Source organism: Klebsiella sp. RHBSTW-00215 (assembly GCF_014103785.1).
In the GTDB taxonomy this organism is placed as follows: domain Bacteria; phylum Pseudomonadota; class Gammaproteobacteria; order Enterobacterales; family Enterobacteriaceae; genus Klebsiella.
Map to the genome: position 1 here is coordinate 5,851,489 of NZ_JABXQS010000001.1, position 230,686 is coordinate 6,082,174.

General features: G+C 52.5%; 216 protein-coding genes, 7 tRNA genes and 8 pseudogenes (2 of these 231 running past the window's edge). 83 read left to right on the plus strand and 148 right to left on the minus strand.

Translation table 11 applies throughout. The features are described 5' to 3' along the window. The 4 genes from HV127_RS27810 to ypdK form a co-directional block, all read left to right on the plus strand. On the plus strand, positions 1-179 hold the 3' portion of the coding sequence (locus tag HV127_RS27810) for a formate/nitrite transporter family protein (RefSeq protein WP_182240185.1). It extends 715 nt beyond the left edge of the window; only the last 179 of its 894 coding nucleotides appear in the window; its start codon lies beyond the left edge, outside the window; its stop codon occupies positions 177-179. A 74-nt stretch (positions 180-253) separates the two neighbouring features. Next, positions 254-325, plus strand: a tRNA-Arg gene (locus tag HV127_RS27815). Positions 326-786: 461 nt separating this feature from the next. Continuing rightward, positions 787-1,650 (plus strand): hypothetical protein, encoded by an 864-nt coding sequence (locus HV127_RS27820; protein ID WP_182240187.1) that lies wholly within the window; start codon positions 787-789, stop codon positions 1,648-1,650. 802 nt (positions 1,651-2,452) lie between these two features. Beyond that, positions 2,453-2,524: a membrane protein YpdK gene (gene ypdK / locus HV127_RS27825; protein WP_077777854.1), complete on the plus strand. Its 72-nt coding sequence runs from the start codon at positions 2,453-2,455 to the stop codon at positions 2,522-2,524. Between the two features lie 45 nt (positions 2,525-2,569). Here the strand turns inward: ypdK and alaC are convergent, their stop codons facing one another. Then, a complete protein-coding gene (gene alaC / locus HV127_RS27830; RefSeq protein ID WP_182240189.1) occupies positions 2,570-3,808 on the minus strand; it encodes an alanine transaminase in 1,239 nt (412 codons plus the stop codon). 380 nt (positions 3,809-4,188) lie between these two features. Here alaC and HV127_RS27835 point away from each other — a divergent pair, with 380 nt between their 5' ends. Continuing rightward, positions 4,189-5,886, plus strand: coding sequence for a sensor histidine kinase (locus tag HV127_RS27835; RefSeq protein WP_182240191.1), 1,698 nt, complete (start codon positions 4,189-4,191; stop codon positions 5,884-5,886). A gap of 11 nt (positions 5,887-5,897) precedes the next feature. Next, positions 5,898-6,638, plus strand: coding sequence for a LytTR family DNA-binding domain-containing protein (locus HV127_RS27840; RefSeq protein ID WP_182240875.1), 741 nt, complete (start codon positions 5,898-5,900; stop codon positions 6,636-6,638). Between the two features lie 41 nt (positions 6,639-6,679). On the opposite strand, the gene glk is transcribed toward HV127_RS27840, so the two are convergent. Next, positions 6,680-7,645: a glucokinase gene (glk, locus tag HV127_RS27845; RefSeq protein ID WP_182240193.1), complete on the minus strand. Its 966-nt coding sequence runs from the start codon at positions 7,643-7,645 to the stop codon at positions 6,680-6,682. A 263-nt stretch (positions 7,646-7,908) separates the two neighbouring features. Between glk and HV127_RS27850 the strand changes: the two genes are divergently transcribed. Next, positions 7,909-9,138, plus strand: coding sequence for an ion channel protein (locus tag HV127_RS27850; RefSeq protein WP_182240195.1), 1,230 nt, complete (start codon positions 7,909-7,911; stop codon positions 9,136-9,138). On the opposite strand, the gene HV127_RS27855 is transcribed toward HV127_RS27850, so the two are convergent. After that, positions 9,135-10,796, minus strand: a complete 1,662-nt coding sequence (locus tag HV127_RS27855) for a thiamine pyrophosphate-binding protein (RefSeq protein ID WP_182240197.1) — start codon at positions 10,794-10,796, stop codon at positions 9,135-9,137. The genes HV127_RS27850 and HV127_RS27855 overlap by 4 nt on opposite strands. Positions 10,797-10,971: 175 nt before the next feature. On the opposite strand from HV127_RS27855, the gene mgrA reads away from it, so the two are divergent. Beyond that, positions 10,972-11,964, plus strand: coding sequence for an L-glyceraldehyde 3-phosphate reductase (gene mgrA, locus HV127_RS27860; RefSeq protein WP_182240199.1), 993 nt, complete (start codon positions 10,972-10,974; stop codon positions 11,962-11,964). A gap of 130 nt (positions 11,965-12,094) precedes the next feature. Continuing rightward, entirely contained in the window at positions 12,095-12,445 is a 351-nt protein-coding gene (locus HV127_RS27865; protein ID WP_181485411.1) for a DUF2502 domain-containing protein, read from the plus strand. Positions 12,446-12,485: 40 nt separating this feature from the next. Here the strand turns inward: HV127_RS27865 and HV127_RS27870 are convergent, their stop codons facing one another. Continuing rightward, the gene (locus tag HV127_RS27870; protein WP_182240201.1) at positions 12,486-13,721 is read right to left on the minus strand and encodes an Nramp family divalent metal transporter; all 1,236 of its coding nucleotides are present in this window, start codon (positions 13,719-13,721) and stop codon (positions 12,486-12,488) included. Between the two features lie 345 nt (positions 13,722-14,066). Between HV127_RS27870 and HV127_RS27875 the strand changes: the two genes are divergently transcribed. Continuing rightward, entirely contained in the window at positions 14,067-15,269 is a 1,203-nt protein-coding gene (locus HV127_RS27875) for a NupC/NupG family nucleoside CNT transporter (RefSeq protein ID WP_110272215.1), read from the plus strand. Between the two features lie 257 nt (positions 15,270-15,526). Here the strand turns inward: HV127_RS27875 and HV127_RS27880 are convergent, their stop codons facing one another. From HV127_RS27880 to HV127_RS27895, 4 genes are all read right to left on the minus strand, one after another. Continuing rightward, a complete protein-coding gene (locus HV127_RS27880) occupies positions 15,527-16,507 on the minus strand; it encodes an IS5-like element IS5 family transposase (RefSeq protein ID WP_042934497.1) in 981 nt (326 codons plus the stop codon). 45 nt (positions 16,508-16,552) lie between these two features. Beyond that, positions 16,553-18,691, minus strand: coding sequence for an EAL domain-containing protein (locus HV127_RS27885; protein ID WP_182240203.1), 2,139 nt, complete (start codon positions 18,689-18,691; stop codon positions 16,553-16,555). Between the two features lie 208 nt (positions 18,692-18,899). Then, positions 18,900-18,975, minus strand: a tRNA-Ala gene (locus HV127_RS27890). 39 nt (positions 18,976-19,014) lie between these two features. Beyond that, positions 19,015-19,090: transfer RNA gene (locus tag HV127_RS27895), tRNA-Ala, on the minus strand. A gap of 216 nt (positions 19,091-19,306) precedes the next feature. Between HV127_RS27895 and HV127_RS27900 the strand changes: the two genes are divergently transcribed. Further along, positions 19,307-19,660, plus strand: a complete 354-nt coding sequence (locus HV127_RS27900; RefSeq protein ID WP_110272213.1) for a YfeC-like transcriptional regulator — start codon at positions 19,307-19,309, stop codon at positions 19,658-19,660. Between the two features lie 4 nt (positions 19,661-19,664). After that, positions 19,665-20,060 carry a YfeC-like transcriptional regulator gene (locus HV127_RS27905; RefSeq protein ID WP_182240205.1) on the plus strand — a complete coding sequence of 132 codons (396 nt, stop codon included), beginning with the start codon at positions 19,665-19,667 and terminating at the stop codon, positions 20,058-20,060. Between the two features lie 55 nt (positions 20,061-20,115). On the opposite strand, the gene gltX is transcribed toward HV127_RS27905, so the two are convergent. Further along, positions 20,116-21,534, minus strand: coding sequence for a glutamate--tRNA ligase (gene gltX / locus HV127_RS27910; RefSeq protein ID WP_182240207.1), 1,419 nt, complete (start codon positions 21,532-21,534; stop codon positions 20,116-20,118). Between the two features lie 259 nt (positions 21,535-21,793). Here gltX and HV127_RS27915 point away from each other — a divergent pair. The 4 genes from HV127_RS27915 (at position 21,794) to HV127_RS27930 (ending at position 22,190) form a co-directional block, all read left to right on the plus strand. Beyond that, a tRNA-Val gene (locus tag HV127_RS27915) sits at positions 21,794-21,869 on the plus strand. A gap of 43 nt (positions 21,870-21,912) precedes the next feature. Next, a tRNA-Val gene (locus HV127_RS27920) sits at positions 21,913-21,988 on the plus strand. Positions 21,989-22,034: 46 nt separating this feature from the next. Beyond that, positions 22,035-22,110, plus strand: a tRNA-Val gene (locus HV127_RS27925). Between the two features lie 4 nt (positions 22,111-22,114). After that, a tRNA-Lys gene (locus tag HV127_RS27930) sits at positions 22,115-22,190 on the plus strand. A 139-nt stretch (positions 22,191-22,329) separates the two neighbouring features. Here the strand turns inward: HV127_RS27930 and HV127_RS27935 are convergent. From HV127_RS27935 to xapA, 3 genes are all read right to left on the minus strand, one after another. Beyond that, entirely contained in the window at positions 22,330-23,214 is an 885-nt protein-coding gene (locus HV127_RS27935) for a LysR family transcriptional regulator (RefSeq protein WP_182240209.1), read from the minus strand. 99 nt (positions 23,215-23,313) lie between these two features. Further along, positions 23,314-24,570 (minus strand): nucleoside permease, encoded by a 1,257-nt coding sequence (locus tag HV127_RS27940; protein WP_182240211.1) that lies wholly within the window; start codon positions 24,568-24,570, stop codon positions 23,314-23,316. A 70-nt stretch (positions 24,571-24,640) separates the two neighbouring features. Then, a complete protein-coding gene (xapA, locus tag HV127_RS27945; RefSeq protein WP_182240213.1) occupies positions 24,641-25,474 on the minus strand; it encodes a xanthosine phosphorylase in 834 nt (277 codons plus the stop codon). A 274-nt stretch (positions 25,475-25,748) separates the two neighbouring features. Here xapA and HV127_RS27950 point away from each other — a divergent pair, with 274 nt between their 5' ends. Then, positions 25,749-26,513 (plus strand): outer membrane protein OmpK, encoded by a 765-nt coding sequence (locus HV127_RS27950; RefSeq protein WP_182240215.1) that lies wholly within the window; start codon positions 25,749-25,751, stop codon positions 26,511-26,513. Positions 26,514-26,544: 31 nt separating this feature from the next. On the opposite strand, the gene HV127_RS27955 is transcribed toward HV127_RS27950, so the two are convergent. Further along, positions 26,545-27,471 carry a LysR family transcriptional regulator gene (locus HV127_RS27955; RefSeq protein ID WP_182240217.1) on the minus strand — a complete coding sequence of 309 codons (927 nt, stop codon included), beginning with the start codon at positions 27,469-27,471 and terminating at the stop codon, positions 26,545-26,547. An 89-nt stretch (positions 27,472-27,560) separates the two neighbouring features. Between HV127_RS27955 and HV127_RS27960 the strand changes: the two genes are divergently transcribed. Continuing rightward, positions 27,561-28,559, plus strand: a complete 999-nt coding sequence (locus HV127_RS27960) for a bile acid:sodium symporter family protein (RefSeq protein ID WP_182240219.1) — start codon at positions 27,561-27,563, stop codon at positions 28,557-28,559. On the opposite strand, the gene HV127_RS27965 is transcribed toward HV127_RS27960, so the two are convergent. The 3 genes from HV127_RS27965 to zipA all read right to left on the minus strand — a co-directional run bounded on the left by HV127_RS27965 (position 28,556) and on the right by zipA (position 31,882). After that, a complete protein-coding gene (locus tag HV127_RS27965; protein ID WP_110272204.1) occupies positions 28,556-28,774 on the minus strand; it encodes a DUF3820 family protein in 219 nt (72 codons plus the stop codon). The two genes, HV127_RS27960 and HV127_RS27965, sit on opposite strands and share 4 nt — an antisense overlap. Then, positions 28,767-30,791 (minus strand): NAD-dependent DNA ligase LigA, encoded by a 2,025-nt coding sequence (ligA, locus tag HV127_RS27970; protein WP_182240221.1) that lies wholly within the window; start codon positions 30,789-30,791, stop codon positions 28,767-28,769. The genes HV127_RS27965 and ligA overlap by 8 nt, the downstream gene beginning before the upstream one ends. Before the next feature lie 74 nt (positions 30,792-30,865). Beyond that, positions 30,866-31,882: a cell division protein ZipA gene (zipA, locus tag HV127_RS27975; RefSeq protein WP_182240223.1), complete on the minus strand. Its 1,017-nt coding sequence runs from the start codon at positions 31,880-31,882 to the stop codon at positions 30,866-30,868. Positions 31,883-32,112: 230 nt separating this feature from the next. Here zipA and cysZ point away from each other — a divergent pair, with 230 nt between their 5' ends. The 5 genes from cysZ to crr all read left to right on the plus strand — a co-directional run bounded on the left by cysZ (position 32,113) and on the right by crr (position 36,974). Then, positions 32,113-32,874, plus strand: coding sequence for a sulfate transporter CysZ (gene cysZ, locus HV127_RS27980; protein WP_112212915.1), 762 nt, complete (start codon positions 32,113-32,115; stop codon positions 32,872-32,874). A gap of 165 nt (positions 32,875-33,039) precedes the next feature. Further along, the gene (cysK, locus tag HV127_RS27985) at positions 33,040-34,011 is read left to right on the plus strand and encodes a cysteine synthase A (RefSeq protein WP_181485398.1); all 972 of its coding nucleotides are present in this window, start codon (positions 33,040-33,042) and stop codon (positions 34,009-34,011) included. A 381-nt stretch (positions 34,012-34,392) separates the two neighbouring features. Beyond that, positions 34,393-34,650: a phosphocarrier protein Hpr gene (gene ptsH / locus HV127_RS27990; RefSeq protein ID WP_002913505.1), complete on the plus strand. Its 258-nt coding sequence runs from the start codon at positions 34,393-34,395 to the stop codon at positions 34,648-34,650. A 44-nt stretch (positions 34,651-34,694) separates the two neighbouring features. Then, positions 34,695-36,422 carry a phosphoenolpyruvate-protein phosphotransferase PtsI gene (ptsI, locus tag HV127_RS27995; RefSeq protein ID WP_182240225.1) on the plus strand — a complete coding sequence of 576 codons (1,728 nt, stop codon included), beginning with the start codon at positions 34,695-34,697 and terminating at the stop codon, positions 36,420-36,422. A 42-nt stretch (positions 36,423-36,464) separates the two neighbouring features. Further along, the gene (gene crr, locus HV127_RS28000; protein WP_000522253.1) at positions 36,465-36,974 is read left to right on the plus strand and encodes a PTS glucose transporter subunit IIA; all 510 of its coding nucleotides are present in this window, start codon (positions 36,465-36,467) and stop codon (positions 36,972-36,974) included. A 42-nt stretch (positions 36,975-37,016) separates the two neighbouring features. Here crr and HV127_RS28005 read toward each other — a convergent pair whose 3' ends face one another. Beyond that, on the minus strand, positions 37,017-37,256 hold the full coding sequence (locus tag HV127_RS28005; RefSeq protein ID WP_182207497.1) for a cytoplasmic protein: 240 nt from the start codon (positions 37,254-37,256) through the stop codon (positions 37,017-37,019). Next, positions 37,253-38,119: a pyridoxine/pyridoxal/pyridoxamine kinase gene (gene pdxK / locus HV127_RS28010; protein WP_182240227.1), complete on the minus strand. Its 867-nt coding sequence runs from the start codon at positions 38,117-38,119 to the stop codon at positions 37,253-37,255. Before pdxK ends, HV127_RS28005 begins: the two co-directional genes overlap by 4 nt. 82 nt (positions 38,120-38,201) lie before the next feature. Between pdxK and ptsJ the strand changes: the two genes are divergently transcribed. The 4 genes from ptsJ (at position 38,202) to HV127_RS28030 (ending at position 41,118) form a co-directional block, all read left to right on the plus strand. Next, positions 38,202-39,500, plus strand: a complete 1,299-nt coding sequence (ptsJ, locus tag HV127_RS28015) for a transcriptional regulator PtsJ (protein WP_182240229.1) — start codon at positions 38,202-38,204, stop codon at positions 39,498-39,500. Positions 39,501-39,514: 14 nt separating this feature from the next. Further along, the gene (locus HV127_RS28020) at positions 39,515-40,222 is read left to right on the plus strand and encodes a type 1 glutamine amidotransferase (RefSeq protein ID WP_182240231.1); all 708 of its coding nucleotides are present in this window, start codon (positions 39,515-39,517) and stop codon (positions 40,220-40,222) included. A 91-nt stretch (positions 40,223-40,313) separates the two neighbouring features. Next, on the plus strand, positions 40,314-40,688 hold the full coding sequence (locus tag HV127_RS28025; protein ID WP_182240233.1) for a YfeK family protein: 375 nt from the start codon (positions 40,314-40,316) through the stop codon (positions 40,686-40,688). Between the two features lie 22 nt (positions 40,689-40,710). Continuing rightward, on the plus strand, positions 40,711-41,118 hold the full coding sequence (locus tag HV127_RS28030) for a nuclear transport factor 2 family protein (RefSeq protein ID WP_182240235.1): 408 nt from the start codon (positions 40,711-40,713) through the stop codon (positions 41,116-41,118). On the opposite strand, the gene cysM is transcribed toward HV127_RS28030, so the two are convergent. From cysM to cysP, 5 genes are all read right to left on the minus strand, one after another. Further along, the gene (gene cysM, locus HV127_RS28035; protein WP_110272192.1) at positions 41,115-42,026 is read right to left on the minus strand and encodes a cysteine synthase CysM; all 912 of its coding nucleotides are present in this window, start codon (positions 42,024-42,026) and stop codon (positions 41,115-41,117) included. The two genes, HV127_RS28030 and cysM, sit on opposite strands and share 4 nt — an antisense overlap. A gap of 136 nt (positions 42,027-42,162) precedes the next feature. Beyond that, positions 42,163-43,257, minus strand: a complete 1,095-nt coding sequence (cysA, locus tag HV127_RS28040; protein WP_181485391.1) for a sulfate/thiosulfate ABC transporter ATP-binding protein CysA — start codon at positions 43,255-43,257, stop codon at positions 42,163-42,165. Next, positions 43,247-44,122, minus strand: coding sequence for a sulfate/thiosulfate ABC transporter permease CysW (gene cysW / locus HV127_RS28045; protein ID WP_110272190.1), 876 nt, complete (start codon positions 44,120-44,122; stop codon positions 43,247-43,249). The genes cysA and cysW overlap by 11 nt, the downstream gene beginning before the upstream one ends. Next, positions 44,122-44,955: a sulfate/thiosulfate ABC transporter permease CysT gene (cysT, locus tag HV127_RS28050; protein ID WP_182240237.1), complete on the minus strand. Its 834-nt coding sequence runs from the start codon at positions 44,953-44,955 to the stop codon at positions 44,122-44,124. The genes cysW and cysT overlap by 1 nt, the downstream gene beginning before the upstream one ends. Beyond that, the gene (gene cysP / locus HV127_RS28055; protein ID WP_181485390.1) at positions 44,955-45,971 is read right to left on the minus strand and encodes a thiosulfate/sulfate ABC transporter substrate-binding protein CysP; all 1,017 of its coding nucleotides are present in this window, start codon (positions 45,969-45,971) and stop codon (positions 44,955-44,957) included. The genes cysT and cysP overlap by 1 nt, the downstream gene beginning before the upstream one ends. A gap of 199 nt (positions 45,972-46,170) precedes the next feature. Between cysP and HV127_RS28060 the strand changes: the two genes are divergently transcribed. Next, on the plus strand, positions 46,171-46,533 hold the full coding sequence (locus HV127_RS28060) for an endonuclease domain-containing protein (RefSeq protein ID WP_182240239.1): 363 nt from the start codon (positions 46,171-46,173) through the stop codon (positions 46,531-46,533). Positions 46,534-46,679: 146 nt separating this feature from the next. On the opposite strand, the gene HV127_RS28065 is transcribed toward HV127_RS28060, so the two are convergent. The 4 genes from HV127_RS28065 to HV127_RS28080 all read right to left on the minus strand — a co-directional run bounded on the left by HV127_RS28065 (position 46,680) and on the right by HV127_RS28080 (position 49,172). After that, complete coding sequence (locus tag HV127_RS28065) at positions 46,680-47,579, minus strand: Dyp-type peroxidase (protein ID WP_182240241.1); 900 nt, start codon at positions 47,577-47,579, stop codon at positions 46,680-46,682. 94 nt (positions 47,580-47,673) lie between these two features. Next, positions 47,674-48,249, minus strand: coding sequence for an RpoE-regulated lipoprotein (locus HV127_RS28070; protein ID WP_182240243.1), 576 nt, complete (start codon positions 48,247-48,249; stop codon positions 47,674-47,676). Between the two features lie 61 nt (positions 48,250-48,310). After that, on the minus strand, positions 48,311-48,760 hold the full coding sequence (locus HV127_RS28075; RefSeq protein ID WP_182240245.1) for a DUF2919 domain-containing protein: 450 nt from the start codon (positions 48,758-48,760) through the stop codon (positions 48,311-48,313). Next, positions 48,747-49,172, minus strand: coding sequence for a GNAT family acetyltransferase (locus HV127_RS28080; protein ID WP_004104360.1), 426 nt, complete (start codon positions 49,170-49,172; stop codon positions 48,747-48,749). The genes HV127_RS28075 and HV127_RS28080 overlap by 14 nt, the downstream gene beginning before the upstream one ends. 211 nt (positions 49,173-49,383) lie before the next feature. On the opposite strand from HV127_RS28080, the gene amiA reads away from it, so the two are divergent. From amiA to HV127_RS28095, 3 genes are all read left to right on the plus strand, one after another. Then, complete coding sequence (amiA, locus tag HV127_RS28085) at positions 49,384-50,256, plus strand: N-acetylmuramoyl-L-alanine amidase AmiA (RefSeq protein ID WP_182240247.1); 873 nt, start codon at positions 49,384-49,386, stop codon at positions 50,254-50,256. Next, positions 50,256-51,155, plus strand: a complete 900-nt coding sequence (gene hemF, locus HV127_RS28090) for an oxygen-dependent coproporphyrinogen oxidase (protein ID WP_182240249.1) — start codon at positions 50,256-50,258, stop codon at positions 51,153-51,155. Before amiA ends, hemF begins: the two co-directional genes overlap by 1 nt. 175 nt (positions 51,156-51,330) lie before the next feature. Next, on the plus strand, positions 51,331-52,602 hold the full coding sequence (locus tag HV127_RS28095; protein ID WP_182240251.1) for a DUF1963 domain-containing protein: 1,272 nt from the start codon (positions 51,331-51,333) through the stop codon (positions 52,600-52,602). Between the two features lie 290 nt (positions 52,603-52,892). On the opposite strand, the gene eutR is transcribed toward HV127_RS28095, so the two are convergent. The 21 genes and pseudogenes from eutR to HV127_RS28200 form a co-directional block, all read right to left on the minus strand. Continuing rightward, positions 52,893-53,945, minus strand: coding sequence for an HTH-type transcriptional regulator EutR (eutR, locus tag HV127_RS28100; protein ID WP_181485382.1), 1,053 nt, complete (start codon positions 53,943-53,945; stop codon positions 52,893-52,895). A 48-nt stretch (positions 53,946-53,993) separates the two neighbouring features. After that, positions 53,994-54,476, minus strand: a complete 483-nt coding sequence (eutK, locus tag HV127_RS28105) for an ethanolamine utilization microcompartment protein EutK (protein WP_110272181.1) — start codon at positions 54,474-54,476, stop codon at positions 53,994-53,996. Positions 54,477-54,486: 10 nt separating this feature from the next. Then, positions 54,487-55,146, minus strand: a complete 660-nt coding sequence (eutL, locus tag HV127_RS28110) for an ethanolamine utilization microcompartment protein EutL (RefSeq protein ID WP_110272180.1) — start codon at positions 55,144-55,146, stop codon at positions 54,487-54,489. A gap of 9 nt (positions 55,147-55,155) precedes the next feature. Continuing rightward, positions 55,156-56,049: an ethanolamine ammonia-lyase subunit EutC gene (gene eutC, locus HV127_RS28115; protein ID WP_182240877.1), complete on the minus strand. Its 894-nt coding sequence runs from the start codon at positions 56,047-56,049 to the stop codon at positions 55,156-55,158. A gap of 20 nt (positions 56,050-56,069) precedes the next feature. Continuing rightward, entirely contained in the window at positions 56,070-57,431 is a 1,362-nt protein-coding gene (gene eutB, locus HV127_RS28120) for an ethanolamine ammonia-lyase subunit alpha (protein WP_112212898.1), read from the minus strand. An 11-nt stretch (positions 57,432-57,442) separates the two neighbouring features. Beyond that, positions 57,443-58,859, minus strand: a pseudogene (eutA, locus tag HV127_RS28125) (ethanolamine ammonia-lyase reactivating factor EutA). Beyond that, on the minus strand, positions 58,856-60,088 hold the full coding sequence (gene eutH, locus HV127_RS28130; RefSeq protein ID WP_182240253.1) for an ethanolamine utilization protein EutH: 1,233 nt from the start codon (positions 60,086-60,088) through the stop codon (positions 58,856-58,858). The pseudogene eutA and the gene eutH overlap by 4 nt, the downstream one beginning before the upstream one ends. Positions 60,089-60,282: 194 nt before the next feature. Beyond that, positions 60,283-61,470, minus strand: coding sequence for an ethanolamine utilization ethanol dehydrogenase EutG (eutG, locus tag HV127_RS28135; RefSeq protein ID WP_182240255.1), 1,188 nt, complete (start codon positions 61,468-61,470; stop codon positions 60,283-60,285). After that, positions 61,460-62,299 carry an ethanolamine utilization protein EutJ gene (gene eutJ, locus HV127_RS28140; RefSeq protein ID WP_182240257.1) on the minus strand — a complete coding sequence of 280 codons (840 nt, stop codon included), beginning with the start codon at positions 62,297-62,299 and terminating at the stop codon, positions 61,460-61,462. The genes eutG and eutJ overlap by 11 nt, the downstream gene beginning before the upstream one ends. Before the next feature lie 12 nt (positions 62,300-62,311). Beyond that, entirely contained in the window at positions 62,312-63,715 is a 1,404-nt protein-coding gene (locus HV127_RS28145) for an aldehyde dehydrogenase family protein (protein ID WP_182240259.1), read from the minus strand. A gap of 11 nt (positions 63,716-63,726) precedes the next feature. Next, complete coding sequence (gene eutN, locus HV127_RS28150; protein ID WP_110272173.1) at positions 63,727-64,014, minus strand: ethanolamine utilization microcompartment protein EutN; 288 nt, start codon at positions 64,012-64,014, stop codon at positions 63,727-63,729. Between the two features lie 106 nt (positions 64,015-64,120). Continuing rightward, entirely contained in the window at positions 64,121-64,414 is a 294-nt protein-coding gene (eutM, locus tag HV127_RS28155) for an ethanolamine utilization microcompartment protein EutM (RefSeq protein ID WP_110272172.1), read from the minus strand. A 39-nt stretch (positions 64,415-64,453) separates the two neighbouring features. After that, a complete protein-coding gene (pta, locus tag HV127_RS28160; RefSeq protein WP_181485373.1) occupies positions 64,454-65,470 on the minus strand; it encodes a phosphate acetyltransferase in 1,017 nt (338 codons plus the stop codon). Continuing rightward, positions 65,467-66,270, minus strand: coding sequence for an ethanolamine utilization cob(I)yrinic acid a,c-diamide adenosyltransferase EutT (gene eutT, locus HV127_RS28165; RefSeq protein ID WP_182207516.1), 804 nt, complete (start codon positions 66,268-66,270; stop codon positions 65,467-65,469). Before eutT ends, pta begins: the two co-directional genes overlap by 4 nt. Continuing rightward, a complete protein-coding gene (gene eutQ, locus HV127_RS28170) occupies positions 66,267-66,959 on the minus strand; it encodes an ethanolamine utilization acetate kinase EutQ (RefSeq protein ID WP_182240261.1) in 693 nt (230 codons plus the stop codon). Before eutQ ends, eutT begins: the two co-directional genes overlap by 4 nt. Further along, positions 66,937-67,416 carry an ethanolamine utilization acetate kinase EutP gene (gene eutP / locus HV127_RS28175; protein WP_110272168.1) on the minus strand — a complete coding sequence of 160 codons (480 nt, stop codon included), beginning with the start codon at positions 67,414-67,416 and terminating at the stop codon, positions 66,937-66,939. Before eutP ends, eutQ begins: the two co-directional genes overlap by 23 nt. Positions 67,417-67,428: 12 nt before the next feature. After that, positions 67,429-67,764 carry an ethanolamine utilization microcompartment protein EutS gene (eutS, locus tag HV127_RS28180; protein ID WP_110272167.1) on the minus strand — a complete coding sequence of 112 codons (336 nt, stop codon included), beginning with the start codon at positions 67,762-67,764 and terminating at the stop codon, positions 67,429-67,431. A 223-nt stretch (positions 67,765-67,987) separates the two neighbouring features. Continuing rightward, a complete protein-coding gene (locus tag HV127_RS28185) occupies positions 67,988-69,448 on the minus strand; it encodes an MdtP family multidrug efflux transporter outer membrane subunit (RefSeq protein WP_182240263.1) in 1,461 nt (486 codons plus the stop codon). Beyond that, on the minus strand, positions 69,445-71,493 hold the full coding sequence (gene mdtO, locus HV127_RS28190) for a multidrug efflux transporter permease subunit MdtO (protein WP_182240265.1): 2,049 nt from the start codon (positions 71,491-71,493) through the stop codon (positions 69,445-69,447). Before mdtO ends, HV127_RS28185 begins: the two co-directional genes overlap by 4 nt. Next, entirely contained in the window at positions 71,493-72,524 is a 1,032-nt protein-coding gene (mdtN, locus tag HV127_RS28195; RefSeq protein ID WP_182240267.1) for a multidrug transporter subunit MdtN, read from the minus strand. The genes mdtO and mdtN overlap by 1 nt, the downstream gene beginning before the upstream one ends. 19 nt (positions 72,525-72,543) lie before the next feature. After that, entirely contained in the window at positions 72,544-72,819 is a 276-nt protein-coding gene (locus tag HV127_RS28200; protein ID WP_182240269.1) for a YtcA family lipoprotein, read from the minus strand. 404 nt (positions 72,820-73,223) lie between these two features. Between HV127_RS28200 and HV127_RS28205 the strand changes: the two genes are divergently transcribed. Beyond that, positions 73,224-74,465 (plus strand): anaerobic sulfatase maturase, encoded by a 1,242-nt coding sequence (locus HV127_RS28205; RefSeq protein ID WP_182240271.1) that lies wholly within the window; start codon positions 73,224-73,226, stop codon positions 74,463-74,465. Positions 74,466-74,508: 43 nt separating this feature from the next. Here the strand turns inward: HV127_RS28205 and HV127_RS28210 are convergent, their stop codons facing one another. Both HV127_RS28210 and maeB read right to left on the minus strand, forming a co-directional pair. Next, positions 74,509-76,161, minus strand: coding sequence for a sulfatase-like hydrolase/transferase (locus HV127_RS28210; protein ID WP_182240273.1), 1,653 nt, complete (start codon positions 76,159-76,161; stop codon positions 74,509-74,511). Between the two features lie 621 nt (positions 76,162-76,782). Beyond that, complete coding sequence (gene maeB, locus HV127_RS28215; protein WP_182240275.1) at positions 76,783-79,062, minus strand: NADP-dependent oxaloacetate-decarboxylating malate dehydrogenase; 2,280 nt, start codon at positions 79,060-79,062, stop codon at positions 76,783-76,785. Positions 79,063-79,350: 288 nt separating this feature from the next. On the opposite strand from maeB, the gene tkt reads away from it, so the two are divergent. After that, positions 79,351-81,354 (plus strand): transketolase, encoded by a 2,004-nt coding sequence (gene tkt / locus HV127_RS28220; protein WP_182240277.1) that lies wholly within the window; start codon positions 79,351-79,353, stop codon positions 81,352-81,354. 8 nt (positions 81,355-81,362) lie between these two features. On the opposite strand, the gene HV127_RS28225 is transcribed toward tkt, so the two are convergent. The 3 genes and pseudogenes from HV127_RS28225 to aegA all read right to left on the minus strand — a co-directional run bounded on the left by HV127_RS28225 (position 81,363) and on the right by aegA (position 85,134). Further along, complete coding sequence (locus HV127_RS28225) at positions 81,363-82,430, minus strand: DUF1176 domain-containing protein (protein WP_182240279.1); 1,068 nt, start codon at positions 82,428-82,430, stop codon at positions 81,363-81,365. Between the two features lie 65 nt (positions 82,431-82,495). Next, positions 82,496-83,093 (minus strand): annotated as a pseudogene (gene nudK, locus HV127_RS28230) (GDP-mannose pyrophosphatase NudK). Positions 83,094-83,151: 58 nt separating this feature from the next. Then, positions 83,152-85,134: a formate-dependent uric acid utilization protein AegA gene (gene aegA, locus HV127_RS28235; protein ID WP_182240283.1), complete on the minus strand. Its 1,983-nt coding sequence runs from the start codon at positions 85,132-85,134 to the stop codon at positions 83,152-83,154. A 382-nt stretch (positions 85,135-85,516) separates the two neighbouring features. Between aegA and acrD the strand changes: the two genes are divergently transcribed. Continuing rightward, positions 85,517-88,630 (plus strand): multidrug efflux RND transporter permease AcrD, encoded by a 3,114-nt coding sequence (gene acrD / locus HV127_RS28240; protein WP_182240285.1) that lies wholly within the window; start codon positions 85,517-85,519, stop codon positions 88,628-88,630. A gap of 139 nt (positions 88,631-88,769) precedes the next feature. On the opposite strand, the gene ypfM is transcribed toward acrD, so the two are convergent. After that, a complete protein-coding gene (ypfM, locus tag HV127_RS28245) occupies positions 88,770-88,829 on the minus strand; it encodes a protein YpfM (protein WP_100181659.1) in 60 nt (19 codons plus the stop codon). Between the two features lie 384 nt (positions 88,830-89,213). Between ypfM and HV127_RS28250 the strand changes: the two genes are divergently transcribed. Genes HV127_RS28250 through HV127_RS28260 form a run of 3 tightly spaced genes read left to right on the plus strand, consistent with a single transcriptional unit; the run spans position 89,214 to position 90,929 of the window. Further along, the gene (locus HV127_RS28250; protein WP_110272155.1) at positions 89,214-89,567 is read left to right on the plus strand and encodes an ArsC family reductase; all 354 of its coding nucleotides are present in this window, start codon (positions 89,214-89,216) and stop codon (positions 89,565-89,567) included. Between the two features lie 3 nt (positions 89,568-89,570). Beyond that, positions 89,571-90,698 (plus strand): succinyl-diaminopimelate desuccinylase, encoded by a 1,128-nt coding sequence (gene dapE, locus HV127_RS28255; protein ID WP_112215498.1) that lies wholly within the window; start codon positions 89,571-89,573, stop codon positions 90,696-90,698. Between the two features lie 27 nt (positions 90,699-90,725). Continuing rightward, positions 90,726-90,929, plus strand: a complete 204-nt coding sequence (locus HV127_RS28260; protein ID WP_110272153.1) for a YpfN family protein — start codon at positions 90,726-90,728, stop codon at positions 90,927-90,929. A gap of 326 nt (positions 90,930-91,255) precedes the next feature. On the opposite strand, the gene ypfH is transcribed toward HV127_RS28260, so the two are convergent. The 6 genes from ypfH to dapA all read right to left on the minus strand — a co-directional run bounded on the left by ypfH (position 91,256) and on the right by dapA (position 97,788). Then, complete coding sequence (gene ypfH / locus HV127_RS28265) at positions 91,256-91,954, minus strand: esterase (protein ID WP_182240287.1); 699 nt, start codon at positions 91,952-91,954, stop codon at positions 91,256-91,258. A gap of 77 nt (positions 91,955-92,031) precedes the next feature. After that, complete coding sequence (locus HV127_RS28270) at positions 92,032-94,035, minus strand: GNAT family N-acetyltransferase (RefSeq protein ID WP_182240289.1); 2,004 nt, start codon at positions 94,033-94,035, stop codon at positions 92,032-92,034. Between the two features lie 12 nt (positions 94,036-94,047). Continuing rightward, the gene (locus HV127_RS28275) at positions 94,048-94,917 is read right to left on the minus strand and encodes a neutral zinc metallopeptidase (protein ID WP_182240291.1); all 870 of its coding nucleotides are present in this window, start codon (positions 94,915-94,917) and stop codon (positions 94,048-94,050) included. A gap of 119 nt (positions 94,918-95,036) precedes the next feature. Further along, positions 95,037-95,750, minus strand: coding sequence for a phosphoribosylaminoimidazolesuccinocarboxamide synthase (purC, locus tag HV127_RS28280; RefSeq protein ID WP_110272150.1), 714 nt, complete (start codon positions 95,748-95,750; stop codon positions 95,037-95,039). 108 nt (positions 95,751-95,858) lie between these two features. After that, complete coding sequence (gene bamC, locus HV127_RS28285; protein WP_182240294.1) at positions 95,859-96,893, minus strand: outer membrane protein assembly factor BamC; 1,035 nt, start codon at positions 96,891-96,893, stop codon at positions 95,859-95,861. A gap of 16 nt (positions 96,894-96,909) precedes the next feature. Next, positions 96,910-97,788, minus strand: a complete 879-nt coding sequence (gene dapA / locus HV127_RS28290; protein WP_112215492.1) for a 4-hydroxy-tetrahydrodipicolinate synthase — start codon at positions 97,786-97,788, stop codon at positions 96,910-96,912. Between the two features lie 153 nt (positions 97,789-97,941). On the opposite strand from dapA, the gene HV127_RS28295 reads away from it, so the two are divergent. Continuing rightward, positions 97,942-98,511 (plus strand): glycine cleavage system transcriptional repressor, encoded by a 570-nt coding sequence (locus tag HV127_RS28295; RefSeq protein ID WP_167492732.1) that lies wholly within the window; start codon positions 97,942-97,944, stop codon positions 98,509-98,511. Between the two features lie 3 nt (positions 98,512-98,514). Then, on the plus strand, positions 98,515-98,985 hold the full coding sequence (gene bcp, locus HV127_RS28300) for a thioredoxin-dependent thiol peroxidase (protein ID WP_112215491.1): 471 nt from the start codon (positions 98,515-98,517) through the stop codon (positions 98,983-98,985). 79 nt (positions 98,986-99,064) lie between these two features. Here bcp and HV127_RS28305 read toward each other — a convergent pair whose 3' ends face one another. After that, positions 99,065-100,141 carry an AI-2E family transporter gene (locus HV127_RS28305; RefSeq protein ID WP_182240296.1) on the minus strand — a complete coding sequence of 359 codons (1,077 nt, stop codon included), beginning with the start codon at positions 100,139-100,141 and terminating at the stop codon, positions 99,065-99,067. Between the two features lie 229 nt (positions 100,142-100,370). On the opposite strand from HV127_RS28305, the gene bepA reads away from it, so the two are divergent. Together bepA and arsC are read left to right on the plus strand one after the other, a co-directional pair. Then, entirely contained in the window at positions 100,371-101,834 is a 1,464-nt protein-coding gene (gene bepA, locus HV127_RS28310) for a beta-barrel assembly-enhancing protease (protein WP_182240298.1), read from the plus strand. A gap of 9 nt (positions 101,835-101,843) precedes the next feature. Next, complete coding sequence (arsC, locus tag HV127_RS28315; protein ID WP_110272144.1) at positions 101,844-102,203, plus strand: arsenate reductase (glutaredoxin); 360 nt, start codon at positions 101,844-101,846, stop codon at positions 102,201-102,203. Between the two features lie 38 nt (positions 102,204-102,241). On the opposite strand, the gene HV127_RS28320 is transcribed toward arsC, so the two are convergent. From HV127_RS28320 to bglK, 5 genes are all read right to left on the minus strand, one after another. Beyond that, positions 102,242-102,943 carry a DnaA inactivator Hda gene (locus HV127_RS28320; RefSeq protein ID WP_220022280.1) on the minus strand — a complete coding sequence of 234 codons (702 nt, stop codon included), beginning with the start codon at positions 102,941-102,943 and terminating at the stop codon, positions 102,242-102,244. A gap of 95 nt (positions 102,944-103,038) precedes the next feature. After that, on the minus strand, positions 103,039-104,328 hold the full coding sequence (gene uraA / locus HV127_RS28325; protein ID WP_110272142.1) for a uracil permease: 1,290 nt from the start codon (positions 104,326-104,328) through the stop codon (positions 103,039-103,041). A 95-nt stretch (positions 104,329-104,423) separates the two neighbouring features. After that, complete coding sequence (upp, locus tag HV127_RS28330) at positions 104,424-105,050, minus strand: uracil phosphoribosyltransferase (RefSeq protein WP_110272141.1); 627 nt, start codon at positions 105,048-105,050, stop codon at positions 104,424-104,426. 182 nt (positions 105,051-105,232) lie between these two features. After that, the gene (locus tag HV127_RS28335; RefSeq protein ID WP_182240300.1) at positions 105,233-106,663 is read right to left on the minus strand and encodes a 6-phospho-beta-glucosidase; all 1,431 of its coding nucleotides are present in this window, start codon (positions 106,661-106,663) and stop codon (positions 105,233-105,235) included. Between the two features lie 13 nt (positions 106,664-106,676). Then, positions 106,677-107,570, minus strand: a complete 894-nt coding sequence (bglK, locus tag HV127_RS28340; protein ID WP_182240302.1) for a beta-glucoside kinase BglK — start codon at positions 107,568-107,570, stop codon at positions 106,677-106,679. A gap of 264 nt (positions 107,571-107,834) precedes the next feature. On the opposite strand from bglK, the gene purM reads away from it, so the two are divergent. From purM to ppx, 4 genes are all read left to right on the plus strand, one after another. Further along, entirely contained in the window at positions 107,835-108,872 is a 1,038-nt protein-coding gene (purM, locus tag HV127_RS28345) for a phosphoribosylformylglycinamidine cyclo-ligase (RefSeq protein WP_182240304.1), read from the plus strand. Next, complete coding sequence (gene purN, locus HV127_RS28350) at positions 108,869-109,510, plus strand: phosphoribosylglycinamide formyltransferase (RefSeq protein WP_182240306.1); 642 nt, start codon at positions 108,869-108,871, stop codon at positions 109,508-109,510. Before purM ends, purN begins: the two co-directional genes overlap by 4 nt. Positions 109,511-109,689: 179 nt before the next feature. Next, on the plus strand, positions 109,690-111,750 hold the full coding sequence (gene ppk1 / locus HV127_RS28355) for a polyphosphate kinase 1 (RefSeq protein ID WP_110272135.1): 2,061 nt from the start codon (positions 109,690-109,692) through the stop codon (positions 111,748-111,750). Positions 111,751-111,753: 3 nt separating this feature from the next. Continuing rightward, entirely contained in the window at positions 111,754-113,295 is a 1,542-nt protein-coding gene (ppx, locus tag HV127_RS28360) for an exopolyphosphatase (RefSeq protein ID WP_182240308.1), read from the plus strand. Positions 113,296-113,338: 43 nt separating this feature from the next. On the opposite strand, the pseudogene HV127_RS28365 reads toward ppx, so the two are convergent. Further along, positions 113,339-114,229 (minus strand): annotated as a pseudogene (locus HV127_RS28365) (EAL domain-containing protein); the annotation flags it as partial. Positions 114,230-114,299: 70 nt separating this feature from the next. Here HV127_RS28365 and HV127_RS28370 point away from each other — a divergent pair. After that, on the plus strand, positions 114,300-115,280 hold the full coding sequence (locus tag HV127_RS28370; RefSeq protein ID WP_042934497.1) for an IS5-like element IS5 family transposase: 981 nt from the start codon (positions 114,300-114,302) through the stop codon (positions 115,278-115,280). Positions 115,281-115,690: 410 nt separating this feature from the next. Next, the gene (locus tag HV127_RS28375) at positions 115,691-115,882 is read left to right on the plus strand and encodes a YfgG family protein (RefSeq protein ID WP_182207662.1); all 192 of its coding nucleotides are present in this window, start codon (positions 115,691-115,693) and stop codon (positions 115,880-115,882) included. A gap of 13 nt (positions 115,883-115,895) precedes the next feature. On the opposite strand, the gene HV127_RS28380 is transcribed toward HV127_RS28375, so the two are convergent. Both HV127_RS28380 and HV127_RS28385 read right to left on the minus strand, forming a co-directional pair. Beyond that, on the minus strand, positions 115,896-116,792 hold the full coding sequence (locus tag HV127_RS28380; RefSeq protein WP_182240310.1) for a DMT family transporter: 897 nt from the start codon (positions 116,790-116,792) through the stop codon (positions 115,896-115,898). Continuing rightward, positions 116,785-117,657 carry an alpha/beta hydrolase gene (locus tag HV127_RS28385; protein ID WP_228725754.1) on the minus strand — a complete coding sequence of 291 codons (873 nt, stop codon included), beginning with the start codon at positions 117,655-117,657 and terminating at the stop codon, positions 116,785-116,787. Before HV127_RS28385 ends, HV127_RS28380 begins: the two co-directional genes overlap by 8 nt. Before the next feature lie 63 nt (positions 117,658-117,720). On the opposite strand from HV127_RS28385, the gene HV127_RS28390 reads away from it, so the two are divergent. Beyond that, positions 117,721-118,623, plus strand: a complete 903-nt coding sequence (locus tag HV127_RS28390) for a LysR substrate-binding domain-containing protein (protein ID WP_182207534.1) — start codon at positions 117,721-117,723, stop codon at positions 118,621-118,623. Here the strand turns inward: HV127_RS28390 and HV127_RS28395 are convergent. After that, positions 118,620-119,510: a LysR family transcriptional regulator gene (locus HV127_RS28395; RefSeq protein WP_182240312.1), complete on the minus strand. Its 891-nt coding sequence runs from the start codon at positions 119,508-119,510 to the stop codon at positions 118,620-118,622. The two genes, HV127_RS28390 and HV127_RS28395, sit on opposite strands and share 4 nt — an antisense overlap. 98 nt (positions 119,511-119,608) lie before the next feature. Between HV127_RS28395 and HV127_RS28400 the strand changes: the two genes are divergently transcribed. From HV127_RS28400 to HV127_RS28410, 3 genes are all read left to right on the plus strand, one after another. Then, positions 119,609-120,787: an MFS transporter gene (locus tag HV127_RS28400; RefSeq protein WP_182240879.1), complete on the plus strand. Its 1,179-nt coding sequence runs from the start codon at positions 119,609-119,611 to the stop codon at positions 120,785-120,787. Positions 120,788-121,264: 477 nt separating this feature from the next. Further along, positions 121,265-121,642, plus strand: a complete 378-nt coding sequence (locus tag HV127_RS28405) for a hypothetical protein (protein WP_182240314.1) — start codon at positions 121,265-121,267, stop codon at positions 121,640-121,642. Positions 121,643-121,662: 20 nt separating this feature from the next. Next, positions 121,663-123,231: a hypothetical protein gene (locus HV127_RS28410; protein ID WP_182240316.1), complete on the plus strand. Its 1,569-nt coding sequence runs from the start codon at positions 121,663-121,665 to the stop codon at positions 123,229-123,231. Between the two features lie 256 nt (positions 123,232-123,487). On the opposite strand, the gene HV127_RS28415 is transcribed toward HV127_RS28410, so the two are convergent. Beyond that, on the minus strand, positions 123,488-123,961 hold the full coding sequence (locus HV127_RS28415) for a hypothetical protein (protein WP_182240317.1): 474 nt from the start codon (positions 123,959-123,961) through the stop codon (positions 123,488-123,490). Continuing rightward, on the minus strand, positions 123,945-124,736 hold the full coding sequence (locus tag HV127_RS28420; RefSeq protein WP_182240319.1) for a winged helix-turn-helix domain-containing protein: 792 nt from the start codon (positions 124,734-124,736) through the stop codon (positions 123,945-123,947). Before HV127_RS28420 ends, HV127_RS28415 begins: the two co-directional genes overlap by 17 nt. A gap of 517 nt (positions 124,737-125,253) precedes the next feature. On the opposite strand from HV127_RS28420, the gene HV127_RS28425 reads away from it, so the two are divergent. From HV127_RS28425 to HV127_RS28455, 7 genes are all read left to right on the plus strand, one after another. After that, positions 125,254-125,691, plus strand: coding sequence for a hypothetical protein (locus tag HV127_RS28425; protein WP_182240321.1), 438 nt, complete (start codon positions 125,254-125,256; stop codon positions 125,689-125,691). Positions 125,692-125,863: 172 nt separating this feature from the next. Beyond that, the gene (locus HV127_RS28430; RefSeq protein WP_182240323.1) at positions 125,864-126,424 is read left to right on the plus strand and encodes a fimbrial protein; all 561 of its coding nucleotides are present in this window, start codon (positions 125,864-125,866) and stop codon (positions 126,422-126,424) included. 49 nt (positions 126,425-126,473) lie between these two features. Further along, complete coding sequence (locus tag HV127_RS28435) at positions 126,474-127,205, plus strand: fimbria/pilus periplasmic chaperone (RefSeq protein WP_182240325.1); 732 nt, start codon at positions 126,474-126,476, stop codon at positions 127,203-127,205. 46 nt (positions 127,206-127,251) lie between these two features. After that, on the plus strand, positions 127,252-129,786 hold the full coding sequence (locus HV127_RS28440; protein ID WP_182240327.1) for a fimbria/pilus outer membrane usher protein: 2,535 nt from the start codon (positions 127,252-127,254) through the stop codon (positions 129,784-129,786). Positions 129,787-129,893: 107 nt separating this feature from the next. After that, positions 129,894-130,595: a hypothetical protein gene (locus HV127_RS28445; protein ID WP_182240329.1), complete on the plus strand. Its 702-nt coding sequence runs from the start codon at positions 129,894-129,896 to the stop codon at positions 130,593-130,595. 18 nt (positions 130,596-130,613) lie between these two features. Then, a complete protein-coding gene (locus HV127_RS28450; RefSeq protein WP_182240331.1) occupies positions 130,614-131,786 on the plus strand; it encodes a fimbrial protein in 1,173 nt (390 codons plus the stop codon). Between the two features lie 41 nt (positions 131,787-131,827). After that, positions 131,828-132,598 (plus strand): fimbria/pilus periplasmic chaperone, encoded by a 771-nt coding sequence (locus HV127_RS28455; RefSeq protein ID WP_228727513.1) that lies wholly within the window; start codon positions 131,828-131,830, stop codon positions 132,596-132,598. 269 nt (positions 132,599-132,867) lie between these two features. Here HV127_RS28455 and HV127_RS28460 read toward each other — a convergent pair whose 3' ends face one another. The 8 genes from HV127_RS28460 to HV127_RS28490 all read right to left on the minus strand — a co-directional run bounded on the left by HV127_RS28460 (position 132,868) and on the right by HV127_RS28490 (position 138,122). Beyond that, entirely contained in the window at positions 132,868-133,566 is a 699-nt protein-coding gene (locus HV127_RS28460) for a competence protein CoiA family protein (protein ID WP_122350183.1), read from the minus strand. Beyond that, entirely contained in the window at positions 133,563-133,751 is a 189-nt protein-coding gene (locus HV127_RS31865) for a hypothetical protein (protein ID WP_113771100.1), read from the minus strand. The genes HV127_RS28460 and HV127_RS31865 overlap by 4 nt, the downstream gene beginning before the upstream one ends. A 118-nt stretch (positions 133,752-133,869) precedes the next feature. Next, positions 133,870-134,907: a PIN domain-containing protein gene (locus HV127_RS28465; RefSeq protein WP_122350181.1), complete on the minus strand. Its 1,038-nt coding sequence runs from the start codon at positions 134,905-134,907 to the stop codon at positions 133,870-133,872. Next, the gene (locus HV127_RS28470; protein WP_122350180.1) at positions 134,904-135,098 is read right to left on the minus strand and encodes a transcriptional regulator; all 195 of its coding nucleotides are present in this window, start codon (positions 135,096-135,098) and stop codon (positions 134,904-134,906) included. The genes HV127_RS28465 and HV127_RS28470 overlap by 4 nt, the downstream gene beginning before the upstream one ends. A 79-nt stretch (positions 135,099-135,177) precedes the next feature. Further along, on the minus strand, positions 135,178-136,017 hold the full coding sequence (locus HV127_RS28475) for a hypothetical protein (RefSeq protein WP_182240333.1): 840 nt from the start codon (positions 136,015-136,017) through the stop codon (positions 135,178-135,180). Positions 136,018-136,052: 35 nt separating this feature from the next. Beyond that, entirely contained in the window at positions 136,053-136,916 is an 864-nt protein-coding gene (locus HV127_RS28480; RefSeq protein WP_122349717.1) for a DUF4231 domain-containing protein, read from the minus strand. A gap of 11 nt (positions 136,917-136,927) precedes the next feature. Continuing rightward, entirely contained in the window at positions 136,928-137,401 is a 474-nt protein-coding gene (locus HV127_RS28485; protein ID WP_182240335.1) for a TIR domain-containing protein, read from the minus strand. Positions 137,402-137,756: 355 nt separating this feature from the next. Then, positions 137,757-138,122: a CopG family transcriptional regulator gene (locus HV127_RS28490; protein ID WP_122349715.1), complete on the minus strand. Its 366-nt coding sequence runs from the start codon at positions 138,120-138,122 to the stop codon at positions 137,757-137,759. 488 nt (positions 138,123-138,610) lie between these two features. Between HV127_RS28490 and HV127_RS28495 the strand changes: the two genes are divergently transcribed. From HV127_RS28495 to HV127_RS28520, 6 genes are all read left to right on the plus strand, one after another. Beyond that, a complete protein-coding gene (locus HV127_RS28495; protein WP_045338571.1) occupies positions 138,611-138,820 on the plus strand; it encodes a TraC family protein in 210 nt (69 codons plus the stop codon). 2 nt (positions 138,821-138,822) lie between these two features. Then, a complete protein-coding gene (locus HV127_RS31870) occupies positions 138,823-139,047 on the plus strand; it encodes a hypothetical protein (RefSeq protein ID WP_045338569.1) in 225 nt (74 codons plus the stop codon). Positions 139,048-139,316: 269 nt separating this feature from the next. Continuing rightward, positions 139,317-140,111 (plus strand): P-type conjugative transfer protein TrbJ, encoded by a 795-nt coding sequence (gene trbJ, locus HV127_RS28505; RefSeq protein ID WP_182240337.1) that lies wholly within the window; start codon positions 139,317-139,319, stop codon positions 140,109-140,111. 2 nt (positions 140,112-140,113) lie between these two features. Then, entirely contained in the window at positions 140,114-140,302 is a 189-nt protein-coding gene (locus HV127_RS28510; RefSeq protein ID WP_182240339.1) for a hypothetical protein, read from the plus strand. A gap of 2 nt (positions 140,303-140,304) precedes the next feature. After that, entirely contained in the window at positions 140,305-141,924 is a 1,620-nt protein-coding gene (gene trbL / locus HV127_RS28515; protein ID WP_182240341.1) for a P-type conjugative transfer protein TrbL, read from the plus strand. 2 nt (positions 141,925-141,926) lie between these two features. Continuing rightward, a complete protein-coding gene (locus HV127_RS28520; protein WP_182240343.1) occupies positions 141,927-142,247 on the plus strand; it encodes a hypothetical protein in 321 nt (106 codons plus the stop codon). Positions 142,248-142,934: 687 nt separating this feature from the next. Here the strand turns inward: HV127_RS28520 and repC are convergent. The 6 genes from repC to guaB all read right to left on the minus strand — a co-directional run bounded on the left by repC (position 142,935) and on the right by guaB (position 149,863). Next, a complete protein-coding gene (repC, locus tag HV127_RS28525) occupies positions 142,935-143,834 on the minus strand; it encodes a replication protein C, IncQ-type (protein WP_182240345.1) in 900 nt (299 codons plus the stop codon). Then, positions 143,821-144,705 (minus strand): helicase RepA family protein, encoded by an 885-nt coding sequence (locus HV127_RS28530; protein WP_182240347.1) that lies wholly within the window; start codon positions 144,703-144,705, stop codon positions 143,821-143,823. The genes repC and HV127_RS28530 overlap by 14 nt, the downstream gene beginning before the upstream one ends. Positions 144,706-144,708: 3 nt before the next feature. Further along, complete coding sequence (locus tag HV127_RS28535; RefSeq protein WP_182240349.1) at positions 144,709-144,930, minus strand: AlpA family phage regulatory protein; 222 nt, start codon at positions 144,928-144,930, stop codon at positions 144,709-144,711. Positions 144,931-145,233: 303 nt separating this feature from the next. Further along, the gene (locus HV127_RS28540) at positions 145,234-146,442 is read right to left on the minus strand and encodes a site-specific integrase (RefSeq protein WP_103714983.1); all 1,209 of its coding nucleotides are present in this window, start codon (positions 146,440-146,442) and stop codon (positions 145,234-145,236) included. Between the two features lie 308 nt (positions 146,443-146,750). After that, entirely contained in the window at positions 146,751-148,328 is a 1,578-nt protein-coding gene (gene guaA, locus HV127_RS28545; protein WP_110272118.1) for a glutamine-hydrolyzing GMP synthase, read from the minus strand. Positions 148,329-148,396: 68 nt separating this feature from the next. Beyond that, positions 148,397-149,863: an IMP dehydrogenase gene (guaB, locus tag HV127_RS28550; protein ID WP_110272117.1), complete on the minus strand. Its 1,467-nt coding sequence runs from the start codon at positions 149,861-149,863 to the stop codon at positions 148,397-148,399. Positions 149,864-150,021: 158 nt separating this feature from the next. Between guaB and xseA the strand changes: the two genes are divergently transcribed. Continuing rightward, on the plus strand, positions 150,022-151,392 hold the full coding sequence (xseA, locus tag HV127_RS28555; protein WP_182240351.1) for an exodeoxyribonuclease VII large subunit: 1,371 nt from the start codon (positions 150,022-150,024) through the stop codon (positions 151,390-151,392). A 6-nt stretch (positions 151,393-151,398) separates the two neighbouring features. Here the strand turns inward: xseA and HV127_RS28560 are convergent, their stop codons facing one another. The 4 genes from HV127_RS28560 to HV127_RS28575 all read right to left on the minus strand — a co-directional run bounded on the left by HV127_RS28560 (position 151,399) and on the right by HV127_RS28575 (position 153,342). Continuing rightward, positions 151,399-151,617, minus strand: a complete 219-nt coding sequence (locus HV127_RS28560; RefSeq protein WP_181485343.1) for a zinc ribbon domain-containing protein — start codon at positions 151,615-151,617, stop codon at positions 151,399-151,401. A gap of 138 nt (positions 151,618-151,755) precedes the next feature. Then, positions 151,756-152,145 carry a cell envelope integrity TolA C-terminal domain-containing protein gene (locus tag HV127_RS28565; RefSeq protein WP_182207539.1) on the minus strand — a complete coding sequence of 130 codons (390 nt, stop codon included), beginning with the start codon at positions 152,143-152,145 and terminating at the stop codon, positions 151,756-151,758. A 48-nt stretch (positions 152,146-152,193) separates the two neighbouring features. Next, a complete protein-coding gene (locus HV127_RS28570; RefSeq protein WP_182207540.1) occupies positions 152,194-152,571 on the minus strand; it encodes a TonB family protein in 378 nt (125 codons plus the stop codon). A 342-nt stretch (positions 152,572-152,913) separates the two neighbouring features. Then, on the minus strand, positions 152,914-153,342 hold the full coding sequence (locus HV127_RS28575) for a hypothetical protein (RefSeq protein WP_182240353.1): 429 nt from the start codon (positions 153,340-153,342) through the stop codon (positions 152,914-152,916). Positions 153,343-153,611: 269 nt separating this feature from the next. Here HV127_RS28575 and HV127_RS31875 point away from each other — a divergent pair, with 269 nt between their 5' ends. Then, positions 153,612-153,986 carry a hypothetical protein gene (locus HV127_RS31875; protein WP_228727539.1) on the plus strand — a complete coding sequence of 125 codons (375 nt, stop codon included), beginning with the start codon at positions 153,612-153,614 and terminating at the stop codon, positions 153,984-153,986. Between the two features lie 18 nt (positions 153,987-154,004). On the opposite strand, the pseudogene HV127_RS28580 reads toward HV127_RS31875, so the two are convergent. Continuing rightward, a pseudogene (locus tag HV127_RS28580) lies at positions 154,005-154,340 on the minus strand (hypothetical protein); the annotation flags it as partial. A 63-nt stretch (positions 154,341-154,403) separates the two neighbouring features. Here HV127_RS28580 and HV127_RS28585 point away from each other — a divergent pair. After that, a complete protein-coding gene (locus HV127_RS28585; RefSeq protein ID WP_182240357.1) occupies positions 154,404-154,652 on the plus strand; it encodes a hypothetical protein in 249 nt (82 codons plus the stop codon). Positions 154,653-155,162: 510 nt separating this feature from the next. Here HV127_RS28585 and HV127_RS32060 read toward each other — a convergent pair. From HV127_RS32060 to HV127_RS31880, 3 genes and pseudogenes are all read right to left on the minus strand, one after another. Further along, positions 155,163-155,471, minus strand: coding sequence for a phage antirepressor KilAC domain-containing protein (locus HV127_RS32060; RefSeq protein ID WP_275944529.1), 309 nt, complete (start codon positions 155,469-155,471; stop codon positions 155,163-155,165). Between the two features lie 42 nt (positions 155,472-155,513). Beyond that, a pseudogene (locus HV127_RS32065) lies at positions 155,514-155,759 on the minus strand (KilA-N domain-containing protein); the annotation flags it as partial. A gap of 20 nt (positions 155,760-155,779) precedes the next feature. After that, positions 155,780-155,950, minus strand: a pseudogene (locus tag HV127_RS31880) (DNA-binding protein); the annotation flags it as partial. A 128-nt stretch (positions 155,951-156,078) separates the two neighbouring features. Between HV127_RS31880 and HV127_RS28595 the strand changes: the two are divergent. After that, entirely contained in the window at positions 156,079-156,996 is a 918-nt protein-coding gene (locus HV127_RS28595; RefSeq protein ID WP_182240359.1) for a hypothetical protein, read from the plus strand. Here HV127_RS28595 and HV127_RS28600 read toward each other — a convergent pair. Next, positions 156,971-157,438 (minus strand): annotated as a pseudogene (locus tag HV127_RS28600) (terminase); the annotation flags it as partial. The gene HV127_RS28595 and the pseudogene HV127_RS28600 overlap by 26 nt on opposite strands. Positions 157,439-157,582: 144 nt before the next feature. On the opposite strand from HV127_RS28600, the gene HV127_RS28605 reads away from it, so the two are divergent. Continuing rightward, positions 157,583-157,831: an AlpA family phage regulatory protein gene (locus HV127_RS28605; protein ID WP_182240361.1), complete on the plus strand. Its 249-nt coding sequence runs from the start codon at positions 157,583-157,585 to the stop codon at positions 157,829-157,831. Positions 157,832-157,898: 67 nt separating this feature from the next. Here the strand turns inward: HV127_RS28605 and HV127_RS28610 are convergent, their stop codons facing one another. The 10 genes from HV127_RS28610 to HV127_RS28650 form a co-directional block, all read right to left on the minus strand. Then, a complete protein-coding gene (locus HV127_RS28610; protein ID WP_182240363.1) occupies positions 157,899-158,324 on the minus strand; it encodes a DUF2971 domain-containing protein in 426 nt (141 codons plus the stop codon). 4 nt (positions 158,325-158,328) lie between these two features. Continuing rightward, positions 158,329-158,751, minus strand: a complete 423-nt coding sequence (locus HV127_RS28615; protein ID WP_182240365.1) for a hypothetical protein — start codon at positions 158,749-158,751, stop codon at positions 158,329-158,331. A gap of 78 nt (positions 158,752-158,829) precedes the next feature. Continuing rightward, positions 158,830-159,141 carry a hypothetical protein gene (locus tag HV127_RS28620; protein ID WP_101976188.1) on the minus strand — a complete coding sequence of 104 codons (312 nt, stop codon included), beginning with the start codon at positions 159,139-159,141 and terminating at the stop codon, positions 158,830-158,832. A 24-nt stretch (positions 159,142-159,165) separates the two neighbouring features. Then, positions 159,166-159,549, minus strand: coding sequence for a Rap1a/Tai family immunity protein (locus HV127_RS28625; protein ID WP_182240367.1), 384 nt, complete (start codon positions 159,547-159,549; stop codon positions 159,166-159,168). A gap of 2 nt (positions 159,550-159,551) precedes the next feature. Beyond that, positions 159,552-162,119, minus strand: a complete 2,568-nt coding sequence (locus HV127_RS28630) for a hypothetical protein (RefSeq protein ID WP_182240369.1) — start codon at positions 162,117-162,119, stop codon at positions 159,552-159,554. Then, entirely contained in the window at positions 162,112-163,839 is a 1,728-nt protein-coding gene (locus HV127_RS28635) for a hypothetical protein (protein ID WP_182240372.1), read from the minus strand. The genes HV127_RS28630 and HV127_RS28635 overlap by 8 nt, the downstream gene beginning before the upstream one ends. Beyond that, positions 163,839-165,932, minus strand: a complete 2,094-nt coding sequence (locus tag HV127_RS28640; protein ID WP_228727514.1) for a transglycosylase SLT domain-containing protein — start codon at positions 165,930-165,932, stop codon at positions 163,839-163,841. Before HV127_RS28640 ends, HV127_RS28635 begins: the two co-directional genes overlap by 1 nt. A gap of 45 nt (positions 165,933-165,977) precedes the next feature. Further along, on the minus strand, positions 165,978-166,571 hold the full coding sequence (locus HV127_RS31885; RefSeq protein WP_228727515.1) for a hypothetical protein: 594 nt from the start codon (positions 166,569-166,571) through the stop codon (positions 165,978-165,980). Positions 166,572-166,583: 12 nt separating this feature from the next. Beyond that, positions 166,584-166,784, minus strand: a complete 201-nt coding sequence (locus HV127_RS28645) for a hypothetical protein (protein WP_142515474.1) — start codon at positions 166,782-166,784, stop codon at positions 166,584-166,586. A 90-nt stretch (positions 166,785-166,874) separates the two neighbouring features. Then, positions 166,875-167,039, minus strand: coding sequence for a hypothetical protein (locus HV127_RS28650; protein WP_182240374.1), 165 nt, complete (start codon positions 167,037-167,039; stop codon positions 166,875-166,877). Between the two features lie 198 nt (positions 167,040-167,237). On the opposite strand from HV127_RS28650, the gene HV127_RS28655 reads away from it, so the two are divergent. After that, entirely contained in the window at positions 167,238-167,783 is a 546-nt protein-coding gene (locus HV127_RS28655) for a hypothetical protein (RefSeq protein WP_182240376.1), read from the plus strand. 156 nt (positions 167,784-167,939) lie between these two features. Here the strand turns inward: HV127_RS28655 and HV127_RS28660 are convergent, their stop codons facing one another. After that, positions 167,940-168,125: a hypothetical protein gene (locus HV127_RS28660; RefSeq protein WP_182240378.1), complete on the minus strand. Its 186-nt coding sequence runs from the start codon at positions 168,123-168,125 to the stop codon at positions 167,940-167,942. A 410-nt stretch (positions 168,126-168,535) separates the two neighbouring features. On the opposite strand from HV127_RS28660, the gene HV127_RS28665 reads away from it, so the two are divergent. Then, positions 168,536-169,516: an IS5-like element IS5 family transposase gene (locus tag HV127_RS28665; RefSeq protein WP_042934497.1), complete on the plus strand. Its 981-nt coding sequence runs from the start codon at positions 168,536-168,538 to the stop codon at positions 169,514-169,516. Positions 169,517-169,667: 151 nt separating this feature from the next. On the opposite strand, the pseudogene HV127_RS31890 reads toward HV127_RS28665, so the two are convergent. The 20 genes and pseudogenes from HV127_RS31890 to HV127_RS28760 all read right to left on the minus strand — a co-directional run. After that, positions 169,668-169,867 (minus strand): annotated as a pseudogene (locus tag HV127_RS31890) (hypothetical protein); the annotation flags it as partial. 36 nt (positions 169,868-169,903) lie between these two features. After that, positions 169,904-170,347 (minus strand): single-stranded DNA-binding protein, encoded by a 444-nt coding sequence (locus HV127_RS28670; RefSeq protein WP_182240380.1) that lies wholly within the window; start codon positions 170,345-170,347, stop codon positions 169,904-169,906. A 181-nt stretch (positions 170,348-170,528) separates the two neighbouring features. Then, entirely contained in the window at positions 170,529-173,285 is a 2,757-nt protein-coding gene (locus HV127_RS28675; protein WP_182240382.1) for a TOPRIM and DUF927 domain-containing protein, read from the minus strand. Continuing rightward, entirely contained in the window at positions 173,285-173,503 is a 219-nt protein-coding gene (locus HV127_RS28680; protein WP_047724288.1) for a hypothetical protein, read from the minus strand. The genes HV127_RS28675 and HV127_RS28680 overlap by 1 nt, the downstream gene beginning before the upstream one ends. Further along, on the minus strand, positions 173,496-174,233 hold the full coding sequence (locus tag HV127_RS28685; protein ID WP_182240385.1) for a host cell division inhibitor Icd-like protein: 738 nt from the start codon (positions 174,231-174,233) through the stop codon (positions 173,496-173,498). Before HV127_RS28685 ends, HV127_RS28680 begins: the two co-directional genes overlap by 8 nt. After that, positions 174,230-174,409 carry a DUF4222 domain-containing protein gene (locus HV127_RS28690; RefSeq protein ID WP_047724290.1) on the minus strand — a complete coding sequence of 60 codons (180 nt, stop codon included), beginning with the start codon at positions 174,407-174,409 and terminating at the stop codon, positions 174,230-174,232. Before HV127_RS28690 ends, HV127_RS28685 begins: the two co-directional genes overlap by 4 nt. After that, a complete protein-coding gene (locus HV127_RS28695; protein WP_182240387.1) occupies positions 174,409-175,011 on the minus strand; it encodes a BRO family protein in 603 nt (200 codons plus the stop codon). The genes HV127_RS28690 and HV127_RS28695 overlap by 1 nt, the downstream gene beginning before the upstream one ends. Before the next feature lie 161 nt (positions 175,012-175,172). Continuing rightward, positions 175,173-175,391, minus strand: coding sequence for an AlpA family phage regulatory protein (locus HV127_RS28700; protein ID WP_057072140.1), 219 nt, complete (start codon positions 175,389-175,391; stop codon positions 175,173-175,175). A gap of 86 nt (positions 175,392-175,477) precedes the next feature. Next, complete coding sequence (locus tag HV127_RS28705) at positions 175,478-176,284, minus strand: hypothetical protein (RefSeq protein ID WP_182240389.1); 807 nt, start codon at positions 176,282-176,284, stop codon at positions 175,478-175,480. 103 nt (positions 176,285-176,387) lie between these two features. Further along, complete coding sequence (locus HV127_RS28710; protein WP_182240391.1) at positions 176,388-177,641, minus strand: site-specific integrase; 1,254 nt, start codon at positions 177,639-177,641, stop codon at positions 176,388-176,390. Between the two features lie 228 nt (positions 177,642-177,869). Then, positions 177,870-179,348 carry a ribosome biogenesis GTPase Der gene (gene der, locus HV127_RS28715; RefSeq protein ID WP_182207541.1) on the minus strand — a complete coding sequence of 493 codons (1,479 nt, stop codon included), beginning with the start codon at positions 179,346-179,348 and terminating at the stop codon, positions 177,870-177,872. Positions 179,349-179,463: 115 nt separating this feature from the next. Further along, a complete protein-coding gene (bamB, locus tag HV127_RS28720; protein WP_110272112.1) occupies positions 179,464-180,642 on the minus strand; it encodes an outer membrane protein assembly factor BamB in 1,179 nt (392 codons plus the stop codon). A gap of 10 nt (positions 180,643-180,652) precedes the next feature. Next, positions 180,653-181,273, minus strand: a complete 621-nt coding sequence (locus HV127_RS28725) for a YfgM family protein (RefSeq protein ID WP_112215472.1) — start codon at positions 181,271-181,273, stop codon at positions 180,653-180,655. A gap of 34 nt (positions 181,274-181,307) precedes the next feature. Next, positions 181,308-182,582, minus strand: a complete 1,275-nt coding sequence (gene hisS, locus HV127_RS28730) for a histidine--tRNA ligase (RefSeq protein WP_182207542.1) — start codon at positions 182,580-182,582, stop codon at positions 181,308-181,310. Positions 182,583-182,673: 91 nt separating this feature from the next. Then, positions 182,674-183,795, minus strand: coding sequence for a flavodoxin-dependent (E)-4-hydroxy-3-methylbut-2-enyl-diphosphate synthase (gene ispG, locus HV127_RS28735; protein ID WP_182240393.1), 1,122 nt, complete (start codon positions 183,793-183,795; stop codon positions 182,674-182,676). Between the two features lie 26 nt (positions 183,796-183,821). After that, the gene (rodZ, locus tag HV127_RS28740) at positions 183,822-184,811 is read right to left on the minus strand and encodes a cytoskeleton protein RodZ (protein ID WP_182240395.1); all 990 of its coding nucleotides are present in this window, start codon (positions 184,809-184,811) and stop codon (positions 183,822-183,824) included. 274 nt (positions 184,812-185,085) lie between these two features. Continuing rightward, a complete protein-coding gene (locus HV127_RS28745) occupies positions 185,086-186,252 on the minus strand; it encodes a bifunctional tRNA (adenosine(37)-C2)-methyltransferase TrmG/ribosomal RNA large subunit methyltransferase RlmN (RefSeq protein WP_112215468.1) in 1,167 nt (388 codons plus the stop codon). Positions 186,253-186,540: 288 nt separating this feature from the next. Then, entirely contained in the window at positions 186,541-186,972 is a 432-nt protein-coding gene (gene ndk / locus HV127_RS28750) for a nucleoside-diphosphate kinase (RefSeq protein WP_004114414.1), read from the minus strand. A gap of 160 nt (positions 186,973-187,132) precedes the next feature. After that, positions 187,133-189,457, minus strand: coding sequence for a peptidoglycan glycosyltransferase PbpC (gene pbpC, locus HV127_RS28755; RefSeq protein WP_182240397.1), 2,325 nt, complete (start codon positions 189,455-189,457; stop codon positions 187,133-187,135). Beyond that, on the minus strand, positions 189,458-194,404 hold the full coding sequence (locus tag HV127_RS28760) for an alpha-2-macroglobulin (RefSeq protein WP_182240399.1): 4,947 nt from the start codon (positions 194,402-194,404) through the stop codon (positions 189,458-189,460). It lies immediately after the preceding gene. Positions 194,405-194,807: 403 nt separating this feature from the next. Between HV127_RS28760 and HV127_RS28765 the strand changes: the two genes are divergently transcribed. The 3 genes from HV127_RS28765 (at position 194,808) to sseA (ending at position 198,209) form a co-directional block, all read left to right on the plus strand. Further along, positions 194,808-196,019: a hypothetical protein gene (locus tag HV127_RS28765; protein ID WP_182207545.1), complete on the plus strand. Its 1,212-nt coding sequence runs from the start codon at positions 194,808-194,810 to the stop codon at positions 196,017-196,019. Between the two features lie 35 nt (positions 196,020-196,054). Then, positions 196,055-197,239 carry an amidohydrolase gene (locus tag HV127_RS28770; RefSeq protein WP_182240402.1) on the plus strand — a complete coding sequence of 395 codons (1,185 nt, stop codon included), beginning with the start codon at positions 196,055-196,057 and terminating at the stop codon, positions 197,237-197,239. Positions 197,240-197,363: 124 nt separating this feature from the next. Continuing rightward, positions 197,364-198,209, plus strand: coding sequence for a 3-mercaptopyruvate sulfurtransferase (sseA, locus tag HV127_RS28775; protein ID WP_182240404.1), 846 nt, complete (start codon positions 197,364-197,366; stop codon positions 198,207-198,209). A gap of 40 nt (positions 198,210-198,249) precedes the next feature. On the opposite strand, the gene sseB is transcribed toward sseA, so the two are convergent. From sseB to trmJ, 11 genes are all read right to left on the minus strand, one after another. Then, positions 198,250-199,026 (minus strand): enhanced serine sensitivity protein SseB, encoded by a 777-nt coding sequence (gene sseB / locus HV127_RS28780; RefSeq protein WP_182240407.1) that lies wholly within the window; start codon positions 199,024-199,026, stop codon positions 198,250-198,252. Between the two features lie 108 nt (positions 199,027-199,134). After that, a complete protein-coding gene (pepB, locus tag HV127_RS28785; protein WP_182207551.1) occupies positions 199,135-200,421 on the minus strand; it encodes an aminopeptidase PepB in 1,287 nt (428 codons plus the stop codon). Between the two features lie 104 nt (positions 200,422-200,525). Next, a complete protein-coding gene (gene iscX, locus HV127_RS28790; protein WP_110272097.1) occupies positions 200,526-200,726 on the minus strand; it encodes a Fe-S cluster assembly protein IscX in 201 nt (66 codons plus the stop codon). Between the two features lies 1 nt (position 200,727). Next, positions 200,728-201,063 carry an ISC system 2Fe-2S type ferredoxin gene (gene fdx / locus HV127_RS28795; RefSeq protein ID WP_110272096.1) on the minus strand — a complete coding sequence of 112 codons (336 nt, stop codon included), beginning with the start codon at positions 201,061-201,063 and terminating at the stop codon, positions 200,728-200,730. A 1-nt stretch (position 201,064) separates the two neighbouring features. Beyond that, the gene (gene hscA / locus HV127_RS28800) at positions 201,065-202,915 is read right to left on the minus strand and encodes a Fe-S protein assembly chaperone HscA (RefSeq protein WP_182240409.1); all 1,851 of its coding nucleotides are present in this window, start codon (positions 202,913-202,915) and stop codon (positions 201,065-201,067) included. Positions 202,916-202,930: 15 nt separating this feature from the next. Next, positions 202,931-203,446, minus strand: a complete 516-nt coding sequence (hscB, locus tag HV127_RS28805; protein ID WP_181485330.1) for a co-chaperone HscB — start codon at positions 203,444-203,446, stop codon at positions 202,931-202,933. 73 nt (positions 203,447-203,519) lie between these two features. Further along, positions 203,520-203,843: an iron-sulfur cluster assembly protein IscA gene (iscA, locus tag HV127_RS28810; protein ID WP_110272092.1), complete on the minus strand. Its 324-nt coding sequence runs from the start codon at positions 203,841-203,843 to the stop codon at positions 203,520-203,522. A gap of 15 nt (positions 203,844-203,858) precedes the next feature. Next, entirely contained in the window at positions 203,859-204,245 is a 387-nt protein-coding gene (iscU, locus tag HV127_RS28815) for a Fe-S cluster assembly scaffold IscU (protein WP_005120408.1), read from the minus strand. 26 nt (positions 204,246-204,271) lie between these two features. Continuing rightward, positions 204,272-205,486: a cysteine desulfurase gene (gene iscS / locus HV127_RS28820; RefSeq protein ID WP_142513083.1), complete on the minus strand. Its 1,215-nt coding sequence runs from the start codon at positions 205,484-205,486 to the stop codon at positions 204,272-204,274. A 178-nt stretch (positions 205,487-205,664) separates the two neighbouring features. Further along, a complete protein-coding gene (iscR, locus tag HV127_RS28825) occupies positions 205,665-206,156 on the minus strand; it encodes a Fe-S cluster assembly transcriptional regulator IscR (protein ID WP_112215455.1) in 492 nt (163 codons plus the stop codon). A 206-nt stretch (positions 206,157-206,362) separates the two neighbouring features. Further along, on the minus strand, positions 206,363-207,100 hold the full coding sequence (trmJ, locus tag HV127_RS28830) for a tRNA (cytosine(32)/uridine(32)-2'-O)-methyltransferase TrmJ (protein ID WP_182240411.1): 738 nt from the start codon (positions 207,098-207,100) through the stop codon (positions 206,363-206,365). A gap of 120 nt (positions 207,101-207,220) precedes the next feature. Here trmJ and suhB point away from each other — a divergent pair, with 120 nt between their 5' ends. After that, the gene (suhB, locus tag HV127_RS28835) at positions 207,221-208,024 is read left to right on the plus strand and encodes an inositol-1-monophosphatase (RefSeq protein WP_182207554.1); all 804 of its coding nucleotides are present in this window, start codon (positions 207,221-207,223) and stop codon (positions 208,022-208,024) included. Between the two features lie 175 nt (positions 208,025-208,199). After that, on the plus strand, positions 208,200-209,084 hold the full coding sequence (locus HV127_RS28840; RefSeq protein WP_182240413.1) for an alpha/beta hydrolase: 885 nt from the start codon (positions 208,200-208,202) through the stop codon (positions 209,082-209,084). A gap of 56 nt (positions 209,085-209,140) precedes the next feature. Here the strand turns inward: HV127_RS28840 and HV127_RS28845 are convergent, their stop codons facing one another. After that, positions 209,141-210,121 (minus strand): nickel/cobalt transporter, encoded by a 981-nt coding sequence (locus HV127_RS28845; protein WP_182240415.1) that lies wholly within the window; start codon positions 210,119-210,121, stop codon positions 209,141-209,143. Continuing rightward, a complete protein-coding gene (locus HV127_RS28850; RefSeq protein ID WP_182240417.1) occupies positions 210,112-210,750 on the minus strand; it encodes a DUF1007 family protein in 639 nt (212 codons plus the stop codon). Before HV127_RS28850 ends, HV127_RS28845 begins: the two co-directional genes overlap by 10 nt. A gap of 124 nt (positions 210,751-210,874) precedes the next feature. On the opposite strand from HV127_RS28850, the gene csiE reads away from it, so the two are divergent. After that, on the plus strand, positions 210,875-212,152 hold the full coding sequence (csiE, locus tag HV127_RS28855; protein WP_182240419.1) for a stationary phase inducible protein CsiE: 1,278 nt from the start codon (positions 210,875-210,877) through the stop codon (positions 212,150-212,152). Here the strand turns inward: csiE and HV127_RS28860 are convergent. From HV127_RS28860 to HV127_RS28890, 7 genes are all read right to left on the minus strand, one after another. Next, entirely contained in the window at positions 212,149-213,282 is a 1,134-nt protein-coding gene (locus HV127_RS28860; RefSeq protein ID WP_182240421.1) for a 3-phenylpropionate MFS transporter, read from the minus strand. The genes csiE and HV127_RS28860 overlap by 4 nt on opposite strands. 91 nt (positions 213,283-213,373) lie before the next feature. Continuing rightward, positions 213,374-214,255 carry an aldose 1-epimerase gene (locus tag HV127_RS28865; RefSeq protein WP_182240423.1) on the minus strand — a complete coding sequence of 294 codons (882 nt, stop codon included), beginning with the start codon at positions 214,253-214,255 and terminating at the stop codon, positions 213,374-213,376. A gap of 9 nt (positions 214,256-214,264) precedes the next feature. Beyond that, positions 214,265-215,326 (minus strand): zinc-binding dehydrogenase, encoded by a 1,062-nt coding sequence (locus HV127_RS28870; RefSeq protein ID WP_181485319.1) that lies wholly within the window; start codon positions 215,324-215,326, stop codon positions 214,265-214,267. A gap of 17 nt (positions 215,327-215,343) precedes the next feature. Next, positions 215,344-216,342, minus strand: coding sequence for an ABC transporter permease (locus HV127_RS28875; RefSeq protein ID WP_181485318.1), 999 nt, complete (start codon positions 216,340-216,342; stop codon positions 215,344-215,346). Between the two features lie 27 nt (positions 216,343-216,369). Further along, on the minus strand, positions 216,370-217,884 hold the full coding sequence (locus HV127_RS28880; protein ID WP_182240425.1) for a sugar ABC transporter ATP-binding protein: 1,515 nt from the start codon (positions 217,882-217,884) through the stop codon (positions 216,370-216,372). 33 nt (positions 217,885-217,917) lie between these two features. Further along, positions 217,918-218,901, minus strand: a complete 984-nt coding sequence (locus tag HV127_RS28885; RefSeq protein ID WP_182240427.1) for a substrate-binding domain-containing protein — start codon at positions 218,899-218,901, stop codon at positions 217,918-217,920. A gap of 140 nt (positions 218,902-219,041) precedes the next feature. After that, positions 219,042-222,323: a DUF5107 domain-containing protein gene (locus HV127_RS28890; protein WP_182240429.1), complete on the minus strand. Its 3,282-nt coding sequence runs from the start codon at positions 222,321-222,323 to the stop codon at positions 219,042-219,044. Positions 222,324-222,438: 115 nt separating this feature from the next. Between HV127_RS28890 and HV127_RS28895 the strand changes: the two genes are divergently transcribed. Both HV127_RS28895 and HV127_RS28900 read left to right on the plus strand, forming a co-directional pair. Further along, positions 222,439-223,632 (plus strand): ROK family transcriptional regulator, encoded by a 1,194-nt coding sequence (locus HV127_RS28895; RefSeq protein ID WP_181485314.1) that lies wholly within the window; start codon positions 222,439-222,441, stop codon positions 223,630-223,632. Positions 223,633-223,706: 74 nt separating this feature from the next. Beyond that, positions 223,707-224,129, plus strand: a complete 423-nt coding sequence (locus HV127_RS28900; protein WP_112215502.1) for a DoxX family protein — start codon at positions 223,707-223,709, stop codon at positions 224,127-224,129. Positions 224,130-224,188: 59 nt separating this feature from the next. Here HV127_RS28900 and glyA read toward each other — a convergent pair whose 3' ends face one another. Further along, entirely contained in the window at positions 224,189-225,442 is a 1,254-nt protein-coding gene (gene glyA / locus HV127_RS28905) for a serine hydroxymethyltransferase (RefSeq protein ID WP_112215441.1), read from the minus strand. Between the two features lie 325 nt (positions 225,443-225,767). Here glyA and hmpA point away from each other — a divergent pair, with 325 nt between their 5' ends. After that, on the plus strand, positions 225,768-226,958 hold the full coding sequence (gene hmpA / locus HV127_RS28910) for an NO-inducible flavohemoprotein (protein WP_182240431.1): 1,191 nt from the start codon (positions 225,768-225,770) through the stop codon (positions 226,956-226,958). A gap of 43 nt (positions 226,959-227,001) precedes the next feature. Here the strand turns inward: hmpA and HV127_RS28915 are convergent, their stop codons facing one another. Further along, positions 227,002-228,006, minus strand: a complete 1,005-nt coding sequence (locus tag HV127_RS28915; protein WP_181485312.1) for a LacI family DNA-binding transcriptional regulator — start codon at positions 228,004-228,006, stop codon at positions 227,002-227,004. 393 nt (positions 228,007-228,399) lie between these two features. Between HV127_RS28915 and HV127_RS28920 the strand changes: the two genes are divergently transcribed. The 3 genes in view from HV127_RS28920 to HV127_RS28930 are tightly spaced (each overlapping or abutting the next) and all read left to right on the plus strand, a layout consistent with a single transcriptional unit that may run on beyond the window. After that, complete coding sequence (locus tag HV127_RS28920) at positions 228,400-228,906, plus strand: ureidoglycolate lyase (RefSeq protein WP_182240433.1); 507 nt, start codon at positions 228,400-228,402, stop codon at positions 228,904-228,906. After that, entirely contained in the window at positions 228,893-229,804 is a 912-nt protein-coding gene (locus HV127_RS28925) for a PfkB family carbohydrate kinase (protein ID WP_182240435.1), read from the plus strand. Before HV127_RS28920 ends, HV127_RS28925 begins: the two co-directional genes overlap by 14 nt. Further along, positions 229,804-230,686, plus strand: the 5' portion of a protein-coding gene (locus HV127_RS28930; RefSeq protein ID WP_182240885.1) for an MFS transporter. Its footprint extends 434 nt past the window's final position; the window shows 883 of its 1,317 coding nt (coding positions 1-883); the start codon lies at positions 229,804-229,806; the stop codon falls past the right edge of the window. The genes HV127_RS28925 and HV127_RS28930 overlap by 1 nt, the downstream gene beginning before the upstream one ends.

The following is a 230,686-nucleotide window of genomic DNA, read 5'->3' on the forward strand; positions in this document are numbered from 1 at the left end:
ATCTGGTGTTCAACGGGACGCTACCGTGGCAAGAATTCATCTGGCCCTTTGCTTTACCGACTCTTGCCGGCAACATTTGCGGCGGGACCTTTATTTTTGCCTTACTTAGCCATGCGCAGATCCGTAACGACATGGCCCACGAGAAAAAAGCCCGAGCTAAAGCAAAAAAAGGGCATTAAGTGGCGACAGTTTGAGCAGTCAGACCATACCTGCTTAACCTGCAAGGAAAAAAACGCTATAATCCACGCGCTTCGTCCCCTTAGTTAAATGGATATAACGAGCCCCTCCTAAGGGCTAGTTGCAGGTTCGATTCCTGCAGGGGACACTTTCCAGCACCTCCCCCTTTCGTTTCAATATATTCACTCGTATCGCCCGATTTACCATTGAACGGTCGCTCGTGCTTATCAAGCAAAGTTAGCATTTTACCCGCCCCTATTACTCCATCTTCACGCCTGACAATGCACCATACTGAAATCCTTGCTGCCTATGACGACTGGATTAAATACACGGAGCAGATAATTAAAACCAAATAAATTCACATAACAAATAATAATTTAAACTTATCATATCAGCGAAGTTTTTTATCATAGACATATTTAACCGCTATAAAATAGCTGGTAGAATGCGCGTCTTAAATAACATTCATGTCAGACTCAATGGGAAACAAGATTAACGTTAGCATTTAATGAATTCGTTAATATGAAGTTAACATCACAAAAGATGAGAAAGGTTCATCAAAACATATTTTAAGTTAATTTAAAATTATTCTCACAGAACAATACCATCATGAATAAAATAGAACGAAACATATGGAAGTTAAACAACCTTCCGCCGCTGGAATACTGTTCAATTTCGCGTGCACAAAAATTATTAAACTGTGAACTAGAAGATTTGCTTCACTGGCATGATATTGGAGCCATCAATCTTTGTCTTAAGTTAGGTAAAACACATGGGACATTAAAAAGTGCAATTAGACATGACATGGGCGGTAATAAGCCCTATTTTTATAATTCCTCAAATATTGATGAAGTCAGCAGAAGCGAGAGATCCTGGTCGCAGCATTCAAAAATAAATACTATCCTGACGCTTAATGAAAGTGAGCCCAATCTGGAGACCCAATACGGCTCTCCTGTAACACAGTTCAAACTCAAAGTTTCTGTTTCAGGCCTGTGGTACAGCCATTCCAGAAATTTAATGGAAATACTGGAGAATCCAGAAAACACTCTTTTAGAACAAAGAATAAGCATTATCTCTCCAGCAAGGAATGTCGTCTTTTGCCACTTTACTCCTGATGAGGATGAGAAGCCGACAATCTCGTTGAATAAGCTGTACATCACCAATCAGGCCATTGAAAAAATTTACGAGCATACAATCAGCAGCCGCCCCCTGGAATTCTCAGAAAAACCATTAAATATTTTTGAGGATAAGATAATTCACGATAATTCATTTATCCCACAGAACAAGCTTTTACTTGAATTCATCAATTACATCATTCGTTCCAACCCAGCATTCAGTACTAACATTCTGAATGCCACGGAGAACGTCAAAAGTAAAACATTCAGTATGGTAATGGAGAAACTCAGTGCCGAGGGGATGATCTCAAACTACATAGATACTGACAGCCCAACTTCAGGTACTCTTTTTAAATGATAACAAAATCATTTTGTCTGTATATTAAAATAAAAACCAGCATCGCAAAATTTTCTCGATGGAGCGATGCTTAAGATAAGCATAAAATAAATCATGTACTCAAACTTCACTTCATAACTGAACCCTAAAAATATTATTAAAATCAGTTATAACTGATTTTACATCAACCTGAGCGACACTCATCAGTGTGATTATGAAATCATCTTTTAATAAACATTAGCATTCGATAATTTGAGTTTTTCTTTATCAAACCTGGCTGCTGTATGAAGCACTGTCGTCACCATGTTGCAGACATCCAACATGGTGACGAGCACACGCCTTCTTATGAGCTTTGCAACATTCAACATGACTACTCAAGCAGGTCACCATAAGTTTCACCAGCTCACCGTTCTTTCACTTTTTGCCATAGGGCAGCAGGTACTTTAACGCCTTAAGCAATCCTTTAAAAAAACACCGTTTATCTAAAACGGGGGGCGAGTCTCCAAAGTTACCTGGAACTGAAAGAATCTCAAAATCAAGCAGCTACGCTGGTACGGAATTGGTCATTAGCAGCCGTCGCCAGAATAGAATTTAATACCAAGTGAAATTAATGTGTCGCCGAATCACGACAGTCGTAAGTAACTAAAAATTAATAAAAAAATGACTCTTGTCTCTCTCTTTTTTTAGGCGTACATTAGCGCCATCTGGAGCAGTTAGAGCACAGAATTGACAACTAACGCCAGCATCTGTTGGCGATAGTTAAAGCAGGCCATGAAAATTAAATTCATTTAGGCGTCTCGCAGAGCGCACGGAGTGATGAGTCGTGAAATACTTTTTGATGGGCATTTCTTTTATGGTCATCGTTTGGGCCGGTACTTTCGCCCTGATGATCTAGCCATAACGGTGTTAAAAAAGCGGGAGCCAACTGGCTCCCGCTTTTTTACTCATGGTTTTCGCTCGTTAGCTTCGTCGAGGCAGGGAGTAAGCCGTCTGCACGGAACATCGATTTGATGCCGCGTATGGCCTGGCGAATGCGATCGCGGTTTTCAATTAAAGCAAACCGTACATGCGTATCACCATAATCACCAAAGCCAATACCCGGCGAAACGCAGACTTTGGCATCCTGTAGCATTTTTTTGGCGAACTCCAGCGAGCCCATCGCCGCGTACTGCTCTGGGATTTTAGCCCACACATACATCGACGCCTTCGGACACTCCACCATCCAACCCGCCTCATGCAACCCTTTCACCAGCACATCGCGACGGCGCTTATACTGCTCGGCAATATCACGTACACATTGCTGATCGCCCTCCAGCGAAGCAATAGCCGCCACCTGCAGAGGGGTGAACGTCCCGTAATCGTGATAGCTTTTAATACGCGCCAACGCATTGACCAGCGTTTTATTACCTACCATAAAACCAATGCGCCAGCCTGCCATATTGTAGCTCTTGGACAGCGTAAAGAATTCAACGGCAACATCGCGCGCACCGGGAACCTGCATGATAGATGGCGCTTTCCAGCCATCGTAAACAATGTCGGCGTAGGCCAAATCGTGCACGACCAAAACATCATAGCGCTTCGCCAGCGCGACCACTTTCTCAAAAAACTCCAACTCGACGCACTGCGCAGTCGGATTAGACGGAAAGCCAAGGACCATCATTTTCGGCTTCGGATAGCTTTCCCGAATGGCACGCTCAAGCTCGTTGAAGAAATCCACACCTTCCACTAGCGGCACTGAACGTACCTGGGCTCCGGCAATCACCGCGCCATAAATATGAATTGGGTAGCTGGGGTTCGGTACCAGTACGGTATCGCCATGATCAAGTGTCGCCAGCATCAAATGTGCCAGCCCCTCTTTCGATCCAATAGTGACAATCGCTTCCGATTCAGGATCGATATCAACGTTATAACGCTCCTGATACCAACGTGAAATAGCGCGGCGAAGACGAGGAATCCCACGAGAAGTGGAATAACCATGCGTATCAGGGCGCTGGGCAACGGTGCATAATTTCTCAACGATATGCGGTGGGGTCGCACCATCGGGGTTACCCATGCTGAAATCAATAATGTCTTCACCACGGCGGCGCGCAGCCATCTTCAGTTCAGCAGTAATATTAAAAACATACGGGGGGAGACGATCGATACGCGTGAAACGGCGTTCAGGACTGAATTCAGCCATAGATTCCTCAGATTAACGTTAGCGCCCGGACCGTCCGAGCGACGCTGCCGCAGTTGCGACACGCTTAGAAAATAACCCGAAAAAATTCATGTTGTCGAGAGGGAAGATAAAAAATAATTGCTGGTGAATAAAACGGGCATCAGCGCCACTAAATACGGCACAAATCATGTCTGACTGAGTGAGTTCACCAATAAAAATTAACAGACTGATATCTTTTAATTTACTTCATTTATCTATAATAAGTGGAGATGATTGAATCCCCAGGATTCGCCATCAATCCCCTTTTATTTGTGGGACTTTTCCCTATTCTTGCCTTTGGCTAGCCTTCTGCTGCAAGGTTTTCTATCATATTCCTTTCTCGCGATTAACACGGCGTACACATGCACGAAATATTCACGATGCTGCTGGCAGTTTTTGACCGCGCGGCATTAATGTTGATTTGCCTTTTTTTCCTTATCCGTCTGCGCCTGTTTCGCGAACTTCTGCATAAATCCGCGCATACACCAAAAGAACTGCTGGCCGTTACCGCGATTTTTTCCCTGTTTGCCTTGTTCAGTACCTGGTCCGGCGTGCCGGTAGAGGGATCGCTGGTCAACGTGCGTATCATCGCAGTCATGTCCGGCGGTATCTTGTTTGGCCCCTGGGTCGGAGCGATCGTGGGCGTGATTGCCGGCGTGCATCGCTATCTCATCGATATCGATGGCGTCACCGCCATCCCCTGTTTCATCACCAGCATTGTCGCCGGCCTGCTCTCCGGTTTTATCAGTCGAAAAATCCCTAAAACGCAACGCTGGAAAGCCGGAATTCTTGCCGGGATGCTGTGCGAAACGCTGACCATGATCCTCGTCGTAGTGTGGGCCCCTTCTCTCTCGCTAGGAATGGACATTGTCTCCAAAATTGGAATCCCGATGATCCTCGGCAGCGTCTGTATCGGTTTTATCGTCCTGTTGGTGCAAAGCGTTGAGGGTGAGAAAGAAGCCAGCGCCGCTCGTCAGGCAAAACTAGCGCTCGATATCGCCAACAAAACGCTACCGCTGTTTCGCCATGTAAACAGTGAATCTCTGCGCCAGGTATGCGATATCATCCGCCGCGATATCAATGCCGATGCCGTCGCGATTACCAATACCCAGCACGTGATGGCTTATGTCGGCGTGGGAGAAATCAACTACCGTGATAACGACGACTTTATTAGCCCAACGACGCAACAGGCGATCCGCTATGGAAAAATCATCATTAAAAATAATGATGAAGCTCATCGAACGCCGGAAATTCACTCCATGCTGGTGATCCCACTATGGGAGAAAGGTGTGGTTACCGGCACGCTAAAAATCTATTACTGCCACGCGCACCGAATCACCTCTTCGCTGCAGGAAATGGCAATTGGCTTGTCGCAGATTATCTCCACCCAGTTGGAGGTTTCCCGCGCCGAACAGCTTCGCGAGATGGCAAATAAAGCCGAGCTTCGTGCACTACAAAGCAAAATCAATCCTCACTTTCTCTTTAACGCCCTGAACGCCATTTCATCATCCATTCGCATGAATCCGGACACCGCACGGCAACTGATTTTTAATTTGTCGCGCTATTTACGCTATAACATTGAATTAAAAGATGACGAGCAGATTGATATCAAAAAAGAGCTCTACCAAATCAAGGATTACATCGCCATTGAACAGGCGCGCTTCGGCGATAAGCTAACGGTGATTTATGATATTGATGATGAAGTGAGCTTCATGATCCCCAGCCTGTTGATCCAACCGCTGGTAGAGAATGCCATCGTCCATGGGATCCAACCGTGCAAAGGAAAAGGCGTGGTCACCATCGGTATTAATGAGTGCGGAAATCGGGTACGAATTAGCGTTCGGGATACAGGTAATGGCATCGACCCTGCGGTAGTCGCCAGAGTGGAAGCTGATGAAATGCCTGGAAATAAAATCGGTTTACTGAATGTTCATCATCGGGTGAAGCTACTGTATGGCGAAGGCCTGCACATTAGACGCCTGACGCCGGGCACCGAAATTGCCTTCTACATACCGACCCAGCATACGCCCCAGGCGGCGACGGAGTCGCTGTTATCATGAGTGGAAATAAGATGAAAGTCATCATTGTTGAAGATGAATTCCTGGCGCAACAAGAGCTCACCTGGCTGATTAACACCCACAGTCAGATGGAGATTGTCGGTACCTTTGATGATGGGCTGGACGTGCTGAAGTTTTTACAACACAACAAAGTTGACGCCATTTTTCTTGATATCAACATCCCCTCTCTGGATGGCGTTCTGCTGGCGCAAAATATCAGCCAGTTTGCGCACAAACCCTTTATTGTCTTTATCACTGCGTGGAAAGAACATGCAGTAGAAGCTTTTGAGCTAGAGGCATTTGATTACATCCTGAAACCGTACCAGGAATCGCGCATTATTAACATGCTGCAAAAGCTGACCAGCGCCTGGCAACAGCAGCAAGTCAGCACCGGTACGGGGGCGGTATCCAACCCAACGCGGGAAAACGACACGATCAATTTAATCAAAGATGAACGCATCATCGTGACCAGCATCCATGATATCTACTACGCCGAAGCGCATGAAAAGATGACGTTCGTTTATACCCGTCGGGAGTCGTTCGTGATGCCGATGAATATCACGGAGTTCTGTAACAAGCTGCCGCCAGCACACTTCTTCCGCTGCCATCGTTCATATTGCGTGAATCTGAATAAAATTCGCGAAATTGAACCCTGGTTCAACAATACCTATATTCTGCGGCTTCGCGACCTGGAGTTTCAGGTCCCGGTGAGCCGCAGCAAGGTAAAAGAGTTTCGCCAGCTAATGCATCTGTAGAGATGACCCGGATAAACGATTTATCCGGGTAAAAGGCGGGTTTAGAGAACCTGACCGAGAGTCTGACGCAGATGCGCACCGGAACCCAGCAGCCCAGGGTTGTCATGGACAATCAGATATACCGGGATATCCTGCACAAAGGCTTTAAAACGGCCTTTGTCTTCAAATCCACCGCGAAAACCGGAGGATTTAAAGAAGTCGAGGAAGCGCGGAACAATGCCACCGGCGATATATACGCCGCCAAAAGTCCCCAAAGTTAGCGCCAGGTTACCGCCAAAGCGGCCCATGATGACGCAAAATAGCGACAGCGCGCGGCGACAATCAATGCAAGTATCAGCCAACGCACGTTCAGTTACGTCTTTAGGCTGTAGGTTTTCCGGCAGACGCCCATCGGACTTCACAATCGCCCGGTAAAGATTCACCAGCCCCGGCCCTGACAGCACACGCTCGGCGGAGACATGCCCCAGCTCGGTACGCAGTTCTTCCAGAATAATGCCCTCTTCTTCGCTGTTCGGTGCGAAGTCAACATGGCCGCCCTCACCCGGCAGGCTCACCCAACGCTTATCAACATGCACCAGGTGAGCAACGCCCAGACCGGTACCTGCGCCATAGACGGCAATAGGTTTGCCTTCCACCGGTTGCGCACCGCCGAACTGAATCAGATGCTCAGCTTTCAGCATCGGAATCGCCATCGATACGGCTGTGAAATCATTAATGATTTCCAGATGAGAGAAGCCCAGATTCTTTTTCATCTCGGCAATAGAAAACGCCCAGGTATGGTTAGTCATCGCCACCCAGTCGCCGGTAATTGGGCAAGCAATGGCAATACAGCCGTCTTCCACCTTGACGTCGTGCTCTTCAAGATAGACCTGAACAACGGCCTCAAGACTTGGATAATCGAGCCCGGAATAGGTCTTGGCACGGGAGATTTCCCCGCTTGCAATATCACACAACGCCAGACGAGCATTCGTTCCGCCAACGTCCCCTACTAAAGCAAATTTTGTCATTCCGTTACGGCTCCGCTAAAGTCAAAATGATTCTTTTGGCACACTGTAAATTCATGACGCCTTAACAACAACGACCAACGCATAAGCACCCCTGGTTTAGCGATCTCCGTCACAGTTGCACTGTAATTCATGAAAAATTGTGAATCGAATATCTTACAATTGTCAGGCTGCATCTTTACTTTATCGTTTCAGCATCATTTGCATCGACGCCCATAAAACGCCAAGGCAATGAGAGCTCCAGGATACTTAAAAGGATACTATTCATGCTGCACCCACGCGCCAGAACGATGCTGTTATTATCGATACCCGCGATCATCATTGGTATCGCATCCAGCCTCGTATTGATTGTGGCGATGAAAGTTGCAGCTATTTTGCAAAATATCCTTTGGACTCGCCTGCCAGCGAGTTTTGGCATTAATGCCAGCGGCCCGCTCTGGACTATCGCTCTTCTTACCTGCACCGGTATCGCCGTCGGACTGGTGGTACGCTTTAGCCCGGGTCACGCCGGGCCAGATCCTGCGACAGAGTCATTAATTGGCGCACCTGTCAGCATCAGCGCGCTGCCGGGCCTGCTCACCGCACTGATCTTAGGTTTGGCTGGTGGCGTTAGTCTTGGGCCTGAGTATCCCATTATGGTAATGAATATTGCCCTGGCAGCCGCGCTTGGTACCCGATTATTCCCGCGAGTCAGCGCCCTGGACTGGACGATTCTTGCCGCCTCAGGCACCATTGGCGCGCTATTCGGTACTCCGGTTGCGGCTGCGCTCATCTTTTCGCAAACGCTCAATAGCAGCAACGATGTCCCATTGTGGGATCGGCTATTCGCACCGCTGCTTGCGGCGGCTGCAGGTTCACTGACCACCAGCCTGTTTTTTCATCCCCAATTTTCGCTTCCGTATCTTCCTGAATTGCGCTTTGTGGATATTATTAGCGGTGCCATCGTGTCACTTATCGCGATTGCCGTCGGTATGGTTGCCGTTTGGTGCCTGCCGCGCCTGCATACGCTGATGCAAAGCCTGAAAAACCCGGTATTAACCCTGGGGATTGGCGGCTTTTTATTAGGGGTGCTGGGTATCATCGGCGGGCATGTTACGCTGTTTAAAGGTCTGGATGAGATGCAGCAACTGGCGCTTAGCCTCACCCTGACCGCTAATGATTACATGCTTATTGCACTGGTGAAGCTGGCGGCGCTGGTGCTGGCCGCCGCCAGCGGCTTTCGCGGCGGGAGAATTTTCCCGGCAGTATTCGTCGGCGTAGCGCTTGGGCTGATGCTGCATGCACACGTTCCCGCCGTCCCGGCAGCCATAACCATCTCCTGCGCCATTCTCGGGCTAACGCTGGTCGTAACACGGGATGGCTGGCTTAGCCTGTTTATGGCCGCGGTTGTGGTCCCGGACTCTACCTTGTTGCCGCTGCTGTGTATCGTTATGCTACCGGCCTGGCTAATGTTAGCCGGAAAACCGCTAATGATCGCCAGGAAGCGCGGCGATTAAACGCGGCTGTTTCGCTCCTCCAGAGCTTGAGTAACCGCACGCAGAAAATCAGGGATATCCATTTTTGGCAGCATCACCTCCACCAGCGTCAGCCGGTCTGAGGTAACGCTGCTGGCCATCGCCTCCTCCAGTTCCTGCATACGCGCGACTCGCCAACAGCGGGAAGGAACATCAGGGGCGAAGGCTTCTGGCAGGCGATTCCAGTCCCAAAGCGCAATATCGTTATACCGTTGCTCGGGGCCGTGAATCGCACGCTCAACCGTATATCCCTCATTATTAAGCAGTAAAATCAGTGGACGTTGCTTATCACGCAGCATCGATCCCATCTCCTGAATAGTAAGCTGCGCGGCGCCATCGCCAATAATCAGCACCACTCTTCTGTCCGCCGCCGCTATTTGCGCCCCGTAGGCCGCCGGAAGGGTGAAGCCAATCGATCCCCATAGCGGCTGGACAATCAGCGTTGTGTTGGCAGGAAGCTTGAGTGCGGCGGCACCAAAAGCTGCGGTCCCCTGATCGGCAAGAATAATATCTCCAGTACGTAGTTGTTTCTGTACCGCGCTCCAGAAGTTTTTTTGCGTCAGACTGTCACCCGCTGCATTATCCACACCGAAGGCCGAAACCTGTGGGGGCAGCCACTCAGCCGCCAGGCTTGTGGCAAGATTAATAAGGATATCAAGCGCCTTATCCATCGGAACCCGGCTAAACCAATGGTCGCCGACTCGGACGGCAAACGGCTGGATTTCAATTGTTTTTTCCTGAGGAAGATGTTGAGTGAAACCAGCGGTGATGGTATCGGTAAATCGCGTCCCCACGCAGATTATCGTATCGGCATTTTCAATCGCTTCACGGGTTTTATCAGCGCTGGCGATCCCGCTGTAGGTTCCGACAAAACCCGGCTGCTGCTCATCAAAAAGCCCTTTCCCCATCAGCATCGTGGCATAAGAAATCGGCGTTTTCGCCACCCACTCTCTGAGCGTGTTTTGCAACCCATAACGCTGGGCGAGGAAATCAGCCAGCAGAGATACGCGACGGCTGCTTCTTAGCATCAACTCCGCATGCTCACGAAAGCCGATCAGTTGGTTCTCATCAGCGGGCAAGCTTTCTATAAGCAAACGACTGGCTGGCGGCGTAGCCTTTGCTTTTGCAACATCGGCGGGTAGCATCAGATAGCCAGGACGATAGTGAGTTAGCATCTCGCTCAATACGCGATCGATCTCATGGCAGGCATTTCCCGTCACCAGCACAGCTTGAGAGCAGGTAATGTGCTCACTCATACGCGAGAAATGGCTAAAGTCACCATCACCGAGCGTATGGTGCAGCAATTCACCACGCTGCTGCGCGCCGGTACAGGGGGCTCCCACGATATGCAGAACTGGAATATGCTCTGCATAGCTCCCGGCAATACCGTTAAGTGCGCTCAGTTCACCGACGCCAAAAGTAGTCAGTAGCGCGCCGGCGCCTTTGATACGCGCATAGCCATCGGCGGCATAGGCCGCGTTTAACTCATTAGCACAACCGACCCACCCTAAGTCCTGATGCGCAATCACGCTGTCGAGGAACTGTAAATTGTAATCTCCAGGGACGCCAAACAAGCGGTCAATGCCGCAATCTACGAGACGATCCAGTAGGTAATCGCCAATAGTGTAAGTCGGTTGCATATCCATACTCTCCTCTCGTGCAGGTAAGTTGAGTATTGAATACGCTGATGCGCTGTCCAGATTCCGCACCACAAATGTGGTGGAAAGCAAAATTTACGTGTTTGGGGAGTGTACTCAGCGGCAAACATTCTTTAGTGTAAACGTATACACACCCTGTTTTATCTGCGGAGGAAGTATGGTTTACCAGGCAAATGCGACGCGATATCAGACGATGGAATACCGCCGTTGCGGCCATAGCGGATTGAAGCTACCGGCTATATCTCTTGGACTTTGGCACAATTTTGGCGATGAAACTTTGGTGGAAAACAGCCGTCAGCTTCTGCGCCATGCATTCGATCTCGGCATTACTCATTTCGATTTAGCGAACAACTACGGGCCGCCTCCGGGTTCGGCGGAGAGCAATTTCGGTCGGATCCTGAGGGAAGATTTCTTGCCTTATCGTGATGAACTGATCATCTCCAGTAAAGCCGGCTACACCATGTGGGACGGGCCTTATGGCGATTGGGGCTCACGCAAGTATCTGGTTGCCAGCCTCGATCAAAGCCTGAAGCGAATGGGGCTGGAATATGTCGATATTTTCTACCATCATCGCCCGGATCCCGAGACACCACTTCAGGAAACGATGCGCGCGCTGGATCATATCGTTCGCCAGGGTAAAGCCCTGTACATCGGGTTATCTAACTACCCGCTCGAACAAGCCCGGGAAGCCGTCAGCATCCTCAACGATCTCGGCACGCCGTGTCTGATTCATCAACCCAAATATTCGATGTTTGAACGCTGGGTTGAAGATGGGCTTCTGGATTTCCTTCAAACCTCGGGGGTGGGAAGCATAGCGTTTTCACCGCTGGCGGGCGGTCAGTTGACCAACCGTTATCTACATGGGATCCCAGCGGACTCGCGCGCCGCCAGCGGCAGCCGTTTTCTACAACCGGATCAGCTCACTGATGACAAACTGGAGAAAGTTCGTCAACTGAATGCGCTGGCCGAATCTCGTGGGCAGAAGCTCTCGCAGATGGCGCTGGCTTGGGTACTGCGTGAGGAGAAAGTGACCTCAGTGCTGATTGGCGCAAGCAAAACCTCCCAATTGGATGACGCGGTTGGCATGCTGGGAAATCGCCATTTCAGCACCGAAGAAAATGCAGCCATTGACGCGATCCTTGCGGTGTAAACTCATTTTTACTTTAGCAAAAAGTGCTCTCCCTTGCGATTTAGGAGTTCAGCCGATGCGATGGGGCTTTACCGCCCCGTAATATCAGGTTAACAGGCCGACAACGGCCCCGATCGTGAAGGAGAAGAGTATGTTCAGGTCACTGATTCTGGCTGCAGTACTACTGGCTACAGCGCCATTGGTCGCTAATGCTGGTGAAATCACCCTGTTGCCATCAATAAAATTACAAATTGGCGATCGCGACAATTACGGTAACTACTGGGACGGTGGCGGCTGGCGCAACCGTGACTACTGGCGCAAAAACTATGAATGGCGTGATAACCGCTGGCATCGTCACGATAACGGCTGGCATCGCGGCTGGGATAAACGTAAGGCTTACGAGCGCGGCTATCGCGAAGGCTGGAACGATCGCGATGACCGACACGGCGGCCGGGGACGTGGGCCAGGCGGTGGCCGCGGGCATGGCCACGGGCATCACTAACAGCATGGGGAGCCAGATGGCTCCCCATTTTATTTAAGGATTAGCCAAATATCGTCCCGACGATCAGCCAACCGTTCAGAACTACCACAATCGCGACTATCGCCCATCCCAGCAATTTCACCCATCGGGCATTAACTAAATCACCCATCAGCTGCGGATTACTGGTGAAGATAAGCAGCGGCACCAGCGCCAGTGCAATACCAAAGCTCAGCAAGACCTGGCTCATGACCAAAATGCGAGTGGGATCCAGCCCCATCAAAATAACAATGAATGACGGCAACATGGTAATCGTCCGGCGAACCCAAAGTGGAATATGAAAGCGGATAAAACCCTGCATTACCACCTGCCCCGCCAGCGTACCCACTACCGTAGATGACAATCCCGCAGCCACCAGACTAAGGCCAAAAATAGTCGCCGCCGCGTGGCTCAACAACGGTTCCAACGTCAGGTAAGCCTGATCCAGGTCAGCAATCCCCGTATGACCATTAAAATGAAAAGCTGCGGCGGCGGTCGCCATCATCGCCAGGTTCACAAAGCCTGCAATAGTCATGGCAATCGCCACATCCCAGCGCGTCGCGTTATAGCGCTCTTTGCGTGTCCCACCGTGTAGATGCTGAGTTAGTGAAGAATGTAAGTAGATAACGTGGGGCATAATAGTCGCCCCCAGCACCCCGGCGGCAAGAAATACTGCTTCGCTGGTGGGTAACGATGGAATGAGCATCCCTTTTGCCAGCGGTGCCAGCGCCGGCTGGGAGAATATCAACTCAACAACGTACGCCACGGCGACAAACAGCAGCAAGCCACCAATCACTTTCTCCAGCGGTTTTTGTCCACGACTCTGAAGCATCAAAATCAAGAAGGTTGCCACACCGGTCAGTACCGCCCCTTGCAGTAAGGAGACGCCAAGAATCAACTTAAAGCCGATGGCCGCGCCGATGAATTCAGCAAGATCGGTCGCCATAGCGATGATCTCAGCCTGTACCCAATAAAACCACACCACCGGACGCGGATAATGGTCGCGAATCTGTTCCGCCAAATTTTTGCCAGTAGCAATGCCCAGCTTCGCCGACATCACCTGAATCAGCATCGCCATCAGGTTCGCCCAGACCACAACCCACAGCAATTGGTAGCCAAAGCTGGCCCCGGCCTGAATGTTGGTGGCGAAATTACCCGGGTCGATATAGCCAATAGCAGCAATGAACGCAGGCCCCATCAAGGCGAGCTTAATCTTGCGCGCTGCGCGACCGCTGCTATTCTCAACGCGACTGCTTGTCATTTTCTGCCTCTGAAAATATAGCCTTTGCTATGTTTCATGCTATCAAAATGCGAATGATTATCAAGTTCATTTAAAAAGGTGATAATAATTGCTGCGATAGAAGGGAACGATAGCGGGTCGGCAATTGAAAACTGCAGCTGATAAATTGTATTTATACGACCTTCAGAATAGTACAACGATGCAACTTTTAAAACCTTTACGCAACATAACAAAAATGCATGGTTGATCACTCTTTTTGCCATTAGTCACATATGCTTGCAATAGTGTGTGCTAGCTCTCGTTTTCTTTGCTCCCGTTACATAGAATGTGCAAAGAAATTTAACCTGCCTCATATTTGGAGCAAATATGGACCGCGTCTTGCACTTTATTCTCGCGATCGTAGTGGTTGCTATTCTGGCCCTGTTGGCTAGCCACAACCGTAAGCAGATTCGTATTCGTTATGTCATTCAACTGCTTGTCATTGAAGTTCTGCTGGCCTGGTTCTTCCTGAACTCTGACATTGGTCTGGGTTTTGTGAAAGGATTCTCCGAGATGTTCGAAAAACTCCTCGGGTTCGCCAATGAAGGGACAGACTTCGTCTTCGGCAGCATGAACGACAAAGGCCTGGCTTTCTTCTTCCTGAAAGTGTTGTGCCCAATCGTCTTCATCTCTGCGCTGATCGGTATTTTGCAGCATATCCGTATTCTGCCTATCGTGATTCGCGCCATCGGTACCGTGCTGTCCAAAATTAACGGCATGGGTAAACTGGAATCCTTTAACGCAGTCAGCTCGCTGATTCTGGGCCAGTCCGAAAACTTCATCGCCTATAAAGATATTCTCGGCAAAATGTCCCGCAACCGCATGTACACCATGGCGGCAACGGCGATGTCTACCGTATCCATGTCTATCGTGGGCGCATACATGACCATGCTGCAGCCGAAATACGTTGTTGCGGCACTGGTACTTAACATGTTCAGCACCTTTATTGTGCTGTCATTAATTAACCCGTATCGCGTTGATGAAAGTGAAGAAAATCTGCAGATGTCTAACCTGCATGAAGGACAAAGCTTCTTCGAAATGCTGGGGGAATACATTCTTGCAGGCTTTAAAGTAGCGATTATCGTTGCCGCGATGCTGATCGGTTTTATCGCACTGATTTCTGCGCTGAATGCCCTGTTTGCCACCGTCACCGGCTGGTTCGGCTATAGCATTTCCTTCCAGGGGATCCTCGGCTACATCTTCTATCCGGTCGCATGGATAATGGGCGTACCGGCGGGCGAAGCGTTGCAGGTGGGGAGCATTATGGCCACCAAACTGGTTTCTAACGAATTCGTCGCCATGATGGATCTGCAGAAAGTGGCCTCAACCCTCTCTCCACGTGCGGAAGGCATCATCTCCATCTTCCTGGTGTCCTTTGCCAACTTCTCCTCAATCGGTATCATCGCCGGCGCGATTAAAGGGCTGAATGAAGAGCAAGGTAACGTGGTTTCCCGCTTCGGCCTGAAGCTGCTTTACGGTTCTACTCTGGTGAGTGTGCTTTCTGCATCTATCGCTGCACTGGTATTGTAATCTGTAACTTGTATTGCAAAAGCCGGGCGCGTCCCGGCTTTTTCATGCCTGCAGCTCGCTCAGTGGCTGCGGCTTGCCAATCAAATAGCCCTGTAAATAGTCGACCCCTAGGGAAGGTGCGAATAAGCGGGGAAATTCTTCTCGGCTGACTCAGTCATTTCATTTCTTCATGTTTGAGCCGATTTTTTCTCCCGTAAATGCCTTGAATCAGCCTATTTAGACCGTTTCTTCGCCATTTAAGGCGTTATCCCCAGTTTTTAGTGAGATCTCTCCCACTGACGTATCATTTGGTCCGCCCGAAACAGGTTGGCCAGCGTGAATAACATCGCCAGTTGGTTATCGTTTTTCAGCAACCCCTTGTATCTGGCTTTCACGAAGCCGAACTGTCGCTTGATGATGCGAAATGGGTGCTCCACCTTGGCCCGGATGCTGGCTTTCATGTATTCGATGTTGATGGCCGTTTTGTTCTTGCGTGGATGCTGTTTCAAGGTTCTTACCTTGCCGGGGCGCTCGGCGATCAGCCAGTCCACATCCACCTCGGCCAGCTCCTCGCGCTGTGGCGCCCCTTGGTAGCCGGCATCGGCTGAGACAAATTGCTCCTCTCCATGCAGCAGATTACCCAGCTGATTGAGGTCATGCTCGTTGGCCGCGGTGGTGACTAGGCTGTGGGTCAGGCCACTCTTGGCATCGACACCAATGTGGGCCTTCATGCCAAAGTGCCACTGATTGCCTTTCTTGGTCTGATGCATCTCCGGATCGCGTTGCTGCTCTTTGTTCTTGGTCGAGCTGGGTGCCTCAATGATGGTGGCATCGACCAAGGTGCCTTGAGTCATCATGACGCCTGCTTCGGCCAGCCAGCGATTGATGGTCTTGAACAATTGGCGGGCCAGTTGATGCTGCTCCAGCAGGTGGCGGAAATTCATGATGGTGGTGCGGTCAGGCAAGGCGCTATCCAGGGATAACCGGGCAAACCGACGCATGGAGGCGATTTCGTACAGAGCATCTTCCATCGCGCCATCGCTCAGGTTGTACCAATGCTGCATGCAGTGAATGCGTAGCATGGTTTCCAGCGGATAAGGTCGCCGGCCATTACCAGCCTTGGGGTAAAACGGCTCGATGACTTCCACCATGTTTTGCCATGGCAGAATCTGCTCCATACGGGACAAGAAAATCTCTTTTCTGGTCTGACGGCGCTTACTGCTGAATTCACTGTCGGCGAAGGTAAGTTGATGACTCATGATGAACCCTGTTCCATGGCTCCAGATGACAAACATGATCTCATATCAGGGACTTGTTCGCACCTTCCCTAGCTGTAGAAGCTTTTCCCTCTGTTCCTGAGTTTCAACATACTCTGCAACCACCTTCATATTCTTTACCTTCGCCATTTCAATAATCGATTTGATCATGATGGTATCTAGCGGATCGGTCTCAATATCACGCACAAAGCAACCGTCTATTTTAACGATATCAGCCTGTAAACTTTTCAGGCGTTCATAGTTAGCGTAGCCGGTACCGAAGTCATCAATGGCGATACTACAGCCAAAATTTCGTAGCAGGTGGATATTATGCAGACTGGTTTCAACATCAGAAAATGCCTGCTCTTCAGTCACTTCGATGGTTATGACCTCTGGTGACAAGTTATAGCGCTTAAACAGTGAGATAATTTGTGCTGCGCTATCGTTTTGCATCAACGTGTAAGGCATTAAATTGACGGAGAAATGCATCCCTGGATATTGATGCGCCGTACTGAATAGCGTTTCCAGAACCTGCATATCAAAACGCTGACTCAGGTTGAACTGCGCAATCAGAGGAATAAACCGATCGGGAGTAATGATGCTGTTACCACAACGCATACGGCTAAGTATTTCGTAATAACCGTTTCCTGAAGCATCCTGAATAGGCTGGGCATACAACACAATCTCGCGGTTGTTAAGCGCCTGTTTAACCTGGGCTAACAATCGTACCTGGTCAGTAGTTTGATCGGACATTTGCTCTTGAGCTATATCTAACGCCAATACTCGACGAGCCGCTCCCGCTTGCTCCGACAGCCAGCTTAGCTGACCCAACATTGGATGAAGTTCCGATTCTATGCCGTTATAGCGACCCCAGGACGCGCCAAATTCAAGATCCAACGTCTGATTATGCCAGCTGTATTTTTTGTGATTAAGTGTTGAGACAATATGACTGAGGCGTGCCGCTGGCTCCGGACCATTCAGTACGAGTAACAGCTCGCTGCCGGGTAGCTGAAAAATCTTCTCACCCTGAGCAAGTAACGGCTGCATTTTGCGGACAATTTGTCGTTTGCTATCCACTCTCATCATCATGCCATAATGGCGACTGAGAAAATCCAGATTTTGAATCCGTAAGCTGCTGATAATGACCGTTGTATTACGTAGCAGAAAGCTCTCCAGGGCTCGCAAATTCGGTAAACCGGTTAGCGGGTCTTCTTCTGCCTGGTCTCGCCATCTTAGCTTTATCCTCTCGCTACGAGCATAAATATCTACCATATAAAACAAACAGATGGTGAAAGAAATCAACACTGAGAGAGCAAACGAGAGTGAATATTCAGTCTGCACGCCATGTAAAAAATTCTGGTTGTACGCCACGAGTAAAAATGCCGAAACAGACCATGAGATGCGAATTAGCATATGATCCAGGCGGCTAATCCCGATGAAATGGAGGATGAATATAAGGGGGACTAAATAACCTGCAATGAAATCAGAATCATAAGGTGAACAGAGTATAAGTAATATAGCCGCCAACGCTACAAGCCAATATAGCGTAAATATCCGCTGCTCGCGCGAGCGCCACGATTGAGAAAGATTACGCCAGAATGCACGCGCATACTGCGGACTGATAATCATCCGCAACGGATAATAAAAGAATGTTGTAAAAATTAATGCCGCACTAATTAGGCTTTGGATATCAATAATCGTGTAGATAACCGACATATTGCCGAAATAGCTGGAGATGGCCAACGGAAATGAAAAAAAATGTCCTGCCATGTACATGGTGATCTTCAGCAGAATGGGAGCAAAAAAACCGCCCCAAAACACCCTCACCCCCATATGCTTTGCCGTCAACCCTGCACGCCAGCGTTTTCCAAGCTGAAGGCGGACAATAGCACACGCAACAAAGACCGAGAAAAGCTGACAAAACAGCAGGATTGCCGCCTGCGGTAGCGTCAGGTCGATAATCCAGGTATTAGTCACCGCAAACGTAATAATCAATGGCGCAACGGCATATCGGCCAAAAATAAAAAGTACCGAATACATTACACTCATCGGCAACCACGCCAGATAAATTTGATTTCCATCAATGAGCGTTTGCGGGGAAATAAATCTGGATAGAGGAATCGCGATAAAACAGATCAATATAGCCAGCAGAGTTTTTTTGATCTTAATGTTAAGATGATCAATCATTATTGTTAATTAAAACTCCCACCGCGCTAAATACATTTAAGGCGTAAATGTTATGTCGCTTAATAATGACAGGCAAGATTTTAAATCGTGAAAAATTCTGAAATTACTCTTCGCTAAGATTGCTGGATACTTACTGACTTATTCAGAAGCTACTTTACGTTAGCGCGATGAAAAACAAAAACCCCCGCCGTAGCGAGGGTTCTGAATTTGGTGGAGCTAAGCGGGATCGAACCGCTGACCTCTTGCATGCCATGCAAGCGCTCTCCCAGCTGAGCTATAGCCCCACAGTGTTTTACGTTCCAAAACCTGATGGGAACAGGATTTGGTGGAGCTAAGCGGGATCGAACCGCTGACCTCCTGCATGCCATGCAGGCGCTCTCCCAGCTGAGCTATAGCCCCAACGTAAAGCTGTCGTGTTGACGGGCGGCATAATATGAATTCCTTCGTCAGGTGTCAACGGCAAAATGAATCCCCTCCATTTGATCGCTGAAAAAGCAGACAAACGGCTGACATTGCGAGCCTTATCGCAGCGAGAAGCTAAACATGTCACCCTTTCGCTTAAAAGGATGCTATAACATGGACAACTAATTCCCCCATATTTACTCAGGAAATAGTATGCTCAAGGAACGAATGACACCTGAAGAAATAGCACATCTGACTGGCTTCAGTCGGCAAACGATCAACAAATGGGTACGTAAAGAAGGATGGCAGACGTCCCCGCGTCCTGGTGTACAGGGCGGTAAAGCGCGTCTCGTACATGTTAACGAGCAAGTTCGCGAGTTTATTCGCAGCGCACAGCGTGTGGCTGAAAATCCAGTCCCCTATTCCGCAACCGATAACGATCTGGAATCTCTACTGCTCACGCTGAGCAAAGAGATGACAACGGGCGAACAAAAGCAGTTTATGTCACTGCTTTTACGCGAAGGGATCATAGGGCTACTCAATCGTCTGGGCATCCGCGACCAGTAAAATCATGATGAAACTCAAAGACAAAATGACCCCAGCGGAGCTCGCTGAGTGCCTAAACCTCGCCAGACAGACGATTAATCGCTGGGCCCGAGAACAAAAGTGGCGGACAGAAGTCATACCCGGCGTCAAAGGTGGGCGTGCTCGCCTTATCGTTATCGACAAGCCGGTCGTCGATTTCCTGGTGAATATCCCCGCGCTGCGGCATCTGACCATGGAATATCAGCTAGCGGAACAGCCAGGCAACTACTTCGTTAATGACGCTGACGCTATCTGGCGTCAAATCGTCGAAGCGCTCCATCTTATGACTCCGGCGGAGCAGTTACATCTGAGGGATCTTCTCGCACGCGAAGGGATTAGTGGATTTTTATCCCGGTTAGGCATCACTGACGCTGAGAAATAAGCAAAAAAAACGGCAGAGTTAATCACCTGCCGTTTTACTCATCCTGCAATCAAAATCAGGATTGTTGGCTTTCACGCTCGGCAATAAAAGCCAGTGCTTTATTGATGCGTTCTACACTGCGTGATTTACCGATTGCATGTACGGTGACATCCAGTGCTGGCGACTGCCCCGCACCGGTCACAGCAACGCGCAGCGGCATCCCCACTTTACCCATGCCAACTTCCAGTTCATCAGCCGTTGCCTGAATTGCGTGGTGAACGTTTTCTGCCGTCCAGTCGCTGATGGCCGTTAACTTATCGCGCACCACTTCAAGCGGTTGACGGGCAACCGGGCGCAGATGTTTTTTCGCAGCATCAGCATCAAACTCAGCAAAGTCTTCATAGAAGTAACGACAGCTCGCCGCCATCTCTTTCAAAGTCTTACAACGCTCGCCCAGCAGTTTCACCAGCTCAGACAGCTGCGGGCCGTTACGGGTGTCGATATTTTCTTGCTCAATGTGCCACTGTAAATGCGTCGCGACATATTCCGGAGCCAGTGAGTTGATATAGTGATGGTTCAGCCACTGCAGCTTTTCGGTGTTAAACGCGCTGGCAGATTTGCTCACCGCCCCCAGACTAAACAGCTTGATCATCTCTTCACGAGAGAAAATCTCCTGGTCGCCGCTGGACCAGCCGAGGCGCACCAGGTAATTCAGCAGCGCTTCCGGCAGATAGCCATCGTCGCGATACTGCATAACGCTGACCGCACCGTGACGCTTGGAGAGTTTCTTGCCATCATCACCATTGATCATAGAGACGTGCGCATAAATCGGCACCGGCGCGTTCAGCGCTTTCAGAATGTTAATCTGGCGCGGGGTATTGTTGATATGGTCTTCACCGCGAATCACGTGGGTGATTTCCATATCCCAGTCATCAACGACTACACAGAAGTTGTAGGTCGGAGAACCATCGGTACGGCGGATAATCAGGTCGTCCAGCTCCAGGTTGCTGAATTCGATAGGACCGCGGATCTGGTCATCAAAAACAACAGAACCTTCCTCCGGGTTGGCAAAACGCACTACGCAAGGCTCGTCATCTGCGTGATGTTCGTGACCATGACGGCAGCGGCCGTCATAACGCGGCTTATCGCCTTTTGCCATCTGCTCTTCACGCAGGGCTTCCAGACGCTCTTTAGAGCAATAGCATTTATAGGCCGTGCCCGCTTCCAGCATTTCATCAATCACGGCGTTGTAGCGATCAAAACGTTTGGTCTGGAAGTACGGACCCTCGTCCCACTCCAGGCTCAGCCAGTTCATGCCATCCATGATGGCTTCAATAGCTTCCGGCGTGGAGCGTTCAAGATCGGTGTCTTCAATACGCAGCACAAACTCACCGCCGTGGTTACGTGCAAAAAGCCAGGAATAGAGAGCAGTACGCGCACCGCCAACGTGCAGATAGCCTGTTGGGCTTGGCGCGAAGCGAGTTTTGATTTTCATGAATTGGCCTTACGTTTGATAAAGATGCCGACAGGCGGCAGTGTTCGTTGGATTTTATAGGGCAATATTCTAACACTGTGGGCTGATTCCTCAATGTTGTTGGTGTTTCAACGTCACGCTTTGCTCTTTTTGTTTATAAATCATGCGCCATAGATGAGTTCGCGATCGTTTTGTTTAATTTTACGACGAACAAACAAATTATTTAGAAAAGGCGTTGACTCATTTTCAACTCTCCCTATAATGCGACTCCACACAGCGGGGGTGATTAGCTCAGCTGGGAGAGCACCTCCCTTACAAGGAGGGGGTCGGCGGTTCGAACCCGTCATCACCCACCACTACTTAACGTAGTCTCCGCCGTGTAGCAAGAAATTGAGAAGTGGGTGATTAGCTCAGCTGGGAGAGCACCTCCCTTACAAGGAGGGGGTCGGCGGTTCGATCCCGTCATCACCCACCACTTTCTCGCCAGCTGGATTTCTTGCAATAAAATGAAGTACCGAAGTGGGTGATTAGCTCAGCTGGGAGAGCACCTCCCTTACAAGGAGGGGGTCGGCGGTTCGATCCCGTCATCACCCACCACTTCGGGTCGTTAGCTCAGTTGGTAGAGCAGTTGACTTTTAATCAATTGGTCGCAGGTTCGAATCCTGCACGACCCACCAATGCAAAAAAGCGCCCTAAAGGCGCTTTTTTGCTATCTGCGATATACAAGATTTGAACCTATATGATGGTGCTACGCTTATCAGGCCTCCGGTACGTTGTAGACCCGATAACACGTTCGCACCACCATCGACGACTTAATTACCCCGTCAACGCTTCTACTAGCCTCGTCAGCGCAAGCGTCGCCTGAGACTCTTCATAGACGATATATAAATCAGCGGGAATACGCTCCTCCAGCGGACGAAATACAACGCCAGGCCAATTCATCTGCGCATAGCTATCCGCGATTAGCGTAATACCAATCCCCATGCTGATCATCGCCAGAACCGTTTGTGGTTCCATCACTTCACGAACAATCATCGGCGAAAATCCAGCAGTCTGGCAAACGCGTTGCAAAAATGCCCAGTCGGTATGGATCGAGGGCATGGTGACAAAATATTCATTTCGCAATGCCTCCAGGGGAACCACATCATAGGTAGTCAGGTGGTGTTCTTCCGGCATAGCGACCAGAAAAGACGATTCATGCAAACGTAAACTGGTAAACCCTTCCGTTGGCTCGGTGGCCATCCGCCAGATTCCCGCATCCAGCTCTCGCCGTTCTAGTAGCGCCATCTGCATCGCAGGCATTTTTTCGCGAAACAGCACCTCGACATTCGGATTATCCTTTAAAAAACGGTGCATCACGGGGCGCATTTTCCCCCACATTGCCGTCCCCACTACGCCAAGCTCAATACGCCCTGCTTCACCGCGTCCAATTTGCTCAACCCTTGCCAGCGCCTGATTGGCACTAGCCAGCAGGCGGTGAGACTCTTCCATTAGGATCTTACCTGCATGTGTTAACACTACGCTGCGGGAGTGACGAACAAACAGTAGCGTACCAAGCTGCTGTTCCAGTTCTTTAATGTGAATACTCAGCGGAGGTTGCGACATATTCAGGCGAGCAGCAGCGCGTCCAAAGTGCAGTTCTTCTGCGACGGCGAGAAAATAACGCAGTAACTTCAGATCGGTGCGATACGTGCGTTCCATCAATAATGCGCTCCTGAAGCGAAGGATAGTACGCAAAGTTACCACACTGTATCGCAGAAAATGAAACGGCGGGCACTGAGTTCCCGCCGTTGTAGAAGGTTAGTGGGCCAGCGATCTCTGCACCAGCTTTTCAGGCTCATGTTTGTACCTGAAGAACAACGCAAAAATAACCGCCAGTACCAACGAATAAGCCGCGAACAGTAGCCAGATAGTTTGCCAGTCTTTCACACCGTCAACGGAGAAGTAATCCACCGCCATACCGCTTAAAATCGATCCAACCCATGCGCCAACACCGTTCACCATTGTCATAAACAGCCCTTGCGCACTGGCGCGAATGTTGGAGCTCACCTCCTGCTCAACGAACACCGACCCTGAAATATTGAAGAAATCGAATGCGCAGCCGTAAACAATCATCGACATCAGCAACAGTACAAAACCAAACGGAGACGGATCGCCAAAGGCAAAGAAACCAAAGCGCAGCGTCCACGCCAGCATGCTCATCAGCATCACCGTTTTGATGCCAAAGCGTTTAAGGAAGAACGGTATGGTAAGGATAAAACCGACTTCCGCCATTTGCGACACAGAAAGCAAAATGGAGGGATACCTGACGACAAAGCTGTTGGCAAATTCCGGGTTACGGGCAAAATCGTGCAGGAACGGGTTGCCGAAGACGTTGGTAATTTGCAGCACAGCCCCGAGCATCATCGCAAACAGAAAGAAGATCGCCATGCGCGGATTTTTAAACAGGACAAATGCATCCAATCCTAGTTTACTGGCAAGCGTTGTTGCCTCCTTCTTCTCAGCCACCGGAATCTTCGGTAGCGTGAACGCATACATCGCCAGCGCCAGCGAAGCGCCTGATGCGATATACAGCTGCGCACTGCTCAATTCCAACCCCATGAGACTCACCGTCCACATGGCGACAATAAAGCCAATGGTGCCAAACACGCGAATCGGCGGGAAGGCGGTAACTGGATCCTGTCCAGATTGCGCAAGGCAGGAATAAGAGACGCTGTTAGACAACGCTATCGTCGGCATATAGGCCATTGCGTTAATCAGCATCACCCAGAACATCGTATCCGGGTCGGTGACGGTGGTGGCATACAGCAGCACCCCGGCGCAGACCAGATGACAAAGCATATAAGCGCGTTCGGCGCGTAACCATTTATCGGCAATAATCCCCATAATGCCGGGCATAATAATGGCTGCCAACCCTTTGGAGCTATAAACCATCCCGACGTTTGCACCAGTAAAGTCGAGAGTGTTTATCATGTAAGAACCCAGGGTCACCAGCCAGCTTCCCCAGATAAAATATTGCAAAAACGACATGACCTTTAATCGGGACGCAATACCCATTTTTCGTTCCTTGCCGTAGAGATAGGGTAAGAGAAAGACCCCGTGTACGGGGTCATTTTTATTATGAATTTCAGGCCAGCTTACGTAAGAAACCGCAGATAAGGTTGATAAAATTCTGACGAGAAAGTTCAGCCGCAGCCAGGGTTTGCGCGTGGGATAATTTCACATCGCCCAGGCCTTCAGCCAGGTTGGTGATAGCAGAGACCGCGACCACTTTCAGGCCGCAATGGCGTGCAGTAATCACTTCCGGCACCACCGACATTCCCACTACATCACCGCCGATAATCTGCATCATGCGAATTTCTGCCGCCGTTTCAAAGTTCGGCCCAGGATAGGAAACAAACACGCCCTCAGTAAGCGGAAAGCCCTCTTCTTTCGCAACGGTCTGCAGTACGGTGCGGTAATCCGCATCATAGGCATTAGCCAGAGAGAAAAAGCGGTCGCCAAAGCGTTCATCATTCAACCCGACCATCGGCGTGCCCGGCATGGTGTTAATGTGGTCGTTTAGCGCCACCAGGCTGCCTGGCCCCACTTCAGGACGCAGAGAACCCGCCGCATTGGTGCAAAACAGCAGTTCACAGCCCAACAGCTTTAAGGTTCGAATGGCATCAGTCATGATGGTCATGCCACGGCCTTCATAAAAGTGCCCACGCCCTTTCATACAGGCAACAGGTACGCCAGCCAGATGACCAAGCACCAGCTCTCCGGCATGTCCATGAACGGTGCTGACCGGGAAACCCGGCAGTTTCTCGTAAGAAATAGCCACTGCATCTTCAATTTGTTCCGCCAGGGCACCTAAACCTGAACCAAGAATAAACGCCACGCGCGGCGTAAAATCAGGCTTATAACCACGAATGATATCTGCGCTATACCAGGGATTCTGTGACAAAAGGGAGTGGCTCATGATAGATCCTTAAGGCTGAATAATCGGAAAAGTGTTGCGTACCTCTTGTTTATAACGAGAGAAGACAATCGTTTACCAATACACTTTCCCGTAATGATTGATATCCTTTCTATATTGATGGCATAAACCTCATTCAGATCGTTTACCTATCGATTATCAATAATTAAATATTGGTTTCACCATCTCCTTTTTGAATAAGATGTCGTCTGCTGGGGCCCACAGCAAAATAAAATAAACACCTACATTTTTATATTTCTGGTAGATGGAACACCCCATGAATAAAACGCTTATAAATTTAAGTTTTGCCGCCGCATTGGTTTTACCTCATACCGTACAGGCTGAATTTAAAGGTGGCTTCGCCAATCTTGGTCTGCATTACCTTGACTGGACATCACGCACGACAGAGAAGTCTGGCAACAAATCCCACAAAGATGATTTCGGCTATCTGGAACTTGAAGGCGGTGCAAACTTTAGCTGGGGAGAAATGTATGGATTTTTTGATTGGGAAAATTTCTACAATGGCCGTCATGACAAACCCGGTAGCGAACAGCGCTATACGTTTAAAAATACCAACCGTATTTATTTGGGCGACACCGGATTAAACCTCTATTTACACGCATACGGCACTTACGGTTCGCCCGATCGAGTGAATTTCCATGATGATATGTTTCTCTATGGTCTCGGATATAATTTCACCGGCAATGGCTACTGGTTTAAGCCCTTCATCGCCAAACGCTATACCGATCAAACATATTACAGCGGCGACAACGGTTATGTGTTGGGCTGGGTAGCCGGATATAGCTTTATGCTGGGTAGTGAAAAATTCACCCTGACCAACTGGAATGAATATGAATTTGACCGCGCTGCAACCTATGCTGCGGGCAACGGTGGTAAAGATGGTCTTAACGGCGCTGTGGCGCTGTGGTGGAATGCGACACCTCATCTGACAGCAGGCGTTCAGTATCGCTACGCGAAGAATAAGCTTGGGGAAACTTTTCTTCAGGACGGCATTATTTACTCCCTCAAATATCAATTTTAATCTTTTGCGCCTGCCTGAAGCGGCAGGCCGACTATATTTGATAGAGAGGATCTGCCGCACGGCATGCGGTCAACTCGCTGGCCTGGGACCTGACGACCTCCCACAACGCCTCTGCAGCAGTTGATAACGACCGGTTTTTGCGCCGCGCCAACATCAGTTGCCGTTCAACTACCGGCGTTAACCGCTTCACCTGCAAATGGCTTCCCTGAGGAAGCGGCAGGGCTAACGCCGGTAATATACTGATGCCAATTCCCGCTTCAACCATCGGAAATAATGTCGCCGGATGGCCAATCTCCTGCACAATCTTCGCTTCAACGGAAAATCCAGCGAGCGCCGCATCGATAAGCGGACGGCTACCGGAGGCATAATCCTGTAACACCAGCCGCTGCTGCTGTAGTTCCAGCCAGCCCACTGAATCTCGTTGGGCAAAAGAGTGATCATGGCGGCAAAGCAACAAAAACGGCTCCGCCAGTACCGTCTCGCACTCTAAATCGGTGGCGGCTCCAGGATCGATAACGATGCCAAAATCCACTTCTCCCTGGCGGATACTCTCCAGCACCCATTGCTGAGGGCGGTCGTGGAGAACAAAATCGATCTCAGGGTAGCGTCGATTAGCGTATGCAATGCACTGCGGGATCAGGTGGGCAGAAATGGTCTGACTGGCGGCAACTCTGACAGTTCCAGTAAGCTGCTGCCCGACGCGTCCGGCCTCACGCAGCGTGCTATTCAATTCATCCAGCAGACGCTCCAACCTGACTGCTAACTGTTGGCCCGCCTCCGTGAGCACCACTTCCCGGGTAGTTCGATCGAGCAGACGCACACCGGTTTGATGTTCCAGCTCTTTGACGCTATGGCTCACCGCCGACTGGCTTAGCCCGATATTCTCCCCTGCCCGGCTAAAGCTCCTGGCACGAGCGACTGTCACAAACACCTTTAACTGACGTAGCGAGTAATTCATCTCTTTTTTTCATGAATAGATGCAATAAATCGATTTTATTTCTCAAACTAAAGAAAGCACAATAGCCGCATCGATTTTCAGGAGCGTTTATGAAATTTTTCCGCATTCTTGATCCATTTACTCTCACCTTAGTCACCGTCGTCCTGCTGGCCTCCTTTTTTCCGGCACGCGGTGGGTTTGTCCCATTCTTTGAACATTTAACCACCGCCGCCATCGCCCTGCTGTTCTTTATGCACGGGGCGAAACTCTCCCGCGAAGCGATCGTTGCCGGAGGTAGCCACTGGCGTTTACACCTCTGGGTGATGTGCAGCACCTTTATCGTCTTCCCCGTCCTCGGCGTACTGTTCGCATGGTGGGCGCCAATAAACGTCGATCCAGCGCTGTACACCGGCTTTATTTATCTCTGCATTCTGCCAGCCACCGTACAGTCCGCCATCGCGTTTACCTCGCTGGCGGGCGGCAACGTCGCTGCGGCGGTGTGCTCGGCATCAGCCTCAAGTCTACTGGGGATTTTTGTTTCACCGCTGCTGGTTGGCCTGCTGATGAATTTGCACGGCGCGGGCGGAAGCCTTGAGCAAGTTGGCAAGATCATGCTGCAACTGCTGCTGCCGTTTGTACTGGGGCATCTTTCTCGCCCATGGATTGGCAATTGGGTGGCAAAACATAAAAAGTGGATCTCAAAAACCGATCAGACTTCAATCTTACTGGTCGTTTACTCCGCGTTCAGTGAGGCGGTTGTGAACGGCATCTGGCACAAAGTGGGCGTCGGATCGCTACTGTTTATCGTCGTAGTTAGCATTGTTCTGCTGGCGATTGTGATTGCTATTAACGTCTTTGTGGCGCGCAAGTGCGGCTTCAATAAAGCGGATGAGATTACGATTGTCTTCTGCGGATCGAAAAAGAGCCTGGCCAACGGAATCCCGATGGCCAACATTCTCTTCCCGACCTCAATACTGGGGATAATGGTGCTACCGCTAATGATCTTCCATCAGATTCAGCTGATGGTGTGCGCCGTGCTGGCGCGTCGTTATAAGCGCCAGGCCGAAGCATTACAGGCGCAGGAAAAGACCCGCGCCTCTGAAGCTTAACGCGGGCGCTTAAGGGGCTGAACCAGATCGGTTAGCCCCTCGGTTTTAATCAACAAGGTTAGCGCCATCAGCTCACCAAGATGCCCGGCAGGAAATTGATCTTTACGGGCAAACCACAGCAAATACTCTTCCGGCACATCGATCAAACGACGCCCTTTATATTTGCCAAACGGCATTTCCGTATTAGCAATTTCAATAAGCTGGTCTTTATCCACGCGATTCTCCGAGCAGACGCACCATTTCAGCTTCATCTATCACCGCAATGCCCAGTTCCTGCGCTTTAGCCAGTTTGGAACCTGCTGCTTCTCCGGCAATCACCAGATCGGTTTTCTTCGATACGCTGCCCGCAACCTTCGCGCCCAGCGCGACCAGCTGCGCTTTAGCGTCATCGCGCGAGAGCTGGCTCAGGCTACCGGTCAGAACCACCGTTTTCCCGGCAAATGGGCTATCAATCTCTTCGGCATTGACCACTACCGGCGCGGGCCAGCGAACGCCTTCCTTGCGAAGCTGAGCGATCACTTCGCGATTACTCTCTTCAGCAAAGAAATTACGCACATGCGTCGCGACGACAATCCCTACATCCGGCACTTTTTGCAGATCGTCAATCGATGCCTGCTCCAGCGCCTCAATGGTGCCAAAGTGAGCGGCTAAACCTGCCGCCGTCGCTTCACCGACTTCGCGGATCCCTAACGCATAAAGAAAACGAGCAAAGGTCGTTTCTTTCGATTTTTCCAGAGCATCCACCACGTTCTGCGCTGATTTTGGCCCCATGCGGTCCAGTCCAGTGAGTTTACCCGGCGTCAACTGGAAAAGATCGGCTGGCGTATGGACGTACTCTTTCTCAACCAGCTGGTCGATGATTTTATCGCCCATGCCCTCGACATCTAACGCGCGACGAGAAACGAAATGTTTGAGCGCTTCTTTACGCTGAGCGCCGCAAATCAGACCGCCAGTACAGCGCGTGACAACTTCACCTTCCACGCGTTCTACATCGGAATGGCAGACCGGGCAATGCGTGGGGAACACGATTTCACGGGTCTCTTCCGGACGCTCTGAAAGTACCACGTTCACCACTTGGGGAATAACATCTCCAGCACGGCGAATGACCACCTTATCGCCGATACGCAACCCCAGGCGGTCGATTTCATCCGCATTGTGCAGCGTCGCGTTGCTGACCAGCACTCCTGCAACATGGACCGGCTCCAGACGGGCAACTGGCGTGATGGCACCGGTACGCCCGACCTGAAACTCGACATCGCGTACAAAGGTCATCTGCTCTTGCGCCGGAAACTTAAACGCCACCGCCCAACGCGGAGCGCGGGCCACGAAGCCTAGTTGCTCCTGTAACGCCAGAGAATCAACTTTGATGACCACGCCGTCGATATCAAAGCCCAGGTTCGGACGATCTTCCTCAACTTTGCGATAGTAAGTAAGCACTTCCTCTGGCGTATGGCAGAGTTTTACGCGCTCGCTGACCGGCAGCCCCCAGGCCTTAAACTGCTGTAAACGCGCAGAGTGGCTTCCCGGCAGCTCACCACCCTCCAGCACACCCACGCCGTAGCAAAAGAAAGTAAGCGGTCGCTTCGCCGTAATTCGCGGATCGAGCTGGCGCAAAGAACCGGCGGCCGCGTTACGTGGGTTAGCAAACACTTTCCCACCGGTGCGACGCGCCTCATCATTAATTTTTTCAAACCCGGCCTGCGGGAGAAATACCTCGCCGCGAACTTCCAGCCGCTGCGGAATATCGTCACCACGCAGCTTCAGGGGGATGGCGCGAATGGTGCGTACGTTGGAGGTAATATCTTCTCCGGTGGTCCCATCGCCTCGGGTCGCCGCCTGCACCAGAATGCCATTTTCATACAGGATGCTAACCGCCAGGCCATCCAGCTTCAGTTCACAACAGTAAGTCAGATCATCTGTATTTTTCAGACGGTCCTGAACGCGCTTATTAAACGCGAGGAAGCTCTCTTCATCAAAAACGTTATCCAACGACAGCATTGGCACTTCATGGCGAATCTGGCTAAATGAGGCCAGAGGTGCAGCGCCAACGCGCTGAGTGGGTGAATCAGGCGTAATCAGTTCAGGATGTTGAGCTTCCAGTTCACGTAATTCACGCATCAACCGATCGTATTCCGCATCAGGAATTTCCGGTGTATCCATGACATGGTACAGATATTCATGATGGCGAAGCGTGGTTCGCAGTTCAGTCAGTTTTTGTTCGTTCGATTCCATATCACACCATCAATGATAAAAAACCCCCGACGGGCGGGGGTTCAGGATAAGTAGACGAAACTCAGGAAGATGAATCAGGCGTTGGCCTCTTTCACTTCGCGAATGCGGTCCTGGTATTCACGCAATTTTTGCGGCGTCATCATACGACGCTGATCGTCCAGCACGACACCACCAACTTCATCGGCAATGTACTGCGCGGATTGCAGCATCAACTTAAAGTTTTGCAGCTCATCGCCAAAGGACGGAACCTGCATAAAGATAGTGATCCCTGGCGTCATCATATCCGCCATGCTATCCGGATTGAATGTGCCTGGTTTTACCATATTCGCCAGGCTGAACAAGACCTGGCCGCTACCGTCAGGACTGAGGTGGCGATGGAAAATATTCATATCGCCGAATTTGAAGCCCGCCTGCTGGATGCTGTTGATTAATAGCTCACCATTAAGCTGCGAACCATGGTGCGCGGCAACGTTCATCACAATGACCGTTTCTTTACGCTCTTTAGGCTGCGGTGCCGGCTGTGGTTCAGGAGCGGCCTGAGGTTCAGGTACCGGCTGCGGCTGTGGAGCTGCTGCAGGTTGTTGAACCGATTGCGGCGCATGCTGAACTGGCTGCTGCACATGTTGAACAGGTTGCTGGGGCTGCGGCGGCACGGGCTGCTGTGTCGGCGCAACGTGATGCGGTTGCTGAACCGGAGCCTGTGTATGAACCGGCTGCTGATGTGGCTGCGGCTGATGAGATGGCTGCGGCGCACGAGCAGGCTCCTCCTGATGCACAGGCTGTTGCGCCTGACGCTCATAAGGCGGCTGATACTGGTGTTGCGGTGCCTGATGAGGTGCTTCATGCTCCCCATGAGCCCCATTCGGCGCGTGATTAACCCGATGAACCCGGACTTCACCAACGCCTTCAACATCGCCATCAAAGTCATCGCCTTCCGACTCTTCATCGTCGCGAGACTTCATACGTTTTAGTGGGCGATCGCGAAACATCGAAGAACGTTCTTTACGGCTGGTCCAAAAACCGTGCACCAGTAAAGCGATTATGGCGATCGCGCCAACAATGATTAATATCAGACGCAAATCCTGCATCATTATATTCTCTGTTGTTCTAACACCTTGCCACCACGGCAAACATTTACTCACTAAGAGTATTTGTCGATTACATCAAGTGCAAGTGCGTCTGGGGCTTTCACTACATAAAGATGAACTAAATCGTGCTTTTTGCTGTTTTTTCGAACATTTCCTAACTGGTTATTGTCTGCTAACCCGATAAAATATCCCGGCATTCAGTCTGGATGTCAAAAAAGGAGCATTGCCTGACTATGGTTTCATCATCCGCAACGACCCCGCGTAGTGGCGTCTATTATTTTTCGCAGGGCTGGAAACTGATCGGGCTACCGGGGATCCGTCGATACGTATTCCTCCCTTTACTCGTCAACATCATTTTGATGGGTGGAGCCTTCTGGTGGTTATTCACTCGCCTGGGTAGCTGGCTCCCCTCGCTGATGAGTCATGTACCGGAATGGCTGCAGTGGCTTAACTATTTGCTGTGGCCGATAGTGGTTATCTCCATTCTGCTGGTCTTCGGCTACTTCTTCTCGACGATTGCCAACTGGATTGCCGCTCCTTTTAGCGGGCTACTGGCTGAGCAGCTTGAAGCGCGCCTCACCGGCGCAACGCCTCCTGATGTCGGGGTTTTCGGCATAATGAAAGATGTGCCGCGCATTATGAAGCGTGAATGGCAGAAGTTTGCCTGGTATCTCCCGCGGGCAATCGTGCTTTTGATTCTCTATTTCATCCCCGGCATCGGCCAGACCGTTGCTCCCGTGCTGTGGTTCCTGTTCAGTGCCTGGATGCTGGCAATTCAGTACTGCGATTACCCTTTTGATAACCATAAAGTGCCGTTTAAAACCATGCGTGAGGCGCTGCGTACCCGCAAAGTAACCAATATGCAATTTGGTGCCCTGACCAGCCTGTTTACCATGATTCCGGTGCTGAATCTGGTCATTCTGCCAGTGGCCATTTGCGGTGCAACGGCGATGTGGGTCGATTGCTATCGCGACAAACACGCCATGTGGAAGTAATCCCCTCCTCTCTTCTTGCGGAGCGGCTTATGCCGCTCCTTATTACTTCTGGCTTGCCATTATTTCTCTTGCGAATATAGATATGCTAAATCCTTACTTCCGCATATTCTTTAAGCGGGTATGCTGAAGCCGTACTCCCAAATTTCATACAGTTAAGGACGGGCCATGAGTAAGATTTTTGAAGACAACTCCCTGACTATCGGTCATACACCGCTAGTACGACTGAACCGAATCGGTAACGGGCGCATCCTGGCAAAGGTAGAATCGCGTAACCCGAGCTTTAGCGTGAAATGCCGTATCGGTGCCAATATGATTTGGGATGCCGAAAAACGCGGTGTACTAAAACCAGGCGTTGAGTTGGTAGAACCGACCAGCGGTAACACCGGTATTGCACTTGCCTACGTCGCAGCGGCACGTGGCTATAAGCTGACGCTGACAATGCCAGAAACTATGAGTATTGAGCGCCGCAAACTGCTAAAAGCGTTAGGTGCTAATCTGGTATTAACCGAAGGTGCGAAAGGCATGAAGGGTGCAATCCAGAAAGCCGAAGAAATCGTCGCGGGCAACCCAGAGAAATTCTTACTGCTCCAGCAGTTCAGCAACCCGGCCAACCCGGAAATTCATGAAAAAACCACCGGCCCAGAAATCTGGGAAGATACTGACGGTCAGGTTGATGTCTTCATCTCCGGAGTCGGTACCGGCGGTACGCTGACCGGCGTAAGTCGTTACATCAAAGGCACCAAAGGTAAAAAAGATCTGATTACCGTCGCGGTTGAACCCACCGACTCCCCGGTTATCGCCCAGGCGCTGGCAGGTGAGGAGCTAAAACCCGGCCCGCACAAAATTCAAGGCATTGGCGCAGGCTTTATTCCTGGCAACCTGGATTTGAAGCTGGTTGATAAAGTCGTTGCTATCACCAACGAAGAAGCCATTTCAACCGCACGTCGCCTGATGGAAGAGGAAGGTATTCTGGCCGGTATCTCTTCCGGTGCAGCCGTTGCTGCTGCGCTGAAGCTTCAGGAAGATGAAGCCTTTACCAATAAGAATATTGTGGTTATCCTACCCTCTTCAGGTGAACGCTATTTAAGCACTGCTTTGTTTGCCGATCTCTTCACAGAGAAAGAACTGCAACAGTAGTGCCAGCCTGTTAATATCGTGTAAAAAAGCACCTTTTCAGGTGCTTTTTTGTGGCACAGTTCAAATTTTTACCCCTCCTGGCATTGATTCACTTCGTTGGGTCTGGTATTTAACCAGCACATTTATTTTGATGCGCGAAATTATTCGGATTTGGATTTCCATAAGCTGAATCGATTTTATGATTTGGTTCAAGTCTTCCTTTCGCGGCATAATGTTTAATGACGTGGTAGACGTCAACGGCCTGAAGGTTCACGCGGCGATTCACTGCTGCTGGTGCCGGAGCCGGACACGTAATGCCGGCGCTAACGATACAGGCTAAAGTTTGGCCGTTAGGCTAAACTTTAGGTCCACAACACTAAACCTATAAGTTGGGGAAATATAATGTTCCAGCAAGAAGTTACTATTACCGCTCCGAACGGTCTGCACACCCGCCCTGCTGCTCAGTTTGTTAAAGAAGCGAAAGGCTTCACTTCTGAGATCACTGTTACCTCCAACGGCAAAAGCGCCAGCGCCAAAAGCCTGTTCAAACTGCAAACTCTGGGTCTGACTCAGGGTACCGTTGTGACTCTTTCTGCCGAAGGCGAAGATGAGCAAAAAGCAGTTGAGCATCTGGTTAAACTGATGGCTGAACTCGAGTAAGTTCACGGGTTCTTTTTAATATCAGTCACAAGTAAGGTAGGGTTATGATTTCAGGCATTTTAGCATCCCCGGGTATCGCTTTTGGCAAGGCACTCCTGCTGAAAGAAGATGAAGTAGTCATCGACCGGAAGAAAATTTCTGCCGATAAGGTTGATCAGGAAGTTGAACGTTTTCTGAGCGGCCGCACCAAGGCCTCCGCCCAGCTGGAGGTCATCAAAACCAAAGCTGGTGAAACTTTCGGTGAAGAAAAAGAAGCCATCTTCGAAGGGCACATCATGCTGCTGGAAGATGAGGAGCTTGAGCAGGAAATCATAGCCCTGATTAAAGATAAGCACATGACTGCCGACGCGGCAGCCAATGAAGTTATCGAAGGTCAGGCTATTGCACTGGAAGAGCTGGATGATGAATACCTGAAAGAGCGTGCGGCTGACGTACGCGATATCGGTAAACGTCTACTGCGCAACATCCTCGGCCTGGCCATCATTGATCTGGGCGCGATTCAGGATGAAGTTATCCTGGTTGCTGCTGACCTCACCCCGTCTGAAACGGCACAGTTGAACCTGGACAAAGTACTGGGCTTTATTACTGATGCTGGTGGTCGTACTTCCCACACCTCTATCATGGCGCGTTCCCTTGAACTGCCTGCCATCGTGGGCACCGGTAACGTTACCGCACAGGTGAAAAACGGCGATTATCTGGTCCTCGACGCGGTGAATAACCAGGTTCTGGTTAACCCAACAAACGAACAAATCGAAGAACTGCGTAATCTGCAGGCTCAGGTTGCTGAAGAGAAAGCGGAACTGGCTAAACTGAAAGACCTGCCGGCAATTACGCTGGACGGCCATCAGGTTGAAGTCTGCGCTAACATCGGCACCGTCCGTGACGTCGAAGGCGCTGAGCGCAACGGCGCGGAAGGCGTAGGTTTGTATCGTACTGAATTCCTGTTCATGGACCGCGACTCGCTGCCGACTGAAGAAGAACAGTTTGCAGCTTACAAAGCGGTTGCCGAAGCGTGCGGCTCTCAGGCCGTTATCGTTCGTACCATGGATATCGGCGGCGACAAAGAGCTGCCGTACATGAACTTCCCGAAAGAAGAGAACCCGTTCCTCGGCTGGCGTGCTATCCGTATCGCAATGGATCGTAAAGAGATCCTGCGTGACCAGGTACGCGCCATCCTGCGTGCTTCGGCTTTCGGTAAACTGCGCATTATGTTCCCGATGATCATCTCTGTTGAAGAAGTTCGCGCGCTGCGCAAAGAGATCGAGATCTACAAACAGGAACTGCGTGACGAAGGCAAAGCTTTTGATGAAGCCATTGAAATTGGCGTAATGGTAGAAACCCCTGCCGCCGCGACAATCGCTCGTCACTTAGCCAAAGAAGTTGATTTCTTTAGTATCGGTACCAATGATTTAACGCAGTATACTCTGGCAGTTGACCGTGGTAATGATATGATTTCACATCTTTACCAGCCAATGTCACCGTCCGTCCTGACGCTGATTAAGCAAGTTATTGATGCTTCTCATGCTGAAGGTAAATGGACTGGCATGTGTGGTGAGCTTGCGGGCGATGAACGTGCTACACTTCTGTTGCTGGGTATGGGGCTGGACGAATTCTCTATGAGCGCCATTTCCATCCCGCGCATCAAGAAGATTATTCGTAACACGAACTTCGAAGATGCGAAAGTATTAGCAGAGCAGGCTCTTGCTCAACCGACAACGGACGAGTTAATGACGCTGGTTAACAAGTTCATTGAAGAAAAAACAATCTGCTAATCCACGAGATGCGCGGCCCAAATTACTGCTTAGGAGAAGATCATGGGTTTGTTCGATAAATTGAAATCTCTGGTTTCTGATGACAAAAAAGACACCGGAACTATTGAGATTGTTGCCCCGCTCTCTGGCGAGATCGTCAACATCGAAGACGTGCCGGATGTCGTTTTTGCGGAGAAAATTGTGGGTGATGGCATTGCCATCAAACCTACTGGCAACAAAATGGTTGCGCCGGTAGATGGTACCATCGGTAAAATTTTTGAAACCAATCATGCGTTCTCTATCGAATCTGATAGCGGCATTGAGCTGTTCGTTCACTTCGGTATTGATACCGTTGAACTGAAAGGCGAAGGTTTCAAACGTATCGCTGAAGAAGGCCAACGTGTGAAAGTCGGCGACCCGGTTATCGAATTCGATCTGCCGCTGCTGGAAGAAAAAGCCAAGTCTACCCTGACTCCGGTTGTTATCTCCAACATGGACGAGATCAAAGAGCTGATCAAACTGTCCGGTAGCGTAACCGTGGGTGAAACCCCGGTTATCCGCATCAAGAAGTAATTCTTGCCGCAGAAGAATGGCGCCTCTAAGGGCGCCATTTTTTTATATCGTCGCTTTAAGCGGTCGATAGCATTTCTCCCGCGACAACACCTTCATGCCCTCCGGGGAGCTTTCCAGAATCCGCTTCTCGCTGTCAGAGACCAGCAAATCACACTGATATCCGCCAATCGCCCCAAACAGCGAGCTGACTTCGCAGGCATCTTCCAGCGCCTCACTACCTGAGGTATCAAAATGCCCAACAACTCTTCCCAGCTGACGAACCACTAAACGGTAGCTCTTCATACTCCCTCCTCTGGCGGTGGAAGAATTAACTCATCACAACCCTGCTCATCAGTCCAGGTCATCACCGTCAGTACCCGCTGCGCAGCGGCACGCGCGGCATCGCTCAACGGCATCCCGCAAACTAAACCGCTAACCAGCTCGGCGCAAAAAAGGTCTCCCGTGCCCTTCAGGTCCGTTTCAACACGCGGGTGTTCCACCATCTCAACTGACTCTGCGCTAACCACCAACACGTTGATCGAGGCGTTATCTATTCCCGGCGCGCTGGTAATCACTACCCATTTCAGCGAATCAGATAACAGGCTGCGTGCAGCGATAATCGCCTCCTGCTGATTGTGGCAAGGCAGGCCGCTTAGCGTCTCCAGCTCAAACAGGTTAGGCGTGATAACCTGCGCCAGGGGCAGCAGATGGATGCGATATGCTTCGGGAATCTCCGCCTTGACGTAGATGCCGCTATCCACATCGCCAATGACCGGGTCGACCAGAATGCAAAGATCTGGATGATGCTCGCGGATGCGGCACAACCATTGCGCTAGCCGTTCAATCTGCACCGCGCTGCCCATATAGCCAGTGGTGACCGCACGCAGTTCACGCAGAGCATCACGCTCTTCCAGCGCCTTTAAATACCCGACAAACCACTCTTCCGGAATAACGCCGCCATAGTACGTATCATAATGCGGGGTATTGCTGAACAGCACCGTCGGCACCGCCATCACCCGCAGGCCGTGCTGCTTTATCGCCGGTATCGCAATGCTATTTCCGACGCTGCCGTAGACCACTTGCGATTGCACGGCCACAATATCGACCTGTAGCGCCCGGCTTTTATCGTTGAAGAGCACCGATTGTATTTCGTCTTGCTGGCCCATCCTTTCTCCTCCCGCTGGACAGCGGGTCATACTCTGATTATCATTCGTCCTATGCTAAAATTCATTTTGTCATAGGTCAATAATGTTTGTCGGAAAAACCGCTAGTGAGATCTTCGATAACGTCCGTCATCTGGTACAAAGCGGCGTATTAAAACCAGGCGATGTTCTGCCGCCGGTTCGCGAGCTGGCTACCAATCTCTCGGTTAACCGCAACACCGTCGCTTCAGCCTATAAGCGGTTAGTCACCTCCGGATTAGCCATCAGCCAGGGGCGTAATGGTACGGTCATCAAGACACACAATACTCTCCCCGAGCTTGAAGGGGGCGATCCCTCTTCGCCGTTGAAAGATATTTCCAGCGGCAATCCTGACCCTAATCGTCTGGCCGACATTAAACGCTACTTCAGCGCTATCGCAGTCACCCCACGTCTCTACGGCGATGCGGCAGTTGAACCGCAGCTTGCCGCCTGGGCCCGCACCTGGGTGAATAAAGACTTGGGCATAGACGCCGAGATTAACCTGGCCAGCGGCGCTATCGATGCGCTTGAGCGTCTGCTCTGCGCCCTGCTGTTGCCCGGCGATAGCGTAGCTATCGAAGACCCCTGCTTTCTCAGCAGTATCAACATGCTGCGCTATGCCGGTTTTAACCCTTCGCCAGTGCCGGTGGATAGTGAAGGGATGCAGCCCGCAGCGCTTGAAGAAGCGCTACGCAACGGCGCGCGGGCGGTCATTATTACCCCCCGCGCGCACAACCCCACAGGCTGTAGCCTCAGCGAAACACGCGCCCGGGCGATACGTGAAATACTTGCCCGCTACCCGCAGGTGCTGGTGATTGCCGATGACCATTTTGCGCTGCTGTCTGCGACGCCCTGGTACTCCCCGCTTCCCGCGGAAACTCAGCGCTGGGCGCTGGTGCGCTCGCTGTCGAAAACCCTGGGGCCGGACATGCGCCTGGCCATTGTCGCCAGCGATCCAGACACATCGGCGGCGCTGCGTCTGCGCCTGAACTCCGGCAGCCAATGGGTCAGCCATCTGCTGCAGGATCTGGTGCTGGCCTGCCTGAATGATAGCGCCTTTATGGCATCTTTAACGCAGAGCCAACGCCACTATCGCCAACAACATGAAAAACTGGTCACCGCGCTCTCTTTGCGTGGACTCACCCATTTTACGCCTGGAGACGGTCTTAACTTTTGGCTTCCCCTGGAGAAACCCAGCCAGCCGATTGCCCTACGTCTGGCGCACGCGGGTTGGCTGGTTCGCGAAGGAGAAACGTTCGGTGTTGGCACACCGTCGCACGGACTCCGCCTTTCGCTCGCCACGCTGAACGATGATGAAATCAATAAACTCGCTGATGATTTATGCCAGGTATTACAACAACATTGACAGGAGTTAACGCTATGCAGATCCACTTTATTGTCCATGAAGTCTTTGAAGCGCCGGGAGCGTATCTGCATTGGGCGCAGGCGCGCGGCTACGCTACCAGTTGGTCACGCGTTTACGCAGGCGATGCGCTGCCAGAAAATGCGGATGACTTTGATATGCTGGTTGTGCTGGGCGGCCCGCAATCGCCGCGCACGACGCTATCTGAATGCCCTTATTTTGATACCCACGCCGAGCAGCGCTTAATCGCCCAGGCGATTGCTGCCGGACGAACGGTCATTGGCATTTGCCTCGGCTCGCAACTGATTGGCGAAGCGCTGGGCGCGCCGGTGATGCAAAGCCCGGAAAAAGAGGTTGGTCATTATCCGATAACGCTAACCACTGCGGGCCTGCAGGATAGCAAACTCTCCCACTTTGGCCCTTCACTGGTGGTTGGCCATTGGCATAACGACATGCCGGGACTGACCCCGGAAGCGGAAGTGATGGCCTCCAGCGAAGGCTGCCCGCGGCAGATAGTGAAATATCGCGACCGGGTATATGGTTTCCAATGCCATATGGAATTTGATGCTGATGTCATTGAGCTGCTGATTGCTCATTCGCAGCCAGAGCTCAGCGCCGCCAGAGGCAGACGTTTCATCCGCAGCGAACAAGAAATGCGCGGCTGGGACTACCGTGAGATGAATCAGAAACTGTGGACGTTTCTCGACAAACTGACGATGAATTAACCAAAAGCGATCGTTTTTCTTAAAGCTAAATCCCCTCACTGCGGAAAGAGTAAACTTTATCGCGAACAAACCACTATGGAAGGGACTCAAGATGAAGAACATTCTCTGCGCGGTGATAGCATTATTTCTTACACTTCCCGCCTTTGCCAAACTCAACGCTTATCAAGAAGCGCGCATTAACGCGATGCTCGACGCCCTGGGGCAAAAAAAAGATCTGATCTTCGTGCGCAATGGCGATGCCCATACCTGCGAGGAAGCAGTATCACATCTGCGGTTAAAACTTGGTAATACCCGTAACCGCATCGATACCGCCGAGCAATTTATTGATAAGGTAGCATCATCGTCGTCTATTACCGGTAAGCCCTATATCGTCAGGATCCCTGGAAAAAGCGACGAAAACGCGCAGCCGTACCTGCACACCCTGATCGCTGAGACGGATAAAACGGTCACGGCGGAAAATCAATAGCTCACAAAAAGGGCCGTCAGAGATGCACAATCCCAACCCGCAGTTAAAAGCCGCCATTGAAGCCTGCGATCGCGCCATCTCGCAGGAGGATTACGCCAGCCTGATGGAGTATTACGCTGAAGACGCCGCGCTGGTGGTTAAGCCAGGAATGGTAGTCAGGGGCAAAGAGAATATCCGCAAAGCGTTTATCGCCATCGCCGATTATTTTCAGCACCGGTTGGTGGTGACTCAGGGGAAGATGGAGATTATTGAAGGCGGCGGCAATGCGCTGGTGATTATGGAAACCCGGCTGGATATCCCGACTGCGGAAGGCGGCACGACACAAGTCACGCGGCGCGCAACCTATGTCTTTCGCCAGCAGGGTGAGCGCTGGCTATGTACCGTAGATAACTCCTACGGTACCGACCTGCTTGACGTTCCCGAGGTTTAAATCCCCGCGCCCTGGGCGAAGTGCTCTTCGCCAAAGACCCCGGTAGAGAGGTAGCGATCGCCGCGATCGCAGACGATCGCCACCACTACCGAGCCAGGGTTTTCACGGGCGATACGTAATGCGCCCGCCACCGCGCCGCCGGAACTGACGCCGCAGAAAATACCTTCCCGCACCGCCAGCATTCGCATGATGTTTTCCGCATCCTGCTGATGAATATCCAGAACTTCATCCACCAGCTGTGCGTTAAAAATGCCCGGCATATATTCGGCTGGCCAGCGACGAATCCCCGGAATACTGCTCCCCTCTTCTGGCTGCAGCCCAACAATGCTCACCGCTTTATCTTGCTCGCGCAGAAAGCGTGAGACGCCGGTAATGGTCCCGGTCGTGCCCATACTGGAGACAAAATGGGTGATTCGTCCATCAGTCTGCTGCCAGATCTCTGGCCCGGTGGTGGTGTAGTGCGCATAAGGGTTATCCGGATTATTGAACTGATCCAAAAGCTTACCTTCGCCGCGTTGGGCCATCTCCAGCGCCAAATCGCGCGCACCTTCCATCCCCTGCTCTTTGGTGACCAGAATCAGCTCGGCACCGTAGGCGCGCATAGCGGCACGACGCTCCTGACTCATGTTATCCGGCATCAGCAGCTTCATCTGATAGCCTTTGAGCGCAGCAATCATTGCCAGCGCGATGCCGGTATTGCCGCTGGTCGCTTCAATCAGCACATCGCCGGGCTTAATCTCGCCGCGCTTTTCGGCTTCAACAATCATCGACAGCGCCGCGCGATCTTTCACCGACCCCGCAGGGTTGTTCCCTTCCAGCTTGACCCAGATTTCGCTACCGTTGTCAGGCGCAAGGCGTTGTAATTTCACCAGAGGCGTATTGCCAATTGTTTGTTCTAATGTATTCACGGTTTTTGCCCAATAAAAAGGCCGGGTGAGAGTTTACCCGGCCTGCAAACGTCCCCGGATGAAGACGCATTGCGTCTAACCCGGGCTACCAAATCCTGCCGTTGCGAAAACGGCGATAAACTTGCGGATTAAGCTATCAGGCCGATTCAGCCAGAGCAAGCTCCCCGCGCGGCTCGATACGTTCGTTGCCGTTGTACAGGCGTGCATTTTGTAAGCCGACAAACAGGCGCTCACCGCGATACGGCGCGTCTTCTCCCTGCAGTACCACGGTCAACGGTTCGTCATACCACCCAAGGGGCTGAACAACTAATTGGGTGTAGTGGCCTTTGGGGCTGGCTTCAAGTACCTGTACCGGCAGCGGCGAATCAAGGCTGGTGCGACGGCTGATATCCACTTCCCACGGACGCAGGAACAGATCGACCGGCCCCTGATATGCCGGGGTATAGCCCAACGGCCAGCGATGTGCGCCGACGTGGAACTGACCGCCGCGAATGGTGCCTTTCAGGCGGTTAACTTCGCCCATAAACTCCAGCACAAAGCGGGTGGCAGGCTCACGCCACACCAGGTCAGGCGCATCGGCCTGTTCGATATTGCCCTGGCTCATCACTACCACGCGATCCGCCACTTCAGTGGCTTCTTCCTGATCGTGCGTTACAAATACGCTGGTGAATTTCAGCTCTTCATGCAGCTGACGCAGCCAGCGCCGCAGTTCTTTACGCACCTGAGCATCCAGCGCGCCGAAAGGTTCATCCAGCAGCAAGATTTGCGGTTCAACCGCCAGCGCACGAGCCAAAGCCACGCGCTGCTTTTGCCCGCCGGAGAGCTGGGCCGGATAGCGATCGGCCAGATGCGCCAGCTGCACCATTTCCAGCAGTTTGGTCACTTTTGCTTTAATACCGGCCGCATTTGGCCGTTCGCGCCTAGGCAGCACCGTCAGGCCAAAAGCAATGTTGTCGAACACCGTCATATGGCGAAACAGCGCGTAATGCTGGAACACGAATCCAACTTTGCGATCGCGCGCATGCACGCGGCTCACGTCGGTGCCGTGAAAACGGATATGCCCGCTGGACTGATTCTCCAGCCCGGCAATAATACGCAGCAGCGTAGTTTTCCCGGAACCGGACGGCCCCAGCAGCGCAACCATCTGTCCGGAGGGGATATCCAGTGAGATATCATTCAGCACCTGGGTGCGACCAAAAGACTTCTTAATATTGGCAATCTCAATGCTCATGATTTCCCTCCAGTTGCGCGCGTTTTTCCTGATTGGCCAAACGCCATTGCACCATACTCTTCAAAAACAAGGTCAAAATAGCCATTAACGTCAGCAGGGCGGCGGCGGTAAACGAACCGACGGTGTTGTAATCCTGCTCCAGTAATTCAATTTGCAGCGGCAGCGATAAAGTTTCGCCGCGAATCGAGCCGGAAACTACCGACACGGCGCCGAATTCACCGATGGCGCGGGCGTTGGTCAGCACCACGCCGTAGAGCAGCGCCCAGCGGATGTTTGGCAAGGTAACGCGACGGAACATCTGCCAGCCCGAAGCGCCGAGCAAAATCGCCGCCTCATCTTCATGGCTACCCTGGCTCATCATCACCGGCACCAGCTCGCGAACCACAAACGGGCAGGTCACAAAGATGGTCGCCAGCACCATACCCGGCCAGGCGAACATAATCTGCAGGTTGTGCTCATCGAGCCAACCGCCCAGCGGGCCGTTAGAACCGTAAAACAGCAAATAAACCAGCCCCGCCACCACCGGCGAGACGGCAAACGGAATATCCAGCAGCGTCAGCAGCAGTTGGCGACCCGGAAAAGTAAAGCGCGTCACCAGCCAGGCAAGCAGCACACCGAACACCAGGTTTACCGGCACGGTAATCAAAGCAATCATCACCGTCAGCCAGATAGCATGCAGCATGTCCGGATCGGCAAGGTTTTGCAGCACCGGCATCAGGCCTTTGCTAAACGCCTGCACGAAGATATAGACCATCGGCACAATCAGAATGAAGGCGGAAACCAGCATCCCGGTACCAATCAGAAACCATTTTCCCCAGTTAATACGGGGCGCGTCATAACGCTTCAATTGAGCAACGATCGCCATTAATGACCTACCACACGTCGACCAAAGCGACTTTGCAGGGTGTTAATTGAGAACAGTAGCAGTAACGATGCCGCGAGGATCACCGAAGCAATCGCGCTGGCGGCAGGGTAATCAAACTCCTGCAAACGAACGAAAATCATCAGCGAGGTCACTTCCGTTTTCCACGCGATGTTACCGGCGATAAAAATCACCGCACCGAACTCGCCGAGGCTACGGGTAAACGACAACGCAATCCCAGCCAGCAGCGCCGGAGACAGCTCCGGCAACACCACTTTGCGAAAGCTCTGCAGACGCGTCGCGCCCAGCGTTTCCGCCGCTTCTTCATACTCCGGACCCAACTCTTCGAGCACCGGCTGCACCGTACGCACCACAAACGGGATGCTGGTAAAGGCCATCGCTACTGCGATACCCAGCCAGGTATAAGTCACTTTGATATCAAACTTCGCCAGCCACTCGCCGTAAAAACCGTTAATCGAGAATAGCGACGCCAGCGTCAGACCCGCTACTGCCGTCGGCAGGGCAAACGGCAGATCCATCAACGCATCCAGCAGCGTACGGCCCGGAAAACGGTAGCGCGTAAGGATCCACGCCATCAGGAGACCAAATACGCCGTTGAAAATCGACGCTACGAAGGCCGACAGCAGGGTGACTTTATAGGCCGCCACCACCTGGGGATTAGTGACCACATCCCAGTACTGAGCCCAGGTCATCTCAGAGAGCTGCATCACCAGCGCGCTCAACGGCAGCAGCAGAATCAAGCAAACAAACAGCAGGCTGGTGCCGAGGCTCAGGGTAAAGCCCGGCAGCACGCGCTTTGATGCAACAGCAAACATTACTTACGCCCCGCCGCCAGCAGTTTGTCCAGCTCACCGCCGCTGACAAAGTGGGTTTTCATCACTTCCGGCCATGATCCAAACTGGTCCTCTACACGGAACAGTTCAGTTTGCGGGAATTTATCTTTCAATCCATCCATCACTTTCGGGTTGTTCACGCGATAGTAATAGTCGGTAATAATTGTCTGCGCTTGTGGGCTGTAGAGCCAGGTCAGGTAGGCCTTCGCCGCCTTTTCCGTACCATTGGCTTTGACGTTTTTATCCACCCAGGCCACCGGGAATTCAGCCAGGATATTGGTTTTAGGAATAACCACCTCGAATCCCTGATCTTCGTACTGTTTGCGGATGTTATTCACTTCCGATTCAAAACTAATCAGTACATCGCCCAACCCGCGTTCCGCAAAGGTGGTAGTAGCACCGCGACCACCGGTATCAAACACTTCAACGTTCTTCAGAAATTGGGTCATAAACTGCTCGGTTTTGGCTTTATCGCCACCGTCAGCTTTGTCCGCGGCGCCCCACGCGGCTAAATAGGTATAACGCGCGTTGCCTGAGGTTTTCGGGTTCGGGAAAATCAGTTTCACATCGGAGCGCACCAGGTCATTCCAGTCGTGAATATTTTTCGGATTACCTTTGCGCACCAGGAATCCCATGGTGGAGTAAAACGGCGAGCTGTTATTCGGCAAACGGCTTTGCCAGTCGGCCGGAATCAGCTTGCCTTTGTCGTGCAGGATCTGCACGTCGGTCACCTGGTTATAGGTCACCACGTCGGCCTTCAGGCCTTGCAGAATCGCCAGCGCCTGTTTTGATGACCCGGCATGAGATTGTTTAATCGTCAGCTTATCGCCAGCGTTATCTTTCGCCCACTGCTGTTCAAACGGCGGGTTAAGGGCGGCAAACAGCTCGCGGGAAACATCGTAGGAACTGTTCAGCAGTTCCGTCGCCTGCGCCTGCGCAACCAACAGCACAGAAGCTGCCAGCGCCAGATATCCTTTTTTCAGTGATTTAACGGCCATTGCGCACCCTTATCAATTTGATGACTTTCTGGTGATCATCATATTTATAACGGTGATGAAAGGAGTAACGGTTTTATATACCGTTTGGCGATTTGGAAGTCGAAAAGAGAATAAGGACATAGGAAAGCATTTCTGAATTCGGCTTCCAGAATCGAAGTGTCATTATGACAAACGGTGGGTAAGCGGGCACTGTGCTGACATGAAAAATGCACAGATATTAGCTCGGCAGCTCAGACGTAGCTTAACGCCCGCGGAACGTCGACTGTGGTATTTACTCCGCGACCGTCGCTTTGCTCGCTACAAGTTTCACCGCCAGCATCCCGTTGGCCCCTATATTCTCGATTTTGCCTGCTGCGCAGTACGGCTGGCGATTGAGCTGGATGGCGGGCAACACGATGAGAGGAGCGTTTACGATGCCCGTCGCACCAGATGGCTGCAGAGTCAGGGATGGCGAGTTTTACGCTTCTGGAATAATGAGTTTGAACATCATGAGGGGGCGGTGATGGAGAGGATACTTGAAGCGCTTGAGTCGCGGATACCCTCACCCCGGCCCTCTCCCTGAGGGAGAGGGAGAAAGGCAGTCGACGCTCGATCTCACCAACAACGCCGATCGTTCCGTCTGCCGCGCCGAGGAGAAACTGTACTCACCCACAACGCCGATCGATCCCCTCTCCCCTGTGGGGAGAGGGTTAGGGTGAGGGGAAAAGTTTACAGCGCCTGCAACCTCTCCAGCGACGGCGCGAAGTAGTACCCGCCGGTCACCGGTTTAGTAAAGCGCAGCATCGCATCGCGCTTACCATCGGTATCGCCGAACATACTCAGCAACTGCTGCTCAATGTTGTACAGGCGCGCGCAGTAGGCACAGAAGTAGAGACCATGAACGCCGCTGGCGGTGCCGTACGGCAGGCTCTGGCGCACAATCTTCAGGCCTTTACCATCTTCCTTCAGATCAACGCGGCTCAGGTGGGAGGTTTCCGGACGATCGTCGCCGTCAATCTCTTCGTTGGCTTCTTTGGTACGACCAATCATCATTTCCTGGTCTGGAACGCTCATGCGGTTAAGCTGTTTGAGGTTATGTTCCCAGCGCTGAACGAAAACGTAGCTGCCGCCTGCATCAACGCCATCTTTGATAACGGCGACTTCACGGCGCGTCTCTTCACCCGCTGGGTTTTCGGTGCCATCAACAAAGCCGCTCAGGTCGCGCTCTTCAATCCAGCGGAAGCCGTGAATCTCTTCTTTAACGTCAATGATGTTACCAAACGCAGCCATTGCCGCCTGGGCAACAGAGAAGTTCACCTCATGCCGCGCGGATAAAATGTGGATCAGCACATCATACTGAGTTGACGGCGCCAGACCTTTACCATAGACCGGGAAGTCTTTTAACTCTTCCGCGCCCACGCCGCCGCTCAGCTGACGCCAGACGTTATGGCCAAAAGCAACCACAGCCCCCAGTTTAGCATCCGGATATTTCGCCTCAAAAGTAGCTAACTTATCGGCAAAAACCTTGCTGGCTTCACGCAGTGCATCAACGTCGCCTTTAACATTCGCTTCAATCCAAATCGCCGCACGGCAATGTTCCGGCAAAATGCCGCTCTGAACCTGAGACATCGCTCCTCCTGAAATTATACAGCCACAACGCTGTGGCCTTTTTAAGGCGCTATTGTACTCGCTTTTTCAGAACGTCGAGTCACTTCAGATCAAATTAGCGACGCCAGATAATCTCGCTCACCGGCCAGTTCTTCAGCGTATCGTCAGAAGGCATCAGCTCTTCAGGCCCGCTCCAGTTACCAGTGAATACATAGCTGATGTGCTGGCTGCCTTTGGCTTTACATTCCACAACCGTGCCGTTGTCATGATGGCCTTTCTGACAGTTGCCGAAAGCTTTACTGTAGATGTCGCTAAACGGTGTGCCTATTTTCACGCCGCTGGCGGCTTCGATATTGCTATCGCGCACGTTGATACGGCTGATGGTGCCGCTCTCACCGTTGATGGTCAGCGCGACCTTGTCATCTTTTAATGCTTCGAAATAGCGCACGATGTTGCCATTGGCGGTTTTCATACCGCTGCGCAGGCGATAGCTGCTGCCAAGCGCATCGCTAATGGCCTGCTCGCTCATCGGCGTCGCGGCGGTCAGGTTGCCCACGCCCTGCTCGGTAACCTCCGTTGAGGAACCAAACCAGTTCCACGGATAGGCCGCTGACCAGTTGACCGCGCTCATTGTTGAGCAACCGGTTAAGACCAGCGGTAATGCGCAGAGAAGTAAACGTCGCGATTTCATGACTCAGTCCTTTCTTATTAATTCAACGCATGTTGGAGTACGCGATCGGCAAAAAGTGCCCTTAAAGCTGTTCGTCACGAAAACAGGCTTTCAGCCGACGGCTGCTTAATAGCCACCAGAGCGCGTAAAGATCCGCCGCCAACAGGGCGATGGTCACCGCCGAAGGTGATTCACCGCTCAGCCACAGTAACGGCTGCCAGACCAGCAGCAATATTTGCGAGAAGACCAGCAGCCAGCGCATCAGCGGCCAAAGCCGAGGAAATTTTTGACGGTGTCCGCTGACGACAAACGCCAGCACTGCCGGAATACCGGGCAGCAACCCCAGCCAAAAATTATCATGATTCGGATAAAACAGATTCAGCAGCGCATCGCCTTGTTGACGCGACGCGCCTGCCATCAGAAACAACACCCACGTCCGCGCCTGCAACAGCAGCACGCACCAAAATAGGAACGGCAAACGCAGGCGACCATGGCTATCAAAATCGGAGGGGATAAATTCAGTATTCTTCATCTTCAATTAAGCGTTTACCGAGGCACAGCACGTCCGAATGCTCATAGCCGAGCCGCTCGTACATCCCCTGAACCACGTCGTTATCTTCACGTATCATAATGTTGATTTTTGGACAGCCGCGGGCAATCAGCTTTTTCTCCAGCCGGTTAAGCAACGCATTCGCAATGCCGCGACCACGATATTCAGGGTGCACGCCAAGGTAATAAGCCGACCCGCGATGGCCGTCATAACCACCCATTACCGTGCCGACGACTTCGCCATTAACCTCGGCAACCAGGAACAAGCTGGCATCGTGGTTCAGCTTACGTTCAATATCCATTTCCGGATCGTTCCATGGCCGCAGGAGATCGCAACGCTCCCACAGGGTAATCACCTCTTCGAAATCTTGTTGGCGAAAAACGCGTATCTCCATGGTATTCCCCACCATTAACGGTTAAAAACAGTGATTATGGCGCGATTGCGCGCGATAGCCAATATCAGGCGCAATGAGCCGCAAAAAATGGCATAATATGACTTTGTCATGTATTGAAATGAAAAGTAAAACAATTCTTATTTTGAATGGTCGTATCAGAAAACACGATACGATATAACATTGGTTACCACTTGTTTGCAATTCAGGCCGAATGAGCACTTTTAAACCCTTAAAAATACTTTCTTCGCGCCGCCAGGTGCTGAAAGCCGGGCTGGCAGCAATCACCCTTTCAGGGATCGCCTCACAGGCCAGCGCGAAAGAACAACCGTTAAAAACATCTAACGGTCACAGCAAACCCGCCGCGAAGAAAAAAGGCGCTAAACGCGTCGTCATGCTCGACCCGGGCCATGGCGGCATTGATACCGGTGCAATTGGCCATAACGGCTCAAAAGAGAAACACGTTGTCCTGGCGATCGCTAAAAACGTGCGCAGCATTCTGCGCAACAACGGCATCGATGCGCGACTGACGCGCAGCGGCGATACCTTTATTCCGCTATACGACCGCGTAGAGATAGCCCATCAGCACGGTGCCGACCTCTTCATGTCGATTCACGCCGACGGTTTCACCAATCCGAGCGCAGCCGGGGCCTCCGTGTTCGCCCTTTCCAACCGCGGCGCCAGTAGCGCCATGGCAAAATATCTCTCCGATCGTGAAAACCGTGCGGATGAAGTCGCTGGCAAGAAAGCGACGGATAAAGACCACCTATTGCAGCAAGTGCTCTTCGACCTGGTGCAAACTGATACCATCAAAAACAGCCTGACGCTCGGCTCGCATATCCTGAAAAAGATAAAGCCGGTGCATAAGCTGCATAGTCGCAATACTGAACAGGCGGCGTTCGTGGTGCTAAAGTCGCCGTCGATTCCGTCAGTGCTGGTGGAAACCTCGTTTATCACCAATCCGAACGAAGAAAAACTGCTGGGCACTACCGCGTTCCGGCAGAAAATCGCCACGGCGATTGCTAACGGCATTATTAGTTATTTCCACTGGTTCGATAACCAGAAAGCCCATTCGACGAGACGTTAATGAAACCCGACGCACAGCAGGTAAAAGCATTCCTTCTTCAGTTGCAGGACACTATCTGCCAAAAGCTGAGCGCCGTTGACGGCAGCGATTTCGTTGAAGATAGCTGGCAGCGGGAAGCCGGCGGCGGCGGGCGCAGCCGGGTGCTGCGCGACGGCGGTATCTTTGAGCAGGCAGGCGTGAACTTCTCGCATGTACACGGCGATGCGATGCCGGCTTCTGCTACCGCTCATCGCCCTGAGCTGGCGGGCCGCAGCTTCGAAGCCATGGGCGTGTCGCTGGTGGTGCATCCGCGCAGTCCGTACATTCCCACCAGCCATGCCAACGTGCGTTTCTTTATTGCGCAAAAACCGGGCGCGGAGCCAGTGTGGTGGTTCGGCGGCGGCTTCGATTTAACCCCCTATTACGGTTTTGAAGAAGATGCCGTTCACTGGCATCGTACCGCCCGTGATTTATGCCATCCCTTCGGCGAAGAGGTTTATCCGCGCTACAAAAAATGGTGTGACGATTATTTCTTCCTCAAACATCGTAATGAGCAGCGCGGCATCGGCGGACTGTTTTTCGATGATTTAAATTCCCCGAATTTCGACCATTGTTTCGACTTTATGCAGGCGGTTGGCAACGGCTATACCGACGCATATTTGCCGATTGTCGAGCGACGCAAAGAGATGCTCTGGGGCGAGCGCGAGCGCGATTTTCAACTCTACCGTCGCGGGCGCTACGTGGAGTTCAATCTGGTGTGGGATCGCGGAACCCTGTTCGGCCTGCAAACCGGCGGACGCACCGAATCCATCCTGATGTCGATGCCTCCGCTGGTCCGCTGGGAATATGATTATCAGCCGGAAGCGGGCAGCCCGGAGGCGGCGCTCAGCGAACTTATTCAGGTAAGAGATTGGGTTTAATTTACCGAGCTGTTTATTAAAACCCTCCGTCCCCGAAAAAATAGCCAAGTGGAAAAGTTGACGATATTTATCGTGACCACTTACACGGAAAAAAATCGGATAACAGCCTGCTGCTGTTAAGCTTTCACCGCGGTACAGTAGGCGTTCGACATATCTGATATGGAATATTTACCGCATGGACGAGCGAATTCCCTGCAAAAACCCGCAATGCTCACATCACATTCTGCCAGCGACGGCTGCCCGCACGGAGGGTTATTGCATGCCCTGCGTCAATGCGCGCTATCGGCAAGAGCAGGAAGAATATATCCGGAAAAACAGAAAAACGATCGATGCGTTCAGCGGTATTAGCGACCCTGTTGAAATGCTTAAACTCGTTCATGAGCCCCGGGAACACGATCCGTTAATCGAATGGGTCCCCTGCCCCATTCCAACCGATGAGCTTTACAAAAAGCTCTCCGCTGATGAATGCCGCTACATGGCCGATTATGCAGAAGATTTATTTGATTCTGGTTACGAGGATGATGCACAGGAAATTGCTCTGTGCCTGGCGGCATTTACCCGGGCAAATCTGGATAATTTCTTACGCCTGGTAATAAATGAAGAGGAACTGGAGCTAGCTTCCCCCCTGCCTTTTCACCGCGCGCCGCCTGACGTACGCGATGCGCTTTTGCAGAAGGTTGAAACCGATGCCGAAAACCGTGACGGCATTCTTTGCGCACTGGCCTGGATTGGCGATGAGGTTGTCGTTGAGCGTTTTAACCGATGGCGTCAGGAACCACCTTCGTGGAGTGCTTCACTTTATGTCCTCCCTCATCACTATGCTCACCAGGCAGGATGGGAGCTCGCTGAAAATGGTAGCAGGCGCGATCTTTACTTCTCGCAATGTACCCATCTGGTAAAACAGGCGCCTAAACAACTCGCCGTTTTTCGCGCCGTCACAGAATATGGTGAGAACTGCCCGCACTGCTCCCTGCCGCTGATCAATCTGTTTGAGGTTGCGCCGGGCGCCGTCGGTCTCAACGCGGATTGCTGGCCCGAGAAAATTCGTATTCTGATCTGCCAGTGCTGTACGGTATATGACACCGTTTTCGCGACACTGGATCCCCAGGGTCAGCCGCGATGGTTCGAAAAAAATGCGATCTCGGCGCTGGCGGTGAAGAACTCCGCCGACTGGATAACGCTCCCGCTTGATATACTGCATCCTGGCGAAACGCGCTTGCCGCTGTTCGCCGCCGATCCCAATTTACCCACGACCTTTTCACAGCTCGGCGGTCATCCGGCCTGGGTTCAGGATGCGGAATATCCAAAATGTCCAACATGCGCGCAAACGATGATGTTCCTCGCGCAGATAAGTTATGAAGATATTGAGGAATACGCCGACGGGATGCTTTACGGGTTTATCTGCCCCACTTGCCGTACAACGGCGACATCTTATCAGCAAACATAAACGCTCAATCTTAGAGCCTGATGACAAAACTGTTTTGAATATTGTGCTCGCGTTTCTGCCGGGCGGCGGCTGATGCCTTGCCCGGCCTACGGATTCACAGCCGTCTGCAAGCCAATAGCCGCCTGCGGGTTACTGACTAAAAATAGACAAACGTTCACGGTATATTGCCCTTACTGGCTACGGGCTTGATGTCATACGCGGATCTCGTAGGCCCGGTAAGGCGCTAGCCGCCACCGGGCAATTGCCGAAACGCGCACGTTGTCAGCAACCGGAGAGCCTGCCCACCAACATCAAACGCACTGGCGCATCCTTTGATGCAGCGTCAGCGACGGTTTCTCGGCAAATAGCTGTTGATAATCGGTGGCGAACTGTCCCAAATGCCAGAATCCCCACTGCATCGCGGCATCTTTGACCGTCGCGCTTTGCGACCACGGGCTAATAAGCTCCCGACGTACCGCGTTTAAACGAATGCGCTTCAGCCACGCGTTCGGGCCAATCCCCAGAATGGCGTGAAAAGCATTTTGCAGCGTGCGGCGGCTAACATGCAGCTGATTACATAAGTCGAGAACGGTCAGCGGCTCCGACATATTCTCCAGCACATACTCTCGCGCCCGGGATAGTAGCCGTCGATAGCTTTGATGGCTGATGCTCTCGGCGGTGACCATCGGCTGCGCCTCTTCCAGCATCGCCCCCATCGCCAACAGCAGATTATCGCCCAGAACTTTGCGCACCGCAGGCTGATGAAGATTGTCCGGACTCTCGCTAAATGTCGCCAGCGCCTGCTGCACAAAGCCCCACAGCGCGGCTTTATGCTGCTCTTTCACCTCCAGCGCCGACTGGTTTCGCAGCATATGCAGCACTCTTTCCGGGTGATGCAGGAAGCTGGCCTGACGGGAAATCACATCCTCGGAGATAACCACCCCCAGAATGGTATAGTCATCCGGCGTACTTAATTCGAATTCCGTTCCGCCGGGCCGGGTGGCGATTTCAGCGCTACCAATACACTGCGAACCAATAAAGCCCTGCTCACCGCGCGTCGCCGGAATTCCGAACCAGAAGGAATTCGGCCACACCAGGCAGGATTGGCGCAGCGCCAGACCGGTATACTCACGGAACACCTGAATATCATCGAGAAGAATCTCAGTGAACTCACCGTGGAATTGCCCCGGATGCAGCTGATCGTAAATCTGCTGCCAGGCGGTAATCGTCAGAGCGTGCTCATAAACATCGGTAGTTCGCCGCTGGTGAATATTATCCACTTCCACCATCGGCGTAAGTTTAACGTCTTCGGGTAATGCTTCATGATAAAGATGGTGCAGGTTTGCCGGTTTTTTCTTTTTCATGATCTTTTGAGCCGGGGACCCTGTCGCGCTCCCGGCACCTCCGACTGGTTAATTTTTTAAGCGATAGCGACTACTGCGTTTACGCAACGCCCCGGCAGAAAAGAGCTGCTCCAGCGCCTTTCTGGCTTCTTCAAGCGACCAGCCGAAATGCGCGGCCACCTCCCCTGCCGTCATTCCCTGACGCACCGATGTCAGCAGCGCCACCAGAGCTTCTGATGACTCTGTCGTTGCAGGTGCCTCCGGCGTTTCCTGCTGGCGTTGAAAGCCGCTAATCAGCCGCTGGGTATCCTCTTCCGGTCGGCCAATTTCCCGGCGGCTAATAACACGGCCCGTGCGCTGTGCAGCAGCGCTTCCGGCATCCAGCGCCGCACGGCACGCCGCCAGATCGCCTTCAATCACCAGCGTCAGCCTCCCGGGGTCGAGAACTTCATGGCTGAGTAGACGCACGTTGGCCGCTTTCAGCATGGCATCCGCTGCGTCAACGGCGGCAACCATGCCATCCACTTCCAGTAATCCCAGCGCGTTGATCATCACAGCCCCCTTACGCGCGCTGGATTGGATGGCGGGCTATATCCAGAACGGCATCGGTAAAGGCGTTGCAGGCGGCTTTACAGGCAGCCTGGCTCCCGGTCAAAAACGCCGCCGAATAGTTGGTTTCTGACGGCGGTGGTACGTAGGTCACCAACTGGACGTCCGCTGATTTCAAGGCCGCATCGATACCAAACGTCGCTTCCAAAGGCGGCGCGACCAGATAAGCTAATGGGTCACCCAACGCGATGCCTGAAGTCGACGAGAGATACGAGCCGGTGCGCGAAACTACATGTGCGAGGAATGCCGTATCTTCGGCGTCATTGGCCCACTGAAACGCCGCACCGCCTTCAATATGCGCGACCATCGCATCCAGACCGGCGCGAACCTCCGCCGGGTTAGGGCCGCCCAGCATAATCAGCACTTCCCCCGCCGTCGGCGAAGGACCGTGAGCCGCCCCGGCGTACAGAGAACGGCCATAAACCACTTCCACCATTGCCTGTTTTGTCGCTTCGTCAGCGGCAATATAAGTCACGTCATCAGAATCTGCCGTGATGAGTCCGAGGCTACGTATATGTGGCGGTAATTTAAGTTCGCGCGCGAAACCGTCATTCACCGAAGCAATCACGCGCATGGCCGTCACCGAGGGGCGAATTAAATCTAATGCAGGCATGATGCCTCCTTAACGAGTCATGTTGATGCCGGAAGCCTTCTGCTCCAGCATGCGTTTGGCCAAATCGACAATCACCGCGGCCGCTTCTACCGGCGGCGTACCGCCCTGGTGAATATTCGAAATGCAGGTACGATCCGCTTCGACGGTAGTCGCCACGCGCGGAGAGTAAACGGCGTAGCAGGAGAGGCTTTCCGACTGCCCTAGCCCCGGACGCTCACCCACCAACAGGACAACGACTTTCGCACCGAGAATTTCGCCAATTTGATCTTCGATTTTGACGCGCCCGTAGCGCACAAAGAACGGCGTGCCGACCTTCAATCCAGCTTGTTTCAGGCCCGACAACAGCGGTGGCAGAATCTCTTCATAGTTGACGGTAATCGCGTCGGTCGAGAGGCCATCGGAAACCACCACCTGCACATCCGGGCTCATTACGCACTGCGTTTTAAGCGCTTCAATCGCTTCAGCACTCAGGCGACGGCCCATATCCGGGCGCGTCAGGTAGAGGTTTTTGTCGCTAATTTCTGAACGCACCTCCAGCAGGCCCTGGGTTTTCACCCACTCTTCCGGCACTTCTTTCAATACCGTATCTTTGGAACGCGAATGGTCGGCAAGAAAGCGCAACAGCGCGAGGGTGCGCGGACGTGGACCGGCACGACCGGTACAAACGCGCGCCACGGTGCTGCGCTTGAGCTCGGCCAGCACTTCCGCACGATGCGGCTGCTGCACGCCAATCCAGGCCTTGGCTTCAGGCGAACCTAAATCCAGTTCGCAACTCTCCGCGGCAACTTCACACTGGCTGGCGCACTTCGTCACCGCCGCCTGCGGCGCTGCCGCCGTGGTTTGCGGTTGTCCCATTGACGCCATCACGCTACGTACAATTTCTTCAATCTGCTTTTGATCCATCATGTGTCATCCCCGCGTCATCAAAAGAACAGTGACGGATCGCCCGCCCGTTTGGTCAGGCGACCGTTTGCCATAATGCCCATGGTTTCCAGCCAGCGTTCGAACTCCGGCGACGGCCGTAAATTCAGCAACTGACGGACGGTGGCGGTATCGTGAAACGCGGTGGTCTGATAGTTGAGCATGATGTCGTCGCCGAGCGGCATGCCCATGATGTAGTTGCAACCGGCGGTGGCGAGCAGAATCATCAGGTTTTCGTTGAGGTTCTGGTCGGCGTCAGCGTGGTTGGTGTAGCAGCAGTCGCAGCCCATAGAGATGCCGCTCAGCTTGCCCATAAAGTGATCTTCCAGACCCGCGCGGATAATCTGCCGGTCGTTGTAGAGATATTCCGGCCCGATAAAGCCCACCACGGTGTTAACGAGGAACGGATCGTAGTGCCGCGCCAGACCGTAGTTACGGGCTTCCATCGTCACCTGATCGGCACCGAAGTTCGCGCCAGCCGACAGCGCCGAGCCCTGTCCGGTTTCAAAATAAAGGCAGTTCTCCCCGGCGATACGGTTGAACTCCGCGCCAACCGCGCGCGCTTCATCCAACATCGCCAGCTCCACGCCGAACTCTTTTAAGCCCTTCTCACTGCCGCAGATACTCTGGAAAATCAATCCGCCCGGCGCGCCGCGACGAATCGCTTCGATCTGGGTGGTGACGTGCGCCAGTACGCAGCCCTGGGTCGGGATATTGAATTTGTCGATAACGCCGTAAACGGTATCGAGCACGCGGGTCAGGTTCTCCACGTCGTCGGTGACCGGGTTAACGCCAATCACCGCATCGCCCGCGCCGAAGGAGAGCCCTTCGTAGATTTGCGCGGCAATACTTTGCACATCGTCACGGGTATCGTTCGGCTGCAGACGGCAGCTAAAGGTGCCCGGCAGGCCGATGGTCGTGTTGGCTTTTTTGATCACCGGCATTTTCTTCGCGCCGTAGATCAGGTCAGCGTTGGAACTGATCTTCGCCACCGCCGCCACCACTTCGGAAGTCAGCCCTTTGCGCACAAACGCGATATCGTCGCTGGTCACTTCGTCGTTCAGCACGTATTCGCGCAAGTCGCTGATGGTCCAGTTCTTAATACGGTTATAGGCGGTTTCGTTGACATCGTCCTGAATCAGGCGCGTCACGCAGTCTTCCTCGTAAGGGATCACCGGGTTATTACGAATATCGGCGACCGTCATATCGGAGAGCACCTGCTTCGCCGCCACGCGCTGCTGCGAACTCTCCGCTGCCACGCCCGCCAGCACATCCCCCGAACGCAGTTCGTTGGCTTTAGCCAGCACCTCTTTTACATCCTTAAACTGATAAACATTGCCGAACAATGTGGTCTTTAGTTTCATAAGTCGTTCCCTCAGGAAGGAAATGCGAGTGATTTCACCGTCACCGGCACAACCGATCCGCCAAAAAGAGGCGTACCAATGTCGATATAGTCCCCCGCCCGGACGCTCACCTCATCGATGACCGCCAGCGGGAGTTGTTGTAACTGCGGGCGCAGCAGCATGCCCAGCGCCTTGCCAAAATCCTGCTCGGCTACCACCAGCAGGGGATGCGAGCAGGGGATGCGGATTGGGAAAACGCGCGATAAAGGCGACAAGCGCGTCAATAACCGTGAGCAATGCGGCGTAGCGCACCGGAAGCGATGCGGGAAGCGCCAGCACGTAAGCATCGGTTTGAGGATCCAGATCGAGCTGTACCAGCGCCTGCTGCCAGGCCGTCACGAGGTCAGCAGACTCAAGCGGGATCGCCACCGGCAGGTTACGAATCGGCAAAGTGACATCGTCCAGCCAGATGGTGCTGCCGGAGAGCGACAGCGTGTGCGCTCCCGCGCCAATCACCGTGGCACGTACGGTTTGCGCTGGAAACTGCACGTTCATTTCGCGCAGGCGCGGATGCTCATGCAGCGCCGTCGCCAACAGCGGCCCAATATCAGAAAAACAGAACGGATCGGCGGGCTGGTTGCGGTAGCACTCTCCCACCCCGCCGGAAAGGGTAATCACATCTGGCTTCTTATCGACGGGCAGCAATCCGGTTTGCATCAGCTTTTGCGCCAGTGGAGAGAGCGTACCGTCGATAACCTCGACGATAAGCGCCGCCATCCGTCGCGCCACCTGAATCAGCTGGGTAGCGTTAAGCGAACGGGCATCGGTGCCAGCACCAAAAACCTCATCGACAATCCTCTGTCCCGGCTGATGAGCGTGAACCACGCGCCCTTGCCCATCGGTCTCCAGCAGACGACCACCGACGTTCAGGCAGGCTGTACCGCTGACTTTTCCGGCATCAAACAGGGCGTAGTTCGAGGTACCGCCACCGATGTCGATGTTCAGCACCCGGCACAGGCGCTGTTCCGACAGGGTTTGCGCCCCGGCGCCGTGACCAGCAATCACCGACTCCAGATGCGGACCGGCGCTGGCCACCACAAAGTCCCCCAGCGACTGCGACAGCGCCATCACCGCCGGACGAGCATTGCGGGTTTTCGCACTCTCACCGGTGATGATGATTGCCCCGGAGTCCACCGATTCAGGCGCAATGCCTGCGGCCTGATACTGGGCCAGAATCAGCGCCTTAAGTTCAGCCTCCTTCAGACCGCCCTGCTTATCGACAGGGGTAAAGAAGACCGGGCTTTGCCAGCTAATTTCGCGTTTGATGAATTCGTAGCGCGGCACCTGCGACACCGCCGCACGGTTCACCAGCTCAAGGCGCGAGAAGATCACCTGAGTGGTGGTGGTGCCGATATCGATACCGACGCTCAGCAGCTGGCGCGTGTTCACGATTGCGCCTCCGCTTCGGTTTCTGCTGGTGTAGAAACGTTTTCATCTTTCGGCACCAACATCATCGCCACGCCAATTGCCGTCACGCCGCCGATCAGCTTGCCGACAATCATCGGGAAGATCATGGCGTTCATATTGGCGGCGGCGAAGCCTAAGTGGTCGCCCAGCGCAAAAGCAGCGGAGACCGAAAACGCGCAGTTGATGACTTTGCCGCGAGTATCCATGAGCTTCATCATGCCGAACATCGGGATGTTGTTGGCCAGCGTCGCGACCATACCAGCAGCAGCGATATTGTTAACTTTCAGCAGATTGCCGACGCGCATCAGCGGTTTTTCAAACCAGCGAGTCAGCAGCAATACCATCGGATAGGCACCGAGCAGTACGCAGGAGATGGATCCGATAACTTCAATGGCGCGCATCACTTCGCCTGGCTTGTCGTCGGCCGCCATAAAGATAGGGTCAAGACCGGGGATCAGATCCCAGCCAAGCAGGAATTTGATCACCGCAGCGGCAAGTCCGATGGTGATCAGCGCCACGAGGAACTTGGCGAAGATCTGGAAACCGTTGATCATTTTTTCCGGAATAAACTTCAGCCCCAGCGCCACCAGCGCAGCGACAATCAACACCGGGATCATGTTCATCAGGATCAGCGCGAAGGTGAACTCAACCGGCTGGCCGTTAACCTCAACACCGGAGTACATCGCAATCAGGCCACCCGCAATACAGCCGATCGGAATGGTGACAATCCCTGCCAGTACGCCCAGCGCCAGATAACGACGATCGGAGGGCTCGATAATGCCGAGCGCGACCGGTATGGAGAACACAATGGTTGGCCCCATCATGGAACCCAGAATCAGGCCGGAGTACATCCATGCTGCAATGTCGCCGCCTGCCAGCTCTTTGGCGAGGAAGAAGCCACCCATATCACAGGCCAGCAGCGTCCCGGCGAACATCGATGGGTTTGCACCGAGCATTTCATACAGCGGAATAATCACCGGCCCGAGCAGATGCGCCAGTACCGGAGCCAGCGCGGTCATACCGACCATCGCCAGGCCCAGCGCGCCCATCGCCATAAAGCCTTCTTCGAACTGACTGCCGGATCCCTCGATACTTTTACCTATCTTACCGAGGAAGCGCGCCGAGCCGCCGAACTGCGACAGGATCCTGTCCACGGCGGCAATCAGCATAAAGAACATCATGATGTACATGATGATTTCGTTAATTCCCATAGCCCTTACTCCCTGTCATTTATGGTTTGTAGATACTGTGAACACCTGGAACTCTTGAGTGATATGCCGGTGTTGTAGCCCGGACAGGCGCTACGCGCCGCCTCCGGGATAACCCTCCAGCCCGCATCATTCCCGGTGGCGCTTCGCTGACCGGGCTACGGGGTCACCGCAATCCTGTACTCCGGGAAATCGCATCATTGCGCCGCCGTATACAGCTGGATAATCTGCTCCTGGTTGGCGGTTCGCGGGTTAGTACGCAAACAAATATCCCCCAGCGCCGCCTGCGCCCATGCACTGAAGTGTTCAGGTAACGCTCCGGCATCCGAAAGCCGTTTGGTCAGGCCCACTTCGGCAATCAGCTCGCGTACGGCAGCAATTGCGTCGTGGTGATCGGTTTTCTTGCCGGTTAGCGCCCGGCCGATATGGCTAAAGCGTTCGCGGCATACCATGCGGTTAAATTCCATCACCGTCGGCAGCAGCATGGCGTTGGCCTGGCCGTGCGGAATGTGCAGCGCTGCGCCTGGCTGGTGCGCCATCGCGTGGCATAAGCCCAGACCGGCGCTGGAAAAAGCCATCCCGGCCATGCACGAGGCAAGCAACATGCTTTCGCGCGCAGCGAGGTCGTGCCCGTAGCCCACCGCTTTCGGCAGCGACTGGGCAATCATCGCAATCGCGCCAATCGCCAGGCTGTCGGTGAACGGCGTCGCGTTGAGCGCGCTGTAAGCTTCTATGGCATGAGTCAGCGCATCGATACCGGTCATCGCCGTCACGTGAGGAGGAACACCTTCAGTCAGCGCAGCGTCAAGAATCGCCACATCCGGCATCAGAGAAGCATGCGCCAGCACCTGCTTACGTCCGCTTACCGCATCGATAATCACCGTCACGTTGGTGGTTTCGGAGCCGGTTCCGGCCGTTGTCGGCACCGCAATCAGCGCCAGGCGCGGGCGCAATGCGCTGGTTTCGGTCATGGCGCTCAGCGTCTGATCAGGATTGGTTGCCAGCAGCGCGACCGCTTTTGCCGCATCCAGCACTGAACCGCCACCAAAGGCCACTACGCCGTCGCACTGCGATTCGCGCAGCTGCGCCACCGCCGCACAAACGTCGGTAATGCACGGCTCACCCAGCGGACACGGCCAGACGGTCATCGCCACGCCCTTCATCGCCAGACTGCGTTCAAGCCCGGCGGTCATTCCCGCTTGATGCAAAAAACTATCAACCATCACGAACAGATGGCTCAAACCGCGAGTTTGCGCTTCCTGCCCGCAGGTGCTGAGCGCGCCGAGGCCGCACAGCGTGACCGGCGGTACGCTAAAGGTTTTTACGCGTTGCAGATTCAGGGTATCGAATGCCTGAAAGAGCGCCGTCTGCAATTCAGCTTGCATAGATTCCCTCCGCTTTCTCTCTCCCGCTGCTGGCAATTGCCAGCGGGGTCATAAACAGGCTGTGCTGAGGCAAATGCACCTGCAATTCCGGGAAGCGCTTGCGAAACAGCGCATCCACGCCCGGCTGCATACAGGAGCCGCCCGCCAGCCATAAATCAGCAATTCCCTGCCCTTCAATATGGTGAGCAACAATCTCGGCCATCTTTTCGTATACCGGCTTCACCACCGGCCAGATCTCCTGAGCGTTGCTGCGCTTGTACTGCTCCGCTTCTTCCAGTTGAATACGGCGGTTTCCGGCAAGCGTCAGGGAGATGTGATGACCACCGGTGGCTTCGTCGGCGGAGTACGCCACCTCGCCTCGTTTGACGATAGCGATGCCGGTGGTACCGCCGCCGATATCCACCACGCCCGCGTTATCCAGTTGCAGCAGATCCGCCACCGCGGTCGGTTCATCCAGCACATGGCTGACTTCCAGCCCGGCGGACTCCAGCACATTGATCGAAATACGCGGATCGGTGCCCGGCGGAAACGAGGTCGCCGCGTGGGTAAAGCGGCAGCCAAGCTGCTGTTCGAGGGTGTCGAGATGGCGGCGCACGATGGTGACGGCACCGAAGAAATCCCAGACGATGCCGTCACGCACGACGTCAGCCCAGTCCAGGCACACCGCCACCGGCTGCCCTTCGCTGTCGACAACCATCGACACCACGTCGCAGGTGCCTAAATCCACGCCCAGCCACAGCGGTGATTCACTGGCGGCAGGCGTCTGATTACACAGGGCAGCCGCTTTTTGCAGCCTCGGGGTGAGCCAAAGTTGTTCGTCGTGCGCCATCTCTTTCACTCCTTATACGATGCGGAAGGCATCCACCAGCACACAGCGCCGCAGGCGAACGAAGGTGCGCGCACTGGTCACCCCTTCCCCGGTTGGCGTGGTAATGGTCATGGTGGTCCAGCCTTCACCGCCCAGTCCAAGCCCGGCAATGCACGGTCCGTTTTTAACGAAAATGCTGGTGTCGATGGCGTTGGCCATTTGGTTCATGTTGTCGATATTGCGCGAGTGCATCGCCGCCGTGTGATGGCAACCGCCTTCAAGCTGGACCGCCAGGGCGATGGCCTCTTCGACGTTGGCGACCCGCACCACAGGCAGCACTGGCATCATCAGTTCGGTCACCGCAAACGGATGGCTGGCTGAGGTTTCAACGAACAGCAGGCGCGTTTGCTCCGGGACGTTCAGACCGATGGCCGCGGCAATCTTGCCCGCATCGCGCCCGACCCAATCACGGCTGACGGTGCCTTTGCCGCGCTCATCGACATTTTTCAGCAGCACCGGCTGGAGCTGCTCGGCCTGAGCGGGAGTCAGTTTCACCGCATGTTGGCCTTCCATCAGGCGCATCAGCTCATCGGCGACGCTATCAACCACAATCAGCACTTTTTCATCGGCGCAGATGATGTTGTTATCAAACGACGCGCCTTTGACGATGGATTGAGCGGCGCGCGCCAGGTCGGCGGTCTCATCAACCACCACCGGTGGGTTACCGGCTCCAGCAGCAATCAGGCGTTTGTTGGTATGCTTGCGCGCGGATTCCACTACTGCTTCGCCGCCGGTGACGACCAGCAGGCCGATGCCGGGGTACTTAAACAGCCGCTGGGCAGTTTCGATATCCGGGTTCGCCACGGTGACCAGCAGGTTTGCCGGGCCGCCCGCCGCAACCACCGCCTGATTAAGCAGGCCGATCGCACGCTGAGAAACGCCTTTTGCTGCCGGATGCGGCGCAAAGACTACGCTGTTGCCAGCGGCAATCAGGCTGATGGCGTTGTTAATGACGGTCGCGGCCGGGTTGGTGGACGGTGTTACCGAAGCCACCACGCCCCACGGCGCGTTTTCAATCAGAGTCAGGCCGTTATCTCCGGTCAACACCTGCGGGGAGAGACACTCCACGCCCGGCGTACCGCGCGCCTGAGCGACGTTTTTGGCAAATTTATCGTCAACGCGTCCCATGCCGGTTTCAGTCACGGCAAGTTCCGCTAATTCCTGGGCGTGTTTTTCGCCCGCTTCACGAATGGCATGAATGGCAAGCTGGCGCATCGCCACGCTCTTCAGCCCCTGTTGGGCAACTTTCGCTGCCGCAACGGCGTCATCCAGGGAGGCAAAGACGCCCATTTCATGAACGGCGCCAGCAGGCTGACTGCTGTCTTTCATCTTCAGCAGTACCGCTTTGATGACCTGTTCAATATCCTGTTGATTCATTTTCTTATGCCCTATTTGTGAAAGATCACCTGACCACCAGCCACCGCTTCATCGACGATGCCAATCACGCACAGGTCGACGGGAGAGGATTCACGCGCATGCGCCTGGCGGGCTGAGCTACCGCTAACCAACAGCACCCACTCACCGGGCCCCGCGCCAATATTGTCGATAGCGACGGCGCTCTGCCCGTCGGGATTACCCTGGGCGTCAATCATTTCCACCATCAGCAATTTGTCGTGCGCCAGTCCCTGATGGCGGACGGTACAAACAATTTGTCCTGTGACGATTGCCAGTTTCATATCCGCCTCCGTGGCTTATTTCAGGTAAAGCAGTTCCCTGCCCTCCGTAGAGAGCCATTTGCAAAAGGGAGAACGTGACGCCAGCAGGTGACGTCACAGAGAGCGGTTACAGGTTGCTGCTGTCGCCTTTAAAGCTGATAGGAAACACTTCTTCCAGATCGCCATGCGGACGCGGAATAACGTGTACCGAGACCAGCTCGCCAATGCGCTGCGCCGCTGCGGCACCGGCATCCGTCGCGGCTTTACACGCCGCCACATCGCCACGCACCATGGCAGTACATAGGCCGCCACCGATCTGCTTCACGCCAACCAGCTTCACGCGTGCGGCTTTAACCATTGCGTCAGAAGCCTCAATCAGCGCAACCAGGCCCCGGGTTTCAATCATTCCTAATGCTTCCATTGTGTTTTCCTCTTAATCAAAGGGGGTCCAGAACGGGACCTATACAACGAGTGTTTGCGAGTCGTTTACCCGATTCGCGTCAGTCTGGCGCGGCACGGCTGCCACTAACGCCAGTTCGATAATTTCCTGCACGCTACAACCTCGGGAGAGATCGTGAAGCGGCGCGGCAAGCCCCTGAATGAGCGGCCCAACGGCGCGATAGCCGCCCAGCCGCTGGGCGATTTTGTAGCCAATATTGCCTGCCTCCAGCGATGGGAAGACCATCACGTTCGCATTGCCTTCAAGCGGGCTGGCGGGCGCTTTCTGCGCGGCGACATCCGGCACGAAAGCGGCATCAAACTGCAGTTCGCCGTCCACCATCAGCTGCGGCGCACGCTGGCGGACGATCTCGGTCGCCTGCTGTACGTTGGCAACATTGGGGTGGCGGGCGCTGCCGTTGCTTGAGAAAGACAGCATCGCGACGCGCGGCTCCTCGCCGGTAATGGCTCGCCAGGTGTCGGCGCTGGCGATAGCGATATCCGCCAGTTGCGCCGCCGTCGGTTGCGGCACCACGCTGCAATCGGCGAAGCCTAATGCCGGTCCGATGTACTGCGGCAGCATCAGGAAAATCGACGACAGCGTTTTGCAACCCGGCAGCAGGCCAATAATCCGCAATCCGGCGCGCAGCACGTTCGCCGTTGACGAAAGATTGCCAGCAATGCACACATCGGCCTTACCCGCGCTGACCATCGCGGCGGCGAACATCAGCGGGTCATTGAGTTTTTCCAGCGCATCCGGCGGCGTTTTCTCTCCGGCACGGGCCAGCCAGCGCTCGGCAAACGCTTCGCGCATGGACAGATTGCTGTGCGGGTCGATGACCTGAATACCGTCCATCGGCACGCGGTGGCTGAGCGCAAACTGGCGCAGAGCAAACGGACTGGCGACCAGAATCGGCCTTGCCAGCCCCTGCTGTTGCAGGTAGTGCGCGGCCTTCAGCACGCGAACATCCAGCGCGTCCGGGAAGACCACCCGAGCGGGTGAATGCAATGCAAGTTGGCGAGCGCGTTCAATAATCATTGCTCCCCTCCCAGGCGTTGTTGTATTTGGCTGACGGTGAGCGGATGCTTCGTGACGCACAGAATCATCATCACGTAAACGGTACTGGAGAGGCGGTTTAGCGCTTGCAGAATGTCCGGGCGCAATACCTCAAAACTGCGGCTAATAAAGACCTGGGCGGCAACCGTTTCTGCCTCACGCACCTTGGTACGCAACAGATTCAGCAGCGCGGCATCCCGCCCGTGGCTGGCTTCCGGCACCAGATGATCGTGGTCGAGATAGCGCAGCGGCTGATGGGAAAGCCGGTGCAACTCATCTTCGTTCAAGCCGACGATGGACTGCGCCGCCAGCGGTTCATCCATGGCGTCGGCGCGCATAATGTTGCCCAGACGCGAGCGAATATCCGCCAGCCACGGCTGCCACGGTTCCGCCAGTTCGATTTGCAGCCACACCGCCAGTGCGATAGTGCTATCGAGCACCGCGCGAAAGCCCAAACGCGGGTCGCTTTTGGCGACCATCTTGTCTGCCGTCAGATGGGTCAGCGTGTCGGGCTTTTTCACCACCGGCTGGCGACACAGCTCGCAGCACGCCTGCGGGTGCGTTTCGCTGCTGGTTAAGCCATGTACCGGCTGCGGCTGCTGTTGCTCATCATCAACAAACAGGCTTCCCTGCTCGTCGATAAACTTGATGCGCAGACGGCGGCTTTCCAGCAGTTCCCGAGCTGATGGCGTCAGGCGAGCATCGGCAGGCAGATGAATCTCTGCTCCTTCGCTGAGCGTGTGGTTTGCTCTGAGCCAGGCTTCGGTGATGAAATCTTTCATAGTGATTGCCAGTTCGCAGGCCAGGCAACGTACAGGAAGCGCACGCTCGACGGAGTGCCAAACTCGATGCTCGAACCTTTCGGGATGAACATCACGTCACCGGCTTTGGCAATCATGGTTTCGCCTTCATGGCGCACGTGCAGCTCGCCCTCCAGCACCATATCAACCTCGTCGTAATTCAGCGTCCACGGGAAAAAAGCGTTTTCCCACTGCATAAACCCGGCGGCCATGCTGCTGCCGTCCTGGTCGGTGACTAAGTCCGTTAAGCCGACGCAGTGCGGTTCAGCACCGTCGAAGCGGCCAAACTTGACGCTGCTGCCGTCAATGACTTTTACGCCACCTTTGCCGGTGACCGATTTAAAGCTGGGCTGCATATCGCCCTGCGCCAGCGACTGTTTCTCCTTCATCACCTTGTCCATCAACTGCGCGACCAGACTTTCGGTAAACTGTCCTTCCGGCAGCTGCGCGATGATGGTTTCACGGATGCGCTGGCTTTCGGTTTTCTCCTCTGCCACCGGTGCCGCCACCGCAGGTGTGGATTCATCGCATTCGGTAATGGCGACGCCCAGCAGATCCGCTACTTCGCGGGCCTCCGGGGTGATGATGCTGGCGCGCAGAACAACCGATATCTTCTGTTCACCACGTGCGTGGGCCGCACGAATATCGTTAGCTGTGATGAGTTTCTTCACCTGCCCCTTCCTCCTTTTGGCTGAGCTCTGTCAGATAATCCACCAGGTGCTGTACGCTTTGCGGGTCGTGGCCGTTGAGTTCAAAAATCGGCTCCTGAAACCCCATTGCGTGAAGTAACCGTCGCGTTGCGGCAACGTCGGCATCCGGCATATCCGTTTTGCTGATTGCGGCGATTTGTCGTTTACTGGTGCCGATATCCAACAGCCCGGCAGGTAAGCGACTCTCTTTGTCATTGGCTGCATGGACATAAATCAGCGTGTCCACATCCTGTAGCGTGGTAATTAACGCGTGATACCAGCGCGGATGACTGAAATATTCCCCTGGCGTGTCGATATCGCCACTTTCATTAAATTCTACGGCCTGCGTTTTCCTGGCGAGGGAATAATTCCCCTGCAACGCGTTAAATAGCGTTGTTTTCCCCGCGCCCACCGTACCGACAAATGCAATACGTTTCATCGCCGCCTCTAATTAGCTTTTTGTTAACTCGCAGAGGGTATAATTTAATAATCTGCCCAGTCCGCTAACCGTTTGCAGTAGCGCCTCTTCTACCGCGCCAACCGAACCATAGATAACCAGCGCGCCGCTAAATCTGTCGAGAAAACCGATATGCACATCGGCGGCCTTCATCGCCAAATCACCAGCGATCATGGCGGTTTCTCCAGGGGTTAAGGTCATAATGCCGATAGCGCCGGATTCGGGAACGCCGATCTTTTTCGCCAGTTCCTCGCCAGGGTGCGCAATCAGATGCGCCAGCGTAACCTGCTTTCCTGGTACAAATTCCTGAATGATGCGTTCTTTATCCATGGCTCACTGCTCCGCTAAAATCTGGGCTCATGGTGACAAGATTTTGCTGGAGTAAATAACAAATTTCGGCAAGCTGATTTAAAAGGTGAGGTAGATCACTAAGAAAATAAAATAAAAATAAGGGCTAAAAATCAGGGTGAGGTGATTAATTAATGCGGGGAGAGTGTGCGTATAAAAAATGCCGCATGAAGGACTTCACGCGGCATCATCATTATTTTTCAAACTATTCTTTTGTCACCGCAGGAGCCTCGTAGCCGCCCCCCAGCGATTTCATTAGCTGAATATTCTGGATAACCCGCTGGGTGTCCAGGATAAACAGCGATATCTCTTCCGCCAGAACGGGAAGTCGGGCTTCGGTTGCCTGTAAGCGGCTTCCCAGACCACGTTTAAAGGCGGCCTCAGCGGCAGCCTGCGTATAGCGCATCGCCTCAACCCGGTCCAGTTGCATCCCACGTTCTTCATTCAAGGTCTGCAAACGCGTACCGTTAATCGCAACATCGCGCACGGCGTCGAGCACCTGTTGATTATAGCGTTCAATCATCATGTTACTGGCGGCCCGGGTGTGCTGCAGGTTGGCATTGAGACGCCCGCCATCGAACAGCGGCAGTCGCAAGCCAGGAATGAAGTTAATCTGCTTGCTGGTACTTTTAAACAGCTGGTCGAGATGAATTGCATCCAGGCCAAAGAACGCTTTGATATCGAAACTCGGATAGAACAGCGCGCGAGCAGCATCCACCTGGCTTAGCGATGCCTGCACGTACCAGCGCATTGCCTGTAAATCAGGACGCCTGGCGAGCAATTCATACGAGAGCGTTGGTGGAAGACCGGTTTGTATCTGCGGCAAAGCAATCGGCTTAATCTCAGGTAAATCGCTGGCACCGGCACCGATCAGCGCCCGCAGCGACTCACGCGTTTCTTTGATTTGCCCTTTTACCGCCGCGATCTGTTTGTCCACCGCCAGCATCTGCGCTCTGGCGCCGTGGTACGGCACCTTCGCTTCCAGCCCGTGGGCGACTTTGCTCTGGTGAGCTTTCACCGCGAAATCAATAACGTCACGAGTTTGTTGCAGCAGATCAAGCATCTGATAGCTGGCCTGCATGCTGTAATAAAGCTGCGCTACGCCAGCGCTGAGAGACAGCTCAACCGCCGCCGTCTCAGCAAGCGCGGCGTTTTGCGCGCCGATGGCCGCCGCCACCGCTGAACGATGCACGCCCCACAGATCAAGATCCAGACCGGCAAACAACCCCACCGTCGCTTCAGTATAGTAAGGGCCATCCATACCGAGCTTTGGCGCATCCATCGCATAAGGGCTAAGGAAGCCGTTGGCCGAAACCCGTTGCCGGTTGACCATCCCTAATGCGGCAACCTGGAGCCGCGATCCGGCCTCTAACAGATCGGCCTGCGATTGTGCCTGCTCTTCGCGCAGTTTCGCCTCAGCCAGCGTATGCGAGCCGGAAAGCGTGCGCTGAATAAGATTGTCCAGCTGCGGGTCGTTAAACTGACGCCACCATTGCGCCTGCGGCCACCCCTGGCTGGCGAGATGAATATCATCGACCAGTTTGATTTGATCGGGCTGAATAGACTGATGCTGGGCAGAATCTTTGCGTATCAGCGCGCAACCAGTGAGCGCTGTGGTGCTGGCAAGAATGCCGCAAAGTAGTAATCGCGGAAGGTTACTGGTCATAGTTGAGAGACTCCTTGCACCGGCTCTCTGGCTGGCGAGTGATCCGTGTGGGTCCAGTCGGGTAAACGGATCATCTGCTGCATGACGCATTGCTCCTGTTTGTCTAACCCGGATAATTTTTCCAAAGAGGAGGATGAGAGCGCGATATCAGGAGGTGAACTCGTGCCGCTCGTCAGGCCCTGCGCGTATTTTTCTAACGCATCGGCAAAACGGGCCGCTCTCGCCTGCTGCGCTTCATCGTCCAGCATCCCGGCATGCTCCCAGGTCATTTCCCAGGCATAAAGAATTTCTCGCCCCTGGTGAATAACCTGCTGGCCGTAATTAACCAGCCTGATGCGCTCATCGGCATCCAGATGACGCTCTAATGCCACCCGCTCGCAGATTTCCTCGCAGCCGCTGATGGTGGCCAGAAAACCGATGCGCAGTTGCAAATAGTTGCGCTGAGCCACCGCATCCTGCGGGCGCGGAATACGCATCAGTTTACTGAGTATCCCCAGCGCGCCCGCCAGCTTTTTCGGCAGCACGCCCGCTTCGCTTTCTGGCCAGATGAAGGTGTAGACAACGGCTGAAACCGCAGTGCCAATCAGGATCCCGATAGCACGATCGCGTACTTCAACCAGGTCGTAGATCGGACCGAATGCGTTCTCAAGCGTTGCCAGTGCAAAAGTGACGACCATCTGCGTACCGATGTAGGACGAGCGTTCCGAGCCGGTGGCGATCCACGCGCCAAGCAGAAATATCGGTGCCAGAACGCACAATAATTCAACGATACCGTCTAGCCAGGGCATGATAAAAATCGTCACCAGCAGCGCTAACATTGCGCCACATAGCGCACCGCCAAAGCGCAACACCATTTTCTGATACGACGAAGCAATACTGGCATTCGCCACAATAATGCAGGTCAGCATACAGGTGTGGATGCCTTCCCAATCGACGCCGGAATAAAAGACATAGCAAATCATGCATGCCAGCAGCGTTTTCAGGGCATAGCGGATATAGACCGGGTTGGTAAACGCATCGGCAGCCATTGACGGCTGCTTCGCTGGCGGGGTTGGCGGCGTGTCGGGATCCATATGTCCCAGCTGTAGCAACATCTGGCAGAGCGTTTGCAGACCACACGCCTGCGCGACGGCGCTCTCGTCAGCGCTGAGATGCCATTCACTACGCCAGGGTTCACCCTGAGCAATCGCATTTTGCAGCCCGGCAATTTCACCGCGCAGCTTACTGATTAACTCGCCAGTTGCCTTGTTGCCGGGTATGGCCGAAATATCAAAGCGGTTAAGCGTAGCATATATCCAGGTCACCGTTGTGACACATGTCTGCCACCAGGCGCTTCTTGCGCGCCAGTCAGCATCATCAGCCATGCAAAAGACGTTAAGCTTTTGCAGAGCCAGCGCTTCTTTCTCAATGTTTTTTTCTGCCAGAGGCGGAACGGAGGACGTCAAATGGCTAACCGCGTCATCCAGCCTCTCACAAAGCGCCGTGCGCATCTGCTGAACCGCCCGGCTGGGAAACCACAAAACGCCGGTCAGCACCATCAGCAAGGTGGGATAGAGGCCAACCACGATACACCACAGCGTTAAACGCAGTACGATATCCGGATAATCGAGCATCCCCGGAAAGGTTTGGCCATATACCGCCACAATGGCAACGGCGAAAAAGACCAGGCCCAGGCGATGGGTGCGCATCATAAACATGCTTCCCAACACAATCAGGCTGGCAATACCCATGCGTAGTAACGGATAGCTGTAGGTCCATTTGTAGATCAGCAGCAGGCTACAAATCTCAAGCACGGTGGCGACCACAAACAGAATCGCCACAAATTTGGTATAAAAGGCGTTGGACTGAATACCGTAAAACAGCACCGCCAGCGATATTGCCAGGAATGGGATTTCAAAGGTCATTGAAACCAGCACCACCACCAGGCAATTCACCCATAGCAGCATCGTCTGATGGGTCCGCCCCGGACGCCGCTCGCTTAGCTCCTCATGAAAGAATGCCAGCAGCCGGACCCATGACATCGGTAAATAATTGAGGGCGCGCATTATTGCGGCTCGAGCGTTGCGACAGCCGAAGCGCCAATACGAAACATCTCTGCGTCCGGTTTATCCACCATAATTTTCACCGGAAAACGCTGCGCCACGCGGACCCAGTTAATTGAGCGGGATACGTGCGGTAATCCTCCCAGCACAATGCCGCCATCATCGGGCAGCACCCCGTAGCCAATCGAATCTACTTTCCCCTGGAAGGTTCTGCCAGAATCGCTCATCAAATGAATAGTTGCGGGAACGCCCGGACGAATATTTTTTAAGTCCGTCTCGCGAAAATTAGCGATGACATACCACTGGCGTGTGTCGATCAGGGTAAATACGGGCTTCATTGCTGAAGCAAACTGGCCGACGGACGTTTTCAGAGAAACTATCCGTCCATCAAAAGGTGCACGAACAATCGTCATATCCAGATAGAGCTTAGTCAGGGCGATATCAGCCTGTACAACCTCACGCTGGGCTACCAGTGCGTCAACTCCGCTCACGGCGCTGGCCGCCTGCTGTGCCTGGAGTAAAATAGCATTGAGATCGGCCGCGGCGGCCCGCTGCGCCGTTCTGGCGCGGTCAACATCTTCCGCCGAGACAAAGCCTTCCGATAACAAAGGCTCGGTGCGGCGCAATGTATCGCCCGCCTGTTTTGCCGCGGCGCGCGCTTTTGCAACTGCCGCCTGAACGGAATCAGCACCGTATTTTTGTGCATCTACGCTGCGCTGGGTCAGCATAATCTGCTTATCAAGCGCGGCAAGCGCGGCTTCAGCCTTCGCCAGATTGGCTTGATACTGGCGCGGATCGATGCGGAAAAGCAGATCCCCCTGCTTGACCGGCTGGTTATCTTTTACCGCTAGCTCGACAATGCGCCCACTGACTTCGGGTACAACGTCAATGGTATCCGCAGCGGCATAGGCATCATTTGTTGACGGCGAACTGTCCACTCGCCAAATCACAAACACCAACACGACCAACGTCAGTAGTACCAGAATCAAGGCCGGTATTTTTTTACCCGGCGATTTTTTCAGTGAACTTTCCATGAGGGCATCTCAACATGAATTAAAAAAATACCAGCCAGAACAGCATGGAGTAGAGGACAAAAAGGCTGGTATACACAATAGCGGGGAATCCCGGCCGTATATTTCTGTAAGTAATCAATCGCCGGGTGAGCAATGTCAGAAGAACGCCCATAATAATGCAAAATAGCCAACCAGGATAATAGGCGCCGATAACGGGAATAGCGGGCGACAGGGTACATCCTGTTAATAATATCGCTGGTGTAAGCCAGAAAAATTTTTCTATTTGCGTCACAATACGGGATTTAAATGTTTGCATAATGAAATACATCCTGTTTATTGCGAACAATATCCTGAGTGAATGTAAAATATCTTAAGAAGGTAAAAGTATCGCTATCCATTACTGATAGTAAACTCTTTTATCAACTCACCGCATTCATAACTTATATTTTTCATCTATTATTTAATCAAATACATTCAACAGATAAATGATTAAATATTTTAAACAGCTCACAGCCAACTTCTCTCTCCATGATATTACCGCCCTATAGTGCCATAATGGACAATATCGGCATGTATTATTCTGAATTTACGCTTCGGCCTCAATAAATTCTCAGGTGATATGGTTGAATGTTATTACTACCAATAAACGCATTGCCTGCCGCCAGTTCCAAATGAGGTGGCGCAGAGCATCAGAAAATAGTTTTTAAGGGTCAGCGTAATATGTCTCAAAATATATCAACCCGTGCTTTTCATGCTATGGCGAAACCCAGCGGGTCGGACTGCAACCTGAACTGCGCTTACTGTTTCTATCTCGAAAAACACGCGTTATATGACGATGTTCCACAACCTCGTATGAATGATGCAATGCTGGAACATTATGTCCGCGATTATATTGCCTCATGCGATCCAAAATCAGAGGTGGCATTCACCTGGCAAGGTGGCGAGCCGACGCTACTAGGACTGGATTTTTACCGTCGCGCTGTCGCCCTTCAGGTCCAATATGGTGCCGGAAGGCAGATCAGCAATAGTTTTCAAACCAACGGCGTGCTGTTAGATGATGAGTGGTGCGAGTTTTTTGTACACCATAATTTCCTGATTGGCTTATCGCTGGACGGGCCTGAGGATATTCATAACGAATACCGCCTGACGAAGGGTGGTCGTCCGACGCACAAGCTAGTGATGCGTGCTTTAGCGCGGCTTCAGCAGCATGGCGTGCAATATAACGTGCTGGCCTGCGTGAATCACCACAGCGCCCGGCAGCCGGAGAAAGTGTACGAATTTCTCGTCGCCAGCGGCATCGAGTTTATTCAGTTCATCCCCGTCGTCGAGCGTCTGGCCGATGCGTCAGCGCAGCAGTCCGGCCTGACGCTACGCTCGCCCGGCGAAACCTGCGGGACGTTAACATCATGGTCGGTACAACCTGAAGACTATGGTGCATTTCTTTGTCACGTTTTTGACCGCTGGGTTAAGCGTGATGTAGGTAAAATTTATGTCATGAACATTGAGTGGGCATTCGCCAGCTTTGTCGGCGCGCCCGGTGCGGTCTGCCATCACCAGCCAACCTGCGGTCGTTCCGTGGTTGTCGAGCACAATGGCGACGTTTATGCCTGCGATCATTACGTCTACCCGCAATATCATTTAGGCAATATCTGCGAGCAAACCTTTGCAGCAATGTTGGACTCAGCAAAACAGGTTGATTTCGGTAAAGATAAATACGCCACTCTGCCCAATCAGTGCCGTCAGTGTTCGGTGCTAAAAGCCTGCTGGGGCGGATGTCCAAAGCATCGTTTTGCATTAACGGAAGAGGGCACACCGGGATTGAATTATTTGTGTGCCGGATTTCGCCGCTATTTCCAGCACTTACCGCCATATCTGAAGGCGATGGCCGACCTGATGGCGATGGGCCGCCCGGCCAGCGATATTATGCATGCCCATTTACACCATCGCAGAAAAGTGAAATAAAATAACCGGCTTCATAAGAAGCCGGTTATTCACTGAATACAGCTTAGAGTTTAATCTGCACTTTAGGCGGGTATTTTTTCAGAATTTCCATGTAGTTATGGGCTTCATCCTGCAAAGGTACCCCCATCGGAATATGGCGTACGCCAACGCTTTCATCTTCCTGCGGATTGGTATAGAGGTTAAATATCATGGTCCCCGCCGTTTTCATAATTGCGCCGGTAAACCCGCCCTGATAGCCGGTTTGCGTGAAGGCGAAAGGCTGCTGGACAAGCAGATGATATTTAAATTCATCGATACGAATTGCCGAAAGCTCACCATTAAGGAAGTAGTGTTCTGCTTTACGGTTTGACTGCCCGTCTTTACCGATAAAGAAAGATGCCTGGTCAACGCCATCAATAAAGGTTTTTTCAGGCACCAGTTTCGCCAGCTCCGCGCCCGGATGGCCTGCCAGTGAAAGACTGGTCGGGAACAAATCCGCCAAATCCACAATCCCGTCGGATCTACGCGGTTGGATCATTCCCTTCCAGTAAACAAACGTCGGCACGCGCACCCCGCCTTCCCACGTTGAGCCTTTCGCGCCACGGAACGGCGTGCGGCCATGTGGCGGCACTTCCGCTTCCGGGCCGTTATCGGAGGTGAAGACGATCAGCGTATTATCCAGTTGCCCGCTGGTCTCCAGCGCTTTGTACAGGTTGGCAAAGACGTCATTCATCTCCACCATACAATCGCTGTAGGAAGTACGCGCTGGCGAGCGCCCGGCATAATGGGCATTCGGATAGTTGTCAAAATGGCAGCCGCGCGTTCCGTAATACAGGAAGAACGGCTTATCTTTTTTCGCCATGCTGTTGATAAACTCAACGCCGTACTTCATCCAACGCTGGTCCAAATCTTCCATATACTTCGGCGTGATTTCGGCTACAGCTTCCTGCTTGCCTCCGCGTACCGCATGGACATCATTTTTATCGAACGGCAGATTCTGAATATACTGGCTACGGGCAGGACTTAGCGCCACTTCCGGGTTCACATTCGGATCGCGCCATTCGGTGTACATATCGGAGACAGAGTTAAAACCGCGGAAATCGTCAAAACCGACGTTTTGCGGCTGCGAACCGGTATTCTCGCCCATGTGCCATTTACCAATGGCTTGAGTGATATAGCCTTGATCGTGCAACAGTTGCGGCAGCGTGGTCAGTCCTTCAAGACCGCCAGGCATACCGTACATTGGCGGCATTAAAATTCCATGGTGAACGGAGTATTGCCCGGTCATGATCGTCGCACGAGTTGGAGAGGAACTCGGCTGCGAATAGGCCGACGTCAGGACTAATCCCTGATTCGCGACGGCATCGATATCCGGCGTCGGGTTACCCACAGCCTCCCCTCCTCCGTTAAAACCGACATCCATCCAGCCGACATCATCAAGAATGAACACCACAATATTGGGCTTTTTGCCCGTTTTCTTTTCTAACTCGGCCAGCTTCTGCCGCGTATCTTTATCCTGCGCAGGGTGGGACATGACCGGCATCAAGTTGTCAGCAATTTTTGTCGCTGGCGTAACAAGATATTGATTGGGATGGTCGTAACCTGCATGTCCATTTTGGGAAGTCGCAACGGCAGGGGTATCTGCCGCGCTGGCGGTAAATGGGATCGCTGCGGCAATAGCTATTGCAAGCAGCCTCGGAGAAAATGCTAATTCCATAAAGATAAGCTCCCTAATTTTTTATTCCCCAATGGGGATGAGACAATAGCCATGCTAAATAGTAACTTTAGCCATACCTACGTCATGACTCGCTGGTTATTTTTGAATTCAATGTAACGGTACCAGTTACATTTAAAATTACTGGCAAAGCGTCGGAAATCATCATGATTTCAGTTACGCCGTTTCAATACTACCCCGATATCACCTCTGTAAATGCTATTAAGTTAGCAATTCCTTCTGGCCATCAATACAAGCATCAATACTGTGAATAAAATCATTTCATCCTCTACAGCATCGACCAGCTGAATTTTAACAATCGCCATATAATTAATTGTATTTAAATGAATTTCATCACCAACCATAACCTACGCATTTCATATAAAAAACAAAACAATATAATAGATGAATATATTATTAAAATTTCCTTACAAATAATCCGATAAAAGACCATTTCACAAAAAATGAAAAATAAATTAAAGAGATGAATTCCGTGTTATCTAATGAATAAAAGACGGGATGATTAATATCGCGCATTGATAAAATCAAGATTTGAATAATGATAAAATCAGAGGAAACGAGAAGTGAAGTAAAGGTGCGGGAGAGTTCCCGCACCTGTATATATTACAGCGGCTGAGTTTGTGCTTCGACAACCGCCAGTGCGACCATATTCACAATGCGGCGTACCGAGGCAATAGGTGTCAGAATATGTACCGGCTTCGCCACGCCCATTAACACCGGACCTACGGTGACGCCTTCGGAGCTAGAGACGCGAAGTAGGTTGTAACTAATACGCGCCGCTTCCATATTCGGCATGACCAGGATATTCGCCGAGCCTTTCAGCGGGCTGTCCGGCATCCGGTCGTTACGAATGCTTTCCACCAGCGCAGCATCACCGTGCATTTCACCATCGATCATCAAATCCGGCGCACGCGCTTTCACCAGTTCCAGCGCCTGGCGCATTTTGCTGGCGGAAGGGCAATCTGACGAACCGAAGTTCGAATGCGACAGCAGCGCCACCCGCGGTTCGATACCAAAACGACGTACGCTCTCTGCCGCCATCAGCGCAATTTCAGCAATCTGCTCTGGCGACGGGTCGTGGTTAACATAGGTATCGGCGATAAAAGTGTTGCCGCTCGGCAACAGCAGCGCGTTCATCGCTCCGGCGGTATGGACACCATCACGGTAGCCAAACAACGGCTTAATGACGTGGAAATGCTCGTGGTAATCACCAATGGTGCCACAAATCATTCCGTCCGCTTCTCCACGCTCTACCATAATTGCGCCAATGGCGGTGGTGTTGCTGATCATCTCACGCTGCGCCTGCTCTTGCGTAATACCGTTGCGTTTCATCAGGCCGTAGTATTCCTGCCAGTACTCTTTAAAACGCGGATCGGACTCGTTGTTGACGATTTCAAAATCGACGCCCGGTTTAATCTGCAGGCCCAGCTTCTGAACGCGCATCTCAATAACGCTCGGACGACCAATCAGAATTGGCTTTGCCAGCCCCAGCGTCACCAGTTCCTGCGTCGCGTGCAGCACGCGGTTATCTTCACCTTCCGCCAGCACGATACGCTTGGGCTCTTTACGCGCCTGCGAGAAAATCGGCTTCATAAACAGGTTGGTTTTGTAGACGAACTCGCTCAGCTTCTCGACGTAGGCATCAAAATCGGCAATCGGACGCGTGGCGACGCCGGAGTCCATCGCTGCTTTCGCCACCGCGGGAGCGATCTTAACGATCAGGCGCGGGTCGAACGGTTTCGGAATGATGTATTCCGCACCGAAGCTCAAATCCTGATCGCCGTAGGCTGAAGCGACAACTTCGCTCTGTTCGGCGTGAGCCAGCTCGGCAATCGCGTTCACCGCCGCCAGCTTCATCTCTTCGTTAATCGCCGTCGCACCGACGTCCAACGCCCCGCGGAAGATGAACGGGAAGCACAATACGTTGTTAACCTGGTTCGGATAGTCGGAGCGACCGGTGCAGATAATGGCGTCGGAGCGCACCTCTTTCGCCAGCGGCGGCAGAATTTCCGGTTCCGGATTAGCCAGCGCCAGAATCATCGGCGCGCGGGCCATCTTCTTAACCATCTCCTGAGTCAGCACTTTCGGGCCCGAGCAGCCAAGGAAAATATCAGCCTCCTCAATCACGTCATCCAGCGTGCGTTTTCCGCTGTCTTCCACCGCGTAAGCCGCTTTGGTTTCCGCCATGTTCGGCTCGCGGCCTTTGTAGATAACCCCTTTCGAGTCGCACACCACGATGTTGTGCTTCTGCATCCCCAGCGCCACCAGCAGGTTCATACAGGCAATCGCCGCCGCGCCTGCGCCGGAAACCACCATGCGCACATCGGAGATGTTTTTCTCTACCACTCGCAGGCCGTTAAGGATTGCGGCGGTACTGATAATCGCCGTGCCGTGCTGATCGTCATGGAAGACGGGAATATTCATGCGCTCGCGCAGTTTTTGCTCGATGTAGAAGCACTCCGGCGCTTTGATATCTTCCAGGTTAATGCCGCCAAAGGTCGGCTCCAGAGCCGCAACGACGTTGATAAATTTGTCCGGGTCCAGTTCATCGACCTCAATATCGAAAACATCGATACCGGCGAATTTTTTAAACAGAACGCCTTTGCCTTCCATCACTGGCTTGCCGGCCAGTGCACCGATATTGCCAAGTCCCAGAACCGCCGTGCCGTTAGAGACCACCGCAACAAGGTTGCCACGCGCGGTATATTTGTAGGCCGCCAGCGGATCTTTTTCGATTTCCAGACACGGGGCGGCAACGCCCGGCGAGTAGGCCAGAGCCAGGTCACGCTGAGTCGCGAGCGGTTTAGTTGGGGAAACCTGGATTTTTCCGGGAACAGGGAATTCATGGAAGTCGAGGGCGCTTTGTTTTAACTGCTCATCCATTTTATCTTTCCTTTCACATATCGATCGTAGGGGTGAAGCGTAATGGCGTATCGGATGTTCACCCTAAAGGGCCACCTAGTATCTCGCCTGACGGCTTCGTAAACTTTGAACACCGCCAAACTCTCGCCAAAACAAAGTCATATTTGTTATCGATTTATAATGTTTATGTAACTTAGTTTCTGAAGCAATGATAGCCCCATCTGCTATGCTTTTTAGTTATGCAACTCATCAACCTCTCTATCCTAAGCCAATAAAAACTCATGCAACGTATTGTTTCAGGAGCACATTATGTCCCGTAGAGAACTTGCCAACGCCATCCGCGCCCTGAGTATGGATGCTGTCCAGAAAGCCAACTCCGGCCACCCCGGCGCGCCGATGGGCATGGCCGATATCGCAGAGGTGCTGTGGAACGATTTTCTTAAGCACAACCCTGAGAACCCCCACTGGTACGATCGCGATCGCTTTATCCTCTCCAACGGTCACGCTTCGATGCTGCTCTACAGCCTGTTGCATCTGACGGGCTATGACTTACCCATTGCGGAGTTGAAAAACTTCCGTCAACTGCACTCAAAAACCCCAGGCCATCCGGAAATTGGCTATACCCCAGGCGTTGAAACCACCACCGGGCCGCTGGGTCAGGGGCTGGCGAATGCCGTTGGTCTGGCGATCGCCGAGCGCACGCTGGCCGCCCAGTTTAATCAGCCAGGACACGAGATTGTCGATCACTTCACTTATGTTTTTATGGGAGATGGTTGCCTGATGGAGGGGATCTCCCACGAGGTGTGCTCGCTGGCAGGCACGCTGGGATTAGGCAAGCTGATCGGCTTCTACGATCACAACGGTATCTCCATTGATGGCGAAGTTAAAGGCTGGTTTACCGATGACACAGCAAAACGCTTCGAAGCCTACCACTGGCATGTGGTGCATGAAATCGACGGCCACGATCCGGAAGCGGTGAAAAAAGCTATTCTGGAAGCCCAGAGCGTGAAAGATAAACCGTCGCTGATTATCTGCCGGACGGTGATTGGCTTTGGTTCGCCAAATAAAGCCGGCAAAGAAGAGGCCCACGGCGCGGCGCTGGGCGAACAGGAAGTGGCGCTGGCGCGGCAGAAACTGGGTTGGCACCATCCCGCTTTTGAAATCCCCAAAGAAATTTACCGTGCCTGGGACGCCCGCGAAAAAGGCGAAAAGGCGCAGAAAAACTGGCAAGAGAAGTTTGCCGCATACCAAAAATCCTGGCCGGACCTGGCGGCCGAGTTTACGCGTCGCATGAGCGGCGGTATGCCTGACTCCTGGGATGAAACTACGCAGAAATATATTGCCGACCTACAGGCCAATCCAGCGAAAATCGCCACCCGTAAAGCATCACAAAACACCCTAAATATTTACGGTCCGCTGCTGCCGGAACTGCTCGGCGGTTCGGCAGATCTCGCGCCAAGTAACCTGACCATCTGGAAAGGTTCTATATCGCTAAAAGAAGATCTGGCGGGCAACTACATTCACTACGGGGTGCGCGAATTCGGTATGACCGCCATTGCCAACGGCATCGCGCATCATGGTGGGTTTGTCCCCTATACCGCTACCTTCCTGATGTTTGTCGAATATGCCCGCAACGCGGCGCGGATGGCGGCACTGATGAAAGCGCGGCAAATCATGGTTTATACCCACGATTCTATTGGACTTGGTGAGGATGGCCCAACTCACCAGGCGGTGGAACAGCTTGCCAGCCTGCGCCTGACGCCGAATTTCAGCACCTGGCGACCGTGCGATCAGGTGGAAGCCGCAGTAGCGTGGAAACTGGCGGTAGAGCGTCATAACGGACCGACTGCGCTCATTCTCTCACGACAAAATCTGGCGCAGATGGCGCGCACGCCGGAGCAGGTGCAGAATATTGCGCGCGGCGGATACATACTGAAGGACGCCGGCGGCAAGCCGGATCTGATCCTGATCGCCACCGGTTCGGAAGTGGAGATTACCGTGCTGGCAGCAGAGAAGCTGCTCGCCAACGGGGTGAACGTTCGTGTCGTCTCCCTGCCGTCAACCGATGTGTTTGATGCCCAGGACGAGGCGTATCGGGAATCGGTCCTGCCATCGGACGTAGAAGCTCGCGTCGCCGTCGAGGCCGGGATCGCCGACTACTGGTATAAATACGTCGGCTTAAAAGGCAAGGTTGTCGGTATGACCGGCTTTGGCGAATCGGCCCCGGCGGATGACCTCTTCCCGTTCTTCGGCTTTACCGTTGATCATATCGTCAGCGTGGGGGATGAGTTACAGAACGGGTTTCACCGTTGAGCATTTCGTCAGCGTGGCGGCTGCGCAACTGAACGGGTAACCCATAAAGTGGGCCAGGCGTCTGGCCCCTGCCAGTTATCGCACTGAGGCTGCCGGGCGTAGCGCACAAGGCTAAACCGCTGGCCGTCATAGCGCCAGCGCGTTTGCGTCCCGCAGTCGCCGGGCGCACGCCCTTTATCCAGCGTCACCAGCTCCTGGTGCCGATCGTCATAGCTGGCGTTAACCAGTTCAATCGCGCGGGGCGCATCGCCAGGGGGCTGGAAAGGCAGCATCAGGCGTAGCGGGCGGGCAATAAATGGACGCTGGCGCGACACCAGCCAGGCCAACCAGATGGTGTTGTAAGCGCCCGCTTCACAGCTGGTCATCAGCAGAACTTTATCGTCGGTCAGCGCGGCAACCCGTACCTCGCGGCGAAACGGGTCCAGTGAACAGGCGCTGTTATTCATTCTTTCGTTACCGTAATCCATCAGATCGTTAAGCTCGTCACGGCTGAGGGGCGATTGCGTCATATCCACTTTCGCTACCGTCCGCAGCGCAGGCGCTGGCGGAACGCTGAGCGGCGGCTCTTCTCCCTTACCAATCCACGCCGTTTCGCTACCCACCCGCTTTTGTCGGTTATCAATAAACAACAAAGCGGCCTTCAGCCCCTGCAGAGAAATCTTCTGCAGGCCATTTTCGAGGGTAATCGCCTGCGCTTCGTGCACTTGTTGCAGGAAGGCATCAATGGTGACGCTATCGTCGGTTTTGAGGAGCTTATCGGCAATCTGCCAATGTTCATCGCCCAACGTCAGGGACTGACCGTCGAGGAGAAGACGAGGCGCAATCGGCGCCAGGGTAGCAACCGGGTTGCCCACGCCGCCAAGTTCGATGCGCAAGCTGGCTTTGGTGGCCGCTCCGGCGCTGCGAGTGAGGGTCATTACCAGCCCATGATGTAACCCAACGTTGCGGGCGACGCAGAAGTTTTGATTATTACAGGTTACCATCCAGTCGCTAAAGAGCTGTTGCGCCGGCGCCGCCCACGCCAACGAAGTCGGTAGCAAACCGAAAAACAGGAACAAAATAACCCGATACAACATGAGCGGCACGACCCCGGTGAGAACACGATTAACAGCGGCTATGTTCACCAGCGGCGAGCTTTTACTCAATCGGATTTATCAGATATCCCGCGTCATCAGCCCGGAAGTTTGCAAATATTGCAGGAGGATCACCGCTTTGCCATCGCGTATTTCCCCATTCGCCACCATCTCCAGCGCCTGGCTGAAAGGCAGCTCAAGCACGTCAATCTCTTCATCATCAACCCCGCCGCCATCGGTAGCCCGCTGGGCATCGCTGTATTCAGCGATAAAGAAGTGGATAAGCTCGGTGACGCCACCGGGGGACATATACAGCTCGAACAGTTTACGAACTTCGCCGACCTCAAAGCCGGTCTCTTCGATAGCTTCTTTGCGCACGCACACTTCTGGCTCGTCGTTATCCAACAGCCCAGCGCAGGTCTCAATCAACATGCCGTCTTCGTTGCCGTTTACCCAGGTCGCGACGCGAAACTGGCGCACCAGGACCACGCTCTGCTTGCGGCGGTTATAGAGCATGATGGTAGCACCGTTGCCGCGGTCATAGACCTCACGCTTATGGCGAACCACGCTGCCGTCGCTACGCGTCAGCTCGTAGGTCATATTGCGTAACACGAACCAGTTTTCGGAGAGAATTTTATCTTTGATAACGTTGATATTGAGTGACATACGGGCCCCACGGCATGAAATAACGTCGCCATACTACGCCGTGGGACCTGCTTTGTCGTTAGTGAAGAGGTATCGATTTAACGTCGAGGAAATCCATGATCCCCTGCGCCGCGTGGCGGCCTTCGGCCATCGCGGTCACCACCAGGTCGGCACCGCGCACCGCATCACCGCCAGCAAACACCTTGCGATGGGTGGTCTGGTAACGATAGCGGCTTTCGACATTAGCTTTGATTCGTCCGCGACTGTCGAGCTGTACGCCGACCGACTCCAGCCACGGCATGCCGTGCGGATGGAAACCAAAAGCCATAATTACCGCATCAGCGGGCATGACGAATTCACTCCCTGGGATCGGCGACGGGCTACGGCGCCCCTGAGCATCCGGTGCGCCAAGCTGAGTACGCAGGAAGCGCACGCCGTTGACGTTACCCTCAGCATCCAGTTCCAGCGTTACCGGCTGAACGTTGAACTCAAACATCGCCCCCTCTTCGCGCGCGTTTTTGACCTCTTTTTTCGAGCCTGGCATGTTGGCTTCATCGCGACGATAGGCACAGGTCACCTGTTTCGCACCGTGACGTAGTGCAGTACGCACGCAGTCCATCGCCGTATCGCCACCACCCAGCACGACCACGTTCAGGCCTTCTGTGTTGACGTAAGGCTCTTCCGGCAGCTCCAGAAGCCCCATCACCTGCTTGGTGTTGGCGATCAGGAACGGCAGCGCATCGTACACGCCGGGAGCGTCTTCATTGGGCAGATCCGCCTTCATTGAACGGTAGGTTCCGGCACCAATAAACACCGCATCATAGTCCTCAAGCAGCGTGGTCAGCGGGATATCCTTGCCTATCTCGCAGTTCAGCTCAAAGCGTACGCCCATCTGGGTAAAGATTTCGCGCCGCCGGGCAAGGAGTGACTTATCCAGCTTAAATGCCGGAATACCAAAGGTTAGCAGGCCGCCGATTTCCGGATGGCGGTCAAACACTACCGGCTGCACGCCATTGCGCACCAGGCGGTCGGCACAAGCAAGCCCCGCTGGACCGGCACCAATAATCGCCACCCGCTTGCCGCTTTCGACGACCTGCGAGAGATCGGGCCGCCAGCCGCTGGCTAGCGCCTGATCGGAAATATAGCGCTCAATATTGCCGATAGTGACCGAACCGTGCTCATCGCGCAGCGTACAGGCCCCTTCGCACAGGCGATCTTGCGGACAAACGCGGCCAGTTATTTCCGGCAGGCAGTTGGTTTGATGAGAAAGCTCCACGGCCGCTGAGATATCGCCTTCTTTTACTCGCTCAATCCACTGCGGAATATGGTTATGCAGCGGACAGGTCCATTCGCAAATACTGTTTTCTCCGCACTTCAGGCAGCGTTCCGCCTCGCGGTTGGCCTGGTCGGCGCTGAACGGCAGATAGATCTCAGAAAAGTTGGCTTTGCGCGCTTCAGCGGACAGCTTGTCAGGCTCACCGCGCGATGGCGTGGCGGCCATCTGGGCAACCTTTCCGCCCGAACACGGCGATGTTACTGCGCCCGGGTGGCTATGCCATGGCTGCGCTTCCAGACGCGCTGCGCGCTGGCGCCGCTGTCTTGCCAGATTTAACAGCGTGTTGTCCGTCGCCAGCTGTAATGCTTGTGCCGGGCAGTTTTGCACGCAGGCGGGCCCCTCTTCACGACCATTACACAAATCGCATTTGTGCGCCGTCGCTTTAAATTTTCCCTCCTGTACTGGGGTGAGAACAATTTGCATCACGCCAAACGGGCAGGCAACCATGCAGGATTTGCAACCGATGCATTTCTCCTGATTAACCTGCACGCTGCCGTTAAGCTGACTGATTGCGCCATTTGGACAGCTCCGGGCGCAAGGAGCTCCTTCACAATGGTGACATGTTACTGCGTTACGTTTTTGCTCGCTTTTGATAACCGTAATACGCGGCAAGAAACGCTGCGGGGTCAATACATGCTGCTCATCGTTGTGCGCCATGACGCAGGCAACTTCACAAGCCTGGCATCCGATGCACTTATGACTATCGCTTAAAATAAAGTGGTTCATGACATCCTTCAGTCTTATTGGTGAATAACCCCTCAATTCGCATGCTTATCTATTACCCGACAAAACGGTGCAGGGACAATGTGCATTTGCACAGGTTGCCGATTTTTTGGTGATAACCCGAGGTGGATCAATTTTTTTGACTTAAATGAAATTACGTTTTATTTAGCTAAGTAATAATTGGTTACGTTAGAGGTCAGGCGACGATGCGCAGAAAAGCAGAAGATTGGTGGAGATAGCAGGACAGTTCTTTACGCTGCCATAAAAGGCACATGATAAATTACACTATCTCCTTAATTTCTCCACGATTGCCTGAGGGCTTGCCGCTAAAGTGTCACAGGCTATGCAATAACAAAAAGATGAGCAAAATGAGGTCCCAATTCTGATGGCGAATTTCTTTATCGATCGCCCCATTTTTGCGTGGGTTCTGGCAATCCTTTTATGCCTGACCGGAACGCTCGCGATTTTGTCGCTTCCCGTGGAGCAATACCCCGAATTAGCACCGCCCAACGTGCGAATCACAGCGAACTATCCCGGAGCCTCTGCACAAACGCTGGAGAATACCGTTACCCAGGTCATCGAACAAAACATGACCGGACTCGACAACCTGATGTATATGTCATCCCAAAGTAGCGGCACAGGTCAGGCAAGCGTGACGCTGAGTTTTACCGCCGGGACCGACCCGGACGAAGCCGTTCAGCAGGTGCAGAACCAGCTGCAATCAGCAATGCGTAAACTCCCGCAGGCCGTACAAAACCAGGGTGTGACGGTGCGCAAAACCGGGGATACCAATATCCTGACCATCGCCTTTGTCTCTACCGATGGCAGCATGGATAAACAGGATATCTCCGACTACGTCGCCAGTAATATTCAGGACCCGCTGAGCCGCGTAAACGGCGTCGGCGACATCGACGCGTACGGCTCCCAGTACTCAATGCGCATCTGGCTCGACCCGGCCAAGCTCAATAGTTTTCAGATGACGGCGAAAGACGTCACCGATGCGATTTCGTCACAAAACGCCCAGATTGCTGTCGGCCAATTGGGCGGCACGCCGTCGGTGGATAAACAGGCATTGAATGCCACCATTAATTCACAGTCGCTGTTACAAACCCCAGAGCAGTTCCGCGATATCACCCTGCGGGTTAATCAGGATGGTTCCGAGGTCACTCTCGGCGACGTCGCCACCGTCGAGATGGGGGCGGAAAAATACGATTATCTTAGCCGCTACAACCGTCAGGCCGCTTCCGGTCTGGGGATAAAACTGGCATCCGGCGCCAACGAAATGGCGACCGCCGAGCGCGTTATCGACCGCCTGAACGAGCTATCGCAATACTTCCCGCACGGTCTTGAATACAAAGTTGCCTACGAAACCACCTCTTTCGTGAAAGCATCAATTACCGACGTAGCGAAAACGTTGCTGGAAGCCATCGCGCTGGTGTTCCTCGTGATGTACCTGTTCTTGCAGAACTTCCGTGCCACGCTGATCCCCACCATCGCCGTCCCGGTGGTACTGATGGGAACCTTCGCCGTCCTCTACATCTGCGGCTACAGCATCAACACCTTAACCATGTTCGCCGTGGTGCTGGCGATCGGCCTGCTGGTGGATGATGCCATCGTGGTGGTGGAAAACGTCGAGCGCATCATGAGCGAGGAAGGTCTTTCGCCGCGAGAGGCGACGCGAAAATCGATGGGGCAGATCCAGGGGGCGCTGGTCGGCATTGCCATGGTGCTCTCGGCGGTATTTGTGCCGATGGCCTTCTTCGGCGGCACCACCGGCGCTATCTATCGTCAGTTCTCAATAACAATTGTCTCAGCGATGGTGCTATCCGTCCTGGTGGCGATGATCCTGACGCCAGCGCTGTGCGCCACCTTGCTCAAACCGATTCATAAAGGAGAATCCCACGGACAACGGGGCTTCTTCGGCTGGTTTAACCGCATGTTTAACCGTAATGCCGACCGCTACGAATCCGTCGTCGCCAAAATTCTTCACCGTTCGCTGCGCTGGATAATGCTCTACGTCCTGCTGCTGGGCGGGATGGTATTTCTGTTCCTGCATCTTCCTACGTCATTCCTGCCGCTGGAAGACCGCGGCATGTTTACCACGTCGGTGCAATTGCCCAGCGGCGCGACCCAGCAGCAGACGCTAAAAGTGGTACAGCAGGCGGAAGATTACTTCCTGAAACAGGAGAAACAGAACGTCGAATCGGTATTCGCCACCATCGGCTCCGGCCCCGGCGGCAACGGGCAGAACGTAGCGCGCATGTTCGTGCGTCTGAAGGATTGGGACGAGCGCGATCCGACAACCGGTTCATCCTTTGCCATCATCGAACGCGCAACCAAGGCGTTTAACAAAATTAAAGAAGCGCGCGTGTTCGCCAGCAGCCCACCGGCTATTAGCGGGCTGGGCAGCTCTGCCGGTTTCGATATGGAGCTGGAGGACCACGCCGGTAACGGACACGAAGCGCTGATGGCTGCCCGTGATACCTTGCTGGAGCTGGCTGCCAAAAATGACCAATTGACCCGTGTTCGCCATAACGGCCTCGACGATAGCCCGCAGTTGCAGGTCGACATCGATCAGCGTAAAGCGCAGGCGCTTGGCGTGTCCATCGACGATATCAACGATACGCTGCAAACCGCCTGGGGCTCGAGCTACGTCAATGACTTTATGGACCGGGGTCGCGTGAAGAAGGTTTATGTTCAGGCCGCAGCGCCATATCGCATGCTGCCGGACGATATCAATCTTTGGTATGTACGCAATAACAGCGGCACGATGGTGCCCTTCTCCGCCTTCGCCACCTCGCGCTGGGAGACCGGCTCGCCGCGTCTGGAGCGCTACAACGGCTATTCAGCGGTGGAGATCGTCGGTGAAGCCGCCCCGGGCGTCAGTACCGGTACCGCCATGACAATCATGGAAGAACTGGCCCAGCAGCTACCGAATGGGTTTGGCGTGGAGTGGACGGCGATGTCTTATCAGGAACGCCTCTCCGGCGCGCAGGCCCCGGCGCTGTACGCCATTTCGCTGCTGGTTGTGTTCTTGTGTCTGGCGGCTCTGTATGAAAGCTGGTCGGTGCCGTTCTCAGTAATGCTGGTGGTACCACTGGGGGTTATCGGCGCGCTGCTGGCGACCTGGATGCGCGGTCTGGAAAACGACGTTTATTTCCAGGTGGGTCTGTTAACGGTTATCGGTTTATCGGCGAAAAACGCTATTCTTATCGTCGAGTTTGCCAATGAGTTAAACCAGAAAGGTGAAGACCTGCTTATCGCGACGCTATCGGCCTGTCGCCAGCGACTGCGGCCAATCCTGATGACTTCGCTGGCGTTTATCTTCGGCGTGCTGCCGATGGCGACCAGCACCGGGGCTGGTTCCGGCAGCCAGCATGCGGTGGGGACTGGCGTGATGGGCGGTATGATCTCCGCTACCGTGCTGGCAATCTTCTTCGTACCGCTGTTCTTCGTGCTGGTGCGCCGTCGTTTCCCGCTTAAGGAACGGCCGCAATAATAAAATGATGGTCCCGGCAGTATTTTCTGCAGGGCCAATAACAGAAAAGGCGACCGCAAGTGTCGCCTTTTTCATAATTGGTCGTTTCAACTGCATTATTATTCTGCCCGTGGAATCGCCCTGCTTACATTATGGAAATTTATTTACGAAGCATACCTTCAATAAAATCTTTCCAGTTCCCTAGTTCATGCTCAATCATAATAGCCTCTCTTATTATTATGGGTGATTTTATGCAAATTCGTTGATGGTGAAAAGTGTGTTTACGCTATCGCTCTGATTACTTTAATTACCGCCTCCAGAAAAAGCCCTTTCATTCGTAAGTACTATGAGCCGAATTTAACCCGTTTAATGTGACCAACAGCAACATTCAGCAACATTTGTTCATCAGCACAATCCGTCCTCACTCGGCTTGTGACAAGTCACAGCGTAAAAACAGGTCAAAAAGCAACCAATAGATAACGTTCAGGATATATCACGGGTAAAAAACGATATTTATTAACGTAATTCACGTATTATTTATTAACGACTTATATATTCGGAACATTCCTGGTCAAACGTTTAATTCAATGGAAAAGGTTTAATCATGCTCACCATGTACGGGATAAAAAATTGCGATACCATAAAAAAGGCCCGCCGCTGGCTGGAAGCCCAGCAGATAGAATATCGTTTTCATGATTATCGGGTTGATGGTCTGGACCGCGAATTATTAGATACCTTTATAGATGAACTCGGCTGGGAAGCGCTGCTCAATACCCGCGGCACCACCTGGCGCAAGCTAGACGAAACGGTCCGCGCAGGTATCGATAACGCCGATGCTGCGGCAAAACTGATGCTGGAAATGCCAGCAATCATCAAACGCCCATTGCTCTGTGCGCCCGGTCAGCCTATGCTGCTGGGTTTCAGTGAATCTAGTTATCAGCAGTTTAACGAGGTGTAGTCTATGTCTTGCCCGGTCATTGAGCTGGCTCAGCAGCTTATTCGCCGCCCTTCCCTCAGTCCCGATGATGCGGGATGCCAGGCGTTAATGATTGAACGTCTGCGTGCGATTGGCTTTACCGTTGAACCGATGGATTTCGGCGATACCCAAAACTTCTGGGCCTGGCGCGGGCGCGGGGAAACGCTGGCTTTCGCCGGTCATACTGATGTTGTCCCCTCTGGCGATGCCGACCGCTGGATTAACCCGCCTTTCGAGCCTACTATTCGCGACGGAATGCTGTTTGGCCGCGGCGCGGCAGACATGAAAGGCTCTCTCGCTGCGATGGTGGTTGCCGCTGAACGCTTTGTCGCCCAGTACCCGAACCATCAAGGTCGCCTGGCATTTCTGATCACCTCAGATGAAGAAGCCAGCGCCAAAAACGGCACCGTTAAAGTCGTGGAAGCGCTAATGGCACGTAACGAACGCCTGGATTACTGTCTGGTCGGAGAACCCTCCAGTACCGAAGTTGTCGGCGACGTCGTCAAAAATGGCCGTCGCGGCTCCCTGACCTGCAACCTGACCATTCACGGCGTGCAGGGGCACGTGGCCTATCCCCACCTCGCGGATAACCCGGTCCACCGCGCCGCGCCGATGCTGGCAGAGCTGGTGAATATTGAATGGGATAAAGGCAACGATTTCTTCCCGCCAACCAGCATGCAAATCGCTAACGTGCAGGCCGGAACCGGCAGCAACAACGTGATTCCCGGCGATATGTTCGTGCAGTTCAACTTCCGTTTTAGCACAGAATTGACTGACGAAATGATCAAAGCGCGCGTGGTAGCACTGCTGGAGAAATACGAACTGCGCTACAGCGTTGACTGGTGGCTTTCGGGCCAGCCGTTCCTGACCGGCCGCGGTAAGCTGGTTGATGCGGTGGTGAACGCCATTGAGCACTATAATGAAATTAAACCGCAGCTCCTGACCAATGGCGGTACCTCCGACGGGCGTTTTATCGCACGCATGGGTGCGCAGGTGGTTGAGCTGGGGCCAGTGAATGCCACTATTCATAAAATCAACGAATGTGTTAATGCCGCCGATCTCCAGCTACTGGCGCGGATGTACCAACGCATCATGGAACAGCTGGTCGCCTGACGGCATCATAGATAAGAGGTAGCGCGCATGGATTGGCTAACGAAATACTGGTGGATTCTGGTGTTGGTATTTTTAGTGGGCGTGATGATTAACGTGATTAAGGATCTGAGTCGCGTTGACCACAAAAAATTTCTCAACAATAAGCCGGAGCTGCCTCCGCATCGCGATTGCAACGATAAGTGGGACGATGAGGATGACTGGCCTAAGAACGGCCAGTCGAAGAAAAAGTAAGCGTCTTACTTCAGTTATGTCTACGGGTCCTGCAGATCCGGTAGTCCGAACAGATGCCCAGCATCGCCTTCGGGAAATTAACACAGTATGCCGCTATTTTCCCGGGGGCGGCGCTTGACGCGCCTTGCCCGGGCTACGGGTTCACTGCCGTCTGTGGGTCTGGTAGCCCGGACAGATGCGCAGCATCGCCTCCGGCGAATTAACACAGTATGCCGCTATTTTCCCGGGGGCGGCGCTTGACGCGCCTTGCCCGGGCTACGGGTTCACTGCCGTATGTGGGTCTGGTAGCCCGGACAGATGCGTAGCATCGCCTCCGGGTTTTCTATTTACAGCAGTTCGATTAGATCGTCATCTTTCGGCGTGCTGCCGCTGAGCGCTTCATCAAAATAGTGTTTCGGCACGGTAAAACGCAAATGATCGAGGGCAAACTGCATGCTGCGATCGTCAATCGCGTGTCCCAAGTCTTCAACGATATCCAGCGTCACATCCCCACCGGCCTGCTGGAGCGCTTCTTGCCCGGCGACTGCCCACGCCAGATCGATAACACGATCCTCACCGCCGTGAATCAGATGGACTGTTGTCGCCGTGGTCGCCTTCTCCGGCAGAGTTGCATAGCGGCCGTTAAACGCAATCACCCGCGATGCCAGCCCCGGCTGCGCCTTAATACTCTCCAGCGACATAATCGCCCCCTGCGAGAAGCCGATCAGCGCCGTCGCCTGCGGACTAACGCCGCTCTGCTGCTGCCAGTAGCGAACGGCTTCGATAAAGGTCGGCATAATGGCATCCACGCGCTGCTGGCGGTTTTCTTCGGTAACACCTTGCACGGAGAACCACTGGCGTCCCGGAGGCGGTCCGCACGGCTCCGCGCCGCCGATGCTGACAATCAGCGCATCGGGAAAGAGCGGCGCAAACCAGCTGCCGATTTGCCCCATGGCAACCGGGTTATCGCCGACGCCATGAAACAGCAGCAGCAGTTGCTGTGCAGGGGTCGCGGGGCTTTGAACAACAAAATGATCGTGTTTCATGGCTGTCTCCTTAATGTCTGCAAGGAAGTTTACGCCGCATGTGAAATATGACCATGCCATTTAACTGAAGGAGTTAGTTAAAAAAATTGCAGCATTTTGACCTGCTGGCGCAGAGCATCAGCGCGGGTTGCATTGAGAGTAGATAACGCCAGCGCCGCCTCTTCGCGCAGCCTGACCAGCAGCGCTTTTCGCCCGCAGAGTTGTAACGTGCGGCAAAGTTCCGCTTCATCCTGGCGTTGCAGGCGTGCACGCAAAGCGGGTAGCGGTAAATTCACCTGCATGAGCAGCCGATTGAGGCTACCAACCGCCGCCAGCAGCGGGCGATGGGCAAACGCAAAGCCCGCAGCCTCCAGCCAATCCTCTTCAGTAAAGATAGCCGCTTCTTCCAGTCTAGTCAGCGGCAACGACTCATTTCGCCAGTCGCAAAGCCAGTGTTCATCGCGCAGTAACCGGCGGATTTCCTGCTGAGCCAGATGTCGACCAGCCGCGCTGATGGGATAGAGCGCCATCGCGGTATAACAGCCGCTGCTGGCTTCCCGATGAGTCCCCAGGCGCACCAGCATAAAACCGCAGCTATCCCAGAAACGCCACAGTTCGGGCGTGTAGCCAAAACTGACCGAGAGATAGTCCCGCTCCGACGCCTGAGACGCCGCCCAATCGACCAGCCGTTGCCCAAGCCCCTCGCGCTGGCGCACCGGGTGTACGGCAATGCGACTGATACGCAAGCCCGTCAACGTTGCCGCCAGCGGGCTACCGCCGTGCGCCGCGAGGGATTGCGCCACCAGATTACCACGCGGGCGGCGATATCCAGCCCATACGGCCTGGCTGAGCGATGGCTCAAGACCGCCCTCTTCCACCAGCCACAGCGCACCAGCGATGTGCTCACCGCTGCGGGCGCAGGTAAAATGCTGCCCCGGCGCATCCATCATGCGGCGTAAATCGAGAGGAGAAGTGCGATAGTGCGCCCCGGAGAGCAGTTGATACATCGCCTCCGGTAAAGCGGTCTGCTGCTGCCAACTGGTCTGACTGATGTTTTCCAGTACCGTGTCGCCAGCAGGCGCATGCTGGAAGGTCTCATCGCTAAACAACAGCAACTGCGCGATAGACGCCTCCAGCGGGCAGCCCAATGCCCAGCGGATGGGCGTCGTCAAACTAAACTGCCGCAAATGGGCAAAACCGGCGCAAAACTTAAGCAGAAAACCGCGCCCGGTGCCTTCGTAGCCCTGAACAGTAGTCGTGAGCAGAATGCGCGGAAAACGCTCAACCAGCTGGCGCAACAGCGGCCCCGGAATGGCGGCGGCCTCATCAACAATCAGCCACGAAGCGTTGCGCTCTGATGCCAGTAACGCATCGGGAGCCATAAAGCGAAAGCCTTCACCTGCAAAAGCCGCCATCACATCTGTGGCTCCACGCGCCGGTGCCGTAACGATAGCATCGCCTGCCAGCTGGCGAATAAGCATTCCCGCCAGAGCGGATTTACCTCGTCCGCGCTCGGCGGTCAGCGCCGCGATACCGGGAGGGAAGTCAGCCAATTCGGCAAGAACGGCGGCCTGCTCCGCCTGCGGCTGACCATCAGCGGGATGCCAGGATTCACGAAGCGGGAAAGCGGGTAATGTCAGCGCATTCCCCTGCCGCCAGAGGACAGAATCATTATCGGCAATAATTTGCCGGCAGAAACGATAGACAAAATTTGGCGTGGGGACCGGCTCGGGAGTGTCGCTCCAGCGCAGAGAGTCTGCGTCAGGCCGGGTCGACCATTGGGAAAAATCGGGGATCAGCAAGATCAGCCAGCTTCCTGCGCGCAGCGTACCGGCTAACGCCGCAAATGCCGCGACGTCAAACCCCTCGCGCGCATCGAAAAAAGCATGCTGGAATTCCCGGCCCAGCAGGATCTTCAGCGCACCGGGAGGCGTATACGGCTCCGGCACCGGCTGGGGGCCAACCCATAGCCCATCACCAGCCAGCAGAGCACGCAGATTTTGTGCCTGGTTGAAAGTCCAGGCATCATCGCCGCTGAGCACCAGCAGACGACGGATGCCCTCACGCGCCATTTGCGCCGTCAGGTGAAGCAGTTCATCCATGACAGACGGCAATTACAGCGCGTTGCCAAAGGTGTTGCACTGCGCCGGGTCGCCGCTATCGAAGCCGCGTTTAAACCAGGTATAGCGCTGCTGCGATGTACCGTGAGTAAAGCTGTCCGGCACCACGCGTCCCTGGCTCTGCTGCTGCAAGCGGTCATCACCAATCGCCTCTGCGGCGTTCAGCGCCTCCTGCAGGTCGCCAACCTCCATCACGTCCTGCTTCTGCATATTGTAGCCCCAGACGCCCGCGAAGCAGTCCGCCTGTAGCTCCATTTTCACTGACAGGCGGTTCGCTTCCGCTGGTGAAGCATTCTGCTGTAGCTGGCGCACTTTCGACTCAATACCCAGCAGCTTTTGTACATGATGGCCGACTTCATGGGCGATAACGTAACCCTGAGCGAAGTCGCCGCCCGCGCCGAGCTTAGTTTTCATCTCATCGTAAAATGACAGGTCGATGTACACTGTGCTATCCGCCGGACAGTAGAACGGTCCCATCACCGACTGGCCGGTACCACAGGCGGTTCGCGTCGCGCCGCGATACATCACCAGCTTAGGCTGCGGATACTGACGACCCATGTCTTTAAAAATCGTGCCCCAGGTATCTTCCGTATCCGCCAGAACCACTTTAGTGAACTTCGCGGCTTCTTCATCCTGTGGACTAATAGAGCGTTGAGTGGTGGTTTGCTGTTGTGACACCGGTTCACCGGTTAACATGCCGGTTAAATCAACGCCGTAATATCCCGCCACCACAATGATAATCAGCAGCACGATACCGCCTTTCCCGCTGGGGAGACGAAAACCGCCACCTCCGCCCATCGGTGAACCGGATTGACCACGTCGATCTTCAACATTGTCGCTTTCGCGACGCCCTTGCCAACGCATAAGCACCTCAATTCATCATAAAACCAATGTATGAGATCGTAGGCGGTTCAACGGAGGATTACCACAGGAAACAGCAAGAAGAGCGCCAGAAGAAGAGGCCTTCCTCTGGCGTCGGGGGATTAGTCCAGTTCTACGCCCAGACGACGGGCAACTTCTTCATAGGCTTCAATCAGGCCGCCGAGACTCTGGCGGAAACGGTCTTTGTCCATTTTATCCATGGTCTTTTTGTCCCACAGACGGCTGCCGTCCGGAGAGAACTCGTCGCCCAGCACCACTTCGCCTTTAAACAGACCAAACTCCAGCTTGAAGTCAACGAGGATCAGGCCCGCATCGTCAAACAGCTTTTTCAGCACGTCGTTAGCTTTGTAGGTCAGCTCCTGCATACGCGCCAGGTTCTCTTTGCTCACCCAGCCGAAAGTTTCGCAGTAAGATTCGTTGACCATCGGGTCATGCATGGCGTCGTTTTTCAGGAACAGATCAAATAGCGGCGGGTTCAGCTCGATGCCCTCTTCAATCCCTAAACGTTTCACCAGCGAACCGGCAGCGCGGTTACGCACAACGCACTCCACCGGCACCATATCCAGCTTTTTCACCAGACATTCGGTATCGGACAACAGCGCTTCCATCTGGGTCGGGATACCCGCTTGCGCCAGTTTGCTCATAATGAAATAGTTGAACTTGTTGTTCACCATGCCTTTACGATCGAACTGCTCAATGCGAGCACCGTCACCTGCTGACGTATCGTTACGGAATTCGAGTACCAGCAGATCCGGGTTTTCGGTGCTGTAAACGGTCTTCGCTTTACCACGATACAACTCAGCTAGCTTTTGCATCTTTGTCACTCCAGTGATGATTAACGATAAAAATTTGTGCTTTTCTGCTGACGCACACGTTTGCGTCACTATACATTAAAAAGGGCCGGATTACTCCAGCCCTGTTTATTACTTACTTAATGCGGCCTGGAATACGGCAACCAGGGCGTCATTTTGCGACTGCGTCAGGGTATGTCCTTTCGGGTCGATGAACTGCAGACTGCTGCGGTTATCGAGGTCCCCGACCTGCAGTTTATAATCGCCGGATACCAACTGCGGGTCGCGAGCGCCCAGATCGGTCCAGCCGCTGTCGGATAGCGGTTTGTAGGTCACGGAGAAGCTACCCTGAGAACGGGAGCTATCGGTTACCTTCATACCCACTTTTTCCAGCGCGCCCGGCAGGCGTTGCCACACCAGGTTAAACGGTGCGCGAACGACCAGCATCGGCAGGCCGGTATCATCCGCACCGCTCTGCACGTCGAAGGTCGCCCCGGCATTTTTCTGCGCGGCATTCTGAGCGCTGGTAGCGTTCAGATCCAGACCTTCGGAAATGACGTTCAGCATGGCAGTACTGTAGCGCTGCAGCGAAGCCGGATCGGCAACCGGCTTACCCGCCTGCTCCAGATTCACCAGCTTCACGACCACTGCTTGCTGATAGCCCTGCTGTTTAACTGAGATTTGATAGCGACCACGGTACTGCTGGTCTTCATCGAGGCGATTCCATTCGACCCAGTCGGTATTCAGCGTCTGGCTGGCATCGTCGCGTTTCGCGATAGTGTAGTTTTTCGACTGCACGATGCTTGCCACCTGCGCCCACAGCGAACCGCTGCGACCGTTCTCCACCATCAGCGTCGCGGTATCACCGTTAAACTGAGTGCGCGCGCCGCTAACCAGCGCCAGAGGCTGAGCCGGTGGACGAATGTCCAGGCCTTTACCTGTGTTACCGGTGCTGGTCGCAACCGGAATATTATAATCACCCACCTGAACCGGCAGGATCATCCCTGCTGGCGCGTGAAGTTCACTAAGCGGCGTTGCCTGCAAATAGGCCTCGTCGCCGCTCACCTGACGCTTATAGCGCGAGTCAGAACTACAGGCCGCGAGGAGTAGAACCAGCGAAACACCCGCAACCTTCGCCAGGCGCGACTTCTGTACTGAGTAAGCCATCAAATCTCCCTAAACTTTACAGCAAACCGGCATGCTTCAACGCTGCGGTGACAACCTTAGTACCGTTTTCGGTAATCGGGGTCATCGGCAGGCGTAGCGTATCGGTCGCCACAAGACCCAACGCCTTACATGCCCATTTGACCGGGATAGGGTTGGGTTCGACAAATAATTTTGTATGCAACGGCATCAGACGCTGATTAATCGCCCGAGCTTCGGCGAATTGGCCAGCCAGAGCCAATCGGCACATTTCAGCCATTTCGCGCGCCGCAACGTTTGTGGTTACGGAAATCACGCCGTGACCGCCAAGCTGCATAAAGTCCATTCCGGTCGCGTCATCGCCGCTCAGCAGAATAAAGTCATCTGAAACCAGCTCTTTGATCTGATGAACGCGACTTAAGTTCCCCGTCGCTTCCTTAATACCGATAATATTTTTAACTTCCGCCAGACGACCGACGGTTTCCGGCAACATATCGCAGCCGGTACGGGACGGCACATTATACAGGATTTGCGGCAGGTCAGTATGTTCTGCAATAGCTTTAAAGTGTTGGAACAGACCTTCCTGGGTCGGACGGTTGTAATAAGGCGTAACCGTCAGGCAGCCAACCACACCGCTATTGTTAAACCGCTTGGTCAGGCTAATCGCCTCTGCGGTTGCATTTGCACCGGTACCCGCGATAACCGGGATGCGTCCGTCAGCCAGCTCCAGCGTCTGCATAACTACGTCACCATGCTCTTCATGGCTCAATGTTGCGGACTCTCCGGTAGTGCCTACCGAAACGATCGCCGAGGTACCGCTGGCGACATGGTAATCAATCAGTTTTTTCAGGCTTGACCGGCAGACGTTACCGTTTTCATCCATCGGCGTGATAAGCGCTACAATACTTCCCGTAAACATGGGCCATCCTCAGAGCAGAAGTGGGACAAGATTCTCAATGTTACGTTTGGTGCTGCAATAAAAGCAAGAGACCCGATGCCATCAGGGATGTTGTATGCCGGTTTTTTTTATGCTTTCCTAATGTTACCTCACCTTTTTAAAGGAAGAACAGGTTTGACAGCCTCATTACAACACTATCTGGTTATTACCGCGTTGGGTGCTGATCGCCCTGGCATCGTGAATACAATCACTCGCCACGTCAGCAGCTGCGGCTGTAATATCGAAGACAGCCGGCTGGCCATGCTTGGTGACGAGTTTACGTTTATCATGCTGCTCTCCGGCTCGTGGAATGCGATTAACCTGATTGAATCGACTCTGCCGCTGAAAGGTGCCGAGCTTGATCTGCTGATCGTAATGAAGCGTACAACCGCAAGGCCGCATCAGGCGATGCAAAACACCGTCTGGGTTCAGGTTGAGGTGCCGGATTCGCCGCATATTATTGAGCGATTTACTGCCCTGTGCGATACGTGGAAAATGAACATTGCCGAGCTGGTCTCCCGCACCCAACCGGGAGCGAACGACGATTCAGCGCAGCTTTTTATCCAAATCACCGCCCATAGCCCGACTACGCAAAATGCATCAAATATCGAACAAGCGTTCAAAGCCCTATGTACAGAACTGAATGCACAAGGCAGTATTAACATCGTTAATTATTCACAGCATGATGAACAGGATGGAGTTTGAGTAATGAACCCACTGAAAGCCGGTGACATTGCACCGAAATTTAGCTTACCAGACCAGGACGGCGAGGAAGTAAATTTGACCGACTTCCAGGGACAGCGTGTTCTGGTTTATTTTTACCCGAAAGCCATGACCCCGGGCTGCACCGTACAAGCGTGCGGTTTACGCGATAATATGGACGACCTGAAAAAAGCAGGCGTTGAAGTACTGGGTATCAGTACTGATAAACCAGAAAAACTCTCCCGCTTCGCCGAAAAGGAGCTGCTGAACTTTACTTTGCTGTCTGACGAGAATCATCAGGTATGCGAACAGTTTGGCATCTGGGGTGAAAAAACGTTTATGGGGAAAACCTATGACGGTATTCACCGTACGAGCTTCCTCATCGATGCCGACGGCAAAATCGAACATGTGTTTGATGATTTCAAAACCAGCAATCACCACGACGTGGTGCTGAACTGGCTGAAAGAAAACGCCTGACGCACAGACAAACGCAAGACGCCGGGTCGGTTTCAAACCACCCGGCGTCTTTTTTTGCCGCTCATCAGTAAGCGTTGCGCTAATTCTCTTCTTCTGCTTCTTCCACTATCAGGCCATCCGGCCAGGCATGCACCACCGCTTTGATTAGCGTCGCCAGTGGAATCGCGAAGAACACGCCCCAGAATCCCCACAGGCCACCGAAGATAACCACCGACAGAATAATCACCAGCGGGTGCAGGTTAACGGCTTCGGAGAACAGCACCGGCACCAGCAGGTTGCCATCCAGCCCCTGAATAATCAGGTAAACCGCGAACAGGCTCCAGAATTCGGTGCCCGCGCCAAACTGAAACAGCGCCACGCCGACCACAGGAATGGTAACCACAAAAGCGCCAATGTAGGGAATCAGTACTGAAAACCCAACCAGCACCGCCAACAACAATGAATAGTTAAGCCCGAAAAGGATAAAACCGATCCACGTCGCCACGCCGACGACGATCATCTCCAGCACCTTACCGCGAATATAGTTGGTAATTTGCTGGTTCATCTCTTTCCACACCTGCCCTGCCAGTCCGCGATTGCGCGGCAGCACACGGCGCACGGCGTTAAGCATCTGCTCTTTGTCTTTCAGCAGAAAGAAAACCATCAGCGGCACCAATACCAGATAGACAGCCAAAGTCAGCAGCCCGACCAGCGAGGCAAGCGAATATTTCACTACCGAATCACCGACGGTTAACATCCGCCCGCGCATATTCTCCGCCATGGCGTCGATAATTCCGGCATCCATTAAGGCCGGATAGCGGCGCGGCACCGTCGCGGCAAAATCAGAAAGTTTGTTCAGCATCCCCGGCATATCACGAATCAGATAAATGCCCTGCTGCCAGGCAACCGGCATCACCACAAACGCCATCAATAGCAGAATGCCGACGAACAGAATCAGTACCACCGAGGTGGCCCAGGTACGAGAAAAACCGATACGCTCCAGCCTGACCGTTGGCCATTCAAGCAGATAGGCCAGCACGATGGACACTAATAGAGGTGCCAGCAGGCCGCTGAAGAAAAACATAATGCCGAAACCGGCCAGCAAAATGACCAGCAGCGCTATCGCCTCCGGATCGCTGAACCGACGGCGGTACCACTGCATTAACATCTGAAGCATAAAACCCTTCCCTGAAGAGCAAAGCTGTAACAATCTCGGGAATTGTATCGAAATGTCACAAAAAAGACTTCGCTTTTTATGGGTAAAACCACAAACATTAATGACCGGGTGAATATGATATTTGCAACGCCGCTAACGACGGCTAAACTCGCTGAACTTGCTTGCGGTCAGGGAACATTACGCCGCACAATCGGTCAAACTGGCACACCTACATTACAGGATTGAGGTTATGTTCAGGCAGTTGAAGAAAACGCTGGTGGCAACCGTCATAGCGTCGCTGACGCTGGGTTCGATATTACCTGCTTTTGCCGACTCCGCAGACACCCTGCCGGACATGGGCACCTCCGCAGGAAGCACGCTCTCCATTGGCCAGGAAATGCAGATGGGGGATTACTACGTACGCCAGCTGCGCGGCAGCGCACCGCTAATCAATGACCCGCTGCTGGTGCAATACATTAACGGCTTAGGTATGCGTCTGGTTTCGCACGCCAATTCAGTGCGAACGCCGTTCCACTTTTATCTAATCAATAACGATCAAATTAACGCCTTTGCATTCTTCGGCGGTAACGTTGTGCTGCACTCGGCCCTTTTCCGCTATTCCGATAACGAAAGCGAGCTGGCGTCGGTCATGGCGCACGAAATTTCTCACGTCACCCAGCGCCACCTTGCCCGCGCGATGGAAGACCAAAAGCGTAACGCTCCGCTGACCTGGGTCGGCGCGCTGGGATCGATTCTTCTGGCGATGGCAAGTCCGCAGGCCGGGATGGCGGCGCTCACCGGGACCCTGGCGGGAACCCAGCAGGGAATGATCAGCTTTACCCGGCAAAACGAAGAAGAGGCCGACCGCATTGGTATTCAGGTTCTTCAGCGTTCTGGTTTCGATCCGCAGGCGATGCCGGCATTTATGGGCAAGCTGCTTGATGAATCGCGCTACTCTACTCGTCCGCCGGAAATGCTGCTGACGCACCCCCTGCCGGAAAGCCGTCTGTCCGACGCCCGCAACCGCGCAAACCAGATGCGCCCGGTCGTCGTCCAGTCCTCAGCTGACTTCTATCTGGCGAAAGCCCGTACGCTTGGCATGTACACCTCCGGCGACAACAAGCTGGGCAATGATCTGCTAAGCAGCTGGGAGAAAGGTAATATCCGCGAACAGCATGCTGCACAATACGGTCGCGCCCTGTTGGCGATGGGTAATAACAATTACGATCTGGCGCGCAAAACGCTGCAACCGCTGCTGAGTGCCGATTCGCAAAATGCCTGGTATCTTGACCTGGCAACCGATATTGACCTTGGGCAGAAGAAAGCGACAGAGGCGATTAATCGCCTGAAAAGTGCCCGTGAGCTGCGAACCAATCCGGTGCTGCAATTAAACCTTGCCAACGCCTTGCTGGAAGGCGGGCAACCGGCGGAAGCGGCGAATATCCTTAATCGCTACACTTTTAATTATAAAGATGACATCAACGGCTGGGATTTACTGGCGCAAGCGGAAGCCAAGCTGGGCAACCGCGATCAGGAGCTGGCGGCGCGGGCCGAAGGCATGGCGCTGGTTGGCCGACTCGATCAGGCCATAACGCTGCTCAGCAGCGCCAGCTCGCAGGTGAAATTAGGCAGTTTGCAACAGGCTCGCTACGATGCGCGCATCGATCAGCTGCGCCAGCTGCAAGAACGCTTCAAACCGTACCAGAAAATGTAAGGAGATCTCATGTCCGATACGGTCAAAATCTATCACAACCCTCGCTGCTCCAAGAGTCGCGACACATTAAGCCTGCTGAAAGCCAACGGCATCGATCCTGAGGTGGTGCTCTATCTGGAGACGCCGCCGGACGCCGCTACGCTGCGTCAGCTGCTGAAGATGTTGGGGATGGCCAGCGCTCGTGAATTGATGCGCCAGAAAGAAGATCTGTATAAATCGCTGGATCTCGCTAACCCACAGCTTAGCGAAGATGCGCTAATCCAGGCGATGATCGACAATCCAAAGCTGATTGAACGGCCTATCGTAGTGAGCCACGGCGAAGCAAGAATCGGCCGCCCACCTGAGCAAGTTCTGGAAATTGTCAGCTAAAAGCAACGCCGTAACGGATTTGAACGTTGCGGCGCAGCCTAAAGCTTCAGGATTTCTTTCACGAACGGGATCGTCAATTTGCGCTGAGCGGTAATCGAGGCGTGATCGAGCTGATCGAGAGTCATAAACAGCGAGCGCATTTCGCGATCCAGCCGCTTAAGTAGAAAACGACACACATCTTCCGGCATCTCGAAACCGCGCAATCTGGCACGCAGCTGCAGTGCCTGAAGCTTATCTTCATCTGATAGCGGCTGCAGCTTGTAGATTTGCCCCCAATCGAGGCGCGATGCCAGATCCGCCAGCCCCAGTTTGAGCTGGCGCGGAGGCCGATCGCCGGTAATCAGCAAGCGGGTTTTGCCCGATTCAAGGATCCGGTTATAGAGATCGAAGATCGCCATTTCCCACAGTTCATCGCCCGCCACGCATTCAATATTATCGATGCAAACCAGCGATAGCTGCTCCATTCCGTCCAGCACTTCTGGCACAAACCACGTCCGTTTATCCAAGGGAACGTAGCCCACCGCGTCGCCACGTTGGGAGAGTTCCGCGCAGGCGGCGTGCAATAAATGGCTGCGCCCCGCCCCTTCGCGTGACCAGATATAGATGTATCCGCTATGTTCCTGCCGCAGCACGTTCTGGAGGGCAGCAAGAAGAGAAGGATTATCGCCCGGCCAGAAACTCGCGAAAGTTTCATCATCGGGAAGATACAGTGGCAAAGAGAGCTGTGCCGGTGCGTTCAGATGGACCTCAACATAGGCTTTCAGAAAAACGCGAAGAGTTTAGCACACAAATAGGTAAGGAGAGAACCGGGCGGGATCGCCGCCCGGTATAAGGATCAATGTTTCGCTTCTTCGCTGTCCGCCGCGTCGAGAACAACCTCTTCCGGGCGCAGAACGCTGATCAGTTTGAAGATCAGGCTCAGGCAGATACCCACGATGGTCGCCAGCGCCATACCTTTCAATTCTGCGGCACCAATATGCACCTTCGCACCGCTAACGCCGATAATCAGGATAACGGAGGTCAGAATCAGGTTCTGCGCTTTGTTGTAATCCACTTTTGATTCAATCAGCACGCGAATACCCGACGCGCCGATCACGCCGTACAGCAGCAGAGACACGCCGCCCATGACCGGTAGCGGAATGATCTGGATTGCTGCCGCCAGCTTGCCAACGCAGGAGAGCAGAATCGCAATAATCGCCGCCCCGCCGATAACCCAGGTACTGTAAACGCGGGTAATCGCCATCACGCCGATATTCTCACCGTAGGTGGTGTTTGGCGTCGAGCCAAAAAAGCCCGAGATAACGGTCGAAAACCCGTTAGCAAACATCGAGCGATGCAGGCCCGGATCGCGGAGCAGATCTTTTTTGACGATATTCGCCGTCACGACTAAGTGCCCAACGTGCTCGGCGATGACGACCAGCGCGGCAGGCAGAATGGTGAAAATCGCAAACCATTCAAAGCGCGGCGTGTAGAAGGTCGGCAGCGCGAACCAGTGAGCCTCGGCGATTGGCGTGGTATCGACCGCGCCCATTACAAAAGAGAGCGCGTAGCCCACCAGTACGCCGATTAAAATCGGGATAATCGCCAGGAAACCGCGGAACAGTACCGAACCGAATACCGTCACGCCCAGCGTCACCATCGAAATGATAATAGTCCTGGTATCTGGAGCTTGCCCGTCCGCAGGTAGCAGTCCGGCCATGTTCGCCGCAACGCCCGCCAGCTCCAGCCCGATAACCGCAACAATCGCGCCCATCGCCGCCGGGGGGAACATCACATCCAGCCAGCCGGTACCGGCTTTTTTGACAATAAAAGAGACGATGCAAAACAGCACGCCGCACATGATAAAGCCGCCGAGGGCAACTTCGTAGCCCAGCGGCAACAACAGCAGTACCGGGGAAATAAAGGCAAAGCTCGATCCAAGGTAAGCCGGGATTTTGCCTTTGCAGATGAAAAGATATAACAGCGTTCCGATGCCGTTAAACAGCAGTACCGTGGCCGGGTTGATATGAAACAGAACGGGCACCAGTACCGTTGCGCCAAACATGGCGAACAGGTGTTGCAAACTAAGCGGGATTGTCTGTAAAAGCGGCGGTCTTTCACTCACCCCGATAGCACGGCGCGTCATGGCATTTTCCTCTGAGAGTCGTTTGTTGGTTGTTGTTGGTGTGTTTTATTCAAAAAAAAGCCGACTATCAAAGTCGGCTTTTTCTACTTCATCATTTATTTCGTACCAAAAATCTTATCGCCGGCATCGCCGAGCCCCGGAATAATGTATCCGTGCTCGTTAAGCCCCTGGTCAATTGATGCGGTGTACATTTCCACATCCGGATGCGCTTTCTCCAGCGCGGCGATACCTTCCGGCGCGGCCACCAGAACCAGCACCTTAATGCTGGTGCAGCCCGCTTTTTTCAGCAGGTCGATAGTAGCGATCATTGAACCGCCGGTTGCCAGCATCGGGTCAACTACCAGCGCCATACGTTCGTCAATATTGGACACCAGCTTCTGGAAGTAAGGAACCGGCTCGAGGGTTTCTTCGTCACGATAGATGCCCACGACGCTGATACGTGCGCTCGGCACGTGCTCAAGCACGCCTTCCATCATTCCCAGACCTGCGCGCAGGATCGGCACAACGGTAATTTTCTTACCTTTGATTTGCTCGACTTCTACCGGACCGTTCCAGCCTTCGATGGTGACTTTCTCGGTCGCCAGATCGGCAGTGGCTTCATAAGTCAGTAAGCTGCCCACTTCTGAGGCGAGTTCACGGAAGCGTTTGGTGCTGATGTCGTGCTCGCGCATCAGGCCCAGCTTGTGTTTGACGAGTGGGTGTTTCACTTCCACGATCTTCATTCTCTTTCTCCTCTGAGGGGCAGCCACAAAAAAAATCGCCGGATTATACCGCCTTTTACCTTTTACGCCATAGCCGATATGTTTGACCGGGATCAACCAAAATGCTTTACGCTGCCTGAGCCAGTATAAGACAAAATAAAAAAACCCCGCGAACGCGGGGCTGGATGGGGCTTTGCGGCAATTTACAGCTTTTCGCCGTTGCTGCCGATAACTTGCTGATACCAGGCAAAAGATTTCTTGCGGCTACGCTCAAGCGTACCGTTGCCTTCATTGTCTTTATCAACATAGATAAAGCCGTAGCGTTTTTTCATCTCGCCAGTGCCCGCCGAGACCAGGTCGATACAGCCCCACGGGGTGTAACCCATCAGGTCAACGCCGTCTTCAACAACTGCTTTTTTCATCTCGGCAATATGCGCAGAGAGGTAGTCGATACGATATTGGTCATCCACCGAGCCATCAGCCTCGCGCACGTCGATAGCGCCAAAACCATTCTCGACGATAAACAGCGGCAGCTGGTAGTGATCCCAGAACCAGTTCAGGGAGTAGCGCAGCCTGACCGGGTCAATCTGCCAGCCCCAGTCCGACTTCTGCACGTACGGATTGGAAACCAGGCTGGTGGTTTCATCATAATCCAGCTGCGGATTATCCTCGGTCGCTTTGGTGGCGAACGACATATAGTAACTAAAGCCGATATAGTCGACGCAGCCCTGAGTCAGCGCCACGCGATCTTCTTCTGTAATATCCAGCGCAAAACCGCGACGTTCGAAGTAGTTCAGCAGGTGCTGAGGATATTTGCCGCGCACGTGAACATCAGTGAACCAGTAGCGACGATGCATGGCGTTCATCGCCATCATCATATCGTTGGGCGCACAGCTCAGCGGGTAAATCGGGCACATGGCGATCATGCAGCCAATCTGCAATGTCGGATTAATTTCGCGAGCGGCTTTAACCGCCAGTGCGCTGGCGACCAGCTCATAGTGCGCCGCCTGGTACATGACCGGCTCGCGGTCTTCTCCCGGCTGATACTTCAGTCCGGAGTTAGTAAATGGCGCAAAATCTTCGTGGAAGTTCGCCTGGTTGTTGATCTCGTTAAAGGTCATCCAGTACTTCACTTTATGCTGATAGCGGGTAAACACGACCTGCGCAAAGCGAACGAAGAAATCAATCAGCTTACGGTTACGCCAGCCGCCATATTCCGTCACCAGGTGGTACGGCATTTCGAAGTGGGAGAGCGTAATCACCGGTTCGATGCCGTGCTTTAGGCACTCATCAAAGAGATCGTCGTAAAACTGCAGTCCGGCTTCGTTCGGTTCCAGCTCATCGCCCAGTGGAAAGATACGCGTCCAGGCAATTGAGGTACGGAAGCATTTAAAGCCCATTTCGGCAAACAGCTGAATGTCATCTTTATAGCGATGGTAAAAATCAATCGCCTCATGATTGGGGTAGTTTTTCCCCGGCTGCACGCCATCGGTGATTTCACGCGGTACTCCATGCGCGCCTGCGGTCATCACATCGGCGACGCTGGCGCCTTTACCGCCCTCTTTCCAGCCGCCTTCCAGCTGATGCGCTGCGACCGCACCGCCCCACAGAAAACCTTCTTTGAATCCAGACATGTTCTCTCCCTATCTATGCGCAGTCGCCGCTATGCGACCGATATTGCTGATTGAAATGGTAAACAGCGCCAATCAGCCCGGCGTCGTTGCCGTGGCTGACGGTGTCGATATAGTCCGCAATGCCAAACCAGGCCAGATGTTCGCGCAGCAGCGCCAGAAAGCCCGGTCGTTCAACGATCCCGCCGCCGATTAAAATCGTTTGCGGGTCGAACACGTTGACGAGGTTATAAAGCCCGGTGCCGAGACCGTTAAAAAATTCGGAAACCAGACGCCGACAGGTGGCGTCGCCCGCATCGTAGTGGTCAAAAATTTCTTCACCGGTCACTTCATCTAGCGCTTTACCGATATGTTCAGCATAGCGATGCCGCAGAACGCGCAGTGTGCAGTTTTCATTCATCGAGTAGCGCCGCACGTCGCGGGTGCCGGGACGCGCCGTTTGCATATAGCCAAATTCACCGGCGCGAAAACGCGCGCCATGCACCAGTTGGTTATTACAGAAAATCGCTCCGCCGATACCGGTGCCAATGGTCAGAACCAGGAAATTAGCCATTTCTGCGGCTTTGCCCTGCCAGCGCTCGGCCAACAGCACACAGTTAGCGTCATTTTCAATGGCGACCGGCAAACGCACTTGCCCTTCGAGCCAGGTTTTAATGGCGAAATTATCGAATTTACGGATGGCACCGCCCATTTCGATAAAGCCAGTGTGCGGATTCACATAACCGGGAGCGCTGATAGCCACCCCTTCACATTCTGGATGAGCTGCAATCCACGCCAGCATCGCCTGCAGAATCTGGTCGCCATCGCTGTCGCTTATCGACCGTTTACCTTTATCCAACAGCGCGCCTTCTCGGGTCATTACGCCCATTTTTAACGCCGTGCCACCAATATCAAATGCGGCAATTTTCATCCTCAACTCCCTAACTAAATCCCACCCAACTCACGGTTTATCTGTTATTGATAAAAAAGAAACCGGTTTCATTAGCATGATGGTGATTCCCTGACCCAGTGGCAAGCAGAAGAATGTACCCGGTTTCATTTTCGTGAACAGTATCAAATTTGCGCACATAGCAACTGTTTTACGTCGACTGCAAAGCAGGCTCGCAAACGTTTGCTTTCCCTGTTAGAATTGCGCCGTTTTTTATTGCTACCGCAAACGCGTGGAGACTTCGCAGTGACCGATAAAACCTCTCTCAGCTATAAAGATGCCGGCGTAGATATTGATGCAGGCAACGCTCTCGTCGACCGTATTAAGGGCGTGGTGAAGAAAACCCGTCGCCCGGAAGTGATGGGTGGACTGGGCGGATTCGGCGCACTGTGCGCATTGCCGCAGAAGTACCGCGAGCCGGTGCTGGTTTCTGGTACTGACGGCGTCGGCACCAAGCTGCGTCTGGCGATGGATCTAAAGCGTCACGACACCATCGGTATCGATCTGGTCGCCATGTGCGTGAATGACCTGGTCGTTCAGGGCGCTGAGCCGCTGTTCTTCCTGGATTACTACGCGACCGGGAAACTGGATGTGGATACCGCAGCCAGCGTGATCAGCGGTATCGCCGAAGGTTGCTTACAGTCCGGATGCTCGCTGGTCGGCGGCGAAACGGCGGAAATGCCGGGTATGTATCATGGCGAAGATTACGACGTGGCGGGTTTCTGCGTCGGCGTGGTAGAAAAATCAGAAATTATCGACGGCAGCAAAGTGGCCGATGGCGATGTGCTGGTGGCTCTGGCCTCCAGCGGCCCGCACTCTAACGGTTACTCTCTGGTGCGTAAAATTATCGAAGTGAGCGGCGTTGACCCGCAAACTACCGACCTCAACGGTAAGTCGTTGGCGGATCACCTGCTGGCCCCGACCCGCATCTATGTGAAATCCATTCTCGACCTGATTGCTAACGTTGACGTTCACGCCATCGCCCACCTGACTGGCGGCGGCTTCTGGGAAAATATCCCGCGCGTTCTGCCGGACAACACTCAGGCAGTCATCGATGAGTCTTCATGGCAGTGGCCGGAAGTGTTCAACTGGCTGCAAACTGCCGGTAACGTCAGCAGCCATGAGATGTATCGTACCTTTAACTGCGGCGTGGGCATGGTTATCGCCCTCCCTGCTGAAGCTGCGGACAAAGCCATCACCTTCCTGAATGAGAAAGGTGAAAAGGCGTGGAAAATGGGTTATATCAAAGCCTCTGATTCCGAACAGCGTGTGGTCATTGAATGAAAAACATCGTGGTGCTGATTTCCGGTAACGGCAGTAATTTGCAGGCCATTATTGACGCCTGCGCCCGGAAAAAAATCAACGGCACCCTGCGAGCAGTCTTCAGCAATAAGGCCGATGCGTTCGGCCTTGAGCGCGCGCGTGAGGCCAATATTCCGGCTCATGCGCTCACCGCCAGCGAGTTCGCTAATCGTGAAGCTTTCGATCGCGAACTGATGCATGAGATTGACGCTTATGCGCCGGATCTGGTGGTACTGGCCGGCTATATGCGCATTCTCAGCCCGGCGTTTGTCACTCACTATCATGGGCGCCTGCTGAATATCCACCCTTCCCTGCTGCCAAAATATCCGGGCCTGCACACTCATCGCCAGGCGCTGGAAAATGGCGACGAGGAACATGGGACATCAGTGCATTTCGTTACCGACGAACTGGATGGCGGGCCGGTAATACTTCAGGCGAAGGTACCCGTTTTCGCCGAAGATACCGAAGATGAGATCACCGCTCGCGTCCAGGCTCAGGAGCATGATATCTATCCGCTGGTGGTCTGTTGGTTTGTCGATGGTCGTCTGCGTACCGATGGCAAAGAAGCCTGGCTCGACGAAATAAAGCTACCGCCCCAGGGCTACGCCGCTGAAGAATAACCCATCGCCCTGCGTTTTATCCATGCGGGGCTTTTTTTTGATTAAAATCGTTTAACAATCAATCATGTCGAAGAAATAGTTCTTCTTACTGTCATATTGTTGTGACACAGTGAATCGCTATGCGGAAAATTTCGTCATAATAGTCTATGTCCTGTGAGTAAAACGGAGTGTGAGTTGTAATGGGCCAGGAAAAGCTATACATCGAAAAAGAACTCAGCTGGTTGTCCTTTAACGAGCGCGTACTTCAGGAAGCGGCGGACAAAAGCAATCCGCTGATTGAACGCATGCGTTTTTTAGGAATTTACTCCAACAACCTCGATGAATTTTATAAAGTGCGGTTCGCCGAGCTTAAGCGCCGCATCATCATCAGCGAAGAGCAAGGCAGTACCGCCCACTCTCGTCACCTGCTAGGCAAAATCCAGGCTCGTGTACTAAAGGCCGATCAGGAATTTGATGGTCTGTATAACGAGCTGCTGCTGGAAATGGCGCGTAACCAGATTTTTCTGATTAACGAGCGTCAACTCTCCGTCAACCAGCAGTCCTGGCTGCGAAATTACTTCAAGCTCTATCTTCGCCAGCACATTTCGCCGATCCTGATTAATCGTGAAACGGATTTGGTGCAATTTCTGAAGGATGATTACACCTATCTGGCGGTAGAGATCATCCGCGGGGATACTATCAATTACGCGCTGTTAGAAATTCCGTCAGATAAGGTTCCCCGTTTTGTGAACCTGCCGCCAGAAGCGCCTCGCCGCCGTAAGCCAATGATCCTGCTGGATAACATTCTGCGCTACTGCCTGGATGATATCTTTAAAGGCTTCTTCGATTACGACGCGCTGAATGCCTACTCGATGAAAATGACCCGTGATGCCGAATATGATTTGGTGCACGAGATGGAATCGAGCCTAATGGAACTGATGTCCTCCAGTCTGAAGCAGCGCCTGACCGCAGAACCGGTACGTTTTGTCTATCAGCGCGATATGCCTGACGCAATGGTCGAAATGCTGCGCGATAAGCTCTCTATCTCCAACTACGACTCCATGCTGCCGGGTGGACGCTACCACAACTTTAAAGACTTTATCGGCTTCCCAAATGTTGGCAAAGCCAATCTGGTCAACAAGCCGATGCCGCGCCTGCGTCATTTGTGGTTCGATAAGTTCCGCAACGGATTTGACGCGATTCGCGAACGCGACGTGCTGCTCTATTATCCGTACCACACCTTTGAACACGTGCTCGAACTGCTGCGTCAGGCCTCTTTCGACCCGAACGTATTGGCTATCAAAATCAACATTTACCGCGTGGCTAAAGATTCGCGGATTATTGATTCCATGATCCATGCCGCTCACAACGGCAAGAAAGTCACCGTGGTGGTAGAACTGCAGGCACGTTTCGACGAAGCGGCCAATATTCATTGGGCCAAACGTCTGACCGAAGCCGGCGTGCACGTTATCTTCTCGGCGCCTGGGCTGAAAATTCACGCCAAACTGTTCCTCGTTTCCCGTAAAGAGGGTGATGAAGTTGTGCGCTATGCGCATATCGGTACCGGCAACTTCAACGAAAAAACTGCGCGTCTTTACACCGACTATTCGTTACTGACCGCCGATGCGCGCATCACTAATGAAGTTCGTCGGGTATTTAACTTTATCGAAAACCCATACCGTCCGGTCAGCTTCGATTATCTGTTGGTTTCACCGCAGAACTCCCGCCGCCTGCTGTATGAAATGATCGACCGTGAAATCGCTAACGCGCAGAATGGTCTGCCTTGCGGAATTTCCCTGAAGCTGAACAACCTGGTCGATAAAGGCCTGGTCGATCGCCTGTACGCTGCGTCAAGCTCCGGCGTGCCGGTTAATCTGCTGATTCGCGGCATGTGTTCTCTGATCCCTGGACTGGAAGGCATCAGCGACAATATTCGCGTAACCAGTATCGTTGACCGCTTCCTTGAGCATGACCGCGTCTATTTCTTTGAAAATGGCGGCGATAAGCAGGTTTGGTTATCGTCTGCGGACTGGATGACGCGTAATATCGATTATCGTATTGAGGTCGCCGCGCCGCTGCTGGATCCAAGACTAAAACAGCGCGTGCTGGATATTTTCGATCTCTTGTTCAACGATACGGTCAAAGCACGCTATCTTGATAAAGAACTGAGTAATCGCTACGTGCCGCGCGGCAATCGCCGTAAAGTACGCGCGCAAACGGCGATTTACGACTATCTCAAATCACTCGAACAGCCCGACTAACCTATGCCAATAAACGAAAAAACCCCTCGGCCACAGGAGTTTGCTGCGGTCGACCTTGGTTCGAACAGTTTTCATATGGTGATCGCCCGCGTCGTTGACGGGGCAATGCAGATCATCGGTCGCCTTAAACAGCGGGTGCATCTGGCCGATGGTCTGGATGAAAACTCTGTGCTGAGCGAAGAGGCCATTACGCGCGGGCTGAACTGCCTGTCGCTATTTGCTGAACGCCTGCAGGGTTTTCCCCCCTCCAGCGTCTGCATCGTCGGGACGCACACGTTACGCCAGGCAGTAAACGCTGCTGAGTTCCTCAAGCGCGCAGAAAAGGTTATCCCCTATCCGATAGAGATAATCCCTGGCAACGAAGAAGCGCGCCTGATTTTTATGGGTGTTGAGCACACGCAGCCAGAGCGAGGCCGTAAACTGGTTATCGATATCGGCGGCGGCTCTACCGAGTTGGTTATTGGCGAGGATTTCGAACCTCGCCTGGTGGAAAGCCGCCGCATGGGCTGTGTGAGCTTTTCCCAGGTCTATTTCCCTGGCGGTATTATCAGCAAAGAGAATTTCCAGCGCGCGCGCCTGTCGGCGGTACAGAAACTGGAAACGCTGGCCTGGCAGTTCCGCATTCAGGGCTGGAACGTCGCCCTCGGTGCCTCCGGCACTATTAAAGCTGCTCATGAAGTGCTGGTCGCTATGGGCGAGAAAGACGGCTTTATTACCCCTGAACGCCTCGAAATGCTGGTCGAAGAGCTGCTGAAATATAAAAATTTCGACTCTCTTAGCCTGCCAGGGCTTTCTGAAGACCGAAAAGCCGTTTTCGCGCCAGGCCTGGCTATTCTCTGCGGCGTGTTCGATGCGCTGGCGATTAAGGAACTGCGCCTGTCCGACGGTGCGCTGCGCGAAGGCGTCCTCTACGAAATGGAAGGACGTTTCCGCCATCAGGATATTCGTAGCCGCACCGCGCAAAGCCTGGCTAACCAGTACAATATCGACCGCGAACAGGCGCGTCGGGTGCTGGAGACAACCACGCATATGTTTGAGCAGTGGCAGGAGCAGAACCCTAAGCTTGCCAACCCACATCTCGCGGCGCTACTGAAGTGGGCCACCATGCTGCACGAAGTCGGCTTAAACATTAACCATAGCGGCATGCATCGTCACTCGGCTTATATCCTGCAAAACAGCGACTTACCGGGTTTTAATCAGGAACAGCAAATGCTGATGGCAACGCTGGTTCGCTATCACCGCAAAGCGATTAAGCTGGATGATTTACCGCGCTTTACGCTGTTTAAGAAAAAGCAGTTTCTACCGCTTATCCAGCTCCTGCGCCTTGGCGTGCTGCTGAATAATCAGCGTCAGGCAACGACAACGCCGCCGACCTTAACGCTGAAGACCGAGGCTAACCACTGGACGCTGGTTTTCCCCCATGACTGGTTCAGTCAAAATGCGCTGGTACTGCTCGATCTGGAAAAAGAGCAAGAGTATTGGGAAGGCGTTCCGGACTGGTGGCTGAAGATTAGCGAAGAAGAACAGCCTGATATAGCGCCTTAATCCACCTCATATGGGCCGGACTGACCGGCCCATTCAATGATGTTCAACCGTCGGCAAGTCGCTCAAGCGGTGCGGGTTTACCGATATCGTAGCCCTGCATATAATCGATTCCCAGCGAAATCACCGCCTGACGAATCTCCGCCGTTTCAACATATTCCGCCACCACCTGCATATTTTTCATTCGCGCCAGAAGACAAATAGATGCGACAGCCTGATAGTCCAGGCTACTGGTCACCAGATTACGAATAAAGCTACCGTCTATTTTCAGCAGATCAGCATTCATTGTTTTCAGCCGCGCATAGCTGGCATAACCGGTACCAAAGTCATCAATGGCCACGCGACAGCCCATATCCTGCAAGTGCGCCAGGGTTTGTCGCGCCTGCTCAGGATTGGTCAGCGAATGGTTCTCGGTCAACTCAAAAATAATCTGCCAGGGTTCGATGTCATAACGTTCCAGCAGCGCTTTTACCTGATCATGAAAATGGCTATTACTCACTGAAAAAGGCGAGATATTAATCGCCAGGCGCATCCCCGGCAGCTTCTTGCGCTGCTTGTCCATAAAGATGAGCGTATGCTCCAGAACCCAGCTATCAATGCGCGCCGAGAGGCCAAACTCATGCGCTACCGGTAAAAAAACGTCCGGCATGATTATCTTATCGCTGTCATCCAGCATTCGAAGTAAGACTTCATGATAACTATCACCACGAATGCCAACGATCGGTTGCGCCATCAGAAGGAATTTATCCTGTTCTAACGCCTTCACCAGCTGGTTCATTATCGTGACCTTGTCTTTCAACTCTTGCTGCAAATTGATAGCGCCGCGGCGCTGCAAGTTTTCCGGACTCCCGGTCGCCAGCGAAAGATCGGCCGCACTGTTGAGCTCACCAAGCAGCAAATGTAGATGAATCACCGGGGAGCGAACGTTGCAATAGCTAAGGAAGGTGCGAACAAGTCCCTGATATGAGATCATGTTTGTCATCTGGAGCCATGGAACAGGGTTCATCATGAGTCATCAACTTACCTTCGCCGACAGTGAATTCAGCAGTAAGCGCCGTCAGACCAGAAAAGAGATTTTCTTGTCCCGTATGGAGCAGATTCTGCCATGGCAAAACATGGTGGAAGTCATCGAGCCGTTTTACCCCAAGGCTGGTAATGGCCGGCGACCTTATCCGCTGGAAACCATGCTACGCATTCACTGCATGCAGCATTGGTACAACCTGAGCGATGGCGCGATGGAAGATGCTCTGTACGAAATCGCCTCCATGCGTCGGTTTGCCCGGTTATCCCTGGATAGCGCCTTGCCTGACCGCACCACCATCATGAATTTCCGCCACCTGCTGGAGCAGCATCAACTGGCCCGCCAATTGTTCAAGACCATCAATCGCTGGCTGGCCGAAGCAGGCGTCATGATGACTCAAGGCACCTTGGTCGATGCCACCATCATTGAGGCACCCAGCTCGACCAAGAACAAAGAGCAGCAACGCGATCCGGAGATGCATCAGACCAAGAAAGGCAATCAGTGGCACTTTGGCATGAAGGCCCACATTGGTGTCGATGCCAAGAGTGGCCTGACCCACAGCCTAGTCACCACCGCGGCCAACGAGCATGACCTCAATCAGCTGGGTAATCTGCTGCATGGAGAGGAGCAATTTGTCTCAGCCGATGCCGGCTACCAAGGGGCGCCACAGCGCGAGGAGCTGGCCGAGGTGGATGTGGACTGGCTGATCGCCGAGCGCCCCGGCAAGGTAAGAACCTTGAAACAGCATCCACGCAAGAACAAAACGGCCATCAACATCGAATACATGAAAGCCAGCATCCGGGCCAAGGTGGAGCACCCATTTCGCATCATCAAGCGACAGTTCGGCTTCGTGAAAGCCAGATACAAGGGGTTGCTGAAAAACGATAACCAACTGGCGATGTTATTCACGCTGGCCAACCTGTTTCGGGCGGACCAAATGATACGTCAGTGGGAGAGATCTCACTAAAAACTGGGGATAACGCCTTAAATGGCGAAGAAACGGTCTAAATAGGCTGATTCAAGGCATTTACGGGAGAAAAAATCGGCTCAAACATGAAGAAATGAAATGACTGAGTCAGCCGAGAAGAATTTCCCCGCTTATTCGCACCTTCCTTAGTTATCAGTGAGAACAGGCGATTGATATAAATCAAAAAATCACGCAGCAAATATTAATAAAGCTTATTTTTTAGCATTCAAACGCCATAAACAGAAAGCATGTAAATACGACAATCATCTTATATAACATTAATTAATGTTTTGACCGTCGGATTTTTACATCCGCATCAATTGACCCCACCGCTTTACTGTGCCTTAATACGCATATCGCCCGCCCTGCGGGTATACTTCAAGGAACCTTTTGTGAGTCAGGCACCCAGTATGCGTAAACGACATCGATTTAACCGTCGCATGACCCGTATCGTACTGCTAATCAGCTTTATCTTCTTTTTCGGACGTTTTGTCTACTCCTCTATCGGCGCCTGGCATCATCATCAGGACAAGAAACAATCGCAGCAATCAACCATCACCGTTGAGCCTTCAGGTTCAGCAAAAGCGCCTGAGCAGAAGTAAACACTCAACATCCTTAGTGACGAATCACGACCAGTACACCCGCCATCACCAACAGCGTGCCCGCTATTTGCGCCAGCGAAATGGGTTCCCCCAGTAACCACCAGCTAAAGAATATTGTCAGCATCGGTCCCAGAAGACCAATCAGGACGGCGCGCTCGGCACCAATGCGCTGCACGGCCGCCGACTGCCAGAAGATCGGTAATACGGTTGAGAAGAGCGCCATCGCGCCACACCATAGGTATACCTGCCACGGTAGGTTAAGCACGGATAACGGTTGCGCAATATAAAAATGGGTTTGCGTGGCAAAGGATGAAACCAGCAAGGCAAGAACAGAGAATTTCATCGACCCCATACGCCTGATTGCCGCCTCTGACCCGGCATTATAAATGGCATACAGTAGGGCCGCGGCGGCAACCAGACCGCCACCGAGAGCCAGGCTATGCATATCGCCACTAATCTGCAGATCGTGGACAAACGCCAGCAGAATTCCCGACCAGGAAAGCGCTAAGGCCAGGAGTACCTTTTTTTCAAAACGCTTACCCAAAAACAGGACGCCCATCAGAATAGTGAGCGCCGGGTAGGTAAATAAGATCAGACGTTCAAGCCCGGCAGTAATATAGCGCAGCCCCATAAAATCCAGGATCGCCGAACCGTAATATCCCACTATTCCCAGCAACAGTAGCAGTAGATAATCACGACGCTGTAGAGGACTGCCGCTACGCAGCCCCCGTAGAGCAATCAGGATAACGAAAGGTAACGATAGGGTCATCCGCAGCATGAGCAAAGTGATGGCATCGACCGTTGCCTGCTCATAGGCAAGCTTGACAAATATTGCCTTAAACGAGAAACCAAAAGCCGCGCACACGGAAAATAGCACGCCGACCAGTTGTGAAGATGGCGTTTTATTCATCCTGATACCGTGCGACCTGTTGCAATAAAGCTATCTGTCGCCACATCTCCAGCGAGTTTGAATACATAGGGAAATGTCCGCAATACGGAATTTCTGCCAGCGTTACACCACGGCGGGCAATAGAAGATAAATAGCTCAGGCTGGCATTCTGGTCGCCGTACATAAACATTTTTGGACACGGTAAATTGAGGAATTTCGCCATTAGCTCACCGTGGTCAGAATAATCCACCATCGAAGAGAAAATCCCCGGCACCGCCTCAGCACGAACCTTCTGCCGCAGGTTGCTGGCATAGAGCGCGCTGGCCCAGGCTGGCGAGTGGCGAGTGCGTTCAATAAAACGCGCGAAGAAACGTTCCGCGTCCGACTCAGCATATTGCAGAATTTGTCGGCTCAAAAAGCAGTCTTCCGGCGCGATATTGCCCTCAATATTCACAAAACTTAGCACTCGCTCGGGAAAAGCGTGCGCCAGCAGAAGCGACGTTAATCCTCCCATTGAATGCCCGACCAGGTGAAACTGAGTAAACCCCGCATGGGAAATCACCTTCAACGCCGTCTCAAGCAGGAAGGGTAACCCCATCTTGCTATAATCGGCACATTGACTCTCACCACAGCCGGGTGCATCCCAGGCAATAAACGGCTGACCCTCAAAGGCTTGATGGCGCACGAAATCAGCATAATCTTCCTTGCTGGAGCCAAAACCGTGAAGAAAAACCACCGGCTCCCCTGCTCCTTCGCGGCTAATGGACGCGATATCAAGCTCAACGCCCTGTACCGTCATCGGCAAACGCTGCTGGGTAAACTCCGACTGCATGCTCATCATATCCTCATTGCTCATCATTCCCGGGCAGAGATAATAACTAGCCATATTGATATGTAAATTCTTATAAAATAAACTCTGTGATACGAATTTATTAACAGAATACCGCCTATGAGCAATATTGATTTTCGTCGTATCAAGCAACTATGGATGTTTCTCGCTGTCGCGGAAGAGGAACACTTTGGCCGCGCGGCGCTGCGTCTGGGGATGTCGCAACCGCCACTAACGGAACAAATCAAGCTCCTGGAGCACGGGCTGAAACTCCAGCTCTTCGAGCGTTCACGGCGCGGGACCCGCCTGAGTCCAGCCGGATCCGCACTACTGCCCGCGGTACGCCAGTTCGCCGACCAGCTCAGCCAGTTGGACAGAACCATCGATGAAATAGCCGCAGGCCACTCGGCGGTATTGAATATCGGGGCAATAACCTCGGCCATGCTGGAGACCTTGCCCCCGTTGCTGGAGGAACTTAAGCGCGCCACGCCTGGGCTAACGATATTTATTCGGGAAATCGATAGCGTTGATGCGATCCCCGCGCTGGAGAATGGTGAACTGGACCTGGCTTTCGTGCGTCTGGAAAGTGAGGTGGGAGGCCATATCATTACTTTGCCGCTGGAAGAGTCACGCCTGGCCGTCGCACTACCGACCGATCATCCGCTGGCCTCACAGCATCGCGTCAGCCTGCGCGCATTGGCAAAGGAACCGATGATAATGTCAGCACGCCAGGTCAGCCCGGCCTGGTTTGATCTACTCACCTCGCTATGCCGAACCCACGGTTTCACTCCCCGCATCCTGCATGAGGTTCGCTCGGTCAGTTCGCAGATTGCGTTTGTCAGCTGCGGCCAGGGTATCGCGCTGGTTCCCGCTTCCACCCGCAAACTGGCACCGGCTAATGTGGTGATAAAAACGCTGGAAGAGAAGCAGATGGTTGTTACCGCTGCGGCGGCGTGGAACAGCAAGCGACACCACCCGCTGGTTGATTCGACCATTGCTTTGTTGAAAACGCGCTACGCTTAAGCCACCTCCAACTTCTGCAGTAAACGCAGGATCTCAGCAATACCTTTGCTGATAATTTTATCCTGCCGCATGATTATGCCTAACTGACGATACAGCAGCGGAGCCAGTGATTGAACATTTAAGCCAATACGATCCTGCGGATGCTCCACCGCCATTCGCGGCACAATGCTGAACCCTAGCCCTGCACGCACCATACGCTTAATCGCCTCAATGCTGCCTAACTGCATCACTGGCGCAATTGCCCGACCATCAGCCAGGAACCAACCGTTAATCAAATCCCGGGTTCCGCTGCCCGATTCAAATGCAATTAACGGCAGAGTTTGCAGAACCTCCGGCGTAACTGCTGGCGGTAACGCCTCCTGATTACTGGCAAAAATACAGACAAATTCTTCATCCATAACTGGCGTCACCGCCAGGTTACGCCCGGTTGCCGGGAGCGTAACCAACCCTAAATCAAGCCGATTTTCTTCGACGGCCCGCACAATATCCAGCGTATTACCGGTGGTCACGCCGACGGTCAGCAGAGGATGTCGCTCGCGTAGCGTTAGCAACAGCGAAGGCAAAAGATGAATACAGGCGGTTGCTCCGGTACCCAGCGTTATCGAGCCGCTAACTTCACGATTGAACTCGCTCACCGATTGCACCGCCGCGTTCACCGCCTGTTCAATCTGCTCGCTGTGCGCCAGCAAGGCAATTCCGGCCGCCGTCGCCTTAATACCGCGCCCGGTTCGTTCAATCAATCGCGTCTGTAGAAACTGCTCCAGCTGACGCACCTGCAGGCTTACCGCAGGCTGCGACAATCCAAGCACGTCAGCAGCGGCGGAAAAGCTCCCACGCTGTACCACCAGGCGAAACGTCGCCAGATTTCCCAGGTTGAGCGTCATCATCACAAAGTTTCTCTTATAGGGGTCATAAACGAAGTGGCCTGCCTGCACAATGGCTTGCAGGGTATGCTGCCGACAACAGCGTAACAGAATGGAAGATGATGAAAACACCTGAAAAATCACTCTCCGCGCCAGGCTTTGTCACCCTTGCCGCCGGATGCAATCAACTGATCAACTGGGGGATATCGTTTTATATGCCCGGGACTTTTGCCAGAGCTATTGCCCTGGACACCAACTGGGCCGCAACGCAAATCTACCTGGGCCTGACTATTGCGATGTTGATGATGGCGCTAACCTCTCCTTTTATCGCCCGACTACTGGCCCACTTTGGCGGCCAACGGGTGGTTATCTCCGGCACGTTGATGATCTCAACGAGTTGCCTCATCATGGCAAACATTCACGACCTGACGAGCTGGTTCGCCGCCTGGATATTGACAGGTATCGGCATGCGACTGGCGCTGTACGACACGATGTTCGCTGCGCTGGTGAATCTTTACGGACAGCGTGCCAGGCTCACTATCTCACGCGTGACTCTGGCCGGAGGATTGGCCTCGGCTCTTTTCTGGCCATTCGGAACATGGCTACTGACGCAGATGGACTGGCGGCATGCTCTGCAGATCTACGCCCTTTTTGGTCTGGTTAGTGCCGTGCTGTTGTGGACTATGCCGAATCATAAACTCCCCTCGCCAATACGGAAAAAACCACACAATCCGATTTCCCGCCACGATCGGCGCCCGGCTCTGCTGTATGCATCTCTCATTGCGCTGGTCACCTTTGTCTCCAACGGCACTTCAACACACTTACCGGAGTTTATTGCCAGCTACGGACTTCCTGTTGCTGTGGGAATGCTGTGGGGGATTGGGCAAACCGGTGCGCGCTTTCTTGAAGTGGCATCCGGTTCAGCATTAACGCCATTGAGGCTAACACTATTGACCACTATGCTGATGCCGCTCTGCTTTGCACTTGGCCTGAGCGGACCTTATTTGTCCTGGGCGGCCGGTGGGTTCGTACTGGGCTATGGCGCAATCAACGGTTTGACAACCGTATTTAAAGCCACGCTGCCGTTACAGCTTTTTGCCGCCGAGGATTACGCCCATCGCACTGGCATTCTGTTAATTCCCGCGCAGCTGTTAGCAGCCATATCGCCGTTTGCCTATGCGTGGCTTAATCATCATCTTGGAATTCAGGGAAGCTTAACGGTTTCCGCTGCGCTGGCGCTGATGGTGGCAGGGTTGGCAATACTGATTGTGCTTAATCAACACTGGAATGACCGAAAATAGTTGAGCAAAGCGTCGGCTATGGGGAGTTATTCTGGCTGGTATGTACATGATATCGGAGTGTCTATTCAATCAACAGTCTTGCCATATCGATACTCCCCATAACAAAATAAATATATAAAAAAGCACTATTTAATGCGGGTGAATATATTATTAATTTCCACCCCCATTACGCAGGAGTTTTTAATTATATTAAAAAACAATTCTGAATCATAGCATCTCATTAGAGAATAAAAAATATTAAATAGCTAAAAATAATCAACAGGCAATGTTACATAAAGTAAAATAATCTGATTTTTTCCCAATCGTTAGTCTCCACTCTGATAGGAAAAGAAAATAAATCCTTTTATAACAACTATTTAAGATCACAATCATTATTTCTGTTTTTTATTACTCACCACCGTCATCTTTAAACCTATAGTACATATATTTCTTTTTTGATACTTTACGCCAATTGGTGATTAAGTCCAGGAGGACACATTGAAAAAGCTTTCTATTACTATAATTGTACTCTCAACACTCTTCTTACAAGGGTGTACAAAGTCAATTAAAAAAAGCCCTGAAAAGTTGAGTGAACAACCGCCAAAAATGTTGAAATTTCAGCGTTGTATCACTGATGCTAAAACTTTATCCCAGTTAGATAATAAATATGAAAAAGACACCAAGGAACTATATGCCTTAGTCAATAATGCGAAATTTTATGCATCGATAGCAGATGAGTCTTCTACAAACGTGAGCTCAACCATAACTCCATTTTTTGACTATAAATTAAACGAGATCTGTAATGGTTTATCTATCATGTTAATTGAAGAGTTTCAAAAAAATACTATCACAGCCATTAGCAAAGACAGGCCCTGAGAAAGGATTTTTAATTTCACATGATAAGATTGAAAAAACTAACAATAGCTTCATTATTGATCTGCATTGCACTAAACAAAACAGCATCAGCTGAAGATAGTGAATTCATTAATGCGATTAAAAACCTCAACTTACAAAGCGTTGATATGAACGACCCCGTAGAATCAGCGGGTAATCTATCGCAAAAAAATAAAAATGAAGATATTGAAAATAATAAGTTAGAACAAAAAAATAAAAAACTTCAATTAAAATATGAAAAATTATTAGGCTCGTACAATGAGATGATATTGAAAGGTGAGTCTGAAAGTGCAGAAGCGCCGAAAAAAATGATCTCCACTCTCACTACTGAAAGGGATAAGCTAAACTCCGAAGCGACGGCTCTGCGTAAACAGCTTGCCGATGTTTCCTCAGAACTTGCTTCTTTACGTAAGCACAAAGAACAGTCCATCGCCACTCAGAAGAATGAGTTAAGCACCCTCGGCCAGGAAAACGCTCGTCTGGTTGCTGAAGCTGAAGTCACCCGCAAACAGCTCGCCGAAGCGACCTCACAGCTGGCAGACCTGCGCAAACAGAGTGAGTTCTCCGTCGCCAGTCAGAAAAAAGAGCTGGGCACTCTAACTCAGGAAAATACCCGTCTGGCCAGCGAATCAGAAACGACGCGTAAACAACTTGCCGAGGCCGCCTCGCAGCTGGCAGATCTGCGTAAACAGAGTGAACTCTCCGTCGCCAGTCAGAAAAAAGAGCTGAGCATCCTAACTCAGGAAAATACCCGCCTGGCCAGCGAATCAGAAACGACGCGTAAACAACTTGCCGATGCCATCTCACAGCTAGCTGACCTCCGCAAACAGAGTGAACTCTCCATCGCCAGTCAGAAAAAAGATCTGGAGACTCTCACTCAGGAAAATACCCGCCTGGTCAGAGAATCCGAGACTGCGCGGATACAACTTAGCGATACCACCGCTAAGATGACAAAACTTGAGCAAAACGCGAAACAGTCTGAAATTTCAAAAAATGATTTATTGAAGACAGCCAAAGGGAAAAATTCTTACTCTTTAGGTGTTTTTTATTATGATAAAATTAATGCCGAATTTGAAAAGATCATTAAAAACAACATTGAATTGACTCCTTCTATGATGATTGCTGGTGTAAATGATGCATTCAGCAAATCACTCAAAATGAAGAAAGATGACATAATGGAAAATGTTATAAAAATAGATCGAATCGTTCAAAGCGTTAATAGCGACTATGCAAAAAAAATACTTAAAGTAATCAGTAAAAAGAAATATGAGGTACTGTCGAATGGCTCATTTTTAGTGACTGACAAGTCAAGCTCAAAAAAATACAATGAAAATGAGATCGTAAAATTCGATATGTTAGAGAAAACCCTAAATGGCAAACCTATACTTAACACAATGAATACCAAGGTTAACTTTAACCAAATTACTGATCCATTACTCAGAAAGGTTATCTCGGATGGCGGCAAGGGAGGTATTGTGACTCTTTATGGAAAAGCAGATGTTTTATATAAAAACATCCCAGAAAATATCCCAGAGGATAGTCTAATCTCTATAAGCTTTATATTAAAGTAGGCACATCTGATGGTAAAGTAATCTTTGATAGGCCACAAGACCATAAGAAATAAATTTTTATTAGTTATATGATATAAACGGCTGGGCAAGTTTATCTACTATCCCTGACCAGCCGTTTGATATTTTCATCGTCAACTATATTTTCGCACCAGCATTTATTAACTATAGTTAAACTAATTGGTACTAAGCCTAAATATTTTCCGCTAACGCTCCTCAGCCATTGCATTAATTTACTTTCACGTCAATATATTCTACACTAGTGTTTCAAACAAAATAGCAATGGCATATTCCCACTGGCGATGATATAATTCTCTTTTAATGAATAAATATAAAAAAACGAACTTACTCCTTCTTTGATGAGTACATCTGAAAAAAATTTACCAAGTATGTTTGAGTTATTTAACTGTTTAGATGAAATTGAGACATTGAGTGAATTAAAATTATATGAAAAATTATTCTTTTCAACTTCAAAGTAAGTTCTCAATTTAAAAAAAGACACTTTTTCCTGGCTGTCAGAAATACGACCATCAATCATCAGCATACCATGCTCACCATTAATAACAAGACTACCTTTAGAAACCAAAAAATATCCATCGCTGGATGCCGAATACTCAGCATCACATCTAAAATGCTGGTCATTATAGTTAATATAAAAAAGCGCCAGTACAGGAATGATTAGTACTGCAATAAGCGCAATAATAATTAAATTTTTACTATTTTTTAAATACATTTCCGCCTCTCAAGGTCATAGCCCCACATTTTACAGGCACCGAATTAATGACTCTATCACACGAAATAACCGAGATATTTGGAGAATACGGCAGTATCGTAACATAAATATACGATCGGTAATGACATTTCAAAAACGAAAAATTCAAGTCAGATAATCGAGATTTATCATTTTGTGGGGATAGAAAAAAATTACACGTACTCCCAGGGATTAAAATAGGGCCTCTATATCCTTCAAAGAAAGCGTACCCTCTTGTTTTCACTGTATAGATTTCGAAAGTTAACATCCCAGAAAAAATAACAGCAATAATTATAAAGGTCATCAGCTTTAGACGAACAAGCTTTCCTTTTATATTATTCAGTAACTCGCTAGTGTGTCTATCCTCGCTTGCCTTGCTCATTTCCTTCTCTGGATGAACATCTGGAAAATCTTGCATTTTTGCTAAAACAGATACTGCAGGGTTAAGTCTGAAACCTTTCCGAGTTTCAGTAAGAATGTAATCAGTTTCATTTGCACATATCTCTCTAAATGCACGGCGAGTGACAGATATGCTCTGATACAAAGTATTAGGGGAGGGAATAACCCCACTACCTTGCCAAGCATATTCATACAGCTCGCTTTGCAATACCAAAGTCTTCCTTAAGATCAGCAATTCCAGACATCGGGCTGCAGGTCCTGTTAATTGCACTCTTTTACTGTCATCAGATATATCAGATAAAAGATTTTTTTCTGGCCAGAAGACGACAGAGTCATTTAACACATATATATTTTGCATACAAATCACCAACATCAATAAATCAACATTTAAACAATATGATTACAACATTCTCAACAAATCTTATATTATACATATAAAACCTTCACTAAGATTATATAAGATAAAATCACACACTCCACACAGGGTCATAACATATTGATTTGAAATGAATTTTCAAAAACACGATGAACTTTAAAAAATTATTCATTTTTTTTATTTATGAATCAGATTGTTAGATTAAATAGGCTTAATTTTCCCATCAAGGCACCTATAATTGATTCACGCCAAAAATGAGGTATAAAAATATCTTACCTGGGTATTAACTACTCAGTATCTAAAGAAGGGTTTAGCTAATGAAGTAAAAATCATTTTGTAGATATAAAAACCAGAAAACACAAGAAAACCAGGCTTTAAATCTGTAAATTAAAGGTTATGAAGTCGTTAATCATCATATATATGTCTGATTGATTAAACAATTTTAGTATATAAAATGCCACAGCATTGATAAGGCAAATGCCAAAGGAGATCATTTTCGATGACGCAGAACCCAGGAAGATTAGATCATCACCTTTATGGGTATTGCATTGGGGACAATCTTGAGTTTCGGATTTCACCTGCCTTATTAGTAAATACACTGACAGGCATTAGTATTCGGCTGCGACCAACCATGGCCCGACTGCTTTCTTACATCTTAAATCACTCAAATGAAAAAATGATCGAAGATGAAAAAATTATGCGTGATGTTTTTGAGAACTATGGGTTGAAATGTAATAAGCAGCGACTATGGCAGGCAATTAACTCCTTAAAAAAAACCTTAGTAAAATGTGGGTTTAGCCGTTTTATTATATACCGCGTAAATAACAATGGCTTTTTAGTTTCTAACGTCAGAATTGGTATGTTGTTATGCTACTCACTAAACAGTAATCATATAGAGAAGTCTGAAACTAAAAAAAAACACGAGAATGATTTTTAGTATCCAGAAATAAACACAAAAAACTCAACGAGAATTGCCACAATAGGATCTATTGAAGGCCGGATTTTCGCTTAGCTATTTTCTCTAAGAGAAACACAGTACTCATGATGCTGGGACGATGTATTTCGTCGAAATCATGTAAAACCAAAAGTAATCAATTAAGGATAATGTAATGAAAAAGTCAGTTGTTAGTACCTCAATTTTTGCTGTGTTCGCCCTTGCTGCATTTTCTACTCAGGCTGCTTCGACGGGAACCATTACTTTTAACGGTGAACTGACCGACACAACCTGCGAAGTGGACATCAACGGACAGGGCTCTGATGCCACCGTCATCCTGCCGACCGTCGGCGTGAACCAGCTGACCGCCAGCGGCGACACCACCGGCCGTACTTCCTTCAACATGAATATCTCCGACTGCGTCATCGGCACCGAAGGCGGTCACTCTAAAGTTGCGGCGTTCTTCCAGCCGGGTAACACCGTTGACCTGAGCACTGGTCATCTGAAAAACGTTGGCGGCAGCGCCACTAACGTTGACCTGCGCCTGCTGGATGCGTCCAACAGCTATGCACCGATTAACGTCGGTAACACCGACCAGGTTAACGGCATGGCTTATGTCGATATCAATGCCGATGGTACCGCACTGCTGCCGTATGCCGTTGAGTACTTCGCCAATGCCCAGACCACGCCGGGCACCGTCACCAGCAGCGTCGTTTATAACCTGCAGTACAAGTAATAAGGAATTTCAGGGGGAGTCACTCCCCCTGTCACTCAGGAGCACCTCAATGATACCATCAACCATTATCCGGAAACTCTCAAAATTAGCCTGTATCGCGGCGGCAGCTGTGGTATGGCAATCCCACGCCAGCGTTATTGTTAACGGGACGCGTGTGATATACAACGGACAGGAAAAGGAAGTGTCTGTCCGGCTCACCAATACCGGCACGCTTCCGGTTCTGGTTCAGAGCTGGATCGATGATGGTGATATGAATGCAAAGCCCGATCGTATCCGTGCGCCTTTTACCCTGACGCCACCAATTAACCGTATTAATGCGGATAAAAGCCAGACCCTCAGGCTCAATTATACCGGTTCACCAGCCCTGCCACAAAATAAGGAATCTGTGTACTGGCTGAATCTGCTGGAAGTACCGGCAGCCAAAAAAGATGACAGCGTCAATAAACTGAATGTTGCTTTCCGTACGCGCATAAAGCTTTTTTACCGGCCCGCTGGTCTCGCCGATAAAGCGAAAGTGACCGAAGCAGCGGAAAAAATCAGGTGGTCCGTCTCCGGCGGAAAACTGACGGCCACCAATTCATCGCCCTATTTTATTTCGCTGGTCTCGGTGTCCTTTAAAAATGCGGGCAGCAGTGGCTCCATTGAAGGGGAAATGGTCCCGCCGATGGGCAGCTATACCTTTAATTTGCCAGCATCAGTACGCGCCGGTGCGGGCTCATTATTAACGTATGAATATGTGAATGACTGGGGTGCACTCAGGAAAGTCGAATACACGTTATAAGCCATTTATATATTTTTTACCGCTTCAGTTTTGAGGGAATAAAATTATGCGTCTTCATTTTGGATATTCATTGATTGCCATCGCGGTGATGGCGGCCATTATGGCCCCGCAGCAGGTCGTTGCAACACCGCTGTCTCAGTCTCCCGTGAATGAAGACAATCTTACTTTTGACCCTGTTTTTCTGAACACCTCCGGTGAGGAAAAGATTGACTTATCACGCTTTGAGAATGGCGGTTCTGCCACGCCGGGAACCTGGTCAACGGATATTTTTGTGAACGGTGAATCCGTCACCCAAGGACCGGTTTTATTTGCCGAGCAGGCGGACAAAAAAGTGCGTCCCTGTATTACTGCTGATTTGATTAAAAATCTGAATTTAAATTTCGATAAAGTCCCGGCGTCATTTAGCGCAGTGCTCAGGGAAAACCGTCAGTGCTACAGTCTTGAAGAATTATTACCCGGAGTCAGCATCATCTATGACTCCTCCACCCAGCGGCTGGATTTTGAAATCCCGCAGGCGTTGCTGCGTAATACTGCCCGGGGGTATGTTAGTCCGGCGTTATGGGATACCGGCATTCCGGCCGCCTTACTGGGCTATAACGCCAGCACTTATACCACCCGCTCACACGGAAGAGATTACACCTCATCCTATATTGGCCTTAATGGCGGGCTGAACATTGGCGGCTGGTACTTCAGGCACGATGGTAACTACAGCCGGCAGCAGGGCAATGGCGGCCAGTATCAGTCCATCAATAATTATGTCCAGAGAGATATCTCGTCCATCCTTGGCCGTGTTCTGCTGGGCGAAACCTCCACCGGTGGACAGCTTTTTGACACGCTGCCCTTTCGCGGCGTTGAGCTGGTCAGCGACGACAGGATGTTGCCGCAGTCCCGCCGGGGATATGCGCCGGATATCCGGGGTATCGCGCGTACCAACGCCAGAGTCACCGTACGCCAGAACGACCGCATTATCTATGAAACCACCGTGCCGCCCGGGGCCTTCGTGATTGAAGATTTGTACCCCACCGGTTATGGCGGCAACCTGGACGTCAAGGTGACGGAAGCCGATGGCAGCGTGCAGAGCTTCCAGGTGCCTTACGCTTCGGTGACCCAGCTTTTGCGTCCCGGGGCTCACCGCTATGACGTGGTGGCTGGACGGCTGAACGACCCCAGTCTTTCCTTTGACCCGACGCTGTATCAGGCGACCTATCAGCGTGGACTGTCGAATATCCTGACCGGCTACGCCGGTATTCAGGGAAGCGGCGCTGCGTATTATGCGGTGCAGTTAGGCATGGCTATCAGTACGGCGATAGGTGCGTTCTCTGTCGATGTCACCCAGGCGCGCGTGCACCTGAATACCACTGAGGAAACGGCGAACAGCGGCCAGAGCTACCAGATCAGCTACAGCAAGTATCTGCCGGATACGGACAGTAACCTGACTATCGCTGCGTACCGGTTCTCGACGTCGGGTTATTACGATTTCCAGACCGCAATGCGCGCGATTGATGAAGAGAAACGCGGCGGCCTGGCTTCCGGCATATGGCGCCCTAAAAACCGGCTGAATATTACCATGAACCAGGGGCTGGGCCCCGGATGGGGACAGGTGTATGTCACCGGTTATACGCAGGATTACTGGAACAATAACAAATCCGATATCCAGTACCAGATGGGGTACAGCAATAACCTCGGCCGGGTGAACTATAACCTCAGCGCCGGGCGCGTCAGAAACTACAGCGGGAAAATGGAAAATAACTTTCTGCTGAACATTTCCACCCCGCTGGGTGGATACGATAAGAAGCATGTGCCAATGCTGACCGCCAGTCTGAACAAAAGCGGCAACGGCCGCATGGGTGAACAGCTGGGCCTTTCCGGCACCTACGGGGAGGACAACCAGTATAACTACGGTCTGACGGCCGCCAATTATAACCAGGGCACCGGCAGCAGCATGACCGCAAGCGGCGGCTGGCGGACGCCTTACAGCCATCTGACGGCCAGCTATGGCACCGGTCAGCATTACCAGAACACCAGCCTGGCGGCCAGCGGGACGGTGATCGCCTGGCAGAATGGCGTGGTGGCCACGCCTTATACGGGTGATACCTTTGCCGTTGTCGAGGCTAAGGATGCAAAAGGCGCCAAAGTCGGCGGCTATCCGGGGCTGAAAATTGACGGCTTCGGGCACGCCGCTATTCCGTACCTGACGCCGTATGAAATGAACGAAGTCAGTATCGATCCGAAAGGGCTGTCACAGGATATTGAACTCAGCAATACCACCGAGAAAGTCGCTCCGCACTGGGGAGCGGTCAGTAAGGTTGTCTTTAATACCCGTAAAGGGATACCGCTGCTGATTAACGCGCAGAATGCGAAAGGTGAACCGTTACCGTTCGGTGCAGAGGTATTTGATGCCGCAGGCGCTAATGTTGGCAGCGTCGGGCAGATGGGGCAGATATATGCGTTAACGGAAGCCGCTTCCGGCCAACTGACTGTGAAGTGGGGCAGCCAGCCTGGTGAGCAGTGTAAAATGACTTATCGGGTTAAGGATGAGGCGCAGTCAGGTTTCAGAAAGTTGGCCGAAATATGCAAATAAAAGAAATTAAAAACTAGCACGACTTTTTACGTTTTATTTTCAGGGCGTCTGATTCTTTCGTTCGCCATGAATGTTCGTCATTTTAATTTCCGGAAATAGATAATACTATGCAAAAAAGCACTTTCTCTCAGCATACTGACGTCACTATTCTGACCCTAAACGTCTATCTTGAACACGCCTTAACTTCGTTAGTGGCGGAGTACTCAGGGCCTGATAATGATATTCACCCACCCCTCCAAGAAGAATCTTTCGTGAAAGATGCGTCCGTATTCAAGGTCGCATTAATTGACGTCGAATACATTTACACCCAAAGGGATGCCTGGTATAAAATATACAAATCCATCATCAGCGCGGATTATTATGCGTTTATTTCGTTAACCGATCTGAACTTTTTCCGACTCCCGTCCCTGTCCGTTCGGGGGCCTGTCAGTAAAATAAAGAAAAGTCTGCTACAGCTTGTTAGAAACTCCCAACAGAAGAAACACGACTTAACAAGAAACAACCCGTTATCATCCCTGAGCTATTCTGAAAAGGAGATTTTTTTCTTTTTAATCTCCGGGTACAGCATCAATGATATGTTCTTATGTCTTGGTAAGAGTCGGAAAACAATATATCAGTCAAGAACCAGCCTGATGAAGAAAATGAAGTTGGGCAACAAAAAGGATTTGCATATGATGCTGAAATTTTGTGAATTTATTGAATACTACACGTTCAAGGAAAGCACCCGTGCAACAGGAGACAGTGCATACGTGGTTAAAAACCAGACGCTGCCGTTATTCGCACATGCTGTTGAAAATAAAATGTACTGATAACACTGAGGTTTTCACATGAAACTGTCACGCAATCTGACCCAATTCACTAAAACAAAAAAAGGCACGATACACTATTTGTTTATCGGTCTAGCCTGCTTGTTCTCGTCACAGGCTCAGGCGCTTAATTGTGAATTTTCGAAACTTTTTACCGATAACGTTTCAATTCCTGTCGTTGGTCTCGGAATATCCACCGCTGGTGAAGACGTGCCAGTAGGGAAGGTACTATATAGTCAACGATATTTTATTTCTCCTAAAACGACATCTTTCGAATGCACAGTTGGTACAGAGGACTTAGGTAATACACCATATACAATGAACGCCTACGCAACAGTAGCGGTTGTTAGCACGCCTTCAGGCCCAGCAAATCGTGTTGATGGAAAAGATGTATTTCCGACTAACGTTCCCGGGATTGGCGCAATTATTTATACATCAGGTTCAAATATAGAGGTCAGCACTTTTCCTGATACCTGGGAACGTACATTTTCGATAAATTATGGTACGACGTCACAAGGTTTAGGCCAATTAAGTATTGTCAAGATAGAACTTATAAAAACAGGGCCTATCCAAGCAGGGACACAGCAAGTCCAGGGGGCCTCATTACCTTCATTTCAGTTTACCTCTGGCTCAAACTCCCCTATTCCCATGAGCAATGTTTTTGTCAATCTTAATTTCGTGGGCTCCACAACGGTGCATACAAAAACCTGTCAGTTGGCAACGTCAAATATTGATGTGAATCTTGGCAACCATGCGGTCGGCGATTTTACCAGCCCGGGAACGGTTACCGAATGGAAAGATTTTGATATCATCCTGCAAGGCTGCCCACCTTTTTATGGTTATGGTAACTATAACTATAACGAAAACACGGGCAGACTTACCGGCTCCAATGCCGAAAACGTTATCTCCATCGGATTTCAAAGCGCCAACGGCGTTATTGAAGGCAACCCTTCACTGGCCAAACTGGATGGCGGTATCAATGCGGCCACCGGGGTCGGCATTGAATTATCGCAAAGAAATATATCTGGCAGTATACCGCTGGATGGTTCCGGTGGGTTTAATCTACCCAATCTTTTGCAGGAAGATAACGCCACCTATATCATTCCGCTCAAAGCTCGCTATGTGCAGTCTGATACAAACGTCACAGCAGGGCCCGCAAACGGCTCTGTCGTTTTTACGATCACCTATCTGTGACTGCGGGTTTATAGAATACCGTCATTTTATATGTCAATGAATTGATTGACTGGCTTATTAAACATCCGGCCTGTCTGACCGGCGGGCTGAAAAGGGAGAAATATACGATGCCCCGAAGCATATTTTACAGCCATATTGCCGTAGCGATAGTTGCATTTTCTATGGTGTCCTCGGCTTTCGCGGATATCGTCATCACCGGTACGCGCTTCGTCTATCAGGAAAAAGAACGCGAAGTGACGGTAAAAATTGATAATGTCGGCGAGAAACCCGCACTGGCACAGGTATGGATAGATGCGGGCGATCCCAATGCCACGCCGGAGACGGCCAAAGCGCCCTTTACGATCACCCCTCCGATTAACCGCATCAACGGAGGGAAAGGCCAGACGCTGCGCATGATTTATACCGGAGAATCATTGCCCGCTAATAAAGAGTCTTTATTCTGGCTAAACGTGCTGGAAATTCCGGCGACGAAAAAAGACAATAAAAACCAGCTGAAAATGGCGGTTCGTTCAAGAATTAAAATTTTTTACCGTCCTCAGGGATTAACCGGCAGCGCTAACCAGGCTGGAAAATCAATCATCTGGAAAAAGGTCAACGGTGGAGTTGAAGGATCTAATCCCACGCCATACTTTGTCTCATTGGCTAATATCACTGAGGATAAAGATGGGAAAATTGTCGTGGCCAATGGAGGCATGATTGCTCCAGGAGAAAAGAGCGTTTTTCCCATGAAGAAGCACCTTGAGACGATTTATCCATCCTATATTAGTGATGAAGGAGCTATTAATTCCTTAGCACAGCAGGTCATCCCCTAATATTAAGGCCTGTTATGGCTCACCAGTGACCAGCAAAAATGCACGCTTATCTTCTAGCTTCACGAGTACATCCCTTTCCAACTCCATAAAAAATGCCATCAATGACGTAAAAATCATTAATGGCATTATTTCATTCAATTAAATCAATGTGTTAAATAAAATTCATTCCCACTCTATTATTGATTATCAAAAAAAATCGTTATTTGACAGTATATTGCGCACAAAAATCCTTCAGATACCATTAAAAATGCCATGCGACATATTCAAGGTCAACCAAGATTCCAAGATCCGCCACGATACTGGAATGCGCCATCTATGATGCCAGCCAGCCACACCGCCACAGTCGCAGTCTTGAACCCACCGAACTGAACCACCTGCTCGCCCTCGGTCTCCAACATCGCTACCGGTAACTCAGGCAGCATACCTGTACCGATTCCACCAGGCGGAAACACGTTGCCGAAGTCACGCTTTAGCAGAAGTCGCGATGTGGCCTTTCCCAAGGTCAGAAATGTCTCTTTGCGGACCAGCCAGTAAGATTCAACACCCGAGGCAGCATATCGCTCCTGCCGACGAGTGAAGTCGCGCAGATGCTGGTAAGAGCGTTGCAACTCGATCACGATGGTGCGACCCGAAACCGAGAAGAGAACATCGGCCTCCCACTTGTCCCCGCTCGTAGATCGGCCCGGCACCTCGTCACGACTCTCGATGCCCATGCTTGTTAAAGCGGCCATCACTGCTGCCTTGCCTGCCTTGTGCCACTTCGTTTCCGGTGCGGTATCGCACTCATCCGAAAGATGGGCGAAGAAGGCCAAGCCGTTAATGCTTGTCTTGAGGACCGCTGGCGCCTTGCAGCAAGGCATCATGAAGTCACCTAGCTGTGCCACCTGTTTCAAGGCCTCCCACTCAATGCCCGGAATGGAAGCGGCATCTACCGGCACGCCGTCGCGCCTCCAAGCCACTTGCGTCATGGTTGCCTCGTCGCAAAAGTCAGAGTTGCAAAGTCTTCCCCAAACGCCTCGACTACCTGTCGCAGCAGAATGGAAAGCTCTGCCGGGTCACCGCCGCGGCGAACCTCGACCAGCAGTTCAGATGCGTAGTCTGGGCTGGCACGGAAAAGCTCAGCCATAGCCTCACTATGTAATCTGTCTTTCATTGATGGTGCCCTCCGCTCTGGTAGCGCAAACGGTCGAACGATAATTCAGAACGCCCACAGGCGTTGTTTTGGATTGCGCAATCCAAAACAGCAACGGCGATCCATAACTGTCTGTGTATTACGTATCGAGCATATCCCACTCGTCACCGAGCATCCAGCGTATAGCAGACAGCTTGCCGTTGATCATCCCCCACTCGAAGTCAGTCCACGGCCCCAGCGCCTCCGCGCCGAGTTCCTCCTCCGCGCTCCTCATAGCAGCTAGCATTCCCTCCCAAATCGAATCGACCACAAGCTTCCGCCGCTCTTCCGGCGCAGCTCTGTCCCACTCCTCCTTAGCCACCACCCTTTCTTCCCCATCCTCGACGTTAGCGATGATGTTCCACTTCCTGTTGTACCAAACTTGAGTAGTCAGTTTCTGCTCTGCTTCGAGCAACTCGGATAGCTGTCTAGGAGCTTGACTGTATTCGCGCTCAAACCTGGTTTCTTCGATCAATTCGCTGGCGAATTCGCTGAGCAGTGTGCTTAGGTTGGTTGAATATCTCGATCTCACGCCATCGAAAAGGGCTTCTAAATCCGGGTGTGGCAAACGTGTATCTGCTCCCTGACGGCTAAAGTCGTGGATGTTATGAGTCACGAACGCGAACACGTCGTCACTCTGACGCGCAGCCAGAGCATCAATGTAGGTCTCGATGATGATTGCATCTCCCATGCCATTCATCTGACGGTGGAAAGGGGCAATCTTGGCGATAGCTCGGTCAGCTGCACGCAGCTTAATACTGTCACTTACGGGCACAGGCTGAGAGTCGGCAAAGAGTTTTTCAATGAGGTCTACCGCCTCGTTTACTGCCTCGCCGCCAGTCGCCACGCGGTGATCCACTTCGTTTAGCTGCCGGATCGTAGCCTCACGGCCATCTTCAGGTGCGAACTGCATAATTGCCTCTCGAACCCTCTTGAAGTGACTCGAAAGGCTGGCTCTACTCGCGGCCATCACTCGGTCGCGATTCCGTGCAAATTCATCGATAACAATCTGCGGCACAACGAGTACTACTTCGTCTGCCTCGCTCATCGCGGATAGGGCATCCAACAGCGGAAGGTGGCGGGGATCTTTTGTGAGGTCGAGCCATACACACGTATCTATTAACAATTTCAGGGTCATTCGCGCTCCTTCCTCGTCTGAGAAACTACCCGCAATCCGTCCTGGCCGAACGCCTCAGCCGTCTGACGCAGCAAAATAGCCAGTTCAGCCGGGTCGCCGTCTAGGCGAACTTCGGCAAGCAACTCCGCTGCGTAGGAAGGAATAGCATGGAAATACTCCACCATGGCCTTGTCATGTGATCTGTCTTTCATCTCACCTGTCCTCTATGCTGAGAGTTCAATACAAGGCTTCTCGGTGTACATCCAAGACATCTGCAACAAGAAGATAAATTTAGTGACCGACAATGGTTTGAATTCGTGCCTGCAAAGCCACGGACAATTCGGCTATTCCTTGCGCGTTCGCATGATAACGAATAAATCGTAGATGCCGTAGATCAAACGGTATGTCGTGCTCAGCTTGAGCTATTAGTATGACTTCTCTACCCAGAGTATGCGCAATCCCAGCCTCATAAAAGACGTTAGGGTTTCTACCTGTGCAATCACACACCACAACACGCGCTCTATCTATTAAAGCAACTACATCCTGAATTACGGCTGGATTCTCCCAAATATCATCGGCACGACGACAACGAAGGCCAGCCCCTTCTGCGGCCAACTGAATACCGTTGTAGACCGGATTAAAAGCAGCATCAAATGGCATCATTACAGAGACCAGCATCGCTTCAATGCTCTCATGTTCTGAAATCTGAAATACCGTAGGCCGTTGGCGTCTCGGCCTAACCGTTCTAAGCAAAAATCGATAAAGATCAATATCCTTAACAGCCCAATGATTCCTAGAGAACTCAAAATCCTTTGGCATATCAAGTGCCATTCTATTTTTGTATATAAATGAGTTATGAATAACTGGCACCTCACTGTCTAATGAATACTCAAAAGATATATCACCACCTACTATTCTTGCTCTATTTATTTGACCAACGTAAGCAACCTCATCCCGCGTTCCTTCTTGCATAAACAGACACGGAAGGGCTATAAGTCTATCCAGCGATGGAATATTATTTTCTCTAAAAATTTGAGATATGTGGCTATCCGTATATTCAAAAACCCGGCCAATCTCCATCGATTCTTGCCCAGAGTCCCACTCAACCGATCTCATAATAAGATTAAACATATCCCCCCCCTAAATCATGCCATTGACAGAAGCATCTACGCATCTTTCCTTGCAACCCATTGCGTATGTTCTCGGGAAAAAGCATTTTCCGCATCCCCCACAAATACAGAAAACTTTTCATCTGTATTTGGCTGCTTCGCTTCTTCTTTTACCAACCCTATCTCGTGAGACGTTAAAGAGTACGAGGCCGCTAATTCAGAAAATCGCTTTGCTTGCATCCAACTTAAAATACTTGCAGCCGCTGCTACGAAAACATCAGTTGGCCAAAAAGGCACCTCTACGTTAGCAACCCGCACCACAGCACAAACAACAGCGAAGGTATTGACCGTTATCAGAACCCAAAAAAAATACCGAGCTCTCCTACGATTGAATTTAGCTTTGTTGGCATACCATGCATGTTGATCTCCAATCCTGCTTTTCACATATATTTCTTTGCGTTTACTTAATGTTTCGCACCGGATCTGCTCCATCTTAGGAGAAACTTGGATACCTTCAAGGTGGTCAGTGAGCGCCCGGCAAACCTCTCGATTTTGTTCAATTATTGCTTTAAGTGTCAGACGAAAATCTTTCCGAGCGCTTTCATCGTCTCCCTGGAACGGTTCAGCTCGACACACATAGCGCCAAGTTATCGTCTTTATAGATTCTGCGACCGCTCTGCCACCGTACCAAAGCTTTTCTGGCCTAACACTAAACAAATAGATAGAGCACGCCAAAGCTCCTAAAAGAGCAAAGACCTGCAAGGCTGCTACAGTCCAGTGTGGAAAGCTTACTATTGATAATAATGCGGCGAGAACCAAGGTAATAAGATGGCACCTTAAAGCTAAGAAAAATTGCGACTGCGACTTTAACGAAAGTTCATTAGCAGACCGATAGAGGGCAGGGAAATCTTTATCTTCCATATATTCTCCGATCACTTATATCCGAGACTTCTATAAACTTCGTCTTTATAATGCCAGTCATCATTCGGCTGCTTAGTCCAATTAGCAAGCGCATGGGCAACAATTTTTGGTGAAAAAGGAACAAAGATAGCTCCTACATTTCGAATAATAGGCGGGCATTTTGCTTCTACCACGCTACGTGCGCCATCCAAATTTATGCCTATGATTCTGCATTTTTTTTCTAACGCGACTTCCATTTCCCATCTTACATATTTGTGCTTGTTACGTGTATCAGAACCAATAAGCACAGCAAACGTTCCTGCCATATCTATGCGCTCGCGACACTTACGTTTTATATATGCCTCATCGCTTGAATTTATTTCTTGTGAAAGCTGGCAATTAGTGAAACTGAAATCAATATGTTCGTGTTGTTTCCACGCAAGCATTAATCGATAATAGTGAATGTCCGTACTACTAAATCCTACAAATGTTCTTGGTAGCCCCATTACTATCTTCTCCACGTCTCGGAAAACCACAGCATTTTTTTATACTTAAGGACTCTAGCGCGATACCGGCCTAATGCCACGTCTTTTTTGGATTGCGCAATCCAAAAAAGCGTTTTCGCCTGCCAATTGCTAGCAGCGGCAACATCGCCTTAGACACAGGGCTTTACTGTGCCCTCGATGGAGTCATGAAGCTGTGTCGTGCGCAGTCAGCAAGATTGTGCCCTGATACGGCCCTCTGGAAATGGCAAAACTCAAAAGCCCCCTCAAATTGGAGATGATGTGCATGCCCAATTGGCCATAATTTTTCTAAAATGGCGTTACGAAAAAATGCTGCAACCGGTCTTAGGCGCCGCTCCTATCTCCGTTCATAAACAACATTGCTCATAACAGCCAAAACTTTCCCTTGTAGCTCACGAAACTCCCTCATCAATGCATCAACGTCCGCTGCCGGGGCACCATGCCCGCGTTTCTCTGCCAACCACATTTTCAGCAAGCCTGCCACCCGCCCAAGGTCGCCGTTTACTTTCCCAAGCTCCGCAACCGCCTTCAGGTCAAGTGCGGATCGAATGGGCCTGTTGCGGCCTACAGCGGACAGATAGGCGGACAATGACATGTTAGTTTGCCTGGCCTTGTCCTCGATCTCTGCGCGCTCGTCCTCCGACACCCACACCTTGATGGGCGGCAACTTCCGTCGAGGGGTGTGCTTCTCCTTTTTCTCCATGCTGTACCTCTCCAGCTTTTCAATTGTCGCGGCAGCGACGGCAAGCCTCGCAGAGCAAGATCCGTCGAGCCGCAGGCGAGTAAGGGGCGGTGGTGGGGGTCGTAGCTGCGAAGCAGCGTAGGCCCACAACACATATCTTGCCGTCTGTCTGAGTGCAACTCAAAGAAATTTAATGCTAATGGCCGTTTCGGTAACGCAAGTTGCCTTGAATTTCCTTGAATTTCGTTCATTTTTCCTTAGTTGCCTAGAGTTGCATTAATCTAAGCAGGAGTTTCCTAAAATTGCCTTGAATTTACTTAATCGACCAACTTTAACTGAACGGATCACACAGGGCGGAGAAAGCACAGGAGTGGCGACCAACATGCCGGGGCCGCGCTTCGTTCTTAGCGACGCCAATCCAGATGTGGTCAGAAATTCCAGCGGTCGCTAAAATCTCCGTGATCACAATCGGTTAAGGCCGAAATGGCACCAAAAAAGGAGCACTATAATTGGCTAGAAAAACCCTTTCCGAGCGACGAGCTGACGCGCTTTCTGAGCTAGAGATGGCTAAGGCAAGGCTTGCAAAGCTCGACAATGAGGCAGCAGAAAGAATCGGAAGAATTGCAATAAAATCAGGATTGGTTAATCTTGAGCTTACGGACGATCAGATCCGGGAAGAATTCGATAGAATCGTCGAAGGGATCAGCAAGAGGAATTGATCATGAAGACAGCTCACCGCATCAGCGCTTTGGCCAATCAACTCAATGAACTGCAAGCCTGCCTAGGTCGAGCCAGCGGGCAATCTAGTAAGCCCGTTGTGGAAGCCCAGCGCATTGCGGCCGAGCTAGCTTCTTCACTCGAAGAGTGGCACCTAGAGACGCTGCACATCCCTGAGACTGAACGTAGCCTTTATCGCGCTCAGAATCCTTATTACGCGGCCCACTGACGCCGCGCACAAACTTATCAAAAGCTCACTTTGGTGGGCTTTTTTTTGTCCGCAAAAAGCATCAAACCGGACAGCTAAGTATTCTTCCTCATGAAAGAAAAACCCTAGACAGGTCAGATGGTTGGCATCATTGCAAAGGATGATTGACGGACAGTTTCCGGACGCAAGTCATTGAAATATATGCGGATAAGTATCTATCCGCATATTCAAAACCACCCCGTATCGGACAATAATCAGACCTCAGATTACGACAAAATGAGGTATTCGGCATGGAAATGGAATCGCGAAAAACGTCAGCTTATGTCGCTCGGGTATTTGGCCGTGGCGCAGCGCTAGCTGTGGCAATGGCAACCACAGGCCTTGGTGTAGGCCTCTACATCACACCTGCACCGGCTTACGCCATCTACTGCTCTAACTGCTCGACGTTCTATCAACAGATGTTCGAGTACGCCGAACAGGTCAACACGGCGCTGAACACCGCCGAGCAACTGCAAACGCAGATTCAGCAGTACCAAAACATGGTCACTCAGGGCACGGGCCTGCCCGATTCGATGTTTGGCAGCATTGCGGCTGACTTGAAAAGCGTGGTCAACATCTACAACCGTTCGCAGGCCTTGGGCCGTCAAATCCAGAACATGGATTCGCAGTTCAACACGGCTTTCCCCGGCTTCGATTCCTACCTGAATCAAGCAGCGAACTCGGCAGAGGTCCCGGCGCAGGATCGCTATCAAAAGTGGTCGCAACAGGGCCGCGACAACGTGAAAACGGCGATGGAAGCGGCAAATCTCAATACCAGCACGTTCGAGCCTGAAGACGCCCAGCTTGCTCGCATGGTGGCCCGTTCGCAGTCAGCCGTAGGCCGCATGCAAGCTATTCAGGCGGGCAACGAAATCGCCTCGCAGAACGTGCAGCAACTGCAAAAACTGCGGGATCTGATGGCCACCCAAATCAACATGCAGGGCAACTACATGGCCCAGCAAGGCGACCGACAGGCCGTTAGCGAAGCGGCTGAACAGCAGTTTGAAGCGCGGAAAAACACACGCGGCGGCGTGAAGGAGTACTGAGAATGACTATTTCGAAATGGCTAATCGCGTTGATGTGCGCCGGGTCCGCACTGACCGGTTACATGGTTGCCGTGGTGGTTCAAAGCAACATCGAATGTACTGCGATGGCTGAGCAACAACGGCAACAGCGTGACGCTGATGCGTCGTTTGAGGCGCGCCCCAACACTCGCGGCGGCGTGAAGGGGTACTAGCTATGGATCGTCGTCTTTTGTTGTTCCTCGCCTTGGCGAGTGTGTTCATGGCCGGAAATGCTATGGCCGCGACCGACCTTTCCCATGCCGATACATCGGTTCAGGGCCTACTCGACCTAGTTTTGCAACAGTCGCACCAGTGGTCAGCGAAGCTGTATGACTATGCGATCAGACTGTTCTGGCTGCTGGCCTCGATCCAGTTTATTTGGACGTTCATGCCTCTAGTAATGAAGCAAGCCGACTTCGGCGAGATTGTCGGCGAGCTGCTGCGCTTCGTGCTGGTGATCGGTTTCTTCCTTGCAGTCATGAAGTACTCAGTGGAGTGGTCGACGGCCATCGTCGATAGTTTCCGCGATGCAGCGGCATCAGCGAGCGGCCTCGGGCGTGCATTAGAACCCGGCGATATGCTTGCAGTTGCGCTGGATTTTGGCCGCACAATGGTAGAGGGCATTTCAGTATTTTCTCCGGCCAAGGGACTTCTGATCGCTGTATGCGCAATTCTTGTGCTGGCATGTTTCGCATTCATCGCTGCATTCATGTTTGTCACGCTCGTAGAGGCCTACGTAATCATCAACGCATCCGTGCTGTTCTTGGGCTTTGGTGGCTCGCAATGGACGCGGGAATTTGCAATTGCGCCAATGCGTTTCACCGTCGCGATTGGTGCAAAGCTATTTGTATTGACTCTGATTGTCGGCCTGGTTGTACAGTCGGCTAAGCAGTGGTTAGCAGCCTATACCAATGATGAAGCGTCATTGATGACGATGGTCGGCTTGGCCTTGGTGTGCTGCTATCTGACCAAGACTATTCCTGACCTGATCGGCGGCATGATTAGCGGCACGTCCATGGGCGGTGGCTCAGCCATTGGCGGGATGGCGGTGGCCGGGGCAGCCGGTGCGGCTGCGGCGGCTGCCACCATCGCCACGGCCGGGGCGGCCGCTCCGGCTGCTGCCGGTGCTCTTGGCGCTGCCGGTACTGGCGGCGCTGCTGGGGCCGGTGTAGCGGGTGCAGGTGGAATTGGCGGCGGCGGTCTGGCTTCTGCGATCAATTCCAGTTTTGCCGGTGGTGGTGCGCCCGCAGCGGCGGCGACTCACGGCGGTGCGGCCGCTGGGCTCGGCGCGAGCACGGGCGGCCAAGCGGCCGCCCAAGGTGCGTCGTCGGCCGGTGCCCGCGTAGGTGGCAGTGCCGCCCCTCAATCACCGGGCACGGCTCCGCAGCAGCCTAGCAGTGGTGTCCAGCAGGCGACCAAGCAGGCCGGGAGAGCGGCGCAGGACAGAAACGACAAAGACCAGCAAGGGGCACCAAAAGGGGGAGTTGTTGGCTCTGGCAACGCCCTTTCCCAAGCGGCCAACGCTAGCGCAAAAGCGCTCGGTGTGATGACCTCGATGGCAGTGCCGGGCATGGAGAATGCGCACTCTCTGTCTCTTGGTGCAGGATCTCCGCCGCCTGTTCCCGATGGTGCCAGCTCGACCGTTCCAACCAATGGCGCGGAAACAACCGTGGAAGCTGCACAAACGGAATCTAACGTCATCCGTCCATCCTCGGACGAAAGCCCCGCCACAAGTCGCCTAGCCTCGCTCAATGTGCCCGGCACGGCATCAAACAACGACAACTCGGAGAAATAACCATGATGGACATACTGATGTTCGCTGGATTCGTAGTATTCGCATCGACATTTGCCATCGGCATGTGGGCGCTCGGCCGATGGCTACGTAGCAAGGGCTACGGGCCGCAACTCGATAGTCTAGATCGCCAGTACACGGCCTTGCAGCTTCGAGTGAACCCGCTCGCATTGTCGGCGTCCTATCGCATGTTTGCTGGGGCACAGGCTATGAATCGTCTACCTTTGCTGGGCAGCAAGAATAACGCAGCCCTGAATCAGCAGGCGTTGATGGCCATCCAAGCCGCGCAGGAAGCACAGAAGCAAGAGAGTCCCGGCAAGCAGTGATCACTGACGAGACCCACACAACCCCGCCTAAGTGCGGGGTTTTACTTTCCAAACGCAGCCTCGTGATTGCATCAGGTTCACTCCCCGTCAGTTGGTCGTTCTGTCAGTCCCAGCACAAGCCCAAAGCCTCCGCACCTGCGGTGCTGCGTGTCCCGTGGACAACGCTTTGCGTTGACACACCGGACTTGCGGCTACTCGCGATATTTCATCACGGGGCTACTCCCGGCTGCGCCGATCAAAAGCGCGAGGGCTTCGCCATTAGTAATACGCACGAACCTGTCTCAGCTCCGTCTATTACACCACCTGTAAGGCCCTGAGCTGCATTCTGAGCGATTTTTTGGCTACAGCACCCGATGGCCATCCCGCATCATTTAAAAGCGTTATGGCGGCTCCTAAGACCTTCTGATTGGTCGTTCACCCCGAGATCTTCTCTTTAGTGCGTCTTCGGATGCCGCAGACGGCGCGATGCACTTGGTGGTTTAGGTGGTGTGTGTGTTCGAGGGAGCCGCCCTTCCTTTTGGTGCCCAACGGCCGCAGGCCGACCAACAGCAGCAAGCGATGAGCTGCGCCACCAGGGCGCGGCGCTTCGCGCGCATGATAGAGATTCTTAGAGAATCTTGGATGGAATTTGCGAACGGCCCGCAAGGCCCCGCCGTTGCTAGGTTTCCAGAAACAGGCCGGGTGCCGTTAAACAGGGGTTTGGGTACTGTTAAACAGGGGGTTAGGTGCCGTTAAACAGGGGGGCGCGGCATTACACTCGGATGCATTGGGTCGCCTGATTTCCCATTTTCCCTTAGCATACTCGTCCAGCCTCCAACCCACGGCAGCAAGCTCGGCCAGCGCTTTGCGTGCCGTCTGGCGACGTTTTTTGATGGTATTCGGGTTCGCCGGTTCATCCGGCCAGACATAGCCGCATAGCGTGTCCAGCTCTACCCGCCCCGACTTGCCGAGGTCGATCCAGCCGCATAGACGTTGATGAATCAGGCGGGCGGGGTCGGTCTGTAGCTTTCTTACTTCGGCCATATCTATGCGGATGTGCTGCCCACCCATGATTGCGCGAGCAATAAGGGGGTTCAATGCCACATACAGCTTGCCTTCCTGCTCATCACTTGCGTACTCGGATAGCAAACGGAAGCCCTGCCGCTTCCTTCCATTTTGCGCAATGATAGAGACCTTCCAGAGCCTCTCAATGCAATCGCGTACTGGCCTAGTATTGTCGATGTCCGCATAGCCAACCTCACGGGCCAGCGACCGATAGCTACCCTTGACTACCATCGCATCCTGCTGGACCGCTTCCCACTTAGGTTCGAGAAATAGCCGGAGCTGCCGACCTGCTTCTGTCTGAGGATCGGAAGAAAGCACAAGACCGCAAGGTCCAGCCATAGCAACCAGTCCTTGCAGAATACGCAGATCGTCGGCCCCCAGCGGTTCCGGCCCACTGAACTCGATACGCTTGCCATTGCCGTAGTCATAGACAACGTCCAGTTTGCTGCGCTTGCGTTCGCCACGTTTGAGGCTACGGAACAGGCCGGGTGCCAGACAATGCACCGGGTCGTGCCGGGCGTGAGTCAAGTCATGCTTGCTCACGTTGACGCACCTTTCCGCTGTCCTGCTTAACGTCCAACAACTCCACCGGCAGCAAAACGCCGCCGTCGCGGCGTTGATACCATTGGTCGTGCGGAGTAGCGTCGTAATTCTGTTTGCTGACACCAAAACGGACAAAGAAGCCGCGCCGGTCGTTGTCGATGGGCTGACGGTCATAGGAGCGGTCGCTCAGGCTCTTGGCCTCGTCCTCGGTCATCTTTGCGACGAAGCCGCACCAGCGGGCATTGTCGATTAGAGCGGATGCGCCTCGTGCTGCCTGCTGTTGATCCGTCTGCCCCTCTCGGGCGCTACCTTTGCTAACGTGGTGCAGGTACAGAACTGAGGCCCCGGTACACGCCGCAATGTGCTCCAGCGTAGAAACAAGTCGTGCCATGTCGCCGTTGCTGTTCTCGTCCCTGTCGTGAATGCGGCTCAGGGTATCCAGCACGATCAACCGGGCACCGGCGCAAAACTCAATGACGCGGGCAAGGTGCCGCTCATCCATCACATTCAAGCGCTTACCCATGATCGGCTCAAGGGTGAGGTTCTGCGCGATGACTTCCCGTGACTGCTGGTTCAGATGCTGACCGATGGCATGGATACGGCGCACCAGTGCGACTTCCGGGTCTTCTCCAGCGAAATAGACGACGCGACCAGCTTTCGCAGGTGCAAGCCCTACCAAGTCACCACCGGCCGCTCTGCTTTCAACGGTTGCGCCACAGGCAACGGACATTGCCGCCTCCAGCGCCCAGAAGCTCTTACCAGTGGCTCCGGGAGCTACCAAGGCTCCCACTGTGCCTGCAAGGAAGCCGGGCCATATGAAGTCAAGTGAGGGCGGCTCGTTCTCGAAAGCTGCCCGTAAGTCAATCGCCACAATTCAGGCCCCCATTCCGGGCCGGGGAGCCGGGCCGGTCCCCTTGCACGCATCAATCCATTCCTCCACTTCCCCCAAATCCCAGACCACCTTACGGCTGCTAAGAGCAATACGCCGAGGGAATTTTCCCTGCTTTTCAAAGTTGTAGATCGTGCGCTCGCACAACGGGATCATTGCCAGCAACTGTTTCTTGCTGATCAGGACTTTTCTCGATTCTTTCTCCACACCGAATACCTCGTTTCGTGATCATTCGAGGTTCGATTATTGCCCCACATTTCCGGTATTTTCCAGCATTTTTAGACGATTTTTCCATACAAATCAATCACTTAAGTGTCCGTCAAACGTCCAGTTTCGGGACGGGGATAATCACCCAATCTCTTGTTTTATCGGTAGTTTTTTTAAACGAAATTCAGAGAAAAAAAGTGTCCCTAAAACGTGCGTTTCGGGACAAAAAAAAAGCCCACCGAAGTGGGCGTTTCGCCACAAACGAATGGGCGCCATGTACTCTGTAGTCCACGAAGCTCGGTATCAGCCCTCGGAGCGCGGTCTCCTAAGCGTCCACTCGTCGATCATGTCCGCCCAATCCTGCAGCATCGCCCGACGCTGATCTCGATATTCGGCCTTGTTGTAAACCGCTCGCACACCCTTCTGTTCGTGTGCGAGGCACTTCTCGATCCAATCGGTGTTATAGCCAGCCTCATGTAACAATGTGCTGGCAGTCCGTCGCAAGTCGTGCGGCCCGAACTTGCCTAGCGACTGCCCCTCTTTCTGGGCGAGGCGATAGGTCAGCGTTAGCACTTGATTGAGAGTGGCACTGCTCATCGGTAAGTCAGAGTCATAGCGCGATGGAAGAACATATTCCGAGCCACCCGCAAAGGTTTTCAGGGCAATGAAAATATCAAGCGCTTGCCTGGACAGGAACACCAAATGCGGATTACGGCGCTTCATCCGCTCTTTGGGAACTGTCCAGACTGCTTCGCTGAAATTGATTTCGCTCCAAGTCGCATTGGTCAGTTCACTTTTGCGAACCATGGTTAGCAACAGCAACTTAGCCGCAACACGCACCGAAGAAGCGGTACCAATGCGTTCCATGTACTGATACATCAAGGCGATTTCATCAGGAGTCAAGGCCCGGTCGCGCGGCTCGAATTTTGCGATGCTGGTAGGCCGTACTAGATCAGCCGGGTTCTCAACCTTCTGACCACGTTCGATTGCCCATCGAAAGACCTGCATCACAATCTCTCGCGAGTGAACTGCTGTTGCCGGAGCACCTCGCTCCACGATGCTGTCAGTCAGCGCTCGCAGGTCCTCATGCGTAATTTCAGCGAGTTTCTGGTTGCCAAATTTCGGCTTTAGCTCTCGTTCGAAAACCGAGCGTCGCATATCGCGGGTGGAATCAGCCATTTGGTACCCACGCAGCCATTTTTCAGCCCAAGCGCCGAACGTCTCCGCATCCCTGACGCGGCCCTTTTCTCTGGCCTTCTCTTTGGCTGGTGACTTCCCAGCGGCGATCATCTTTTTTGCCTCGCCGAGTCGTTCCCGGGCTTCCGCTAGGGTGATGCCCCCTACACCGTAACGGCCGAAGGTGATGGTCTCCTGCCTACCGTGGATCGAGTAGTTGTAGCGGAATGAAATCGACCCCGCCGGGGTGATGGCTACATAGAGACCGTCACGGTCGTTCACTTTGTACAGCTTGTCTTTCGGCTTGATGTTACGCAGCTTGGTATCGGTCAGCATGGTCAGGGCGGGTTTCCTCTAAAAAATACCATGTTCACTCCGCATCGCATTAATCTCATAAAAACCTTACAAATCAATACTTTAACGTAAATCAATACCATGCCAATCTGATTAGGAGCGACATGGTATCGAGCGCCGAACATGGCATTAGGGTCAGGTCGTACCATCTACCATGCCATAAAAACGGGGTGCTTGGCGATGCGAAAACTTGCCAGATAGTGCGGAGCCGAAAACGCAAAAAGCCCGCAATTACGCGGGCTTCAGGGGTGTTTCATGCCACTTGCTGCTGGTCTATGCCGGACGCAGGATCATTCCCACTCAATGGTCGCTGGCGGCTTACCGCTGATGTCATACACCACACGGGAAATGCCGTTGACTTCATTGATGATACGGTTAGACACGCGGCCTAAGAAGTCGTACGGCAGATGCGCCCAGTGCGCAGTCATAAAGTCGATGGTTTCGACAGCACGCAGGGAAACCACCCAGTCGTACTTACGGCCATCGCCCATCACGCCAACGGAGCGAACTGGCAGGAATACGGTGAATGCCTGGCTCACTTTGTTGTACAGATCGGCTTTGTGCAGCTCTTCGATGAAGATGGCATCAGCGCGACGCAGCAGGTCGCAGTACTCTTTCTTCACTTCGCCCAGCACGCGCACGCCGAGGCCAGGTCCCGGGAACGGATGGCGATACAGCATGTCGTACGGCAGGCCCAGTTCGAGACCAATCTTACGTACTTCATCTTTGAACAGCTCGCGCAGCGGTTCAACGAGGCCCATTTTCATCTCTTTCGGCAAGCCGCCCACGTTGTGGTGGGATTTAATGACGTGTGCCTTACCGGTTGCAGATGCCGCAGACTCGATGACGTCAGGGTAGATAGTCCCCTGTGCCAGCCACTTCACATCTTCCAGCTTCAGCGCTTCTTCATCAAATACTTCAACAAACACGCGACCGATGATTTTACGTTTTGCTTCCGGGTCATTTTCACCTTTCAGCGCGCTCAGGAAACGTTCTTCACCTTCAACGTGAACAATGTTCAGGCCGAAACGATCGCCGAACATGTCCATCACCTGCTGAGCTTCATTCAGGCGCAGCAGGCCGTTATCAACGAATACGCAGGTCAGGTTTTTACCAATAGCGCGGTGCAGCAACATCGCGGTAACGGAAGAGTCCACGCCACCGGACAGACCGAGGATCACTTTATCGTCGCCAACCTGCTGACGGATGCGCTCAATAGCATCTTCGATAATTTTTGCCGACGTCCACAGCGCTTCACACTGGCAGATCTCAAGCACAAAGCGCTCAAGCATACGCAAACCCTGACGAGTGTGAGTCACTTCCGGGTGGAACTGCACGCCGTAGAAACGCTTCTCTTCGTTAGCCATAATGGCGAACGGGCAGGTTTCGGTGCTGGCAACGGTGACGAAGTCAGACGGGATGGCGGTAACTTTATCACCGTGGCTCATCCAGACGTCCAGCATAGCCTTGCCATCTGCGCTCAGCGCATCTTCAATGCCGTGGATCAGCGCGCTATCGGTCTGAACTTCAACCTGCGCATAGCCAAATTCGCGCTCATTAGAGGCTTCAACGTGGCCGCCCAGCTGCATCGCCATGGTCTGCATGCCGTAGCACACGCCAAATACCGGTACGCCAGCTTCAAACACATACTGCGGCGCGCGCGGACTGTTATTTTCAGTGGTACTTTCCGGGCCGCCGGAAAGAATAATGCCGTTAGGGTTGAACTCACGAATTTGAGCTTCAGTGACGTCCCATGCCCACAGTTCGCAATAGACACCTAATTCACGAACGCGACGCGCCACCAGCTGGGTGTACTGAGAACCGAAGTCCAGAATAAGAATACGATGTTTATGAATGTTATCCGTCATTGACGATAATTCCGAGGCAAGTGATACAGGTTAAATAAATCGCCCGGCGCATGGCCGGGCGAAGAAAATCAGGAGCCCATGCGGTAGTTAGGCGATTCCTTGGTGATCGTCACGTCGTGAACGTGGCTCTCCTGGATACCCGCGCCGCTGATGCGCACGAATTCCGCTTTGGTCCGTAGGGTGTCGATGGTACCACAACCGGTCAGACCCATACAGGAGCGCAAGCCGCCCATCTGCTGGTGAATGATCTCTTTCAGGCGACCTTTATAAGCGACGCGACCTTCGATACCTTCCGGTACCAGTTTGTCGGCGGCGTTATCGGTCTGGAAGTAGCGGTCAGAAGAGCCTTTGGACATCGCGCCAAGGGAACCCATACCGCGGTAAGATTTGTAAGAACGACCCTGATAGAGTTCGATTTCGCCCGGAGACTCTTCGGTACCGGCCAACATGGAGCCAACCATTACGGCAGCAGCGCCTGCGGCAATCGCTTTGGCGATATCGCCAGAGAAACGGATTCCGCCGTCAGCAATAACCGGAATACCGGTGCCTTCCAGCGCTTCAACCGCGTCAGAAACAGCGGTAATCTGCGGAACGCCCACGCCGGTCACGATACGAGTCGTACAGATGGAACCTGGGCCGATACCCACTTTGACCGCGCTGCAGCCCGCTTCCGCCAGGGCACGTGCGCCTGCGCCGGTAGCCACGTTACCGCCGATGATTTGCAGGTCAGGATATTTGGCACGCGTATCACGGATACGCTGCAGCACGCCTTCAGAATGGCCATGGGAAGAGTCGATCAGCAGAATGTCAACGCCCGCGGCAACCAGCGCATCAACACGCTCTTCGTTGCCTGCACCCGCACCAACCGCCGCGCCTACGCGCAGGCGACCATGCTCATCTTTACAGGAGTTTGGCTTACGTTCTGCTTTCTGGAAGTCTTTAACGGTGATCATGCCGCGCAGATGGAAACTATCGTCAACAACCAGCGCTTTCTCAACACGTTTTTCGTGCATTTTGGCAAGCACTACTTCGCGGGTTTCACCTTCACGCACGGTGACCAGGCGCTCTTTCGGCGTCATATAAACGCTGACTGGCTGGTTCATGTCAGTAACGAAACGCACGTCACGACCGGTGATGATACCAACCAATTCATTGTCTTCAGTCACTACCGGATAACCGGCAAAACCGTTGCGTTCAGTCAGCTCTTTGACTTCACGCAAAGTGGTTGTCGGCAGGACAGTCTGCGGGTCGGAAACCACGCCGGATTCATGTTTTTTCACGCGCTTAACTTCTTCAGCCTGGCGCTCAATGGACATGTTTTTATGAATAAAGCCGATGCCGCCTTCCTGTGCCAGGGCAATCGCCAGACGCGCTTCAGTCACGGTATCCATTGCAGCGGAAAGCATAGGAATGTTCAGACGAATAGTTTTCGTCAGCTGAGTGCTGAGATCGGCGGTATTTGGCAAAACGGTTGAATGTGCTGGAACGAGGAGGACGTCGTCAAACGTCAGGGCTTCTTTAGCGATACGTAGCATGGGCAATATCTCGACCTGGGTGGATAAATATTGCCGTGGCATTATACAGAGCGTAACCGATTGCATCTACCCTTTTTTGCAAATAATACTTGCGATCCCCTCTCAGCAGGTTACTATCGACTGAATAACCTGCTGATTTAGAATTTGATCTTGCTCACATGTTGCCATCTCAATCCCCCTCAATTTACACGGTTAGCCGCCTAAACCAGTCGGTTCGTTTGCTGCTGGAACGTGAAATGGGTCAGGTGTGGATTAGCGGCGAGATCTCGAATTTCAGCCAGCCCTCTTCAGGTCACTGGTACTTCACTTTAAAAGACGATAACGCCCAGGTTCGCTGCGCGATGTTCCGCAACAGCAACCGCCGCGTGACGTTTCGTCCGCAGCATGGGCAACAGGTGTTGGTTCGCGCCAACATTACGTTGTATGAACCACGCGGTGATTATCAAATTATCGTCGAAAGCATGCAGCCTGCGGGTGAAGGCCTGCTTCAGCAGAAATATGAACAGCTTAAGGCAGCATTGGCTGCGGAAGGACTGTTCGATCAACAGCATAAACAAGCACTCCCCGCTCCAGCACACTGCGTCGGCGTCATTACGTCGAAAACCGGGGCCGCGCTGCACGATATTTTACACGTACTTAAGCGTCGCGATCCCTCTCTGCCGGTGATTATCTACCCGACCGCCGTTCAGGGCGAGGACGCTCCGGGACAAATCGTTCGCGCCATTGAGCTTGCCAACGCACGTAATGAATGCGACGTGTTAATTGTCGGGCGCGGAGGCGGTTCACTGGAAGATTTATGGAGCTTTAACGACGAGCGGGTAGCCCGGGCTATTTTTGCCAGTCGTCTTCCAGTAGTCAGCGCTGTGGGTCATGAAACCGATGTGACCATTGCTGATTTTGTCGCCGATCTGCGCGCGCCAACGCCTTCCGCAGCCGCAGAGATTGTCAGCCGTAATCAGCAGGAGCTACTGCGCCAGCTACAATCCGGACAGCAACGTCTGGAGATGGCGATGGACTACTTCCTTGCCAACCGGCATCGTCGCTTTACCCAGATTTTTCATCGCCTGCAGCAACAGCATCCCCAGCTACGCCTGGCCCGTCAGCAAACAGAGCTGGAAAGATTGCGTCAGCGCATGCGTTTCGCTCTTGAGACGCAGATAAAACGCGCCGACCAGCGCCAGCAGCGTGCCACGCAACGCCTGAATCAACAAAACCCACAGCCGCGTATTCATCGCACCCAGAGCCGTATTCAGCAACTGGAATACCGGCTGGCGGAAAACATCCGCGCCCGTTTAAGCGATCAGCGCGAGCGCTTCGGTAATATGGTGACTCACCTGGAAGCCGTCAGCCCACTGGCCACTCTTGCTCGCGGCTATAGCGTAACGTCCTCCAGCGACGGCAAAGTCTTGAAGCAAACCAAACAGGTACAAGAGGGGGATTTACTCACTACCCGCCTCAACGACGGCTGGGTAGAGAGCGAGGTAAAAACGGTGACATCCGTGAAGAAAACCCGGGCGAAGAAAAAGTAACATCGATTACTCTACAGCCACCCACTCCACGCGTTTTTTCGAAATGAGTCCGTGTCCGTTCTGGCAAAAATAATCTACCGCGCCACAAGCTTTTAAAACTTCCAGCGGCTTGTGGCAGTCCGGGCAGCGTGCTTCCACAATAAAATCTTTAGCACAACGATCGCAGTGCGCGATATTGGCTTGTACATCAAGCGGCGTATGGCAAACGGGGCAATTAAATTCCATGGTGACTCCTGACGACGTTTATATTCCATCATTTTATCACGTTTGCAGCGAGTGGGGACCGAGCAGCTGTTGTTGCAACTTGAGGATCATTAATAACAAACAGGCTATCCGTCCACCGCCGAGCTACCGAGTTTCGTTTTATTCACCCTGCATGCTGAATCGCGACTGAGAAAACGCATCATAGATTTTCTCATTTGTAAACGGCGCAAAAGTGGCCCGTTTAGCGGCATCAACCAGCGCGGCACAATATTGTTTGTTACCTTCACTTGTTCTGATGCTATTCAGTTGTCCATCGTAGCTAAAACTCACGTGTATCCTGCATTTTTTGCCCGTCCATCCGTAGCGATCGGGTAGCTGGGACTCTATAGACTCTTTAATCGCCCTCGCCTGCCTGCCATACTCATCTTTGTCAGTGAAACGCCCAGAACTGCAGTCCCCAAGCGCTGTTGTTTTATGGCAATCCGCAGGATGAAGCGGCGCACAGCCGCTGGTAAAGATGACCAAAATACCTATTATTATCTTTTTCATATCCCTGTTCCCATTCCTTTAAACGATTCCCCATAAAACGTATTCTTCTTATCTAAAAGGAACGCCCCTACTTTGAATGCTACCTGGCTGGTTTGGCAATGGCACCTCTACGGAAGACGGCCCCGGCCTGAAGTTAATGGTAATAATATTATTCCTCGAGGGTTTCCCTTTAACATATCGCCATTTTTTCATGGCGGCCCTGACCTCGTTATCAAACATTCCGGAAGGGTCGGCGCTTAACAATTGAACGTTAGTGACAAGGCCATTATCGTCTACATCAAATTGCGCCTTAACCTGACCTGAGATCCCTTTTTTCTCAGCTTTAGCTGGATAAACAGGCTTAATACGAGGCTCAATGGGTTGTGATTCAGCGGCATACGTTATGGGGATAATAAACAATATCAGGAGAGCTAAAAATCTTTTCATTTTGACCTCATGTCATAGAAGTATTAATCCTGATTAATTTTTCGCACATTTATACGCCGGCCTCAAGTAGGTTTATTATTAATCAGCGATTTGGCGATCCCGAGAAATAAAAAAGCCCGACAGATGCGGGCTTTGGGGTCTTCATTCAGGCGAATAGCTTATTTGCTTTTCTTGATATGAATAACAAATAAAGGATAACTTTGTTGATTTATAAGTAATTTGTTATTTATAAAATAGATTTGTGCACACCCATGTGTACACGAAAAACAAATGTGCTCATCTGCTCTGTGCGATTATCAGTCAATGGACGCTACTCAATACAATGCCTATCAGTGATTAAAATCACTCCTCGGCAGAACCGGTTATTTCTCCGGTTTTGTAGTCATAGTATGTTGTGTTTTCCATCACTCCCGCTGTATCACGATAATCTATTTGATTGCTCGCTAAGCAAATACACTCAAATTCCGCAACCATCTTTAGCAGATCCCAGTAGTAGGTATGATTTTCCGAGTGGTACAACCAGAAGCGAAACTTCATTCCACTGATGTCATGCGAGGGGAAACGTTGGGAATTCTCCAGCAGAATTTTGAAATCCTTCTCTCGAATCAACACTTCCGGTCCTATCCATGCGAGATCATGATTTGCATATCGCAAGGAGTGACTGAATCGCCGCCGGTTGTTAGACACTGGTTTATGCAGCTTTTTGACAACCAGAATATACGGTAGACCGAACGTAAGGGTAGTCCCTTCAATTTGAATCGGTTCGCCCATTTGTCGTATACCTCCCTCAAATCATTAGCTTTAGCAGAAACCTGCGCTACGGTCTACCGGGACAGCGTGCCATTTAGGACGGCATCAGCGACTTGCTAGGGCGCCTCGTAACACACAACAGGCTGAATTATTAAAGCTTTAACCTCTGGTTTTAGTGCCGCCATAATTCACCATCCGTCCTAACCTGTCCTAAATTCTCGCAACCACCAGCCAGCAAATCACGCCCCCGGAACACTGCGCTTCTTAATCCTTTGCAGATCCCGTTTTGCATAGGCCCGACCAGCCGCAAAAAGACGATACTCAGCTACTTTGAGCCGGATAACCTGGAATGGGTGATGGGCGAGCTCGGTGCGCCTCCTCTCGATGTGCCTGGTGTGTCCTACCTGCTTTACGGCATGAAGTCGTTCGACAAGCGTCATCGGCTCGAATCAACCCGGCGCACTCTCGAAAATATGGTTGCTGGTGGCCTACTGGAAAGGGTGACGGTGTACGAGCAACGGCAAAACACCACGCAGAGTAACGCGGATTCTCCCAGGGTCTGGTGTAACGTTGTGCGCTATGGTCTTCCGGGATGGTGCCGGGTAATAAGTGATACCAGTGGCGCTGATAATTCGATATCAGGCGCGTGCGTGCGGGTTGGCTGAATGCCGCGGCTATGTGTGGAGCCAGTGCGTTAACTCCCTAGCCCGTCGAGTATAACCGCGATGCGACATGCGGACATTAGCAATAACCTAGGCCGCTGCCTCAATTATCTGCCTCTCGGTTAACAGATTCTGAGAGGTTGTTTTGCTGTTAACCTGCCTGTTAACCTCTCTTTTGTTAACCAGCGTATCAGCCTTTGCTTTCACTTTTGCGGATAGGTCTTTCTCCCACCCTTCTTTCTTTGCCCGCTTGTTAATGGATACGTGGCTGATGCTGTGCTGCGATGCAATTTCACGGAGGGACATCACCTCGGCCCGGTACGCCGTTTCGATCGCCTCCCGGTCGGGCTTTATCATGGCTGCCTCACTACAAATTTAACTTTGTGATACATTAATCTTTCAACGACAAGGAGGAAGCTAATGTCTGATTTAGAGAAAAGAATTAAAGAGCTAGAAATTGAAAATGAAAAAATGCGTCTTGATATCCATGCTCTTCAAGTAGCAATTGTCACCATTTCAACAGTAATCAACGATGGCATCGTGAAGGTCCCGGAGTTGATGTCCAGTGAAGTTGAAAGCAGTCTTAAATTTAATGCGGAATTTCACCATGACGAGGATTACTTTAATGAACTAAAGACTCAGACCATTCATCTATTAGGCAAGAAATAGTTACCTCAAGTAACTATTTTATACACTGCGTACGGATGTATTCCTGCAGGTAGCTCACTTGCCCTATGATGGTGGCGATTCCGGCTCGATTTCTCTATATACATGCAAAATGTGTTGGTTCGGTTGGCTCAGTTGCCTCAAAACGTAAATACCATTGTTTTGTTTGAGTATTTTTTAAAAAATTGAACCAACACCACCTGATTTTGAACCAACATCTAGCGGATTGAACCAACATTCTACACATTGCGATTTTTTGAATAAAACCATGAAAAAACTACCTGAAAGCAGTTTGTTTGAATTGGCTGGAGTAAGCTGATTGGGTATTACGGTAGAACAGCCTCTAGCGGTTATGCGGGCCTCCATTTTGCCGGGCCATCTCAATGTAAGCACTCAGTGGTGGTACAAGACGCCGCAAGATTCACTCCATGTCTCAATCAGTATCTACCACTGACATATAGGCAAGTATCAGCAAGCGGTCATGCATATAGCCTTGTTCCGCCGTGCTCGTTTTCAGAGCACCAGCCCCATACTGACATTCAAAAACTGGGTTAACATATTTCCCTCCATTTTGAATGTTAAGACATCATTATAATTATTCACTTCTAGCTTTTTTTCAACAATCTGGAAGTGGTATTTCGGCTGCACCTGCAGAATTTTGGCCGCATTCGTGATGCACATACTGCATTCGGCTTTGGCGATGCGATCCAGTGCTTCGACGTCCGGCAGCATTTCATCAACCTTGTGTTCAAGAGCAATCACTTTTTCGGTATATACCAGGAGCGTACCGCGCAATAACTCTGGATCGTTCAGGGCCTCCATAGGATCACGATATGCCTGAAGCTTACCGGCTTTAAAATCAAGAAACGTTTGGTTAACCTGCAGACGGAACGACGGAGAGATCCACCCGGCGTATTCAATAGCCAACAGTTCATGGGCGAAAGTGCCGCCGTTTCTGCCTTCATCAGATACTATGCAAATCTGCACAGTTTCTTTTTCCAGCTCGGCTAGTAAAGATTTAGCTGTTTGAGTACGCAACCACTGGGCTGGGGCTTTGTTAGCGCCAAGACCACTCGCTTTATGTAACGCATTCAGGTTGAAGCGCCCTGCGGAATCAGTATCAACACCTTAAACTCAGGGCTGAGCTGGGCAACGACAATGATGCTGTCGCGCTTTCCTTGTTCACCTTCGAAAAGATAAAACGTAACCGGGCGTCCGGCAGTAGCCTTTTCCCCCAATGGGGGTAAAGCAATTACACCGCGGTCTGCCAGTCTATCTATAGACAGCTTACCCTTGTTATGATGGCTATTTACTAAGAATTTTCCATCATTGCTTCAGTTTCGTCCGGTTCGCTGGGCATTTTTTTGATGACTAGAAATTACCTTATAGGTATTATTTATGATATTTCATAACAATACTGGGATGAACAATGCTCGACTTCATTAGGGATCTCTATGCATCATTCAGACAAACATCCTTAGAAAGGGTAAAAAGCCCTGTTCTTGGTGCATTCGTGTTTTCATGGATTGGATTCAACTGGCAAATGCTGACCATCCTTTTTTTCAGCACAAATAAAATAGAAGACAGAATAGAGTATATAAATAAAACATTTGATATTGGTTCTTACTTGCTTGGACCAATTGTAACAACTGCCCTAATTTGCTTTTTATTACCAAGAGCCAACAAATTAGTTGCTACAACTCAAGACAAACCAAACTCTGATACTATAGAACTGACACTTTCATCGAAGATTAAAATAGCAGAACAACAACAACGTATAGCAGAAATTGAGGCTCGAAAAAAACTTGCAGAGAAAAAAGAAGATAAATTCATCGAGGAGAGTATCCATCAGACTAAAAATGAAAATTTACATCTTAAAAGTGAAATAAAAAAACTTGAAGATATTATAGAGCTTAAAACACAAGAAATAAAAGACATCCAAGAGTTAAGATTTAAAGATGCGAATAAGATAGAGGAACTAGGCAACCAAATAAATAACTCCAAACTGGAAGTAATGAATGCATCTGAGCAAACCAAAGCTTTAACCATCGAAAATATAGAATTAAAAACCAACTTAAAAGAATACAATAAAGCAGTTAGTTTAAATAATAAGATATTTTCAGAGAAAGATGAGAAAATACAAACATTGGAAAGAAAGTTAATAAGAAATGATGAGTATCAAACTCTGTTAGTAAAAAACTATCCAGCATACTTTGAAATAACTACAAGTAATGGTGATCAAATGATTCATGTCACTGAATCACTTACTAATGATTATGCTCAAAAATACAGGTTACCGTATGCGAATGAAAGCAACCCAGTTAAGCATAAGGATCATAATCAATAATCGCCTTACCCTGCTGACTTTGCTGTCCATAGTTGAACTGTTTCTTCACAACAGGGGAAGCGTAGGTCAGCACATAGGCGTCGGCATCGTTTGGCGAGCGTCCAAGCAGCTCTTTTACTTCGTCCTTTTCCTGCAGAATCTTCCGGCTGTCCTTCAATCTCACTTTGTACTCTGGTGCGCTAAGTTCATCGGCCAGGTTCTGACTATCCAGTTGCGCACCAAGCTTTAGCGCATCACGAGCGGATTTGTACATCTCGCCGTGCTTATTGAGCATCTGCGTGTCGGTAGATGCGCCACCGAACGGTACAATCTGCCATGCCCGTCCCCAGCCGTTACCGATGGACTTGAGGCCGGTACCGTATCCGAAGTCGATAAATACCGCATCTGCTTTGTATTCGTCCTCAAAGCCGGCGATACGCTTTGCCATAATCAGATCGTCTGTGATCTTGGTTGGCAAAACAGCAAATGAATAATGTCTGGCCAATCGTATCCACAACAGCACATAACCAAGAATAATCCTCTGCATTTCTGACATAAAATTTGCTAAAAACACCACCATTTTTGATCCATTTGGTTGAAATAATTAATGAAAAAAGCTTTTGGTAGGAAAGAGTTGTTGCTGGTGGTTCCCTTATCTATGAGTACAATCGATCGCCTTGAACACAAAGGACAATTTCCAAAACGCTTTTATATTACCGAGGGACGCTGTGCCTGGGATGGTGATGAGATCGCGCAGTGGCTAGACGAAAGAAAAGCGGCCAGTCCGAAAAAATTCTCTGGAAAAAAACCGCCTATTGACAAGAGAGCATTTCGCCCAGTGGGTAAGGCAACGTGATACAACTGGCGCAGGGAAGCGCCGATGACCTCGAAAAGCGATAGTTGATTAAAAATTACTCTGGTGTTTATAAACTCCCATATATTTTGGAACGGTTAACTGGTATATCTAAATCATATTTTTTACATACTAATTTCACTAATTCAAAAAACCAATTAGGTGCATAAGGCGACACTCTTATCTCCTGTATTAAATTTGTGATATCCAAATTTACCTTTGTACCAAAATCAGACCTCTTTTCTTTAAACTGACAGAGAGGGTTATAACCAATAAGTCTGACTTCTTGTTCATATGTATAAAAGTTAGATTTGTGCATAAAAGGAGCTAGATCGTGCTCAATTTTAAACGAATCAGTATCGTGAGATATGTATTCGACTTTGGCGATAATCATCTTATAGCCGTCAGGGGGGGCAAAACTTGATTTTATTTTTTCAAGATTGGTAACTATGCATACCGAACTTTCCGATTCACCATAAATTTTCCACATCGCCATGCTCTCATGCATGTTTGCATGTTTGCATGTTTGCATGCCAGCAGCTCACATCGATCCACTCTTTGTATTGTTTATTAATATCATCAAAACCTAATTCATCATTAGGAAAATTGCCGAAAACTGTTTTGTTAATTCTTTTTTCTATACTTTCTTGTATTTCTATTGTTTTTCTGTCATGTTCAATTTTTTCTTCAGGCGTTAATCTTTTTACTCTTGGCCACAAATGGTTCATTGCAAAATCCAACTTCATGGCGCTGCCATCATTTAATAACCTGAACTCTAAACTTAAACCTCCTTCATTTTTATCTTCAAAACCAACTGCTTTCGAAAGAAATATTTTATTAGTTTCAATCAGGTCCATGAATTTTGAAAAGTTCATATACTTTTGAAGTTCAGTAACATCACTGAAATCACCTGCCGTTTCCATATAACAACTCCATTAAGATATAATAATAAGTCAATAACTGAGCACGTTACAAAAAAGGCCCTCATAGTGGGCCTTTTGTTAGTAACCTTTAGCCTTGCGGTTATATTCTTCGACAACTCTGTTTGCCTTGTCTATCGCTTCCTGCTGTGACTCTTGAATCCTTTTCATATCAGAGTTGGAGTCTTCGAGATACTGCTTTGCCTTCTCAGTATAATCGGCAACCTGGCGGCGATAGTTTTCCCAAGCATACTGATCGTCAGTGTATGGCGGGGATGGCTCCATCTCAGAGAAGGCAGGATACCCACCAAACCCGAGATTGCTGCCCCCCATGACGATCGCCGATGCTGAAAAAGGTAAGGCCAAGCAAAACAAAATAATGAAATTGCGCATTAGCACCCCTCGTGACATGTCACGCTATTTATTGTTCATCCATTTTGGTGGCTCTTTACAACGAAACGATGTCTGCATAGCGGAAATAACTAAGCTTTCAGCTGAATTAACTCGCTGACTAGGGTTATCGTTTAAGTATTTATAAACGACATCGGCATATGTCTGTAACCGCCCATTAGGCTGACAAAAAACCTGAGCGCCTTCAGCCCCGTATGCATCAATGATTGACGCCACATACCCCATGAATACGCCAGCCTGAAGCTGGTTATCAGGCGTGATGGGAACCCCTTGCTCAGCTTTTTTATACTCCAGGGCATATTGGTATAGCTGTTGACCATTGTAGAACTTTGCTTCTGCTGGTAACAAAAATGAGCAAAAAAGAGCGCAAGCAATATATTTGGCATTCATTATTATTTCCCTAACATGAATTGCGACGGTGGTAACATAAAGGTATTACCCTGATCTTTCTGTACACGCTGCTCATAGCGCTCAAGAGAACCAGGTGATAACCATTCCTGCATGCGGTTCAGAATAAGATAGTCCATTCCCTGACGCACACCAAGCAGATTGAGGAACGGTGTATGGTTGATACCGAAACGGAGAAAATCTCCGGCCTTTGCATCGCCATCTCGGGCCTGCAGGTACAGGTTCCGTAGCTGATCCACATCTCCTACAAATGGCCCGGCCAGGCTGGATGCCATGCCCCCACCGAAACGGTTATATTCGCCGAAAAGGAAATCCCCCATCAAGCCGGCACCACCACCTTGTGCCATCGCTGCCATGACTGATTTATGATCCAGTGGTCGCGGTGTTTGCCCTTTTGCCATGAGTTTTGCCTGCATGGACAGATATCCAAAGGCAGTCATCCATACGAACAATTGAGCAAATCCCTGCCATTCCCCGTTACCTGCAAACATCACTTTGGCCAGCGCCGGTAGCTTACTCTGCCCAAGGGCCGCCGGCGTGTAACCACGGCCGTACAACTCCCTTCCCAGGGTATTCTGCATAAACGACGCTGTGAAAGATTTGAACTGCATCATCATTCGTACGGCTTCACCAACCGGCGTGCCTGGTACAGTGCCAAATTTAATTAGCGCATTTGTTCTCGCCCCTGGCTCGGACATAGCAACCTGAATACGATCGAGATAGTAGCCTCGGAGTTTACCTGCAAGGGTTTCCCGCGCATTGGCGATCGCCGCCGAACTGGCCTTGATGTTCTGCGTCGCAAGATATTTTTCAATGTCGTGATCGGGGATAAACTGAACACCATTAGGGGTCATATGGCTGTTACCGTTCAGTTCGTCCATCTGCATATTACGGAATACCGACCACTCATGCTCACCGATACCACTTATTTCAAGTACGCGGCGGAGTTCGGGGTTCAGCTTTGAAAACTCACTGCCAGCATTACGCGCCATCCAGTTGGACATGATAAGGCCGGCGCCCGAACGCCCGTTTTCGGTCCACCAGTTAAGCAAGTTGTATTTGAAAAACTTCTGCTGAAGACGGGCTATTTTTCCGGGGACAGAAGTATCTCCCGAAAATTTGGAGATCACTTCATTGCGCACTGCATCAAAACCGATCCCCATATAACTGAGGATTTCTTTTTTCTCTTCGCTGCTGTAGCCCTGCAACTTGGCCACAAGGTTTTTACTCATTGCCTCATAGATATTCATGCCCTGATATCGCATTTCCATGGACATGTTGCCTATATCATTAAGGGATGAAAGCGTTGCGCCACCCAGCTTCGTCATTCCCTCAACTGCTCGAATACTGGCGCCCATTTTTGCCAGGGTTGCGTTCCCTGGGATATTGGTAAGCCCCATGACCTCATCAAGCTGCTGTTTGAGCATACGGAACTGACCGTTAAGATCAGCCACTGCAGCGGGGTTATTTGTCTTTTTAATACGCTGCAACTGATCATCAAAAAGACGCTGAAACATGTGCTCAGGATTTGTTCCGAGTACCCGCATCAGTCCGGTTGTTTTTGCTGCACTATCCAGAGAGGCAATGACAGATTCGCGAATATTCCCGGCGCCGTACAATTTGTTGTATTCGAACCAGGCATCACCACCGGGCTTAAAAATGAGTTCACGCTCCTGACTGGCTCGTTTGGCTATATTAGATCCGCCACCTTTGAAGCCCTTCAGCCACTCTGAGGCGGGCTTGTAAGTCAGGTGTGTTCCCGATGCCAGGTTGTTATAGACGTTTTGTAGGTACTCTTCGCGATTAGATATGCCTTCAAAAGTACCATCATCCAGCCGCGGCAGAATAAAATCACGCCATCCCTCGTATCCTGCGGCTCTGATTTTGTACATGTCGTGGCTCTGGCGAGTGATATATCCCGCCAGCTTACCTACCCATGCGCCGGCTCGATTTTTATCAAGACGCGTGACTTCATTCCACTTCATTATGACTTTGCCAAGTGCTATCGCCTCTTTAGGGAGACCATCGATAGACTCTCTGCGCCCCATACGGTCAATAGCTCGGGCTATATCAAGATCGTACTCACCAGATGAAAAGGCTTTTTCGTAACCTGTTTTATCGATGTCGTGAAAGAAACCACCGTTGTATTTACCGCTCAGTTGCTCCTGCTCCCTAGCTACTGATTCACGGGTTCCGGTCGCATATTCATTACGCCCGACCAGAATGGAAGACAGAGTGATATCAGGGCGATCTGCTGCGCCTTTGCCAAAACGAGTATTGTTGAGAAAGGCCGAGTGTTTTTTGTAAAGACGGAGGTTGATCAGCTTCTGCTGAGTTTCAATGGCTTTTGCCAGCCTCTCGGATTTCATTAACTCCTCAGCAGCCTGCAGCGCAGCCCCCTCATTTGAAATAGCGGCATTCTCAGCTTTGATCCGCGCTATCGTATCATCCATGTTGTTAAATAAGCTCTGCATCTCTTCATCGGTCAGGGTACGACCGGCGGCATCATTTACTGTTTTTTCGCATGCGGTGAGAAAAATATTTTCAGCCATTTAGTTTCCCTATACGGCACATGGCCGCAGCTTTGATTGCTTTTTCCATGGAGGTATCAGCGGCCTCATGGTCAACCTGTTTCGTTAATGCGGCAAACTCTGGATCATCAGAAGAAATAGCTTCGTTAATCTGGCGCGTATAATTCAGGTTTTCTTCTGCTTGCCTCAATGCGTCATCAGTAGTCCCTGATTCACCAGCGGACTTTATCTGGTTATCAGCTGAAGCACTGGCCACCACATCGTCTTGCGCAGCCGGAATGCGGCGAGGCAAAGACAGATCCTCAATAGCTGTAATTTTTTTCTTCGGGTCTGCCAGGTTGAGAAACGGCTCGATATTTACATCTTCTCCTCTGCGCATTTGCGCTACCGCCGATCGCATAGCTTGATTGCGCACCATCCAGTCAGCCTCACCTAACTTCTGAGCTGCACTTTTGACACCTTGCGCAACCGGGGATTGTCGGAGTGACAAGCGGATCTCATCGGCTCGCCGGGAGACTTGCTGTGCAAGCGGTTCGGGAAGTTCCCCGCGGGAGATAGATGCAAGTTCCTGCGCCGCTCTGGCACCGTCCTGGTGTTCTCCAATACGAGAATTCAGTTGTTCTACCTCTGCCTGTAACTGCTGGCGGCGGTTATCAAGTTCAGCCTGCGCAGCTGCACGCGCTTCCCTGAACTTCATCCTTTTCCCCTGATACTGTTTAGTAAGCTCGGGCAACGATGCATCAAGAGAGCCAATATCTCTGGTCAGGCTTTCAACCTGGCGCTGAAGTTCACCAACACCTGTTATCTGCCGTGATGCCAACTCCTGAAGATTATCGGCATAAGAAGGGACAACATCGTTATAGGCCGTTTGCTGCGTATAGTTCTCGCGGTAATGATCGATGCTTCTGATCAGGTCATCTGCCGGCGCTCTGGCGAGATATGTTGGCGAATCAGGAAATATGCCCGGTTGCATAATTAATGGTTCCGCCGCCGGCGATTCGATGAGGAGACCATTTTCCGGAGATGATGATTTTTCGGTTGCTGCACCTGGTACTTCATTTACCCGGGAAGTGGACATATCACGAGCTCGCAGCGCATCTGCCACAATCCCACCGCCTGCGTGAAGAATACCACCACCAATTGTTCCAAATAGAAAGTTGGAAGCGTAATCACCCATAGTAAAATCATTACCCTGAGCTGCTTGTCCTTCGGCAACCAGCGGCATTGTTGCCGCTGTCTGTGCTGCGCCATAGGCACTTCCCTGTAGAAAACGTTGGCCAGCACGGCCAAGAAGTGTTGCGGCTCTGGCCTCACCAACAAAGGGGATAAGTCCTATTAAGGCATTACCCGGATCTGCCATATTGCCCATCAGATTAGCCATATACTTCAGTGGAGTTGCAACAGTACCGGATGGAGCGCCTTGTAAGATTTGTTGCCTGTTGAGATGAGCCTGATGGTCCTGAATAACAGCGTCAACATAAGGCTTTGTTAACCCCTCCGCAGGAACATTGATTGATTCAATTTTATGTTCACCAAATAAACGCCTAGCATCCTCTTGGTTATATCGCTCTGCACTGGGATCAATATTCAGCCGGGCAAGGCGTGATTCCTCACCCCATGATACGAATGGGCCTTCGTTGAATCCTTCAGAAACAGACGCGCCAAGCGAGCGCAATAGTGGCTGCTTACCCTCGACTGGCAATGGGTTGTTGCTAAGCGGGGCACCAGTATAGAACGCCATTATTGGCCTCCTCTCGTATTCAGAGCATCGCGCAATGTATTTGACGGGCTGTCAGTCTCTTTTTGAGGTAGTGGACTTGTCGCATCCTGGCCCCGGAGCACCCTGAAGGCATCGGACATAGTGGCATTAACATTCGGTGTATAGAACTCCGATGGAGGAGTAACTTTGCGTTTTTCGCCCATCCAGTTAAGAACTGCGCCGGTTGTGCTCGGTTTTGCAATTCCAGATTTACTGGCATCAGCAAAGCTCACATGGATAGGAGCACCGTGCTGATCCAGAATAGGAGTGCCGTTAACTGTCAGATAAACACCCTGCTCATTTTCGTCTGTCACCCATTCAGCGCTATTCTGTATCTGCGCAAGGTTATTCGCGGCATTCTGCTCTGGCGTCATTGTTGGGATATAAAACATACTCCGGCTGCCAATATCATCTATCTTAAGGCTGTTGACGATATTACTCAGACCATCGGTAACATTATTCTCTTTCAGTCCCAGGTTGTTAGGCATTCGCCATGTATCAGTGACCGTATAATGATCGCCGATCATTTTTTTATAGGCTTTTTCTGTTGCAGCCTGAGCATCTTCCCCCGATGCCATGTAGTAATAAGCCAGGCGCTTCCCTTGCTCATTGATATCAGCAAGCGTTTCCGCTCCACCTTGTCGCTGCAGGCTGAATGTCGGCGATGCTGCAGAAATTAGAGAGTTCCAGGCCACGTCTACACCTTTGGCTTGTTCTCCAGCGTTCTTCTTCAGCTCTTCAGTCTTCACATTGCGGATGGTAAACATCGTGTCAGCAGCATTAGGGTCGTTTATCGCTGTAGCAACCCTTACTGCCGCTTTGGTTTTTGGCTGCAACTGTGCTACGACAGAGTCACCGTAACGGCCAAAGCCAGAGATAATTCCTTTCAGGTCAGAAAAGTTCATATTGCCGCTATCAACTTTTGCCGATATTCCGTCAACTATGCTCGCTGGTAATACACTTTTGCTTCGGATCCCAAGTCGCTCTTTTTCTGCCTGAATGCGTGAGGCCAGATATTCACCGGTAACCTGACTATTTTGATACTGCTGGAAGGCTGATTGAACTACCGGAGAATATTGCTGTAACCAAGTACCAGGATCAGCTTCGCGGGCATCATGAACCTGCTGAAGTTTTGACACAGCAGAAGCATAAAGCTCACTCTTATATTTGGAATCTGTCTCATCCTGCTTGGGTTGTATGGACTGAACGGCCGCGAGACCTTGCTGATAATTACCTTTCACGATGGTCTGGTAGACGGGTTGCAGACTCATAGCCTGTTGATACTGCTGATAGGTTTTCTCCAGTTGCATACGCTCAGCGGGCGAAGCCTGCAAAGGCATTACCCCTGCCCATTTCTGTGGCGTGACTGGATTAACTGAACCTCCAGCTTCAAGTGTTACCATGTCATTAAGCATCTGACTCTGCAGCGCTACACGGCCAGCAGCTGCCTGCATATCGTACATGCCTGCAACTTTACTCATCATGGCGGATTTGTTCTGTGGACTCATCGCATTCCAGAATGGCTGGTTGATGAGGTTTTCCATTGTGGCCTGGTCTGGAATCGCCAGCGCACCTCCGGTAACTTTCGCTACATAGTTGCGGGTTTCCTCGTATGGAATTGCCGCAGCGAACTGTTCATTGCTTATATCCCCAGTACGCGGGTCACCGATTTTTGTGAGACCTTCGTTCTTGCCTGTTTTATTGGTCCCATTAATCCAATCATCAATGATTCCGGGACCAGCATTGTAGGCGGCAACAGCCAATACGGGATTGTTACCGTATTTATTCATCTGCGCGCCGAAATATGCTCTTCCAAGTTGTGCATTGTAGCGAGGATCGTTTAACCACTTATCACGGTCCCACGCTAAGCCAGCCAGGCGTGCGGCTTCGGGCCCGGTACCTTCAGTAACCTGCGCGACACCCACAGCACCTTTTGGTGAGACCAGAGGAGAGCCGTCTTTACCGTACTGGTTCCCGCCAGACTCCTGCCAGATCATAGCGGAGAAAAGTTGCGATTCACTTGGCGTATCGGAAACCTCGATTCTCCCATTCGGCCCAAGTAGTTGCTGATACATTGGTGTATACCAAGATTCGCTCGCCCGATTTGCTGCTTGCTCACGCTATTGAACCCATTTTGATTCGATCTCTTCGGGGCTTTGTCCATGCACTTGGCCATAAGCCATAATTGAGGCTCTGGCATTCAATGCTGATTGGTTGAACAACTGTGGATTAGATATAGCTTGCTGAGCTTGCAAGGATAAATAACCGTCTTGCTGGCCGGACTCATACTGCCTACGTTGTCCTAATTCATGCCGCTCTGCTTGAGTGGCAAATTGCATTCGCTGCTGTTGAGCATGCTTTAAGAACACATTTCGTGCGGACTCAGGAAGTGTGCCAGCAATAGTTTGCATCTCGTTATCAAATTTCTGGATATACCCAGGAGCCTGACCAATGGCATTTTTCCCCTGAAGAGTCATCAGACCTTCCTTGGGATCATCCATCAATCCGCTCCCAACAGCATAAAGCCTTTGAGTCGCATCTTGGGTCAGTGCAAGGTCCGCTTGCTGTTTAGCCTGGCCGAATACGTCAAGTGCCTGGTTGCCTACGTTTACCAGCGCATCGCTGATATTTGGCTGAGCAACGGCCTGAAATCCTCCGGTCTGCACGCCGCGGCTTTCAACCTGGCGGCCTTGTACAGTTGGCACTGTTGGCATAACGAGACCTCCTTATGGTTTGTTTCTTTGGATAAAACATAAAGCATCCAAAACACCGCATGGATAATCCGGAATGTATGATTGAGCAACGCTGTAGACAGTACTGTAACGCTGAAGTAACTCTAAAATGAGCTGTCGTTCTTCAGGTGGTAATTTATCAGCCAGTGTTTGAACTTGCTGAAGCAACTCTTCATCAGTGTTATTCGTTTTCATAATTACCTTTTTTAACCTCAAAATGTTTAACATATGCATGAAAAACAAACAGATGGTTGATTTACCATTGCATTGGAAGTATTTGTACTTTTACCCCAGATGCCGCAACGCTTTATCTACCAGCCCCCTTGCGATTTCATGGATAGTTGGCGCAACGCCGATACCTGATTGCTGGCGCTGCTTTTCCTGAATTTTTCTGATTGCCTGAATTTGTGCCTCGCTGAGCAAGACAGGTTTGACGGACTGTTTTGACATGACCACCTCTTGATATTTATACAGTTATTTTAATTTCACTTAATGAAATGATCATTGTTTATATTGCAATTAATGAAAGAATAAATTCGATCGTTATCAGAAAGGAAATTGATTGTTTTATAGACTTTTGAGGAGTACTTAACGAAGATTGCGTAATGACTTGTCGCCGCTGAGTCTCAACTTAACAAGGAAGACCTGATGCCCTTACCCGAACGTTTTAAGCCAGCCAAGATAAATCGCCAGAAACTTAAAGAACTAACGGACGCAGCCGAAGAAATGCTGTCGCAAATTGATAGCGGTGCTGACGAAGATGATGAAGAGCTAAAAGCGATGATTGATGACTGGAACAGGCAGGTAGTTAATCCGTATGAATTCTCTGATTTCCGTGACTTTTCGTCATGGACCGACGCAAAGAACTTTACCCGGATGGCATTTAATCAGGAGAAAAACGTTGCGGATTTAACCTGGGATGAACTCGTTCAGATAATTAGTTTCGTGTGCAATGCTGAAGGCAAGGAATCGGAACAAAGCTACGCGCTGGGATTGCTGGAGATAAACTTTGATGCCAATCCGTCCGATCTCATCTACTGGCCTAATGAATGGTTCCAGAATGAAGACATGCTCCATGTAGATTTGACGCCTGAAGAAATAGCCGGATACCTGATGGCAAGGTCTGGCCGGCTTCTAAGCGATGCGCCACAAATCGACCTGAGATACCCGCTACCTCCCGGCGCAGCAAGTTAACGCTAAGAGATATCAACCCTGATGTGCCTATACATAGCCAGAACACGTCAAACCTGCCTATAGATAGGCAGGACACACCATTCCTGCCATACATAGCCAGAACACACCGTTTCTGCCTATAAATAAAATATAGGCATTTTGATGAGGCTTTTGATTTTACATGTAGCGTTGAAACTGCCACGCAGCAACGGCCACCAGCATGAACAGAACGACGAGGACAACGCCCAGCACCCTGCACCTCGTATAGAGTGCCGCTACTGCAGAGAGACCAATTAGCGTCAGAGTGACTGGCCAAGCGGCAATTGCCGTCAGGTAGGCCACAATCAGGTAGTCTTTTATCATGAATATCCATTTGGCTCGCATCCAAGTAGCCGAAAGCCTTTCTATTGAGCTGAACACTGATCATTATCCATCTTTGAACCCATTTTTTTGGGGTTTTTCATATCTCATGCAGAAGCATGAAAACCACCACACAAAGCGGGCTGGCGTGGCGGAGATACGAAAGCGCACGAAGCGAGATGATCATCATCACAAAATTGCAGTAAGAATAAGCTTAAAGCGCTTGAATTTTTTCCATCTGATTTGTTAGGGTTATTAGATACTCTCCTTTGTAGTCCATTCGAAGGAGTTTTTTGCGATTTATGCGGGTGGATTCTATGACAGGCAATGTCCCGGCAGTACTAAGGAAGGTGCGAACAAGTCCCTGATATGAGATCATGTTTGTCATCTGGAGCCATGGAACAGGGTTCATCATGAGTCATCAACTTACCTTCGCCGACAGTGAATTCAGCAGTAAGCGCCGTCAGACCAGAAAAGAGATTTTCTTGTCCCGTATGGAGCAGATTCTGCCATGGCAAAACATGGTGGAAGTCATCGAGCCGTTTTACCCCAAGGCTGGTAATGGCCGGCGACCTTATCCGCTGGAAACCATGCTACGCATTCACTGCATGCAGCATTGGTACAACCTGAGCGATGGCGCGATGGAAGATGCTCTGTACGAAATCGCCTCCATGCGTCGGTTTGCCCGGTTATCCCTGGATAGCGCCTTGCCTGACCGCACCACCATCATGAATTTCCGCCACCTGCTGGAGCAGCATCAACTGGCCCGCCAATTGTTCAAGACCATCAATCGCTGGCTGGCCGAAGCAGGCGTCATGATGACTCAAGGCACCTTGGTCGATGCCACCATCATTGAGGCACCCAGCTCGACCAAGAACAAAGAGCAGCAACGCGATCCGGAGATGCATCAGACCAAGAAAGGCAATCAGTGGCACTTTGGCATGAAGGCCCACATTGGTGTCGATGCCAAGAGTGGCCTGACCCACAGCCTAGTCACCACCGCGGCCAACGAGCATGACCTCAATCAGCTGGGTAATCTGCTGCATGGAGAGGAGCAATTTGTCTCAGCCGATGCCGGCTACCAAGGGGCGCCACAGCGCGAGGAGCTGGCCGAGGTGGATGTGGACTGGCTGATCGCCGAGCGCCCCGGCAAGGTAAGAACCTTGAAACAGCATCCACGCAAGAACAAAACGGCCATCAACATCGAATACATGAAAGCCAGCATCCGGGCCAAGGTGGAGCACCCATTTCGCATCATCAAGCGACAGTTCGGCTTCGTGAAAGCCAGATACAAGGGGTTGCTGAAAAACGATAACCAACTGGCGATGTTATTCACGCTGGCCAACCTGTTTCGGGCGGACCAAATGATACGTCAGTGGGAGAGATCTCACTAAAAACTGGGGATAACGCCTTAAATGGCGAAGAAACGGTCTAAATAGGCTGATTCAAGGCATTTACGGGAGAAAAAATCGGCTCAAACATGAAGAAATGAAATGACTGAGTCAGCCGAGAAGAATTTCCCCGCTTATTCGCACCTTCCCTAACTTTTGCCACTTCATCGAATCCGCCAGTATTATTGGGAATGATGCCCATCATCTTCGGCGGTCTTCAGTACGTTACCATCATGCTACCGTGGCTGACGTTTTTGATGTTCAGAACCCCATCCTTTGCCACTACTTCTGATAGTAGGATGATCTGCCGTACTTTATTCCGTTAGGTGAGTACATTAACAGTTTGCGGAAGTCAGGAAACACTCAAGTGCCTAGCATTCAGCTTACTATCTAAAAATCATCGTCATACGGCGGGGTCTGGTCGAATCCTTCATACCCGGTGGTAGGCGCTTGATGTTCATGGGCCCGTCGTAGGGCATCCGTAGCTTGCCCCTGCTGTCCCGTTTTACCTCCTGGGCGTACCGTTCTGGCACTGAGTACACTGTCCGCAATGATCTGATAGCCTTGCTGAGTACCGCCATCCTGACCAGTCCACTGATTGAGCTGCATATTACCCACCACGCTGACAAGGTCGCCTTTACGGTGTTTGGCCAGCGCATCGGCCTGTTTACCAAAAGCAATCACGCCCAACCAGAAAGTAGCCTCTCCGTTATCTGCCGCATTACAGGGCAGAGCTACCGCCAGGCGGGCCATAGCCATGTTCGTACCTTTTCCCGTTGTTCTGGTCTGCGGATCGGCCACCAGCCGGCCGTATGCTGAAATTTGAGCTGTCATCGCTGCGATCCTCTCTTCTGATGCCCTGTACCTGATTCAGTGTTGGTTCAAAATGGTAGTTTGTTGCCTCACTGTTGGTTCATTTTTTAAACATGAAATCTTATTAAACAGATATATATAACTACTGAGGCAACTGAACCAACTGAACCAACACCTAAACTACGCGCATGAAAGAATACTTTTACTCTGGCTGGTCGTCGTCCGGCAGATACTGCAGGACATAAACCCGGATCTGTCGCCCATCAATGCGTGGTGACTTTCTCTGGAACCCCCGGCCTGAAGTCGGCGGTGTAAGCATGCCGGCTTTCTTCAATACCTCCGCAAACTGACGGGAGTTAAAGCCGCGGGCGATCTCCCCTTCGAAGGCCGCCGGGAAGGTGTAGAACACCATTGGGTCAGCCTCGTGACCGCCCTTCTGCCTGTATCCCGCCAGGTTGGAGATTGGCAGGCTGGTTGGGTCATACGGGAACGGCGCAAAGCGGCTCATGCCATAGGCGTTCAGGAATGCCTCGGTCTGCTCGATAATTTGCTGATGCTCTTTGTTGCCGGTACCGAACTCACGCAGCCAGGCGTTATAGCTGTACTGAATGGCATCCCGGCACGTCTGCTCATCCCAGCCGGTTATCACATTACCTAACAATAGTGCGGCTTCCAGAATGGCAAACCGGGCGCCAACACGATGGACCTGCTCCCCGTAATCCGACGGGATCAGGCTACGCCAGCGCTCTTCCGCTACCCTGACAGCACTTACCGCCTCTTGCTGGTGGTCAGCCAACCATTTCACCCATTCACGCCCGGACACTCCGTGGTTGTGCTGGTATGCATCTTTGAGAGCATCGGCATGGTGCTTACCATTGGTATGCTCATGGAAACGCACTGCCCGACGCATCGGAATGTTCAGCAGGCGAACCAGTTGCCCCGCTTTAGCCTTACGGCCGGCACTGGCAATGAAGGTCTCCAGATCCATCTCACCGGTACTGATTGCCACAGTACGCCAGCGCTTCAGATCACGGTTTCCCCCTTCCTTCGCTCCCTGCAGTTTTCCGGTGCCGTTAAACAGCGCGTAGGCCGATTTATAGACCTCCACCGGGTCAGCCCCCTGGCCGATCTCGTCAAGCGGCATCAACGCGTCATTATGTGCGGCGGCCTCATTCGCCAGCCCAAGCGCGGTGCCGTACCAGGTAAGGCGCAGTACATCCGGATTGCCGTAGAGACTGGATGCCACATTGGCAGTGGTGGTCTTACCGGCGCTCGACTGTTCGTAGAGGTGGATACCGAATCCATCAGCACCAGCAAGGCCAATCAATGGAGCTGCCAGAGCTGCGGCCACGCCAGTCATCATGGAATAGTTGCCAAGGGCCAGACGTCCCACACTCTCCCGCCAGCTCAGCGCGGTACCACTGGTGGTGTAACCGGAGGCGGCAGAACTCCGCCCGTTAAACAGCACCGGTTGAACGGGAGTACCAATGATTTCGCCATCCGGCATGATGTAGGCACCACACTGCCAGCCCGTAGCATGCGCAATGCGCCATACCTCACCATTGGCACAGCTCTGCAGCCAGTCGGCCAACGTTGCACGTAAACCACTTTTGGTTGTGACGTTCACTCCACCAGCCTTGAGCGTTCGCCAGCCTTCGCGTTCACCGATATCAGCAAATGGTATTGCCTGAACAGTATCCCCCTTCGAACCGAATGGCCGCCAGCGCAGGATCAGATACCGGGTTTTATTGTCATCAATGCCAATACCAACAACATTCAGAGCTGAACATAGCCAGCTTTCACGGTTAATAATTTCACCGGTAGTGTTGTCTGTTTTGGGTTCAACCCAATAAATACCGTCAGCACGGCTTTCGACATGAGGTCGCAGAGATTCAGGTTTTGATGCGCCTTTCTTCCCTCCGTTGATCACTTGCAGTTTCGCGGACACTTCAGGCTCCTGCGGTTGATACATCGAATTCTTAAACGCCGTTGTAGCGGCTTCTAGTCCATGCTGCTGATGGTAGTCGTTCCAGTCGGCCTTTTTCACCGTTGGTGGTAAAGCCACCCAGCCAGAGACAGCCTTTGCAGCTTTCTCCGCAGCGTCTTTGCCTATATTTGGCTCTCCTGGCTTAATATCGTTGTCGGCAGCAATGATGATCTGCGCATTCGGGTAACGCTGATGCATGGCCTGGGCGACGGGCTGCAGGTTGCCAGCGTCTATGGCACATACCGTCAGTGCTTCCGGGCGTGCCAGATGGACAGATAAGGCTGTTGCCAACCCTTCAGCAATTAAAACACTCTGCGGTGCGTCTGCTTCGTTTACAGCATGGTATGCACCTCGCTTCGCCGAGCCGGCCAGAAGACGTTTTTCACCCTGCTGTGTAATGGTCTGCGCAGCTGTTACTGTGCCAGATTCATCAACCAGCCCTAACAAAAGCGAACCATCCGGCAGAACAGGGAAGGTAAACCCAACCAACCCCTTGTTCATGAGGTATTCGCTTTCACCCTCGAAAGCTGTTTCTGCAAGCCCCTGCCAGTGGCTCACAAATAAACCGCGGCGCTGTTCTATTTCAGCCAACTTGCGCCGTTGGCGTTCCTGCTCGCGCTGCTGGCTTTCGGCTTTCATTTGTTCCCGCTTCTGGGTAGCTGTCGCTTCGTCCTGTTTCACCGTCCGGTAATCAATACCCAGCACATCAGCGGCAAGCTGCGCCGCCTCCGTGGTGTCACAGTTGTTAACCCGTTTGATTAAGTCCAGCCCGTCACCAGCGCCGCACTGGTTGCAGATAAAGCTACCGCGGCCGCCATCATCGAAACGGAAGCGATTCGAGCCTCCGCAGGCCGGGCACGGTGCGTGCCGCCGCGGTGAATCCGGCACATCGATATGCAGCCCAGCCAGCACTGTAGGCCAGCGATCAGCTGCAGCCTGGGTAACTTCGCGGATGAGATCGATATTTTTCATTAGCAATCACCATCTTCCAGACGTGCGTTGTGCTCTAGCTTTTTCAACAACTGAGTACCAATAAGTTCCGCGGCATCTACGAGATAACTTTTGGTATGTGGATCACTGACATCGTTAATTGTTCGCAGAATCGCCAACACGCATTCTGTTTCGTAGGTCAGTTCATCGAGCAGATAAGGATTCTCGGTGATGACTGTGGGAAAGGAATTATTACGCATGAGCCACCTCCGTCAGACGGATGCGGCCAGCGAAAAAACAAACGTGATCACGCACTAAAGTGCGACGGGCTTCGCGTTCAGATACTGCGGTAACGTGGAAGATTTTTACAGTGACGGATTGGCTATCACGTCGTATAGCAGCGATGATCCAGATAAATTGTGGATTTTGGGTAGGGGTAGGGGTAGTAGCCATGGTGGCAGCCTCCTGTAACTGGGTCTGAAACCCACCACCGGAAACGCCAATTTCGCTGGTGGTGGACTGAACAGGGTTGGCGTAACCGGCGTTACAGGAAACCGGCGCGGATTTCTCCGCCCCCATCCAGCCCACCATTATTTTGTGAGCGACGCGGATTATACCCGCAACGCAGAAAAAAGGGTGTACTGAATTAACGACACAAAAAAAGACGCATGGCGCGTCATAGGTCGCCTGTAAACTATCCGGGACGCCAATCCCGGCACCAGATTTTGCTGGTGCACAATAACCATAGACCTGGATGACGCAGAACATCAAGCCATTTTTTATGGACTCGCAAAAATTTTTACTGCAGGTGTTAAAGGAATCGCTATTCCTATTCCAGAAATTCCACCCGGCATTTTGCGCACCACCTTCAGTGACCCGCAAAGTGACAGGTTTCGACAGGTCCCCTCGGCGACGCAGCACCCGCAAAATACTAACATTTGCTAACAGGCCAGCCATAGAGAGGCTATTACCTTGGATACTGGTAATCATTGTTTCACCTCCGCGTACTCCTTCATGAATCGGTCAATGGGCTGTACGCAAGGGAACTGGTAGCCCTCGCGATAGAACGTCACGCGGTTGTGCGCTACAGAGACGACGCTCACCGTCTGGCCCTGCGCGTCGCGATATGCGTGATTTGGCAGCGGTGTGCTGGTGGAGTTAGCCATTAATGAACCTCCAGCAAGTCAGGTTGATACTTACGCCACAGCTCGATTTCTTCGGCGGCTAGGCGAGCTTTCTCACCTTTGCATGACTGAAGATCTTTACCGCACCGGCTGGCCCTCTTCGTGTAAAGCTCTTTGCGGCGGGTATGGTCATTAAGGAGCGCGAACGGCACACCGTAGGAGCCAGTTTTACGGATAGAAGGCACAACCTCGCGGAATACCCAGTTGCTGAAGCGGTGGGCGAACGTGCCGGGAGTGGTGGCCTTGCGACTGCGAGCGATCAGTTTGTAGAAACCTGACTCAGCGGCCATATTCCAACTACGTGCTCCGCCACGCTTACCTGAATGCCCCTCATTTAAAGTTAGGGTCATTACCTCATCGTTATCCAAAGAAGTAACAGCACTGGTTGGGTTGCTAATTTCTAGGGCTTGGCAAACGTCAGAAACGACAAACCACGGTTCACCATCGACATTCACAATGCGCACGGAATACCTCTCGAATTTAATGACTGAAATATCGCTCTCTTCGGCTTTGAATATCTCTTTCTGGCTGGCTACAGGCTGAGTGGAGGCCTCAGAATTGAATCTGATTTTTTCGATTTTCATTTTATGGCTCCGTTATTCGGCGGCGAATGCGTCCGGAAGTTGGTTAATTATGTGATCGACTTCAATTTTACAACTTGGTTGAATAAAAATTTCAGATGTAGAATTAACCACACAAACATATGGTCTGGCCGCATTTTCTCTTGAGTGGTTTTTTTTCACCATTAGATATTCTCCCTGCGGCGGTTAGCCAGCCAATTATTAATCTCCACGGCATCAAAAGCTGTTATTTTTTCGCCCAGCTTAATGGGTTGTGGCATGACTTTAGCCTTCACCCAGCGATCTACAGTGGCAACGTGAACCCCCAGAGCGTCAGCCAGTCGATAGCGGCGAATGTAACCGGTTTGTGGTAAGGCGTGGGTTGTTGATTGATGTGTGTCCATAAATCCCCTAACTCGTTATTACCGCTCTATGCGGCGTCAGGGGTATGCTACTCGCTGAAAATCGTAATATTGTAATATTACAAAAATCAATCTAAATCCGAATTCTTTAACCATTTCTCAACAACATTGCCAGATGGTGGAGTCAGACCTTTATTCTCAAAATCACTTTTTATTACCCCTCTCGGGTTATCAATATGTTTTCGTGGCGAGTTAGCCACATCGTCTCCATAGTTAATGGCAATTAATTGCTTGATAAAGAGAGCCATAGCATTGACAGTTTTCATTCCTACTTTGCGCGAGTCACTTGGCCCCTCTGGCATAGGTGTTTGCAGGGGGATGGGGACCGGAGTGGGAGTTGGGGCGGGATAAAGAATATCCCTAATTGCCTCGATGTCTTCTGAGTGAATCCTTAACAGGCTTTGTCTTATCTTTGGCACATATTTACAGTTGTAATCACCAGCGTATGAATCTCCATATTTGATAATTTTAATGATAACAGGGAAGTCCCCTATTGACTTGAAGGGATCAGCAAGAAAATCGTCTGTTATAATGACATCATTTTTGATGTTGTTAATAATTTGCTGGCTTGGTATAAAAAGCCCTTTGACTATTCCCTCAGTTTTAAATACGCCATCCAACTCATCAAAAGTGACTCGGATTGGCATAAATGATGAGCATTCATCTTGCCAGAAAGGTACTTCGTCTAACTTAAGAGGATCAAAATCCTTTTCGTCATTAGTAAAAATGATTTCGGCTCTAAGGTCTTTACAGTCGATGCATAGTTTAATCACTCTCTCTTCCCACCATTGGAAAAGATCATCAACATCACATTCTAAAAACTTAGCAGCTTGCTCTAACGTCATTGTTTTAAATGGAATTGGCTTGCGGCTCATAACGTCACCTATAACGTCCCCCTTAAAAAATGACCTGAACAGGCGGTAAGGTTTGCCGCTTTTCGCCCCGTCGAGCTAGTTCAGGTCAGTTCGTCAATTCTGGTTACTTAGCCTTTCTCAGCGGTGTAACGTTGTATTCTTGGCCGGACTCCAGAGCCACCAGCAAATCGGCCCACTGAGATAACGCCGCTTTCCGCTCATCAAAATACTGGTGACGGTTATAGATGCCCTCTATACCCGGTATTTTGTGGTTTAGGCAGCGTTCAGCTATCACCGGGTCAATACCTATAGCCGCCATCTGAGTCCGCATGGTGCGCCGTAGGTCGTGGATACTGAACGGCTCAACGTCAGCCATTTCTTTCAACACTGACGGCATTACCATATTCAGCGTGGCCCGGCTAACGTGCGCCGTTGTTCTGGCTCGTCTGGCTGGGATTAACCAACGGCTATCACCGGCGAAAAGGCGAATCTCTTTAATCCATTCGGTCACCGGCACCGGCAGCGGAATATCGATATCATCCCCATTCTTAGCCCGGGAGCCTGGCAGATGCCAAACCTGATTATCAAGGTCAAATTCCGCCCATTCAGCGGCGCATAGCTCCATCTTTCTAACACCCAGCGCCAGTATTATTTTGAATGTGAGTTCATTCTCCCGGCTGATACCTCTGCCACGGCGCAGCGCTTTGAAGAACAGAATTAGTTCATCACGGCTTAACGCTCGTTTGCGCCCCTGCTCCTTCCCTCCGGCATCTTTCGAACCAAAGGATATAGCGGGATTAACCTCAACCATCCCGCGCACCACTGCATAATCAAACAGCCGTTTGAGCATCCGAAGCACATCATTAGCTACTGTGGGGGAGCCGCGCTCTAAAACATCCTGCAGGACGGCATCAACATGGCGTGGTCGAACGTCCTCAACTTTCATCCGTCCAATGAGCGCTACAATATTCTTTTGCAAACTACTGCGGAAAAGCTCCGGGTGTTTATAGGTGGTTTCTATCTGGCGGGAATAATACTCAGCGGCAAGCTCTGAAACGTGGATAGCGTTCTTCTCAGCCTCTATCTTCGCTATTGCCTCGGCTTTGCGCTCCTGCTTTTCTGCGGCTACGTCATACCCAAGCGCTACCCGTGCGGATAGTTCTTTAGCTACCTCTCTGGCTTTGGCAAGTGAGAAATCGGAGTAAGAGCCGATCATCATCGTGCGGGACTTCCCCACCAGCTTATACCGATAGCGCCAAAAAGGGATTTTATCCTCTTTACGAAACCTCAGATAGAGGCCGTCGCCGTCTGCTCGCCCCTCGAATCGTTCCCCGCTCTTAATCCATGCTCGGATCTGCATGTCTGTAAGTTTTGGCATATGCGAATACCTGAAAAACCTTGCCGTGATCCAGTTGGGTACACCGCGAAATGTACCCAAATTGCTTAGAGGTATACCCAAAACATCAGTTTCTGATTATGGGTACACCTTTGTGTACATGCTAATCATGCGCTTTGTTGCGTCTTTATGATAGCCCCTGATAACAAAAAAGCCCGGCAGATGCGGGCTTTATGATTTTCGTGCTTGTTGGTAAATCGTCCTGCTAGCTTATTTGCTTTTCTTGATATGTTTGATTAGGCGCTTGCGCTTACGCATCTGGTTCGGCGTCAGGGTATTACGTTTATTAGCAAACGGGTTTTCCCCTTCTTTGAACTGGATACGAATCGGCGTGCCCATCACTTCCAGCGATTTGCGGAAGTAGTTCATCAGATAGCGTTTGTAAGAATCCGGCAGGTCTTTAACCTGGTTACCATGGATGACCACAATTGGCGGATTATAACCACCGGCATGAGCATATTTCAGCTTCACACGACGACCGCGTACCAGCGGCGGCTGATGATCCTCTGCCGCCATGGTCATAATACGGGTCAGCATCGCGGTACCCACACGACGGGTTGCGCTGTCATACGCTTCGCGTACGGATTCAAACAGGTTGCCTACGCCGCTACCGTGCAGTGCGGAGATAAAGTGCACGCGAGCAAAGTCGATAAAGCCCAGACGGAAGTCCAAAGTTTCTTTAACCTGCTCTCTGACTTCCTGGCTCAGACCATCCCATTTGTTGACGACAATCACCAGCGAACGGCCGCTGTTGAGAATAAAGCCCAGCAGGGACAGATCCTGATCGGAAATACCTTCGCGGGCATCAATCACCAACATCACCACGTTGGCGTCTTCAATCGCCTGGAGGGTTTTGATAACTGAGAATTTCTCTACGACATCAGTGATTTTGCCGCGCTTACGCACGCCCGCGGTATCGATGAGTACGTATTCACGCTCATCGCGCTGCATCGGGATATAAATGCTGTCGCGAGTCGTGCCGGGCATATCGTAGACCACCACGCGGTCTTCACCCAGAATGCGGTTGGTGAGTGTTGACTTACCGACGTTCGGGCGACCGACAATTGCCAGCTTGATCGGCAGATCCTGCGGGTTAAAGTCATCTTCCGGCTCTTCAATTTCTTCGCCGTTCTGCTCAGCTTCAAACTTTGCCCAATATTCTGCGTCTTCGTCCACTTCTTCTGGCGGGTTTACTTCGTCAACCCACGGCAGCAGGACGTGCTCCAGCAAACTGGTCACACCGCGACCATGCGAAGCAGCAATCGGATAAATTTCACCCAAACCCAATGACCAGAAATCAGCAACTGCCTGATCGGCATCGATACCGTCAGTTTTGTTCGCCACCAGGAAGGTCGGTTTTTCGCGAGAGCGCAGATGCTTGGCGATTGCTGAATCCGCAGGCATCAAGCCCGCGCGCGCATCGACCATAAACAACACCACGTCCGCTTCTTCAATCGCCAGCAGCGATTGTTCTGCCATCCGCGTTTCTACACCCTCTTCGTTACCGTCGATCCCGCCGGTATCGACACAGATAAATTCGCGACCTTCTACTTCAGCACGACCGTACTTACGGTCACGAGTCAGCCCCGGAAAATCCGCGACCAACGCATCACGAGTGCGCGTTAAACGGTTGAAAAGCGTGGATTTTCCAACATTAGGGCGCCCGACAAGCGCGACCACAGGTATCATGTTAAATGCCTCTTACAAAAATCGATACAACGTCGCTTTTCACGACGTTTCTAAAAAAGTCAAAACGGCCCCTGTCTGCCAGGGGCCGTTTCTCAAAAACAAACTACTGCTGTACTTAACGCGTAACTGCGTACAGCGTGCCGTCTTTGGCCTGAATCAGCAGTTTACCGTCGGCAACTACCGGGTCGGTCAGGAAGCCGGAGCTATCCATTTTCTGCTGGGCCACAAAGTGACCATCTTCCGGGTTGAGCCAGTGCATATAGCCTTCGCTATCGCCGACGACCAGATTTCCATTATACAACACCGGCGCAGTTAACAGGCGATGCAGTAGATCGCTTTGCGTCCACAGCGTCACGCCACCGTCAGTGGTCAGCGCCAGCACACGGTCATTCTGGTCAACCAGGTAAATACGGTTGCCATCAACAATGAAATCGTTCACTGAACCCAGCTCGCGTTTCCACATAATCTGGCCGCTACGCAGATCCAACGCCGTCAGGTTGCCGTTATAGGCCAGCGCATAAATTACGCCGTTAACGATAACCGGAGTTGTATCGACGTCGTTAAGGCGGTCGATTTCAGTCGGGCCGGTCGCGGTAGAGATACGCTGCTGCCAAATCATCTGGCCCTGCTGCATCAGCACCGCGCTTACGCGACCGTTGTCACCACCAACAACGGCAGCACCGTAGGCGGTAGCGGGAGCGGATTCACCACGCAGGGAGAGCGCTGGCATATCAAGGTTGACGGTCCATTTTACTGCACCATCAGCCTCGTTCAGAGCCTGCAACTGACCGTTGGTCGTATGAATCAGAACCATGCCGTCGCTCACCACCGGACGAGAAATGGCTTCACCCGCCACGCTAGCTTCCCACGCGACGGTGCCATCGCTGGTATTCAGCGCAAAGACTTTGGCTTTTTCACTACCGATATAAACATGACCGCCGGAAACGGTCACGCCGCCGGAAAGCAGTGCAGGCGCGCGGGAGAACCAGCCGTCTTTCTCTGCCAGGTTAACCGACCATACTTCTTTACCGTCACCTGAATTCAGAGCTTTAACGGTGCCTTTCCGATCGGCGGCATAGACAACGCCATCGGCAAACGCCGGGTGAAGATTAGAGTAAAATTCGCCGATACCGCCGCCAACTGAGGTGCTCCAGGACGTGGACGGCGTAAACTGGTTTTCCACCGTCGGCAATGGTGACATTTTCACCACATCTTCTTCGCTATTAAACAGCGAACAACCGCTCAATAAAGTAACGGAAAGCAGCCCTGGCAAAAGTAATTTACGCAATTGCATCGAGTCCCTCTCAGATGGACAAATTATTTATTTTCATACGCATCATTTCGCTGAGCGCCGGTGAAGCATCACTTTTCTCGCCTGCTTCCCAGGCCGCTTTAGCCCCTTGCTTATCGCCTTTACTCAGCAGGATCTCACCGCGCAAATCAGCGACAATTGAGGTCCAACCTTCGCCTTTAACGGCATCAAGGGTTTTTAACGCGGCATCAGGCTGTTTCAGCTGCAGCTGAACGCGAGCAAGACGCATATTGATAACCGATTTCAGATTATCATCAGAAGCGGCTGTCAGCCCCTGCTGAAGCTGCTTTTCAGCGTTCTGCAGGTCGTTCTTATCGACAAACTGCTGCGCCAGCTCAAGAGACGCAAACGCACCATAGGTGTTTTTACTGTCAGCGGCAAATTTCTGCGCCGCGTTCAGTGCTTCTGGCTTATCCGATTTAAGCGCGGAAATCGCATTCTCATAGGCCAGAGACGAACCTCTGGCAGTGTCCAACTGATGGGATGTCCAGTAGCGCCAGCCAACCAGTGCGCCAACGCCCAAAACCACTCCGACGGCCAGCGCTTTGCCATTTTCGGCAAAGAAACGCTTCAGCGCATCGACCTGATCGTTTTCGTTATCGTAAGTTTCCACGCAGTCCTTCTCCTGACTAATGATTCCCGGGAGATTAACCCAGAAGTGTGCGCAAATGCGCGGCAACGCTATCCTGCGTTACGGTAGTTTGCTCACCTGAGCGTAAATCTTTCACTACCACGTTTCCGTCAGCGACTTCTGACTCACCCACCACCAGAGCAATACGAGCGCCCCATTTATCCGCACGGGCAAACTGCTTCTTGAAGTTGCCGCCGCCGTGGTTGGTCATCAGCTTAACGCCGGGTAACGCATCGCGAACCTGTTCAGCCAGACGCATAGCAGCAAACTGGGTATCGGTTCCGGAGGCTACCAGGTATATATCGACAACAGGATCTGCTTTAAATTCCGGATTTACTGCCTGGACCAGTAAAACCAGACGTTCCAGCCCCATAGCAAAACCCACGCCAGGGGTTGCACGGCCACCAAGTTGCTCAACCAGACCATCATAACGGCCCCCGGCACAAACAGTGCCCTGTGAACCAAGGCTGGTCGTTACCCACTCAAACACAGTGCGGTTGTAATAGTCGAGACCACGCACCAGGCGCTGGTTCACGGTATAGCTGATACCGGCGGCATCCAGCAGAGCGCACAGCCCGGCGAAGTGCTCTTTAGACTCTTCGTCAAGATAGTCACCAAGCGCTGGCGCGTCGTTCAGCAGCGCCTGTACGTCCGGGTTTTTGGAATCCAGTACGCGCAGCGGGTTGGTGTACATGCGGCGTTTACAGTCTTCATCAAGCTTATCTTTAAACTGCTCAAGGTAAGCCACCAGCGCATCGCGATAGTTGGCGCGAGCCTCCAGCGAACCGATGGAGTTCAGCTCCAGCGCAACATGGCTGGAGATACCGAGCTCACGCCACCAGCGAGCGGTCAGCATAATCAGTTCGGCATCAATATCCGGCCCCTGCAGACCGAACGCTTCCGCGCCAATCTGGTGGAACTGGCGATAGCGCCCTTTTTGCGGACGCTCATGGCGGAACATCGGCCCGATGTACCACAGGCGCTGTTCTTGATTGTACAGGAGACCATGTTCGATACCGGCGCGTACGCAGCCAGCCGTGCCTTCCGGACGCAGCGTCAGGCTATCGCCATTGCGGTCCTCAAAGGTGTACATCTCTTTTTCAACCACGTCGGTGACTTCACCGATCGCGCGTTTGAATAACGGGGTCTGCTCTACAATCGGCATACGGATTTCGCTGTAACCGTAGCTACCGAGCACCTGCTTCAGTGTGCCTTCAATGCGCTGCCAGAGAGCGGTTTCGCCCGGCAGATAATCGTTCATGCCGCGGATGGCTTGAATGTTCTTTGCCACGTTTATTCTCTTTATATATACAAAAATGAACCCCGGCGCCTCGCGCCCGCAGGTTCAATCATACACGGGAAGCGTATCGCTTCCCAACACGTTATTTTGCTTCAACCTGTTGAATATCGATACGACGCGCTTCATCAAGCATCGATGCTTTGGCACGGATACGCGCTTCTAACTGATCGATCATATCGTCGTTATCCAGCCTGTCTTTACGTACGCCATCTTCGTACAGGCCACTTTTCTTATTGCCGCCGGTTACGCCGAGCGTAGATACCAGCGCCTCACCAGGACCGTTTACCACGCAGCCAATGATCGAAATATCCATTGGCGTAATGATATCTTCCAGACGCTGCTCCAGCGCATTAACGGTGCCGATAACGTCAAACTCCTGACGCGAGCAGGTTGGGCAAGCAATAAAGTTAATGCCGCGCGCGCGAATGCGCAGAGACTTCAGAATGTCGAATCCGACTTTGATCTCTTCAACCGGATCCGCCGCCAGCGAAACACGCAGGGTGTCGCCAATGCCTTCATTAAGCAGCAAACCGAGGCCAATAGCCGATTTCACCGCACCGCTGCGGGCGCCACCGGCTTCGGTGATCCCCAGGTGCAGAGGCTGATCGATCTGCTTCGCCAGCAGACGATAGGATTCAACAGCCAGGAATACATCGGAAGCTTTTACGCTGACTTTGAACTGATCAAAGTTCAAACGTTCGAGATGATCGACATGACGCATGGCAGATTCCAGCAGCGCCTGCGGCGTCGGTTCACCATATTTTTCCTGGAGATCTTTTTCCAGAGAACCGGCGTTCACCCCGATACGAATGGGAATATTTTTATCGCGAGCACAGTCCACTACCATGCGAATACGCTCTTCATTACCGATATTACCTGGGTTAATACGCAGGCAATCGACGCCGTATTCCGCAACCTTCAGCGCAATACGGTAATCAAAGTGGATATCGGCAACCAGCGGGACATTAACCTGCTGTTTGATAAGCTTGAATGCTTCAGCCGCGTCCATTGTCGGCACGGAAACACGGACAATGTCTGCGCCAACGCGTTCTAACGCTTTAATTTGATTGACTGTCGCCGCCACGTCAGTGGTGCGAGTATTGGTCATCGACTGTACGGCGATAGGTGCACCATCGCCAATCGGCACATTCCCAACGTAAATTCGTTTAGATTTTCTACGTTGAATCGGAGCCTGGTTATGCATGAAAAATCTCCCGCGTTACCCGTCTATTACTGCGCCGGTGATTGTTCGGCATTAAGGGTCAGACGCGCAACCTGGTTAGTTCTGATAAAACGACTCAAATCGACGGGTTTACCCAGATACTGAATCTGTACTGCTGCCGGTGCACCAATTTTCAGCTTATAAGGTGCCTGACCGCTCAGATTCAGGTTACCACCTTTACGTTGCAAACCGCTGAACAGCTTTTTACCGGTAGCATCACTCACTTCCAGCCAGCAATCAGCGGAGAAGTTCAGCACCAGATCCTGAGCCGAAGCCGCCGTAGCGGCAACGTTTGCCTGATCGGTAGGTAGTGGAGAGGTTGGATTTACCGCTGCAGGCGCTGGAGTTGCCGCAGTGTCGACATTCGCCTGAGAAGGCGCAACAACGGCGTTGTTATCTACCGGGGCCGGAGCCGGGGTTGACGCCGCTGGCGCAGTAGAAGTCTCTACCGGCGCGCTGTTAGCAACAGCGTCCGGTGCAGAATTCGCCGAATCATTATCCAGAGGAATGTTTTGGCTATTATTATCGCCAGAATTCAGCTCAGCGGTAGATTGATCGGCCATGGTGGAGATCTCGTCCTGCTGCGCTTTGTGGTCTTGCCACCACCAGGCGCCGCTGAGTCCGATCACCACAAACAGGACCAGCCAGGTAAAGCTCATCAGCCAGCCATCACGCTTTTTACGACGTTTGCCCAGCGAGAAACTCTGCATCGGCGCAACTTTTGCCGCGCGAATGGGAGCCTGTTTTGCCATCATTGGCAGCAGTTCTTCTTCGGGAATGTGCACAAGGCGAGCATAAGAACGGATATAGCCGCGCAGGAAGGTTGAAGCTAGATCGGCTGGGGCCTTATCGTCTTCAATATCACGAACCGTGGAAACCTTCAGGCATAAGCGCTCTGCCACCGCTTGCTGGCTGAGTCCGAGTTGTTCGCGGGCCGTACGCAGACGCGCGCCCGTGGTGTTTGCTTCTTGATGGTCTTGAGTGGCTTCAGTATTCATTCGCTACAATTACTGGTACGTGAAATTTAAAGTTCAGCGCCGGTAACCCCGCGCCGCGAGACATCTGCTCAACGTCAGACAAACAGTATAAGGCCGTATGACGTACTATCACAGAGACTTATCAATATTGAATGCTAAGCGGTTGTTGTACCGCTACATACTGCCTCAAAGTCGACAAAAACGCACCGTAATTATTAACCAAACCAGTGTATTTCGCCCGGCTATTCAACATAAATATGCAACGCACAACCCAGGTTGCGCGCTGCATCATTTATCAGATTGCCTTAACGTCGATCGCTTCACCCTGCATACGCTTACGCAGCGTGCGCTTGGTGCGGTCGATGACATCACCCGCCAGCTGGCCGCAGGCGGCATCAATGTCATCGCCACGGGTTTTACGCACGATCGTGGTAAAACCGTACTCCATCAACACTTTGGAGAAACGGTCGATACGGCTGTTGGAGCTACGGCCATACGGCGCGCCCGGGAAGGGGTTCCATGGGATCAGGTTGATCTTACATGGTGTATCTTTCAACAGTTCGGCCAGCTCATGCGCATGCTCGGTACCATCATTGACGTGATCCAGCATAACGTATTCGATAGTCACGCGGCCCTGGTTGGCGTTGGACTTCGAAATGTAGCCACGCACCGAGTTCAGAAAGGTCTCGATATTGTATTTCTTGTTGATCGGTACGATTTCGTCACGAATGGTGTCGTTCGGCGCGTGCAAGGAGATCGCCAGCGCAACGTCAATCATATCGCCAAGCTTATCCAGCGCCGGTACCACACCTGAAGTCGACAGGGTCACGCGACGTTTGGACAGGCCAAAACCGAAGTCGTCGAGCATGATTTCCATCGCCGGAACCACGTTGGTCAGGTTCAGCAGCGGTTCGCCCATCCCCATCATTACCACGTTGGTGATCGGACGCACGCCCGTTGCCTTCACCGCGCCGACAATTTTCGCCGCACGCCAGACCTGGCCGATAATTTCCGATACCCGCAGATTACGGTTAAAGCCCTGCTGCGCCGTAGAGCAAAATTTGCACTCCAGCGCACAGCCAACCTGGGAAGAGACGCACAGGGTGGCGCGATCGTCTTCCGGGATATACACGGTTTCAACGCGCTGATCGCCAACGGCAATCGCCCATTTGATAGTGCCATCGCTGGAGCGCTGCTCTTCAACAACTTCGGGTGCGCGGATCTCCGCGATTTCCTTCAGTTTGCCGCGCAGGACTTTGTTGATGTCGGTCATCTCATCAAAGTTATCGCAGCAGTAGTGATACATCCATTTCATCACCTGATCGGCGCGGAAAGGCTTTTCGCCCATATCTTTGAAAAACTCGCGCATCTGCTGACGGTTCAGATCCAGCAGGTTGATTTTGGCATCTTTGTTCGGCACCGTCAGAGCGGCGCTATCAGGTGTGACTATTTGTTCAGACATAATTGATCCCGGCCTCGTTATTACACGTTATGGCCCCTGGAGGGTTGAAAAAGAAACGCCCCGGGAGCAACTGCTCGTCCGGGGCGCTGTATTCTACAAAGTCTGGCGCATCAATACCACGCTTGCACGAAGCAATGATGAAAAAATCTGTAACTGCCAGGCAAATCCTCTAAGGATTTTCGATTGTCGCAAGGCGGCAAGCAAGTGAAGCCCCGGGAGCATAGATAACTATGTGACCGGGGTGAACGCGCGCAGCCAACACCGCGACGGTCGAAAAGACGACGAGGATTAGCGGGTGCGCGGGCAAACCTCGCCTTCCGCAAAGAAGAACGCGATTTCGCGCGCAGCAGATTCAACAGAATCAGAACCGTGGGTGCCGTTCTCGGTGAAGCTGTCAGCGTAGTCAGCGCGCAGGGTACCTGCCAGCGCGTTCGCCGGGTTGGTTGCGCCCAGCAGGTCACGGTGACGCTGAACCGCATTTTCGCCTTCCAGCACGGATACGACGATCGGGCCGGAAGTCATAAATTCAACCAGGCCGTCGAAGAATGGGCGGCCTTCGTGCTCAGCATAAAAACCGCGAGCCTGCTCAACGGTCAGGTGCAGCATTTTGGTGCCGACAATTTTGAACCCTGCAGCTTCAAAGCGAGAAAAGATGCCGCCAATAACGTTTTTTGCCACCGCGTTTGGTTTGATGATGGAAAAAGTACGTTCAATAGCCATGATAACCTCTTATATGTGTTGTTCTGTTTTGCAGATGAGCAGATAAATACGGCGCGAATTATAATCATCATCTACAGCGGTTGCCTATGTGTTTAGGTAACATTTTTTTAAAAAAAAGCGACCTTAAACAACAAATCCGACCAATCTATGACAGCTCCGCTTATTGTACGGTGAAATTCGCGGCAACAATTTGCCCGGCCTCATCCATCACCACCAGTTGATAATTTTCGAGGCGTTCCAGGCTGAGGGTTGCGTTAACGCCTTCCACCACCAGCGGTTCGCCGTTCAGAAACCACCAGCGCCGCCCTTCCCCGCCGGTCGTTTGCAGCGGTAGCATAACCTTCTGCTCACCGGGCAGGCGTTTAATCACCGATCCCTCGCGAATGCCGGATAGCACCAGCGGCGCGGGGTCCGCGGTTTGTACTGGCGGACAATCAGCCGATACTGCAGGCAGTCTGGCGCGACGCCGTTCGCCAACGGGGAGCCAGGGTTCGAGCGGCAGCGGCCAGACGTCGATATTTTTTTCCACCGCGCCGGGGCAATCTGCCGCCACCCGCAGCCCTTTGTCATTCATCCATACCGGGAAACGAATACCGCGAATCCCTTCCTGACCGGGCAGCAGCAGCGTCGGCGGCTGGCTCTCATCCAGCAGCCAGGTTGCCAACCGTCGGCGACAGTTCGCATCTCCTGACGCTAAATGCTGCCCGCCGGGCCAGCAAATGTTCCCGGCGCTGACCGACGGTGGACGCGGGTCGGTCGGCAATCCGCCGCGGCCCATCGCGGGTCGCGCCAGCAGCATATTATTCACCTGATTAAGCAACGGTACCGCGCTGGCGAAGCCAAACTGCCCGACCACCGGCGTGCCATCGGGTCGCCCGGTCCAGATGCCGATCAGGTAGCGGGCATTAACGCCGATCGCCCAGGCATCGCGATAGCCATAGCTGGTGCCGGTTTTCCACGCCAGCGGTACCACCTGCACCAGCGATGCATCAGGAACAGGCTGCGCTTCACCAGCAAGAATACGCCGCACAATCCAGGCTGAGCCCGGCGACAGTAGCGGTCTTTCCACTAGCGGGGCGTTCGGTGTGATACGTAAGCGCGCGGCCTTGCCGTGACGGGCAAATGCGCTATACGCCGCCACGATATCCTCCAGCCTCGCCCCGGCGCCGCCGAGGATCAGCGACAGATTCGGCTCCGCGCCCGCTGGCAGCATCAGCGGCAGATCAGCGTTGCGCAGGTTAGCGGCAAACCGCTTCGGCCCGTACGCCTCCAGTACCTGCACCGCCGGAAGGTTCAGCGAACGAACCAGCGCTTCGCTGGCGCTCACCGGCCCATGAAAACCACTGTCAAAATTGCCCGGCCGGTAGTCGCTAAAACGACGCGGGACATCCTGCAATAAAGACGCCGGATGAATCAGCCCCTCATCCAGCGCCATGCCATAAACAAATGGTTTAAGTACTGAACCAGGTGAGCGAATCGCCGCCACCATATCAATGTGGCCAAAGCGACTATCATCGGCAATATCCGCCGATCCCACCCAACCGCGCACCTTCATATTAGTATGATCAACCACGACTATCGCCAGCGAGCTGCGCGGCGGCAGGCGCGATTTCCAGTTTAACGCCAGATCTTCCAGCTGCCGCTGTAGCCCGGCATCCAGCGTCGTCACTACCTTATCTTCACGGCTGCTCGCCAGCGCGCGGCGGGAAAAAAGCGGCGCCAGCTGCGGCATCTGGCGTGGAAAGAGCCACACTGGCTCTTCGATAGCTTCACGCACCGGTTTTTCAGGCCACACGCCCTGGCTCTGCATCCGCAGCAGCACTTTATCGCGCGCTGCCTGAGCCCGCTCGGGCCAACGATCGGGACGCAGACGGCTTGGTGCCTGCGGCAGTACCGCCAGCAGCGCCGCTTCGCCGTAGCTCAACTGCGCGGGCGGTTTACCCAGGTAGGCCCAGCTCGCCGCACCAATGCCCTGTAACGTGCCGCCAAACGGCGCCCGGTTGAGGTATAGCGTGAGAATATCGCTTTTCGACAGATGCCACTCCAGCTGTAGCGCCCGCCATAGCTGGCGCAGCTTGCCGCCAAAAGTACGCGGATGAGGATCGAGTAGACGCGCCACCTGCATGGTCAGCGTACTGCCTCCGGAGATCACCCGACCGGAGGTCAGATCCTGCCAGGCGGCACGCGCGATAGAAAAGGGATTGACGCCGGGATGATCCCAGAACCAGCGATCTTCGTACTGGATCAGCGCCTGCAAATAGCGCGGTGAGACGTCACCGAGCGTCACCGGATAGCGCCAGACGCCCTGCGCATCGGCAAAGCGCCACAACGGCGTTCCGTCTTCCGCCACCACAACCCTTGCGGGCGTAACCTCATGCAGCGGCAGCGGCCATAGTCTGTCAGCTGCCAGCACCGCAAGCCACAGCAGAAAAAAGAACGCCGCCAGCCAGCGCCAGCGGCGTTTTATACCACTCAATCCGCGCATTTACGGGGCGACGGTTAACGGGCCGCTGGCCGCGCCGGTTGCCCGCCATTGCGGCACATACATCGACTCCACCTGCGGCTGCGGAACCTGATAAGTCCCCGGCGTCACCGCCCGCGCCAGATAAACCAGGGTCACCGGCTGTCCTTCGTTGATAGCCACCGCAGCGACAAAACGATCGTCGCGAAATTCAATGTGCTGGATATCCGCCTGCTGCATCTGGTTGAGCAGATTCTGCACCACCTCGCCATTCTCCTGCAGGCTAGCGCTGCTGTTGGCCAGATTCTGGTTTTCCAGCTCCAGCCCTGCCGGAAGTAAATCAACCACCAGCGCGTCCGGTACGTTGCGTTTGGCTGTGACTTCCAGCTTCACCAGTACCAGCTCACCGCTGCGCAGTGAAGAGAGCGGTTTCTGCTGACCCTGAGTATCGAAAATTTGCCGTTCAATACCCAGCACGTTACCGCCAGGCTGTGGAGCGCTCTGCGGATACCCGCTGCTGTCGAGACGTAGCCACAGCGGCTGTTGACCGGTGTTGGTCACCTGCAGCGCCGCCAGCTGGTCGCCGGTCAGGTTGCGAGTTTGCGCTTTGTCACCGGAGAGCGGTTCGGCCTGCAGCGAGGTTTGTACCTGCCAGTTGCCAGGAACGTCCTGCAACGAGCGCCCGGCAAGGAATAGCGCGTTGGTCTCCTGCGTTGAGAGCCAGCGCTGACCATAAGCCTCTTCCGCCAGGTTGCTTAGTAGCCTGTTTTGCGCCTCCGGTAGCAGCTTGTTCTCTTCCAGCAGCGCCAGCTTCAGCGCATCATCGCGCAGCTCGCTACCGTAGTCGCCGAGCCAGCGATTTGCATCCTGACGCGGCGTAGACATTGCCAGATTCAAAGCTTCGTCACCGCGAGGCGCATCGCCCATCGCTTTCAGCGCAACGCCTAACTGCAACAACGGCAGACCAGAACGCGCCTGCTCGTGGCGATTCCAGATTTCGCGCAGCGCGCCGAGCGGTGCTTTTTGCTGCCGCGCCAGCACCAACGCAGCATAGGCCTGAGCAGCAAAGCGGCTGGCCTGGGCATCATCGCTATAGCGAACGGTCATCAGCCCCGGTTCCTGTAAATAACGCAGCAGGCGCTGGTTGCCGTTGTTAATAGCATTCGTCGGCACGCTATAGCCCTGCTCTCCCGCTCGCACGAGGAAGTCCATCGCGTAAGCGGTCAGCCAGTACTCTTCCGGTCCTTGTTTATCCCACAGGGCGAAACCGCCATCATCGCGCTGCATTTGCAGCAGGCGCGAAATGCCGATATCCACCGCCGCGCGCCGTTTTTCATCGCTGTCTCCGCTGATCCCCAACGCTTTTAGCTGGACGGCGTTGGTATAGAGCGACGGGAACAGCCCGCTGGTGGTCTGCTCCAGGCAGCCGTAGGGATAAGCTTTGAGGTCACGAATATAGCGCGCCAGATTCAGCGGCGGCTTACCGCTGAATACCAGTTGCCCTTGCAGCGTGGCGGGCGAGAAGCCCTGGCTTTGCGTCACCGGAGCCTGCCAGCTTTCACCGGGCTGTAATACCGCGCCGGAATTCACGGTTTGTGCCGGAAACGCCGGACGCACGCCCAGCGTCCACTGTTTTTGCATCGGGGTGAAGGTTTCGCCAGGCAGGTCCAGACCGCTGATAGTGGCGTTCACCTGGCCGTCGCCAAAACCGTCCTGCGCGCGAACGGACACAAACAAAGTGCTGCGCGCGCCAGGAGCCAGCTGTACCGGCGGTACTTCCCCGCCTTCAAGCTGGAGCAGACCGCTGGCGTTCAGCGCAACGTTGAGCGTTTGCGGCTTGTCGGTCAGATTGCTGAGATCCAGCGCCAGGCGAGTAGTATCTCCGCTGGCGAGGAAGCGCGGCATGTTCAGCTCGGCAATTGCCGGCGCTGCAACGATCACTTTATCTTCACTACTGCCGAAATCATCAGCGCTCCACGCCTGGGCCATCACCCGCAGTTCGCCGTTAAAATCGCCAATCGGCAACGTTACCGTGCCTTCGCCTTTCTCATCCAGCACCACCGGCTGCGCCTGCTGGGCGATAATCGTCACATGATTGACCGGCGGTTTACCGCCGCGCTTGAGTTCATCACCATCGCCGCCGAAGCGCAGGCTGGCGAGCCTCCCCTGTCCTTCAATGACCTGACCGTAGATATCGTAAATATCTGCGCCGTAGCGCTTCTGGCCAAAGAAAGCATTCCACGGATCCGGCGTCGCATAGTCGGTAATATTCAATACGCCGCTATCCACGGCGGAGAGCAGCACGTTGACCTGTTTCGGCGTCTCGCCTTCTTTGACGCTGGCCTTAACCTTAACCGTCAGCGGCTGGTTCGGGCGCATTTTATCCGGCGCTTCCAGCGCCAGATTCAGACGGCGATTTTCATCACCGAGCGGCAGATGCAACAGACCCACAGCCCGCTTTGGCGTCGCGGAGCGTGATTTATCCCCCGGACGAATCACCAGGGTGCTGAGATACAGGTCGTGGCGATTCCAGGCTTTATCCACCGGAATCGACAAATCCATGCCTTCTGCCGGAACGTCAATTTCCTGCCACCACAGCGGCCCTTCGCTTGATTCCACCAGCGCATAGCCTTTACCGGCTGCCGGAGCGGCAATGTGCAGCTTGATGGTATCGCCCGGTTTATAGGCTGGTTTATCCAACTTCATGGTAACGCGGTCCGGGCGTGCGGCTCCCTGGCCATCGCTGTTATCCTGCCAGCTGTATCCGGCCCAGAAGCGCACGCTGCTGACAACATCGTCCGGCCCTCTGACCTCCAGTCGATAAGAGCCCCACTCAACCGGGAAGCTGACTTTTGCCGTTTGCCCGGCAGTAAGATCCAGCGACTCTTCTCCTTCCTGAAGATCTTTTTGATCGAACTGTGACTGCCAGCCTTCGCTATCAGACCAGTTCCAGTAGTAGTCGCGGCGCTCGCGGATCAACCTGACCTGTAGCCCGGAGACCGCCCTCTTCTCGCCTTTGGCATCGGCATAGACGATCTCAAACGCGGCGTTGCCGTTTTCATCCACCACCGGCTGCTTGATGGTGCTGTCGGTGCGATAGTCGTAAATCTCTTTCAGGGCAAATTCCGGACGAATGCCCGGCAGCGCGTCGGCAGGCCAGATAGGCTGCCGGACAGTACGGGTCACCGGGCGGCCACCAGATTCCAGCAGGCTGGCCTGCAAAATTACCTGCAGCGGCGAGTGGCTCTCCTGCCACTGGCTGGCGGTGGTCACTTGCGCATGACCTTGCTCATCGAGCGTGGCCTGTACTTCATCCAGGCTGCGGGAAAGGTTCTCTTCGGCAATATCGCCAAACTGGAAGCCCGGCAGCGCTGGCACTGCATCGCGCAGCGGGCGAAGGAACAGCTTGCCCTGTAGCTGGTTGCCGCTGGCCGGCGCGCCGTACAGATAAGCGCCGGTCACGGCAAAACTGACATCAGTAGCGGGAGCAATCGGCGCATTTTGCGGCGTCAGGTTCAGCGCCATGCGCTCGGGCATAAAATCTTCAACGTGGAAATCCCACTCGCGCGGCTGGTTGTCGCCAGTGCTGGCGCGGATATGCCACATCCCGGTTGCCGCGCCGCTATCGAGCGGATACGTAAACTGGTACAGACCGTTAACGGGCTTGCTTACCGTCGAACGAATCACCTGGCCGTCCGGCTGCACCACTTCCAGCTTCACCGGCTGCTCGGCCAGCGGTTTGCCATCGCTATCGCGCAGTAACGCGTTGAGAACCACCGTTTCGCCCGGTCGATAGAGATCGCGCGGGCCGAACATAAACAGTTGCTTAGTGAAGCCCGGCGCTCCGGCAATCGAAAACTCCGCCAGATCCAGCGCCGGGAGTTTGAGGTCCAACAGGGTAGTTTGTCCGTCCTTGCGCGCTAGCAGCAGCGCCGCGTCTTTATCAGTTTGCAGCGTGACGTGTCCCTGAGCATCGCTCTTCGCTTGCGCCAGGGTTTGCCCTTTGGCATTCAGCAGTTGAACGTCAATGTCGGACTGCGCAGCACCGTTTTCGAGGCTCTGGGTAAAGACATCCAGCCGGTTGTGGTAACGGTGTGCGGATACGCCGATATCGCTGAGGGTGAACAGCGTCGCGGCGTTGCTGTAGTTATAGTGGCCCGCCTGATTCATCACCGCAATATAGACGCCCGGCTCTTGCAGAGGCTTGATATCCGCCAGCGGCAGCAGCAATTTTTCGCGAGTATTGCGCGCCGGGTTGAGGTCGAAACGGCCGGTATAGACCAGATCGGCCATCTTCAGCAGCTCATCCGACTCCCAGTTGCTCAGCGAATTGCGGTATTCCCACTGGCTGACAAAAGCGGAGAGTGATTCCGGCTTGATGCGGAAAAAATTCACGTCGACGTTATCAACATTCAGCGCCATCACCGGTAGTCCGGCAACGACTTTCCCCGGCAGCAGCGAGCCGCGGCTGGCAAAACCAATGCTTGGGGCAATATCGCGGGTGGTTATGGTTTTTTCGAAGCTGCTGTCAAAAGTCGCTTTATTCAGCGCCGCCAGGGTTGGGTCCACCGAAACAATCAGCTCACGTTTTGGCTCCAGATGGCGCAACCGTAGCTCTTTAAGATTTGGCGCCAGCTCCCAGGCACCGTCGACTTTGCCGCTTTTTTTGTCGACTAGATGTACGCTGCGGGAGAAATCCTGATCCGGCTGTAAAGGGATAGAAAAAGTCAGCACCAGCGTCGCAGCACCGTCAAGCTGCACTTCCGAGGCATCCAGCAGCGTTAGCGCCTTGCCTTTGCTTTTTTCCGCCAGCGCCGCCAACTGGGCGCTGTCCGGTTTCGCATTGTCTTTATCCGCCGCCGTGGAGGCCGCTGGGGCAGCCGCCTGTGGTTTGCCGCTGTCATCGCAGCCAGTCAACGATAACGCAGTAAGTAGCGCCAGAGATAGCGCCGCTAAACGAAATGGTTTCATCCTTCTAACCCCTCGGCCCGAGAGCCAGATACATTCAGTGAACACATTATTATGCGTGAACGGCAGAATTACCAATAGCGCGCTCGTTAACTATGTCCGGCAAAAGAGACCTCAGGATTGAGTATCAGAACTCATAAATTAATCAAATAGCATTAACCAGGATTTTTCTTACTTCCTCTGAAAAAGGAATTTATTGCTGTCTTGTTATTTTGAGCATCCATCAAAAGCAAACCTATATAAATTGACAACTCTCGCATTTTCAATTATTTGATATATATCAACGCCTCTAAAGCATAAACAACCTCATGGCGAAGATATTATCTGCGCGTTCCGCAGTTACCTGATAACACAACATCCCCCCGTCCCATAAACATATATGGGATAAATAATACGGAAGTTATTTATGTCACAAATGGTCGCACTGTCGATTATTGTTTTTATTCTTTATATCGGCGACGTTGTTTCTACCCGCACAAAAGCCTGGATTCCCTCGGTATTTGTCTGCGCAGTTCTGTTTCTGGTTGGCTACTGGACATTTTTTCCTGCGGATATTATCAGCCGGGCCGGAATCGGTACGCCGGTTGCCATAATGCTGATGTATCTGTTAATCACCAATATGGGTACTCTGCTGTCGCTTAAAGAGCTGGCCCAGCAGTGGAAAACCGTGGTTATCTCCCTCGCCGGTATTGCCGGAATCACGACCGCCGTTTTTGCGGTATGCATGGTGATGTTTGACCGCAATACCGCGCTGGTTACCATTCCTCCGCTGGTTGGCGGCATTGTTTCCTCGTTGATTATGTCGCAAGGCGCAAGCAACGCCGGTCTGGTCGATCTGTCGGTGTTTGCCATTTTGATCTACGTGATGCAAGGGTTTGCCGGGTATCCGCTGACCGCCATTATGCTGCAGCGCGAAGGCAAAACGCTGCTGGCCCGCTACCGCAGCGGAGAGCACCGCGCTGATGACATCCCGGATGAACACGCGATGCTGGCGGTCGGGGAAGAGAAAATGCCGCGCCTGTTCAGCAAAATCCCCGGCAGCTATAACAGCAACTACTTTAAATTCCTGCGTCTGGCGCTGGTCGGCTGTCTGGCCTGGTTTGTTGCTGACCTTGCCAAACCCATCGTCAATATCAGCCCGTTTGTACTGTGCTTGTTTTTTGGCGTGGTCTTTACCTCCTTAGGCTTCCTCGAAAAGCACACCCTGCATAAAGCTAACGGTTTTGGTTTCGCGATCATGGCATTGATGCTATTTATTTTTGATACGCTGAATAAAGCGACTCCGGAGATGCTGCTGCGCCTGCTTTTCCCGATGGTGGTGCTCATCGCCACAGCTGTTATCGGCATGTTTATCGTCTCCTGGCTGGTTGGGAAACTGCTTGGCGTCAGCGGCCCGATGTCATTCGCCATCTCCCTGACCGCGCTTTATGGTTTTCCTGCGGACTACATTATTACCAACGAGGCCATCAACGCCCTCACCCATGATGAAAAAGAGCGCCAGATGCTAACTCACCATATGCTGGGCCCAATGCTGGTCGGTGGGTTCGTCTCCGTCACCATGGTTTCGGTGGTATTAGCCGGAATATTGGTCGGCTACCTGACGCCGGTTGCCGGTTGAGCGCGTTGAATTTTTAGCTATTTATGGAGTCATTGATGATTAACCCTGCCATTACCGAGATTATTGCCAGAGAAGAACCGGCAATGATCGCTTTTCGTCGCGACCTGCACGCCCATCCGGAACTGCCGTGGGAGGAGAAGCGCACCACCGATCGCGTCGCCGCTGAACTGGAAGCCATCGGCATCCCCTTTCATCGCACCCAACCTACCGGAATTATCGCCGATATTATTGGCGGTCAGCCGGGTAAAACCGTGGCTCTGCGCGCCGACATGGACGCCTTGCCGGTGCTGGAACTCAACGACCAGCTCAGCTACAAATCACAAACCACAGGTAAAATGCACGCTTGCGGCCATGACGCCCATACCGCCATGCTGCTGACCGCTGCCCACGCGTTATATGAAATCCGCGAGCAGCTTACGGGCAACGTACGCTTGATTTTTCAGCCTGCGGAAGAGATTGCGGAAGGGGCCAAAGCGATGATCCAGCAGGGAGCCATCGACAACGTGGACAACGTTTTTGGGATGCATATCTGGTCGGGCACGCCATCCGGTAAGGTTTCCTGCAACGTCGGTTCGTCATTTGCCTCCGCGGATTTACTCAAGGTGACGTTTCGCGGCCGTGGTGGCCACGGCTCGATGCCGGAAGCGTGCGTCGATGCGGCGGTTGTCGCCTCTGCTTTCGTGATGAACCTCCAGGCTATCGTGGCGCGTGAAACTTCGCCGCTGGAGTCCGCCGTGGTAACCATCGGCAGAATGGACGTCGGCACGCGCTTTAACGTCATCGCTGAGAACGCCGTTCTTGATGGCACCGTGCGCTGCTTTAGCATTGAAGCGCGTCAGCGTCTGGAGGCGGCAATTACCCGCTATGCAGAGCATACCGCCGCCGTGTACGGCGCGACCGCTCAGGTTGACTACTGCTACGGTACGCTGCCGGTGATCAACGAGGAGCGCAGCGCGCTGCTGGCGCAGTCGGTTATCCGCGATGCGTTTGGCGACAAGGTTCTTTTCAACGAAAAGCCCACCACCGGCGGAGAAGATTTCAGTTTTTATATGGAGAATATCCCCGGTGCTTTCGCGCTACTCGGCTCAGGTAACAAAGAGAAAGGCAGCGATTATGCGCACCATCATGGCTGCTTTAATATTGATGAGCAGGTGATGAAAAACGGCGCTGAGCTGTATGCACAGTACGCCTGGCGCTACCTGCAGCAAAGCCAGTTTTAACAGGCTACTCCCCCGACGCCGTTCGGGGGAATATCACATTCCCGCCGTATCCTCTTGAAAATGCCTTGTCGATATCGTTAAAAACAACAACAATCACTCTATTGTTGATGACACGGAGGCACCTATGTCTACCTCGTTTTTTGTCGCTGCCGATTGGCTGGCGGAACATATTGATGACCCGGAAATACAAATTATCGATGCGCGCATGGCGCCACCGGGGCAGGATGATCGGGACCTTAACGCCGAGTACCTGGCAGGCCATGTTCCTGGCGCCGTTTTTTTCGATATTGAAGCCCTGTCAGACCACACCAGCCCGCTACCGCACATGATGCCGCGCCCGGAGGCATTTGCCGTTGCAATGCGTGAACTTGGCGTCAACAGTGATAGGCATCTGGTGGTATACGATGAAGGTAATCTCTTCTCCGCACCGCGCGCATGGTGGATGTTGCGTACTTTCGGTGTCGAAAAAGTTTCGATACTTGCGGGTGGCCTCGAAGGCTGGCGTCGCGATGAGCTACCGCTGGAGCAAAGTCTTCCTGAATTGCCGGAAGGTGATTTTGACGGCCGCTTTGATCCGCTGGTGATCAAGCGTCTGACCGATGTGCTGCTGGTAAGCCATGAAGGATCGGCGCAGATCGTCGATGCTCGCCCGGCAGGGCGCTTTAATGGCCTCGTGGCTGAACCGCGCGCTGGTTTGCGCAGCGGGCATATCCCCGGTGCATTAAACGTGCCGTGGACAGAATTGGTAATAAACGGCGAGCTGAAAACCGTCGATGAGCTAAATGAGATCTTTGCGCGTCAGGGCGTGGATTTTGAACGCCCCATCATTGCCAGCTGCGGCTCCGGCGTGACGGCATCCGTAGTTGTACTGGCACTCACCACTCTGGGCGTTAACGGCGTTAGTCTGTATGACGGCTCATGGAGCGAATGGGGTGCGCGAACGGATTTGCCGATTGAACCGGCGCAGTAGATAGCAGATAGAACAACGGGGGCTTAAGCCCCCGTTGTGTTCAGATAATACGATTCTGCTTAAAGTCGCGCAGGAAGCTGCCCCAGCGCTTTTCATAGAACGGCGTGATGTGGGCAATCATAAAGTGGCTGATGCCCTTTTCGCCCTCCACCACCTGGCAGATATCAATTGGTTCGTCGCCGGGAAGCGTATCGGTCGCTACGCTGCCGGTTGCCTGAATGATCTCCTCGATGTCGCCTTCCGCTTCAATACCAATCAGCAGGTTAGCTGGCGCATCGGCGCTGTCTTTAATCGAGCATAAAAACGCGCGTTTCACCGTTTTCAGCGTCTTGAACAGCGTAGTCAGCGAATCAACCATCTGCGCAGGCGGTTCAGCAACTTCGGACAACAGCAGCGGCGCGCCGCCTTCGAGCACGGTCTGGGTACTCAACGGGCTACCTTCTTCGCCCAGCAGGTGGCTAATCTCACGCGGCGTAAACTCTTTGCCGGTTGGCAGTTTGGCATTGAGATACAGCGTCTCGCCGAGGGTCATAGCGAACAGCGTGCGCACCGGCATCACCACAAAAGACTGCTCGTCTTCCACGGCCTGTTGCAGCGCTTCCAGCGAGGTGAAAAAAGGAATAACCGACGTGCCGTCATCTTTTTCCCAGTGCTGCAAATCCAGCACGCTGTCTTCGACGACCTGCTCGCCCTGAGCGGCGGCTCCTGGTACCCAGACGGTGGCTTCCAGCAGCGTGCGGAAAAACGCCGGACGATGGCCAGGCTCAGTGGCCGCCTTCTCCAGCAGAGTTTCGAGTTCGTTTTTGATTTCAGACATAGTGGTTCCAGATCGGTGGATCCCCCCTCACCCCGGCCCTTTCCCCAAGGGGCGAGGGATAAAACCGGACAGTCCCCTCTCCCCTTGGGAGAGGGTGAGGGGAAAAGGTTATTCCGCAGTCAGCAAATTCGCAATGGTGCGCACGCCAAGGCCTGTCGCGCCCGCCGACCACTGTTCAACGGCAGATTTGCGGTAGGTCGCTGAGCAGTCGATATGCAGCCAGCCTTCATGATAGTTCTCGACAAAGTGGGACAGAAAGCCTGCCGCCGTGCTGGCACCCGCCGGATAGGCCGCGCTGCCAGTATTGTTCAGTTCTGCAAAGTTCGACGGCAGCTGACCGCGGTGGAACTCGGCCAGCGGCAGACGCCAGAACGCTTCGTTCTCGGCCTGAGCGCTTGCCAGCAGACGATTCGCCAGATTGTCATCAAAGCTGAACAGCGCATGATAATCGTTGCCCAGCGCGGTTTTTGCGGCACCGGTTAGGGTAGCAGCATCGATAATCAGCTCAGGCTTCTGTGCACAAGCATCAATCAGGCCATCCGCCAGCACCAGACGACCTTCAGCATCGGTATTCATGATTTCAACGGTTTTGCCGTTGCGATAGCGAATAATGTCGCCAAGCTTGAAGGCGTTGCCGCTAATCAGGTTATCGGCACAGCACAGGTACAGCTTCACGCGTTTGTTCAGGCCGCGAGTAATAGCAAACGCCAGCGCGCCGGTTACCGTCGCCGCACCACCCATATCGGACTTCATTGAGTCCATAAAGGCGCTTTGCTTGATGCTGTAGCCGCCGGAATCGAAAGTGATACCTTTGCCCACCAGGCAGGCGTAAACCGGAGCGGCTTTATCGCCGGTTGGGTTATAGTCCAGCGCTAGCAGGACTGGCGGACGCTCGGAGCCGCGACCAACGGTGTGCAGACCGAGGTAGTTCTGCTCGCGCAGGTCTTCGCCTTTGGTGATGCGATAAGAAACGTTGTCGCAACCGACGCTGCACAGCAGGTCAACCGCGCGCTGCGCCAGTTGCTCCGGCCCTAACTCTTCAGCCGGGGCATTAATGGTGTCGCGCACCCAGTCGATAATGCTCAGGCGGCTATCCAGCTCGCTTTTCTGCGCGTCGTCCAGAGTTGGCCACTCAACTTTACGGCTGCCTTTCGGACCTTTATAACCCGCCCAGAACGCCCACGCGCGGTCTGTATTCCAGCCTTCGCCATCGAGCGCAACGTGTTTGATGCCCATGCCGTCAATTTTACGCGCCGCGCGCTGGATCAAACCCAGGTCGTCTTTGCCGTTCAGGTGCAGGGTGATGCCGTCGTTATTAATGCTGTAAGACGCTTTTTCTCCCCAGCGCGCATCGGCTGGCTGAGCGGTCAGCGTAATCTTCATAGCTTCGGTCATTATCATTATCCTTCTTAGCAAACGGGCCACCGTATGGCAGCCCGTAAAGTTCTTTCGCTCATTGATTCATCCGACTTAAAGCCGCATAAATCATGACGCGAAAATTATTCTGCTTCGTCTAACCAGACTAGCAGAATCGCCTCCAGAATTTTTTCATTGGATGCGTTTGGATCGTCATTAAACTCTTCCAGCTCGCAAATCCACTGATGCAGATCGGTGAAGCGAACGGTTTTCGGGTCGAGATCCGGGAAAGCGTCGTACAGCGCTTCGCCGATTTCACGACTATCGGTCCATTTCAGTCCCATATTAATGCTCGCGTGCGTGGTTGATGGTGTAGCGCGGAATTTCGACGACCAAATCGTCATCAGTCACGCGCGCCTGGCAGCTCAGACGGCTGTCGGGCTCAAGCCCCCAGGCCTTATCCAGCATGTCGTCTTCATCTTCGGTACTTTCAGCCAGCGAGTCAAAGCCTTCACGCACGATGCAGTGGCAGGTGGTGCAGGCACAGGATTTTTCGCAGGCGTGTTCAATCTCGATACCGCTACGCAGGGCAGCGTCAAGGATAGTCTCACCGATCTTAGCTTCCACAACTACGCCATCCGGACACAGGTCCTGGTGGGGCAGAAAAACAATTTTTGGCATTTTAAACCTCGTCCACGGATTGGCCTTTCAGCGCAGTACGGACCGATTGGTCCATACGGCGAGCGGCAAACTCCTGGGTTTGTGTGTCGATATTTTTAATCGCTTCTTTAATAGCATCGGCGTCATCGCCTGCCGCTGCGGAACGAACCTGCTCCGCGGCGTCATCGATAGCCTGACGCTCTGCGGCGCTTAACAGCGCGGCGTCGACGGCCAGCGCGCTTACCAGACTTTCCAGAACGCGCGCGGCTTCGACCTTTTGCTCAGCCAGCATACGCGCCTGAACGTCCTGCTCGGCGTAGCTCATCGAATCTTTAATCATGTTGGCGATCTCGCCATCGCTCAGGCCGTAGGACGGTTTCACCTGGATGGAGGCCTCAACGCCGGTCGATTTTTCCATCGCCGTCACGCTCAGCAGGCCGTCAGCATCCACCTGAAAGGTGACGCGAATATGCGCCCCGCCCGCCGGTAGCGCCGGGATCCCACGTAGCGCAAAGCGCGCCAGTGAGCGGCAGTCCTGCACCAGCTCGCGCTCGCCCTGCATCACGTGGATAGACATCGCCGTCTGGCCATCTTTAAAGGTGGTGAACTCCTGCGCGCGCGCCACCGGAATGGTGGTATTGCGCGGGATGACTTTCTCCACCAGTCCGCCCATAGTTTCCAGCCCAAGAGAGAGCGGGATAACGTCAAGCAGCAGCAGTTCGCTGTCCGGCTTATTGCCGACCAGGATATCCGCCTGAATCGCCGCGCCGATGGCAACGACTTTGTCCGGGTCAATAGAGGTCAGTGGCGTGCGGCCAAAGAACTCGCCCACGCGTTCACGGACCAGCGGTACGCGGGTTGAACCGCCAACCATCACCACTTCCAGCACCTCTTGCGCCTCGACGCCCGCATCTTTCAATGCGCGACGGCAAGCCAGCAAAGTGCGTTTCACCAGAGCGGAGATGAGATCGTTAAACTGGTTGCGGGTAATTTCGCCCTGCCAGCCGCCAACGTCCACGCGCGCCACATCGGCGTCGCTTAGGGCAATCTTCGCAGCGATAGCCGCATCGAGCAGTTCACGCTGCAGGCGGTTGTCGCTACGATCGGCAATACCCGCCTGTTCGCGGATATGATCGGCCAACAGGTGATCAAAATCGTCGCCGCCGAGCGCGGAATCGCCGCCGGTCGCCAGCACTTCAAACACGCCGCGGCTTAAACGCAGCACGGAGATATCAAAAGTGCCGCCGCCGAGGTCGTAAACCGCAATCACCCCTTCCTGACCGGAGTCCAGGCCGTAGGCAATCGCCGCCGCGGTCGGTTCGTTCAGCAGACGTAACACGTGCAGGCCCGCCAGACGCGCCGCGTCTTTAGTCCCCTGACGCTGGGCATCGTCGAAGTAGGCCGGAACGGTAATCACCACCCCGTCAAGCTCGCCCGCCAGCGCTTCGGTAGCGCGTTCGGCAAGTGCCTTCAGGATATCGGCTGAAACGCGAATCGGGTTGAGCAAGCCGCCAGCGGTCTGAATCATCGGCAGGCCGTTTTCACTTGCCTGCAGCTGGTAAGGCAGATGTGGGTAGCGCGCCTGAATATCGCTAAGAGAACGCCCCATCATGCGTTTGACGGAGCTGACGGTGTTGACCGGGTCCTGGGCCGCGTTTTGTCGCGCGTCATAGCCTACCGTCAAACCTGAGGCCTGATAGTTAACAACCGACGGCAGAAGATAGCGCCCTTGATTATCGGCCAACGTTTCAGCCTGGCCGCTACGCACGGTAGCAACCAGTGAATTGGTGGTGCCAAGGTCAATACCCGCCGCCAGACGACGCTGGTGCGGCGCGGCACTCAGACCAGGCTCACTAATTTGTAATAAGGCCATAATTGCTTCCGAAAATTAAAAATCGAGCAGTTTTTCTTCGAGTTGTTCCGCACTGCTTCGCAGTTTATCGAGAAAACGCAGCTTGCGTACAGTATCCGCTGCCGCATCCCACGCCTCGTTATTCAGTTGTTCAACCATCAGCTGATGGCGGGTATCAAACAGCGCTTTTACCCGCTTGATAAAACTTTCCAGACGCGCTTCATCTTGCGCCTTGCCTATCTCATCGAGCTCTTCGCGAAGTTCCAGTTGTTCCATCAGGAACGCGGTATCACGCACGGTGTGCTGCTCGCTGGCGAGATCAAAACCGTGAAGCGAAAGGAGATATTCGGCGCGGGTCAACGGATGGCGAAGGGTTTGCCATGCCTGATTGATAGTCGCGGATTGCTGCACCGCGGCAAGCTGTTCAGCTGCGCTTCCGTTGGCGAATTTATCGGGGTGGTACTGGCGCTGTAAATCCTGATACCGGGCAGCCAGGGGTTCTAATGAAAGGGTATAGCTGGCCGGTAACCCGAAGAGGGTAAAATAGTCCATAGCAACCTCAGGGTTAACGAGATAAAGCAAACCCCACGCATAGCAAGGCTACGGTGGGGTCAGGGATAACCGATTACACGTTAAAGCTTTCGCCGCAGCCGCACTCGTCTTTCACATTAGGGTTGGTGAACTTAAACCCTTCGTTCAGACCTTCTTTGACGAAGTCCAGCTGAGTGCCGTCAAGGAACTGCAGGCTTTTGCCGTCGATCACTACCTTGACACCTTTATCTTCAAACACGGTGTCTTCTGCCGCCGGCTCGTCAACAAATTCCAGCACGTAGGCCATGCCTGAACAGCCCGAGGTGCGAACACCTAAACGCAGGCCAAAGCCTTTGCCACGGTTGGCCAGGAAGGTATTAACTCGCGACGCTGCGCTGTCGCTAAGAGTAATCGACATACAATAACCTCTTAATTATTTCGCTTCACGTTTGCTTTTGTAATCCGCAATCGCGGCTTTAATCGCGTCTTCCGCCAGGATAGAGCAGTGAATTTTCACTGGTGGCAGTTCAAGCTCGTCTGCAATATCGGTGTTTTTAATCGCCTGTGCTTCGTCCAGTGATTTCCCTTTCACCCACTCGGTGACCAGGGAGCTGGAGGCAATGGCGGAACCGCAGCCGTAGGTCTTGAAACGCGCGTCTTCAATGATACCTTCATTGTTGACTTTAATCTGCAACTTCATCACGTCGCCGCATGCCGGTGCACCGACCATGCCACTACCGACGCTTTCGTCGCTGTTGTCGAAAGAACCCACGTTACGTGGATTTTCGTAATGATCGATTACTTTTTCGCTGTAAGCCATGATGAATTCTCCTTATTGGTGCCGAATTAGTGATGTGACCATTCAATGCTGTTGATATCCACGCCCTGTTTGAACATTTCCCACAGCGGAGAAAGATCGCGCAGACGGCCGATAGAGTTACGAACCAGCTTGATGGTGTAGTCAATCTCTTCTTCGGTAGTGAAACGACCTAAAGAGAAACGAATGGAGCTGTGCGCCAGCTCGTCGGTCATGCCCAGTGCGCGCAGCACGTAGGATGGCTCAAGGCTTGCGGAAGTACAGGCTGAACCGGAGGAAACCGCCAGGTCTTTCAGCGCCATAATCAGCGACTCGCCTTCAACGTAGTTAAAGCTGACGTTGAGAATGTTCGGCGCGCCCTGCTCGAGGTCACCGTTGAGGTACACCTCTTCCATATCTTTCACGCCTTCCCACAGACGGTTACGCAGACCGCGCAGACGCGCCATCTCGGTTTCCATCTCTTCTTTCGCGATACGGTAAGCTTCACCCATACCGACGATCTGGTGGACAGGCAGAGTACCGGAACGCATGCCGCGCTCGTGACCGCCGCCGTGCATCTGCGCTTCGATACGGATACGCGGTTTGCGACGCACGTACAGCGCGCCGATGCCTTTCGGGCCGTAAATTTTGTGACCAGAGAAGGACATCAGGTCAACTTTCAGCTGGCTCAGATCGATAGGCAGTTTGCCCACGCTCTGAGTCGCGTCAACGTGATAGATGATACCGCGGGCGCGGCACAGTTCGCCGATGGTCGCGATATCCTGCACTACGCCGATTTCGTTGTTAACGTGCATGATGGAGACCAGAATGGTGTCATCACGCATCGCCGCTTCGAGTTCTTTCAGATCGATAATGCCGTTAGGCTGCGGAGCGAGGTAAGTCACTTCAAACCCTTCGCGCTCGAGCTGACGACAGGTGTCCAGTACGGCTTTGTGTTCGGTTTTGCTAGTGATGATGTGCTTGCCTTTTTTCTGATAAAAGTTGGCTGCACCTTTAATCGCCAGGTTGTCGGACTCAGTCGCACCGGAGGTAAAGACGATTTCACGCGGGTCAGCACCGACCAGATCGGCAATCTGATTACGGGCGATATCTACCGCCTCTTCAGCATGCCAGCCAAAACGGTGTGAACGGGAGGCCGGGTTACCAAAGTTTCCGTCCAGGGTTAAACACTGCATCATTTTCTCGGCAACACGCGGGTCCACCGGCGTGGTTGCGGAGTAATCGAGATAGATCGGTAATTTCATTGCTCTATAAACTCCGTACATCGCTTCAATGCAATGAACCAGGCTACCGGTTGGATGTACGACCGAGTAGACGGGATATCGAAACATCCCGGCCTGATTCGAAAATCTTTTTTATAATCTTTTCCCCTGCCTGTTTCAGCTTGCAGCCAGGTAGCCGCAAGATGAAACGAAGTGAGGACTACGCGCGCAGTTTAACGTCGATAGCGTCCTGAACACGGGTATTACGCTGGGATTCATGACTATGCTGACGACCGGAAACATCAAGGATTTCCTGGTTATTCACCAGTTCGCCCAGCGTGATGTTATTCAGAAAACTGGTCAGCCGCTCGCTCAGATCGCGCCACAGCGCGTGAGTGAGGCACTTATCGCCACCCTGGCAGCCGCCTTTACCCTGACAACGGGTGGCGTCAACGGATTCGTCTACTGCGCTGATAACTTCGCCAACCGCGATACTACCCGCTTCTTTACCTAACAGATAACCGCCGCCTGGGCCACGGACGCTGGATACCAGGCCGTTTTTGCGCAGGCGAGAGAACAGCTGTTCCAGATAGGAGAGCGAAATTCCCTGACGCTCTGAAATATCAGCCAACGGAACCGGACCCGATTCAGAGTTGAGCGCAACGTCAAGCATCGCGGTCACGGCATAACGCCCTTTAGATGTCAGTCTCATGTCTTACTTAACCTCAAACTCGCCCCTGCCCGGGCTTTTTATTAATATGGGTATTGCATAGCAAGGGCAAGTCTGACATTCCCGAGTAAATTGGTCAACTATTTACTTGACTGTTTTAGTCAAGTATTTGGCTTTCAGTGCCGTTATACCTCAACGCGGCCTGATGCCCTCACCCCGGCCCTCTCCCACAGGGAGAGGGTAAGAGATCACTCTTTATTCTTTTGCTGCTGCTCAATCGACGCCAGCATCCCGCGCAGGATGTTCAGCTCCTGGCTTTCCGGGCGCGCACGGGTAAACAAACGACGCAGCTTATTCATCACCTGTCCCGGATGATTGGCGCGGATAAAACCGGTCGCCAGCAGCGTCTGCTCGAGGTGGCCGTAGAAGCGCTCTAAATCATCCACCAGCGGGTACGGGGTCTCTTCGTGCTCAACGGCGGGTTCGTCTTGTTCCTGCGCCGCCAGCCAAGCCATACGCACTTCGTAGGAGATAACCTGCACCGCCATCGCCAGGTTCAGCGAGCTGTATTCCGGGTTCGCCGCAATCGCTACGTGGTAGTGGCATTTCTGTAACTCGTCGTTAGTCAGGCCAACGCGCTCGCGACCAAATACCAGCGCGACTGGCGCATGCTGTGCCTCAGAGACGCTTTTCAGGCCACATTCACGCGGGTCGAGCATCGGCCACGGCAGCGTGCGGGAGCGTGCGCTGGTACCGACCACCAGGCTACAGCCCGCCAGCGCTTCATCAAGGGTATCAACGATGTTTGCGTTGCCAATCACGTCGCTGGCACCGGCCGCCAGGGCGATGGCCTGGGAATCGGGTTTAACAAGCGGGTTGACCAGCCAGAGGTTGGTTAACCCCATGGTTTTCATTGCGCGGGCGACGGAGCCCATATTGCCGGTGTGTGAGGTTTCTACCAGTACGATTCGAATATTTTGCAGCATTATGGTTCTTCGGCTAAAGATTATTCATGCATGCTATCATAAAACGGAGACATAGGCAGATTTCACTGTTACTATATGCGCCGTTTTTTCCCGTTCTTTAACATCCAGTGAGAGAGACCGATGCATCCGATGCTGACCATCGCCGTGCGCGCAGCGCGCAAGGCGGGTAATTTAATTGCCAAACACTACGAAACCCCTGACTCCGTAGAAACCAGCCAGAAAGGCAGCAATGATTTTGTGACTAACGTCGATAAAGCCGCTGAAGCGATTATTATCGAAACCATTCGCAAATCTTACCCGCAGCACACCATCATCACCGAAGAAAGCGGTGAACACGAGGGTGAAGATAAGGATGTTCAATGGGTTATCGATCCACTGGATGGCACCACCAACTTCGTAAAACGTCTGCCACACTTCTCCGTATCCATCGCCGTACGCATTAAAGGCCGTACTGAAGTGGCTGTGGTTTACGATCCAATGCGTAACGAACTGTTCACCGCAACCCGCGGTCAGGGCGCACAGCTGAACGGCTACCGTCTGCGCGGCAGCAGCGCTCGCGATCTGGATGGCACCATCATCGCCACCGGCTTCCCGTTCAAAGCGAAGCAGCACGCAGCCTCTTACATGAATATCCTCGGCAACATGTTTACCGAATGTGCGGACTTCCGCCGTACCGGTTCCGCGGCTCTGGATCTGGCCTACGTTGCCGCAGGGCGCGTTGATGGCTACTTTGAAATCGCGCTGAAACCGTGGGATTTCGCGGCAGGCGAACTGATCGCCCGTGAAGCAGGCGCGATCGTTTGCGACTTTACCGGCGGCCATAACTATCTGATGTCCGGCAACATCGTTGCAGGCAACCCGCGCGTCGTAAAAGCCATGCTGGCGAATATGCGCGAACAGCTGAGCGAAGCGCTGAAGCGTTAATTCCTCTCAACGGGTAGGCGCACGCTTACCCGTTATTTTCCCTGTCCTTTTCTGAAATTGATCCCAGACGCTTTACTTTCGCATCTCCCTCTCACACGATTGTTCCTCGTTTATCAACGGATTGAACTGCGACTTTCCCACACGGCTGTTAGCGGGAAGCGGTAAGGAAACACTCATGACTTTTCCCGGCGGCAAGCGCGGCGCCAAGTACCTTTTCATCCTGTGTATTGCGGTGGTATGCGTTTATCTGCTGCCTCGCGTCGCCATCAATGCGTTTTACTATCCGGATAACAAAGTCTATGGCCCGGATCCCTGGCCTGCCGAATCCGTTACTTTTACCGCTAAAGATGGCACCCGCCTGCACGGCTGGTTTATTCCCTCAACCACCAGCCCCGCAGAGAACGCGGTAGCTACGGTGATACATGCCCATGGCAACGCGGGAAATATGTCGGCGCACTGGCCGTTAGTCGGCTGGCTACCGGAGCGCAATTACAATCTTTTCATGTTCGACTATCGCGGATTTGGTGAATCGCAAGGCACGCCTTCGCAGCAGGGCTTATATGACGATACGAAAAGCGCCATCAACTATGTGCGCCACCGCAGCGATGTGAACCCGCAACATCTGGTGCTGCTGGGGCAAAGCCTGGGGGGCAATAATATCCTTGCCGCGATTGGCTCCTGCATGGATTGCGTCAACAAACGTACAGCGGATCGCTCAGGCATCCGCGCCGTTATTCTCGACTCAACCTTTTCATCCTATTCGGCTATCGCCAATAAAATGATCCCTGGCAGCGGTTTTTTGCTCAATGACAGCTATAGCGCAGATCGTAATATCGCCTCAATCAGCCCTATTCCGGTGCTAATTATTCATGGTAAAGCGGACCACGTTATTCCCTGGGAACACAGCGAAAAACTCTACCAGTTGGCCGCTCAGCCGAAACAGGAAATCCTTATTCCGGATGGCGAGCATATTGATGCATTCTCCGAACGCCACGGCGAGCGCTACCGGGATGCGATGGTGAGCTTTATGCAAAACGCGCTGCAGGATGCTAAGAATTAAGCAAGGATGACACAATCACCCACCGATATTTTCAGATTTCAGCCCGGTAAAGCCGATTAAAATGGCCTTAACCCCCGCCCTACCGGCACCGCGCTGCTCCACATCACTACCGCCGCCGCCAGTAATATCACGCCGCCAGCAAGCGCCAGCGTTGCCCAGCCAACCTGCTTCCACAGCGCCGGAGCCTGCCTGGCGCTCAACCTGACCGCCAGTTGACGAAAACCGTGGACCAGCAGCGCCAGAGCGCTAATCGTCAGCGAAGTTCCCGCCGCCATCGCCAGCGCCGCCGCCATCCCCCAGCTAAATACGCCGATGACCTTACTGAACAGCAGCACCATAATCGCCCCTGAGCAGGGTCGCATCCCCATCGACAGAACAATCACCAGCCGCGCGCGCCAGTCGTCGCCGCTTTGCATCTGCTCCGGCCCCGGCATATGTTGATGCCCGCAGCCGCAGTTAGCATCATGTACATGGTGCGGGGTAAACGCGGTAAATTTCGGCCGTCGCAGCAGCGCCCGCAGCTTTTTCAGCGCCCGCCAGCACAGCAGCAATCCCAACGCACCGACCAGCAGGTAGCTCCCCTTCTCCAGCCAGAAGCTACTCTGATGCAGCTGCCTTGCCGGAAGCTGTAGCAACGTGAGCACCACCACTACCAGAGCGATAGCGACCATCCCCTGCAACAGTGAAGCCGCCAGGGTCAGGCCAATACTCGATTTCAGCTTCGAGGGATGGGTCGCCAGCCAGGTGGTAATCACCACCTTGCCGTGCCCCGGCCCCAGCGCGTGCAGAATACCGTAAGCAAAGCTAAACCCCAGCAGCGAGAGTCCCGCGGCGGACGGGTTCTCCGCCACCGCCTGCAGCAGACGGCTCAGTTCAAGATTTAATGCCCGCTGCCAGACGGTGCTTTGCAGCAGCACCTCAGGCCAGGCCCGCGATAGCCAGAAGCCCATGCCTGCGGCCAGCAGGATAAAAATCACCAGCGGCCACAGCTGACGCCATCTCGAGGAACGGCCGGTTCGAGCGAAAATTAGTGACATTGCAGCGTGACCTTTTGCACGAAGTAGTTCCCCAGTTCCATATCTTCCGGCGGCGCATCCGCTTTATCCAGCGACTGGGCGTAGGACAGCATTTTTTCATTGGGCTTCGGCGTCATGACTTTAGCCGCGCACGTCGCCTTTATCGCAACTGGCAGGGCGAAATCAGAATCTTTATCGTAATACATATCAACATAATAAGTGGGATCGTATGTCGAGAAGGTGAAGGTTTGCCCGGCCAGAGGCTGCGGCTTCGCCAACGGCAGAGTGAAGGTAAGTACCGCCTGAAGACCGCTACGCTCAAGCCCATAGCCGTCCGGCCGGTTATCAAATTTCACTCGCTGGCCGTTATGCCACAGCTCGCTAAAGTAGTGCTGACCCAGCACGTTCGCCATCACTTCCGCCGCCAGCTTTTTCCAGATTTCACTACCGGGTTTGGCATTACCAGCATCGTAAAGCAGGTCAGCGGAGGTGATTTCATCCATCGTCCAGCGCATTTTAAATCCGGTGAGCAGACCGTTTTCCGCCACGATCTGCGTTTGCAAACTGATGAAACTGTGCGGATGCGCCGCCGCTGATAGCGATAAAAACATGAAAAACGCCGCGCTGACGCATTGTTTCACTCTCTTCATCTGTTCCTCACGTGAAAAATTCTGTGAACCTCGCCAGCAATCCTGATGTAAAGACGCGGGACTGCCCTGCTCACCCTAAATACATTAACTACTCTTAACGAAAACCCTAACTGGAACTAACCGGATGATGACAGTGATTGAACCACCATCTGTGCTTTCCAGTCCACAGCGCCGTAGCCAGGTGCTCCTGATGTTTTATCTGCCAGGGCAAAGCGTGACGCCCGAATGGCTGGGTAGCCTCACTCAGGTTGATGAGGATACCGCCAGACAGGACATCGCGGAGACAGGACGCGAAATTCAGCGTTATCACCGCTTGACCCTTGCGTCACAGGCGGACGGCAGCTATCGGATGGAAGGTGCCGCGCTCGATCAACGCCTGTGTCTGCTGCAAGGCTTACGCCGCGGGCTGCGCTTGTGCCCGCATTTTATTAGCCATCATTTTACCCCGGCATTAAAAACGCAGCTTAAACAGCAAGGTATCGCACGTACGCTGTACGACGACACCAACCTTCAGGCGCTGGTTAACCGCTGCGCACGGACCATGAACCGCCAGTTTGATTGCCGCGATGTGCATTTTCTGCGTCTCTATTTACAGTATTGCCTGCTGCAACACCATCTCGGACAGACGCCCTCTTTTACCCTTGAGCAGCAGCGCTGGGCGCAAACCACCGCCGAGTTCTCTCTCGCCGAAGAGATTGTCCGCCACTGGCAGCGGCGGGTTGCCGCCTCACCGCATGCGGGGGAACAGCTGTTTCTGGCTCTGCTGTTTATGCTGATGAAAACGCCCGACCCGATCCGCGATGGTCATCAGCAGGACCGTCGCCTGCATCTGGCGATCTCGGGATTAATTCATCGCTTCCAGAACCTGGCAGGCCGCCCGTTTAGCGACGAGCAGGGGCTGAGCGATCAGCTCTATATCCACCTATCTCAGGCATTGCACCGCAGCGTGTTTGCTATCGGCATCGATAACGCGCTACCGGAGGAGATCGGCCGTCTTTATCCACGATTAATGCGCACGACTCAGACTGCGTTGGAAGATTTTGAAGCTGCCTGGCAGGTGCATTTTAGTCAGGATGAAGTCGGATTAATCGCGGTAATTTTCGGTGCATGGCTGATGCAAAAAGGCGACTTGCAGGAGAAACAGGTGGTCCTGCTCACCGATGATGATCCAGGTCTTGAACAGTCGCTGGAACAACAGCTGCGCGAGCTGACCCTGCTACCGCTCAATATTAAATATTTGAGCGTAAGGACTTTTCAGAAGGAGGGCGCGCCGAAGGGGATAACGCTTATCGTCACGCCCTATACCACGGCGCTGCCGCTGTTTTCGCCACCGCTGTTTCATGCTGAAGAGACGTTCAGCGATCACCAGCGGCAACAGATTTGCAAAATGCTGGAAGGCTAAGACACTGCTTTTGGCCGCAGCACCAGCGCCGGTAAAGCCACCAGTGCCATGACCCAGAACACGCCCTGGTGCAGGTGCTGATAGAGGAAACCGGAAAATACCGTCATGACCGCAATGCTGCCACCCATCGCCACGGCGGAGTAAACCGCCTGGAGACGGATTACTTCGCTACCCTGACGAGCGGCGATATAGCGCATCGCCGCCAGGTGGCACACCGTAAAGGTGCCGCAATGCAGGATTTGCGCGACGATAAGCCACGGCAGCGCCGTGGTCCAGCCCATGAGCGTCCAGCGGATCAGTCCGCACACCGCAGAAAGCAGCAGCAAATCGCGGGCGCTGAAGCGGCGGAAGACTTTTTTGCTCAGCGCGAAAATCACCACTTCCGCCACCACGCCCAGCGACCATAAATAGCCCACGGCAGAGGCCGAATACCCCGCCTCCTGCCAGTAGATAGCGCTAAAGCCATAGTAGGCGGCGTGCGCCCCCTGCAACAAACAGACGCAGGCGAGGAAGCGCCAGCTTTGCCGCACCAGCGTGAGCCAGGCCGACAGCCCCGCAGCTTCCTGCTGGCGGGATTCCCCCTGCGGCTGCACCGAGGGTTTAATCAGCATGCCGAGCAGCATTGAAGCGATACCAAGGCTGAGCATCACCAGAATCATCCGCGAGTCATACAGGCTGACCAGTTTACCGGTCAGCGCCGAGCCAATCACAAAGGCTATCGACCCCCACAGGCGCACGCGCCCGTAGTCCATCGTTATCTGTTTTTGCCAGGTATTCGCCAGCGCGTCGGTCAGCGGCACCAGCGGTGAGAAAAAGAGGTTAAAACCGACCATCACCACCATCAGCCAGGCCACGTGGTTTCCGGCCCAAAAGGCGATAGCGAAGAGAAGCGTCAGCAGCGCCAGAATACGCAGCGCCGAAATCAGCCGGGAGGGGTCGCTGACCCGTGGCGCAATCAGCAAGCTGCCAAGAAAACGCGCCACCAGTCCGGCGCCAAGCAGCATGCCGATCGTTTCCGGCGTCAGACCCTGCCCGGAGAGCCAGACGCTCCAGAATGGCAGGAAGATGCCGTAGCTAAAAAAATAGGTGAAATAACTAAGCGCCAGCCAGCGCGTGGAGTGCAAGACCATGATTTCCTCCCGAATGGAGGCGACAGTCTGGCGATAAAGCGGGGCGGGTGCAAGATGAAGTTATCCCTGCCCGTTTCCGGGCAGGTCAGGCTTAAAAAGAACGGATTTTCAGTACCATTTTTTGCCGCATGCTTTCACCACATAACAGCATGGTCAACTGACCAAAGGCCGGACGATGATGATCGTCCGGCGCATGGCTCATTGGCTCGAAACAGAAGAAATCAAACTCATAGCCCTTATCAAAGGCCGGATCGGAAACGAAAACAAAATAACAGGGTGCAGGAGGCTCAGTCGTCATAGAGAGCTGATAGCCAAGCCCTGGCTGTTGGATCATCGCTACACCATCCCAACCGGAGAAGCCATTATTCACCCAATGCTCAGGTAACGGTGCGGACTGATTGAAATCCAGCGCCTCCGGCAAACTCTCCTGATACTCCCCGGTTAGCCAGCCTTCTCTCTCAAGCCAGTAGCCGGTGGTATGCGCCTGTACCCGAGTTTCCGGCGACAGCGGAAAATAAGGGTGCCAGCCGAGACCAAACGGCAACGCATCGCCATCATTAGTTACTACCAACTCCACCTCAACCCCGCTTCCGCTTAAGGTAAAGATCTGCTGCACGGTGTAATGATAGATACCCTGGCGGTGGACATACTCTAACTTAAGCTGTGTGGGCGATTGCTCAACGCAGCACCAGATATTCAGCCAGCCGTCACCATGAAGGTAATGACTGTCCCATTCAACGTTGGGCTGTAGCTGATGCTCTCCTGCTGGCGATTGAAACCGATTACCGCTCACCCGATTACCAAACGGTACCAGCGGGAAGCATGAAGACTCCACCGCCACTCCGCTTTTCAGGCCGGGGCGCAGCACTGGGATCATTTTCCCCTGATGCTGCCACCATAGCCCCTCAATCGCGCCGCCCTGATCCGTAACCTGAAGCCGCAGATCTTCATTTTCCAGCGTATAAAGCGTCATCAGGCCTCCTTAATCGGGAAAGTTAACGACCACTTTGCCACACTTACCGCTCGCCATCAGCGCGTAAGCCTCCCCTACTTGATCAAGAGAAAAACGATGGGTAATGGCGCTATGTGGCCACAGCTTCCAGTCGGTCAGGTCGCGGGCGCATTTTTCCATATGGAACAGGCTGGTCACCCAGGAACCGATAATGCGTCGCTGGTGGTGCATCAGATCGGCGCTGACTTCAAACTCAACTTTTCCGGTTTCCCCGATGTAAACCACCCTTCCCCAATCCGCTGTAGACTGCAATGCCAACAAACGACCTGCCGCATTACCGGAACAATCCAGCGCCACATCTGCCCCTCCGTGAGTCAGTTCGGCAATCAGCGCCGGAAGATTCTCCGTTGTCGCCAGGAAACCATTATCCATCACACCCAGCTGCTTTGCCGTCGCCAGGCGATCCGGCAGCATATCCACGCCAATAACGCGTTTCGCACCGCGGCCTTTTGCCAGCATCATAGCCATCATGCCAACAGGCCCTAACCCGACAACCAGCACGTTGTCGCTTCCGGAAACTTCACCGCGCAGAATACCTTCGTACGCCGTCCCCACGCCGCAGCTAATAAACGCGCCGTCTTCATAGCTCAACGCATCCGGCAGATGAATCAGGTCTTTTTCTTCCGCCAACAAATACTCCGCGTGTCCACCATCGCGCTGCCAACCATAGGCCGCCTTGCCCTCTCCGGTACAGGAGATAGGAAAACCACGGCGACAGTTGGAGCAGAAACCACAGCCGGAAATATGGTAAACCAGCACCCGGTCACCCGCTTTAAAGTGGCGACACCCTGCGCCCGTCTCAACAATTTGCCCGCAAGGCTCATGACCATTAATAAAACCCTGATACAGTGGTTTGTCCGGTGCTGCAGCGGTGCCGCGATGTTGATGATAAATATAATGGACATCGCTACCGCAAATTCCTGAAGACTTCATTTTAATCAGGACCTGGTTAATCCCCGGCGTGGGTACAGGAACTTCCCGAAGTTCAACGGTTGAGTTTCCTGGTAAATAAGCAGCCAACATTGTTTTCATAATTCCCTCTATACAAATTAATGTTTAAGTTTACTGTTGCGTTGGGTCAGCAATATATTTGCCAGGACAGCCACCACAATAATTAATCCACGAACGACCTGCTGGAAGAATGAGTTAATTCCCAGAAGCACTAATCCATTACCAATAAGGGTGATAACCAGTACGCCTAATAAAGTGCCGAATAGCGAACCTCGCCCACCGGACAGTGCGGTTCCGCCGACCACCACGGCGGCAATAACGTCAAACTCCAGACCGTTTGCAGCACCCGCATTACCCGAGCCAAGCCGCGCCGCCAGGAGAATACCGGTAATCGCAGCCAGCAAGCCTGAAAGCGTAAAAATCAAAATACGCACTCGCTTGACGTTAATCCCGCAAAGTTGCGCTGCAGTAGCGTTGCCGCCAGTGGCAAAAACAGAGCGGCCAAAAGCGGTCTTACGACTGATAAAGACAAAGAGAACAAACAGAATTAGCATAATTAATGCCGATATTGGGATGCCAAAGAGCTGCCCACCAAGCCAGTCCAGTACTTCATTTTCATCGATGGGGACCGGCAGCGCGTTGGTCATGAATAATCCCATACCACGCAATGCGCTCCATAAACCTAACGTCGCGACAAAGCTAGGAACGCTGAATACGCCGCGCAAAACCCCGGCGAGCGTGCCCAACGCAGCGCCCAGTATTAACACCAGCAGGCAGGCAATGCTAAGCGGTACCTGAAACTGCAACAGGAAGGCCAGGCAGACAGAGATAAACGCCACCATTGGACCCACGCTGACATCAATCTCGCCGGAGATAATAATCAGCGTCATGGCCCATGCAGCAATACCAATCGTCGCAGCATCGCGCAGCACGTTCATTTGATTGTTTAAAGAAATAAATCCTGGTGCGTTAAAAGAAAAGACCAGATATAAGATAGCAATCACCACCAGCAGACCAATTTCATTAATATGGCGGCTGATGAACTGCTTGGGTGTGGCATTTTTGCCTTGCGGCAGCGTTAGTGATGAGGCAGACATCTTTTAATTCCTCAATAAACGTAATGACTAATGCGTGGATAAAATTGCCGACATTAATTCATCGACATTTACAGGGGCTAAAAGCTCGCGGGTAAACTCGCCGTTTTGCAGCAGCAAAATACGATCGCAGACTAAAGGCAGCTCTTCTATTTCACTGGAAATGAATATGACGCTTTTACCTTCGGCGGCCAGTTCCCGCACGATACGGTATATCTGCTGCTTGGCTTCGATATCGACTCCGCGCGTCGGCTCGTCAAGTAGCAAAATTTCGCTTTCAGCGTAAACCCAGCGACCAATCACCACTTTTTGCTGATTACCGCCCGATAATGTCCCAATTGCGGTCTCGGTATTTGCGGCTTTGACCGTCATGCGACTCATGACCGCCGCGGTCAACTCCTGAATCCGCTGCCAGTTCAATACGCCACGTCGGCTAACTTTGTGCCGGTTGGTCATCACCGTATTTTCATCCACGCCCAGCAGCGGAATAATTCCCGCCTCCTTACGGTTTTCCGGGGTATAACCCACGCCGCTCTTGAGCATCGCGGTATATTGCGGATGTGAAATGTTGGCACCATTCAGCGTGATTTTTCCATCAGCAAACGTTTCTAAGCCGATGATAGCCTTGAGTAACTCACTACGGCCCGAGCCCAGCAGTCCGGCAATACCCAGCACTTCACCACGGTGCAATGTAAAATTGATATTGTGAAGCTTGGGCGGATGACGCAACTGAGCTACCTGTAGAACCGGGGTTGTCAGCAGTTCTGCAGATTTCACGAGTGGAAGATCAACATGCTCCCTTCCCAGCATCAGCGATACGATTTCCTGCGTTGTCGTACTCTCCAGCGTGACATCGCCAGCAACCTGACCATCGCGCATAATCGTGGCGCATGAAGCAATGCGGCGGATCTCCTCCATGCGATGGCTGACATAAACCACGGCAACGCCCAGCGCAGACATTTGCTTCACCGCGTTGATCACCAGTTCGACCTCCGCATTCGCCAGTGAACTGGTCGGCTCATCAAGAATAACGACCTGCGGCTGACCTTTCATCACGCGAGCAATTTCAACAAGCTGCTTTTGCGCCGGGCTAAGCGTGTCGACCAGCGCATCCGCTGGGACGTCAACACCGAGCGCCGCCAACGCTTCCCTGGCCTGGCGGGCCATGATGCCCTGGTCAATCATGCCATTACGGCGCGGCCACTGGCCAAGGCAGAGATTCTCCGCAACCGTTAATCCTTCAACCAGGCTCAGCTCCTGATATACGGCTCTGACCCCTAACTCTGCTGCGCGCCGCGTCAGCGTTGCATCGTTACCCTCAAGCCGGGTTCCGTTCAACCAAATTTCGCCGCTATCCGGGCTTTCGCTGCCGGTCAACATGCGGATTAAAGTGGATTTTCCTGCACCATTCTTTCCCAATAGCGCCCGAACCTCACCTTTTGAGAGCGTAAAATCAACGTTATCCAGCGCCACAACCCCAGGGTAACGCTTATTCCCCCCGACGATCTTCGCAACCGGCGTCGACGTTTTTTCTATTACCGTCATGACATATCTACCTCAGTTAACTGATAGGGGTTATCAAGGCAGACCGTCGACGTGCGTAGCCAGCCACTGCTTACCGTCTTCAGATTTAACGTAGGTATCGATATCTACTGGAATAATTTTGTTGGCTGGCGGGGTTTTGTTAATGACATTCATGGTTTGCGCGAAAACGGCATTGCCCATTTTCTTGCCGGAAATATCCACGACGGCTTTCAGCACCTGATAGCTTTGCAGCTCCTGAGCGATCTCCGTCGTCATATCAGAGCCAAACACGGCGATCTTACCCACTTTACCCTGATTGCGAACCGCTTTGACGGCCCCCAGCGTCGCACCGCCAGACTCCCCCATAATGGCGTCGAGGTCAGAGGTGGAGATAATCAATTTCTCGCCAACTGAGATGGCTTTATCAAGAACAGTGCCTTCCTGATTCGCGACGATCTGCATATCCGGAACGCGTGCCTTCAGCGCCGCTTCAAAGCCTTTCCGCCGCTGTACGCATACTTCAAATGCTTCACAGTTGATGACCGCAATTTTCGGCGCGCTGATTTTATTGGCAATGAAATAATCGGCTGCGGCATCACCAAGTTTTTTACCGAACTCTAGCGGGTCGCCGACCAGATAGGCAGAGACATATTTATCTACGCCTTTCTCATTGATGCAGGTGTTGTAACAAATCACCGGAATACCGGCTTCACTGGCCCGGCGAACTGCACGGCTACTGCCGTTTTCTGAGACAGCGGAAAGAATGATGGCATCTACATTACGCGCAACCAGTGTATCGATAAATGAACTCTCTTTAGAGATATCGCCCTGGGCGTTGGTTTCAATCAGTTGGATTTTCGACTCGGTGCTTTTTGCTGAATCCTGAACGCCCTGCCGGACGCCTGCATAATAGCCCTGCGTATCAAGGTAGATGGCCCCAACGGTGATCTCTTTTTCTGCGCTAAAACCTGGGAATGAAATACTCAACAACGTTAACAGTAAACATGAAAAAAATGAGACTACTTTGTTTTTAGACATACGTGCCTCCTGTAGGGTCAGGCATTTATTGTTGTTTAATTCCGGCGGCAGATGGGGATGCCGCCGAACGATTTCACATATTCTAAACATCTCAGGAAAAGCGGCGGGTCAGGCCGCTCAAAGATTACAGTAAACACTCTTTAGTTAATGAGGTGCAGTACAAACGGCATTGCCTTTCGGAACAACGCTGCTTTTGCCCAAGCTGGATTCAGCATTTCTAGTTCGGAAAGCGCCTGTTCGTATTGCGATCCGCCCCCTAATCCTGCCGTTGCCAGAGTGCGCACAAACAGACACTTCTCCTGATGTTGTTTTTGGATATCGGCATATAACGCCAGCAGGTCCGGCTGGGATACCGCAAAGAAATCGGCCTCGATTTGCGCCGTTTCCATATGCTGAGCCCACTGCAACATTTCAGTAAAAAGCTTTTCACTGGCCAGGCGATCGCCGAGCATCCGCAGAGCTACGCCTTGCCAGAAGAGATAGTCCACCGGCTGATCGTTGTAATAGCTATGAATATTGATCGTCCGGTCACCCAACGCCGCCTTGTGGAAACATTCGACTGCGCGCTCTTCCATCCCCTGCTGTCTGGCGCAGACTCCCAGCCAAAACCAGATATCGTTATCGGTCTGTCCCGGCAGTCGCCCTTCGCTAAGGTTATCCGGATAGTGCAGTGCCGATAACAGCAGCGCTTCTGCCTGCTGCGGTTGTTGCTGGTGGATATGCTGCCAGGCACGCAAGAGTTGGTTGATAACAAACTGGCTGGTCACTTTTCCTTCACCGCCTTCCCAGGGGTGAAATTTACGCGAGGAGAGCACGCTGGCCGCCTGCTCAGTTTTCCCGGTAAGATGCCAAAGATGCAGCAACTCCGCGGTTAAATCGTCACGCTTCAACGCCGTCACGAGATGGGCTTCCAGCCGGGAAAGACGTTTGTCCGGCTCCGCAGCGGTCAACTTATCCAGCAGATCGCGTTCAAAAAGCAAACGAGCGTCTTCTGGCTGATGAGTACAGGCTTTATCCAGATACTCTGCCGCCAGTTCAGCATCACCTTGCTTATTCCATGCATGAATTGCCAGCCCTCGCCATGCATCGGCAAAATCAGGGGCCATTTCAACGCAGCGATGCCATAGATGAGTCGCTTTCTCGTAGTTACGGCGACTATAGTGGAAGCAGGCGAGCAGGTGCTGAGCAAAATAGCACTCGGTGATATTCTCCAGCGCCACCACTTCCACCAGCAAATTGGGGAAACGCACAAAGTCAGGAAATACCTCGCGAGCGCGATTTATCAGCGCAGTGCGCTCATTCCCCTCGCTCAGGCTGGCTTGTAAATAGAGCGGCAACGTTTTCTGACAGTTAAGCCTGGCCAGCACGGCCTTCGCCCGGTTGGCCATTCCCCAGCTCAGCAATAATCCGGCAGTTTGCAGGGCGTTAATATCCCGCGACTGGCAGACGCCAACCCATTGCGCGTAATCCGGCTCCGCTTCTGATAGCGTCGCCTTTATCCACCAGAGCGTGGGATTCAGAGGATAATCGCACAGCAGTTCCTCGACTTGCTGCTGTGCCTCGCGGCGACGCCCAGTGAGATGCAGTAACAAGGTTTCCAGAGACAGCACGTCCTGGTTAGTCGGGCACGCCAGCAGGCTTTGCCGACAGAAACTCAACGCATCGTCATAACGCTCGTTTCGCGTAGCCAGCCTGGCAAGCCCATAATATCCACCCGCTTTGCTGTTGCCGCTCCACACCGCACGCCAAAAATCCTCTTGTGCATCGTGCCATTGCTGTAGACGCTCTCTGGCACTGGCGCGGATCATGCTGGCCTGGCCGCACTGGGGGTTTTTATTCAATTGATGGGCACGCGCCAGCGCCCGAGTCGCATAATCGATAGTTCGTGGGTAGTCTGCGCGATTATATTCCAGCATCGCCAGCGCCAGGTTGCAGCGGTAATCCTGTGGATCCAGTTCAATGCCGCGAAGGTAATAGTCGAAAGGTGAACGGCTGGCGTGGTGATACTGCTCCAGGTGCTGACCAATAAACCACGCCTCATCGACGCTGTTTATCTCGCCCGCGGTTAACGGCGTTATCGCCACTTCTGGCAACGGTAATTCCTGCGGTTGATGCTCCTGATAACGCAAAACGCACTTGCCATGACTATCGAGCAATTCCATCGTCAGGCGAGCAGGATCGATACCGGCTAGCGCGCCCTGAACGGCGGTGCATGGCGTCAGCTCAATCATTTCATCCAGCAGCGGATGCGGATTGCCCTCTTCACGAAGGGTCAGGCGATGTGCGGTAAGGGGAGAAATGGCGTAGACCCCCCATGCAATGCCGCCGTCTTCGCGTTGCAGCTTAATCACCGCATCACGTGAAGCGTTCTGCACCATGCCCAGTGAATGGTAAGGCAGGAAATATTGCTCGAAGCGTTTTTCTTCAAACGGATCGAGCCAGGTAAAGTCAGGCTGGTTGTCGGCAAAAATACCGGTCATCAGTTCGATATATGGCCCGTTCTCATCGGTCAGATTTTTATCCCATGCCTGGCCGAATTCACTATAGCCCCAGCTCCACTGCTTTTTCCCCGGCGCAATGTGATGATCCGCGACGTGCAGTAGCCCGCCATTTTCATCATGGCACCAGGCGCCGACAAAATCGTACTCTGATTTTTCAGCCATGTAGGAGGTCGGGACCGGGACGTTCTTATAGCGTGAGATATCGACGCCAGCCGAGTAGTCCACCTTGTAATAAGTGCCGGTGGCGATCGGGAAGGCTGAAACCGCACGTTTGCCGTGATCGAATACTGCAGTCACATCCGGCGGGAATACGCTTTGATGCCCGTCGCCGCCTTTCACAGCCGGATTCGCCCACCATAAGAAATGGCGCGGGGTAGCATTGCTGTTGTAGACCCGGCTGCCAATTTCCAGCGCCGCACGCTCCGGGCGCAGCGTAAATCCGGTCATGACCTGCAGCCCATGCATCGGCTCTGTCTCGCCAACCCAAACGGTTTTTGAACCATCATCATTTTCGCTAATGGTAAAGTCCACCGGCATATAGGTCGTCGGACGATGGTGCTGCGGCCAGTTGAACTCTATTCCCCCTGAGATCCATGGACCAAGCAGTCCCACCAGAGCAGGTTTGATGACATCATTGTGATAAACGAAATCGCGCTGTCTGACCTTATCCCAGGCACGATGTACGCGGCCCCCTAATTGGGGCAGGATCATAACCTTGATATAGTCGTTTTCCAGCCATACGGCCTGCCAGGCCTTCAGCGTTTTATCCTCGCTCAGCGTATCCGTCACACCATAGGGATACACTGCCCCGGAAGACCCTTGATAAACCCGATTCTCCAGAAACATGGGGTGAGTATCCTGTGCCCCCGTTTCATAGGTTGGAATCTGTACCGTTTCCTGCCAAACGTTTACTGAACTCATAATGCCCTCAAAGTTAATAAGACATACTGAAGTGAAATAATGAGAGCAGTTTAATAGACAGAATCACGGCTTTTACGCACAATAATCACGCAATTCAGTTAACAAGGTTTAGTTTATGAAAGCCTGTATTAACAATCAGCAGATTCGTCATTACAACAAAGGCGTACTACTGGAATACCTGTATCGCAAGAAACGGGCTAGTAAATCGACACTCGCACGGCTGGCGCAAATCTCTATCCCTGCGGTCAGTAATATTCTCCAGGAGCTGGAGGAGGAAGGACGCGTCGTTAACGTACAGGACGATCGTCTGTCGCGCGGGCATAGCAGCGGAGCCTGGCTTATCGCACCCGATGGCGACTGGACCTTGTGCATGAACATCACGCCAACCAGCATCGAGTGTCAGCTTGGTAACGCCTGCCTGAGCGCGAAAGGTGATGTGGAATACCATGCCATTGATGCCCCTACCCCTCAGGCATTGTTGGCTGCCATTGAGAAATGCTGGCATCAGTTCCGTAAGCATTGGCCAAATCGCAAAATCAATCTGGCGCTGGCGGTTCATGGACAGGTTGATGCGGGAACGGGAGTCTCACAAACCATGCCGCAGGCTCCCTGGAAGCAGCCCGTGGAGATGAAATATCTGCTGGAGGAAAAGCTCAATGTGCGCGTCATGGTCGATAACGACTGCGTGATGCTGGCGCTGGCGGAAAAATGGCAAAACGACGGGCAGTACCGGGATTTTTGCGTGATCAACGTTGATTACGGTATTGGCTCCTCATTCGTTATCAACGACCAGGTCTGGCGCGGTAGCCTTTACGGCAGTGGACAAATCGGCCACACGATTATCAATCCTGATGGTGTGGCCTGCGACTGCGGGCGATACGGCTGCCTGGAGACCGTGGCCTCCCTCAGCGCCTTAAAAAAACAGGCAAGGATGTGGCTTAAAACACAGCCCGACCTCGCGGATAATCCGGAAGCGCTCACCATCGATGCCTTAATTGAAAAATGGCAGCAGGGTGATTCCCGGCTGCATACATGGGTTGAGGACTCGGCAAATGCCATCGGGCTTAGCCTCTACAACTTCCTCAATATATTAAATATAAACAATATCTTATTGTACGGTCGCAGCTGCGGCTTTGGCGAGGAATGGCTAAATACCATCATCAAACAAACTGGTTTCAATCCGTTTGATCACCGTGATGCCCCGCGAACCCGCGCTACTCAAATCGGCTTTGGCAAGCTGACCCGCGCACAGCAGCTAATGGGGATCGGTTATCTGTACGTTGAGGAGCAGTTACAAACGCTGCGTTAATCGCGAGCGGCGCGTGGCGGAGCGCAAAATTGTGTATTACGTTTAAATCACACATCTCTCATAACGAGCTGATTATGAACACACTACGCTATTTTGATTTTGGCTCTTCCCGCTCCCTGCTGCTGTTGATTGCCCGTATCGCGGTGGTGGTTCTGTTTATTCTTTTTGGCTACCCAAAACTGCTGGGCTTTAGCGGTACGGTGCAATATATGGCTTCATCCGGCGCGCCAATGCCGACGCTGGCGGCGATTATTGCCATCATTATGGAAGTCCCGGCGGCCATTTTGATTGTGCTGGGCTTTTTCACCCGACCGCTGGCGGTGCTGTTTATTTTTTATACCCTGGGCACGGCGGTTATTGGCCATCATTATTGGGATATGTCCGGCGATGCGGTCCTGCCGAATATGATTAACTTCTGGAAAAACGTCAGTATTGCCGGAGCCTTCCTTCTACTGGCGATAACCGGGCCTGGCGCTATTTCACTCGACCGGCGTTAATCCCCCAGACGCAAAAAAGGCCGCAATCGCGGCCTTTTTTCGCTTTAAACAACTCAGCGTTATGCGTAAACCGGGAAGCGTGCGCAGATATCCAGCACTTTACCCTTCACGCGCTCAATGACCGCTTCGTCATTGATGTTGTCCAGCACGTCGCACATCCAGCCAGCCAGTTCTTTCACTTCCGCTTCTTTAAAGCCGCGACGAGTGACCGCCGGAGAACCGATACGGATACCGGACGTCACGAACGGGCTCTTCGGATCGTTCGGTACGCTGTTTTTGTTGACGGTGATGTTGGCACGACCCAGCGCCGCGTCAGCTTCTTTACCGGTCAGGTTTTTGTCGACCAGATCCAGCAGGAACAGGTGGTTTTCAGTGCCGCCTGAAACCACTTTGTAGCCACGGTTCAGGAACACTTCCACCATCGCTTTGGCGTTTTTCGCAACCTGCTGCTGGTAGACTTTGAACTCTGGCTCCATCGCTTCTTTCAGCGCCACGGCTTTCGCCGCGATGACGTGCATCAGCGGGCCACCCTGAGCGCTTGGGAATACGGCTGAGTTCAGTTTTTTGTACAGCTCTTCGCTACCGCCTTTCGCCAGGATCAGGCCGCCGCGCGGACCCGCCAGGGTTTTGTGGGTAGTTGTGGTGACAACGTGAGCGTGCGGAACCGGGTTCGGGTAAACGTCAGCAGCAATAAGACCGGCAACGTGGGCCATATCAACGAACAGGTATGCGCCAATGCTGTCTGCGATTTCACGCATTTTTGCCCAGTCAACCACACCAGAGTATGCGGAGAAGCCGCCGATAATCATCTTCGGTTTGTGGGTCTGCGCCTGCTTCGCCATGTCCTCATAGTCAATTTTACCGGACTCATCGATGCCGTAAGGGATGATGTTGTACAGTTTACCGGAGAAGTTAACCGGGGAGCCGTGAGTCAGGTGACCACCCTGCGCCAGGTTCATACCCAGAACGGTATCGCCCGGTTGCAGCAGCGCGGTGTAGACCGCGAAGTTAGCCTGGGAACCGGAATGCGGCTGAACGTTAGCGTAGTCGGCGCCGAACAGCTCTTTTGCGCGGTCGATAGCCAGTTGTTCAACGATATCAACGTATTCGCAGCCGCCGTAGTAGCGCTTGCCCGGATATCCTTCAGCGTATTTGTTGGTCAGCTGAGAACCCTGTGCCTGCATAACACGCGGGCTGGTGTAGTTCTCGGAGGCGATCAGTTCGATGTGCTCTTCCTGACGTACTTTTTCCTGCTCCATAGCCTGCCACAGTTCGGCATCATAATCGGCAATGTTCATTTCACGCTTTAACATCCGCATCTCCTGACTCAGCTAACGATAAAATTTCGGCCTAAAAAGGCGGTCCAATCGGACAACGGCCCACAGTATAACTGAATCATTCTGTGATAACAGGTCTTGACAAATGATTTTACGCAAACGATTGGCTCCGCATTGCACAAGGCTTTGAGCAATAACGCTCTTGAGATTATCAACGGATTTCTTTTCAGGTTTGTGATGCAAATAATTCATGTTGTAACCACCTTACGGCAAAGTGTTAAAGAACCATTTACAAAGCAGGGTTATTTTTATAAGATGCATATAAAATACATCATTAAAATGACTATATAAGGAAGCTGCTATGCTCGACGCCCAAACCATCGCAACGGTGAAAGCCACCATTCCCCTGCTGGTTGAAACCGGTCCAAAGCTGACCGCCCATTTTTACGATCGCATGTTTACGCATAACCCTGAACTCAAAGAAATTTTTAACATGAGTAACCAGCGCAATGGCGATCAGCGTGAAGCACTGTTTAACGCGATTGCCGCCTATGCCAGTAATCTTGAGAACCTGCCCGCCCTGCTGCCGGCGGTCGAGAAAATTGCTCAGAAGCATACCAGCTTCCAGATCCAACCAGAGCAGTACAACATTGTCGGTACCCATCTGCTGGCCACCCTGGACGAAATGTTCAATCCAGGCCAGGAAGTGCTGGACGCCTGGGGCAAAGCTTACGGCGTGTTGGCCAACGTCTTTATCAATCGTGAAGCGGAAATCTACAGCGAAAGCGCCAGCAAAACCGGCGGCTGGGAAGGGACTCGCGCGTTCCGCATCGTGAAGAAAACCCCGCGCAGCGCACTCATCACCAGCTTTGAATTTGAACCTGTCGACGGCAGTGCCGTAGCTGAATATCAGCCAGGCCAATATCTGGCGGTCTGGCTGAAGCCGGAAGGTTTTCCGCATCAGGAAATCCGTCAGTACTCCCTGACCCGCAAGCCTGATGGCAAGGGTTACCGCATTGCGGTGAAACGTGAAGATGGCGGTCAGGTGTCGAGCTGGCTGCATAACTCAGCCAAAGAAGGGGATGTGATTTATCTGGCGGCACCAGCAGGTGATTTCTTCCTCAACGTCGCCCCGCAAACGCCAGTCACGCTGATCTCCGGCGGCGTCGGCCAAACGCCGATGCTGGCGATGCTGGATGTTCTGGCGAAAGCGCAGCATCCGGCCCAGGTTAACTGGTTCCATGCGGCAGAAAACGGTGACGTTCACGCCTTTGCAGACGAGGTAAATGCGCTGGGGGTAAGCCTGCCGAAATTTGCTTCTCACATCTGGTACCGCAGCCCGAACGAAGCAGACCGCCAGGCGGCACAGTTTAATAGCGAAGGTTTGATGGATTTATCGGTACTGGCCGACAAGCTCAGCGACCCGCAGATGCAGTTTTATCTGTGCGGCCCGGTGGCGTTTATGCAGTTTGCCGCGAAGCAGTTGGTTGAGCTGGGCGTAAACAGCGAGAACATTCATTACGAGTGCTTCGGCCCGCATAAGGTGCTGTAAGCCACTTTAGATGACGGGCCGGGAAACCGGCCTGTCAACGTCGCTACCCTACTTTCGCTACCGACTGTCTGACGATCAGGTCTGCGGTCAGGCGCTTAACGCTCTTGGTTCTCTTTTCTTTGTTTTCAATTTTAGAAATCAACAATTTGGCTGCGGTCAGACCCAGTTGATATGCAGGCTGCTTAATGACCGTCAATGGTGTCGGGAAAAAGCTTGCCCACCTGGGGTCATCAAACATCAGAAAAGAGATATCTTCCGGAACCGCCAGACCGCATTTATAAATAGCAGAAATAACCCCTTCACCAATAAAATCGTTAGCCGCAATAATGGCGGAAGGTCTGTTTTTACCCGTCAGAAAATTGATAACCTCACTGCTGGTTCTGGACTGTAACTTATCCGTGTCTTTAACCAACAAAACGTCGTGGGTAATATTTGAATCGGCTTCAGCTATTGCGCTTTTAAACCCACTCAAGCGCTCATCAAATGTAGTAATCGCTAAATCACCGGTGCAGTAGAGTATGTTTCTGTGTCCCTGGCTGATGAGATAGTTGGTTGCGAGCTTCATGCTTTCATGGTTGCTAATCAACACCTGGTCGCTTGAATCGAGGCCGGACAGGCGGTCAACTTCAACGATCGGCAGATGCGCCAGGGGTCTGATGTTATTTATCGATTGATGCGTCGGGACAATGATAAGCCCCTGAAGCATATTGCTTTTTAGCAAATCGATAAGTTCCCGCTCGGTATTTTCATCTTCTGAGGAAGTGCCAAAAATCACGGTATAGCCATTATCAATTGCCACTTTCTGGATAGCAGTGATGATTTCACCGTGAAATAAGTTAGTGATATCGGAAACGATCACGCCAATCGTTTTCGACTCACCGCTGCGCAGTTTTCTGGCTATAACGTTAACCTCATACCCTACTTCCTGCGCGGCGAGTAACACTTTTTCTCGGGTCTCTTTGGTCACCAGCCCCGAATCGCGCAATGCTCTTGAAACAGTAGAGTTAGATAAATTAAGTTTTTTAGCGATATCTGCAATGCTTGCCATATTTCTCTCTTAAGACGATCCGTCGTTCTTTTCACCCATTGACCCTGGAGCCTAAGCCAGGCCATTCACGTATTCTGGCACGCCCCTTGAGTCCTGACATCCAATTAAACCCTTTAGCTATTCAACAGGTTACTTCACATACCTGTTTTCTGGCAATTCCTGTCGCCCTGAACGGAGAAAGCTCTCACCTGGATGACGATCGCAATCTGTGATCGTTCTCTCTTTTTGATCTTCTCTCGCCAGGCTAGAATGCCCACAAATGACAACGTTGTCATTTTAAAACAAAAGCCAAAAACAAAGAATAAATCACGTAAAAACAATCAGATAGCACAGTAGAAGTGACAATTTAAAAACATTAAAAGACAACGTTTTCATTAATCAGGAGTATTGAAAATGCTAACCATCCCATTGATCGAAGCCACAGCAGAAAACCTGGCCCCTTACGCCAAACTCATCGGTTTACCGGCAAATAGAACCCCCTCTGTTGACCGTACCGATATCACTTACTTTCACGATGTCTGCGATGCCAATGACTTCACCGAAATACCGGTCGCCAGCTTCCTGAAAGCGAAACCGCACCCCTTCACGCTTGCCAAAATTGAACGCCATATGCAGACCGAAGAGGCCGTTATCCCCTTGACCGGCGAGAGCGTAATCGTCCTCGGGCCAGTGGGTGAATTTGATATCAACAAACTGGTCGCCATCCATCTTGATGGCTCTTACGGCATTATCATGCGCCGCAACGCCTGGCACTTTGCCCCGTATCCTCTACATGGAGAAAACGCTACTTATATGCTGTTGTCAGGCCGCCACACGCCTGACGATATCGAAGTGCTGGATATTGATACGGTGATTGTGCCCGAGGTGAAAAAGGGGGAGTACACCAATGCTCCATGTTAAACCTTCATGCCTGTTAGCCTGTGAAATCCTCTGGGACTGCGTTGAAGGCCACCCTCCTCAACAGGGTGGAGCAACCCTTAACGTGGCTTATCATCTGCAAAAATTAGGCTGCAGAACGGTCCCGGTATCCAGCGTGGGTAGCGACAAGCTCGGCAACCAGTCGCTCAGCATCATTAAAAATGACTGGCGCTGCGATGTCAGCGAAATCAAGGTCCTTAAGGATGTGGGAACGGGGATTGTGGATGTCAAAATTGATGCAGCAGGCGATGCCTCCTATGACATTCATACTCCCGCCGCCTGGGACTACATTAGCATCAGCCACAATGCGGAAAACCTCGCCAGCAGCGCCTTTGTTTACGGGTCTGTCGCTTTGCGTAGCACGTTCAACCAGAAATCCTTTGCTGATTTTCTGCAAATATATCAGGGGCTAAAGTGTTTTGACGTTAACTTACGCGAAGGACAAAATGATATTCAGATTGTTGGTGAGTTTTTACAGCGAGCGGATTTCATTAAGTTAAACGAAAGTGAACTGGACAAGATTGCCCGTCATTTCAATATTGTGGCTGAAAAAATCGAAGAGCAGATATACGCGCTGGTGGACATTATTGGCGACAATATTATCTGTATCACCCGAGGGGATAAACACCCGGTTCTCTACCGGGAAGGACATATTTACTCAGGACAAGCTATCCGGGTAAACGTTAAAAACACTATCGGTGCCGGTGACGCATTCTTCGCAGCGATGATCAATGCCTTAATTAATCCGCAATTTGAACCCATCGCGGCGCTATATAAGGCATCAGCATTGGGATCATGGGTTGCCACTAAAGAAGGCGCTCAGCCGGAATATGATAACGACATTATAGAAAAACTTTTTAACGACCAGGCGGTGCTGTGATGAAAAAAACAGGATTGTTCGTTTCTCCAGATGGTAATAACCAATTCAAGATATTTTGCATCATCTCTATGCTGTTTCTTGTTCTTGGATTCAGCACCGGCATGATCGATATCCTTAATAAACACTTTCAAAACACGCTAGAGATCACCAAAGCGAAGTCTGCGCTTATTCAGTTCGCGAACTATATTAGCTATTTCTTCGTCGCTATTCCGGCGGGGATCCTGGCACAGCGCTATGGCTATAAATCCGGCATTGTTATCGGACTCGTGCTGATTATGTGCGGTACCAGTACGTTTATGCTGGCGACGGTGCATGGTGAGTATATGTTCTTTCTTACCGGTATTTTCATCCTCGCGGCTGGGCTGACCTTTATCGAAACCATTGCCAACCCTTACGTCATTGTCCTCGGGAATAAAGACGGCGGAGCGGCAAGGCTGAACATATCGCAATCCATCGCGGGTCTGGGCCTAATCTTTGGCCCACTGATTGGCGGCCATTTTGTCCTTTCCGCGACCGGGGAAGTTTCTAAGACTAACGACGGGTTATTCATACCCTATCTGGGGATTTTCCTCGCGGTGACCCTGATTCTATTGGTCTTCTTCAGAACCAAAATCCCCGAAGTTGTACCTGAAGCAGATGAGCGAATCAACGCGAGCGAGAAACCCTTTTGGCAGCTACCGCATTTTATTTTCGCCGTCATTGCCCAGTTCTTATATGTCGCCGGGCAGACGGGCATCTTCAGTTTCTTTATCAACTACGTTGTCGAACACTCACCGGCCATGACGCTGAGTCTCGCCAGCATGCTGCCTTCGACATGGACCTGGAACGCGGGAAGTTTCTACCAAATTACCGAACGCGGCGCGTCGCAGATCCTGGCCTTCG

Bases quoted from the DNA above. Each gene is read 5' to 3' on its own strand.
- HV127_RS27820 (WP_182240187.1), top strand. From the start codon at position 787: ATGAATAAAATAGAACGAAACATATGGAAGTTAAACAACCTTCCGCCG.
- alaC (WP_182240189.1), bottom strand. From the start codon at position 3,808: ATGGCTGAATTCAGTCCTGAACGCCGTTTCACGCGTATCGATCGTCTC.
- HV127_RS27835 (WP_182240191.1), top strand. From the start codon at position 4,189: ATGCACGAAATATTCACGATGCTGCTGGCAGTTTTTGACCGCGCGGCA.
- HV127_RS27840 (WP_182240875.1), top strand. From the start codon at position 5,898: ATGAAAGTCATCATTGTTGAAGATGAATTCCTGGCGCAACAAGAGCTC.
- glk (WP_182240193.1), bottom strand. From the start codon at position 7,645: ATGACAAAATTTGCTTTAGTAGGGGACGTTGGCGGAACGAATGCTCGT.
- HV127_RS27850 (WP_182240195.1), top strand. From the start codon at position 7,909: ATGCTGCACCCACGCGCCAGAACGATGCTGTTATTATCGATACCCGCG.
- HV127_RS27855 (WP_182240197.1), bottom strand. From the start codon at position 10,796: ATGCAACCGACTTACACTATTGGCGATTACCTACTGGATCGTCTCGTA.
- mgrA (WP_182240199.1), top strand. From the start codon at position 10,972: ATGGTTTACCAGGCAAATGCGACGCGATATCAGACGATGGAATACCGC.
- HV127_RS27865 (WP_181485411.1), top strand. From the start codon at position 12,095: ATGTTCAGGTCACTGATTCTGGCTGCAGTACTACTGGCTACAGCGCCA.
- HV127_RS27870 (WP_182240201.1), bottom strand. From the start codon at position 13,721: ATGACAAGCAGTCGCGTTGAGAATAGCAGCGGTCGCGCAGCGCGCAAG.
- HV127_RS27875 (WP_110272215.1), top strand. From the start codon at position 14,067: ATGGACCGCGTCTTGCACTTTATTCTCGCGATCGTAGTGGTTGCTATT.
- HV127_RS27880 (WP_042934497.1), bottom strand. From the start codon at position 16,507: ATGAGTCATCAACTTACCTTCGCCGACAGTGAATTCAGCAGTAAGCGC.
- HV127_RS27885 (WP_182240203.1), bottom strand. From the start codon at position 18,691: ATGATTGATCATCTTAACATTAAGATCAAAAAAACTCTGCTGGCTATA.
- HV127_RS27900 (WP_110272213.1), top strand. From the start codon at position 19,307: ATGCTCAAGGAACGAATGACACCTGAAGAAATAGCACATCTGACTGGC.
- HV127_RS27905 (WP_182240205.1), top strand. From the start codon at position 19,665: ATGATGAAACTCAAAGACAAAATGACCCCAGCGGAGCTCGCTGAGTGC.
- gltX (WP_182240207.1), bottom strand. From the start codon at position 21,534: ATGAAAATCAAAACTCGCTTCGCGCCAAGCCCAACAGGCTATCTGCAC.
- HV127_RS27935 (WP_182240209.1), bottom strand. From the start codon at position 23,214: ATGGAACGCACGTATCGCACCGATCTGAAGTTACTGCGTTATTTTCTC.
- HV127_RS27940 (WP_182240211.1), bottom strand. From the start codon at position 24,570: ATGGGTATTGCGTCCCGATTAAAGGTCATGTCGTTTTTGCAATATTTT.
- xapA (WP_182240213.1), bottom strand. From the start codon at position 25,474: ATGAGCCACTCCCTTTTGTCACAGAATCCCTGGTATAGCGCAGATATC.
- HV127_RS27950 (WP_182240215.1), top strand. From the start codon at position 25,749: ATGAATAAAACGCTTATAAATTTAAGTTTTGCCGCCGCATTGGTTTTA.
- HV127_RS27955 (WP_182240217.1), bottom strand. From the start codon at position 27,471: ATGAATTACTCGCTACGTCAGTTAAAGGTGTTTGTGACAGTCGCTCGT.
- HV127_RS27960 (WP_182240219.1), top strand. From the start codon at position 27,561: ATGAAATTTTTCCGCATTCTTGATCCATTTACTCTCACCTTAGTCACC.
- ligA (WP_182240221.1), bottom strand. From the start codon at position 30,791: ATGGAATCGAACGAACAAAAACTGACTGAACTGCGAACCACGCTTCGC.
- zipA (WP_182240223.1), bottom strand. From the start codon at position 31,882: ATGATGCAGGATTTGCGTCTGATATTAATCATTGTTGGCGCGATCGCC.
- cysZ (WP_112212915.1), top strand. From the start codon at position 32,113: ATGGTTTCATCATCCGCAACGACCCCGCGTAGTGGCGTCTATTATTTT.
- cysK (WP_181485398.1), top strand. From the start codon at position 33,040: ATGAGTAAGATTTTTGAAGACAACTCCCTGACTATCGGTCATACACCG.
- ptsH (WP_002913505.1), top strand. From the start codon at position 34,393: ATGTTCCAGCAAGAAGTTACTATTACCGCTCCGAACGGTCTGCACACC.
- ptsI (WP_182240225.1), top strand. From the start codon at position 34,695: ATGATTTCAGGCATTTTAGCATCCCCGGGTATCGCTTTTGGCAAGGCA.
- crr (WP_000522253.1), top strand. From the start codon at position 36,465: ATGGGTTTGTTCGATAAATTGAAATCTCTGGTTTCTGATGACAAAAAA.
- HV127_RS28005 (WP_182207497.1), bottom strand. From the start codon at position 37,256: ATGAAGAGCTACCGTTTAGTGGTTCGTCAGCTGGGAAGAGTTGTTGGG.
- pdxK (WP_182240227.1), bottom strand. From the start codon at position 38,119: ATGGGCCAGCAAGACGAAATACAATCGGTGCTCTTCAACGATAAAAGC.
- ptsJ (WP_182240229.1), top strand. From the start codon at position 38,202: ATGTTTGTCGGAAAAACCGCTAGTGAGATCTTCGATAACGTCCGTCAT.
- HV127_RS28020 (WP_182240231.1), top strand. From the start codon at position 39,515: ATGCAGATCCACTTTATTGTCCATGAAGTCTTTGAAGCGCCGGGAGCG.
- HV127_RS28025 (WP_182240233.1), top strand. From the start codon at position 40,314: ATGAAGAACATTCTCTGCGCGGTGATAGCATTATTTCTTACACTTCCC.
- HV127_RS28030 (WP_182240235.1), top strand. From the start codon at position 40,711: ATGCACAATCCCAACCCGCAGTTAAAAGCCGCCATTGAAGCCTGCGAT.
- cysA (WP_181485391.1), bottom strand. From the start codon at position 43,257: ATGAGCATTGAGATTGCCAATATTAAGAAGTCTTTTGGTCGCACCCAG.
- cysW (WP_110272190.1), bottom strand. From the start codon at position 44,122: ATGGCGATCGTTGCTCAATTGAAGCGTTATGACGCGCCCCGTATTAAC.
- cysT (WP_182240237.1), bottom strand. From the start codon at position 44,955: ATGTTTGCTGTTGCATCAAAGCGCGTGCTGCCGGGCTTTACCCTGAGC.
- cysP (WP_181485390.1), bottom strand. From the start codon at position 45,971: ATGGCCGTTAAATCACTGAAAAAAGGATATCTGGCGCTGGCAGCTTCT.
- HV127_RS28060 (WP_182240239.1), top strand. From the start codon at position 46,171: ATGAAAAATGCACAGATATTAGCTCGGCAGCTCAGACGTAGCTTAACG.
- HV127_RS28065 (WP_182240241.1), bottom strand. From the start codon at position 47,579: ATGTCTCAGGTTCAGAGCGGCATTTTGCCGGAACATTGCCGTGCGGCG.
- HV127_RS28070 (WP_182240243.1), bottom strand. From the start codon at position 48,249: ATGAAATCGCGACGTTTACTTCTCTGCGCATTACCGCTGGTCTTAACC.
- HV127_RS28075 (WP_182240245.1), bottom strand. From the start codon at position 48,760: ATGAAGAATACTGAATTTATCCCCTCCGATTTTGATAGCCATGGTCGC.
- HV127_RS28080 (WP_004104360.1), bottom strand. From the start codon at position 49,172: ATGGAGATACGCGTTTTTCGCCAACAAGATTTCGAAGAGGTGATTACC.
- amiA (WP_182240247.1), top strand. From the start codon at position 49,384: ATGAGCACTTTTAAACCCTTAAAAATACTTTCTTCGCGCCGCCAGGTG.
- hemF (WP_182240249.1), top strand. From the start codon at position 50,256: ATGAAACCCGACGCACAGCAGGTAAAAGCATTCCTTCTTCAGTTGCAG.
- HV127_RS28095 (WP_182240251.1), top strand. From the start codon at position 51,331: ATGGACGAGCGAATTCCCTGCAAAAACCCGCAATGCTCACATCACATT.
- eutR (WP_181485382.1), bottom strand. From the start codon at position 53,945: ATGAAAAAGAAAAAACCGGCAAACCTGCACCATCTTTATCATGAAGCA.
- eutK (WP_110272181.1), bottom strand. From the start codon at position 54,476: ATGATCAACGCGCTGGGATTACTGGAAGTGGATGGCATGGTTGCCGCC.
- eutL (WP_110272180.1), bottom strand. From the start codon at position 55,146: ATGCCTGCATTAGATTTAATTCGCCCCTCGGTGACGGCCATGCGCGTG.
- eutC (WP_182240877.1), bottom strand. From the start codon at position 56,049: ATGGATCAAAAGCAGATTGAAGAAATTGTACGTAGCGTGATGGCGTCA.
- eutB (WP_112212898.1), bottom strand. From the start codon at position 57,431: ATGAAACTAAAGACCACATTGTTCGGCAATGTTTATCAGTTTAAGGAT.
- eutH (WP_182240253.1), bottom strand. From the start codon at position 60,088: ATGGGAATTAACGAAATCATCATGTACATCATGATGTTCTTTATGCTG.
- eutG (WP_182240255.1), bottom strand. From the start codon at position 61,470: ATGCAAGCTGAATTGCAGACGGCGCTCTTTCAGGCATTCGATACCCTG.
- eutJ (WP_182240257.1), bottom strand. From the start codon at position 62,299: ATGGCGCACGACGAACAACTTTGGCTCACCCCGAGGCTGCAAAAAGCG.
- HV127_RS28145 (WP_182240259.1), bottom strand. From the start codon at position 63,715: ATGAATCAACAGGATATTGAACAGGTCATCAAAGCGGTACTGCTGAAG.
- eutN (WP_110272173.1), bottom strand. From the start codon at position 64,014: ATGAAACTGGCAATCGTCACAGGACAAATTGTTTGTACCGTCCGCCAT.
- eutM (WP_110272172.1), bottom strand. From the start codon at position 64,414: ATGGAAGCATTAGGAATGATTGAAACCCGGGGCCTGGTTGCGCTGATT.
- pta (WP_181485373.1), bottom strand. From the start codon at position 65,470: ATGATTATTGAACGCGCTCGCCAACTTGCATTGCATTCACCCGCTCGG.
- eutT (WP_182207516.1), bottom strand. From the start codon at position 66,270: ATGAAAGATTTCATCACCGAAGCCTGGCTCAGAGCAAACCACACGCTC.
- eutP (WP_110272168.1), bottom strand. From the start codon at position 67,416: ATGAAACGTATTGCATTTGTCGGTACGGTGGGCGCGGGGAAAACAACG.
- eutS (WP_110272167.1), bottom strand. From the start codon at position 67,764: ATGGATAAAGAACGCATCATTCAGGAATTTGTACCAGGAAAGCAGGTT.
- HV127_RS28185 (WP_182240263.1), bottom strand. From the start codon at position 69,448: ATGACCAGTAACCTTCCGCGATTACTACTTTGCGGCATTCTTGCCAGC.
- mdtO (WP_182240265.1), bottom strand. From the start codon at position 71,493: ATGCGCGCCCTCAATTATTTACCGATGTCATGGGTCCGGCTGCTGGCA.
- mdtN (WP_182240267.1), bottom strand. From the start codon at position 72,524: ATGGAAAGTTCACTGAAAAAATCGCCGGGTAAAAAAATACCGGCCTTG.
- HV127_RS28200 (WP_182240269.1), bottom strand. From the start codon at position 72,819: ATGCAAACATTTAAATCCCGTATTGTGACGCAAATAGAAAAATTTTTC.
- HV127_RS28205 (WP_182240271.1), top strand. From the start codon at position 73,224: ATGTCTCAAAATATATCAACCCGTGCTTTTCATGCTATGGCGAAACCC.
- HV127_RS28210 (WP_182240273.1), bottom strand. From the start codon at position 76,161: ATGGAATTAGCATTTTCTCCGAGGCTGCTTGCAATAGCTATTGCCGCA.
- maeB (WP_182240275.1), bottom strand. From the start codon at position 79,062: ATGGATGAGCAGTTAAAACAAAGCGCCCTCGACTTCCATGAATTCCCT.
- tkt (WP_182240277.1), top strand. From the start codon at position 79,351: ATGTCCCGTAGAGAACTTGCCAACGCCATCCGCGCCCTGAGTATGGAT.
- HV127_RS28225 (WP_182240279.1), bottom strand. From the start codon at position 82,430: ATGTTGTATCGGGTTATTTTGTTCCTGTTTTTCGGTTTGCTACCGACT.
- aegA (WP_182240283.1), bottom strand. From the start codon at position 85,134: ATGAACCACTTTATTTTAAGCGATAGTCATAAGTGCATCGGATGCCAG.
- acrD (WP_182240285.1), top strand. From the start codon at position 85,517: ATGGCGAATTTCTTTATCGATCGCCCCATTTTTGCGTGGGTTCTGGCA.
- HV127_RS28250 (WP_110272155.1), top strand. From the start codon at position 89,214: ATGCTCACCATGTACGGGATAAAAAATTGCGATACCATAAAAAAGGCC.
- dapE (WP_112215498.1), top strand. From the start codon at position 89,571: ATGTCTTGCCCGGTCATTGAGCTGGCTCAGCAGCTTATTCGCCGCCCT.
- HV127_RS28260 (WP_110272153.1), top strand. From the start codon at position 90,726: ATGGATTGGCTAACGAAATACTGGTGGATTCTGGTGTTGGTATTTTTA.
- ypfH (WP_182240287.1), bottom strand. From the start codon at position 91,954: ATGAAACACGATCATTTTGTTGTTCAAAGCCCCGCGACCCCTGCACAG.
- HV127_RS28270 (WP_182240289.1), bottom strand. From the start codon at position 94,035: ATGGATGAACTGCTTCACCTGACGGCGCAAATGGCGCGTGAGGGCATC.
- HV127_RS28275 (WP_182240291.1), bottom strand. From the start codon at position 94,917: ATGCGTTGGCAAGGGCGTCGCGAAAGCGACAATGTTGAAGATCGACGT.
- purC (WP_110272150.1), bottom strand. From the start codon at position 95,750: ATGCAAAAGCTAGCTGAGTTGTATCGTGGTAAAGCGAAGACCGTTTAC.
- bamC (WP_182240294.1), bottom strand. From the start codon at position 96,893: ATGGCTTACTCAGTACAGAAGTCGCGCCTGGCGAAGGTTGCGGGTGTT.
- dapA (WP_112215492.1), bottom strand. From the start codon at position 97,788: ATGTTTACGGGAAGTATTGTAGCGCTTATCACGCCGATGGATGAAAAC.
- bcp (WP_112215491.1), top strand. From the start codon at position 98,515: ATGAACCCACTGAAAGCCGGTGACATTGCACCGAAATTTAGCTTACCA.
- HV127_RS28305 (WP_182240296.1), bottom strand. From the start codon at position 100,141: ATGCTTCAGATGTTAATGCAGTGGTACCGCCGTCGGTTCAGCGATCCG.
- bepA (WP_182240298.1), top strand. From the start codon at position 100,371: ATGTTCAGGCAGTTGAAGAAAACGCTGGTGGCAACCGTCATAGCGTCG.
- arsC (WP_110272144.1), top strand. From the start codon at position 101,844: ATGTCCGATACGGTCAAAATCTATCACAACCCTCGCTGCTCCAAGAGT.
- uraA (WP_110272142.1), bottom strand. From the start codon at position 104,328: ATGACGCGCCGTGCTATCGGGGTGAGTGAAAGACCGCCGCTTTTACAG.
- upp (WP_110272141.1), bottom strand. From the start codon at position 105,050: ATGAAGATCGTGGAAGTGAAACACCCACTCGTCAAACACAAGCTGGGC.
- HV127_RS28335 (WP_182240300.1), bottom strand. From the start codon at position 106,663: ATGTCTGGATTCAAAGAAGGTTTTCTGTGGGGCGGTGCGGTCGCAGCG.
- bglK (WP_182240302.1), bottom strand. From the start codon at position 107,570: ATGAAAATTGCCGCATTTGATATTGGTGGCACGGCGTTAAAAATGGGC.
- purN (WP_182240306.1), top strand. From the start codon at position 108,869: ATGAAAAACATCGTGGTGCTGATTTCCGGTAACGGCAGTAATTTGCAG.
- ppk1 (WP_110272135.1), top strand. From the start codon at position 109,690: ATGGGCCAGGAAAAGCTATACATCGAAAAAGAACTCAGCTGGTTGTCC.
- ppx (WP_182240308.1), top strand. From the start codon at position 111,754: ATGCCAATAAACGAAAAAACCCCTCGGCCACAGGAGTTTGCTGCGGTC.
- HV127_RS28370 (WP_042934497.1), top strand. From the start codon at position 114,300: ATGAGTCATCAACTTACCTTCGCCGACAGTGAATTCAGCAGTAAGCGC.
- HV127_RS28375 (WP_182207662.1), top strand. From the start codon at position 115,691: ATGCGTAAACGACATCGATTTAACCGTCGCATGACCCGTATCGTACTG.
- HV127_RS28380 (WP_182240310.1), bottom strand. From the start codon at position 116,792: ATGAATAAAACGCCATCTTCACAACTGGTCGGCGTGCTATTTTCCGTG.
- HV127_RS28385 (WP_228725754.1), bottom strand. From the start codon at position 117,657: ATGGCTAGTTATTATCTCTGCCCGGGAATGATGAGCAATGAGGATATG.
- HV127_RS28390 (WP_182207534.1), top strand. From the start codon at position 117,721: ATGAGCAATATTGATTTTCGTCGTATCAAGCAACTATGGATGTTTCTC.
- HV127_RS28395 (WP_182240312.1), bottom strand. From the start codon at position 119,510: ATGATGACGCTCAACCTGGGAAATCTGGCGACGTTTCGCCTGGTGGTA.
- HV127_RS28400 (WP_182240879.1), top strand. From the start codon at position 119,609: ATGAAAACACCTGAAAAATCACTCTCCGCGCCAGGCTTTGTCACCCTT.
- HV127_RS28410 (WP_182240316.1), top strand. From the start codon at position 121,663: ATGATAAGATTGAAAAAACTAACAATAGCTTCATTATTGATCTGCATT.
- HV127_RS28415 (WP_182240317.1), bottom strand. From the start codon at position 123,961: ATGTATTTAAAAAATAGTAAAAATTTAATTATTATTGCGCTTATTGCA.
- HV127_RS28420 (WP_182240319.1), bottom strand. From the start codon at position 124,736: ATGCAAAATATATATGTGTTAAATGACTCTGTCGTCTTCTGGCCAGAA.
- HV127_RS28425 (WP_182240321.1), top strand. From the start codon at position 125,254: ATGACGCAGAACCCAGGAAGATTAGATCATCACCTTTATGGGTATTGC.
- HV127_RS28430 (WP_182240323.1), top strand. From the start codon at position 125,864: ATGAAAAAGTCAGTTGTTAGTACCTCAATTTTTGCTGTGTTCGCCCTT.
- HV127_RS28435 (WP_182240325.1), top strand. From the start codon at position 126,474: ATGATACCATCAACCATTATCCGGAAACTCTCAAAATTAGCCTGTATC.
- HV127_RS28440 (WP_182240327.1), top strand. From the start codon at position 127,252: ATGCGTCTTCATTTTGGATATTCATTGATTGCCATCGCGGTGATGGCG.
- HV127_RS28445 (WP_182240329.1), top strand. From the start codon at position 129,894: ATGCAAAAAAGCACTTTCTCTCAGCATACTGACGTCACTATTCTGACC.
- HV127_RS28450 (WP_182240331.1), top strand. From the start codon at position 130,614: ATGAAACTGTCACGCAATCTGACCCAATTCACTAAAACAAAAAAAGGC.
- HV127_RS28460 (WP_122350183.1), bottom strand. From the start codon at position 133,566: ATGACGCAAGTGGCTTGGAGGCGCGACGGCGTGCCGGTAGATGCCGCT.
- HV127_RS31865 (WP_113771100.1), bottom strand. From the start codon at position 133,751: ATGAAAGACAGATTACATAGTGAGGCTATGGCTGAGCTTTTCCGTGCC.
- HV127_RS28465 (WP_122350181.1), bottom strand. From the start codon at position 134,907: ATGACCCTGAAATTGTTAATAGATACGTGTGTATGGCTCGACCTCACA.
- HV127_RS28470 (WP_122350180.1), bottom strand. From the start codon at position 135,098: ATGAAAGACAGATCACATGACAAGGCCATGGTGGAGTATTTCCATGCT.
- HV127_RS28475 (WP_182240333.1), bottom strand. From the start codon at position 136,017: ATGTTTAATCTTATTATGAGATCGGTTGAGTGGGACTCTGGGCAAGAA.
- HV127_RS28480 (WP_122349717.1), bottom strand. From the start codon at position 136,916: ATGGAAGATAAAGATTTCCCTGCCCTCTATCGGTCTGCTAATGAACTT.
- HV127_RS28485 (WP_182240335.1), bottom strand. From the start codon at position 137,401: ATGGGGCTACCAAGAACATTTGTAGGATTTAGTAGTACGGACATTCAC.
- HV127_RS28490 (WP_122349715.1), bottom strand. From the start codon at position 138,122: ATGGAGAAAAAGGAGAAGCACACCCCTCGACGGAAGTTGCCGCCCATC.
- HV127_RS31870 (WP_045338569.1), top strand. From the start codon at position 138,823: ATGAAGACAGCTCACCGCATCAGCGCTTTGGCCAATCAACTCAATGAA.
- trbJ (WP_182240337.1), top strand. From the start codon at position 139,317: ATGGAAATGGAATCGCGAAAAACGTCAGCTTATGTCGCTCGGGTATTT.
- HV127_RS28510 (WP_182240339.1), top strand. From the start codon at position 140,114: ATGACTATTTCGAAATGGCTAATCGCGTTGATGTGCGCCGGGTCCGCA.
- trbL (WP_182240341.1), top strand. From the start codon at position 140,305: ATGGATCGTCGTCTTTTGTTGTTCCTCGCCTTGGCGAGTGTGTTCATG.
- HV127_RS28520 (WP_182240343.1), top strand. From the start codon at position 141,927: ATGATGGACATACTGATGTTCGCTGGATTCGTAGTATTCGCATCGACA.
- HV127_RS28540 (WP_103714983.1), bottom strand. From the start codon at position 146,442: ATGCTGACCGATACCAAGCTGCGTAACATCAAGCCGAAAGACAAGCTG.
- guaA (WP_110272118.1), bottom strand. From the start codon at position 148,328: ATGACGGATAACATTCATAAACATCGTATTCTTATTCTGGACTTCGGT.
- guaB (WP_110272117.1), bottom strand. From the start codon at position 149,863: ATGCTACGTATCGCTAAAGAAGCCCTGACGTTTGACGACGTCCTCCTC.
- xseA (WP_182240351.1), top strand. From the start codon at position 150,022: ATGTTGCCATCTCAATCCCCCTCAATTTACACGGTTAGCCGCCTAAAC.
- HV127_RS28560 (WP_181485343.1), bottom strand. From the start codon at position 151,617: ATGGAATTTAATTGCCCCGTTTGCCATACGCCGCTTGATGTACAAGCC.
- HV127_RS28565 (WP_182207539.1), bottom strand. From the start codon at position 152,145: ATGAAAAAGATAATAATAGGTATTTTGGTCATCTTTACCAGCGGCTGT.
- HV127_RS28570 (WP_182207540.1), bottom strand. From the start codon at position 152,571: ATGAAAAGATTTTTAGCTCTCCTGATATTGTTTATTATCCCCATAACG.
- HV127_RS28575 (WP_182240353.1), bottom strand. From the start codon at position 153,342: ATGGGCGAACCGATTCAAATTGAAGGGACTACCCTTACGTTCGGTCTA.
- HV127_RS28585 (WP_182240357.1), top strand. From the start codon at position 154,404: ATGTCTGATTTAGAGAAAAGAATTAAAGAGCTAGAAATTGAAAATGAA.
- HV127_RS32060 (WP_275944529.1), bottom strand. From the start codon at position 155,471: ATGGAGGCCCTGAACGATCCAGAGTTATTGCGCGGTACGCTCCTGGTA.
- HV127_RS28595 (WP_182240359.1), top strand. From the start codon at position 156,079: ATGCTCGACTTCATTAGGGATCTCTATGCATCATTCAGACAAACATCC.
- HV127_RS28605 (WP_182240361.1), top strand. From the start codon at position 157,583: ATGAAAAAAGCTTTTGGTAGGAAAGAGTTGTTGCTGGTGGTTCCCTTA.
- HV127_RS28610 (WP_182240363.1), bottom strand. From the start codon at position 158,324: ATGGCGATGTGGAAAATTTATGGTGAATCGGAAAGTTCGGTATGCATA.
- HV127_RS28615 (WP_182240365.1), bottom strand. From the start codon at position 158,751: ATGGAAACGGCAGGTGATTTCAGTGATGTTACTGAACTTCAAAAGTAT.
- HV127_RS28620 (WP_101976188.1), bottom strand. From the start codon at position 159,141: ATGCGCAATTTCATTATTTTGTTTTGCTTGGCCTTACCTTTTTCAGCA.
- HV127_RS28625 (WP_182240367.1), bottom strand. From the start codon at position 159,549: ATGAATGCCAAATATATTGCTTGCGCTCTTTTTTGCTCATTTTTGTTA.
- HV127_RS28630 (WP_182240369.1), bottom strand. From the start codon at position 162,119: ATGGCTGAAAATATTTTTCTCACCGCATGCGAAAAAACAGTAAATGAT.
- HV127_RS28635 (WP_182240372.1), bottom strand. From the start codon at position 163,839: ATGGCGTTCTATACTGGTGCCCCGCTTAGCAACAACCCATTGCCAGTC.
- HV127_RS28640 (WP_228727514.1), bottom strand. From the start codon at position 165,932: ATGTATCAGCAACTACTTGGGCCGAATGGGAGAATCGAGGTTTCCGAT.
- HV127_RS31885 (WP_228727515.1), bottom strand. From the start codon at position 166,571: ATGCCAACAGTGCCAACTGTACAAGGCCGCCAGGTTGAAAGCCGCGGC.
- HV127_RS28645 (WP_142515474.1), bottom strand. From the start codon at position 166,784: ATGAAAACGAATAACACTGATGAAGAGTTGCTTCAGCAAGTTCAAACA.
- HV127_RS28650 (WP_182240374.1), bottom strand. From the start codon at position 167,039: ATGTCAAAACAGTCCGTCAAACCTGTCTTGCTCAGCGAGGCACAAATT.
- HV127_RS28655 (WP_182240376.1), top strand. From the start codon at position 167,238: ATGCCCTTACCCGAACGTTTTAAGCCAGCCAAGATAAATCGCCAGAAA.
- HV127_RS28660 (WP_182240378.1), bottom strand. From the start codon at position 168,125: ATGATAAAAGACTACCTGATTGTGGCCTACCTGACGGCAATTGCCGCT.
- HV127_RS28665 (WP_042934497.1), top strand. From the start codon at position 168,536: ATGAGTCATCAACTTACCTTCGCCGACAGTGAATTCAGCAGTAAGCGC.
- HV127_RS28670 (WP_182240380.1), bottom strand. From the start codon at position 170,347: ATGACAGCTCAAATTTCAGCATACGGCCGGCTGGTGGCCGATCCGCAG.
- HV127_RS28675 (WP_182240382.1), bottom strand. From the start codon at position 173,285: ATGAAAAATATCGATCTCATCCGCGAAGTTACCCAGGCTGCAGCTGAT.
- HV127_RS28680 (WP_047724288.1), bottom strand. From the start codon at position 173,503: ATGCGTAATAATTCCTTTCCCACAGTCATCACCGAGAATCCTTATCTG.
- HV127_RS28685 (WP_182240385.1), bottom strand. From the start codon at position 174,233: ATGATTACCAGTATCCAAGGTAATAGCCTCTCTATGGCTGGCCTGTTA.
- HV127_RS28690 (WP_047724290.1), bottom strand. From the start codon at position 174,409: ATGGCTAACTCCACCAGCACACCGCTGCCAAATCACGCATATCGCGAC.
- HV127_RS28695 (WP_182240387.1), bottom strand. From the start codon at position 175,011: ATGAAAATCGAAAAAATCAGATTCAATTCTGAGGCCTCCACTCAGCCT.
- HV127_RS28700 (WP_057072140.1), bottom strand. From the start codon at position 175,391: ATGGACACACATCAATCAACAACCCACGCCTTACCACAAACCGGTTAC.
- HV127_RS28705 (WP_182240389.1), bottom strand. From the start codon at position 176,284: ATGAGCCGCAAGCCAATTCCATTTAAAACAATGACGTTAGAGCAAGCT.
- HV127_RS28710 (WP_182240391.1), bottom strand. From the start codon at position 177,641: ATGCCAAAACTTACAGACATGCAGATCCGAGCATGGATTAAGAGCGGG.
- der (WP_182207541.1), bottom strand. From the start codon at position 179,348: ATGATACCTGTGGTCGCGCTTGTCGGGCGCCCTAATGTTGGAAAATCC.
- bamB (WP_110272112.1), bottom strand. From the start codon at position 180,642: ATGCAATTGCGTAAATTACTTTTGCCAGGGCTGCTTTCCGTTACTTTA.
- ispG (WP_182240393.1), bottom strand. From the start codon at position 183,795: ATGCATAACCAGGCTCCGATTCAACGTAGAAAATCTAAACGAATTTAC.
- rodZ (WP_182240395.1), bottom strand. From the start codon at position 184,811: ATGAATACTGAAGCCACTCAAGACCATCAAGAAGCAAACACCACGGGC.
- HV127_RS28745 (WP_112215468.1), bottom strand. From the start codon at position 186,252: ATGTCTGAACAAATAGTCACACCTGATAGCGCCGCTCTGACGGTGCCG.
- ndk (WP_004114414.1), bottom strand. From the start codon at position 186,972: ATGGCTATTGAACGTACTTTTTCCATCATCAAACCAAACGCGGTGGCA.
- pbpC (WP_182240397.1), bottom strand. From the start codon at position 189,457: ATGCGCGGATTGAGTGGTATAAAACGCCGCTGGCGCTGGCTGGCGGCG.
- HV127_RS28760 (WP_182240399.1), bottom strand. From the start codon at position 194,404: ATGAAACCATTTCGTTTAGCGGCGCTATCTCTGGCGCTACTTACTGCG.
- HV127_RS28765 (WP_182207545.1), top strand. From the start codon at position 194,808: ATGTCACAAATGGTCGCACTGTCGATTATTGTTTTTATTCTTTATATC.
- HV127_RS28770 (WP_182240402.1), top strand. From the start codon at position 196,055: ATGATTAACCCTGCCATTACCGAGATTATTGCCAGAGAAGAACCGGCA.
- sseA (WP_182240404.1), top strand. From the start codon at position 197,364: ATGTCTACCTCGTTTTTTGTCGCTGCCGATTGGCTGGCGGAACATATT.
- sseB (WP_182240407.1), bottom strand. From the start codon at position 199,026: ATGTCTGAAATCAAAAACGAACTCGAAACTCTGCTGGAGAAGGCGGCC.
- pepB (WP_182207551.1), bottom strand. From the start codon at position 200,421: ATGACCGAAGCTATGAAGATTACGCTGACCGCTCAGCCAGCCGATGCG.
- iscX (WP_110272097.1), bottom strand. From the start codon at position 200,726: ATGGGACTGAAATGGACCGATAGTCGTGAAATCGGCGAAGCGCTGTAC.
- fdx (WP_110272096.1), bottom strand. From the start codon at position 201,063: ATGCCAAAAATTGTTTTTCTGCCCCACCAGGACCTGTGTCCGGATGGC.
- hscA (WP_182240409.1), bottom strand. From the start codon at position 202,915: ATGGCCTTATTACAAATTAGTGAGCCTGGTCTGAGTGCCGCGCCGCAC.
- hscB (WP_181485330.1), bottom strand. From the start codon at position 203,446: ATGGACTATTTTACCCTCTTCGGGTTACCGGCCAGCTATACCCTTTCA.
- iscA (WP_110272092.1), bottom strand. From the start codon at position 203,843: ATGTCGATTACTCTTAGCGACAGCGCAGCGTCGCGAGTTAATACCTTC.
- iscU (WP_005120408.1), bottom strand. From the start codon at position 204,245: ATGGCTTACAGCGAAAAAGTAATCGATCATTACGAAAATCCACGTAAC.
- iscS (WP_142513083.1), bottom strand. From the start codon at position 205,486: ATGAAATTACCGATCTATCTCGATTACTCCGCAACCACGCCGGTGGAC.
- iscR (WP_112215455.1), bottom strand. From the start codon at position 206,156: ATGAGACTGACATCTAAAGGGCGTTATGCCGTGACCGCGATGCTTGAC.
- trmJ (WP_182240411.1), bottom strand. From the start codon at position 207,100: ATGCTGCAAAATATTCGAATCGTACTGGTAGAAACCTCACACACCGGC.
- suhB (WP_182207554.1), top strand. From the start codon at position 207,221: ATGCATCCGATGCTGACCATCGCCGTGCGCGCAGCGCGCAAGGCGGGT.
- HV127_RS28840 (WP_182240413.1), top strand. From the start codon at position 208,200: ATGACTTTTCCCGGCGGCAAGCGCGGCGCCAAGTACCTTTTCATCCTG.
- HV127_RS28845 (WP_182240415.1), bottom strand. From the start codon at position 210,121: ATGTCACTAATTTTCGCTCGAACCGGCCGTTCCTCGAGATGGCGTCAG.
- HV127_RS28850 (WP_182240417.1), bottom strand. From the start codon at position 210,750: ATGAAGAGAGTGAAACAATGCGTCAGCGCGGCGTTTTTCATGTTTTTA.
- csiE (WP_182240419.1), top strand. From the start codon at position 210,875: ATGATGACAGTGATTGAACCACCATCTGTGCTTTCCAGTCCACAGCGC.
- HV127_RS28860 (WP_182240421.1), bottom strand. From the start codon at position 213,282: ATGGTCTTGCACTCCACGCGCTGGCTGGCGCTTAGTTATTTCACCTAT.
- HV127_RS28865 (WP_182240423.1), bottom strand. From the start codon at position 214,255: ATGACGCTTTATACGCTGGAAAATGAAGATCTGCGGCTTCAGGTTACG.
- HV127_RS28870 (WP_181485319.1), bottom strand. From the start codon at position 215,326: ATGAAAACAATGTTGGCTGCTTATTTACCAGGAAACTCAACCGTTGAA.
- HV127_RS28875 (WP_181485318.1), bottom strand. From the start codon at position 216,342: ATGTCTGCCTCATCACTAACGCTGCCGCAAGGCAAAAATGCCACACCC.
- HV127_RS28880 (WP_182240425.1), bottom strand. From the start codon at position 217,884: ATGACGGTAATAGAAAAAACGTCGACGCCGGTTGCGAAGATCGTCGGG.
- HV127_RS28885 (WP_182240427.1), bottom strand. From the start codon at position 218,901: ATGTCTAAAAACAAAGTAGTCTCATTTTTTTCATGTTTACTGTTAACG.
- HV127_RS28890 (WP_182240429.1), bottom strand. From the start codon at position 222,323: ATGAGTTCAGTAAACGTTTGGCAGGAAACGGTACAGATTCCAACCTAT.
- HV127_RS28895 (WP_181485314.1), top strand. From the start codon at position 222,439: ATGAAAGCCTGTATTAACAATCAGCAGATTCGTCATTACAACAAAGGC.
- HV127_RS28900 (WP_112215502.1), top strand. From the start codon at position 223,707: ATGAACACACTACGCTATTTTGATTTTGGCTCTTCCCGCTCCCTGCTG.
- glyA (WP_112215441.1), bottom strand. From the start codon at position 225,442: ATGTTAAAGCGTGAAATGAACATTGCCGATTATGATGCCGAACTGTGG.
- hmpA (WP_182240431.1), top strand. From the start codon at position 225,768: ATGCTCGACGCCCAAACCATCGCAACGGTGAAAGCCACCATTCCCCTG.
- HV127_RS28915 (WP_181485312.1), bottom strand. From the start codon at position 228,006: ATGGCAAGCATTGCAGATATCGCTAAAAAACTTAATTTATCTAACTCT.
- HV127_RS28920 (WP_182240433.1), top strand. From the start codon at position 228,400: ATGCTAACCATCCCATTGATCGAAGCCACAGCAGAAAACCTGGCCCCT.
- HV127_RS28925 (WP_182240435.1), top strand. From the start codon at position 228,893: ATGCTCCATGTTAAACCTTCATGCCTGTTAGCCTGTGAAATCCTCTGG.